The sequence below is a fragment of the Vescimonas sanitatis genome, assembly GCF_049060325.1.
Lineage (GTDB): Bacteria > Bacillota > Clostridia > Oscillospirales > Oscillospiraceae > Vescimonas > Vescimonas sanitatis.
Map to the genome: position 1 here is coordinate 227,419 of NZ_JBMGPW010000002.1, position 166,926 is coordinate 394,344.

141 protein-coding genes, 1 tRNA gene, 1 pseudogene and 1 other annotated feature (1 of these 144 only partly in view) are annotated in these 166,926 nt (G+C 56.5%); of the genes and pseudogenes, 71 read left to right on the forward strand and 72 right to left on the reverse strand.

Annotated elements, in window-relative coordinates; genetic code table 11:
- A protein-coding gene (locus ACOMDU_RS03970) for a nucleotide-binding domain containing protein (protein WP_421129141.1) crosses the window boundary here: on the reverse strand, positions 1-148 show its 5' portion. Its footprint begins 893 nt before the window's first position; the window shows 148 of its 1,041 coding nt (coding positions 1-148); the start codon lies at positions 146-148; its stop codon lies beyond the left edge, outside the window.
- Between ACOMDU_RS03970 and ACOMDU_RS03975 the strand changes: the two genes are divergently transcribed.
- Positions 147-413 carry a class II fructose-bisphosphate aldolase gene (locus ACOMDU_RS03975; protein WP_421129143.1) on the forward strand — a complete coding sequence of 89 codons (267 nt, stop codon included), beginning with the start codon at positions 147-149 and terminating at the stop codon, positions 411-413. The two genes, ACOMDU_RS03970 and ACOMDU_RS03975, sit on opposite strands and share 2 nt — an antisense overlap.
- Before the next feature lie 185 nt (positions 414-598).
- Positions 599-826 carry a hypothetical protein gene (locus ACOMDU_RS03980; RefSeq protein ID WP_022135775.1) on the forward strand — a complete coding sequence of 76 codons (228 nt, stop codon included), beginning with the start codon at positions 599-601 and terminating at the stop codon, positions 824-826.
- Positions 827-865: 39 nt separating this feature from the next.
- Here the strand turns inward: ACOMDU_RS03980 and ACOMDU_RS03985 are convergent, their stop codons facing one another.
- Together ACOMDU_RS03985 and ACOMDU_RS03990 are read right to left on the reverse strand one after the other, a co-directional pair.
- Positions 866-1,681, reverse strand: coding sequence for a glycosyltransferase family 8 protein (locus ACOMDU_RS03985; protein ID WP_421129144.1), 816 nt, complete (start codon positions 1,679-1,681; stop codon positions 866-868).
- A gap of 119 nt (positions 1,682-1,800) precedes the next feature.
- Positions 1,801-4,467 (reverse strand): LTA synthase family protein, encoded by a 2,667-nt coding sequence (locus tag ACOMDU_RS03990; RefSeq protein WP_421129145.1) that lies wholly within the window; start codon positions 4,465-4,467, stop codon positions 1,801-1,803.
- Positions 4,468-4,768: 301 nt separating this feature from the next.
- Here ACOMDU_RS03990 and ACOMDU_RS03995 point away from each other — a divergent pair, with 301 nt between their 5' ends.
- Both ACOMDU_RS03995 and ACOMDU_RS04000 read left to right on the forward strand, forming a co-directional pair.
- A complete protein-coding gene (locus tag ACOMDU_RS03995; RefSeq protein WP_421129281.1) occupies positions 4,769-6,058 on the forward strand; it encodes a TrkH family potassium uptake protein in 1,290 nt (429 codons plus the stop codon).
- A 12-nt stretch (positions 6,059-6,070) separates the two neighbouring features.
- The gene (locus tag ACOMDU_RS04000) at positions 6,071-6,718 is read left to right on the forward strand and encodes a potassium channel family protein (RefSeq protein ID WP_421129146.1); all 648 of its coding nucleotides are present in this window, start codon (positions 6,071-6,073) and stop codon (positions 6,716-6,718) included.
- Between the two features lie 172 nt (positions 6,719-6,890).
- Here ACOMDU_RS04000 and ACOMDU_RS04005 read toward each other — a convergent pair whose 3' ends face one another.
- A complete protein-coding gene (locus ACOMDU_RS04005; protein WP_421129147.1) occupies positions 6,891-7,652 on the reverse strand; it encodes a hypothetical protein in 762 nt (253 codons plus the stop codon).
- Between the two features lie 13 nt (positions 7,653-7,665).
- Positions 7,666-8,712 (reverse strand): hypothetical protein, encoded by a 1,047-nt coding sequence (locus ACOMDU_RS04010; RefSeq protein ID WP_421129148.1) that lies wholly within the window; start codon positions 8,710-8,712, stop codon positions 7,666-7,668.
- A 557-nt stretch (positions 8,713-9,269) separates the two neighbouring features.
- Here ACOMDU_RS04010 and ACOMDU_RS04015 point away from each other — a divergent pair.
- Positions 9,270-10,820, forward strand: coding sequence for a recombinase family protein (locus tag ACOMDU_RS04015; protein WP_421129149.1), 1,551 nt, complete (start codon positions 9,270-9,272; stop codon positions 10,818-10,820).
- A gap of 98 nt (positions 10,821-10,918) precedes the next feature.
- Here ACOMDU_RS04015 and ACOMDU_RS04020 read toward each other — a convergent pair whose 3' ends face one another.
- From ACOMDU_RS04020 to ACOMDU_RS04060, 9 genes are all read right to left on the reverse strand, one after another.
- Complete coding sequence (locus ACOMDU_RS04020) at positions 10,919-11,656, reverse strand: MBL fold metallo-hydrolase (RefSeq protein WP_421129150.1); 738 nt, start codon at positions 11,654-11,656, stop codon at positions 10,919-10,921.
- An 11-nt stretch (positions 11,657-11,667) separates the two neighbouring features.
- Positions 11,668-13,068 (reverse strand): dihydrolipoyl dehydrogenase, encoded by a 1,401-nt coding sequence (lpdA, locus tag ACOMDU_RS04025; RefSeq protein ID WP_421129151.1) that lies wholly within the window; start codon positions 13,066-13,068, stop codon positions 11,668-11,670.
- A 13-nt stretch (positions 13,069-13,081) separates the two neighbouring features.
- Complete coding sequence (locus tag ACOMDU_RS04030; RefSeq protein WP_421129152.1) at positions 13,082-14,317, reverse strand: dihydrolipoamide acetyltransferase family protein; 1,236 nt, start codon at positions 14,315-14,317, stop codon at positions 13,082-13,084.
- 10 nt (positions 14,318-14,327) lie between these two features.
- Entirely contained in the window at positions 14,328-15,308 is a 981-nt protein-coding gene (locus tag ACOMDU_RS04035) for an alpha-ketoacid dehydrogenase subunit beta (RefSeq protein WP_421129153.1), read from the reverse strand.
- Positions 15,305-16,294 carry a thiamine pyrophosphate-dependent dehydrogenase E1 component subunit alpha gene (locus ACOMDU_RS04040; protein WP_421129154.1) on the reverse strand — a complete coding sequence of 330 codons (990 nt, stop codon included), beginning with the start codon at positions 16,292-16,294 and terminating at the stop codon, positions 15,305-15,307. Before ACOMDU_RS04040 ends, ACOMDU_RS04035 begins: the two co-directional genes overlap by 4 nt.
- Positions 16,281-17,171, reverse strand: coding sequence for an NAD(P)-dependent oxidoreductase (locus tag ACOMDU_RS04045; protein WP_421129155.1), 891 nt, complete (start codon positions 17,169-17,171; stop codon positions 16,281-16,283). Before ACOMDU_RS04045 ends, ACOMDU_RS04040 begins: the two co-directional genes overlap by 14 nt.
- 56 nt (positions 17,172-17,227) lie before the next feature.
- Positions 17,228-18,271, reverse strand: a complete 1,044-nt coding sequence (locus tag ACOMDU_RS04050) for a DctP family TRAP transporter solute-binding subunit (RefSeq protein WP_421129156.1) — start codon at positions 18,269-18,271, stop codon at positions 17,228-17,230.
- 98 nt (positions 18,272-18,369) lie between these two features.
- On the reverse strand, positions 18,370-19,650 hold the full coding sequence (locus ACOMDU_RS04055) for a TRAP transporter large permease (protein WP_421129157.1): 1,281 nt from the start codon (positions 19,648-19,650) through the stop codon (positions 18,370-18,372).
- Positions 19,647-20,213 (reverse strand): TRAP transporter small permease, encoded by a 567-nt coding sequence (locus ACOMDU_RS04060; RefSeq protein ID WP_421129158.1) that lies wholly within the window; start codon positions 20,211-20,213, stop codon positions 19,647-19,649. The genes ACOMDU_RS04055 and ACOMDU_RS04060 overlap by 4 nt, the downstream gene beginning before the upstream one ends.
- Positions 20,214-20,690: 477 nt before the next feature.
- On the opposite strand from ACOMDU_RS04060, the gene ACOMDU_RS04065 reads away from it, so the two are divergent.
- From ACOMDU_RS04065 to ACOMDU_RS04085, 5 genes are all read left to right on the forward strand, one after another.
- Entirely contained in the window at positions 20,691-22,817 is a 2,127-nt protein-coding gene (locus ACOMDU_RS04065) for a helix-turn-helix transcriptional regulator (protein ID WP_421129159.1), read from the forward strand.
- Positions 22,818-22,868: 51 nt separating this feature from the next.
- A complete protein-coding gene (locus tag ACOMDU_RS04070; RefSeq protein WP_421129160.1) occupies positions 22,869-23,873 on the forward strand; it encodes a lipoate--protein ligase in 1,005 nt (334 codons plus the stop codon).
- A 343-nt stretch (positions 23,874-24,216) separates the two neighbouring features.
- Positions 24,217-24,399, forward strand: a complete 183-nt coding sequence (locus tag ACOMDU_RS04075; RefSeq protein WP_421129161.1) for a hypothetical protein — start codon at positions 24,217-24,219, stop codon at positions 24,397-24,399.
- A 269-nt stretch (positions 24,400-24,668) separates the two neighbouring features.
- On the forward strand, positions 24,669-25,865 hold the full coding sequence (locus ACOMDU_RS04080) for an ATP-binding protein (protein WP_421129162.1): 1,197 nt from the start codon (positions 24,669-24,671) through the stop codon (positions 25,863-25,865).
- Between the two features lie 13 nt (positions 25,866-25,878).
- Positions 25,879-26,496: a polysaccharide deacetylase family protein gene (locus tag ACOMDU_RS04085; RefSeq protein WP_421129163.1), complete on the forward strand. Its 618-nt coding sequence runs from the start codon at positions 25,879-25,881 to the stop codon at positions 26,494-26,496.
- 268 nt (positions 26,497-26,764) lie between these two features.
- Here ACOMDU_RS04085 and ACOMDU_RS04090 read toward each other — a convergent pair whose 3' ends face one another.
- The 4 genes from ACOMDU_RS04090 to ACOMDU_RS04105 form a co-directional block, all read right to left on the reverse strand.
- Complete coding sequence (locus ACOMDU_RS04090) at positions 26,765-27,661, reverse strand: hypothetical protein (RefSeq protein ID WP_421129164.1); 897 nt, start codon at positions 27,659-27,661, stop codon at positions 26,765-26,767.
- Complete coding sequence (locus tag ACOMDU_RS04095) at positions 27,658-28,218, reverse strand: RNA polymerase sigma factor (protein WP_421129165.1); 561 nt, start codon at positions 28,216-28,218, stop codon at positions 27,658-27,660. Before ACOMDU_RS04095 ends, ACOMDU_RS04090 begins: the two co-directional genes overlap by 4 nt.
- 384 nt (positions 28,219-28,602) lie before the next feature.
- Complete coding sequence (locus ACOMDU_RS04100; protein ID WP_421129166.1) at positions 28,603-30,015, reverse strand: MATE family efflux transporter; 1,413 nt, start codon at positions 30,013-30,015, stop codon at positions 28,603-28,605.
- 425 nt (positions 30,016-30,440) lie between these two features.
- On the reverse strand, positions 30,441-32,081 hold the full coding sequence (locus ACOMDU_RS04105) for a PucR family transcriptional regulator (RefSeq protein WP_421129167.1): 1,641 nt from the start codon (positions 32,079-32,081) through the stop codon (positions 30,441-30,443).
- 194 nt (positions 32,082-32,275) lie between these two features.
- Here ACOMDU_RS04105 and ACOMDU_RS04110 point away from each other — a divergent pair, with 194 nt between their 5' ends.
- The 4 genes from ACOMDU_RS04110 to ACOMDU_RS04125 all read left to right on the forward strand — a co-directional run bounded on the left by ACOMDU_RS04110 (position 32,276) and on the right by ACOMDU_RS04125 (position 38,365).
- Positions 32,276-33,862: an L-lactate permease gene (locus ACOMDU_RS04110; protein WP_421129168.1), complete on the forward strand. Its 1,587-nt coding sequence runs from the start codon at positions 32,276-32,278 to the stop codon at positions 33,860-33,862.
- A gap of 19 nt (positions 33,863-33,881) precedes the next feature.
- Positions 33,882-35,486: an amidohydrolase gene (locus ACOMDU_RS04115; RefSeq protein WP_421129169.1), complete on the forward strand. Its 1,605-nt coding sequence runs from the start codon at positions 33,882-33,884 to the stop codon at positions 35,484-35,486.
- 51 nt (positions 35,487-35,537) lie between these two features.
- The gene (locus tag ACOMDU_RS04120; RefSeq protein ID WP_421129170.1) at positions 35,538-37,166 is read left to right on the forward strand and encodes a Na+/H+ antiporter NhaC family protein; all 1,629 of its coding nucleotides are present in this window, start codon (positions 35,538-35,540) and stop codon (positions 37,164-37,166) included.
- A gap of 191 nt (positions 37,167-37,357) precedes the next feature.
- Complete coding sequence (locus ACOMDU_RS04125; RefSeq protein WP_421129171.1) at positions 37,358-38,365, forward strand: aldose epimerase family protein; 1,008 nt, start codon at positions 37,358-37,360, stop codon at positions 38,363-38,365.
- 55 nt (positions 38,366-38,420) lie between these two features.
- Here ACOMDU_RS04125 and ACOMDU_RS13810 read toward each other — a convergent pair whose 3' ends face one another.
- Both ACOMDU_RS13810 and ACOMDU_RS13815 read right to left on the reverse strand, forming a co-directional pair.
- Positions 38,421-38,654: a glycosyl hydrolase family 65 domain-containing protein gene (locus tag ACOMDU_RS13810; protein ID WP_476718543.1), complete on the reverse strand. Its 234-nt coding sequence runs from the start codon at positions 38,652-38,654 to the stop codon at positions 38,421-38,423.
- A gap of 87 nt (positions 38,655-38,741) precedes the next feature.
- Positions 38,742-39,158 (reverse strand): annotated as a pseudogene (locus tag ACOMDU_RS13815) (GH36-type glycosyl hydrolase domain-containing protein); the annotation flags it as partial.
- Between ACOMDU_RS13815 and ACOMDU_RS04135 the strand changes: the two are divergent.
- Positions 39,130-39,315 carry a hypothetical protein gene (locus ACOMDU_RS04135; protein WP_421129173.1) on the forward strand — a complete coding sequence of 62 codons (186 nt, stop codon included), beginning with the start codon at positions 39,130-39,132 and terminating at the stop codon, positions 39,313-39,315. The pseudogene ACOMDU_RS13815 and the gene ACOMDU_RS04135 sit on opposite strands and share 29 nt — an antisense overlap.
- Before the next feature lie 135 nt (positions 39,316-39,450).
- On the opposite strand, the gene purB is transcribed toward ACOMDU_RS04135, so the two are convergent.
- From purB to ACOMDU_RS04230, 19 genes are all read right to left on the reverse strand, one after another.
- Positions 39,451-40,869: an adenylosuccinate lyase gene (gene purB / locus ACOMDU_RS04140; protein WP_421129175.1), complete on the reverse strand. Its 1,419-nt coding sequence runs from the start codon at positions 40,867-40,869 to the stop codon at positions 39,451-39,453.
- A 15-nt stretch (positions 40,870-40,884) separates the two neighbouring features.
- Positions 40,885-42,159 (reverse strand): adenylosuccinate synthase, encoded by a 1,275-nt coding sequence (locus ACOMDU_RS04145; RefSeq protein WP_421129176.1) that lies wholly within the window; start codon positions 42,157-42,159, stop codon positions 40,885-40,887.
- A gap of 187 nt (positions 42,160-42,346) precedes the next feature.
- Entirely contained in the window at positions 42,347-43,627 is a 1,281-nt protein-coding gene (locus tag ACOMDU_RS04150; protein ID WP_421129177.1) for an aspartate aminotransferase type Ic, read from the reverse strand.
- A 37-nt stretch (positions 43,628-43,664) separates the two neighbouring features.
- Positions 43,665-44,654 (reverse strand): dihydroorotate dehydrogenase, encoded by a 990-nt coding sequence (locus ACOMDU_RS04155; RefSeq protein WP_421129179.1) that lies wholly within the window; start codon positions 44,652-44,654, stop codon positions 43,665-43,667.
- On the reverse strand, positions 44,647-46,002 hold the full coding sequence (locus ACOMDU_RS04160; RefSeq protein ID WP_421129180.1) for an MATE family efflux transporter: 1,356 nt from the start codon (positions 46,000-46,002) through the stop codon (positions 44,647-44,649). The genes ACOMDU_RS04155 and ACOMDU_RS04160 overlap by 8 nt, the downstream gene beginning before the upstream one ends.
- Before the next feature lie 47 nt (positions 46,003-46,049).
- Complete coding sequence (locus ACOMDU_RS04165; protein ID WP_421129181.1) at positions 46,050-46,817, reverse strand: dihydroorotate dehydrogenase electron transfer subunit; 768 nt, start codon at positions 46,815-46,817, stop codon at positions 46,050-46,052.
- 69 nt (positions 46,818-46,886) lie between these two features.
- A complete protein-coding gene (pyrB, locus tag ACOMDU_RS04170) occupies positions 46,887-47,819 on the reverse strand; it encodes an aspartate carbamoyltransferase (RefSeq protein ID WP_421129182.1) in 933 nt (310 codons plus the stop codon).
- A 78-nt stretch (positions 47,820-47,897) separates the two neighbouring features.
- Positions 47,898-49,775, reverse strand: coding sequence for a TRAP transporter permease (locus ACOMDU_RS04175; protein ID WP_421129183.1), 1,878 nt, complete (start codon positions 49,773-49,775; stop codon positions 47,898-47,900).
- Between the two features lie 98 nt (positions 49,776-49,873).
- Positions 49,874-50,884 carry a TAXI family TRAP transporter solute-binding subunit gene (locus ACOMDU_RS04180; protein WP_421129184.1) on the reverse strand — a complete coding sequence of 337 codons (1,011 nt, stop codon included), beginning with the start codon at positions 50,882-50,884 and terminating at the stop codon, positions 49,874-49,876.
- Between the two features lie 63 nt (positions 50,885-50,947).
- Positions 50,948-51,421 carry a (2Fe-2S)-binding protein gene (locus ACOMDU_RS04185; protein ID WP_421129185.1) on the reverse strand — a complete coding sequence of 158 codons (474 nt, stop codon included), beginning with the start codon at positions 51,419-51,421 and terminating at the stop codon, positions 50,948-50,950.
- Positions 51,418-52,272 (reverse strand): FAD binding domain-containing protein, encoded by an 855-nt coding sequence (locus tag ACOMDU_RS04190; RefSeq protein WP_421129186.1) that lies wholly within the window; start codon positions 52,270-52,272, stop codon positions 51,418-51,420. The genes ACOMDU_RS04185 and ACOMDU_RS04190 overlap by 4 nt, the downstream gene beginning before the upstream one ends.
- A gap of 2 nt (positions 52,273-52,274) precedes the next feature.
- Entirely contained in the window at positions 52,275-54,512 is a 2,238-nt protein-coding gene (locus ACOMDU_RS04195) for a xanthine dehydrogenase family protein molybdopterin-binding subunit (RefSeq protein WP_421129187.1), read from the reverse strand.
- Between the two features lie 36 nt (positions 54,513-54,548).
- Entirely contained in the window at positions 54,549-54,938 is a 390-nt protein-coding gene (gene lpdD, locus ACOMDU_RS04200) for a prenylated flavin chaperone LpdD (protein ID WP_421129188.1), read from the reverse strand.
- A complete protein-coding gene (locus tag ACOMDU_RS04205) occupies positions 54,931-55,488 on the reverse strand; it encodes a UbiX family flavin prenyltransferase (RefSeq protein ID WP_421129189.1) in 558 nt (185 codons plus the stop codon). The genes lpdD and ACOMDU_RS04205 overlap by 8 nt, the downstream gene beginning before the upstream one ends.
- Before the next feature lie 47 nt (positions 55,489-55,535).
- Positions 55,536-56,369 (reverse strand): beta/alpha barrel domain-containing protein, encoded by an 834-nt coding sequence (locus ACOMDU_RS04210; RefSeq protein WP_421129190.1) that lies wholly within the window; start codon positions 56,367-56,369, stop codon positions 55,536-55,538.
- Positions 56,362-57,129 carry a dihydroorotate dehydrogenase electron transfer subunit gene (locus tag ACOMDU_RS04215; protein WP_421129192.1) on the reverse strand — a complete coding sequence of 256 codons (768 nt, stop codon included), beginning with the start codon at positions 57,127-57,129 and terminating at the stop codon, positions 56,362-56,364. Before ACOMDU_RS04215 ends, ACOMDU_RS04210 begins: the two co-directional genes overlap by 8 nt.
- A 17-nt stretch (positions 57,130-57,146) precedes the next feature.
- On the reverse strand, positions 57,147-58,544 hold the full coding sequence (locus ACOMDU_RS04220) for a UbiD family decarboxylase (RefSeq protein WP_421129194.1): 1,398 nt from the start codon (positions 58,542-58,544) through the stop codon (positions 57,147-57,149).
- Positions 58,545-58,833: 289 nt separating this feature from the next.
- Complete coding sequence (locus ACOMDU_RS04225) at positions 58,834-61,302, reverse strand: molybdopterin cofactor-binding domain-containing protein (RefSeq protein WP_421129195.1); 2,469 nt, start codon at positions 61,300-61,302, stop codon at positions 58,834-58,836.
- The gene (locus tag ACOMDU_RS04230) at positions 61,299-61,775 is read right to left on the reverse strand and encodes a (2Fe-2S)-binding protein (protein ID WP_421129196.1); all 477 of its coding nucleotides are present in this window, start codon (positions 61,773-61,775) and stop codon (positions 61,299-61,301) included. Before ACOMDU_RS04230 ends, ACOMDU_RS04225 begins: the two co-directional genes overlap by 4 nt.
- Positions 61,776-63,240: 1,465 nt before the next feature.
- Here ACOMDU_RS04230 and ACOMDU_RS04235 point away from each other — a divergent pair.
- The 12 genes from ACOMDU_RS04235 to ACOMDU_RS04290 all read left to right on the forward strand — a co-directional run bounded on the left by ACOMDU_RS04235 (position 63,241) and on the right by ACOMDU_RS04290 (position 78,039).
- Positions 63,241-63,942 carry a hypothetical protein gene (locus ACOMDU_RS04235; RefSeq protein ID WP_421129197.1) on the forward strand — a complete coding sequence of 234 codons (702 nt, stop codon included), beginning with the start codon at positions 63,241-63,243 and terminating at the stop codon, positions 63,940-63,942.
- A gap of 263 nt (positions 63,943-64,205) precedes the next feature.
- The gene (locus tag ACOMDU_RS04240) at positions 64,206-64,907 is read left to right on the forward strand and encodes a GntR family transcriptional regulator (RefSeq protein WP_421129198.1); all 702 of its coding nucleotides are present in this window, start codon (positions 64,206-64,208) and stop codon (positions 64,905-64,907) included.
- Between the two features lie 205 nt (positions 64,908-65,112).
- Complete coding sequence (locus tag ACOMDU_RS04245; protein ID WP_421129199.1) at positions 65,113-66,516, forward strand: dihydroorotase; 1,404 nt, start codon at positions 65,113-65,115, stop codon at positions 66,514-66,516.
- A 391-nt stretch (positions 66,517-66,907) separates the two neighbouring features.
- Positions 66,908-67,903, forward strand: a complete 996-nt coding sequence (locus ACOMDU_RS04250) for a substrate-binding domain-containing protein (RefSeq protein WP_421129200.1) — start codon at positions 66,908-66,910, stop codon at positions 67,901-67,903.
- Positions 67,904-67,964: 61 nt separating this feature from the next.
- On the forward strand, positions 67,965-68,957 hold the full coding sequence (locus ACOMDU_RS04255) for a sugar phosphate isomerase/epimerase family protein (RefSeq protein ID WP_022135194.1): 993 nt from the start codon (positions 67,965-67,967) through the stop codon (positions 68,955-68,957).
- A 20-nt stretch (positions 68,958-68,977) separates the two neighbouring features.
- A complete protein-coding gene (locus ACOMDU_RS04260) occupies positions 68,978-70,126 on the forward strand; it encodes a Gfo/Idh/MocA family protein (protein WP_421129201.1) in 1,149 nt (382 codons plus the stop codon).
- A 59-nt stretch (positions 70,127-70,185) separates the two neighbouring features.
- Positions 70,186-71,262, forward strand: coding sequence for a substrate-binding domain-containing protein (locus ACOMDU_RS04265; protein WP_022135196.1), 1,077 nt, complete (start codon positions 70,186-70,188; stop codon positions 71,260-71,262).
- A gap of 101 nt (positions 71,263-71,363) precedes the next feature.
- Positions 71,364-72,872 carry a sugar ABC transporter ATP-binding protein gene (locus ACOMDU_RS04270; protein ID WP_421129202.1) on the forward strand — a complete coding sequence of 503 codons (1,509 nt, stop codon included), beginning with the start codon at positions 71,364-71,366 and terminating at the stop codon, positions 72,870-72,872.
- Positions 72,869-73,915: an ABC transporter permease gene (locus tag ACOMDU_RS04275; RefSeq protein ID WP_421129203.1), complete on the forward strand. Its 1,047-nt coding sequence runs from the start codon at positions 72,869-72,871 to the stop codon at positions 73,913-73,915. Before ACOMDU_RS04270 ends, ACOMDU_RS04275 begins: the two co-directional genes overlap by 4 nt.
- A gap of 4 nt (positions 73,916-73,919) precedes the next feature.
- Complete coding sequence (xylA, locus tag ACOMDU_RS04280; protein WP_421129204.1) at positions 73,920-75,227, forward strand: xylose isomerase; 1,308 nt, start codon at positions 73,920-73,922, stop codon at positions 75,225-75,227.
- Positions 75,228-75,286: 59 nt separating this feature from the next.
- Positions 75,287-76,828 carry a xylulokinase gene (xylB, locus tag ACOMDU_RS04285; protein ID WP_421129205.1) on the forward strand — a complete coding sequence of 514 codons (1,542 nt, stop codon included), beginning with the start codon at positions 75,287-75,289 and terminating at the stop codon, positions 76,826-76,828.
- The gene (locus tag ACOMDU_RS04290; protein WP_421129206.1) at positions 76,825-78,039 is read left to right on the forward strand and encodes an MFS transporter; all 1,215 of its coding nucleotides are present in this window, start codon (positions 76,825-76,827) and stop codon (positions 78,037-78,039) included. The genes xylB and ACOMDU_RS04290 overlap by 4 nt, the downstream gene beginning before the upstream one ends.
- 270 nt (positions 78,040-78,309) lie before the next feature.
- Here the strand turns inward: ACOMDU_RS04290 and ACOMDU_RS13820 are convergent, their stop codons facing one another.
- The 6 genes from ACOMDU_RS13820 to ACOMDU_RS13825 form a co-directional block, all read right to left on the reverse strand.
- Complete coding sequence (locus ACOMDU_RS13820) at positions 78,310-78,720, reverse strand: L-2-amino-thiazoline-4-carboxylic acid hydrolase (protein WP_476718541.1); 411 nt, start codon at positions 78,718-78,720, stop codon at positions 78,310-78,312.
- Positions 78,721-79,853: 1,133 nt separating this feature from the next.
- Complete coding sequence (locus ACOMDU_RS04305) at positions 79,854-80,354, reverse strand: class B sortase (protein WP_421129207.1); 501 nt, start codon at positions 80,352-80,354, stop codon at positions 79,854-79,856.
- A gap of 313 nt (positions 80,355-80,667) precedes the next feature.
- On the reverse strand, positions 80,668-86,271 hold the full coding sequence (locus ACOMDU_RS04310; protein ID WP_421129208.1) for a peptidoglycan-binding domain-containing protein: 5,604 nt from the start codon (positions 86,269-86,271) through the stop codon (positions 80,668-80,670).
- A gap of 83 nt (positions 86,272-86,354) precedes the next feature.
- Positions 86,355-87,632, reverse strand: coding sequence for a hypothetical protein (locus ACOMDU_RS04315; protein WP_421129209.1), 1,278 nt, complete (start codon positions 87,630-87,632; stop codon positions 86,355-86,357).
- A gap of 62 nt (positions 87,633-87,694) precedes the next feature.
- Positions 87,695-90,058, reverse strand: a complete 2,364-nt coding sequence (locus tag ACOMDU_RS04320; protein ID WP_421129210.1) for a helix-turn-helix transcriptional regulator — start codon at positions 90,056-90,058, stop codon at positions 87,695-87,697.
- 328 nt (positions 90,059-90,386) lie between these two features.
- Entirely contained in the window at positions 90,387-90,623 is a 237-nt protein-coding gene (locus tag ACOMDU_RS13825) for an N-6 DNA methylase (protein WP_476718542.1), read from the reverse strand.
- A 114-nt stretch (positions 90,624-90,737) separates the two neighbouring features.
- Here ACOMDU_RS13825 and ACOMDU_RS04330 point away from each other — a divergent pair, with 114 nt between their 5' ends.
- Positions 90,738-90,905 (forward strand): hypothetical protein, encoded by a 168-nt coding sequence (locus ACOMDU_RS04330; protein WP_421129211.1) that lies wholly within the window; start codon positions 90,738-90,740, stop codon positions 90,903-90,905.
- Between the two features lie 519 nt (positions 90,906-91,424).
- On the opposite strand, the gene ACOMDU_RS04335 is transcribed toward ACOMDU_RS04330, so the two are convergent.
- A complete protein-coding gene (locus ACOMDU_RS04335; protein ID WP_421129212.1) occupies positions 91,425-91,901 on the reverse strand; it encodes a hypothetical protein in 477 nt (158 codons plus the stop codon).
- 280 nt (positions 91,902-92,181) lie between these two features.
- Here ACOMDU_RS04335 and ACOMDU_RS04340 point away from each other — a divergent pair, with 280 nt between their 5' ends.
- The 3 genes from ACOMDU_RS04340 (at position 92,182) to ACOMDU_RS04350 (ending at position 97,078) form a co-directional block, all read left to right on the forward strand.
- On the forward strand, positions 92,182-92,391 hold the full coding sequence (locus ACOMDU_RS04340; RefSeq protein WP_421129213.1) for a helix-turn-helix domain-containing protein: 210 nt from the start codon (positions 92,182-92,184) through the stop codon (positions 92,389-92,391).
- 35 nt (positions 92,392-92,426) lie between these two features.
- A complete protein-coding gene (locus tag ACOMDU_RS04345; protein WP_421129214.1) occupies positions 92,427-93,833 on the forward strand; it encodes a hypothetical protein in 1,407 nt (468 codons plus the stop codon).
- A gap of 89 nt (positions 93,834-93,922) precedes the next feature.
- Entirely contained in the window at positions 93,923-97,078 is a 3,156-nt protein-coding gene (locus ACOMDU_RS04350) for a DEAD/DEAH box helicase (protein ID WP_421129215.1), read from the forward strand.
- Here the strand turns inward: ACOMDU_RS04350 and ACOMDU_RS04355 are convergent, their stop codons facing one another.
- Entirely contained in the window at positions 97,079-97,288 is a 210-nt protein-coding gene (locus tag ACOMDU_RS04355; RefSeq protein WP_421129216.1) for a DUF5348 domain-containing protein, read from the reverse strand.
- A gap of 29 nt (positions 97,289-97,317) precedes the next feature.
- Between ACOMDU_RS04355 and ACOMDU_RS04360 the strand changes: the two genes are divergently transcribed.
- From ACOMDU_RS04360 to ACOMDU_RS04440, 17 genes are all read left to right on the forward strand, one after another.
- Entirely contained in the window at positions 97,318-98,721 is a 1,404-nt protein-coding gene (locus ACOMDU_RS04360) for a Wadjet anti-phage system protein JetA family protein (RefSeq protein WP_421129217.1), read from the forward strand.
- Positions 98,711-99,343 carry a DUF4194 domain-containing protein gene (locus ACOMDU_RS04365; protein ID WP_421129218.1) on the forward strand — a complete coding sequence of 211 codons (633 nt, stop codon included), beginning with the start codon at positions 98,711-98,713 and terminating at the stop codon, positions 99,341-99,343. Before ACOMDU_RS04360 ends, ACOMDU_RS04365 begins: the two co-directional genes overlap by 11 nt.
- A complete protein-coding gene (locus ACOMDU_RS04370; protein ID WP_421129219.1) occupies positions 99,312-102,659 on the forward strand; it encodes an ATP-binding protein in 3,348 nt (1,115 codons plus the stop codon). The genes ACOMDU_RS04365 and ACOMDU_RS04370 overlap by 32 nt, the downstream gene beginning before the upstream one ends.
- The gene (locus tag ACOMDU_RS04375) at positions 102,656-103,891 is read left to right on the forward strand and encodes a Wadjet anti-phage system protein JetD domain-containing protein (RefSeq protein WP_421129220.1); all 1,236 of its coding nucleotides are present in this window, start codon (positions 102,656-102,658) and stop codon (positions 103,889-103,891) included. The genes ACOMDU_RS04370 and ACOMDU_RS04375 overlap by 4 nt, the downstream gene beginning before the upstream one ends.
- A 141-nt stretch (positions 103,892-104,032) precedes the next feature.
- Complete coding sequence (locus ACOMDU_RS04380; protein WP_421129221.1) at positions 104,033-106,738, forward strand: AAA domain-containing protein; 2,706 nt, start codon at positions 104,033-104,035, stop codon at positions 106,736-106,738.
- A gap of 2 nt (positions 106,739-106,740) precedes the next feature.
- Entirely contained in the window at positions 106,741-106,947 is a 207-nt protein-coding gene (locus tag ACOMDU_RS04385) for a DUF7695 domain-containing protein (protein WP_421129222.1), read from the forward strand.
- A gap of 401 nt (positions 106,948-107,348) precedes the next feature.
- Entirely contained in the window at positions 107,349-107,669 is a 321-nt protein-coding gene (locus tag ACOMDU_RS04390; RefSeq protein WP_118684800.1) for a DUF6809 family protein, read from the forward strand.
- Positions 107,666-108,127: a hypothetical protein gene (locus tag ACOMDU_RS04395; RefSeq protein WP_421129225.1), complete on the forward strand. Its 462-nt coding sequence runs from the start codon at positions 107,666-107,668 to the stop codon at positions 108,125-108,127. Before ACOMDU_RS04390 ends, ACOMDU_RS04395 begins: the two co-directional genes overlap by 4 nt.
- 121 nt (positions 108,128-108,248) lie before the next feature.
- On the forward strand, positions 108,249-108,935 hold the full coding sequence (locus ACOMDU_RS04400) for a hypothetical protein (protein ID WP_421129226.1): 687 nt from the start codon (positions 108,249-108,251) through the stop codon (positions 108,933-108,935).
- Positions 108,916-109,089: a hypothetical protein gene (locus ACOMDU_RS04405; RefSeq protein ID WP_178265247.1), complete on the forward strand. Its 174-nt coding sequence runs from the start codon at positions 108,916-108,918 to the stop codon at positions 109,087-109,089. The genes ACOMDU_RS04400 and ACOMDU_RS04405 overlap by 20 nt, the downstream gene beginning before the upstream one ends.
- Before the next feature lie 230 nt (positions 109,090-109,319).
- Entirely contained in the window at positions 109,320-109,742 is a 423-nt protein-coding gene (locus ACOMDU_RS04410) for a helix-turn-helix domain-containing protein (protein WP_421129227.1), read from the forward strand.
- Positions 109,743-109,756: 14 nt separating this feature from the next.
- Positions 109,757-110,674 (forward strand): HipA domain-containing protein, encoded by a 918-nt coding sequence (locus tag ACOMDU_RS04415; protein WP_421129228.1) that lies wholly within the window; start codon positions 109,757-109,759, stop codon positions 110,672-110,674.
- A 462-nt stretch (positions 110,675-111,136) separates the two neighbouring features.
- Positions 111,137-111,346 (forward strand): helix-turn-helix domain-containing protein, encoded by a 210-nt coding sequence (locus ACOMDU_RS04420; RefSeq protein WP_213541927.1) that lies wholly within the window; start codon positions 111,137-111,139, stop codon positions 111,344-111,346.
- On the forward strand, positions 111,346-111,792 hold the full coding sequence (locus ACOMDU_RS04425) for a helix-turn-helix domain-containing protein (RefSeq protein ID WP_421129229.1): 447 nt from the start codon (positions 111,346-111,348) through the stop codon (positions 111,790-111,792). Before ACOMDU_RS04420 ends, ACOMDU_RS04425 begins: the two co-directional genes overlap by 1 nt.
- Positions 111,789-112,151 carry a hypothetical protein gene (locus tag ACOMDU_RS04430; RefSeq protein ID WP_421129230.1) on the forward strand — a complete coding sequence of 121 codons (363 nt, stop codon included), beginning with the start codon at positions 111,789-111,791 and terminating at the stop codon, positions 112,149-112,151. The genes ACOMDU_RS04425 and ACOMDU_RS04430 overlap by 4 nt, the downstream gene beginning before the upstream one ends.
- A 368-nt stretch (positions 112,152-112,519) precedes the next feature.
- Positions 112,520-113,722, forward strand: coding sequence for a tyrosine-type recombinase/integrase (locus tag ACOMDU_RS04435; protein WP_421129231.1), 1,203 nt, complete (start codon positions 112,520-112,522; stop codon positions 113,720-113,722).
- Positions 113,686-115,188, forward strand: a complete 1,503-nt coding sequence (locus ACOMDU_RS04440) for a tyrosine-type recombinase/integrase (RefSeq protein ID WP_421129232.1) — start codon at positions 113,686-113,688, stop codon at positions 115,186-115,188. The genes ACOMDU_RS04435 and ACOMDU_RS04440 overlap by 37 nt, the downstream gene beginning before the upstream one ends.
- Positions 115,189-115,293: 105 nt before the next feature.
- Here ACOMDU_RS04440 and ACOMDU_RS04445 read toward each other — a convergent pair whose 3' ends face one another.
- From ACOMDU_RS04445 to ACOMDU_RS04465, 5 genes are all read right to left on the reverse strand, one after another.
- Positions 115,294-117,327: a hypothetical protein gene (locus ACOMDU_RS04445; protein ID WP_421129233.1), complete on the reverse strand. Its 2,034-nt coding sequence runs from the start codon at positions 117,325-117,327 to the stop codon at positions 115,294-115,296.
- Entirely contained in the window at positions 117,314-117,796 is a 483-nt protein-coding gene (locus tag ACOMDU_RS04450) for a hypothetical protein (protein WP_421129235.1), read from the reverse strand. Before ACOMDU_RS04450 ends, ACOMDU_RS04445 begins: the two co-directional genes overlap by 14 nt.
- 2 nt (positions 117,797-117,798) lie before the next feature.
- On the reverse strand, positions 117,799-118,758 hold the full coding sequence (locus ACOMDU_RS04455) for a hypothetical protein (RefSeq protein WP_421129236.1): 960 nt from the start codon (positions 118,756-118,758) through the stop codon (positions 117,799-117,801).
- A gap of 4 nt (positions 118,759-118,762) precedes the next feature.
- Positions 118,763-118,972 carry a hypothetical protein gene (locus ACOMDU_RS04460; protein ID WP_421129237.1) on the reverse strand — a complete coding sequence of 70 codons (210 nt, stop codon included), beginning with the start codon at positions 118,970-118,972 and terminating at the stop codon, positions 118,763-118,765.
- Positions 118,973-119,528: 556 nt separating this feature from the next.
- Entirely contained in the window at positions 119,529-121,394 is a 1,866-nt protein-coding gene (locus ACOMDU_RS04465) for an AAA family ATPase (RefSeq protein WP_421129238.1), read from the reverse strand.
- A 188-nt stretch (positions 121,395-121,582) separates the two neighbouring features.
- On the opposite strand from ACOMDU_RS04465, the gene ACOMDU_RS04470 reads away from it, so the two are divergent.
- From ACOMDU_RS04470 to ACOMDU_RS04510, 9 genes are all read left to right on the forward strand, one after another.
- Positions 121,583-122,296, forward strand: a complete 714-nt coding sequence (locus tag ACOMDU_RS04470; protein WP_421129239.1) for a tyrosine-type recombinase/integrase — start codon at positions 121,583-121,585, stop codon at positions 122,294-122,296.
- Entirely contained in the window at positions 122,293-123,252 is a 960-nt protein-coding gene (locus ACOMDU_RS04475; RefSeq protein WP_302648168.1) for a tyrosine-type recombinase/integrase, read from the forward strand. The genes ACOMDU_RS04470 and ACOMDU_RS04475 overlap by 4 nt, the downstream gene beginning before the upstream one ends.
- Before the next feature lie 69 nt (positions 123,253-123,321).
- A complete protein-coding gene (locus tag ACOMDU_RS04480; RefSeq protein ID WP_421129240.1) occupies positions 123,322-123,828 on the forward strand; it encodes a DUF6550 family protein in 507 nt (168 codons plus the stop codon).
- Positions 123,829-124,036: 208 nt separating this feature from the next.
- Positions 124,037-124,252: a helix-turn-helix domain-containing protein gene (locus ACOMDU_RS04485; protein WP_119979988.1), complete on the forward strand. Its 216-nt coding sequence runs from the start codon at positions 124,037-124,039 to the stop codon at positions 124,250-124,252.
- A complete protein-coding gene (locus ACOMDU_RS04490; RefSeq protein ID WP_421129241.1) occupies positions 124,245-125,702 on the forward strand; it encodes an RNA-binding domain-containing protein in 1,458 nt (485 codons plus the stop codon). Before ACOMDU_RS04485 ends, ACOMDU_RS04490 begins: the two co-directional genes overlap by 8 nt.
- A gap of 92 nt (positions 125,703-125,794) precedes the next feature.
- Entirely contained in the window at positions 125,795-127,801 is a 2,007-nt protein-coding gene (locus tag ACOMDU_RS04495) for a type I restriction-modification system subunit M (RefSeq protein ID WP_421129242.1), read from the forward strand.
- Positions 127,798-129,111, forward strand: coding sequence for a restriction endonuclease subunit S (locus ACOMDU_RS04500; RefSeq protein ID WP_421129243.1), 1,314 nt, complete (start codon positions 127,798-127,800; stop codon positions 129,109-129,111). The genes ACOMDU_RS04495 and ACOMDU_RS04500 overlap by 4 nt, the downstream gene beginning before the upstream one ends.
- 2 nt (positions 129,112-129,113) lie before the next feature.
- A complete protein-coding gene (locus ACOMDU_RS04505) occupies positions 129,114-129,713 on the forward strand; it encodes a DUF4145 domain-containing protein (protein ID WP_119979984.1) in 600 nt (199 codons plus the stop codon).
- A complete protein-coding gene (locus ACOMDU_RS04510; protein WP_421129244.1) occupies positions 129,713-132,685 on the forward strand; it encodes a type I restriction endonuclease subunit R in 2,973 nt (990 codons plus the stop codon). The genes ACOMDU_RS04505 and ACOMDU_RS04510 overlap by 1 nt, the downstream gene beginning before the upstream one ends.
- Before the next feature lie 59 nt (positions 132,686-132,744).
- Here ACOMDU_RS04510 and ACOMDU_RS04515 read toward each other — a convergent pair whose 3' ends face one another.
- Positions 132,745-133,509, reverse strand: coding sequence for a hypothetical protein (locus ACOMDU_RS04515; RefSeq protein WP_421129245.1), 765 nt, complete (start codon positions 133,507-133,509; stop codon positions 132,745-132,747).
- Between the two features lie 335 nt (positions 133,510-133,844).
- Here ACOMDU_RS04515 and ACOMDU_RS04520 point away from each other — a divergent pair, with 335 nt between their 5' ends.
- The 6 genes from ACOMDU_RS04520 (at position 133,845) to ACOMDU_RS04545 (ending at position 138,732) form a co-directional block, all read left to right on the forward strand.
- Positions 133,845-134,075, forward strand: a complete 231-nt coding sequence (locus ACOMDU_RS04520) for a hypothetical protein (protein ID WP_421129246.1) — start codon at positions 133,845-133,847, stop codon at positions 134,073-134,075.
- Positions 134,072-134,617, forward strand: coding sequence for a helix-turn-helix domain-containing protein (locus ACOMDU_RS04525; protein ID WP_421129247.1), 546 nt, complete (start codon positions 134,072-134,074; stop codon positions 134,615-134,617). Before ACOMDU_RS04520 ends, ACOMDU_RS04525 begins: the two co-directional genes overlap by 4 nt.
- Before the next feature lie 179 nt (positions 134,618-134,796).
- A complete protein-coding gene (locus ACOMDU_RS04530; protein WP_421129248.1) occupies positions 134,797-135,231 on the forward strand; it encodes a hypothetical protein in 435 nt (144 codons plus the stop codon).
- A complete protein-coding gene (gene mobP3, locus ACOMDU_RS04535) occupies positions 135,219-137,159 on the forward strand; it encodes a MobP3 family relaxase (RefSeq protein ID WP_421129249.1) in 1,941 nt (646 codons plus the stop codon). Before ACOMDU_RS04530 ends, mobP3 begins: the two co-directional genes overlap by 13 nt.
- Positions 137,160-137,228: 69 nt before the next feature.
- On the forward strand, positions 137,229-137,447 hold the full coding sequence (locus ACOMDU_RS04540) for a helix-turn-helix domain-containing protein (protein WP_421129250.1): 219 nt from the start codon (positions 137,229-137,231) through the stop codon (positions 137,445-137,447).
- Positions 137,448-137,502: 55 nt separating this feature from the next.
- The gene (locus ACOMDU_RS04545) at positions 137,503-138,732 is read left to right on the forward strand and encodes a tyrosine-type recombinase/integrase (protein WP_421129251.1); all 1,230 of its coding nucleotides are present in this window, start codon (positions 137,503-137,505) and stop codon (positions 138,730-138,732) included.
- Between the two features lie 50 nt (positions 138,733-138,782).
- Here the strand turns inward: ACOMDU_RS04545 and ACOMDU_RS04550 are convergent, their stop codons facing one another.
- The 9 genes from ACOMDU_RS04550 to ruvX form a co-directional block, all read right to left on the reverse strand.
- Positions 138,783-140,387: a DUF2326 domain-containing protein gene (locus ACOMDU_RS04550; protein WP_421129252.1), complete on the reverse strand. Its 1,605-nt coding sequence runs from the start codon at positions 140,385-140,387 to the stop codon at positions 138,783-138,785.
- Positions 140,377-140,604 carry an ABC-three component system middle component 7 gene (locus ACOMDU_RS04555; RefSeq protein ID WP_421129254.1) on the reverse strand — a complete coding sequence of 76 codons (228 nt, stop codon included), beginning with the start codon at positions 140,602-140,604 and terminating at the stop codon, positions 140,377-140,379. The genes ACOMDU_RS04550 and ACOMDU_RS04555 overlap by 11 nt, the downstream gene beginning before the upstream one ends.
- Entirely contained in the window at positions 140,588-141,400 is an 813-nt protein-coding gene (locus tag ACOMDU_RS04560) for an ABC-three component system protein (protein WP_421129256.1), read from the reverse strand. Before ACOMDU_RS04560 ends, ACOMDU_RS04555 begins: the two co-directional genes overlap by 17 nt.
- 332 nt (positions 141,401-141,732) lie before the next feature.
- A tRNA-Pro gene (locus ACOMDU_RS04565) sits at positions 141,733-141,808 on the reverse strand.
- Between the two features lie 491 nt (positions 141,809-142,299).
- On the reverse strand, positions 142,300-144,258 hold the full coding sequence (locus tag ACOMDU_RS04570) for a sensor histidine kinase (RefSeq protein WP_421129257.1): 1,959 nt from the start codon (positions 144,256-144,258) through the stop codon (positions 142,300-142,302).
- Positions 144,255-144,950 (reverse strand): response regulator transcription factor, encoded by a 696-nt coding sequence (locus ACOMDU_RS04575; RefSeq protein WP_022135579.1) that lies wholly within the window; start codon positions 144,948-144,950, stop codon positions 144,255-144,257. Before ACOMDU_RS04575 ends, ACOMDU_RS04570 begins: the two co-directional genes overlap by 4 nt.
- Positions 144,951-145,013: 63 nt before the next feature.
- Entirely contained in the window at positions 145,014-146,270 is a 1,257-nt protein-coding gene (locus tag ACOMDU_RS04580; RefSeq protein ID WP_421129260.1) for a glycosyltransferase family 2 protein, read from the reverse strand.
- Between the two features lie 161 nt (positions 146,271-146,431).
- Positions 146,432-147,634: a BaiN/RdsA family NAD(P)/FAD-dependent oxidoreductase gene (locus ACOMDU_RS04585; RefSeq protein ID WP_421129261.1), complete on the reverse strand. Its 1,203-nt coding sequence runs from the start codon at positions 147,632-147,634 to the stop codon at positions 146,432-146,434.
- Positions 147,631-148,056: a Holliday junction resolvase RuvX gene (gene ruvX, locus ACOMDU_RS04590; RefSeq protein ID WP_421129262.1), complete on the reverse strand. Its 426-nt coding sequence runs from the start codon at positions 148,054-148,056 to the stop codon at positions 147,631-147,633. Before ruvX ends, ACOMDU_RS04585 begins: the two co-directional genes overlap by 4 nt.
- Positions 148,057-148,354: 298 nt before the next feature.
- On the opposite strand from ruvX, the gene rpmG reads away from it, so the two are divergent.
- The 7 genes from rpmG (at position 148,355) to rplL (ending at position 151,894) form a co-directional block, all read left to right on the forward strand.
- A complete protein-coding gene (gene rpmG / locus ACOMDU_RS04595) occupies positions 148,355-148,504 on the forward strand; it encodes a 50S ribosomal protein L33 (protein WP_421129263.1) in 150 nt (49 codons plus the stop codon).
- A gap of 18 nt (positions 148,505-148,522) precedes the next feature.
- A complete protein-coding gene (gene secE / locus ACOMDU_RS04600) occupies positions 148,523-148,732 on the forward strand; it encodes a preprotein translocase subunit SecE (RefSeq protein ID WP_022135574.1) in 210 nt (69 codons plus the stop codon).
- Positions 148,733-148,742: 10 nt separating this feature from the next.
- Positions 148,743-149,270: a transcription termination/antitermination protein NusG gene (gene nusG / locus ACOMDU_RS04605; protein ID WP_421129264.1), complete on the forward strand. Its 528-nt coding sequence runs from the start codon at positions 148,743-148,745 to the stop codon at positions 149,268-149,270.
- 126 nt (positions 149,271-149,396) lie between these two features.
- On the forward strand, positions 149,397-149,822 hold the full coding sequence (rplK, locus tag ACOMDU_RS04610) for a 50S ribosomal protein L11 (RefSeq protein WP_022135572.1): 426 nt from the start codon (positions 149,397-149,399) through the stop codon (positions 149,820-149,822).
- A gap of 14 nt (positions 149,823-149,836) precedes the next feature.
- Positions 149,837-150,529, forward strand: coding sequence for a 50S ribosomal protein L1 (gene rplA, locus ACOMDU_RS04615; protein WP_421129265.1), 693 nt, complete (start codon positions 149,837-149,839; stop codon positions 150,527-150,529).
- 244 nt (positions 150,530-150,773) lie between these two features.
- Positions 150,774-150,903 (forward strand) — a sequence feature (ribosomal protein L10 leader region).
- A gap of 34 nt (positions 150,904-150,937) precedes the next feature.
- Positions 150,938-151,447, forward strand: coding sequence for a 50S ribosomal protein L10 (rplJ, locus tag ACOMDU_RS04620; RefSeq protein WP_022135570.1), 510 nt, complete (start codon positions 150,938-150,940; stop codon positions 151,445-151,447).
- 75 nt (positions 151,448-151,522) lie between these two features.
- Entirely contained in the window at positions 151,523-151,894 is a 372-nt protein-coding gene (rplL, locus tag ACOMDU_RS04625) for a 50S ribosomal protein L7/L12 (RefSeq protein WP_421129266.1), read from the forward strand.
- A gap of 114 nt (positions 151,895-152,008) precedes the next feature.
- On the opposite strand, the gene hypB is transcribed toward rplL, so the two are convergent.
- Genes hypB through ACOMDU_RS04640 form a run of 3 tightly spaced genes read right to left on the reverse strand, consistent with a single transcriptional unit; the run spans position 152,009 to position 155,715 of the window.
- A complete protein-coding gene (gene hypB / locus ACOMDU_RS04630) occupies positions 152,009-152,677 on the reverse strand; it encodes a hydrogenase nickel incorporation protein HypB (RefSeq protein WP_421129267.1) in 669 nt (222 codons plus the stop codon).
- Position 152,678: 1 nt separating this feature from the next.
- Entirely contained in the window at positions 152,679-153,023 is a 345-nt protein-coding gene (locus ACOMDU_RS04635) for a hydrogenase maturation nickel metallochaperone HypA (RefSeq protein WP_421129268.1), read from the reverse strand.
- 1 nt (position 153,024) lies between these two features.
- On the reverse strand, positions 153,025-155,715 hold the full coding sequence (locus ACOMDU_RS04640; RefSeq protein ID WP_421129283.1) for an FAD-dependent oxidoreductase: 2,691 nt from the start codon (positions 155,713-155,715) through the stop codon (positions 153,025-153,027).
- A gap of 315 nt (positions 155,716-156,030) precedes the next feature.
- Here ACOMDU_RS04640 and ACOMDU_RS04645 point away from each other — a divergent pair, with 315 nt between their 5' ends.
- Positions 156,031-156,729, forward strand: coding sequence for a FadR/GntR family transcriptional regulator (locus ACOMDU_RS04645; RefSeq protein WP_421129269.1), 699 nt, complete (start codon positions 156,031-156,033; stop codon positions 156,727-156,729).
- Positions 156,730-156,819: 90 nt separating this feature from the next.
- On the opposite strand, the gene ACOMDU_RS04650 is transcribed toward ACOMDU_RS04645, so the two are convergent.
- The 7 genes from ACOMDU_RS04650 to ACOMDU_RS04680 form a co-directional block, all read right to left on the reverse strand.
- Complete coding sequence (locus ACOMDU_RS04650; RefSeq protein WP_421129270.1) at positions 156,820-157,878, reverse strand: TPM domain-containing protein; 1,059 nt, start codon at positions 157,876-157,878, stop codon at positions 156,820-156,822.
- A 156-nt stretch (positions 157,879-158,034) separates the two neighbouring features.
- Complete coding sequence (locus tag ACOMDU_RS04655; protein ID WP_421129271.1) at positions 158,035-159,210, reverse strand: toxic anion resistance protein; 1,176 nt, start codon at positions 159,208-159,210, stop codon at positions 158,035-158,037.
- 50 nt (positions 159,211-159,260) lie between these two features.
- The gene (locus ACOMDU_RS04660; protein WP_421129272.1) at positions 159,261-160,043 is read right to left on the reverse strand and encodes a 5-bromo-4-chloroindolyl phosphate hydrolysis family protein; all 783 of its coding nucleotides are present in this window, start codon (positions 160,041-160,043) and stop codon (positions 159,261-159,263) included.
- A gap of 102 nt (positions 160,044-160,145) precedes the next feature.
- Entirely contained in the window at positions 160,146-160,835 is a 690-nt protein-coding gene (locus tag ACOMDU_RS04665; RefSeq protein ID WP_421129273.1) for a helix-turn-helix transcriptional regulator, read from the reverse strand.
- 43 nt (positions 160,836-160,878) lie between these two features.
- A complete protein-coding gene (locus ACOMDU_RS04670; RefSeq protein WP_421129274.1) occupies positions 160,879-162,612 on the reverse strand; it encodes a class I adenylate-forming enzyme family protein in 1,734 nt (577 codons plus the stop codon).
- Positions 162,605-163,480, reverse strand: coding sequence for a hypothetical protein (locus ACOMDU_RS04675; protein WP_421129275.1), 876 nt, complete (start codon positions 163,478-163,480; stop codon positions 162,605-162,607). The genes ACOMDU_RS04670 and ACOMDU_RS04675 overlap by 8 nt, the downstream gene beginning before the upstream one ends.
- A gap of 210 nt (positions 163,481-163,690) precedes the next feature.
- Positions 163,691-165,574: a heavy metal translocating P-type ATPase gene (locus ACOMDU_RS04680; protein WP_421129276.1), complete on the reverse strand. Its 1,884-nt coding sequence runs from the start codon at positions 165,572-165,574 to the stop codon at positions 163,691-163,693.
- Between the last annotated feature and the right edge of the window lie 1,352 nt (positions 165,575-166,926).

Consider the following 166,926-nt stretch of genomic DNA (forward strand, 5'->3'; position numbering starts at 1 on the left):
CAAATTCCGTCTCGCCGGCAGGCACCAGCGTGTCACCTTCACGGACATAGTGTACGTTGTCTATGGTATATCTGCCGCCCTCCAGGAAAAACGGCAGGAGTATCTCGCCGTCATAGTGCTCCGGCAGCAGCGCCGCACCGCCCACCATGTACCAGCGCCTGCAGGAGGTACGTGACGTCACCGATGTGCCCCTTGTGCTGCACGGTGGTTCCGGTATCCCTGACGATATGATCCAGACCGCTATTGAGATCGGAATTCGCAAGATCAATGTTGCCACGGAGATCCGCATGGCCTATGTGGAAGGGTTGCTCAGCGGCTCTGCCAATGGCGACTACTACGAGATGGTCAAGGCCGGTAAAGCCAGCGTCAAGGCCCGCGCCAAGTCTAAGATCGACCTGTTCCTGCGTAAATAAGTTATCTTCCTCCGCGGCGGCGCTTACTCCTTGTGCCCCGCCCCCTCCATACAAAGGACCGTCCCGTTTCAAACGGACGGTCCTTTTCCCTGTGCGGCCGGCAGGCTGCGAGGCACCGCCGCGGGATATATTTCCACCGGGAGCGGCATAGGATAGGGCAAAAAACAGAAAGGGGCGCACGTTTTATGAGCAAGGTCAAAATACTCCTCCTGCGGCGCTGGTACATGGTGGGCGGTGCGGCGCTGCTGGCCGCTGCGGCCATTTTTTACGCGGTGAACTACCCAGCATCTGTCAGCGCTGCGGCCACGACTCGGCAGCTGCCCATCTACTCTGTGGAGCGCAGCCAGAAGGTCTGTGCCATCAGCTTCGACGCCGCGTGGGGTGATGCAAAAGTGCGGCAGTTCAGTTGCTGAACTGCCGCACTTTATTGCCATATATGATACAAAAATAATTCAATGATGACCGTTCTCTGACATTTGAGAGACTGCTTCATTATAAAACACGTTCAATTCCCCCATATATCCAGGCTTCCAGGGCTTGTTCCGCCCACAGTAGTGGATGACCGCCGACCCTCGCCGCACGTCCTCCAGCGTCATGCCGTCTCCGTTGTGCCGGTGGAGGGCAAACAGCTTTTCCGTCATGTTGTAGCGGATGGGATCCAGCGGTAGGATGCGCTGGCCGTACAGGGCACTGATAATGTCCTGATCCGGCAGCATGAGCCGCCCCTTGTGGGCGTCCATGTAGTCGAATACCGCCTGCGTATCCTGCTCCGCCCGCAGTGCCTGCAGATTCATCAGCATGACGCCGGAATTGATATAGGGACTGTCCTCGTCCATGTCCAGACGCAGCTCATTGAAACGGTGCAGAAAGCCGCGGATATGGGTGGCCGCCGCAAAAAACGCCGTGCCCATCGGCATCTCATACAGCTCCCGCAGACTCTGGCGCACTACAATATCCGGGTCGAGATACAGCACCCGATCCAGCGTGTCCGGCAGATATTTGGCCGCAAAAATGCGGTAGTAAATGGCTTTCGGGTAGCGGTCGGAGGTCGGCGCGTCCGCCAGACCGTCCTCGTCCACTCGTATCAGGTGCAGTTCGCCCCGCTGCCCCAGCAGCGTTCGTGTTTCCGCCACGTCCGCCTCCGACAGTCCCTCGTCGTGCAGCAGGTACACGTCAAAATGCGCGGCGCTGTCACTATGCAGCGCGGAGAACAGCATTACATTTAGCTGCGGAACATAGTTCCGATCCAATGTCATCAACAGGTTCATGTGCATACCTCGGCTTTTTTGTTTTCAGTATATTCTGCGTCCTGTCAAAAAGCAAGGGTGCCAACGTCACGCGCGGGCAAAAAAACGTTTTGCATTGTCTATGAAAGCAAAACGCTGCATTATGCTTCGCTTCGCGAGTTCAGCTCATAGGTACACAGATAGAACAGGAACGAGGTCATCTGATAGCGGCTGATATGGGTGTCATAGGCCGCCAGCAGCTCACTCAGTCCGCTGTCGCGGGTGGTGATATCCCGATCGTCACACCACAGCATGGCCTTGACGACCTCGCCGCTGAGCCGGGGATTTTCCCACATGGTCTGCCGCAGCAGCTCCTGATCTACGCGGGTGTCAATGCCGGACATGGCGGCGTAGCGATAGATCAGCAGGCAGGCCGTCTGGTAATCCATGTCGTCGTCATAGGCCGTATGCAGATCGCCCTGACGGAGCAGCCCCGTTTGATACGCCCAGCACACGGCGTCGTAGTAGGGGCAGGCGGAGCTGTTGAATTCCTCGGTTTCATAATCGGGCGGCAGGGCGGTGTTGTCCGTCTCCGGCCTTTGGGAGATGCGGTACAGCACATCCACGAATTCGCCCACCTTTGCCGTGGCCTTTCCGCCGAAGGTGTCCGGCGTTTCCGGGTCTATATATCCGTTGCGGTACATATAGAGGACGCTGGCCTGGTTGAAAATGCCTGTGATGTCCGTAAACACCACCGTATCCTCCAGCGTGCCGCCGCTGGACGCCTTGCCGAAAACATGGGCGTAGTAGTCACTGTTGACGATGTTGCTGGACATCTGGAACTTATTGTCCACATACAGCCGGTAGGCCTCCAGCTGCTCGTCAGAAATAACGATGCTCTCGTCGGCGGGGATCACCGTCTCCGTACCGGCGTCATAGCGGAAGGTCTTTGTCAGGAAGGACTTGTCCGACAGCACCGCCATATGTATGCCGTTGGACAGCACGTCGGTGCCCGCCAGCAGCCGGGAGTCGTAGTCCACGCCGAACAGGTTTAGCAGCGTGGGCAGGATGTCCGCCGTGGAGCAGTACTCGTCCACCACGATGTTCTCGGACAGGCCGGGCACATAGCAGATGAAGCTGTTGCGGTACTTCTCGAAGGTGAGATCCATCTCCCGCCCCGCCAGCTCGTTGTACTCATCCTCCGTCAGGCCGTAGGGATAGTGGTCATTGGTCAGTACGATGCAGGTCTTATCGGCCACGCCCGCCTGCTCCAGCCGCTGCAGCAGGTAGGTCAGCGCGTTTTCCAGCTCCAGATTGCAGGCGATATACGCCTTCACCGGCTCGGAATAGGGCAGATCCTTCACCGCGTCGTGGTTCTTGGCGCTCATGGCGTTGTCCCAGTTGTACTGATAGTGGCCGCTGAAGGTCATGTAATAGGCATGGAAAGGTGTCTCACTGTTGAGGTAGTCGTCCACTGAGGCCTCCATCATCTCCAGATCGGAGGAGGGCCAGTCGATCTTTATATCCAGCCCGGAGTCCGCCGCCTTGAAGGTATAGCCCATGTTGGCGTGGGTGATGTTCCGGTTGTAGAAATCTCCGATATAGTCGTGATAGCCCCAGGTCTGGTAGCCCTTTTCCTTCAGGGCGTTGCCTAGGCAGAAGGGCAGATAGTTGGTGCCCGCCACGTTGAAGCTGGAATCGGTCTTGGTGCGGGACATATCCGGGTAAAGTCCCATGCACATGGTGTACTCACCGTTGGTGGTGACGGATTGGAACGTGCCGTAGTAGTTTTCAAAGATGATGCCCGTGTGGGACAGCTTGTACAGGGTGGGTGTCAGCTCCTCGCTGATGAACCAGGGGCAGAAGCTCTCGGCACAGATGGTGATCAGGTTGTAGTCCTGCAAAAGCCCAGTGTAGTTGTTCTTCCGGGTGGGGACCACCTGCGCCAGATACTCATCCGTGGTCCTGCACATGATGTTATCCGCAGACTCCGCCAGCTTTGCAAAGTCGATGCTCTCGATCACATTGTAGGAATTGCTGCTGTAGAGCTGCCTGGTGGCTGTGCCCAGCGGGGACGGCGTGATGATGACGCTGCCGCTGCTGCCGAAGACCATATAGCGAAGCTCCTGCACCGTGGTGGCCAGCATGCCCACGCTCTTATAGCTGCTGTCGGTAGAGGTGTTCACGTTGGTGAAGGTCTTGTAGACGGAGAACGACTTGCCCCGCCCGGCGTACATAATGCCCGTGGTGACCAGCAACAGCGTCAGCAGGATGCCCAGCGTCGCCAGCGCCTGCCTCCACTTGAGCCGCACGGTCAGCACCCGGAGCTTGCGCAGAGCAAGGCAGAGGATCGTCACGATCAGCGGCACCAGCAGCAGAAGGATGGGCACGATGTTCTTGCCGATGCTGTACAGGATCTGCGAGTCGAAATTGGTGATGACGTTCCCGCCCATGCTCACCTGACTGATGGGCATGAAGTTGCCGAAAATGGCGTGGTACATCAGCTGCACCTCGGCAAACAGCACCTGCACGGCGACCAGAAGCACGCCCGCGATTTGCCGGGCGATCTTGGGCAGGTGCGTGGTCAGCAGCGTGCAGACCGTGCCGCCCAGCAGTCCGAACAGCACCAGATAGACCGCCCGCCTGTCCAGCGATCGGTAGACGCACAGGTGCAGGCACAGCTCCACATAGACGCTGGCGCCGCAGAACAGCAGCAGGCTGCGGAGCCACGCCTGCCACATGCTGCGGCGGAGGCCCTCCGCCGTTTCAGGCGCCTCGCAAGGCGCCTGATGGGTGTCTGTTATCTCATTGGATTTTGTTTTCAGCATATATATCTCCCGCAGCAGACTTTTTCTCGGAGAAAAGCCTGCGAAATTTGTCAAAATATTAGTGCGCAGCATATCATACTGTAAACGTAAAGAAATTGCAATGATTTCTGTAAAAATTAAAGAAAGGTTCACAGTTGTTCTCGGTCGTTCTGAGCCGAAATCTTAACAAAATGTGTATAGCCGAAACGCGAAAACCGTGCTATACTGTACGCGAAATTGGGAACGCAGTCGATTTTAGGAGGTGAGTCCTGTGACAGAGACCGGTTTCCATCTGAAACGCCATCTGACGTCCTTCCAGATCATGATCCTCGGCTTTGCGGGCGTCATCCTGCTGGGCGCGCTTGTGTTGATGCTGCCTATCGCCACCGCAAGCCACACATGGACGCCGTTTCACGAGGCGTTGTTTACCTCCACCTCCGCCGTCTGCGTAACGGGGCTGGTGGTGCAGGACACCGGCAGTTACTGGTCCGGCTTCGGTCAGACCGTCATCCTGCTGCTGATCCAGATCGGCGGCTTAGGCGTCATCACGGCGGCTGTAACGTTTTTGATGCTCTCCGGCAAGAATATCTCGCTGAAGGAGCGCAGTGCCATGCAGGATGCCATTTCCGCTCCGGTGGTGGGCGGCATCGTGCGCCTGACGCGGTTTATTCTCAAGGGAACGTTCTTTGTGGAATTGGTCGGCGCTCTTGCGCTGCTGCCGGCGTTCTGCCGGGACTATGGACTGCGGGGCGTGTGGATGGCAATATTTCACTCCGTTTCCGCCTTCTGCAACGCGGGCTTTGACATTCTGGGGCGGGCGGATACGCTCTACCCTTCATTGACGGCCTACATATCCGACCCGCTAGTCAACATCGTCATTATGCTGCTGATCATCGTGGGCGGTATCGGCTTTCTGACGTGGGACGATGTCTGCACCCATCGGCTGCACCTGCGGCGGTACCGGATGCAGAGCAAGGTCATTCTGAGCGCAACCGTCATCCTGATCGCGCTTCCGGCATTGCTCTTCTTCCTGACAGACTTTGCAGAGCTTCCCGCAGGACAGCGCGTTCTGGCGTCGCTCTTTCAGGCGGTCACGCCGCGAACAGCGGGCTACAACACCGCAGACCTGACGAAAATGAGCGACACCTCACAGGCGGTCACGATTTTGCTGATGCTGACCGGCGGCGCGCCCGGCTCCACCGCGGGCGGCATGAAGGTGACGACGCTGGCTGTGCTGGCCGCCAACGCGGTCGCTGCCTTCCGAAGGCGGGAGGACCCACAGCTTTTTAAGCGCAGGCTGGAGCCCTCCGCTGTACGGAACGCCGCCGCCATCCTGCTGCTGTACTTGGGACTGACCTTCGCGGGTGCGGCGGTCATCAGCGCGGCGGAGAACCTGCCGCTCGGTGCCTGCCTCTATGAAACGGCATCCGCTGCCGGAACGGTAGGGCTGACACTGGGGCTGACGCCGCAGTTGGGTACGCTGTCGCAGAGCATTCTCATTCTGCTGATGTTCTTCGGGCGTGTCGGGGGACTTACCCTGATCTACGCCGCTTTCTCCGGGCATGATCTGACCTATGCCCGGTATCCGAAGGAAATGATCACCGTAGGCTGAAAGGAGCGCACGATGAAAAACGTATTATTGATCGGACTCGGCCGCTTCGGGCGGCACCTTGCCATGCAGCTGAGCGAGCTGGGGCATCAGGTCATGGCGGTGGACCGGGACGAGGAGCGCGTCAACGAGTGTATGCCCTTTGTCACCAACGCGCAGATCGGTGACAGCACCCGCGTGGATTTTCTGCGCTCGCTGGGCGTTGGAAACTATGATGTCTGCTATGTTACCATCAGCGGAGACTTCCAGAACTCGCTGGAAACGACGTCGCTGCTCAAGGAGCTGGGGGCGAAATATGTGGTGTCCCGCGCCGAACGGGATGTACAGGCAAAATTTCTGCTGCGCAACGGCGCGGACGCGGTGACATACCCGGAAAAGCAGCTGGCGAAGTGGGCGGCCATCCGGTACACCGCCGACCACATCTTCGATTACATAGAGTTGGACGAGAAGCACGCCATTATCGAGGTCGCCGTCCCGGACAGCTGGCAGGGGCACAGCATCGGTGAGCTGGACATCCGCCGAAAGTACGGCGTCAACATCCTCGGCGTGAAGCGAGACGGCAAAACCAATGTGACCATCTCGCCGGAAACGGTGCTGGACAGCAGCCTGACGCTGCTGGTGCTGGGCGAGTATACGGCGCTGAAAAAGTGCTTCCGGCTGTAAGGCTGCATCTGCCGGTGCTCGTGCGGTTGCAACCGGCTCGCTGGAGTATGTTACGCTGCCAAGCTCTCCGCTCAAAACTTCGGGTCTGAGGCTGCCGGTATAGGAAAAGCGCTCCTGCGAGGATCGACCTCGCAGGAGCGCTTTTTTGTTTCAGGTGTCGGGAGAGCTGTGTTTACTCGCCGATGTCATCCAGCGACAGTACCTGCTCATAAGAATCTGCACCGGCGATAGAGCCGATGGGCAAGACCACGTGGAGCTTTCCGTCACCATCAGCGTATGTGCGGACGCTCATGTTGATGTTCTCATCGGACAGCGTCCAATCGCGGCGTTCCGTCAGGAACTCATCCGTATCACCGCCCGCAATTGCTCCATACTGTGTGTCGAACTTTGCAGCGGCAGCGCGGCGTACCGCCTCCAAGAAGGCTGTCTCATCCACATCCAGTGCCTTCAGCAAGCCCGCTGTGGTGAGCTGCTGGCCACTGACGATGTCATACAGATAGACATTGTATTCGTTCACATCGGCATCCCAACCGCAGGAGACGACCAGCGACAGGATATTCTCATACTGATATGACTCCCATGCCACATAGAAACAGGACAGGCTGACCTTATCCGAGACATCTTCAAGCACGCCATTCACGATCGGGGTGTACGCATCGGAGATGGCCTTGTTGATGGCCTCCGCGCCCTGTGTGTCCGCCTCGATTTGGGGCACGCGGTAGGCATAATGGCCGCTGTTGCCCACGCCGTCGGTATAGTCGAAGTCCTCGTTATACAGTTCGGTGATTTGAGGTGCTTCATAAGACGCGTCGGGCGTCTCGGCCTGATGGTCGTCCTGTGTGTTATTATTGTCTGTCCCATTGGGCGTTGCGCCGCAGGCGGCCAGTGCGAAAATCATTGCTGTGGCCAGCAACAACACAAAAATCTTCTTCATGTAAATGTCCTCCTTACTTCCACGAGAACCGACCCACAACGGCCTCCGTGTACTGGTCATCCGTGATAGCCGTATACCGCTCTCCGTCATACCAATCGGTAAAGCCGTTGTCCGTCTGATAAATTTCGCCGGTCTCCGTGTCCATCACCCGCTCAAAGCCCATGGTGGCATCGCTCTGCTTCTGGCTGATGATGTCCTGACTGGTATTCCGGCTTTCCCATGAGGACATGATGGCATCCTGCATCTCATTGGCGGACTGGCTTAACTGCTGGGATTGCCGCATCGCCGCGTCGCTCTGCGCCATGGCGGAGGAAGTATAGCTGCCGGAATAGTCCAGGCTGCCCAAGCTCCGTGTCAGGATGTCCTCCCAGTTCTGGAACATCCCCTTTTCAGCGGAGACGATGGTGGTGCTGTATGCCATGTAGTACCCGCCAAGGCCGGGGATGGGGAAGGGCACAAGCTCCACGGAGCACATACCCTCCGCCTCGACGCCGTCCTGCGTAAATTCTGCACGCAGCACACCGGCTGTCCCGCCCAAAGAGCCGGTCGCGTCAAAGGTCTCTGTCACCGTGAAATCCTCATACTGCGGGAAGTGGAGGCTGCTGTAAAACGGCTCTGCGGCAACCGCCGACAGATACTGCGGCAGCACGTCGAAGTAACCCTTCACGGACTCCTCTGCCATTACGGGGAACGCTGCGTAGGCAGCGTTCCAGTATGTATAATTCTGCTTCAGGAAGTCATCCGCAAACAGCGGCTCTGCCTTTAAGATATACAAAATCTGATTTACGCTGCACGCGGGGTCATACGCTCGCAAAGCGTGGTACATACCCGCGTTGGACGTGGCCGCCTCCACCATCCAGCCCTCCGGAACGCTCATAGAGAAATCTGCACAGGTATACGGCTCCAGCTCCAGCCCGGACGCCATGGGCGTAATGACGAATTCTTCCGTCTGCTGTGTGTTTCCGCCGTAGTCCTGTGTGTCATCTCCGTTGCTTCGGCTTCCACAGCCGCACAGCAGTGTTATGGTAAAGGCTAAAATGATACAGATAATTCTCCTCATAAGTCCCCCTCCTTGCCAATTATGCTCCAAGTATAGCACAAGTTCTGCCCCACCGCAACGTGTTCTGCGATGCGCCCTGTCCAAAAACGATCATGCATATATTCTCTTGACGAAGATGCGCGGCAAACAGCAACTTCCAGCCAAAGAAATGCAAGAATGGCAGTAGCGAAACGGCGCTATACTGCACGAACCGAGACATACTGCGCAGACGCGTTCTCTAAGATTTTACGGTGCTCATGTTGTGAACTTTACGTTGGCCGCCTACTTCTGTTGCTCCAATTTCGAGCTTTAACCGTTCCTGCTCTGCCTCATAATCAGCTGTCATTTTCTTATACTATACCGATAAACATACGGTTTCCGTAGCGCGCATACGATGGACTATTCTCAAACAGGAGGTCTGTTTATGCCAACCGTTCAGCAAGCACCCGCCCCGACGATCACCGTCACTCGCAATTTCCTTGGTCAACAGACAGCTGAGACGTTGCTGTTGGAATTGATCCGCGCCCATACTCAGGCGGCTTAATGCCTGCGGGCAGTCTACGGAAAGGAGGGGACTTATGGAGAAGCGATTACTGCCTACTGCGCTGTACTGTCGCCTGTCCCGGGAGGACGGAGACCGGATGGAGAGTGATTCCATCGGCAACCAGCGGAAGCTGCTGGAGGCGTATATCGAAAATCATCCTGAGTTGGTGATGGCGGAATGCTATGCCGACGACGGCTATACCGGCACGAATTTCCAGCGCCCCGCCTTTCAACGGATGCTGCGGGACATAGGGAACGGGCGCATCCGCTGTGTGCTGGTAAAGGACCTGTCCCGTTTCGGCCGTGATTACATCGAAACAGGCCGCTATCTGGAGCGTTGGCTGCCGGAGCACGGTGTGCGGTTCATCGCTGTCACGGACAATATCGACAGCGACCGCGGCGCCTACGACATGATGATGCCGCTGAAGAATCTGTTTAACACCCAGTATGCACGCGACATCTCCCAAAAGGTCAAAAGCTCCCTCCACGCCAAGCAGCAGCGGGGCGAGTTCATCGGGGCCTTCGCCAGCTACGGGTACTGTAAGGACCCGCAGAATCATAACCGTCTGGTCATCGACCCGCCTGCGGCGGAGGTGGTGCGGCGCATCTTTACCCTGTTCGAAAACGGAATGGGAAAGATCCGTATTGCCAAGCAGCTGAACGAGGAGGGCATCCCCTGCCCCAGTGAGTACAAACGGCTCACCGGCGAAAAATATCGCAACAACCACCGGCTGGAAACCACCACCTACTGGACATACGCTACCATCCACCGTATCCTGCAAAATGAGATGTACATCGGGAATATGGAGCAGGGACGGGACGACCGCCTTCAGATGCACGGGAAAGCCAAGCGGAAGGAGCGCTCCCAGTGGACGGTAGTATCCGGCACCCATCAGCCCATCATCGAAAAGGGCCAGTGGCAACGGGTACAAGCTCTGTTGCATGCCAACGCCCGCACACCGGATTTTCAGCAGAATGTCAGTCCCTTTGCGGGCTTTCTCAAGTGTGGCGATTGTGGACGAGCCATGGTCAAGACCACCTGGGGTGGCAAAATCTTCTACACCTGCGGCTCGTATAAGCGCTACGGCGCGTCCGTGTGCAGCAAGCACTATATCGCCCATGATGTGTTGACGAAGGTAATACTGGATGATTTGAACCAACTCATTGCCGGCGTGGAAAACCTCCACCAGCTGGCACAGCAGGGCGCGGCGCAGCGCCCGCGCTCCGGCACCGACCAACCCCAAAAGCTGGAAGCTGCATTGCAGCGCATTCAGCGCCGCCGCCAGAGCGCCTACGAGGACTATCAGGACGCGCTTATCTCCAAGGAGGACTTCCTCCGCTGCCGCGCTGATTATGACGCACAGGAGCAGGCGCTGCAGGCCCAACTGGACAAGCTGCGCGGCACAGCGCAGGACGATCCGCTATGTCTGCCGTGGGTAAAGGAATTGCTGGCGTCGGGGCAGCTGGCGGAGCTGGATCGCCCCACAGTCGCCGCCGCCATCCGGGAAATCCGCGTCTACGAGGGGAACCGTATAGAGATCGACTATCTGCTCCCGGAGGGCTGCCGCGCTCTGCTGGAGGGGTGAGTGTACCCCAGCATACTGCTGACGATTTCCACGTCTACACCGTTTTATAGAAAAGACGTCCTGTTTTCCAGCGAAAACAGGACGTCTTTTGCTTTTTATCAGCTATGCGGGGCGGGCTGCGTTTCATCCGGGATAAACAGGGTCTGAAAGCGATTATCGAGCACATGGACGGCTCCGACGCCGGATAGGCTTTGTGCGGCACGATCTGCCGCCGCGCGAAAGCCCTCGGTATCATCCTCCTCAAAGGGGAGGTGATACAGCGCGATCTGGTCAGCGTGCAGCTGCTCCCGCAGAAAATCCCGTCCGCGCTGCAGCGTGGCCCAAGGGAAGTTCAGCAGCGCAAGGCGCAGATGCCGCCCGTTCACCACGGGAAGCAGCTCCGGAGAGGCCACGGCGCAGTCACCGGGAAGCAGTATGCTGTCCCTTCCGCAGGTGATGGTGAGTCCGTAATGCGGCACACCGGCGAAAGCCATGCCGTCGTGGGTCAGTCGGTAAAAGTGCAGCGCCACCCCTTCGATGGATGCGGCGGCCTCCCTCCCCGACAGAAGCTCCTGCTCCGGAAAGTCCTTCTGCGGCAGAAACAACCGTGCCTTCGGCCAGCGGCGGCAGGCCTCCGCCGTCAAATGCGCCGCATAGTGATCTGGATGACAGTGCGTATATACAATGGCATCCGGCGACTGAAAGGCGGCTTCGGACCACAGCCGCTGGAGCAGATGACTGTCCAGCGTGGAAAACCCCGGCACACGCGTATCGTGGAGCGCGTCTATCCAGATGCGGACGCCGCCCAGCTCCACGGAAACGCCTGCATTTGCGCTCAGCGTAACACGGATCGCCATTCTGCGCGCCGTCAGTTCTTTGTGTGGATGGCACGCTTTTCCGCGTTCAGCGCGGCTTCGCGCATGGTCTCCGTGACAGTGGGGTGAGAGTGGATGGTGTCGATGAGCTCATCCAACGTCATCTCACCACCGATGGCCAGCGCACCCTCAGCGATAAGGTCGGTCGCGCGGGGCCCGATGATATGCATGCCCAGGATCTCGCCATACTCCGCACCGGCGATGATCTTGACAAGGCCCTCGCCGCCATTGAGGATCAGTGCCTTGCCGTTGGCGCTCATAGGGAATTTGCCCACCTTGTAGGCAATGCCCTGCGCCTTACACTGCTCCTCGGTCAGGCCCACAGAGGCGGCTTCCGGCTCCATATACACGCAGGTGGGGTTGGTCTTTTCGCAATAGTGCGCCTCATGGCCGCAGATATTTTCTGCCGCCACCTCGCCCATGGCGGAGGCGGTATGCGCCAGCTGTGCATGGCCAAACACGCAGTCACCGATGGCGTATACGCCGGAAACGCTGGTCTCCATCTTATCGTTGACGAGAATACGACCCTTATCGTTGTCGATCTTGCCGGCGGCCAGATCCAGCGCGGCGGTGTTGGCCTTGCGGCCGATGGCCACCAGCACCTTCTCCGCCTCGAAGCTGACGGTGTTGCCGGACTTATCCTTGCAGACCACCTTCGCGCCCACGGGGCTGTCCTCCACGGACTGCACGGGGCACTCCAGATGGAACTCCATGCCCATTTTCTTCATGTGGGCCACCCCGATCTTCGTCAGATCGCCGTCCAGCATAGGCAGCATATGGTCCATGGCCTCCACCACGGTGATCTTCGTGCCGAAGGCCGCGTAGGCGCAGGCCAGCTCCAGGCCGATGACGCCGCCGCCGATGACCACCATGGTCGCGGGCAGCTTGTCCAGCGACAGCGCGCCGGTGGAGTCGATGCAGTTGGGGTTCTCCTTCAGACCGGGGATAGGCGGCTGGGCATTGACGGAGCCGGTGGCCACGATGATGGCATCGGCGGTCATGCTCTCCTTGCTGCCGTCGGGCTTGGTGACCTCAAGCTGCTTTTCGCCGGTGAACTTGGCGGTGCCGTCCACCTTCTTGACCTTGTTCAGCTTCAGCAGACCGGCTACGCCGCTGGTCAGCTGCTTGCTGATGGCGTTCTTGTGGGCGATGACCTGGGGGAAGTTGACCTTCACACCCTCGACCTCTACGCCGATATCCTTGCCCTGCGTCCTGATCTGCTCCACCAGCTCGGCGGAGTGCAGCAGGCACTTGGTGGGGATGCAGCCTACGTTCAGGCAGGTGCCGCCCAGATATTGCCTTTCAATAATGGTCACGTCCGCGCCCAGTTGTGCGGCACGGATGGCCGCCACATATCCGCCGGGGCCGCCGCCGATAACAATGATCTTTTTCATACCGCACCTCGCATCAAAGCAGGATCTCTACGGGCGATTGCAGCAGGTCGCGCAGCGCCATACCGAAGCGCGCCTCCACAGCGCCGTCCATGGCACGATGATCGAAGGTGCAGCAAAGACGCATGACCTGATGCTTTGAAATGGTCCCATCCGCCTCCATGACCAGCTCATCCTCCACCGCCGTGACGCCGAGGATAGCGGCATCCGGCTGGTTGACGATGGGCGTGAACATCTCGATGCCGAACATCCCCAGATTGGATACCGTGAAGGTGGAGCCCTTGTAATCATCAGGCGTAAGGCCGCCGTCCTTGGCACGGGCCGCCAGATCCTTGGCACAGGCCGCCAATGCATCCAGACTCAGCTTGTCGGCATCACGGATTACAGGAACGATCAGTCCCGTGTCCAGCGCAACAGCCATGCCCAGATTGACGTGAGCGCGGTGAATGATCTGGCTGCCGTCAAAGCTGACCAGCATCTCAGGATGCGCTGCCAGACACTTTGCCGTTGCCTTGAGGATCAGGTCATTGACAGAGTACTTCTTTCCCGTCTTTTCCAGCAGTTCTCTGCGGAACTGCATCAGCGCCGTCACGTCCACCTTGGTGACCTGCGTTACGGGCGGGATCTCCGTGTGGGACTGCTGCATACGCTGGGCTACGACCTTCCGCATACCGGAGAGCTTCTCCACTGTGTCGCCGCCCATCTGCTCCGCCGCAGCAGCGGTAGGAGCCGGTGCAGCAGCGGCGGGGGCGGGAGCGGGGGCGGCGGGCGCTGTCGGGACCTGCGCGGCGTAGGCGCGGACGTCATCCGCACGGATACGTCCGCTGGTACCGCCAGGTATTACCTGCGACAGGTCAACGCCCAGCTTGGCAGCGATCTTGCGGGCCAGCGGGGATGCCTTGACACGACCGCCGGACATCTGACCGACGGCGGCAGGCACAGGCTCCACAGTGGCAGGAGCCGTATCGGCGGCAGCGGGCGCCGTTGTGCCGCTGCCGTCGGGAAGGGCCTCGCCGGGCTGGCCGATATACGCCATCAGCCCCTGCACGGGGATATCCTCACCCTCCTGTGCAACGATCTTCAGCAGTACGCCGTCCACCTCGCTGACCACGTCGTTGGTCAGCTTTTCTGTCTCGATGCTGGCCAGCACATCGCCGGCCTTGACGGTATCTCCCTCGGCCTTGAGCCACTGAGCGACCGTACCAGTCTCCATGGAAACGCCGAACTGCGGCATTCTGATCTCAGTTGCCATATGTGCCTCCTTATTCTTTTAGCAGAGCGGCTGCCTCGGCGGCGATGCGCTCGGGATTGGGATAGATCTCGTCCTCCAGCTCGGCGCAGAAGGGCACAGAGGAGTTCAGTGCCGCCACGCGGCGCACCGGTGCGTCCAGCTGATCAAACAACTCCTCCATGATCTGCGCGGACAGCTCAGCGCCGAAGCCGCAGCGCTTGACATCCTCCTCGGCGATCAGTACACGGTGGGTCTTGCTGACGGAGTCGCGGATAGTATCCCAGTCCAGCGGGACGAGACTCCGAAGGTCAACGACCTCCGCGCTCACACCGTCGGCAGCCAGCTTTTCCGCGGCCTCCAGGGAGAAGTTGACCTGGCGGGCCCACGTAAGGATGGTCAGATCGCTGCCCTCACGACGGATATTGGCGCTGCCCAGCGGGATTGGCGCAACATCGTCCGGCATCTCTACCTTCTGCGGGTAGAGGAGCTTGTGCTCCAGAAATACCACGGGGTCATCATCGCGGATAGCGGTCATGAGCAGGCCCTTGGCGTCAGCCGGCGTAGAGGGGCACACCAGCTTCAGGCCGGGAATATGGGCAAACAGCGCTTCCATGTTCTGGGAGTGCTGCGCCGCGCCGCGGCGGCCGGTGCCCATGGGCGCGCGGATCACCATGGGGATCTTGACCTGTCCGCCGGTCATATAGTGCAGCTTTGCCGCCTGGTTCATCACGGGATCCAGGCAGACGGAGATAAAGTCATTGTACATCAGCTCGACGATGGGGCGCTTGCCGCGCATGGCCGCGCCTACGCCGATGCCGGTGAAGCCCCATTCGCTGATAGGGGTGGCGATAATGCGGTCGGGACCGTACTTGTCCAGCAGGCCGATACACGAGCCGAAGGGACCGCCCAGCTCCCCGATATCCTCGCCCAGAACGATCACGTTTTCATCACGGAGCATTTCCTCGTCGATCGCCTCGCGGATGGCAGCGATCATAGTAGTCTTACGGCTCATCGAACAACACTCCTTTCGTTGTCACAGGCATAGTTGTATTTCAGCACATCGGCAGGATCGGGCAACGGGGACTCCAGCGCAAACTGATACGCTTTTTCCATACGCGCCTCCACCGCCGCCTCCACGGCATCCATCTCCGCCTGTGTGGCAGCGCCCTCCGCCAGCAGGTATGCCTTGAATTTGTTGATCACATCGTTTTCATGAGCCGCCGCGTTATACGCCTCGGACATATACTTGCCCGGGTCTCCCACATAATGGCCGGTGTAGCGATAGACATCGCACTCCAGCAGCACCGGCCCCTTGCCGCTGCGGGCATGGGCCACAGCCTTCTGCATCGCCTCATAGACGGCCAGCACATCTGTGCCGTCCACCACATCGCCTTCGATGCCGTAGCCCTGAGCGCGCTGGGCCAGCGTGGAGGTGGCGCAGGTGGTGTGGATGTTGGTCGACACGGCGTACTGGTTGTTTTCAATGAAATAAACAATGGGCAGCTTCCAGACGGCCGCCATGTTGATGCACTCGTGGAAGCAGCCCTGATTGGTGGCGCCGTCGCCGAAGAATGCCACGGATACCGCGCCGTCCCGATTGATTTTGGATGCCAACGCCGAGCCTGTGGCCAGAGGAATGCCGCCGCCGACGATGCCGTTGGCGCCCAGCAGACCGCTTTCCACCTTTGTGACGTGCATGGAACCGCCGCGGCCATGGCAGAAACCGCTTTCCTTACCGTAAAGCTCCGCCAGCGTATGCTCCACATCATCGCTCTTCATGACGCAGTGGCCGTGGCCGCGGTGGCTGGCCGTGATATAATCCGTGGATTCCAGCGCCATATTGGCGCCCACAACGGCGCCCTCCTCACCCAGGCAGACGTGGATGTTTCCCTTGATCTCACCCTTGAGGCCGCCCTCCATGGCGCGCTGCTCAAATTTGCGGACCTTCCAAAGGTTTTCCAGGACCTTCAGAAGAAATTCCTTTTCATAGGTTGCCATTCCATAACCTCCTAAGATCTACTTTTGATTGGAACAGGTCGATGACCGCCGCTACATCCTCGTTGCCGCGACCCATATCCGCCAGCTTCTCCAGCAGCAAAGTGGACAAATCGCAGGCGGGGATATCGGCTCCCAGAGCGCGTGCCATCTCCTGCGCGTTGTGCTGGTCCTTCAGGTGGATCAGCACGCGGGAGGATGCTGTGTAATCTCCGCTGATCATCTTGCTACCCTTCATCGTCAGAACGGGACTGGCGGCTGCGCCGCCGGACAGCGCCTCCATGAGCCGTGTCAGGTCTACGCCGGCCCGGCGCGCAAGGCCGAACGCTTCGGCGATCAGTGTGATCTCACCGCCAACGATCAGGTTGTTGATCAGCTTGGCAGCATAGCCGCTGCCCAAAGGCCCCATGTACGTCACATGGGCGGCAAAGCAGGTCAGCAGCGGCATAATCCGTGTCACAGCTGCCTCGCTGCCGCCGCACATGGCGCTCAGCGTGCCCTTCTCGGCGCCGTCTACGCCGCCGCTGACGGGGCAGTCGATCAGCTCGACGCCCCGCGCAGCGGCCGGCGCAGCGCAGCGTTGTATGACCGCGGGCACTGAGGAGCTGGTGTCCACGACCACGGCGCCGCTCCGGCAATGCTGAACGGCTGCCTCCAGATTTGCCTGTACCAGCTCATTGCTGGGCAGGCTGAGAAAAATCACATCGCTTTTTTCCAGCAGCGCTGCGCTGTCCGGCTCAGGCGTACCGCCGGCCGCCGCCAGCTTTTCCAGCGCGGCAGGCACAATGTCAAAGCCGTACACAGGGCAGCCGCTTTTCTCCAGCAGCCGCCGCGCCATGGGAAGTCCCATGTTTCCAAGGCCGATAAATCCAATGTTCATGATCATTCCTCCCACAAATGCAGGTTCCTTTTCCACACAGGCAAACCGCACCTTGCTTACTTCAGCATATCAATGAGCTGCTGGTAATCCGTGTACTTGTCATACACCTTGAGAGCCTTGCTGCGGAATAGCTCCGCGTTCTCCGGCGTCATCTCGTAGACCTCGATGCCGTAGTCATCGACCCATCTCTGCAGCGCCGCCTCGCACTCGTCGCGGGTATACTGCACCTGATAGGTGCAGGCCTCCTTGGCACACTCGTCCACAATGGCCTTCAGCTCATCGGAAAGGCTGTTGTACAGGTCGCCGTTGATGACCATGAACATGATGCCATAGTTGGCCGTCCACGCGGTCACATAGTTCTGCACCTCCTGAATGGAGCTGGCATCGGCAACGGCGATGGGGTTCTCCTGCCCGTCATACAGCTTGGTCTGCAGGCCGGTGTAGACCTCAGCCCAGCCGGCAGTGGTGTAGTCCACGCCCCAGCTCTCATAGGTGGCGATCAGGATGGGAGCGCCGCCGATACGCAGCTTCAGATCGTACAGATCGTCAGGAGTCTTGACAGGGTGCTTGCGGTTGGTGAGGTAGCGGAAGCCGTTTTCGCCAATGCCCAGGCACTTGACGTTGTACTTATCCTCCATAGCCTTCATCAGGTACTTGCCGCCCTCGCCATTGATGAGCTTGCTGTCCACATCGTCATAGCTGTCAAAGAGGAAGGGCAGGTTGGGGATGTTGAACACGGTGTCAAAGTTGCCCCAAATGCCATCGGCCTGGAACGTCACATCGATGGTGCCGTCCATACAGGCCTGCACAGAGTCCGCCGTACTGCCGTTGGTCAGCTGGTCGGAGCAGTAGATGTCCAGCTTCACAGCGCCGTTGGTCTTCTCCTGCAGCAGCTCGCTGAACTTCTCCAGACCGACGTCAAAGTTGGAGCCCTCGGCGCCGGAGGTAGCGGCGGTCCATGTCATCTTGGGGAAGCTGGAATCGCCGCCGCCGTTGCTGTCGCCGTCCGCAGCAGGGGTTTTGCCGCTATCACCGCAGGCAACGAGGCTCAGCGCCATGACAAGCGCCAAAATGAGGGCCAGAAATCTTTTTGCTTTCATAAGTAGTTCCTCCTAAAATAAATCATTTTGATATGGTGCATGCTTGGGCGGGGGCCGCCTGCCTGTACGCAGGCAGGCGGCAAGGGGGGGAGAGAAAGTCATGCGCCAATCAGGCACGTGGTAACTTGCGGGACATAGGTGACCAGCAGCAACACCAGCACAGCCGCCGCGATCATGGGCAGGCACGCTTTGGCCACGCCCTCCACACCGACACGGTGACCGGGGATACGCAGACTGGAGGCGACAAACAGGTTCGTGCCGACCGGCGGCGTGAACTGGCCGATGGCCAGGTTGACCGTGCAGATCATGCCGAATTGAATGGGGTCAATGCCGAACTCCCGCGCGACAGGATACATGATGGGAACGAAAATGTACATATTGGAGTTCGCATCCATAAAGCAGCCGGCAATCAGCAGCACGATGTTGATGATGACCAGGAAGCCGCCCTTGCCGCAGTTCTCCAGCAGAGCCTGGACGCTGGTGGAAATGCCATAGCGCGTGCAGGCGTAGGAGAAGATCGTTGCGCCGCCGATGATGAGCATCAATCCGCCGGTGCTCTTGGCCGTATCATAAAGAAGCTCCACGATATCCTTCCACTTCAGCTTCTTATAGATGACGGTACCGACGAACAGGCCGTACACCGCAGCCACGGCCGCCGCCTCCGTAGCGGAGAAAACGCCGCCATAGATGCCGCCCAGAATGATGACGGGCATCAGCAGCCCCCAGAAGGCGCTCTTGAAGGTGCGCCACACCTCGCGCCAGCCCTTCCAGGGGTGGGCGGGCTTCAGGTGGTGCTTGTGGGCATAGATCTGCACCACGATGATCATGGCAACGCCCATAATGACGCCGGGGAGAATACCGGCCACAAAGATGTCGCCCACAGAAACGCCGGTGAGGGACGCATAGATCACAAACGAAATACTGGGCGGGATAATGACCGCAATAGAGGAAGCGGCAGCCACCACGCCATGTGCGAAGGGGTCGGAGAATTTCTCACGCTCGATCATGGCGGGGATCAGGATAACGCCCAGAGCTGCCACGGTGGCCGCGCCGGAGCCGGAGATGGCGCCGAAGAAGCAGGCCACCACAACGCAGACCATTGCGATGCCGCCGCGCAGGTGCCCCAGCAGCGCGTCAATGAAGGCAATCAGTCTGTCGGAGATCCCGGCTTTCGCCATGATGTTGCCGGACAGGACGAAGAAGGGAACGGCCAGCAGAAGATACTTGCCGATGCCGCCATAGATCTGGCCGGCGATAACATTGATGCCCGTCCCATTATACAGGATGGCCAGCAGCGAGGACATACCCAGAGACAGTGCGATCGGTGCACCCAGAAACAGCAGGATCACAAAAACACCCAGCATAATGGCATACGTCATGCAGCATCGCCTCCCTTCGTCATGTCTGCGCTCTTCAGCTCTTTCAGCTCAGCGATCCCGTCCAGGATGCGCTCCACCGTGTGGATCACCATCAGAAACGCGCCCAGCGGGATAAATGCGTTGTAGATCCAGTCAGGCACAGCCAGCGCCGTGGTGACCTGTCCGCTGGCGATCTTTACCGCGCAGCGATCCCAACCGCTGATGAAAATGATCACACCGAAGACGATCAGGCAGATGTTGGTGATGATCTCAATGGTCAGCTGTGCACGGCGGCTCATCTTGCCGGTGAAGATCGTCATATTGATGAGGCCGCCCTCTTCACCGGCGCACAGGGCGGCGCCGACCATGTAGGCCAGCACCAGCAGCGCTACCACGATTTCCTCGGACCACGAGAGGTTCACATCCGCCTTAAAGATATAGCGGCAGACAACGTTCACCGCTGTTAGCGCCACGCCGATGGCAAGCGCAACAACGATGATCCACTTCTCCGCCACGGCCAGACCTCTCGCCACCCGTTTGTAGGGATTCTTCTTCATTCCATGGACCACCTCTCTCATAGTCATTTCTCAATTTCTCTTTGACGTATCGTCTGCGCAGAGGGATGGACCTGCGTCCGGCATGCCCGGCCCTCTGTACTTTGCATATGTATCTCATACGCTGATCATTTTCAATAAACAATTCTTTCCCAGATCGTGATACCGCCGTGTCCTGGCAAATATTTAACAGCTTCGCAAGTTTTGTTCATGCCGAAAAAATCGTTTAGCATCGAATCGCCGAACATCCGTGCAAAAAACTGTGCAATTCACCGATCCAACGCAGGAGAAAAGCCGGTCTTTTTTCGTAAACTGCTTAAAAAAAGTGCAAAAAGACGGGGCATGCAGGGGAAATGTGCACTTTAGATAGGACATCCTATTTTGCGAAAGCAGGTGCGGTTTGCTCCTTGCGGAAATGCACATTTTTTGATATGATTCATTTACCATCGATTACCATATTACGTTCTTTGTCAAGGCGTCTGCTGCAAGTGGCGGAGGTGATTTTAAGTGGCGCGGAAAGAACTGAGCGATGCGCTGAGGCATGAATTCTTCCGGTCGGGAAGCGTTCTGCGCAGCACCTTCTTTACCATACTGTCCCTGCTGCTGGCCGTTATGCTGCTCTTTCAGATCTGGCTTTACCATAATGCCTACCAGAGGCTGCTCGGCAGTGCACGCGAGAGCGGCGAGGCCTTTCTCACCTTGGCGGCAAAGCTGTCCGATGAAAATTTCGGCAGGCTCTGCGATGCGGCGGAACAGCTGACGTGGAATGATGAGGTTCTGTACGCAGCACTGTTTCCAGACACGCAGGATCGGCCCCGGAACTTCCGGATCGTCACCGAGCTGAAGTCTTTCGCAGCTGACACACGCTACGTCACCGACGTTATTCTGCTGTGCAACCATTATGGCTCCGCCTATTCCTCCGGCGGTGACGTAGGCCTGCTGGCAGAGCTTCCCACGGCAGAAGACTTTTCCGCGCAGGCCCTGGGGCCTGCCGGCGCCTCCAGCGCCACGCTGGTCCGCACGGCATCCGGCACACTGTGCCTGCGGTATCCGTTTATTCCCTGCTCCTATGGATATCTGGGTGAGCTGCTGCTTTATCTGGATGCCGAAGCGCTTTTTTCCTCGTTGTGCAGCAGAGTGGAGCCGCTGGCTGTCTATGCGCCGGACGGTTCCCTGTTGTACAGCAATCTGGATACACCGCTGAAGGCCGGCAGCCGCAACACGCTGGTGGGGATGTCTGCCGCCACAGGACTCACCTTCTGCCACAGCTATACCACGGTGACGCTCCCTCTTGGCGAATATCTGGCATCGAATCATCTGCTGCTCGTGATGGTGATCCTGTTGGCTGTGCTGGTGCTGGCGGCCCTGCTGGTGGCATGGCTGTTCTACCGTCCTCTGCGGAAAACGCTGCAAACACTGCGCAGCAGCGATGAAGCCCTGCCGAAAAACGAGTCTGTCAGCGACTGGGACCTGCTCAACCGCAGTGTTCTCGCCCTTAGCCGCGACACGGTGCAGTTCCGCAAGATCATACAGATCATTTCCCCGTATGTGCTGCGTCAGCTGCTGTGCGAGCTGGTGGACGGTGCGGAGCTGGACGCAGATTCTGTCCGCCAGACACTCGCAAGCCTTCCCGACACGCTGCCGTGCGAAGGGACATTTCTGCTGTTCGTCACGTCCAACCGCGTCACAGGCGTGCTGAATCCGGCAGCCATTGAGCATACCATCAAAAACCTGCAAAATATTCACTTTCCCCGCTGGAGGCTGTATTCCTTTTCCTATCGATACAGCATCCTGACCATTGCCTGTTTACAGGACAAACAGGCGATTGCTGACGGTGAGGCAGAGGATTTGACGCGCGCCATCCATATTTTTACGCGCAGTCTCCCCAACAGCGTGGTCGTCTGCAGCCCGCGGTTCTCCGATCTGCTGCAGATCCACAGCGTGTACCAGGCGCTCCTGTCCGATTCACAGACCAGCGCTGCCCGGCAGGTCTCCCGCGCGGATCTTGAAAAGCGCATCCGCAGTACGGTTGGCGCCATAACGGAGCACTCGGAGGAGGCGGCGTCCACCACGCTGCGTCACCTGCTGTCTACCATCCGGCAAGCGGAGCTGCCCGATCAGGACACGCTGGACTGCTGTCAGATGCTGGCCAGCGAGCTGCAGGAGCTGAATCGCACCTATCGCGGAAAGCTGGGCGCCTTTGCGCCGGAGGGCGATCCGCTCACAGATGCGTACTACGAGCAGCTATGTGCCTATCTGCGCGCGGCGGTACAGGAGATCTTTACCAATCTGGACAATCGTCAGCGCAGATACCTGCTGGCCGCCAAGAAATACGTAGGGGAGCACTACATGGACAGCAGCCTGTCCCTTGACGGCGTTGCCGCCCAGCTGGGCATCAGTCCGTCGTATCTCAGCCGTATTTTCAGTGAGATCGATGGAAAGAGATTCACGCAGTATCTCAGCGACCTTCGCATCGAAAAAGCAAAGCAGCTGCTGGCGGATGACAGCAGGCTGGTACGCGACATCGGTCAGGATGTCGGTTTCCTGACCATCCAGAACTTCATGCGGGTATTTAAGGCCAAAACCGGCGTGACCCCCAGCGAATACCGATCGACGCTGCCGAAAAACAGCTGAGCGATACATCGATCCTGAAACACACATCATAGAACCAAGGAGCCTATTGCCATGACACAGCCGAAGCTCTCTTATCTGAACCTCTACACCACCGATCCTGCGTGGAATCTGGCGGCGGAGCAGTATGTGTTTGACGCACTCCCTCGGGACCGCACCTATTTCATGCTGTGGCAAAACGACAACGCCATCATTATCGGCAAGCACCAAAACGCCGCCGCCGAGATCGACCAGCAATTCGTCCGCGAAAACGGTGTGCGAGTGGTACGACGGCTGTCCGGCGGCGGTGCGGTGTACCACGACATGGGAAACCTGAACTTCACGTTTATCGCCGATGCCGGCAGTATGGAGTCCATCAACTTCAAGCTGTTCTGTCAGCCTGTGGTGGCTGCGCTGGCGGCTCTGGGTGTTCAGGCTGAGGTCAACGGGCGGAACGACATGACCATCAACGGGCAGAAATTCTCCGGCAACTCCCAGTATCTGAAGGAGGGCCGGGTCATGCACCACGGTACCATCATGTTCGACTCCGATCTGGACCGGGTGGCGCAGGCCCTTCATGTGGACCAGGAAAAGATCGCCGCCAAGGGCGTGGTCTCCGTCCGAAGCCGCGTCACCACCGTGCGGCAGCATATGCCCCATCCCGTGGAGCTGGAGGAATTCCGCCGCGTGCTGCTGGACAACATTCTGGCGCAGCAGCCCGGCGAGGAGTATGTCTTTACCGAGGAGGACAAATCGCAGATCGCTCGGCTGCGAGAGCAGCGGTACGCCACATGGGAATGGAACTATGGCCAGTCCCGGGAATGCGAGATGACCAGACAGAAGCGCTTCCCCGCCTGCGGCGGTGTGGAGGCGCATCTGTCCACCGACCGCGGCGTCATCCGGCATATTGCGTTCACCGGCGACTTTTTCAGCGTGGTGGAGCCAGAGGTGCTGGCAGAAAAGCTGGCGGGCGTGCGGCTGGAGGAGCAGAGCCTCCGCGATGCGCTGGCGCAGGAGGATGCGGGCCGCTATTTCAGCGGGCTGAAGAATGAGGAACTGATCGAGCTTCTGCTGTCATAAAGTGCCGCTCACTGCGATCAGCGGTTTGCCCCCCCGACAAGGTGGTTTTCGTTTTGGAGCTGCGCTGCAGGTCGATTCGGAGCTTTCGTTATGCGTACGGTGTGGGAGCTTTCGCGGCAATTTCTGAAAGACTATTCCGTCAGTTCCGGCACCAGATTTCTTAATTGCTTGGCGGTTCAGTCCCTGCATTCTCCTCGTTATCTTTATGGAGGAGGTCATGTTGTGAAACCCCTTACGCCGCAACGGCTTCAAGTTCTTGCCGATAGGGCTCCCTCGATTGGAAGGATTATGACGCGGACACCATCTGCCGGCGGGTGACCTCCAAGGTGTAGCCGGCAGCATCGTGCTGTTCCACAACGCCGCCCTCCACACACCGGAGGCGCTGCCCGCTATCCTCACCTGCCTCATCAACGACGGCTACACCGTCCTCCCCATCTCCCAGCTCATCCTCCCCCCGCCCTGCACCATCGACCACGCCGGCCGACAGTTTCCGGCGGAACAGGTTACAGACTCTCCCACGTCATAAATTATGTAAACCAGAAATACGCCTGTTTATACACTTTTCGCCGCGCCTCGTCTTCTTTTATGTAACCACTTACCCCGCTTGCGCTTCGTCCGCTGACGGCTGCAGAGGAATGGCTGCCGCGCTCTGCTGGAGGGGTGAGCGTATGGTTCTCCGTGTAGAGCAAAGCAAAAAAGCGAAGATCACATAGAAGTTTTTAAGGTTAAACTCTAAAAACTTGTTGCATAACGAAAGTATTTCGGGCATACTAACGATTGCGAGGAGGCGATACCATGGTCAACAGGCCGAATTATATCGAGGCCATCGCGCCTTTTATCGACCAACCGCTGGTCAAGATACTGGCAGGCATCCGTCGCTGCGGTAAATCCACCATTTTCGAAATGCTGGAGGAGCTGCTGCGAAGGGACGTGTCTGTGGATCACATCATCCGCAAGCGGTACACGGAGATGGACATTCCCGAAAGCATTACCGCCAAGCAGATGCATAACGAGCTGTTGGACGCTATGGCGGGCAAGGGGCACTGTTACCTCCTGCTGGATGAAATACAGGAGATCACCGGCTGGGAAAGGGCGGTCAATAGTCTGCTGGAGGGTACGGACGCCGACATCTATGTGACCGGCTCCAACTCCAAACTCATGTCCAGCGAGATCTCCACCTATCTGACGGGACGCTATGTGTCTATCCCCGTCTACACCCTGTCTTTCCGCGAGTACCTGGACTTCAAAGCTAGCAGCGCACTGTCCCAAAAGGAATTGCTGGAGGAATATATCCGCTTTGGTGGCTTCCCCATAATAGCGCTGAGTGAATATGACGCGCAGAACGCCTATCAGATCGTTAACGGCATCTACCACACCGTGGTCTCCCGAGACATTTTGAAGCGTCACCGCATCAACAAGCAGGATATTTTTGATCGTGTGGTGAAATTCATCATCGAAAATGTGGGCAAGACCTTTTCCGCCAATTCGATTTCTACCTTCCTGAAAAGCGAGCACTGCAAGGTCTCAGTGGAGAGCATCTACAACTACCTGCGCTGGCTGGAGCAGGCGTTCATCATCTATCCCTGTGAGCGCTACGATTTGCAAGGAAAAAGCATCCTGAAAACGCAGGAGAAGTATTATCTGGCCGATGTCTCCCTGAAATATGCCCTGTTGGGCTATAACCGCAAAATGCTGGACGGGGCCATGGAGAACATCGTGTTTCTAGAATTGAAGCGACGGGGGTACGATGTGTATATCGGCAAGAATGAAACAAAAGAGATTGACTTCGTGGCCGCCCGTCGCGACGAGCGGATCTATGTGCAGGTTTGCGTCCAGCTGCCGGAGGGCTCTGACCGTGAGGTGGGCAACCTCATGGAGATCAAGGACCATTACCCCAAATATGTTGTCACCCTAAATGACATGGATGTAGGGATTGAAAACGGCATTAGAATCGTGCATCTTCAGGATTTCCTGCTGGCCGAAACGTGGTGAGCAGCAGTTCTCCGTGAACTGCCGCACTTTTGCATCACCGTGGGGCAACGAGGACACCCAGACGCTTATCGACATTCTGGCGCGGTATGGTGTCAAGACCACCTTCTTTGTTGTGGGAGATTGGGCGGAGAAGTACCCGGAGTCCGTCAAAGCCCTGCACGACGCGGGCCACGAGGTGATGAGCCACTCCGATCACCACGACCATTACAACAGTCTGTCCACTCAGCAGATCATTGACGATGTCACCGCCAGCAACGAGCGGATTAGTGCTGTTACCGGCGTGACCCCCACGCTGATCCGTTGTCCCTACGGGGAGTATGACGACCACGTCATCGCCGCCATACGCTCCATGGGTATGGAACCTATCCAGTGGGATGTGGACTCCCTGGACTGGAAGGACTACGACGCGGATACGATATGCAGGCGCGTAACATCCAAGGTGCAGCCGGGGAGCATCGTGCTGTTCCACAACGCTGCGCTGCACACGCCGGAGGCCCTGCCTGCCATTCTCGACTGCCTGATCAACGACGGGTATACCGTTGTGCCCATCAGTCAGCTGATCCTCGATCCGCCCTACACCATCGACCACACCGGCCGGCAATTCCCGGCGGAAACAGTTTCCACTACATAAGCACGACATGGGGGCACCTAAACAGTGCCCCCATTGATCTTCGACCTGAAAGCCGCATCTGTTCGCACGCTGATCCATCTGTCAGAGACAGCAACTCCTCGGCAATGTCCATATTCTCAAAGCGAAGCGCGTCCGTATCCCTGAGGCCAAAGGTCAAAAAGTCCACATTACCAGTCACTCCTTTCTTGATTTTTGGGGCAAACGAAAAGAGCAGCTGTTTTCTATGCGAAAATAGCTGCTCTTTTCTAATATTTATATACTTCAACTGTTATCTGTTCAAATTTCTCTCAATCCATCCGTGCATCTGTTTATCAATTTTGAAATAGGACATTGTGCCTCCGCCATCAATCCAGTCATAGTTCGGATAGAAGGAGATAAAGAAGCGCAAGCCAGAGGCGGTTTCGATTCGGAGATTTCTTCGATCATCGGCAAAAGCAGTGTGCGCTTCCTGTTGATTTTCTTCGGGGATACCATCAAATACTTCCGTCTGGAAATCATCGTTTCCATAACTCACAAGTGTAATCGTCATGTGATAGAACTCAGTGATTTCCTGCCGATTTGTTACCGGTGAGCCAACTTCTTGTTCGTTGTTCCACTTCATTTCTGTAATGGATGCAATATCGTCTGCGCTCTCAATGCCATACACGCGATAAAGCTCGGTGAACGAACAGTTTGTGTTGCTGTCAAACTGATAGAAGTTGCAGAACAGCGCGGCATACCATGTGTCACCGTCTCGCAGAACATATACGCCATCACAAACAGCAGGTGCATACCGGTATAGCTCGATGTCAGTCTGGCTGACAGTGCTTTTATAGCCAATGCCTCCGTCAGATTTCAGGTAGGAAATGTGTTCGCCAGCCATATCGGCGGTGATTTCAGGCGGCAGACCATACTTCTCAAGCGCCTCCGGAAGTTTGACAGCCTCGTAAAATTTGCCGTTGTACTCAAGTGCGGCAATGTTCTGCACGGGATCTTGGGTGTCAGGACCTCCCTTATGGTGAAGCACAGGAATGGCGATAGTCACCGCCAGACACAGGCAGGCTGCAACAACTCCCCATTTAACCCACTTGCGCTTCGGCTTCGCATTGGTGCGGACATTGTTGGTTTCCTCGATAATATCATCGTTCAGCATATTCAAAGCGTCACTGATGTGTTCTTTCTTCATAGCTCATAGCCCTCCTTTTCCAAGTATTCTTTCAAACCTTGCCTTGTTCGGTAGAGCATACTCTTGACCTTCGGTTCACTCATGCCGTAGTAGTCTGCGACTTCTCGGATAGGATCCGCAAAGTAGTATCTGCCGACAAAAGTGTTTCGTGCTTCTGCCGGGAGCGTGTAGAGATAGGTATTGATCGCTTCCGCAAGCAGTTTCAATTCTATGCTCTGCTCCGTGGTTTCGCTGCCGGAAATACAATCCTCCAGCTCGGAAAGAGAGCCTGCATATTCCGAGTGCTTCCGTTTATCCCTGTTGCGTGTGCGGAACGCATCAATGGATAGTTGACGTGTGATTTTTCCTAAATAAGTGGAGAGGACGCTTGGCTTATGCGTTGGCATGGAGTTCCACGCCTTTAAGTAGGTATCGTTGACGGTTTCCTTGCTGTCCTCCCAGTCGGAGAGGATATTGTAGGCGATCTTTGAAAGATACCGCCCATATTTCCGATCCGTTTCGCTGATGGCACTCTCATCTCTTTCCCAGTATAAGTCAACGATCATTTCATCCTGCATGGGCGAACCTCCTTTCTCATCTGCTGTCAGGTTCCTTCACTATATATCCCGACAAAAATCGGATTTGGTTTCACGATTTTCAAAATTTCTTCAAAAAAATTACAGCAGATATTTGTGAACGCTTCTACCCATGCCGTTTACGCTGTTTTTCTTCACTGCTTCAGTAGCGGTACATCGGCACGTTATCCTCCGTATCGGCACGTTCCTCCATCAGAGATTTGAACGCATCGGGGCCTTCACGCCATTCCTCTCGCGGCAGCGGATTTGATCGCAGCAGGGCGTACAGGTGCTCTGCCAGCTCTGTTTTGCCCTGCTCGATGGCGGTCTGGATAAGGTATAGGTGTTGCTATGCAGAGTTTTCTGCTTTCATTCGTACCGCTGTGTCTATGCCTGCCCGGCCGGCCCCTCCGGCGGCAGCCAGCGTTTGCCTCCCAGCCGTATCAGATACAGCAGACCCCGGACGCACAGCTCCGTGCACATGGCCGCCCACACGCCGGGCAGTCCCCACCGGGGCGCGGCCAGCCACGCCAGTGGCAGGCGGATGCCCCACATGGTGCCCAGATTGAACAGTGTGGGCACCAGTGTGCTGCCTGCACCCTGAAATACGCCGCCGGCCACGATGGACGCGCCGTACATAGCCTCGGCAAAGGCCTCGATACGCAGGACGCGGGTGCCCAGGGCGATGATGTCGCTGTCCGGCGTCAGTATCGCCATCATCTGCGGGGCGAAGGCGTACAGCAGCCCGCCGGTGACGACCATGACAACGATACCCAGCAGTACCGTGACCCAGCCCAGGCGTCTGGCCATGCGGCGGCGTCCCGCTCCCACGCTCTGCCCCACCAGCATGGCCGCGGCACTCTGGATGCCGTAGGCGGGCATATAGCACAGGCTTTCCGCCGTGACAGCAAAGGAGTTTGCAGCGATAGCCACGGTGCCCAGGGGCGCCACGATGGCGGTGGACACGATCTGCGCGGTGGACAGTATCACCTTCTCCGATGCCACTGGCGCCGCGATGCGGAGCACCATGCGCAGCTGTGTGCGGTCAAGGTGCAGACGCTCACCCTTCTCCAACCGCAGCGCCGGGCTGCGGCGCAGGACGAAATACAGCAGGTACAACCCCACCGCCAGCTCCGCAAGGCCAGTGCCCAGGGCGGCGCCCGCTGTGCCCAGTCCCGCGCCGGGCAGGGATAGTGCGCCCAGCCGGATGGTACCGGTGGGGAAAATAAGCAGGGTGTTGAACACCACATCCAGCGCACACATGAGCACCATGCAGACACCGGGCGTGCGCATATTGCCGGTGGCCTGCAGCTGTCCCGCCGCCACGTTGTCCAGCTGGAGGGCGGGCAGGAACAGACTGTACACCAGGAAATAGGCAGAGGCATCCCGCCAGATCTCCTGCTCCGCCCGCAGCAGCCGGGGCAGCGGCGCAGACAGTGCCGCCGCCAGTGCCGCCATGACCACGCTGAAGGCCAGGCACAGCACCAGCGCCTGCTTGAGGATGTTGCGCGCCTCGGCCAGGCGGCCGCCGCCCACCCGCTGCGCCGTCAGCACGTTGAAGCCCATAGCTGCCGCGTAGGACAGCCCTCCGAACAGCCAGGTGGTGGAGGCCACCAGCCCTACTGCCGCCGACTGGGACGCGCCCAGGCGGCCCACCATGGCCGCGTCGATATATTGCATGATAATAGTGGCCAGCTGTGCCATGATGGCCGGCCAGCTGAGCTGCAGCGTCAGGCTGATCTGCTGCCGGGTGGACAGCGGCGCGCCGCTGCGCAGCAAAGCCAGATGATCCGTTTTCAAGGGTGTCCCTCCATAGAGCTTGTTTTTTCACTGTACCATCGATTGACAAGGACAAACAAGTCCTTGTCAATCGATGGTACCACGGACGCGCGCTTTTCGCAACCCCGGCGTGGCGGAGCACCGTGATATACAGCATATAAATGTGCGGGTACAGTCCGTTGTCCGGGCGTCCAATACCCGGCCGGGCTTGTTCAGGCCGCGCAATATGGTACAATGCCCGTAAAGAATATCGGCGGGACCGTATCCCGCGAAAAGAGGACAATATGGAGTATCGTGTTCTGCCCCACGGCGGGGAGAAGGTCAGCGCCATCGGCACGCAGCCAGAGGAGTTCGCCGCCATGATCACCGACCGCCTGCAGCTTGAGCTGCGGAATAACTGAACTGACCGACCGGCCCCACGGCTATGCCGTGGGGCCGGTTTTACTTTACTGGCACATCAGAAACGCTTTCAGCGCCAGCTGGAAGGTCAGCATCTGCTCGCTGTCGTTATAGTTCAGATCCAATATCTCGGCAATACGGTCCAGCCGGTACAGCAGCGTGTTCCGGTGGATAAACAGCGCCTTGGAGGTCTTTACGGAGTTCTGACAGTTGTTGAAATAGGTTTCCAGCGTGTACAGCAGCTGGGTGTTGTGCTCCTCGTCGTACGCCAGCAGCGGCTTGATCCGCTGGATCAGCGCCAGTTTCGCATTGGGTGAGTCATAGATGAGTTCGCAGAGAATATACCGGCGGTAAGTGGCAATACGCTCGTCGCATATCCTGCTGGCCAGATCCACCGTGCGGAGCGCCTGGGAATAGCTGCGGCAGAATTCCGCAAGCGAGGGCACAGGGTCACCGATGCCGAAGATCACACCCCGATCCTGCCCCTTAGCGCTGAGCATCTTCATCAGGTCCCCGCAGTACTCCCGCACCAGCGCCACCTGCTCATACACGGGCAGGCTCTCGCTCTGCTGCAGCACAAGGATCACGTTGTTGTACTTGGCGAAAGCATAGCTGATATTCCCGGACAGCATCTCCCACTTGTCCGCCAACTGGCTGCGCAGCAGGGCGCTGGTGCCCAGCCATTCTGACGTCTGCAGCAGCCGGTTCTGCTCGGTGAAGGAGATCAGCGCACAGATATAGGGCGAATACAGCGGGATATTGCAGTAGTTGGCGGATTTGACGATCTCGCCGTAGGACAAAGCTCCCTCCGTCACCAGGCCGTCCAGGAAGTGGCTGATCTCCCTCCTGGAGGATGAACCCCCGCGCTTTTTGATCAGCACCAGCGTACAGGCGGCGGCAATACGTCGGTACAATGTGTTCTCATTCTCGGTCAGCGGCGCATTGGCGGGGCGGATCGCGCCCAGATACCCCATGATCTCCTGCTCGGAGTGGATGGGATAGATGTGCACGCACTTGTCCTCCTGCTGTAAGGGATAGATCCCGGCGGACAGACCTGCTGTCCGCAGTTTTTCTACCTCCTTGACGCGCTCCGGCACGGAGAACAGCACCTGCCCCACAGCCAGTTCTTCCCGCAGCCCCGGCTGCAGCATCTGGGAAACGCACTGTATCTTCCGGCTCGGTGTCATATACAGCAGCGGCACGTGAAGCAGCGGGCCGCACTTTTTCAGCAGATATTCCACCTCCGCGTGTCCCTGCAGCACATCAAACATGGCCTGATACACCATCTGCAGCGCCTGTTCCTCGTTGATGCCGTAAACATATTTGCTGACGGCTTCACTGATCTCAGATAGGGAGGTGTGGTAGGGAATACGCATCAGCGGGAAGTGCAGCTCATCGGCCAGCTGCAGCATAGCGGGCGGTATCTCATGAAAATACCGTTTCATTTTAATAATAAGGCCGCCGGAGCCGCTGCCGGCCAGATCCCGCAGCACCTTCTCCTGCTTTACCGGGTCGTCCAGCAAAAAGTAGCCCGTAGTCAGCATGATCTCTCCGGCACGCATCCAATTGACCATCTCCGGGTTATCGAACATCACTGCGCCGGATATGGTGCGCGCCAGGCCGTCCGCACCGGCGGCCACCTCCACCACCCGCAGCTCATTCTGTTTCAAAAGCTCCCGCAGCGTCATAAGTACGCCTCCCTTCGGCAAAACACCAAAACACCCCCTATTTTGATGATACCATTATACCCCATAAGTGTAAACCGCCTTTTGTGCAGACGCACAAAAAACCGGGCGCGAATTTGTGCCGTGCGGCGGGCATGGCCGAGGAAATCGTGCTACCCTATAGGTGAAAATACTTCAGGCCGCAAAAGAGGGAGCACATGAAAATTACTGTTCTGACCTGGTGCGTCAGCTTTTTACCTATACTGCTGCTGATTATGCTGCTGGCGGTTTTCCGCGTATCTACCGCCCGCGCCGCAGGTGTGACACTGCTGCTGACCGTACTATCCGCCTTAGTAGTGTACAAAGCGGACATACAGCTGGTACTGTTCGAGAGTCTGAAAGGCGTGTGGAGCACAGCCACCATCCTATATATCATCTTCCCCGCGCTGCTGCTGTACGAGCTCATCGCCGCCTCCGGCGCCATAGATGTGATGAACGACACCATGCGGCAGCTGAGCCCCCACGAGCTGTTCCGCATCCTGACAGTAGGCTGGGTATTCGTGGGATTTCTGCAGGGTATCACCGGCTTCGGCGTTCCGGTCGCCATATGCGTCCCCATGCTGGTGGCGCTGGGCGTCCGTCCTACCATGGCGGTCATCATCGCCCTGCTGGGCCAAGCCTGGGGCAACACCTTCGGCACGCTGGCTGTGGCCTGGGACGTGCTGGTGCAGATCTCCGGCATCACCGGCACGGAGCTGCATCTGACTGCCCGCTACACCGCCTTGCTTCTGTGGATACTGAACCTGGCCGCCGGCGCATTGATCTGCTGGCTGTATGACCGGGGCCGCGGGCTGCGGCAGGGCGCTGTGTTTGTCCTTGTGATCTCCCTGATACACGGCGGCGGCGAGCTGTTGGTCGCACAGTACAACGCCTCCATCGCGGCCTTTATCCCCGCCACCGTGGCTATGGCCGCCATACTCCCCCTGTCCCGTCTGCCCATGTACCGCAGAGCATACGCCTGTGAAGGCAGCCCCATGATGGTACGCCGGACCTCCGCGACAGGCGCGGAAAAGCCTCGCGGCGCCGTCTGGCTGTACTTTGCCCCCTATATGGTGCTGATCCTTGTTACCGTAGTACTTCTGGTGATCCCACCCGTCCACGAGGCGCTGAGCCGCTGGAGCGTGGGGTTCGCTTTCCCCGAGACCCGCACCGCCTACGGCATCGTCAATGCTGCCACGGCCAAGTACTCTCCCTTCCACCCGCTGGTGGATTCCGGTACCGTACTGCTGCTGACCTGTATCATCAGCTACGCCCTGCTCCATGGCCGCGGTCTGCTGAAGCGTTCACAGCTCCGCGTCATGCTGTCACGGACGCTGCAGAAAACAAGACCCGTAGCCGTGTCCCTGATCCTGCTGCTGATCATCTCCAAGCTCATGAGCGGCAGCGGCCAGACGCTGGTGCTGGCGCAGGGCATCACCCACGTCATGGGTCGGTGGTACGCGCTGCTGGCCGGCGTGCTGGGCGTGATAGGCTCCTTTGTCACCGGCAGCAACATGTCCTCCAACATCCTGTTCACCGATGTACAGGTGAATGCAGCCGCCGACCTCGGCGTCAGCAGCAGCCCCCTGCTGGCGGCGCAGACCGCCGGCGCCTCCGCCGGCAGTATGATCTCCCCCAGCAAGATCATCCTGGGCACCACAGCCGGCGGCGTACCCGGCGAAGAGGGCACGGTACTGCGCTTCACGCTGCTGACGGCAGCGATCCTCACTTTGGTCACTGGGGTGATCTGCTGGATCATCCTGTAATAAGAAAGGAGAGCAAATCGTGAAAACTTTGTTCCGCAATGGCAGCATCCACACCATGAACGGCACAGAGGTCGTTCATTCCCTGCTGGTGGAGGACGGCCGCATTCTGGATGTGAACTGCGATGTCCCCGCTGGCGAGTGTCAGGTGGTGGACCTGCACGGTAAAACCGTGCTGCCCGGCTTCCACGACAGCCACGAGCACTTCCTCTGCTATGCCACGGATAAGGAGAAGATCAACTTCTTCGGTATCCGCTCTCTGGAGGAAATGGCCGAGCGCACCCGCCGGTACATCGCCGACCGCGGCATCAAAAAGGGCGAATGGATCCAGGGCGGCGGTTGGAACGAAAATGAGTTCGACGTGCCTGTGCTGCCCTCCCGGCAGGATCTGGACAAGTTCTGCCCGGACAACCCCGCCATCTTTACCCGTACCTGCTGCAGCGTGGCCGTGGCCAACACCGCCGCGCTGAAGGCCGCCGGCATTTTTGATGATATTCCCACGCTGCAGGACGGTCACATCGTGGTGGATGAAAACGGCGTCCCCACCGGCATGCTCCACGAGCGCGCCCGGCACCTGGTCTATGACATCCTGACCAAGTACACCAAGGAACAGCTGAAGCAGTTCATCCTGGACTATCAGAAGGATCTGCTGTCCACCGGCCTGACCACCGTACAGACCGACGACTTCAAGCTGTGGGACGCCACTATCGATGACATTCTGGCCGCCTATGAGGAACTGGACAAAGAGGGCAAGCTGAACGTGCGCTTCATCCAGCAGCTCCGCCTCATCACCGACGCGCAGCTGGAGGACTACCTCCACCGCCACAGCGGCCGCACCGGCGACGGCAGCGAGTTCTTCAAGATCGGTGCCTTCAAGCTGCTGCCCGACGGTTCCCTGGGCGGAAAGACCGCCGCGCTGCGTGAGCCCTATGAGGGCGACCCGGAAAATAAGGGCATCTTCGTCTATGACGAGAAGGTGTTCTATGACCTGCTGGAAAAAGCCTACCGCAACGGCCTGCAGCTGGCCATCCATGCCATCGGTGACTATACCATGGACGTGATTTTGGACTGCTATGAAAAGATCGCCGCCAAGTACCCCAAGCCCGATCCTCGGTTCCGCATCATCCACTGTCAGATCACCAGCGAAGATATTTTGGACCGCTTCGCCCGCAACGGCGTTTTGGCGGACATCCAGCCCCTGTTCATCCGTGCGGATATGGAGATCGCCGAGGAACTGCTGGGCAAGGAGCGTGTCTCCACCTCCTACGCCTGGAAGACCATGCTGGACAAGGGCATCCACGTTTCCGGCAGCTCCGACGCCCCTGTGGAATCCTTCGACCCCATCCTGGCTATCCACTGCGCCGTCACCTCTCAGAATTTGGATGGACAGCCTGCGGGTGGCTGGCTGCCGCAGCAGAAGCTGACCGTGCAGGAGGCCGTGGCGCTGTACACCACCGGCTCCGCCTACACCAGCTACGAGGAAAACGTCAAGGGCAAGCTATGCCCCGGCTATCTGGCGGACTTCATCGTCCTGTCCCAGGACATCTTCTCCATCCCGGAGAATGAGATCGTCAACACCAAAGTTGAGCAAACCTACTTGGGAGGTAAGTTGGTATATTCCCGTTGACATCCCCTTTCCCACGCATCAGAATAAGACGATACAAGAGAGGAGAGAATCATGAAAAAGAAAAGAAATCTTATCGGTGTATGTCTGGTGGCCGTTCTCATGCTCGCTCTGACCGTTATCGGCTATGCTGCCGGTGACGGCGAAGCGGCACCGGAGTACGGCGCATGGTGCCTGGTCCCCCCGCTGGTCACCATCGTCCTGGCCTTCGTTACCAAGCAGACCATCATCTCCATGTTCATCGGCATCTGGGTAGGTGCTACCATCATCCATCACTTTAACCCCATCGACGGCCTGATCGGCAGCTTCACTGGGTACCTGGTGCCCTCTATTGCCGACAGCTGGAACGCGGGCATGCTGATCATCATGGCGCTCATTGGCGGCTTCATGTATATGCTCAGCGCCTGCGGTGGCGCGGAGGCCTTCGGCCGCTGGGCCGAGAAGGTGGCTAACAACCGCAAAAAGAGCCAGCTGCTGGCATGGATCGCCCCCTTCGTATTCATCTTCAATCAGGGCTGCCTGCTGGTGGGCGTCATCATGCGTCCCGTCACCGACAAGACCCATATCTCCCGCGTAAAGCTGGCCTACATCACCGATGCCATGGGCGCACCGCTGGTCTCTATGTCCCCCATCAGTGATAACGGCGTGTACCTGGTGGGTCTGCTGGCCGCCGAGATCGCCGCCCTGAACCTCACCGGCGTGGGTGCCTATGACCTGTATTTCGGTATGTTCCAGTTCAACCTGTACGGTGTGTTCTCCGTCATCACCGTCCTGCTGGTCATCCTGTTCGGTCTGGATGTCGGCCCCATGTACAAGGCCGAGAAGCTGGCTATCGAGACCGGCAAGACCTACAGCGACACCGACAACCTGATCGCCACTCCCCCCGAGACCGACTTCGCCGAGGACTGCAAGCTGAGCATGGCCAACTTCCTGGCCCCCATGATCACTCTGATCCTCACCATCTTTGCCGTGGTGTTCTACACTGGCCAGATCTGGGTCAACGGCTTCATTGGCTGCTTCGGCCACGCCAATATCCAGATGGCCATCGCCATGTGCTTCCTCACCGGCTCCATCGCCGCCGGAATCGTGGGCATTAAGTCCAAGCTCATTACCCTGGGCGGTGCCATTGACAAGTGGACGAAGGGTGCGGCCAGCATGATGCAGGTCATTATGATCCTCGTGTGTGCGTGGAGCATCAGCGGTCTGACCAAGTCCATGAACATCGGCCAGTTCCTCACCGGCGTGGTGCAGGATTCTATCCCCGCGGCGCTGATCCCCGCCATCCTGTTCCTGATCGGCGTGGTGGTGTCCTTCGCCACCGGCAGCTCCTGGGGCGTCTGGGCCCTGGGTATGCCCATCGCCCTGCCCATGGCCAACGCAATGGGTATCCCCCTGACTCTGGCTATCGGCGCGGTCGTTTCCGGCGGTCTGTTCGGTGACCACTGCTCCCCCATCTCCGACACCACCATCCAGTCCTCCACCAGCGCCTGCTGCGACCATCTGCAGCACGTAAAGACCCAGCTGCCCTATGCCTTGACGGTTGGTATCTCCTCCCTGATCGGCTTCCTGTTCGCCGGACTGGTGGCTCCCGTGCTGGCTCTGCCCGTGACCCTGGTGTGCATCATTGCCGCCCTGTTGGTCATGAAGAACATCTCCCGCAAACAGGCCGCTGTGGCTGCCTGAGTGATCTCCCTTACCTCCCCTCAAAAAGGAAACCGTCCACCAGGGCGGTTTCCTTTTTGCTCTCCGGCCGCAAAAGGACCGTCCAACGTCCGGCTGGCTTTATGTACATCGGAGCCCTTGCTTTTTGGCAAAATGCAGACTATACTAAGGGCGAAAAGCTGAAACGCACCTGTGGAGAGGAGGCAGCATAGATGAGGGAGATGTGTCAGACTTTCGGCATAACAGCGCTTGGCGAGACCGTGGAAAGCTGGACACTGGAAAATGAGTTTCTGACAGCGGAGGTGCTTACCTACGGCGCAACGCTGCGGCGGCTGGTATTCGGCGGTGTGGATGTGGTGCTGGGCTATGACACCCTGTCGGAGTATGAGCGAAACGACGGCTATGTCGGCGCGACAGTGGGCCGGGTGTGCAACCGAATCGGCGGGGCGTCCTTCGGACTGAACGGCAAGACGTACCCACTGGCGAAAAACGACGGAGGGAACCACCTCCACGGGGGCGCGCGGGGATTTGACAAATACATCTGGGCGGCGGAGTTGCTGGAGGACGGCCTGCGGCTGCGCCGTTTGTCGCCTGACGGGGAGGAGGGGTATCCCGGAACGTTGGCGGTGTCGGTGACGTATCGGCTGGCCGGCGAGTCGCTTCGGATCGAATACGAGGCGGAAAGCGATGCCGACACCCTGTGCAGCCTGACCAACCACAGCTATTTCAACCTGAACGGCGGCGGTACGGCTATGGCGCATACGCTGACGTTGGCGGCGGGGACGTATCTGGAGACGTCTCCCGGCTGCCTGCCCACGGGGCGGGCGCTGCCGGTGGCGGGGACGCCCTTTGACTTCCGCGCAGCTAAAGCTGTCGGCCGGGACATCGATACGGCGGCGGAGCAGCTGCGGCTGGTGAACGGCTATGACCACCATTTCTGCGTGGACGGGGCCGGTCTGCGCCGTGCGGCGGTGCTGCGGGGCGACAGCAGCGGCATCGCCATGACGATGGACACCACCTCTCCCGGTGTGCAGCTGTATACGGCCAACTGGCTGTCCCGGCGCGACGGAAAGAATGGGGCGGTATATGAGCCCCGCTGCGCCGTGTGTCTTGAGCCGCAGTTCCCGCCGGACGCGGTACATCACCCGGACTTTCCCCAGCCGCTGCTGCGGCGGGGCGAAGTATACCGGCACTGCACGGTATACTCCTTTTCAAAATAACAACACATCCCCCGTGCAGCGTATCTGCGCGGGGGATGTGTTGTTATTATTGCGCTCAGCCCATGACCACGCGTACCTGCACCTCTGTGCCGGGTGCGGCCGGGGGAAGCACATTCCCGGTGATGGGTGTTCCATCCACGGCGATGGAAGCGATTCCCTTTTCTACGTGGTGAGGATTCTCTACAGTGATGCGGTAGACTGCACCGCGGTAGCGGCGCTTGACGGTATAGCCTGCCCATTCCGCGGGGATACAGGGATCGATGGCAAGGCCCTCCAGCGTGGGCTGCACGCCGAGAATGGCCTGCGAGATGCTGACGAACGTCCAGGCTGCCGTGCCGGTGAGCCAGCTGTTCTTGTCCTCGCCGAAGGTGGGCGCGTCCAGAATGGTCCAGTCGCCCGTCTCGCGGAGGTAGGCGTCCGTTCCGGCAATGAGCCACAGCGGGTCATCGTTAAAGCCGCTGCCCACAGCCAGGTTGCCCTTCTTGGTCAGGGGCTGGTACTGGTGATAGGCGCTGCCGTCGGGGAACTGGGTGGCGGCAATGTCCAGGATGCGTTCCCTCGCCCGCTGGGGGATCATGTGGACGACGCCCAGCAGGTCCTGACAGGAGTCACGGAAGCCCATGCCCAGGCCCAGCAGCAGGGACCGGGATGCGCCGGGGGCCAGCGACAGCGTGAACTGCATGGCGCCTACCGGTGCCCAGCCGTGAGCCACGCTGCCGGTGCAGGCACCGTTTTTTACCGCCTGGGGCTTTATCCTGGCGGTGATGATGGTGCCCACGCAGGTGTTCGCCATCGGCTATTATAAGTTTATGATACAGCTGAAGCTGATCGACACCTACTGGCCGCTGATCATCCCGGCCATCACCACGCCGGTGGTGGTGTTCATCATGTATTTCCTCCTTTCCCGCTATATCGTGGAGGGCGTGTCGCTGGGAAGCGTCAAGGGATGAGCCGTACCGTATTTCCGCCTTCCAAATGTCCAAATGGATAACTGCAAAAGAGCCGCTTATTCCGGTCTGGGAATAAGCGGCTCTCGACCTTTTCACGCGCGATGAATTTTCAGCGTGCCCCGGTGTTCTCTGTGCTCATATCCGGATGTCCCCGTCAGCGGCCTGCGCCTGCCGAAGCAGCGGCGTGCAGGCATCCAGAAATTTCCGTACCTGCTGCGGGCACCGCCCGATATACAGCCGCGGCTCCATCAGCTGCTCCAGCTCCGACCGGCTCAGTCCGAAGACCGGATCGCCTGCCAGCCGGTCCAGCAGGTCGCAGGGCAGACCTTCCTTCATGCGCTTTGTTGCTGCCATAGAGTGTCTCCGAATGACCTCGTGCAGCTGCTGCCGGTCGCCGCCCCGCTTCACCGCCTCCATCATCAGGTCCTCCGTGGCCAGGAACGGCAGATATTCCCGCAGGGTGCGATTTACGATCGCCTCGTTGACGTGCAGACCCGCCGTCACGTTTTGGCACAGCCGCAGTACTGCGTCGATGCACAAAAAACCCTCCGGCATGGCGATGCGCCGGTTGGCAGAGTCGTCCAGCGTTCGCTCCAGCCACTGGACGGAAGCGGTCATAGGCGCGTTCATAGCGTCGGCTATCATATAGCGGCTGAGAGAGCAGATGCGTTCACACCGCATGGGATTGCGCTTATAGGCCATGGCGGACGAGCCGATCTGATCCGCCTCGAAGGGTTCCTCCAGCTGCCGGTCATGCTGCAGAAGGCGGATATCGTTGGCCATACGATAGGCGCTCTGGGCGATGCCGCTGAGACAGCCGAGGATGCGGCTGTCCGTCTTCCGGGGATAGGTCTGTCCGCATACCGGGAAGCAGGCGGAAAAGCCGAACTCCGCCGCGATGCGGCGGTTCATCTCGTCGATCTTTGCCTCATTGCCGTCAAACAGGTCCATGAAGCTGGCCTCTGTGCCCGTGGTGCCCCGGCAGCCCAAGAACCGCAGTGCGGACAGTACATGGTCCAGCTCCTCCACGTCAGCGAGAAAGTCCTGCATCCACAGGACAGCGCGTTTGCCCACGGTCACGGGCTGTGCCGGCTGGTAGTGTGTATAGCCCAGGGCAGGCGTGTCGGCATATTTTTTCGCGAAGGCCGCCAGGTTGTTCAATACGGTCAGCAGCTGTGCGCGCAGATAGACAAGGCCATCCCGGTACAGGATCAGGTCGGCGTTGTCGGTCACATAGCAGCTGGTGGCCCCCAGATGGAGGATCCCCGCCGCCGACGGCGCCGCCTTGCCGTAGGCGTATATGTGTGCCATCACATCGTGGCGTACCTCTCGCTCCCGTTGGGCGGCTACATCATAGTCGATGTCGGTGATATGCGCCTCCAGCTCGGCGACCTGCGCTTCGGTGATGGGCAGACCTAACTGGCACTGGGCGCGGGCCAGCGCCGTCCACAGCCGCCGCCAGGTCTGATAGCGGCTGTCGTCGGAAAACAGGTGCAGCATATAGTCCGAGGCATAGCGGGATGCCAGCGGGGAGCTGTACATATCGTGAGACATAACGGTCCTCCTTGTTTATCGGATGATCAGGCTCTCTCGCTCGGCGCCCACGGAGACATACCCGATATGGCAGCCGATGGCCTGCTCCACATACTCCACATAGTCCCGCGCCGCCTGGGGCATATCCGCCCATGTACGCACGCCGGAGATATCGCAGCCCCAGCCCGGCAGGTATTCCATGACAGGCTTGGCCCTCTCCAGCACGGCAGGGAAGGGGAATTCGTGGGTGAGCTCGCCGTCGATCTCATAGGCGGCGCAGACCGGGACCTCGTTCATGTAGCTGAGGATATCCAGCTTGGTCAGCGCGATATTCGTCGCGCCCTGTACCTCCACGCCATAGCGTGTGGCCACCAGGTCAATGGGGCCTACCCGGCGGGGGCGGCCCGTCTTGGCGCCATACTCCGCGCCGGCCTCCCGCAGCTTTTCCGCGTCGGCGCCGAACCACTCGCAGGTGAACGGCCCCTCGCCCACGCAGGAGGAATACGCCTTCACCACGCCCACCACTTCGTCGATCTTTGCTGTGGGCAGCCCCGCGCCGATAGGCGCGTAAGCGGCGATAGTGTTGGAGGAGGTGGTATAGGGATAGATACCGTAGTCCAGGTCGCGCAGCGCGCCCAGCTGTCCCTCAAACAGAATGGCCTTGCCCTCTGCCTGCGCCTGCCGCAGATACCGCCCGGTGTCCGCTACATAGGGCCGGACCTGCGCGGCATACGTCTCCAGCCACGCGGTCATCTCCGCCATGGTATAGCCCTTGGCACCATAGACCCTCTGCAATATGAGATTTTTCCATTCCAGCAGGTCCTGTAAATGCGCCATCAGGCGATCAGGATACAGCAGCTCACCGGCCTGAATGGTCTTTTTCTGGTACTTATCGGAGTAGAACGGCGCGATGCCCTGCTTGGTGGAGCCGTACATCTTGTCCTTCAGCCGCGCCTCCTCCAGCGCGTCCAGCTCCCGGTGCCACGGCAGCAGCAGGGAGACCCGGTGGCTGACCATCAGGTTTTCCGGGGAGATGCTGACGCCCGCCGCGCGGAGCGTCTCCATCTCCGTCACCAGGTTTTCGCAGTCCAGCGCCACACCGTTGCCCAGAATATTCATCACGCCGGGGCGGAACACGCCGGAGGGCAGCAGGTGCAGGGCGAATTTGCCCATATCGTTGATAACGGTGTGCCCGGCGTTGCCGCCGCCCTGATACCGCACCACCACATCATACTGCCCTGTCAGATAGTCCACCATGCGGCCTTTTCCCTCGTCGCCCCAGTTGATACCTACGATCGCGCAATTTGCCATGTTCGCTGCCTCCGTTCCGTGTTATTTTCAAACGACGGTTCATTATACGCGCAGCAAGATAATAAGTAAAACATCGATTTAATATATGGCGTATAAGCGAATTTAATAGCAAAGCGCACCCAGCACAACTGTACTGCGCCGGATCAAAAGCTGAAAGGCACACCCCATTGGGGTGTGCCTTTCGCATTTACTCTTGCAGGAGCTGTTCCAGCGCGGCCATCCGCAGGCATACGCAGAATACCTCCATGGCTTTCTCCAGCTCCTCCACCGGCGGCAGGGAAGGCGCGATGCGGATGTTGCTGTCCTGCGGGTCGACGCCATAGGGGAAGGTGGCGCCCGCGCCAGTCATGGTCACGCCGGCCTCCTTGCATAGCGCCAGCGTTCGTTTGGCCAGCCCCGGCAGGGTGTTCACGGATACGAAATAGCCTCCGGTGGGCTTTTGCCACGCGGCGATGCCCAGCGGTGCGATCTCCCGCTCCAGGCAGCGCAGCACGCACCGGAACTTAGGCCGCAGTATGGCGGCGTGCTTCTGCATCAGCGCCAGCGTGTGTGCCTTATCCTGCAAAAACAGTACGTGGCGCAGTTGGTTGACCTTGTCGTAGGAGATCATTTGGATATCCATCAGCTTTTCCATATACGCCAGATTAGCCGTCGACGCGGCCATGACGGATATGCCCGCGCCGGGCAGGGTGATCTTGGAGGTGGAGGCGTACTCGAACACCATGTCCGGGTTCCCCGCCTCGCGGCAGAGGGTCAGTATGTCGTCAAAGGGCACGAACGGGCCCTCAAACTCATGCACGCAGTAGGCGTTGTCCCACATCAGCAGAAAGTCCGGCGCCGCGGGCTTCAGTGCGGCAATGCGCCGCACCGTTTCGGCGGAATACACGATGCCGTCCGGATTGGAGTATTTGGGTACGCACCACATACCCTTCACGGCGGGATCCCGCACCAGCGTCTCCACCAGGTCCATGTCCGGGCCGGTGGGCGTCATGGGCACGGTGATCATCTCCGCGCCGAAGGATTCTGTGATCTTGAAATGCCGGTCATAGCCGGGAGCCGGGCACAGCCATTTTACCTTGTCCAGCCGGCTCCAGGGTGCTTCGCTGTGGAGCAGTCCGTGGGTATATGCCTTGGCGATGGTGTCATACATCAGCGTCAGCGAGGCGCTGCCGCCGATGAAACATTCCTCTGCCCGGCAGCCCAGCAGCTCCGCGAACAGTTTTTTAGCACTGGGCAGACCGGACAGCTGCCCATAGTTGCGGACATCCATGCCGTCCGCCTGGCACTGCACAGGGTCGTGCAGTATGGTCAATATGTCGGATACGGCGTCCAGCTGCGCCTTGCCGGGTTTGCCCCGCGCCATATTCAGCGCCAGCCCCAGTTCACGCAGGGCGTCGAACCGGGCGGAGACCTCTGCGTATTCCCGGCGCAGTGCCTCCGGGGAGAGGGAACGATAAGCGGTCGTCATGATCGTCACTCCTTACTCATTTTACTCATTACTCAACTCATTGTTTGTGTGCGGCACCGCACAGTTCGCGGACAGAGGCGATGCCATTGCGGTGCAGATAGGAATCAAGGTCATGGATGATGTTGTGCATGGTCATGGGATCGTTGAAATTACAGGAGCCAACCTGTACGGCGGAAGCTCCGGCCATCAGGTATTCCACCGCGTCCCGCCATGAGGCAATGCCGCCGCAGGCGATGATCGGAATGTGCACGGTCTCATAGGCCTGCCACACCAGAAACATATTCATGGGTTTTACCGCCGGGCCGGACATACCGCCGGACAGATTTCCCAGGTAGGGTCGCCGTTTTTGTATGTCGATAGTCATAGCCCGGAAGGTATTGGACAGCGTCAGCGCGTCCGCGCCGGCGTCCTCCGCCGCCCGGCAGCTTACCCGGATATCCGTCACATTGGGGGACAGCTTTGCGTACAGAGGCAGGGGGGTGCGCTGCCGCGTCTGACGTACCGTGTCGTACAGCAGCTGCGGGTCGGAGGAGAAAGGGAGTCCGCTGCCCACGTTGGGACAGGACAGGTTCATTTCCAGGGCGGCGATCCGGGGATCGTCGCCTACCAGTTCCGCGATCTCGGCGTAGTGCACCGGCTCGGAGCCGGAGATGCTCAGGATGACCTGGGTGCCGATGTTCTCATACCGGGGCAATTCGTCCCGCAGAAAGGCCTCGATACCCACGGAGGGGATGCCCACACAGTTGAGCATTCCACCGCAGACCTCGGCGATGCGGGGGCCGGGATTGCCGGGCCGCCGCAGGCGGTGAACGCTCTTGATCATAACCGCGCCCAGCTCACTGACGGGGAAGCAGTCGGCATTGTTTTCAAAATAATCATAGGTGCCGGAGGCGGGCATGACGGGGTTTTTGAACACCGCGCCGCCCAGCTCCACGGATAGATCAGTCAGGTAATTCACAACGGTGCAAAGGCGCGGCGAGAGGTGTACGCGCCTTCTCCTTTCCAGCGTATTTTGCGCGTCAGACAACTGATGTCCGCCGTAGGCGTCGGTACAGGACCAGTGCTACGATCAGGGAGATCAGGTCTACGACAGGCTGCACCAGCGCGCAGCCATACAGGGGGTATAGGCGGTCCAGCAGAAGCAGCAGCGGGATATCCAGCGAGCCCTTCCGCAGGATGGAGCAGATCAGGGATTCCCTGGTGCGTCCCATCGCCTGGAACTGTGTAATCATGGGGTGGCATATGGCCACGAAGGGCATACACAGCACCATTCTGCGTAAAAAGGCGGCGGCGTAAGCCACGGTCACGTCATCCTGGATGAACAGCCGCGCCAGCTGCGGCGCGAACAACTCAAACACGATAACGCACGCCAGCGAGAAGCCCACGGTGATGCTGACGCCGAAGACAAAGCCCTGCCGCTGCCGTTCCCGGTCGCCGGAGGCATAGTTGTAGGACAGGAAGGGCAGCAGCCCCGCCGAGGTGCCCAGCGAAAAGTACAGCGGGAGATTGTCCAGCTTTTTCACGATACCGTAGGCCGCTACGGCCTCTACCGCGTATTTGGATACGAATAGGGACAGCACCGCTAACGACACCACCGTCAGCGCGTATTGCAGCGCGGAGGGAAAACCAATGGACAGTATCTCCCGGATATAAACGCCGGTACGCTTCAGATGGCATGGCCGCAGGGACAGCACCGTGCTGCTCCGCCGCAGCAGACACAGCAGAAAGAACAGCGTGCCTGCCGTGTTGGATATGGCGGTGGCCAGTCCAGCGCCGGCCGCGCCCATATTCATATACTGCGGCAGAATGAAAAACGGGTCCAACACGATGTTCAGCACGCCGCCCAGCGTCACGCCGGCGAAGGCCAGCGCGGCCCGGCCCTCGGCACGCAGCAGATTGGACAGCAGCAGGTTCAGTATCGTGCCCGCGCCGCCCCACAGCAGCGTCCAGCGGGCGTAGGCCGCGGCCACGGGATATACCTCCGCGTCCGCGCCGCAAAGAGAGAGCAGCGGGTGCAGAAACGACCCGCACAGCAGGCTGAATACCGCCGCGCTGGCCAGGCTCAGCCAGAAGGCGATGGCGGAGATGCGCCGTGCGCCGTCCATATCCCTGCGTCCCAGCGCGTGAGACACAGCGCTGGCGCCGCCGATGCCGAAGAGGTTACTCACGGCAGTCATCATCAGAAAGGGGGGATAGGCTACCGTAACGGCGGCTGTCTGTATGGGTGCATTCAGCAGGCCCACAAAAAACGTGTCCGCCAGGTTGTACAGCAGCGCCACCATCTGTCCGGCGACGGTGGGCAGCATTTGCTGTAATACCGCCCGCCGGACGGGGGCTTTCTCGAAGATATAGATGCGTTTTTCCGTGGAAGACAAGGCGGCTTCCCCCTTTACCGGTGTGCTGCTATGCGATGTGCGTTCCATTATAGCACACGGTCCACGTCAAAAACAGGGCCGCTTTTGCATACACGGACGTAGGATGCTTCACCGCTGTCCTTGTCGTGGGCGGTGCAGATGCAGCCCTTGCATGCGCCCACACCGCAGGCCATGTGCTCCTCCAGAGACACATAGGCAGGGAATCCGTGTTGTGCGTGCAGCTGCTTCATGTGAGCAGCCAGACGATTGGAGCCGCAGGAATAAGCGGCGTCAAAGGGCAGCTGCGCCGCGTCTGCGGCAAAGGCGTCGGTAATGCGCTCATTCGGCGCGGTGGTGGTCCTCACCACGGCGCCCAGCGTGCGGAACAGCTCCTGGTGGAACAGGTCGTCCTCACTCTTGGCGCTGAGATAGGCATAGACCTCCGTGCCCTGGGCGCGGAGCTGCTCCACCAGCGGGCGCAGCGGCGCAATGCCGATACCCCGGCCGATGACCGCCGCCCGGCGGCAGCTGCCGTCGATGGGGAAGCCCTTGCCCAGCGGTCCCAGCAGCTCCAGTGTGTCGCCGCCGCGCAGGTGCGACAGCAGCTCCGTTCCCCGCCCCACCACCTTGTACAGGAAGGTCAGTGTCCCCGCCTGCACATCGATATGGTCGATGCTGATGGGCCGCATAAGGAACGGGTCCTGCTCCCGCCAGCTCTTCAGCATATAGAATTGGCCCGGCGCGCTGGCGGCCGCCATCTCGGGAGCCAGGACCGTCAGTGTCATCACGCCGGGAACGACAATGTCCTGGGAACGGACGGATACAGTGTTGTACATGGTGTCCTCCTTGCAGAAGCTGTGCAGGCGGGATAGCCGCGCCTGCACAGCTTTTGCCGTTGTGTTCTGTCAGATCCGACCGGTGATCAGGCCCAACAGCGCCATACGCAGGTACATACCGTTGTGTGCCTGGCGGAAATAGGCCGCACCGGGGTAGCTGTCCACCTCTGTGGCGATTTCATCCACACGGGGCAGCGGGTGCATGATGGTGATATCCTTCTTGGCGCACTTCAGCAGCTCGTTGTTGACGATATAGCTGCCCTTGCACCGCAGATAGGACTCCTCATCCGGGAAGCGCTCCCGCTGTACGCGGGTGACATACACGAAGTCGGACTGGGAAAGCGCCTCTTTCACATCGGAGGTTTCCACGATGTCGGCGCCCTTGGCGCGCAGGTCGTCAGTGATCTCCTTGGGCATTCTCAGCTCCTCGGGTGAGGCGAAGATCATCCGGTTGCCGAACTGCTGCATGAAGTAGCCCAGGCTGTGTACGGTGCGGCCATACTTCAGGTCGCCCAGGAAGGTGATGGTCTGGCCGCCGATGTGGCCCTTTTCCTTCCGCATGGTATAGATATCCAGCAGCGCCTGTGTGGGGTGCTGGCGGGCGCCGTCGCCGCCGTTGATCAGGGGATGCTGCGCGATCTCGGCGGCCTCGATGGCCGAACCGGCCACGGGGTGCCGCATAACGATGGCGTCCACATAGCCGTCCACGGTGCGGATGGTGTCCTGCCATGTCTCACCCTTGGACTGGGAGGAGGCGGAGGCGCTGCCCAGGTCGATGGTGCTGGCGCCCATGCGCTGAATGGCGGAGTTGAAGGACAGCCGGGTCCGGGTGCTGGGCTCAAAGAACAGCGTGGCCACCAGCATACCTTCCATGTCTTTGATGGCCTCACCGCTTTTTACGCGCTTTTCATAGATCATGGCTGTGTCCATGATGTGGCACAGCTCCTGCGTGGTAAAGTCATAGCCGTTGATAATGTCGCGGCCCTTGAAATTGAAGTCCATGTTTATGTTCCTCCATATGTAAGATTTCCGTTCCGCGGGCCTCTGTCAGCGGAGGGCCCGCCCTTCAGCTGCGTAAGATCACTGGATCTTCGGTGTCTGCCGCTTGCTCAGCGTCACAGCTGTGATGACACAGGCGGCCATCAGCACAACGCCGATCACGTCCGTGAGCGCGCCGGGGATCATCAGCGTAATGGCCGCGCCCACCAGCACAAAGCGCAGGGGCATGGGCATCTTTGCACCCAGCCAGCCGATCATGCCGCCGGCCAGGGCCACGCAGCCCAGCGAGGCGCTGAGGATGGCCAGCAGGATAGAGCCCAGAGAACCATACAGCAGCAGTTCCTGCCCGTACACAAAGATGTAAGGGATCAGGAAGGCCACCGAAGCCAGCTTCATGGCGTAAATGCCCGTTTTCATGGGCGAGCCGCCGGAGATACCGGCCGCCGCGTAGGTAGACAGAGCCACCGGCGGGGTGATGGTGGACATACAGCCGAAGTACAGGATAAACAGGTGTGCGGGCAGGGGATCCGCGCCCAGCTTGATCAGGGCGGGGGCGCCCAGCACCGCCAGCAGCAGATAGGCCGCCGTGGTGGGCAGGCCCATGCCCATGACCAGGGATACCAGCATGGTCATCACCAGCGCGATCATCAGGTTGCCCTGCGACACGGTGACGATCAGACCGGAGAGCTTGATGCCCAGGTTGGTCAGGGAGGTGATGCCCATGATGATACCGGCGCAGGCGCAGGCTGCCACAATGGGGCGCACCTGCTTGGCCACGTCGGTCACCACCGCACCAAAGTCCTTCAGGCGGAAGGCGGTGTCCTTCTTCACATAGCTCAGAGCGATGGTCAGGATGGCGGCATAGGCGCCGGCACGCAGTACGCTGTAACCGCAAATGATGAACACGATCAGCAGCGCGATAGGCAGCAGATAGTAGAAACCGGACTTGAACACCACCCCTACGCGCTCATACTGGGCATTGGGATCGGGGCGCAGGTTCAGCCGCTTGGCCTCAAAGTACACGGCGATACCCACGGCAAAGAAGTACAGCAGCGCGGGCACAGCTGCGGCTTTAGCCACGGTGAAGTAGCTTACGCCGATCATCTCGGCCATCAGGAACGCCACGGAACCCATGACCGGCGGCAGGATCTGCCCGCCGTTGGAGGCCACTGCCTCCACCGCACCGGCGAAGTTCTTGTCATAGCCGTTGGCCTTCATCAGCGGAATGGTGAAGGTGCCGGTGGTCACGACGTTGGATACGCCGCTGCCGGAGATGGTGCCCATCAGGGCGCTGGAGGCCACGGCGGCCAGCGCGGGACCGCCGGTAACGCGCCCGGTGGCGGTCAGTGCCAGGTTCACGAAGAACTGGCCGGCGCCGCTTTTCTCCAGAAATGCGCCGAAGAGAATGAATATAAAGATAAATGTCGCACTGACACTCATTGCCGAACCGAAAACACCCTCGGTACCCAGATACAGGAACGAGATCAGGCGCTTGAATGTAAAGGCCTGGTGGCTCAGCGCACCGGGGATGAGATGGCCAAACAGGCCATAGAGCAGGAAGATCACGGAGATGGTGGGCAGCGCCCAGCCCAGGGACTCATATCCCATGATCAGGATCGCCACCAGCAGCAGCGCGCCGAAGATCATATCCAGCTCAGTGGTGATACCCAAGCGCCCTTGGATCTCCGCATAGTGCAGGCAGATGTAGAAGTTGGAACCGGCGGAAGCCACCAGCCCGATAAAATTGATGATGATGTGAAAAACTTTCCCCTTCTCCTTGGGGTTTGCCATGTTGAACAGGAAGATGTAGCTGCTCGCCAGACCAAGGTGTATCGCCCGCTGGTATACGGCGGTCAAAACGCCGAACAGTGCAGTGTACGATTGAAACAGGGTCAGCAGAACGGCAATCACAAACGCGATCTTACTCAGTACATCGCTGAATTTTGACTTAGTTGCCATGTTCCGATCCTTTCGTTATTTCCGGAATGTGGGGCCGCACCGGGCGGCGGGCCGAAGCCCGCCGTCCGACGGGACAGGGGGGGAAAAGAGGGGGAAGATCAGTCAACAATGCCCATCTCGCGGTAGTACTGCAGGGCACCGGGGTGGATCTCCAGGTTGATGTTGGCAGCGTGGTCCAGGTTGATCTTGGCGGCCATCGCGTGGGAGGTGGAGATCACGTCCAGGTTTTCATAGATGCCCTTCACGAACTGATAGGCGGCCTCGTTGCTGAGGCTGCTGTCACAGGCCAGCAGAGTGGGCATGGCCAGGGTGGTGGTGTCCTCGCTGGTGCAGGTGTACAGGTCAGCGGACAGGGTAGCGGTGCTGAAGTAGCTGTGCTGCTCGATCGCGGCCTTCTGATGCTCCTCGTCGATGCTCAGCAGCTTGAAGTTCTTGGTCACGGACAGCTCGGTCAGGGCGCTGTTGGGGGCGGCACTGAAGATGAACACGCAGTCCACATCGCCGTTCTTCAGGGCCTCAACGCCCTCGGCGATGCTCAGCTCAGAGCCCTTCACGTCCTTGTCGGTCAGACCATAGGTGCCCAGCACCGTCCAGCCCATGGTGGAGGCGGAGGAGGCGGGGGTGCCCACCACCACGCGCTTACCGGCCAGATCCGCGATGCTGTTGATGCCGCTGTCAGCCAGCACGGCGATCTCCAGCACGCTGTCATACAGGTTGGCCAGGCCGTACAGCTCATACGCGGGCTCGGACGCAAAAGCATCCTCAGACTGGGTGGCGAAGTACGCGGTGTCGGAGTTCACGAAGCCGACATTGGCCGCGTGGGTGCCCAGCAGACGGGCGTTCTCCACGCCGCCGTTGGTGACCTCGGAGGTGACGAACAGGTTGTTGTCCACGTTGGTCAGGGTGTCAGCGATGCTGACGCCGATGGGGTACCATGCACCGGAGGTGCCGCCGGTAGCGATCACCAGATCGGTGGCCTGTGTCAGCTCCATGCCGGTGGAGGGGTTGCTGTCATCGGTCTTGTCCCCGGTATCATCCTTCTTCTCGCCGCAGGCGACGAGAGACAGGGCCATGACAAGTGCCAGCAGCAATGCAAATAGCTTTTTCATGTCTTTCTCCTTCATAATTTTGAATTTATAATCGCCCCATAAGGGGTAATTACCACGCTTGTTTTATACCAGCCTGGCCATCTCCGCCGCTGCGGCGTCAATGGCGTCCACAATAGCGTCGTAGCCTGTGCACCGGCACAGATTGCCAGAGATCGCCCGCCGTATCTTCTCCCGGGAGGGATGCGGGTCCTCGTGCAGCAGCGCTGTGGCACTCATGATCATGCCGGGCGTGCAGAAGCCGCACTGTACGGCAAAGTGGTCCACAAACGCCTGCTGTAGGGGACTCAGTGCGCCGTCGTGTCCGGTCAGGCCCTCAATGGTCACCACCCGGCGGCCCTGTACCTGCCCGGCCATGACCATGCAGGAAGTCACCGCCCTGTCGTCCAGCAGCACCGTGCAGGCGCCGCATTCGCCGATGTCGCAGCCCCGTTTGGTGCCGGTCAGGCGGCAGTAGTCCCGCAGCAATGTCAGCAGCGACACCGTCCCCGGCGCCTCCACGCAGACGGGCGCGCCGTTGAGCGTAAAACCTATCTTCATTGGTCCGCCTCCTCTCGGGTGCGGCGCAGTGTCCGCAGCAGCAGCTCCGGGGCCACCGCCAGCTTGTAGCTGGCCGAGGCCCGCCGCCCGGCGGCCGCCACGATGGCCTGTGTTACCAGCTCTGCCGCCTGCATTTCCGCGGCAGGGGAGGGCTGTTCCTTCAAAAGCAGTGCTTCTGCTGCGTACAGCCGCCGCGGCGTGGGGAATACGGCGCCCAGCGCAAGGCGCAGTCCGGTCAGGCGCTGTCCCTCCCATCTGGCCGCGCAGCAGGCGCTGAGCCGGGAGATGGCCAGCGCATTGCGCCGTCCCACTTTTTCATAGGCCATGCGCCAGCTCGCCTCCGGCGGGGAAAAGCGCAGCGCCTCTATGTATTCGCCGGGACGCAGCAGGGTCTGTCCCGGTCCGGTGATGAAGGTATCCACCGGTATGTCCCGGCAGGTGCCCTCCGTGGCGCTGTACAGCCGCACCTCCGCGTCCAGCATGGCCAGCACCGGCAGGGTGTCCGCTGCGGGGCTCCCATGTGCCACATTGCCGCCGATGGTGCCCAGATTTCGTATCTGAGGGGACCCCACCTGTGATGCGGCAAGGCACAGCGCCGGCGCGTACTGCCGCAGCAGCGCGTTTCGTTCTATCTCGGCGAAGGTCGCCGCTGCCCCGACGGACAGCACGCCGTCCTCCGCCACGATCCGGTGCAGCGCCGCTGCGCCGGATATATCGATGAACACCGCCTCATGGTCATTTTCCCGGTTCTGCACCGGCATGATATCCGTGCCGCCGGCAATGCACCGGCTGTCGGGGTATTGTGCCATATAGGCCCGCAGTTCCGCGGGGCTGCCCGCTTGCAGAAACATAGCTACCTCTTTTTCTCATCCAGTATGGCCCGTACCGTTTCCAGGTCCGCCGGCAGGGTGTCTATCCGTGCGCCCAGCGCCGCGGACATAGCGTTGGTGATGGCCGGCGCCACGATAGAGGTGGCCGGTTCGCCAATGCCGTGTACCAGCAGCGGCGGAACGCCGGCGCCTTCCTCCAGCAGCACCGTCCGCACGGGACACATATCCAGTGCTGTGGGCAGCAGATAGCTGTCCAGATCAGCGGCGCGTGTCACGCCGCCCGGTGTGTCGGCATTTTCCGTCAAGGCGTAGCCTACGCCCATGGATACACCACCGCCTACTTGTCCCACCGTGGCAGCGTGGTTAATGATGCGGCCCATGTCGTGTACGGCCACAAAGTCAGTTACGTCGGTCTTTCCGGTGATGGGGTCTATCTCTACCTCCGCACCGCAGGCGCCATAGGCGTAGGACATATAATTGCTGCCCCGGCATTTCTCTCTGTCCCAGAATGTCTTGGGGGCGGTCCACCAGCCGTGGGCGCGCACATCCCGTCCGGTATTCCGCAGGACACCTACCGCCTCGGTGAAGGTCATCTGCTCGTCACCGCAGCGGACCAGCCCGTCCTCATATACGATGGGTCCGTCGAACCCCCGGTATTCCCACAGTGCGGTGTTGATCTGCTGCTTGGCCTCCTGTGCTGCCAGCCAGGCGGCGTTGCCCGCGGTGATGGTCCCCCGTGAGGCGGCGGTGGACCCGGAATCCACACAGTAGTCCGTGTCCGCCGGCGCGATGTGTATGCGTTCCGGCGGAAGCCCCAGCTCCCGGCCGATAATGGCTGTCAGCAGCGTGTGACCGCCCTGGCCCACCTCGCTCAGCCCGGTGCTCACGTTCAGACTGCCGTCCGCGTTTAATACGATGGTCACGCCGGAGGTGTCCTGCACCGGTGTGCCCGCGCCGTAGGACTCGCCCCGGTACAGGCAGGCGATGCCCCTGCCCACCAGCTTTCCGTTCCGGACAAAGGGCCGCAGGTCCTCGCCGAATTCCCGCCGCAGGCGTTCCAGGCACGCACCTGCGCTCACGTCGCGCATGGGCTGGCCGGAGCCGGATATGTCGCCGTCCCGCAGTAGGTTTTTCTCCCGGAAGGCCCAGGGCGTCATGCCCAGCTGCTGTGCCAGCTCGTCCATCACAGATTCGGTGGCGAAGTCGATCTGCGGCGAGCCGAAGCCACGCACACTGCCGGCATAGCAGTTGTTGGTATAGGCCGCTTTCATGCACACGTCCACGTGTTCCACCCGATAGGGCCCTGTGGCTTCGATACCGCTGCGCCATGTGGTGGTCTTGCTCTTGGACAGGTATGCGCCGCCGTCCACAAAGCCCCGCACCTCAATGGCGGTCAGTATGCCGTCCCGCTTTGCGCCGGCCTTGTAATAGATGTGAAAGGGATGCCGCTTTACGCCCTCCAGCAGCGTCTCGCTGCTGCGCCATGTCATGCGGCAGGGCCGCCCGGTGTGCAGCGCCGCGATAGCGGCTCTTGCGGCCATAGCCCCGGCATCGTCATCCTTGCCGCCGAAGGACCCGCCCATACCGGGCTGTGTCACCCGTACAGCGCTCATGGGCAGACCGCAGGCCGCCGCCACGATACGCCGGATGTTGAAGGGTGCCTTGCACGGGCAGTAGACCCGCAGCTCTCCGTCCTGAGGCGACACCACCACGCTCTCCGGCTCGATGGCCCCGGGGATCACCCGTTGGGTGCGGAATTCCTGTTCCACAATGATGTCCGCCTCGTCAAAGCCCTTTGCCGCCCGCCCCTTGCGGACGCGGTGCTCCAGTATCAGGTTCCCGTCGTCGTACAGCTTGGGCGCGTCCGGCAGCAGTGCTTCCTCCGGGTCGAATACCGCGGGCATGGGCTGGGCGTCATAGGTGACCAGCCGCGCCGCCCGGTCGGCCGCCTCCTGTGAGACGGCCGCGACCACGGCGATGCAATCGCCCCGGCTCCGTATGGTGTCATAAACCATGATGGGCTTCTCATTGTCGCCCACATTTCGGCCCGGTATGTCCCGGGCGGTGTACACACCGGCCACGCCCTCCGCCGCCAGTGCCGCCGCGGTATGCACCGCCAGCAGCTTCCCATGGGGAAGGTCCGTGTGCACTGATTTTGTGTACAGTATACCGTCGAAGGCGAGGTCCGCCGCGTATTTCGTCCGCCCGGTCACCTTGTCCCGGGCGTCCACCCGCAGGATGTCCTGTTCGCGCTGTGCCACAGCGGCATACCTCCCCTCTGTGTTTCTTGTTTCCCGTTACGGCAGCAATTCCGCCGCCCAGTCCTCTGCCTGTGCCAGCGCTTGCTGTTCAATATGGGCGGCGGACCGCAGTCCCTGCTGGTCCAGCCCGTCGTAATGCACGCCGCCCACGGCGGCCACGGCACAGCCGGCCACGGCGCTGAGCCGTTCTGCCAGCGCCCGCAGCAAGAATTCGTCCTTGTGCCCGCTGCGATTGAGAACGCTGCTGTCGGCGCTGTCCGCGCCGCTGCCTGTCAGGCTCTGCCGGTGTGTGGCCAGTACGACGCAGCCTACGTGGGCCGCCCCGCCGGTCACGGTCAGCAGCAGGTCGCCGCCCAGCCGTTCCAGCCGGTAGTGTATGGACAGTCCGCCGTCGCTCAGTGTTCGCTCCACCACACGCTCAGCCATTTCCGTTCCACCTGAACCTTTCCCCGCCGTCCAGACCCAGCAGCCGCAGCGTCCGGCTGACTGTCTGATCCACGATGTCGTCCACCGTCTGCGGCCGGCTGTAAAAGGCCGGTACCGGCGGCAGGATAATGCCGCCCATCAGCGTTACCGTCTCCATATTGCGGATGTGGCTCAAATTCAGCGGTGTTTCCCGCGTCAGCAGTATCAGCCGCCGCCGCTCCTTCAGCATCACATCTGCCGCCCGCACCAGCAGGCTGTCGTCATAGCCCATAGCGATGCCCGCCAGGGTCTTCATGCTGCATGGGGCGATGACCATGGCGTCCGCGCAGCTGGAACCGCTGGCCGCCTGTGCGGCCATATTGCGGTTGTCGTATACCCGGTCAGCCAGCGCCTTGACCTGCTCCACGGTGAGATCCGTTTCCAGCCGTATGGTCTCTGCGCCCCAGTCGCTGAGTATCAGCTCTGTCTCCTGTCCCAGCGCCCGCAGTGCCTCCAGCAGCCGGATCCCGTATATACAGCCCGTCGCACCGCTGATGCCCACTGCCACCATGTCCATTCCTCCCGTCTGTTTCGTACATTTTGCCCGCCCCGCGGGCGTTACAGTGCCTCTGTGATCCGTATGATCGTCTCCGGCTCTGTGAAGTTGGCAGTGCCGATCTCCACGGCCTTTGCGCCGGCGGCCATGTATTCCTTTACGTCCGCGGCGCACACGATACCGCCGCAGCCCACCACGTCGACAGCGACCTCCTGGGCCACCCGCCATGTCTGGAACACGGACAGAGGCCGTATGGCCGGGCCGGACAGTCCGCCCACCATGCTGCCCAGCCGTGAGCTGCCGTCCGCCTGCAGGGCCATGCCCCAATAGGTGTTGGCGCATACCACCGCCTGCGCCCCGGCGTCCTGTGCCGTCCGCGCCGCATCTACGATGTCTCCGGCGCAGGGCGACAGCTTCGCCCACACCGGCAGCCGTCCGTCTGCGGCGGCACGGATGCGCTGCGCGCACTGCTCCAGATACGCCTTGCTTCCCAGTGCCCGGTATTCCTCGTAGGTGCAGTGGAGGTTCACCTCCACGCCGGCCACTGCCGGCAGCTCCGCCAATGCGTCCGCCATACGCCGTATTTCCTCCGGTGTGCCGGTGACGCTGGCAATAATGGGCACGTCATAGCCCACCAGTCCCTTGTAAAATACCTGCGTGAATTTCTCATATCCGGGGTTTTGCATCCCCACGCAGTTCAGCAGCCCCGAGGGCGTCTCCCATAGCCGGGGCGCCTCCGCGCCACGCCGGGGTTTGACGGTCATCGTGCGTGTCACCAGCCCGCCCAGACGGTGCAGGTCGATATAGTCCGCATAGGAGGAGCCGAAGCCCATCGTGCCCGCCGCGTTCAGCAGCGGCGAATGCAGCGTCACGCCGCCCACTGTGATGTTATCCATGAAAGATCACCTCACCCATCGGGAATACCGGTCCGTCCACGCAGACTTTTTTGTACAGCACGCCGCCGTCGGCTTTCCGCGTGGGGAAGCCGCAGCCGGAGCACGCGCCGATGCCGCAGGCCATGCGTTCCTCCAGAGACACATAGCCCTCCGCGCCGTTTTGTGCGGCCCACTGCTGCACCTTAGCCAGCATGGCCGTCGGCCCGCAGGCGTACACGACGCCTGCCGCTGTTTCCGGCAGGATATCCGTTACCAGGCGGCCTTCGCTCTCATAGGCGGTGTGTACTGTCCCGTAGGTCCGCAGCGTCTTTCCGCACAGGTCATGGGCCGCGTCGCGGCAGCCCAGATACACGGTCACAGCCGATCCTGCATCATGCAGTGCCCGGGCCAGCATACACAGGGGCGCCGCCCCCATGCCGCCGGCTACCAGTATCGCCTGCTCACCCTCCACGGGGAACGGCGTGCCGATGGGGCCCATCACGTCCAGGGCTTGGCCCGCCCGCACGGCGGACAGCAGGTCGGTGCCTGTGCCCACCACCCGATAGAGCAGTGTCAGCGTGCCGCCGATGCTGTCGGCTTCGCAGATGCTGATGGGCCGCCGCAGCAGCGGTGCGGTGCCGCTGCCCACCCGGATAAACACGAATTGTCCCGGCCGGCAGCGCTGTGCGATCACCGGTGCGTGGAGTGTCATTTTATAGTAGCCGTCCAGAATACGGCTGTTTTCCCGTACGGTGGCCATTTCACGAGTCCTGTCAGACATATTCCGCCTCCTGCGGCTTATTTCCGCCGCTTATCCATAAAGTCCCGCAGCATTTCCTCGATATACGGTGCGTCCTGTCCGGGTGTGAACACAGGGGCGAACGCCTCCTTGTCCTCCAGCGGCGCGGTGGCGTCGATGCCCATCTTGGACGACGCACGGGGATACGGCGCGGAGGGGTCCAGCGTGGGGCTGTACATCACCGGCAGTATCATCACATCCCGGTCCGCCTGCATACGGGTGTTGATAGCCCATTCCACCTGCTGCATATCATGTACGTCGATATCCTCGTCCACCACCACACACAGCTTGATGCCGATGTTGGCCGCCAGAAGGGCGGTCATCACATTCCGCGGCTCATAGGGATGGCGCTTCTTGATGGACACCACGCAGTGGTGGCGGCTGGTGCCGCCGGAGGTCAGGCAGATGTCGTGAATGTCCGGGCAGATCTTGTACGCCTCGCGGTAAGCCAGCGCTGTGGCCGCCAGATCCATCATCCAGTGGTTTTCCGTCATGGGCATACCGGTATAGGCATTCTGGAAAATGGCGTCCTTCCGCATGGTGATGGCGGTGATCTCCACCACCGGGGCTTTGCGTACCTCGCTGTACGTGCCGGGATACTCACCGAAGGGGCCGTCGTCCTCCCGCAGACCGGGCAGGGTGCGTCCCTCGATAACGATCTCCGCGGTGGCAGGCACCTCTACGTCGATGGTCTTGCACTTGACCATCTTCACAGCCTCGCCCCGCAGGCCGCCGGCCATGCCCATCTCATCGGTGCCCAGTGCCGGCCGGCACTGTGACGCGATGGCGATGATGGGGTCGCCGCCGATGACCGTGGCGATCTCCGTGCCCTTTCCGTTGTCCTCGTTGCGTTCGATAATGGTACCCAGATGCCGTCCCTTGGGGGCAAAGCAGGTCATGTGGTTCTTGTCCAGCAGCAGCATCCGGTGCATGGAGGAGTTCCGCACACCGGTGATGGGGTCGTTGGCCATCTGCACGCCGGCGGTGATATACGGCCCCAGGTCCTTCTCGAAGTTCGTCAGGATGGGCAGCTTGTACAGGTCCACCGCGTCGCCGGTCAGCACCACCTCGTGCACGGGAGCCTCGTCGTCACCCACCGTTACCGGCGGGATAAACTTGTTCTCGTGAGCCACGTATTCCTTAATAACGCTCTTTGTATCGTCGCCCAGGCCCAGTGCCAGATGCACTCTCTCGCGGGTGCCGTACAGGCCGGACAGCACCGGCATATCGTAGCCCTCCACATTGGTGAAGAGCAGCGCCGGACCACCCATGTCCGATGCCTTGCGCGTAAAGGCGCATATCTCGTGTACCGGGCTGACCTTCTTGTCAATGACCATCAGGTCGCCCCGCTTCTTCAGCTCCTCCAGAAATTCCCGCATATCGTTGTAATGTGCCATATGACTGTCGCTCCTTCCGTTCTGTCTGTGGCTATCGCGCCGTCCGTCGTCTGCGGGCCGCGCTGTTGCGTATGATGTTGTCCACGGTGTTTCGCCCCTGCTGGCATGGATGAGGGAGACTGTGTCCGTCTACTGTGTACAGTATACATTACAGTGTACACCACGATTTTTTTCCGCGCCAGGGGAGGGGAGAGGCGGCGGAACACCAGCCGCCGCAAAAATGATGTTACAGTTTACACGTCGGCCCGGGCAAAGTCAATAACCGGGCCATAGCGGTTTCACATCACTGCTATTTGTTGAAATGATACATTTCACAATAAGAACGTTCATGTGTCATGTATACGACGCTATTGTCTAAGGAAAGGCAATGCTTTGGACAGGCTGCCGCACACAGGCCGCATTCCCGGCACCGCCGGTCGGATACCCGCCACTGCTTGGTCTGCCGGTCCACGGACAGCGCGCCATAGGGGCATTTCTTCGCGCACAGGCCGCAGAATACGCAGCCCTCCGTGGTGTGCAGCCGCCGTATGCCGCCCTCTGCCTTTACGGGGCGGTAGGGCAGATCATGGATGTCCAGTCCCGTGGCATCGCATACCGCATTGATGATGGCCGGTGCGCTGGGCACCACCGCGCACTCCGAAATGCTCTTGGCGCCGTAGGGCCCGGTAGGTTCGCCCTCTTCGATAAAATCCGTCTGCAAACGGGGCATTTCCGTGGCCCGGAAGGGCCGGTAACTGTGCAGGCTGCTGTCTCGCAGCTGTCCTGCCGCGTCAAAGGCCAGTTCCTCCCGGAGCGCGTAGCCCAGACCCATCTGTATGCCGCCCTCCAGCTGTCCCTCGATGCCCATCCGGTTCATCACCCGTCCCACATCATGTATAGCGATGTAGTCCGTCACCGTCACCGCGCCGGTGGCCTTTTCCACCTTTACCCGCGCCATATGTACGCCGTAGGACCCAGGGGTGTGTGCCGATGCGTGGGTGGCCACACCGAATATCTCATGCTTTTGTACGCTCTGGGCGTAGTTCATTACCTCCGCCAGCGAGGCGCTGCTGCCCTCCGGCAGCCACGCCCGTCCGTCGTGCAGAGAGATGTCCTCCGCCTGGCCGCCCAACAGTCCGGCAGCGGCGCACCGCAGCTGTACCGCCGCGTCCTCCGCGGCCTTCTGCACCGCGCCGCAGCTGACATACACGCCCCGGCTGGAAAAGTCGCCCAGGTTCCACCCGCACACATCCGTGTCCGAGGCCACGCAGGCCACCTGTTCCGGTGGGATGCCCAGCGTCTCCGCCACGACCTGTATCTGCACCATCAGCTGTCCGTTGCCCATATCGTGGGTGCCGGAGTGCAGCACACAGGTGCCGTCATCGTTCATCTTGACCACCATGCAGTTCTGGTCGATCTGCGAGCCGAAGGCCCCGCTGCCGTGCAGTCCCATGGCCCAGCCCTCGCCGATGAGGTACTTTCCGTCCTCATCGTCCATGTCCGGCCAGTTCTGCCGCAGTGCCATGGCCCGGCGCACGCAGTCCTTGGGCCGGGGGTTGCCGATGGGGTGCCCCGCGAACAGGTCGCTGTCCTCCGGATCTACCAGATTTTTCATCTGCAGCTCCGTGTAGTCCATGCCCAGCGCGCCGGCGATCTTATACAGCTGCCGTTCCATGGCAAAGAATACCTGCGGCGAGCCGTAGCCCCGCATGGCCCCCGCCACCGGCGTGTTGGTATATACGGGTATGCCCACAAAGCGCATATTCGGTGTTTTGTAGCCCTTGAATACCTTGGCGCTCATGGCGCCGATCACGTTCCCTGCGCTGGAGGCATATGCTCCGGTGTTGGTGATGGCCGTGATCTCCTGTGCCACGATGGTGCCGTCGTTTTTCACACCGGTCTTCACCGTGATGACGCTGGCGTGCCGCACCCGCGTGGATACCATGCACTCCCGCCGTGTGGCGGTGAATTTCACCGGCCTGCGGCACAGCATCGCCAGCGCTGCGGGGATCAGCTCCACCGAGGACTCCATCTTTCCGCCGAATGCGCCGCCCATGGTGGGGCTTACCACCCGCACCTTGCTCAGCGGCAGGCCGAATATCCGGCTCAATACGATCCGTTCGCCAAAGGTGTTCTGATACGGTGCGGTGACGGTCAGCCGTCCCTGCGCGTCCACCTCCGCGATGGCGGTGTGGGGCTCGATGGCGCAGTGGTGCACCGCCGGCGTGCGGTAGGTGTCTTCAAACACCCGGTCCGCCTCCTGAAAACCCTTCGCCACGTCTCCCGTGGTTTTCTCGATCCGCAGCGCGATGTTGCTGCTGCCGTGCAGGGGATAGGCGTCCTCCCGCATGGCTTCCAGCGGATCCGTCACCACCGGCAGCGGCTCGTATTCCACATCGATCAGGTCGATGGCCGCCTGGGCGATATCCTCTGTCTCTGCCGCCACCGCCGCCACCCGGTCGCCCACAAAGCGCACCGTGTCGTCAAAAATACGCTCCGTCTCGATAGGTGCCGGTGCCTGCATATAAAACCGCGTGGTGCTGTTGAACCGCGTCTGCGGTGTGTTCTGATAGGTAGCCACTGCCCACACGCCGGGCAGCGCCTCCGCCGCTGTGGTGTCGATGCGCTTGATCCGCGCGTGTGCTATCGGCGAGAAAAGCGCCTTGGCGTACAGCATCCGCGGCACGGTCATGTCGTCCACATACAGCAGCTCCCCTGTTGCCTTGGCCGCCGCATCCTGCACCGGGTAGCTCTTTCCGATGTACGTCAGCTCCTTCACCGGTCCTGCGCCTCCAGCCGCCGCGCCGCCTCCCGGACGGCCTCCTCGATCTTGTAGTAGCCGGTACAGCGGCACAGATTCGGTGCCAGCGCCTCCCGTATCTCCTCGTCACTGGGGTGCAGCGTCTTGTCCAGCAGTGCCTTGGCGCTCATCACCATTCCCGGCGTGCAGAAGCCGCACTGGACGGCTCCGCAGTCGATAAACGCCTGCTGTATGGGGTGCAGCTGTCCGTTCCGGCTCAGCCCCTCTATGGTCTCCACCCGATGTCCCGCCGCATCCTTAATAGGTACCTTGCAGGCGTTCACCGCCGTGCCGTCCAGTATCACGCGGCAGGCGCCGCAGTCGCCGGAGGAGCATCCGTTTTTCGCGCCGGTCAGGCCCAGCGTCTCCCGCAGTACCCGCAGCAGCGTCCACTGGGGCGGCACGCATACCGTGCGGAGCACGCCGTTTATATATAATGAGAAGTTCTCCATGTGCCGTCCTCCGCTTCTGCCGCCCGGCGTTATCCGCCCATGTCCGAACCGGCTGTATCTGTCTGCCCCGGCATACTGTGTCCCGGGCAGGGGCCGTCGCTCATGGTATACAGCGCAGACGCTGTTTCTGCGTGTATTCGGATTGGATACTGTATACAGTATTCTTTGTGTACATATTTTACTCGCATTTCACCCCGCCGTCAATAGAAGTGCAGCATTTCTGCCCTTAGCACAAAAATAAACCCCACTTTTTTGACAATTATGACAAATCATCCCCGCCCCGCCCGCGGCGGCGAAACACCCCCAATTCCCATTTTCTGTCAAATTCTCCCGTTTTCCATTCCCGGTAACAGAAAAAATGTGTAAAATTTCCATAAAAAGGCTGGACAAATTAATGCAGCTGTGCTATAATCTGACTATCCGCAGAGGTACCTCTGCATTTGCGTTTTAATAACCATTAAAACGAGTGCGCCTGCGGAAATCTAAAACAAACGGGGTATGAGACATGAAGAAATTGTTAGCAGCTATTCTGGCGCTGGTCATGGCGCTGAGCCTGTGCAGCGTGAGCTGGGCGACGGAATATAACGGTTTTGTTAAAGGTGAAAAAGGCGCCAATGGGATGGATACTTATTCCGTTGATGTGACGAGCCAAGAGCAATTGCAGGCAGCAGTTAAGGCAACGGATTGCTTTGGCGCAAATATGATCATCAATATTAAAAATGATATTACGATCACAGGGAGTTGGGAGCCTGGGTACATCAACGGCTATGGAAAGAGCGGAAAGGCTGGAACCGGTGTTGTGACAGTGAACGGGAATGGCAATAAAATCACCGGTCTGAGTAATATGCTGTTTTCGGGATCATGGGCGGGTAAGTGTGCACTGATCGTTAAAGATCTGACGATTGCGAACGCGAATATCAAAGTTGAAATAGATGATACAACAGAAAGCAAAGGAGTAGGTGCATTTCTTGGCAGCGCTGGGGCAACGACAGAGGTTGTGTTCTCAAATTGCCATTTGGTAGATTCTCATGTGGAAGGCGGACATTGGACGGGTGGTTTTGTCGGATATTCTGCTGGTTATAGCGGCAGTGATGGACCGGTGTTCCAAACAGTCAAGTTCACGGGGTGCACGGTAAGCGGCAGCACATTGACAGGTAAAGGCTCTGTTGGTGCGCTGATAGGTCATGCTACTGGCGACGCTTGGACGTTGGTGGAGGTGCTGGATACCTCTGCTACTGTGAATGAAGTGACATCTACCGGGAGTTCTGGCAACAAGGCAGGCGCTTTGTTTGGTACAACGGGAGTAGCCGGTACGGAGACGAACGGAAAAACTGGTGGTATTGTGGTTAAGGCGGTAGTTGATGGTAATACTGTACAATCCAACGGAACGACGGTAACGACCATCTATGGGCGCCAGGGTTCGCCTGAGGGTAAGTTGAAGCTGACAGGCGGCCACTATGATAATATGCCTATTGCAGAAAGCGATGCAAGTTGGGCGGCTCCTGATGGAAATCTGGCGATGGCAGAAGTGACTGATGAGTCTGGTAAGACCATATACAACTATGGTACGGATTATATCCAGACGGCAGCGACCACTGAAGGCGTAAAGACCATCATCATTAAGAATGGTGATGTACAGTTGACCGGTGTTAACTCCGGCGTGACCGTTAAAAACACCGGTGAGGGTAAAGTAACGGTCAACGGAACGAAGGAAGTCAAGAAGGGTGACGCGCCCTACACCGTCCCCGCAAAGACCGGCGGCTACTATTACTACCCCTCCGCCCCCGGCATCACCGCTGAGCTGAACGGCACCAACAAGTCCGCCACAGACTATCCCGGCGGCGACTACGGCCTGGTGTTCCGTTCCACCGCAGCGTTCAGCACCTTCCAGGGCGTCCAGGTGGACGGCAAGACCCTTGCCAAGTCCAACTACACCGCTGAAGAGGGCTCCACCGTGGTGTACTTGAAGGCCGCGTACCTCAAGACGCTGGCGGCGGGCAAGCACACCATCACCATCCTGTCCACGGCGGGCAACACCAGCATGGACTTTACCATCGGCGGCAAGAGCAGCAGCCCCCAGACCTTCGACGCGGGCGTGGGCATCTACGCCGTGACGGCGGTGCTGTCTATGACCGGCATGGCCTGGACCGCTAAAAAGCGTCACTGAGAGCAAAAAAAGAAAGCCCGAAAGGGCTTTCTTTTTTTTGCCGCGCATCTGAAAACCCCTTGCAAAAGGGAAAGGAATATGTTACCATGTATTTTGTATACAGTATCCCATGCACATGTAAGAGAGACTGCACTGCGTCCAAGCCCCGGCAGGAGAGGGAAAATCAGCAAAATTTGCCGGTTTTGCTTGCTTTTCCCCGCAGCAGCGGGTATAGTGTGTGTAGAGCCGCCTGCTGCGGTATAAAAAGAAGGGGGCAGAGAGAGATGACAGCCTTCACACCGGTGGACCCCGCCAATCCCCAGCGCGAGACGATATATAGCCAGCTGAAAAACGCCATCATCAACGGCGATATCGCGCCGGATGAGCGCATTGTTGAAACAAAATACGCCGATATTTTCCGCGTCAGCCGCACCCCCGTGCGCGAAGCCATCCGTATGCTGGAGCGTGAGGGGCTGGTGGTCTACGAGCCCCGTAAGGGCGCCGTGGCCCGGCCCAGGCTGACCCGTGCCGAGGTGGACGAGGTCTATACCATCCGTTCCGCCCTGCAGCTGCTCAGCGTGGATGCTGTGGTGCGGAACATCACCGACGCGCAGCTGGACGCCATGGAGGCCGACAACCGCGGCTGTGCCGAGGCGCTGGACAAGCATGACGTCGGTGCGTATTTCCGCCACCTGGACGAATTCAACGGCCTGTTGACCCAGAGCAGCAATATGCCCTTGCTCATCAAGCTCCTGGACCAGATCGAAAGCTACAGCGCCACCACGTCGTTTCAGAACCCGGAGCACGCCCGCTTCCGCGAGAGCGTGCTGTCCGATGACGAACGCCGCCGCCGTGCGTTGGCGGAGCACGAGGAGATCGTGGCGTCCCTGCGGGCCCGTGATGCGGATCGCCTCCGTCGGGTGCTCACCGCCCATACCGCTAACGTTCACGAGGCAGCCCTCCAGCGCTACGGCAAGGAGGACTGACGCACAGACCCCATCTGCATGACGGATATGTACCATTTGCATGGCGGATATGTATCGCCCGCATGACGGATATGTACCATCTGCATGACGGATATCTACCGCCTGTATGACGGAATGTACCGCCTGCACGAGACCCCTGTGACCTGTCATGGGGGCTTCTCTTGAAGACTAAGTGTATACAGTATACATATCAGAGGAGGCATTTATGGACTGGGACAGAGTCATCTACAACGGCACGGTGGTCAACGATGACGGTATGCAGCGTGCCGATATCTACATCCGTGATGGCCGGGTCGCCGCCGTCACGTCCGAGCGCCTGCCCGGCACCGTCGGCGAAGCCACCGACGCTTCTGGCCGCTATATCCTGCCCGGCCTGATCGAGACCCACGTTCACTCCCGCGACGGCCGTCTGGCCACAGGTGAGAAGGAGGACTTCCGTTCCTCCACCGCGGCGGCTGCCGCCACCGGTATTACCACCGTGTTCGAAATGCCCAACTGCACCCCTACCATCCACTCGGCGGAGTCTCTCCGCGATCTTGTCTCGGTCATCCAGCCCAAGGCCCATGCGGATTTCTGCGTCTGGGGCCTGGCTTTGGGCGATGCCAATCTTGCCAGCCTGCCCGCTTTGGCGGAGGCCGGCTGCGTGGCCTTCAAATTCTTCTGGGGCTACGCGGTGGACCACCGGGACAACAGCCTGATCTACAACTACCGTGAGGGCATGGACAACGTCCTCCCGCCCCCGGACGACGGCCAGATCTATCGCCTGTTCCGCGCCGTGAAGGCCACCGGCAAACGCCTGGGCATCCACGCAGAGAATTTCTCCATTGTTCGGGCCCTGACGCAGGAGGCCCTTGCCGCCGGCGCGCAGGACTACGCCGCATTGCTGCGTACCCGCCCCGTCAGCTGCGAGACCTCCATTATCGACACCGCCATCGACATGGCCAAGGAGCTCTCCATGCCCCTGCACGTCCTCCATGTGGGTGTAGGCGACGGCGTGGAGCACCTCCGCCGCGCCAAGGCCGACGGCGTGGATGTCACCGCCGAGACCTGTACCCATTACCTGACCTTCACCGACCGCGACGCCCGCCGCTGCGGTGCGGTGATGAAGACTTACCCTCTCATCCGTACCGCCGCAGATCGCCAGGCAGTCTGGCAGGGCCTTGCGGATGGTACCCTGGACTGGGTCTGCTCAGATCACGCGCCCCACACCTGCGAGGAAAAGCACCGTTCCTTCTGGGATGCCCCCGCCGGAATCAGCGGTATCGAGGGTCTTTCTCCTGTGCTGCTCACCGCTGTCCACCGCGGCCTGCTGACGCTGCCCCGCGTGGCGGCGATCACCTCCGCCAATGCGGCCCGTACCTTCGGCCTCTATCCCCGCAAGGGCGTTATTCGCCCCGGAGCCGATGCCGACTTGGCCATTGTGGATATGTCCGCGGCCTACACCTTCCGTCAGGAGAAGATGTACTCTAAAGCCAAATGGTCCCCCTATGACGGTATGTCCTTCCAGGGCCGGGTGGTCGAGACCATCCTCCGCGGCCGCACCACTATGCGTGACGGTCAGGTCCTGCCCGACTGCTTCGGCCAGTTCCTGCCGGTCTGCACCAAATAGCTTGTTTTCTCCCTTTACTCCTTTTCCTCCCCCTTGCACCGAACGGCTCCCAGGCACGCACCTGGGAGCCGTTCGGCTTGTTCCGTATAAAAGGGACCACTGTATGGTGGCCCCTTTTGCTGTTTGGCAGCCACCTTATTGGTTTGGAATGTTTGGCACAAAGCGTTGCGGGTAACAGGGAATTCCGAAATGTCTACTGGGAAAAACAACAAAAGTTTTTCGCCGTGTTTAGGCAACTCTACAGAAATAGAGCCATGCCGGCCCTTTTCCGTTGACAGATCACAAAAGAGATGGTATTTTGAAACTGTGCTCGAGCACAGTCAATTCGTGCTCGAGCACAAATGACACATCGCCAAGGGCGATACAAATTTCGGAGAGGAGAAGCGGACGCGTGACCATCAAGCAGATCGCTGAAAAAGCGGGCACCAGCCGCGGCACCGTCGACCGGGTACTTAACGGCCGCGGCAACGTAAATCCCGAGCTGGCCAAGCGTATATTGGACATTGCCGAGCGTGAGCGCTACCAGCCCAACCAGCTGGCCCAGGCGCTTATTCGCTCCCGTCAGCGCACCCACATCGGCATGGTCATACCCTCCGTCGGCAATCCCTTTTTTGACGAGGTGCTCCGCGGCGCACAGAGCCGCGCCAGAAAACTCTCCAGCTACGGCACCACCCTTACCATCCGCGAGATCAAGGGCTACGACGCCGCCACGCAGCTGCAGGCCATGCGCCGGCTGGTGGCCGAGGGCGTGGACGCGCTGGCGGTCATGCCGCTGGATGTGCCCGAGGTCGCGGTGTACCTGCAGTCATTGCCCATACCGGTGGTCACAGTCAACACCGATATCGATGTCGACCGTGTGGCCTTTGTCGGCTGCGACTACTACAACAGCGGTATGATCACCGGAGATCTGGTGCAGCTCATGCTCAATGGCCGGGGCCGCGTGGCGGCTGTTATCGGCAGCACCAATGTCCGCGGCCATATGGACCGCGTGCGCGGTCTGCGGACCGCACTGGAGGGCACGCCGGAGATCACGGTGGACGCCGTGCTGGAAAATCAGGACGACGACGATGTCTCCTATCAGGTGCTGCGGGCCTATCTAGCGGGCCACACGCCGGATATGGTGTGCTTTGCCGCCGCCGGTATCGACGGCGGTATGCGGGCCATCCTGGAAAGCGGAAAGAATATTCGCGTGCTGGCGGTGGACGGGACGGAGACCGTGCTGCGGTATATGGAGGAAGGGCACATCGCCGCCACTGTGACCCAGGAGCCCTTCGCCCAGGGGGACGAGGCGGTGCGTGTGCTGTTCGACTATATCCACACCGGACGGCGGCCCGCCGCCGGCGTGGTGTATACCCACAACCGTGTGCGTGTGCGGCACTCGCAGTAAGTTTGTGATCCGATCGGCACAGGCCGATGATGATTTAACTTTTTAACAGGAGGAATGTATCATGGGAAACAGACCGGTAACTCTTTGCACCTGCCAGTGGGCGGACCTGCCCTTCGATGAACTGTGTGCGCTGGCGTCCAAGATGGGCTATGACGGCCTGGAGGTCGCCTGCTGGGGCAATGGCATCGACATTGATCGTGCATACAGCGATGACAGCTATGTGGCCTGGATCAAGGAGACCCTGGCGAAGAACAACCTGATCTGCAAGGCTCTGGCCTGCCACATCATCGGCCAGTGTGTGGGCGACGCTCCCGATCCCCGGCTGAACAACTTTGCTCCCGCGGCGCTGGCCGACAAGCCGGAGGAGATCCGCGCCTGGGCGATCGACACCATGAAGAAGGCCCCCGTGGTGGCCAAGAAGCTGGGCTGCTATGTGGTCACGGGCTTCACCGGCTCTCCCATCTGGAAGTGGCTGTATTCCTTCCCCCAGACCACCGAGGAGATGGTCGAGAACGGCTACGACGAGATCGTGCGCCTGTGGTCCCCTATCCTGGATGAGTTCAAGGCCAACGGCATCAAGTTCGCCCTGGAGGTCCATCCCGGCGAGATCGCTTTCGACTACTACTCCACCGAGAAGCTGCTGAAGAAGTTTGCCGACCGCCCCGAGTTCGGCCTGAACTTCGACCCCAGCCACCTGCTGTGGCAGGGCGTGACGCCCCATCTGTTCCTGCGCGACTTTATGGACCGCGTGTACCACGTCCATATGAAGGATGCGGCGGTGACTCTGGATGGCCGCAGCGGTCTGCTGGGCTCCCACATCGATTTCGGCGACCTGCGCCGCGGCTGGAACTTCCGCTCCCTGGGTCATGGTGACGTGAACTTCGAGGAGATCATCCGCGTGCTGAACGCCGCCGGTTACGACGGCCCTCTGTCCGTGGAATGGGAGGACAGCGGTATGGACCGTATCGAGGGCGCTACCGAGGCGGCCGCTTTCGTGAAGAAGGTGGACTTCAAGAAGTCCGATGTGAAGTTTGACGACGCTATCGCCAACTGAAACGCGACAAGGAGGACAATATGGGTATTCAGATCCGTTACGGCATGGTCGGTGGCCACATGAACGCCTTTATCGGCGAGGTGCATCGCAAAGCCATCGCCTTTGACCCCCGCGCACAGCTGGTGGCGGGCTGCTTCTCCACCAATGCGGAGAAGAACCGTGAGACCGGCGAGACCTACTCCCTGGACATGAGCCGCGTGTACCCCAGCTATGAGGCCATGGCCGAGGCGGAGAGCAGGCGTCCCGACGGTATCGATTTCGTCAGCATCACCACCCCGAACAACACCCACTACGACGTGGCCAAGTGCTTCCTGCAGCACGGCATCCATGTGGTGTGCGAAAAGCCTCTGTGCTTTACCGTGGAACAGGCGCAGGAGCTGGTGGCCCTGGCCAAGGAGAAAAACCTGGTTTTCGGCGTCACCTACACCTATTCCGGCTACACCATGATGAAGGTGGCCCGCGAGATGATCGCCGAGGGCAAGATCGGCAAGATCGCCGCCGTCAATGCGGAGTATGTCCAGGAGTGGCTCATCGATGAGTTGGGCGTCCCCGGCGAGGGCACCACTAAGCTGTCCGTCTGGCGCGCCGATCCGGCGGTGTCCGGTATCTCCAACTGTGTGGGCGACATCGGCACCCACATCGAGAACTCCGTCCACTACCTGACCGGCCTGAACATCAAGCGTCTGGCCGCCACCGTGAACCGTTACGGCAAGGAGCTGGACCTGAACGCCAATATGCTCGTCGAGTACGAAAACGGCGTCAACGGCGCGTACTGGTGTTCCCAGATCGCGGCGGGCAAGCTCAACGGCCTGACCATCCGCATCTACGGCAGCGAGGGTGCACTGGAGTGGGAGCAGCACTATCCCGATTATCTGAAGTACACCCCCAAGGGCAAGCCCACGGAGACCCTGTCCCGCGGTACCGGTTATATCACCGAGAAGGCCGGCGCGTACAGCCGCATCCCCTCCGGCCACCCCGAGGGACTGATCGTCGCCTTTGCCAACATCTACAAGAACATCATCAGCGCCATTCTGGCGGTGAAGGCGGGCGGTACGGCCAACGACGGCTCTTTCGACTATCCCACCGTCACCGACGGCCTCAACGGCGTGAAGTTCATTCACGCGGTCATCGACTCCGCAGCCAAGGACTCTGCCTGGGTGGAGCTGTAAGAACACGTTATAGGCGGACTTTGTCCGTATCTATAAAAAATTTTTAGGAGGAAACAACCATGAAGAAAGTACTGGCACTGATCCTTGCGCTGGTCATGGCCCTGTCTCTTGTCGCCTGCGGCGAGAAGAAGGACGATGACGCCAACAAGGACAACGATGCTGCCACGGGTAATCGCATCGCGATCCTGGTCCCCAATGCCGACCACGGCTGGACCGGCGCTGTGATGACCTATGCGCAGGAGAAGGCGCAGGAGCTGAATGACGCCGGCAAGTATGCCGCCACCGTCATCACCTCTTCCGACGCCGCCAACCAGATCCAGCAGGTGGAGGACCTGATCGAGAACAAGACCGCTGACTATGTGGTCATTCTGCCTCAGGACAACACCCTGGAGAACACCATGGCCAAGCTGGCCACCAGCGGCATCCCCTATGTGATGTTCGACCGTATCATCGACTCCGCTGCTTCCACTGCTGTTGCCTGCGTCAAGGGCGATAACAACGGCATCGGCGCCGAGACCGCCAAGCGCTTCATCGCCGACGGCATGAAGGCTGGCGACAAGGTCCTCATCATGCCCGGTGACAACTCTTCCGTTCCCACCATGCGTAACGACGGCTTCTTCAGCGTGCTGAAGGAGAATGGCTGGACCGAGGAGCAGATCGCTGCCATCCAGTCCACCGACTACACCGGCTGGAGCCGCAGCAAGGGCAAGGAGCTGTTCATCAACTGGCTGGATGCCAGCACTGTTGAGGACATCACCGCCACCAAGTGGATCTTCACCCACGACGACGAGATCGCCATGGGCATCCTGGAGGCGCTGAAGAGCTCCGAGATCGACGCCGAGAAGAAGGACGCCTTCCTGAACGCCGGTGTGCATCTGGGCACCTCCTCCGGTCTGAACGAGATCTACTCCGTGCTGAAGGGCATCCATCAGAAGGATTACACCGCTGAGGTTGCCAAGCTGGCCGATCTGTTCTCCGTTACTTACGATCCCGCGATGATCAAGGCTGCCGTGGATGACATGGTCACCCACATCGAGGGCGGTACCGTCACCCAGGATCACGTCATCGCCGTGTCCGTGGTGGATGCTACCAACGTCAACGACTTCCAGGGCTTCGGTGACGCTGTCTCCAAGTAAGTAAAGTCGTTTCCGAGGGCTTCGCGGGCGCTTCGGCGCCCGCGGGGCACCTCCCCCTTCGCAGAAGGGATCTTATCAAACAGCAAAGAGAGGCGTGCGGCATGGAATTGCTGAAAATGACCAATATCACCAAATCATTCTCCGGTGTGGAAGTGCTTTCGCACGTTGATTTTTCCGTGGAGCGCGGGGAAGTACACGCACTGCTGGGAGAGAACGGCGCCGGTAAGTCCACATTGATGAACATCCTGGCGGGTGTGCATCAGCGGGATGAGGGCGAGATCGAGTTTGACGGGGAGCAAATGCATGACATTTCCGTCAAACGGACAGAACAGGCAGGTATCGCCTTTGTACACCAGGAGTTGAACCTGTTTAACGATCTGAAGGTGTACGAGAACATTTTTCTTCGCAAAGAACTGCTGACCAAGCTGGGCACGCTGGATAAGCGGGCCATGCTGGAGCAGACGCGCCAGCTGATGAGCGACCTGGGCGTGGATATCGACCCCAACGCCCTGGTAGACGAGCTGGAGACCAGCAAAAAGCAGCTGCTGGAGATCGCAAAGGCGCTTCACGCCAATGCGAAGCTCTTTATTCTGGACGAGCCGACCACCGCGCTGAACAACGCGGAGATCGAGCACCTGTTCAGTATCGTGCGGCGATTGAAGGAGCAGGGCAAGTCCTTCATCTTCATCTCCCACAAAATGAACGAGATATTTACCATCGCGGACCGCTACACGGTCCTGCGGAATGGATGCTTTATTCAGTCCGGCAATATTGCCGACACCACGCCGGAGGCTGTCACCCGCCTGATGGTGGGCAGCAGCTACTCCGAGGCCTCGGTGTACCAGCCCCGCCAGCTGGGTGATGTGGCGCTGAAGCTGGAGCACCTCAGCGGCGAAGGGTTCGAGAACGTGGACCTGGAGGTGCGTAAGGGCGAGATCATCGGTCTGACGGGCCTGAAGGGCGCCGGCGTCAGCGAGATGATGCAGGCGATTTTCGGCGCGATTCCCATCCGCTCGGGCACGGTGTATGTCAACGGCGAGCCGCTGCGCCATGGCGGCATACATAACGCCATGTGCCACAGGATCGGCATGATCCCCGCCAACCGCAAGGAAAACTCCGTCATCCCGGATTTCACGTTGCTGGAGAACAACTACATCTCCGAACACACGCTTTCTGCCAATCACCAGCTGATCCGTGGGCGGAAAGAGGTGGCGCAGTACAACAGAATGCGGGATATGCTGAACATCAAGGCCAACAGCCATGACGACCTGATCCTGTCACTGTCCGGCGGCAACCAGCAGAAGGTGATCCTGGGCCGGTGGCTCACCACCGAGGCGGATATCCTTATCATGGATAACCCCACCCAGGGTATCGACGTGGGCGCCAAGGCGGAGATCTACAAGCTGATCCTGGAACTGGCCGAGAAGGGCAAGACCATCTTGGTCAACACCCTGGAGATACCGGAGATACAGAAGATCGCGGATCGCTGTGTGGTGTTCTACCACGGGCATATCCAGACGATCCTGCCCCGTGAGGAGATCACGGAGGAGAGAGTCATGCTGTATGCGACCAATGTGATACACGCAACGGAGGGAGAGGTAAACGTATGAGTCAGAACACGGAACTGAAGGCCCAGGCCAAAAAACCGGGGCTGAACAAGAAGGGCATTGCCGCCTGGATCAATAATTACAGCTTTATCCTCATCGCACTGGCGATCTTCATCGCCTATCTGTTTATTAACCACGGCGCGACCACATGGAGTGGCGTGATGAACATCCTGCGGCACTCCGCTGTGGTGGGCATCATGGCCTTCGGCATGGGCCTGGTCATCATCACCGGCGGCATCGACCTGTCCGTGGGCTCCATGCTGGCGCTGGTGGGCAGCTTCTCCGTGGTGGTGTTCAATGCCACGGACAGCGTGCTCCTGACGCTGCTGTTCGCCCTGGTGGCCGGCGGCTTGTGCGGCCTGTTCAACGGTGTGCTCATCGGCCTGGTGAAAATGCCCGCGTTCATCGTGACGCTTGCCACCATGCTGATCTTCCGTTCGGTGGCTCAGTACTACCTGCGGACTACCGGGTCCTCCATCTTCAATATGACCGGTACCCTGGACCACTATGCCAGCTTCTACGGCTTCGGCCAGCTGAAGATCGCCACCGTTCCCGTGGTGGGCATCGTGCTGCTGCTGGTCACGGTCATCATGGTGTTCATATCCACCTGCACCAAGTTCGGCAAGACCGTCTATGCCCTGGGCAGCAATGAGCGCGCCGCAGCCCTGGCCGGTATCAACGTCAACCGTACCCGTGTGGCGGTCTATGTCATTACCGGCATACTCACCGGCCTGAGCGCTTTCCTGTGGCTGGCCATGAACGGCTCCGTCGACCCGGCTACCCTGGGTAAGAGCAACGAGATGTACGCCATCGCCGCGGTGGTCATCGGCGGTATCAGCATGAGCGGCGGCAAGGGCAAGCTGCTGGGCGTTCTGTTCGGCGCCATGAGCTATACCATCATCGACAAGATCATCGCCTCCCTGCAGGTGGACGCCCTGATCAACGATACCATCAAGGGCTCGATTTTGCTGGTGGCCGTTATCATCCAGCTGGTGGTGCCCATGATCCGTTCCCGCGTAAAAACGAAACATACTTCGGAGGTGTAATAACATGAAAAAGTACGCTGATGTGAGTAAGGTCGTCTACGATCCCCAGGGGACCGACCCCTTTACCTTCCGTTGGTATGACCCGGACGAGGTCATCGCCGGCAAGAAAATGCGTGAGCATCTGAAGTTCGCACTGAGCTACTGGCACACCATCGACGCCGAGGGCGTGGATATGTTCGGCTCCGGTACCATGGATAAGTCCATGGGCCAGACGGACCCCATGGCCAAGTTCCGCGCCAAAGCGGACTTCGCCTTCGAGCTGATGGAAAAGCTGAACATCGACTACTACTGCTTCCATGACGTGGACATCGCCCCGGAGGGCGCTACCCTGGCCGAGAGCATCGCCAATTTTCGCGTGATGGTGGATTATCTGTACGAGCTGCAGAAGAAGACCGGCAAGAAGTGCCTGTGGGTCACCGCCAACAACTTCGGCGACAAGAAGTTTATGGCCGGTGCAGCCACCTCCTGCTGCGCCGATGTGTTTGCCGCCGCCGCCGCTAAAGTCCGGGCCTGCCTGGATGCCGCGGTGAAGCTGGGCGCCACCGGATATGTGTTCTGGGGTGGCCGCGAGGGCTACGACACCCTGCTGAACACCGACATGGGGCTGGAGCTTGACAACATGGCCCGCTTCCTGCGTATGGCCCGTGACTACGGCCGCAAGATCGGCTTTACCGGCGATTTCTATCTGGAGCCCAAGCCGAAGGAGCCTACAAAGCACCAGTATGACTTCGACGTGGCCACCTGCATGAACTTCCTGCGGAAGTACGACCTGACGGCGGATTTCAAGATGAACATCGAGGCCAACCACGCCACCCTGGCGGGCCATACCTTCGAGCATGAGCTGCGTACCGCTATCGTCAACGGCAGCTTTGGCTCCATCGACGCCAACGAGGGAGACTATCTGCTGGGCTGGGATACCGACCAGTTCCCCGCCAATGTGTACAGCGCCACCTACTGTATGATGGAGGTCCTCCGCGCCGGCGGCTTTACCAACGGCGGCCTGAACTTTGACGCCAAAGCCAGACGCCAGTCCAACACCTTCGAGGACATCCTGCTGGCCTATATCTCCGGTATGGACACCTTTGCCCTGGGTCTCCGCAAGGCGCTGGAGCTGAAAGCGGATGGCCGTCTGGACCAGTTCGTCAAGGAACGCTACAGCAGCTATGACAGCGGCGTGGGCAAGAAGATCGTGGATGGTGAGATGACCCTGGAGTCTCTGGCGGATTACGCCGAGGGCCTCAAGAGCTTCGATGTGCCCAGCGGCCGTCAGGAGTATCTGGAATCTGTGGTCAACCGGGTGCTGTTCCACTGAGAAATGACATATTGCGGGCCGCCCGGAAGGGCGGCCCTGCCTAAAGGAGGCGCAAGGCTATGAAGGAATATTTGCTGGGTATCGACCTGGGCACCTCCGGCACCAAGACGGTGCTGTTCCGCAGTGACGGTACGGCCATGGCCGCCCACACGGTGGAATACCCCCTCTACCAGCCCCAGAACGGCTGGGCTGAGCAGGAGCCGTCCGACTGGTGGCGTGCTGTGCGGGAGACGGTGCAGGCCGTGCTGCACAAAAGTGGTGTGGCCGCCGCCGATGTTGCCGGTGTAGGCATCTCCGGGCAGATGCACGGTCTGGTGATGCTGGACGAGAGGGGAGAGGTGCTGCACCGCAGCATCCTGTGGTGCGATGGCCGCACCGGCGAGGAGTGCCGCGAGATCACCGAGACTGTGGGCGCGGAGAAACTCATCGCCATCACCGCGAACCCCGCCCTGGCGGGCTTTACCGCCGGGAAGATCCTGTGGGTGCGGAAGCATCTGCCGGAGGTCTACAAGGCCTGCCGTCATATCCTGCTGCCCAAGGATTACATTCGCTACTGCCTCACCGGCCAGTTTGCCACCGAGGTATCCGACGCCTCCGGCATGAACCTGCTGGACGTGCCCCGGCGGCAGTGGTCTGACGAGATACTGAACAAGCTGGACATCGACCCGGCGCTGCTGGGCCGGATGTACGAGTCTGTGGACGTGACCGGAACGGTGACGGCGGGAGCTGCCGCCCTGACCGGCCTGGCCGAGGGTACGCCCGTGGTGGGCGGCGCGGGTGACAACGCTGCCGCGGCTGTGGGCACCGGTACTGTCCGCTACGGAAAGGCCTTTACGACGCTGGGCACCTCCGGCGTGGTCTTTGCCCATGCGGACAGCGTTTCCATCGACCCGGCGGGCCGCGTACACACCTTCTGCTCCGCCGTTCCCGGCAAGTGGGCGGTAATGAGCTGCACGCTGGCGGCGGGTCAGTCCCTGCGTTGGCTGCGGGATACCTGCTGTGCCGGCGAGGTGGCCGAGGCGGCCAAACAGGGCGTGGACCCCTACGAGCTGATGACGGCCCTGGCCGAGAAAACCCCCATCGGCGCCGACGGCCTGTTGTTCCTGCCCTATCTGATGGGCGAGCGATCCCCGCTGTTGGACGAGAAGGCCCGGGGCGCGTTTATCGGCCTGTCCGGCGGCCATGACCGCGGCCACCTGATTCGCGCTGTGCTGGAGGGCGTTACCTACTCCCAGCGTCAGTGCGTGGATGTGCTCCGTGGCATGAATGTGCCCACGGAGGAAATGATGGCCTGCGGCGGCGGCGCGCGGAGCGCATTCTGGCGTCAAATGCTGGCCGATGTGTACGGCTGCCCCATCCAGACCGCCAAGGCGGCGCTGGAGGGCCCGGCGCTGGGCGTGGCTATTCTGGCCGGTGTTGGCACCGGTGTGTATCCCTCCGTGGAGAGCGCCTGCGATGCCATTGTCAAGCCGGATACCGTTCTGTACCCCGATGCGGAATGTGGCCGCGCCTATGAGCCCTACTACCAACTCTATCTGCGGCAATATCCCGCGCTGCGGGAGACCTTCCATGCCCTGGCCGCCATGAGGAGCCGGGCATGAGAGGCGCAAAGCGTATCCTGCCGCTGCTGGCGGTCCTGTGCTTCGCTCTGTTTCTGCTGTACGGCGTCTATTTCAATGCCTTTGGCGCCAACGCCGAGTCCATGATGGCCTTTTTCGGCATCACCGAAAGCCGCCAGGGCTTCGTGATGACCATTCAGTCCCTGGGCGGCATCGTGATGACGGTGCTGCTGGGCCTGTTCGGCGAACGGCTCCACAAGCTGTACGGCCTGTTGGCCGGCGCGGTGCTGGTGGGCGTGGCCGGTGTGACCATTGGCACCATGCCCCTGTACGGCAATGACAGCTATGGGCTGCTGCTGGTGTTTGCGCTGATCGGCGGTGTGGGCTATATCACCATCGACCTGCTGATGAACGGCGTCATCGCCGACGTGTTTCCCGAGAAGAAGAGCACGCTGCTGCCCATCGTTCACGGCTTCTACGGTCTGGGCGCCATGCTGGCGCCCCTGCTGGTGACATGGCTTACCGACAGCGGCCGCCCCGCCACCTTTGCCGTACCGTATCTGGTGCTGGGCGCGGCGGCGCTGGTGTTGGGCGCGGTGTTCTGGGCGGTGTCCCGCCGCGCCACGCCCCACACGCCCTACGCCGATATGACGGCCCTGCGGGACAGGTCTGTGGCCAACCCGGCGGAGATCTTTCGTGACAAGCGCGCATGGCTCTATCTGCTGTGCTGTTTCCTGTATCTGTGCTTCCAGAACGGCATCGCCGTCTGGCTGCCCAACTACTACAAGACCGTGCACCACATGGCAGGCGGCGCGGCCAACGCCATGCTCACCCTGTTTTTCCTGGGCGCACTGGTGGTCCGTATGCTCTCGCCGCTGGTGTATAAGCGTATGCCGGTGCGGACGTTCTATCTGCTCACCTGCTTTTTATCGGCCGGCGTGTTTGCGGTTTTGCTGCTGACGCCGTCTTTGGCCGTCCAGCGGGTGCTTTTGGTGCTGCTGGGCCTGCTGCAGGGTGCGGAGGTCCCGGCCCTGGTGATCCTTTGCTGCGAGACGTTCCCTACTCGGACGGCTTCGGCCTCATCCATCATCGTGCTGGGCGTATCCCTGTCAGCGCTGATCGCGCCCACGGTGCTGGGGCGGCTCATCGAGCAGGTAGGCTACGGCATCCCCCTGTGGGGCCTGACGGCCTGCCTGCCGCTGTCGGCGGCGGTGCTGCTGGCCATACGCCGTGACGCGCCGGCGCGGGCATGACCTTGCTTTTTTCCCCGGGCAGCGGGCAAGAAACTTCTTCATGGGCGCTACTCCCGCCCACCAAACCTTCCTTATAAAAAACTTCCTTCCTTTATCTCGCTGCCTTTGCTTCAGGCCGTCGGAGGTGTCATTGACGTCTCCGACGGCCTGTGGGCTTTGCGGCTATGTGGGGCGCCCTTGCCGTTTTCCCTGCAAAGCACGCTGCATTCCGCAGTATTTTTGGCAATTTTATTTCGGAAAAGTATTACTTTTTTCCTGTGCTGTGCTATCTTACAGGCGACGGTTAGCCACATCTAACTGCTGCAAAATATAGAGGAGCGATCTGCCATGAAGAGATTTGCCATGTTTGCCGCCGGTGTGCTGTTCGGCACCACCGGCATTAAGGTCCTGGGCAGCAAGGACACCAAGAAAGCCTAGGGGCACTTTTTTCACGCATTTTTTATAGCCGCAGTCACAGTACGGTCCGCCGGAGGCCAGGGTATACGTCCGCACAAAGCTTGTCGCGCCGCCGGTCTCACTCATGGTATAGTCCGGATGACACAGAGCCAGCGTCAGGTCGTACGATCCCAGTTCCTGCATCAGTGTGCAGATACCGCACTGGGTAAACCGCCCTTCATAGCCGCTGCCGCCCGGGTATTCGTAAAAGTCCGTCAGCCGTTCCACGTCTGGCCGTTCTGGCATGGACAGGAGAGTGCACCAAGCAGGGCACAGTTGACGATATTCATCTTAAAGCGGTCCGCTGTCAGCTGCCGCCGAGCAGATACCCAAGGACGCACGGGCCGTTTCATCACCGGAGATACTGCTTTAAAGCATCTCTCCGTTTTGCATGTGGAATGCGAAATACAAAAAGCCGCACGGGAACACCGTACGGCTGGCTTTGCAGGCACAAGGCCTACCGTTATCCAATAATACCCTATTTCGACTGCATTTTCAATCTGAACATCTTAAGGCGATTTTTGCCCCCAAATTCCGTGTGGTTGTCTCAGTTTTGCCTGTGTGGGTCAGGTTGTGGGTCAAATGAGAAAACGGCGGCAAATTGAACTTGCCGCCGCATTACTGTTTTCGCACTTTGACCCATATTTTTCAGCAACTTATGCGGTCAACGCAAAATAAAAAAACTGAGCTTTTAACGCAGAAAAACCGCCTAAAAAGGCGGCTTTTCAAAGCTTTTTGGTCGGAGTGCGGGGACTCGAACCCCGGGCCTCCTGCTCCCAAAGCGGTTTACATAATTCCTTATGACGATTTGTGCCGCTTTCCTGCCATTTCGTCTCGTTTACGGATACTCTTTAAGACTCTTATTTCCACTGTTTCCGCGTACTCCACGCCTGTCTGTAGTCAAATATGTGGTCAAAAAACCGCTTTCTGAACACCCTCGTGACAGGGGACAGAAAGCGGTTTTTATAGTTTGCCGGAGTGCTGCGGGCAGGTAATCCGGTACCCCGGTTTGCCGCATTGTACCTCTAATGGGGAGGTTAAGCAAGTCCTTTATGCAAGGATAGGCGGCGCAGAATTTGCATCGCTATAGACAAAGAATAGGGACTTTCCCTTAATACGAGCTGCGTTTTAAGGGAAAGCGCACCAGAAGTAAGGGAAAGTATCTGCGCCCTGCGAGGAAAACGCTGTTGACTTTCATCATAATTTTATCGTGAATATTTTTCGATTGGCACTCAAAGCGAGTTGATTTTCATCATAGCGATATGAGAATCCTTGAAGAATTCTGGTACAGCAATATTAGGCAGACCAAGTGTGATACTTCGCCCTGCACGGAAAGAAACAGCAGGAACTGATCTGCAGGAATAAAGAGAAGCTTCGTGTCACCATGACGGACGAACAAGAGAAATTGCTTGAGACAGGATCGTGCTGGAGATCATGGACGAATAGACATACGGGTTCTCCTTCACATAGTCCGCATCCATATACCGATGGAGCTTCGTGAGCTTGGGCCCGTCCGGGTCACAGTTGCTGGCAGAGTGACCGAAGATGACGGTATTCCTGTCCAGCTTGCTCCGGCTGCTCAAACGGTTGTCACAGTGGGCGTAGTAGCAGCCCCATTCGCTGTAGTTCCCGTTCTCGTCCTTTTGCAGGTAGTAAGCGTTGTCCTTCGCCTGCACCACGGGGTCGTCCACCTCGGTACCGGGCATATACAGCCACGCCACGGCGTCGGCGTATTTCTTTCTTGCGTCCTTCAGCTCCTTTTGCCGGTCCACGGTGGGGATGATCTCGCCGGTGGGCTGTGGCTCGGTCACTTCGGGTACGCTGGGATATTCCTCTTTCTGATGACAAGCGGTGGCACTGATCGCCGTCCCCATCAGCATAATGGCGACAAAGGTTCAAAACGGAAATCGAGTGATTTTTTTTCATAGTGTTTTCTCCTTCTGCGTGGGAAGGCGGCATGGCTCATGGGTTGTGAATGGCGTACAGAGTTTCCTGTGGTGAAAAGCAGACAGCGCGGGGGCGGTGCTATTGACCGTCCGCCGCGCTGTCCTTTGCCTGTTGTGGAATTATGCCTGCGTATGTCTGCTCTGGCAGCTGCTTGATTTACTCAGCTATGACCCTCCAGAGAAACGTTACGCTCTGACTGCGGGTGCAGTCACTTTCCTTGCGGTGATGATATTTCTTGTCGCTGGGTTAGACCAACTTACCCCAGGTCAGGGGACCGACGATGCCGTCCGCACCCAGACCGTTGGCCTTCTGGAACGCCAACACCGCTGCGTAAGTCTTGCTTCCGAAGATGCCGTCCACATTGCCGCAGGTATACCCCTTGGCGTTGAGCATCTCCTGGAGCTTACGCACGGCATCGCCGCGGGAGCCGGTGCGGAGCATGGGCTGGGTCGTGACGGGCGTCACGTTCACGGGCGTGGCATCATAGAGCTTCGCCCAAGTGAGTTTGCCCACGATACCGTCCACGCCAAGGCTATTAGCCTTCTGGAAGGCAGTCACCGCCGCATAGGTCTTGGCTCCGAAGATGCCGTCCACATTGCCGGAGTTGTAGCCCAGCGTGTTCAGCTTATCCTGCAGCGTCTTGACAGCGTCGCCGGTGCAGCCTCTGTACAGCATAGGCATATCGGGTACTGTGGGGGCGTAGTAGCTGCCGCCGCCGGAGGAGGTGGACTTGTGCCACAGCTGGATAGAGCCGGTCAGCGTCGTATAGTTGGTGTCGGTGGGAGTGTAAGTCCACCCGTAGCTCTTGTTCGCAACCACCTCGGTGGTGGTGGGGTCGTCCCAAGCAATCGTACCGCCGGCAGGCGTAATGGTACCGATACCCAAGGCGGCATCCGCCAGCGTCTTGCCGGAAGTGGTGATCTTGGTATAGGCAGGTTCGCCGGTGGGGACGGCTCTGGTGATGGTGATCTCCACGGGAGAGCTGGTGATGCTGTTGTAGCTTGCATCGCCAGCCTTAGTTGCACGGACCTTGACCTTACCGACCTTGACGGGAGTCAGCTTGCCGGTGGCGTCAATGGTCGCCTCGCCGGTGCCATTGGTCACAGTGTAGATCACCGCGCCGGAACCGGAGCCGCCGCTGGTACCAAGCTGCAAGGTCTGACCGTAGACCACGGTGGTGCCGCCGGTAATGCGCAGTGCCTGCTGATTATCCTTTTCTGTCAGGGTGATAGTCAGGGCGATGGTGAAATCCTCGTAGTTGTTGCAGGAGGCTTTCAGGGTGATGGTGATCTTGTCACCCACCTTGCCGCCGGAGATGGCATAGGTCAGCAAGCTGCCGTCCGCTGCGAAGTCCTGCTTGGACAGGACGATGCTCGCCTCGCTGCTGAACGTCCAGTCCTGCCCGGCGGGCAGTCCGGCCCAATCCGGCGTGTAGGTGTGCTCCGAGGTGTCCGTGTACTTCTGCTCCAGCTCGACCGTTTTGAGGCTGCCGCCATCCGCCTTGTTCACCATGACTTCAAGCTCGATGTTCTCCACCATGTTGTAGTTTTCGGTGTCTGTCGGGATGAACTTCGCCTGGAAGGTCTTGGCGGCAGTCGAAGCGCCGCCCACAGATTCGCTGCTATCCGTCCAACTCCAGCCGTCCGGCAGCGTCACATCCGCCAGCGTCTGACCGTATTTTGCCGTCAGCCCGGTGGGAGCGGTGTAGGCCGGCGTTGCCTTTGCAACCACAAATTCACAAAACTCGGCATTGTACTCATAGTAATTATTCGTCTCGCCGATTTTGGCAGACATACGGTAGGTACCGGCGTTCAGCGCGGGCGGATCGTTGATGCTCCAGACCTGCATATTGCCATTGCCAACGCTGGAATAATAGTAGGTCACTTGAACGTTCGGGTCACCCGTCTGTTCTGTCAGGCTCGGAATACTGGGCATTTGACCGTAGGTATAACCCGTCATGCTGATCTCGCCGCTCCGCCGCGCCTTGTCGACCTTGACCGTTGCGGTGCCGGTTGCTTCCGTATAGGTATTCCCATCGTTCGGCGTGAACGTCCATCCGATATCATGACCAAACGTACTCGCATCCAGGATCGTATTGCCCGGTTGCTGCCATGTGAAGGTGCCCTCGACCGCTGCGCCAGTGGTGGGATCCTCCATCTTGCCGGAGAGAGCGATGGTATTCAGGGCGTCGCCGTAGGTGATGGCGTTCTTGCTCAGCGTCGGTGTGCCGGTGGGAGTGATCCTGTTCTCCGCGCTGACGTCGATGGTCAGGGTGAAGTCATGGTAGTTGGTCGTAGAGACCTTGACCTTGACAGAACCAATGCTGCCTGTTTCTTTCGTTTCCACGGCCCGAATGGGCAAAATCAGCTTGCCGTCTTCCACCCTCGCGCCATCGGTGTAATAGCCGCTGGACAAGTTGACAGTTGGTGCGCCGTAGGTCACCGCGCCGTACTCCCTGGGAGCCTCCAGCGCAGGCAGCAGCGCGGACAGATCGACCGTATACGTCGCCGCGTGGTTGTTCGCGACTTGCAGCGCCTTGGCCGCGGGGGCAGCGATGATCGCACTGCTGATATAAACAGGCATACGGTCGCTGCTGTATTCGATCTGCATCACCCTGCTGCCTTTGGCAAAGACAAAGTTGCCGCCGGGTGTCAGCGTCATTGTGCCGGTGAAGGTTCTGTCTCCGGCTTCCGCGGAGTCGAATTTCATATTGCTCAACTCGTAGTCGCTCTTGTCCAAATCAAGATTATCCAAAGTCAACAATATAGGATTCCGCGGGTTCTTCGAATCAAGCATAAAACCGCCTAACGCGTCGATTCCGTTTGTGCTGTCAGTCACTGCATCTGTACCATCGTACGTCTTGTTAATCTGGGCATGACGATAGTTTTCAACCGACAGCTCATACGGCTCAAGCATCCATGTCACCGACTTTTGACCCGTATAATTGCCCATGCCCTCGATGGTCAGCGTGTGCGTTCCGGCATTCCTTGCCCAATTGTTCGAATCTTTAATGGTGTAATCTTTATTCAATTCCAGCGGCTGTCCGTTGTAGGTCACCTCAAATTTGTATTCTACATCGCTAAACGCGCCGGAAGAAAACGGAGTAACCACCAGGCGGTTGTCTGCCGGATTTTGGGTGTTGCCCGTGTCCGGCTTCTGCCTAATGACCGTTCGGTCGTCGTTCAGCTTGGCAGGCACGACATTTATCGTATAGTCCTTGACTGCCACCTGCCACTGCATTGCTCCGCCGGGTCTATCCAACCCTGTGATCACGCAGAATACATCCAGCGTATCGCCGACCTTCACGTCAGCCACTCTATTCAGCGTCATATGTTCTGCGCCGCTGTTCGTTCTGCGATACCACTTCACATCGTACAAGCCCACATTTTCACTGGGTGAGCCAACCATGAAGGGGATGCTGCCGTTAATGGGAACATTTGCCGCTTTAGAAGTCGATCCAAAGTCGTAAGGGGCTTGCTTGATAACGAATTTTTCCCATTTTTGCGCCACCGCATCAACCCGTTTATCAAGGCTTGTGCCTGTAGCGTAATATTGGTGATCCAGCACATCCGCGAGAATCTTGCCGCTTGGCAGATTATACGCGCCAAGGCTGCCGCCCGTGGCGGAAACATGCATGCCATCAGCCCAATCCTTTATATTCAGTTTGCCAATGCTGCCGCCCTGGATGGAAAGATTTGTGTTTGCGGAGCAATTCTGTACATCCAGCTTGTCAACGCTGCCGCCCTTCAGCGCAACGACAGCGCCGCCGGTCATCTCCAGATTGCCGACATAACCGCTCTCCAGCGTAAAGCTCCCGCGCTGATTCCCATCAAGGAGGATATTCTCAATCTGACCGCGCTCCGTGCCGTCGGTAACCGTCAAATGCATATTATTAGTGGGCTTGAATGCGCCGTCACCTTGAACCGACATCCTATGTCCGTTCAGATCAAGCGTATTGCCGTTCGGGCGATAACCAACGCTCCACGTAGCATCTGCCGCTTCAGCTTTATAATCTGTATACAGCTTTAATATACCGTTAGCCTTCTCATCTTCGGCATCGCCCAGCCAAGCTTTGAAGGCATCCTTCCATTGGTCAGCGGTATAGAGATTGCCATCCACCGAGGCTACGAATTTGCCGCTCTTGCCGCAGTATTCGCACGTCGCTACGCCATCTTCACCCGGTTTCATGTTCGGATGCAGGCATTTTACGACCTTGACATTGTAGATAGACGCGCCCCGAAGTGTCGTTTCGTACTTCACATACGACCCATCTTCATTCTGGTACGCATAGCCATCTGCAAGCAGTTCACCAAGCTTAACCGGCTGGTTGTTCGCTGCCCAAATTTCATTAAAGCTGCCGCCGCTCAATTTCGTCTTTTTCAGTTCGCCAAGTTGATTATTCCCGAACGTCAGTTTTCCGATAGTACCTGCCTTTGGTCCTACGATTACTGCGGCTTCCCGCGTTGTTTCGTCATATTTCGAGTCATCCGATATATTGATCGCGCTGATCGTACCGCCTTCCCACTCGCTCAGATCCAGCGTAGCCTTCGGGGAAACACCGCTGTAGCCGCCCATCCCCTCTAGACTTTCGTGACCGCCTTCTCCGATGATTTTCAATGTGCAGGATGTAGGATTGTTATTGCTCCCAATATCAAACCATCCGCCGGTGATCGTATGCCCGTTCAGATTCAGCGTAACAATTTTACCATCTCCGGTAATAGCCGCTCTGTCTTGGGGAGTCACGCCCCATTCAATATCCGCCAGCAGCTTGACAGTTGTGCCATTCTCTGCCGCCTTCATCGCCGCCTTAAAGTCTGTGCCGTAGGTCGTTGTGCCGTCCTTCGCCACGATCTCTACGGTCATCTTCTCTCCGCAAGTAAAGCATGTGCCATCGTTATTCACGCTCTCATGCAGGCAAGCGTAGCCGCAAACTCCGCATTTGCCGTCTTTCCAATCGCTATGATTGTCGGACGCGCCGCACGCGCATCTATGGAGATATGTATAAGTGCTATCCGGTTTCCAATCATGCGTATGCGGCACGATGGTAAGATCGCTGATCGTCCAAATATTATAGGAACCTCCGGCTTCTACCAGTGCCTTGTTGTTGTCAGCAAAGGCATAGCCATCTTCCAGCAGGTCAGCTATACGCTTGTAGGGATTCGAACCATCGACCGATACCCGGCGCACGTCTATACCCTCGATTGCCGTGAACGTGCCCTGCGTCAGCTTGTTTTTCAGCGCCGCGTCGCCAGTCAGCGTCAGGCCGCCGTTCAACTCCAAACCGTTTTGGAAATCCAGCGTGCCGCCCGAGGCAGAAACCGCGGGCTGCTGTTGTTTCCGGTTCGCCTTGTCGTCGTATCTGCCGCCCGTGGCGGTCAGCTTCTGCGCAAAGGTCACCGTGCCGCCCGTCACCTTGATCGCAGGGGAAAGGTCGGGGTCACTTGTAGTTGAGTCGATGAGCTGAGCCGTTGCGTTCACTTCGCCCTGGAAGGTCACCGTGCCGTTGCCCGTGACCTCAATCGCGGACCCAACCATAGCGCCGGCTTTGCCGCCAGTCACGGTCAAATTGTTTTCAAAAATCAGTTCGCCGCCAGTGACTCTGATTGCGGGTGTAATCAACTCAGCGCCCGCAGCTATCTGGTTGATGATTGCATCCCCGGTGATTTTCAGCGTGCCCGCCTCAACCGTGATAACGGGAGCGCCCTCATTTTCCAAGGTATAGCCGTTCATATTCAATGTAAGCGTTTTACCCGGATAGTCGAATACAATGGCGTCGCGGATTTCCGTATTACCACTCTTAGCGGAATGCAGCTCCGCGGAGATTGTATCGCCGTTAGCAAATGCATCCAAGGCATCCTGCACCGATTCGAAAATATAGTCGTAGTCACCTGCGGCTACAGGCATAAAGCCGCACTTCACACATTCGCCTGTTTTTATATTATCCCAAACGTGCTGTTCTTCCGAGCCGCTTTGATAGCCGCAGATTGCGCATCCCGCAATGTGCATCTGGTTGTTCTTGACAGCAGGTAGCCTGTGTCGTGTGGGATCACATCGCCAAACAGATTCCCGCAGGGGCATTCCTTACGGTGTCCCTCGACTCCGGCCGACACAGTTCTTTCATAGCCATCGTTTCCGCAATTCGCCTTTAGCGTTGTATTGCCCGTATTAAAGCCGCACTGCGTACAGCTCTTTATATGCTGTGTATCGCCGGAGGGCGTATACGTAGGATGGTCATGCCAGCAGTACTCAATGACGAGTTCCCCGCCCGATATGGAGGATTTCCCCCACTCCGAGGGTAATTTCGCATCGCCGTCAAGAATGCCTTCGTGTATCGATTTTGTGCTGTACAACGTAATATGATCGCCAATAAGTTCCTTGGAATTCCCGCTGATAATCGTCACCTTGCCGCCGCTGATACCCAGACGCGCAGTACTTGCAGTCCGAATCGCCGCGCCATCACCATTAGGATTATTGATAATCAGCTCCCCGGCGTCGGCGCCGTTGTTCGATTGCCCGTAAATGTAAAACTTATCGCCGCCGGTGTGGATCAGAGCGCCGTTGATCGTCAGCGTTGCGTCTTGACAAAGCACCAGACCGCCATCTTTCGAACCATCGACAGTCAAATCCCCGTTGATGGTTACGGTGCCTTGAACCACATAATATTTGTTGCTCAAATTCGTCTCAGTTCCTGTGAGCAGGGGACCCGTTCGGCTGAAATCGGTATACGGTATAATGTCACCATTTGCATTAACATCATCCGGGTAGATTGTTACATCCCCATCCAGGAGCGCGATCTGCCCGTTGAACCAGTTGAAGAGGTCCTCGAAGCGCTCCGCGCCGGTAATCTGCGCCTGCTGCTCCGCCGTCAGGGCCTCGTAGGCGTCATAGGCCGACTGAACGGCCATGTAGGCTTCGTTCAGCGTGTCGCTGTCCATGCCCTTCAGCTCGCCCAGACTGGGCAGCTCACCGATCATCGCCTGCACGGTGGCCACGGCCTGCTTTGCGGCAGAATCCTCCTGCTGTTCTTCCTGTTGCGCAGGCTGATTCTCCTGCTGTTCTTCCCCGTTCGCCGGGTCTGCCGCTTTCTCCACGGCCGGGGGCGTCTGCGCCGTCCCCTCCGGCGCGTTCGCTTCCGCCGCCCATGCGGGGGCGGGCAGGAGCGTCAGGCACAGGGCCAGCGCCATGAATGCACTCAATAGTCGTTTTTTCATGTCCTTCCTCCTTGAGATCAGTTTGCATTTATGTCGAATCCGGCGTCCGCCGGACGCTGTTTTTATAACTCTTCCGGTACCAGATGCAGCTTTTTCGCGGCGGTCTTGGCCTCCGCCCGGCGCTTCACGTCCAGCTTGTCGAGGATGTGGCTGACGTGGGTCTTCACGGTCGGCAGCTTCACATCCATGATCTGCGCGATCTCGGCGTTGGACTTGTCCGCGCAGAGCAGATGGAGAATTTGCAGCTCCGTGGGCGTCAACTCCTCGCCGGGGGCAAGGCGGGGTTCGAGGAAATGCGGGTAGAACGCCGCCTGCGTCCGCACCGCCGCCATCAGCCGCTTGCGCCATGCTTTGTCGCCGTCCCAGTCCAGTGCTTCCAGCAGCGGCAGCACCGCCGTGCCGTATACGCTGATGGTGCGGATGAAGCGGTACTCCGCTGCCGCGTCCAGCGCCGCCGTCAATCGCTCGCACCACCGCTCGTCCTTCTTGCGGTACAGGGCAATGGCAGTCAGGACATTCAGGTGAATGCCGTCGATGAGGCGGGCGCAGTTTTGGACATACGGCTCCAGCGGGGCAAGCGTCAGCTGCGCCGCGTCCGGTCTGCCGTCCTCCAGCTCCACCATGGCCTGGGTGAGATACTGGTAGCGCCGCATGACGTTCAGGTGCGTCGGCTCCCGCGGGGCTTTTTCCCGATACCACGCGTCCGCCGCGTCAAGGTCGCCGGTGTGCATGTCAATACGGCAGAGCATGGCGTCCATATTGGGCAGAAAGCGTGTCAAACCGCGCTCGGCAAAGCGTTCGCGGAGCGCCTCGATGGTGCGCCGCGCGTCGGCGGGCTGTCCGTTTGCCATCTGGCTGCGGGCCAGCAATCCGCTGACGGCGAACTCCATGTCCGGCGTGCCGCGGTTGCGGACCTCGTTCAGCTGTGGGAGAAGGGACAGCATCCGACCGGCCACGTCCTCGCCCTTTTCAAACTTGCTCTCGGCGATGGCGCAGTCCGCAAGACCCACGCCGTCCCGCCCCAGCACCGCCTCCACGGGGAGACGGAGGGTTTTGTAGAGCAGGTCGTCCTTTTTGCTCCATGCGGAAAAGTCCTTGCCGCCGTTCATGATGCTGGGCAGCGCGCTGGTGACGGAGAAGGACGGCAGCGTCACTTCCTTGTTCATCAGCAGCCGGAACACGGCGGGAATGGTTTCCGTCAGACCGTTCACGCCCCGCTGGGGGAGAGAAATGTCCAGCCATGCAAGGCGGCTGCGGGCCTGCTTTCCGGCGGCGTCCTGCCTGCCGCAGCGCTCGGCAAATGCTTGCAGCTCGCCGTACCAGCGCTCCGAGCCTTCGTAGTCCATCGCCAGCGCGCAGAGCATGCTCATGCCCTGCATCAGCGAGGGAGAGGCGAGAATTTCCGCCTCCGGCAGGCTGCGGTAGTATTTTCCCATCTCGGCATAGTGACCCATGCCGGGGTGCAGCTCGGCGTTGCGCACCAGCAGCTCGGAGACCTTGGAATGGTCACCGCCGCTGGTGTAGCATTCCAGGGCGTGGGCGTAGTCCTCCTTCAGCTCATAGTACAGCCCGCCCCGGCTGAAGAGCGCTTTGCGCTTTTCCTCGGTATACTCCCGTTCCATCTCCCAGAGGAGAAAAGCTCGGAAACCCGACCAGAAGTGGAAGCGCTGGCAGTCGTCGTAGCGCAGCATAGTGGTGTATCGAAGAAGCCAGTCCAGCCGTTCGCCGGCACGGGGATCGCCGCTGACCATCCGCGCCATTTCCAGGTCAAAGCTTTCAAAGGGAGCCAGCTCCAACAGGAAGCGCCGCACCGGCAGGTCAAAGCGCCGGTAGATGGCGGTCTCAAAGTAGAGGAACACCTCCCGGAACACCCGCGCCGCCAACTCTGGCGTCCACGGCTTGCCCGGAGACATACACCGGGCGGTGATGGCTACGCCCAGCGGATAGCCCACGGATTCTTTCAAAATTCCGTCGATCTCGCTATCTGTTACATTTGCTCCCGAAAGCTGAAACAGTCGCCGCACATCGTCCGCGTCAAAAAGCAGGTCGTCGGCCTCCAGCACCGTCATCAGCCCCGTGTACTGAAACGCCGTCAGGCAGCCGGGCGGCACACCGCGCGAGAGCAGCACGAAATGGCGCTCCGGACTTGAGCGAATCAATTCGCAAAGAGCCTGCTGCCCGGCTTCCTCCTGCATGAGCTGAAGATCGTCAATCAGCAGAATGTCCCAATCCTGCGCTGACGGTGGGATCGCGCAGTCTGGGTCTGCCGCGCTTTGCCGCAGCACATTCCGCCCGCGCAGCAGCGCGTCCGCCAGCACGGTCTTTCCAAAGCCGCAGGGCGCGCTGAAAAAAAGGACTCTGCCATGCGCTATGAAGCTGTCAAACCGTTTCTGAACGGAGGGCTTTATGATGATATTTTCGGTCATTTCTTCCCTCCCTTTGATACAGAGTGAGATTGTCATAAGCCTTTTGCCACCTATCTCAAATTATATTATACGCGGCTGTTCTGAAATGTAAATCATCCCAAAGGATGAGACGCGCTGCATAGCAAACGGCTGTGCAGGCCAGCATTTCGTGAGGTGAAAAAGAAATTGCACAGTATCAGGTCAAAATGCCCGCGCTGTGCGATTCGGTGTTTACTTATAGAGTCTTGTCACTTCTTACTGTGTCACCGGAGAATCAAAATTAAAGTCGCGGCGCAATGCGGTCTGCCCATGTTCTGTGTGATATTCGTCTTCAACGCGCACAGAGCAATTATATTTCGACAATCGTATAGCATGGAAACGAGTTGAATAAAACGAGAAAAAGGAAATTAGTTGTATCTTTTCTTTGAACGTACGCTGCTTTTGCAAACAGTATTTCATGCTCCCGGTTGCGAAGCATCCGTTCGTGATACTTCCCGCCCTTCTTGTTCTGGTTCAGTATCCAGAGCGTGACACTGATATCGGTGGTGATAAACAGTTCCCGAGGAAGAATGACAATGGCTTCCACCTTATCATTCTAAATCAGTTTTTTGCGAATCTCTAAAGTGTCACTGTCGCCCAACGCACCGTTCGCCAGCAAGAAACCCGCAACGCCGTCTGCGGCCTTCAAATGCGAAAGCATATGCAAAATCCAATAGATGTGGCCCGTGCCGGTGGCAAGGTGGCTGGCGACGCACGGAAGGCCATTGAGACGCAGACCGGCGTTCCTGTCATCACCTCCAAGAACGCCGCGCAGCTCAGTGAAGTGGTTACAAATCTGCTGGAAGATGCGGGGAATAAAGAAAAATAGTATTCAAATCCACGCATGGGGCATTTAAAATCTGCCTCGCTATAGACAAACTTTTGAATAAAAATTTTTCTACTTTTTTCGACGATTTATAGCCGCTTTTGCTTTATTATGGATGCTCTTCGCAACTCTTGACTACACTGTTTCCGCACACTCCACGGCTGCCTGTAGTCAAACATGTGGTCAAAAACCGCTTTCTGAACACCCTCGTGACATGGGCCAGAAAGCGGTTTTTTATGGTCTGCCGGAGTGCCGCGGACGGATGATTTGCCTCTCCAGCCTGTCGCATTGTACCTCTGCCGGAGAGGTTAAGCAAGTCCTTTATACAGGAATAGGCGGCGCAGAATTTGCATCGCTATAGACAAAGAATACCATCACACCCTAACAGTTATTACATTCCCTTAATTCTGGTGGTGTTTTAAGGGAAAACTTACCCGGAGTAAGGGAAAGCATCTGCGCCCTGCGAGAGAAACGCTGTTGACTTTCGTCGTAATTTTATCATGAATATTTTTCGATTGGCACTCAAAGCGAGGACTTTCCGCAGGGCGGACAAGACCGAATCTTCCTTGCCTGACGAGTGGCACGCGCTTTCTGCTCTGCTTCGAGTGCATCAAAAAGGCCTTGCCAAAGATTCGGGTTCGGCTCATGCTCTGCGTAGTCTTCGAGGTGCCGCCGAATATCATCGGCAGCCAACGCAAGAAACTTATCGTCCAGAAACCGAATGTGGCGCTTAATATAATCGGAAACTACTGCGGGCATACATGTGTTTCTGCCCATCGCATACCGCATTGCCGACAGCAGGATCAAGCGAAAGTCAGAGTCATAGATTGGTGCGAGCAGGTCCTGAGGGAACAGCAGAAACTCCTTGCCATTATTCATGCATACGCGCAGTGGTCGCTGCTCATCCGTTACCAGATTCAATAGGCTGTTGGCTTGATCCTTCAGCTCATCAATGGTGATCGATTCGTAGTCCTGAAACGGGCTTGCTTCATAATTCATCATTTGACCTCCAATCAGTTTGTCCTCGCGATGAGGTGTTGGCATTGTAGCTCTGACTGCCCGGAGGTTCAACTGTTTCTTTTGCAGCTCGAAAAGAAATCCAACAGGGTCGGAATTCGTGCGTATTTATCATTTTCTTGCTTTTCCTGCCCGAATGTGCTATCGTTATAAACAACGCTGTCAAGTGTTGGAATAGGCCTTGGCAGTATGGCTGCAATAGACCGAGTGCTCTGCCAAGTGGCAGAGCATTTTTTGTATATCGGTACGGAGGAGATATTTTATGTCTGTGAGTTATAAAAAACTCTGGAAGCTGCTTATCGATAAGGATATGAAGAAAAAAGACCTGTGTGAAAAGGCTGGTATCAGCCCAGCATCGGTTACCAAGATGGGACGGAATGGTCATGTCACGACTGAGATACTCGTGAAGATTTGTGCGGCACTGGATTGTAGAATTGAGGATATTGTGGAGATTGTACCGGATCATAATTAAATTGCCTTTACCGATATATACCGGGGGGATACTGTATGCCAATTACATTTTCAGAACAATTCAATATCTCTAAAGAAGTCCTTGAAATAACTGGCGTATTTGATGTCATTCTTGATATTGACACCAGAGTTTTCATAGACCCTGCACTTTTGGAGTTATGCACTGAACCTGAGTTTCTGGATGCACGCAAAAAGGTTGAAAAGTACTTTTCTGACATTATAACATTACTCAGACATTCCAAAAGCCAAACTGATATGTATAGAAAACGTGCAGAGAGGATGTTAACGTTTACGGAACTGTCTGGTACATGTTTTGGATACTCTCAAAACGGAACCGGTGGAAACGCAATCGGCTCAGTACTTAGAAAAACGATTTTGAACACTATACAAGATCTTATGACTGAAGGAGATACGGATCCGGTATTGTTTGAATTGTTAGGAGTATTTCAAGAAGGAATTGGCTGCGATCGCGTAAGCGATCTAATAACATTTATTCTCCGTGAGGATATGCTAAAATATACACAGCGCGTGACTGAATTTGCTGGAGTCGATTCGCTTTCGGTTAGTTTCGGACACAAAATATATAAAACGTGTAGAAATCCTTACAACAACAAACCGCTTCTGCTCTTACCTTCTGCTATCCTTAGTCCATTACCTATAGCGGATACTTTTGATGATATTGACTGGATTTGCCAAGAGAATGAGCGAGTTCGGGAGGAAATCAACAGTTACTTTGATTTGGGAAAGAAAACAAAACTTCATAAGTCTCAAATCCTTACTTTGATGCGTAACAGTACGAGCTTTCGAACCGCTCTTATAGCTGCTTATAAAGCAACTCCTAAAAGGGTGTATGATTTTTCTGAAGATCCAGCTGGCGAATACGTGTGGCTTTCTGCTGCAAGAGAGTATACCGAAAAATATCCACTATCTCTCTCACAAGTACCACTGGAAACCAGTGATGACGTCCTAACTATAGCAAAAACGATCTGTAATCAATTCAAGACTTTAGTCGAAGACAACGGACTTTCTAAGCTTCTTTATAATTCAAATGGAACGCCCAAACATGAATCAGCGGCGCAGTTACTTTTTTATGGTATTGCCGATTCATATTGTGACGCGAATAACATTGATCTTACAAAAGAAGGAAACAACGGGAGAGGTCCTGTCGATTTTAAATTATCGAGGGGAGCAACTGATAAAGTCATTGTCGAAACAAAACTGACTTCAAATCCTCAATTACGACACGGAATTGAAATTCAACTTCCAACATACATGAAACAAGAGAAAACTAAACAGGCAATTTATTTGATTATCGATAATGGACATCCTAAGGCATTAGAACATTTTATTGCCTTCTACAACGAGTTGGACAAAGAGATAAAAAGAAAAATATCTTATTTTATTATTGATGCTACTATGCGACCCTCTGCAAGCAAAGCCTAACCACTTGCTTGATGGGGATGCTTTGCTCTGCAATAGATAAATGTACTGTACATGAAGAGGAAAAGTTTTTTCAACGAGGAGAAAACTCTATGTTACATCCCGGCCTATACGAACAAGTCATCAACAACGCCTTGACGGGCGAGCTTGCGGAGATTCCGGAGGCCCGCAAGTCTGTTGCGCCCATTGACAAGGTGGAAGCCTCCAAGGTGCTGGCGCAGTATCTGGCAGATGTGGTTCAAAAGGGCTTGGATAACGTGCTGGACAACGGCGGGGATATTTCTGCCCAGATCGGGCTGACCAACCAGATCGTTGATCTCATTCAAAATACAACGAAAGAAGCTGACTTTGCCGCGCTGGGCGTTGACCGGCGGGCAGAGCAGCTTCTTGCGCTTTTACGGGAGACCGACCCGCGGCTGGCGGTGGGGAAAACGGCGGCGGACATAGAGCGCCCAGAGACATCCATCGCACAAAGCTCACTTTTCACCGGGGCTGTGCATGAGCCACAGATGTTTACCGAGCTCAAAAAGGAAATCGTCTCGGCCGACCGGATCGACATGCTGGTGTCCTTCATCAAATGGAGTGGTCTACGCCTTATTATGGACGAGTTGCGGGAGTTTACGCGCAGCGGCGGCGAGCTCCGTATCATCACCACCTCCTACATGGGCGCTACCGACGTGAAAGCCATTGAGGAGCTTCGAAAGCTGCCCAATACGCACATCAAGGTCAGCTACAACACTAAGACGACCCGCCTCCACGCCAAGGCATATATCTTTTACCGAGAAACCGGCTTCACGACGGCTTATGTTGGCTCGTCCAACCTGTCCAATGCCGCATTGACCAGCGGCCTTGAATGGAACACAAAAGTAACGCGGCGCGACCTACCCGAAACCATCGACAAGATCGCCGCTACCTTTGAGTATTACTGGAATGACCGCGAATTTGAATACTACGCAGAGAATCAGAAAGAGCGCTTGGCACGGGCATTGAAGGCGGAAAAATATTTCGACACCAACAATGCTGACGTCTACACCATGGACATCAACCCCTATTCCTACCAGCAGGAGATTTTGGACAAGCTGGAGGCAGAGCGCACTGTTCGTGGCTATACGCGCAATCTGGTGGTGGCGGCCACCGGTACCGGCAAGACGGTCATCTCTGCACTGGACTACAAGCGCTTCCGCAAGCAGAATCTGGATAGACCCTGCCGCCTGCTGTTTGTGGCGCACCGAGAGGAAATCCTCAAGCAGAGCTTGTACACCTTCCGCGCTGTGCTCAAGGACGCAAACTTTGGTGAGCTGTTTGTGGGCAACTATAAGCCGGAGAGCATCGACAACCTGTTTCTGTCCATCCAGACCTTCAACTCACAGAGCTTCACGGAAAAGACGAGTCCCGATTTTTACGATTACATCATCGTGGACGAATTCCACCATGCCGCCGCGCCGACTTACCAGAAGCTTTTGTCCTACTACCAGCCGCGCATCCTGCTGGGCTTGACCGCTACTCCGGAGCGTATGGACGGCAAGAGCATCCTGCCCTACTTCAACAATCGTATCGCCGCTGAGATCCGTCTGCCGGAAGCCATTGATCGAAAGCTCCTGTGCCCGTTCCAGTATTTTGGCGTTACCGATACGGTGGATCTGGATGCGCTCAAATGGTCTGCCGGTGGCTACCAAAAGAGTGAGCTGGAGCATATCTATACGTTCAGTGGGGCGGTTGCCGACCGCCGCGCCGACCATGTGGTGACGGCACTGCTGAAATATGTGACGGACATTGACGAGGTGAAGGGTCTCGGCTTCTGTGTGACGGTCGATCACGCGGAATTTATGTGCCGCTATTTCAACGACCACAACATCCCGTCCATGTGCCTCACCGGGCAATCTTCGGACGAGGAAAGAGCGGCGGCCAAGCGGCGCTTGGTGTCCGGCGAGGTGCGGTTCATCTTCGTCGTGGACATCTATAACGAGGGCGTAGATATTCCGGAAGTCAATACGGTTCTTTTTCTGCGTCCCACGGAGTCGTTGACGATTTTCTTGCAGCAGCTGGGACGTGGCCTGCGTCTATCTGAGGACAAGGAATGCCTGACCGTGCTGGACTTCATCGGTCAGGCGAATAGAAAATACAATTTTGAAGATAAGTTTGCGGCGCTGCTGTCGAATACCACCCGCAGCGTGAGCCGGGAGATCAAGGACGGCTTTGTGTCCGTTCCCAAGGGCTGCTATATCCAGTTGGAGAAGAAAGCGGCCAAATACATTTTGGAGAATATCCGCGCGTCCTATGGCAATACGGCTGGGTTGGTGGCTCGTGCAGCATCTTTTACGGAGGACAGTGGGCTGGAACTGACGCTCAAAAACTTCTTGGATTACTACCATCTTGATCCGCGGGCGATCTACAAGTTTTCCTCCTTCTCTCGCATTTGCGCCAGAGCGGATGCCATCGAGGACTTTTCGGAGCCGCTGGAGGACATCCTGACCAAAGCGTTTGCAAAGCTTGCTGTAATCGACTCCCGCCGCTGGATTTCGTTCCTGCTGGACGTCCTTCCGTGTTTGGATAATCTTGATTTTGCAGCGCTTCCGGATGCGGAAAAGCGGATGATGCAGATGTTCTATGTCACCGTCTGGGGCAAGGTGGTGGAGGACTGGGACGACGAAGAGGTGCTTAGTAACCTCTATGCCCTGTCTGACAGCACAGTTCTGCTCGGTGAACTCTTGGAGCTGCTGCGTTATCGCTTCGAGCAGATCGACTTTATCGACGAGCCGGTGGAACTGGGCTTCGACTGCCCGTTGGATCTGCACTGCACCTATACCCGCGATCAACTGTTGGTGGCGATGGACTTTATGAAACCGGCAACCGTGCGTGAGGGCGTGAAGTGGCTGCCGGAGAAAAACATCGATGTGTTCTTTGTGACGCTGAACAAGGCGGACAAGGACTATTCGCCAACCACCATGTACAACGATTATTCCATCAATGAGAGCTTGTTTCATTGGCAGAGCCAGAGCACCACGGCGGAGAATTCGTCCACCGGTCAGCGCTATATCCACCACAAGGAACGCGGCAGCAAGGTACTGCTGTTTGTGCGTGAGTTTAAGGCGGACCGTAAGACCGGCGGTGCAGAAGCGTACACCTATCTGGGCACGGCGAACTACGTGAAGCATACGGGCAGCAGACCGATGAACATCACCTGGCAGCTGGACCGCCCGATCCCGGCGAAGTTCTTGAAGAAGACAAATAAGTTGGTAGTGGGCTGATTAAATTCGCACAGGAACGCCATAACGAACTGGAACAAAAAGACCGTTGTGGATCAGAACCCAATCATTCATATATTCCAGGCGAACATCGAGCCAGCGCCCATCCAGCCAACATGCAAAGCAGTCTCCACAGTGAAGCCCGCCATATAGTGTCCCCGTATCGAATACGATATCTGGCCTATCCTGATTCCAAATTAATCGTCCAATCATAATTGTCGTCTCCTGTAGGAGGAAGGTTCATGAAGTTTTTTGAAGCGGTTCCTGGTGAGCTTTTTTCACCTTTGGCCTCGCCCAACCGCGCACTATACGCAGATGCTCTGGATGTGCTGTACACCGCATACCGTGAAAACCTTAAAATACGCGAAGACACGCTGTATTCTATGCTCCGCAGCAGATTGGAGCAGCAACTGGCGGATGCTACGTTTGAAGGGGAAGATATTGACGAGGATGAGCTGCGGGATATCTCCGGCCGTGCACGCTTTTTGATTCGGAAGCTCTGCGGTAAAGGCTGGTTTGAAAAGGAACGGGGTGACGATTTTGAGGAGTATATTACCGTCCCAAGTTACAGCAGCCGGCTGCTGGAGCTGTTTCACCAGCTCCGGGATGATCGTCCTGCTCGCGGATTTTCCTATGTGTTTGGTACCTACTCTGCTCTGAAGGTCGCCAATGAGAGCGAAAGCGTTTACGATAAGATGGCCGCAATTTACAGTGCCTATGATAACACCAGTGCTCTCATAAATTTGTTGCAAATGGTCTATCACAATGTGAAGCATTATTTTCAGATGCAGATAGATATGCAGGACGTCAATCAGGTATTGGCCTCTCACTTCAACGAGTTTGGACAGAAAGTAGTTGAGGCATACATACGACCGTTGAAAATTAAGGACTCCGTCCCAAAGTATCGCGTTCCAATTCAATCTGTTTTGAGAAGCTGGGCTGAGGATGATGCTCTGCTGCTTGCCATGGCGAACGCAGCTTTGCAGGATAAACGAGGAGATACAGTGGAAAACTGCCGTTCCGATCTGCTGCAAAAGATTTTCTGGATCGACGAGCGATATGACAATATAGAGCATGACTATCTCGATGAAATAGATGCGCAGGTTCGCCGCTATACGAGAGCAGCAACGCAAAAGGTAGAAAACCTGACAAATCGCGATCAAAATGTTCGGGGAAACTTGAATGTACTGCTCACGGCATTGTCGCGCAATCGACGCGCCGGTGATTTAGTAGACCGGATACAACCGGTATTTCAGCTTTATGAGCAGTCATTCCTTTCTGAAAAAAGCTTGTGGTATCGAAAGCGCCCCGAAAAACGGACAAGAGCTGCCACGGTTCTTATTCAGGAAACGGCTTCCGATGCAGATGCGGCCGCGCAGGCCGCACAGCTGCTGCGTTCCGAATATGGCCGCGCGGCCATTGCCGCCTATGTGCAGGGATGGTTGGGGGATGCAGATGTTCGCTACTCCAAAGATTTAAACATTAAGGATGATAAATCCTACATCATGAGTTTGCTGGCTGTATTGACCAGCGGAGATTCTGCCGCAGGCTATCAGATCAAAGAGCTGGGCGGCTCGTTTCATGAAAATGGCTATTCCATCCCTCAGATGCAGATTCGACGGAAGGAGAAGAAAAATGGATTTTGACTTCATTCGTAGTGCGACCTCCAAGGAATTAGAACAGTTCAAGTCCGTTTGCAACCAGCTTCTTAGCCGGACTTATATTGTGCGAACACTGTTTCGGCCGGGCAAAGGAAGGGTGAATAACCCGGATTATACGTTTTTATCTCTGCATTACGAAGCGGTGCAAGAATATCTTAGTCTGCTGGATTGGGATCTGCGCAAAGATGATTTAAACGGCTATTTCTATGTGATCAATACGGACGAAGCGAACCGCTGCAACCTGAACAAAAAAGAAACGGCCATTCTCCTTGCCCTACGCATGATTTATGAAGAAAATCAGGAACAACTCGGTCTGGAGCAGGATGCCGTTTGTACCGTGCGTGATGTTTTAGAAAAGGTCGTCACGGATTACGCAATCCTTCCAGCAAAGCCCAATATGGACGAAGTGAAGCGTGCGTTGACATTGCTGGAAAATCACTCGATTATTCAGCGGATTGAGGGAAAGTTCAATCAGAGCGGTTGTAAATTTTCCATATTACCGACCGTGTTGGCTGCAGTCTCCAGTGAAAAGCTGAACGATGTTGTGTCTGTGCTACGGAAGGAGGGCGATACCGATGAAGAAACTGAAGAAGATCCTGCTAATTAATTGGCTGTATTTCAGCAAAGAGATCATCGAGGTAGGTGATATTAATTTCTTGACTGGAAAAAACGGTGCGGGAAAATCCACGGTAATTGATGCCCTTCAAATCGTTCTATTGGGAGAAACAAATGCCCGCAACTTTAATCAGGCTGCCAATGAAAAGTCTCAGCGCACGCTGGACGGTTATTTGCGGGCAGATATGGATGAAAATAACCCGTATTCCCGCCGGGGAAAAGATTTCTCCAGCTACATTGCTTGTGAGTTCCAAGATGACGTAGTGGGCAGCAGTTTTGTCACGGGCGTTGTTTTTGATTGCCGCAGTGACGGAAGCAGGCAGGAACGCTTTTTCATTTGTGTGGGAACGCTGCCCGAGAACGGCTTTGTTGAAAATGGAGAGGCTATGGAGATTCCTGCGCTGCGCCGTTTTTTGAAGCAGAATTACGTTAAGGCGGAGATCTATGACACGCAGAAGGAATATCGCAGGAATATGCTGTCAAGATGGAATGTGCACAATGAGCAGGTCCTTCGAATGATGAAAAAGGCGGTATCCTTCCGCCCTATCGTGGATATCCAGAAATTCATTACCGAGAACATCTGCGACATACCGGAGAAGCCTGATATCGAGGCCATGCAGCAGAATATCCGGGATTATAAACGCCATGAAATGTTGGCACAGCGGCAGGAGGAGAAACTGACTGCTTTACAGGAGATAGGCAGACTCTATCGTGAAATGAATCAGGCCATTGACCGCTGGCGGGTGCAATCATTTTTGGTACTTTGGTCCAAAAAAGAAATGGAACAAGCCCAAATTGACCGATTTGAGCTTGAAAAGAGAGACAGTACCACAGAATTAGCCGCAATTGAAAAGAGTATCATGACGATCTCTGATCGAATCACACAGAAAGAGAACCGCAGGCGCGAACTTGACTTGGCCTGCGCGCAGAGCAGTGTGTTTCAGGAGGAAGAAAAACTCCGCAATCGGAAGCAGGCGCTGCTGGATGAGCAAAAAAGGCTGACGCAGGACCTCCAATCCTTGGCAATGGAAATAAAAAGGGAATCCCTTCAGCTGAATGGTCTGTGCGACGCAATCTTGAAACAAGATGCAGAAGGAGTCCTCGTGCCTGTGCAGGAAGCGGCCGAAAGCGTTCTGAAGGCTTATTCGCTTTTTACATCCGGAAGCTATGAGATATTCTCCTATTCATCGGCACCTTTTGAGAGCGCCCAGCAGGCAGCGGCTGAGCTTGCTAAGACCATCCGAGATGCGCTGCACAAAGCAGAAGATCGTCTGGCGGAGTTGAAGGAGGAGCAGGACCAAAAACGCACTGTCCTCGCAAATCTCCGAAAGGACATTAAAGACTATCCGCGAGGTCTACTGCAATTGAAGGCCCGCTTGGAATCTGAGCTGAACAGCCGGATCGGCAGTCCTGTGAGAATAGATATTCTTGCGGATGTCCTGGAGCTTGCGGACGAACGGTGGCGCGGAGCCGTGGAGGGATATCTCAATGCGCAGAAGTTTTATCTGCTGGTTGATCCGGCGTATTATAAAAGTGCCTTATTGATCTTTGACAGGATCAAAAAAGAGTTCGGCTTTGCATCGTTTGGACTGGTGGACATTGGTAAGCTGCGTGAACGAGAAACGATCCGCCCGCGCGATGACAGCCTTGCCAGAAAGGTGGATACTGATAACAAGCTGGCGCGCAGCTATATTGACTATCTGTTGGGGCGCGTCGTATGTTGTGAAAAAGCTGAACAGCTGCGCAATTTCAAAACCGCTATTACAGCAGACGGACTGCTCTACCAGGGATATGTTGTCCGTTCGATTCGTCGTGAGCTGATGGATGACGCATTTATTGGCCGTTATGCGGTAAGTCTGCGTGTATCTCGATTGGAAGAGGAGTTAACGCAGATTGAAGACCAGCTGCGTTATTGGAATCCTATCCGTCAGCTTTTGTCACAGTCAAAAGAACCGTTATTTACGCACTTTTTTGTCCAAAATACCGTGGCAGAAAAGCAAAAAGCATACCTGCACGGCATGGAGATCGCCAATGAACTGACCGATATCGATGATCAGCTTTCAAAACTGGATCTTTTGTGGCTGGACGAACAGCGCCGCACAATTGCTGCGCTCGGGGACGAAATCATAGCGCTGAATAAAGAAAAAGAGCAGAAAGGAATTCAGATCGGCCAGCACAAGGAACGTATTCGCCAGTTGGACTATGAGGTGCTGCCGGATCATTACCAGCAGCTATCTTATATGGAAGACCGCCTGCAAGATGAATTCCCTGTTGAATATCAGGAAAGCATCGGTCTTCCCAGATATCAGCAGGAGCTCGCCCGCCTGAAACGCGCAGACATCGTCCATAAGAACTTCAGCAGCCGTTTGGAGCAGAGCGTAAAGGAACAGGATACTGCCCGGAAAAAGCTTTTCATTGCACGTAGGGAGTATACGGACCGGTTTAAGCCATGTTCCTTCCGTGTGGAAGCCATGGATAATGATGAGTTTGAATCGGAGCGGAGGCTCTTGGAGGAAAGTGAGCTGCCCAAATACCGGGAAAAGATCAACGCTGCCCGAGAGAGTGCGATGGAACAGTTCCAGAATGATTTTCTGGCCAAATTGAAGTCCAGCATCGACCAAGTGCAGGATCAGGTGAAGAATCTAAATCGCGCACTGCGTCAGGCTCAATTCGGAACGGACAGTTATCAGTTCCGTGTGGAGCGTAATCCGGATTATGCAGAGTATTATGACATGATTATGGATCCGGAGCTTATGGAAGGCGATGTAGGGTTGTTCGCACGGCCTTTCCAGGATAAATATGGCCAGCTGATAGAGAAGCTGTTCAGCCAGATCACTACGGCGGATGATACACAGTTAAATGCGAGAAAACAAAGCGAGCTGCAGGAAAATATCCAACGATATACCGATTTTAGGACATACCTGAAGTTTGACCTGGAAACCACGGATCAAAACGGAACAAAGCAGCTGCTTTCTCAGACCTTGAACACAAAGTCCGGCGGTGAAACACAGACTCCGTTTTATATTGCGGTTCTGGCTTCCTTCGCTCAGCTCTACCGTGTGAACGATACATCCAGTTTCGGCAACACCGTCCGATTGGCAGTGTTTGATGAGGCATTTAACAAAATGGATAGTGATCGCATTATTGAGAGCGTCCGTCTCCTGCGAAGGATGGGCTTGCAGGCCATTATCTGTACACCGCCGGATAAGGTTTCGGATATTATGCCGATTGCAGACCGTACGCTGCTGGTAAACAAGGACAAATACATAATGCATATTCTGCCCTTTGGCAAGGAGATTGCTCAGTGAAAAACCAGAAGATAATTCTAAACCGCCTATTGAATAAATATGAAAACAGTAAGCATCTCCTCAATCCTGGAACATCGCTCAGAAGAGTTATGCTAAAAGTGGAAAAGAAAGACTTTCCTGAGTATATCTACGAAGATGCTGTGATACGGGATGCTTATAACGAAGCAGCCTTGGAACTTGAAAAGAAGCACTTGGTGCAGCTCGAGTGGGTGAAAGGCCGCCCGGTACTTTCGGCTATTGTGTTGCGCTTGGATCAGATCTCGCAGTGCTATGCTTTTGCCGAAAGAATGCATCCCAAGGTGCGAGCAAGTCAGATTATTCAGCTGATAGACGGCGGCCTGAAGGATGTTGCGATTCCCTGGATTATAGCATGGAAGGTAGATGTTTGCAGATCGGCAGCAGAGCAACTGAAAATTCCTGTCTTCTGCAAAACGGACGATACTCCATTGCAGGACCTGCTCTGCGCTTTCCGTGAGTATTCTGCTCTGTCCGGCAGTATAACGATGCGCGCATTCAGCAGCAAGTGCTTTTCCGATACCAAATACTTTGAGCGAAATGTGCGGGATCTGTTTTTGCGGATCGCAAGAAAATACGATGCAGATTTAGCGAATTCCTGCGATGAAAATGAATTGGGCGAAAGAGAACAGCTGGCATACTTGGGTATCTATGCTCGCCCGGAGTTATACGAGCTTGCAGGAAACTGTCTGGTTCGAACAGAACAGGGAACTATTTGTATTGGTGCCGCACCATACGGTTTGGCCTTACCCAGCACTTTGATCGATTCTATTACAGCAATCGACTTGACGGCAATTCAATGCATCACATTCATTGAGAATAAAACCAATTACGATGAATATGTGATGTCCGAAAAACAGCCGGGAGAGTTGGTGATCTATCACGGCGGATTCCTTAGTCCCCAAAAACGAAAGATGGTTACATTGATCGCTCATGCGGCAGCGAAAGGCGCTAAAGTGCGATTTTGGGCAGATATCGATGCGGGCGGTTTCCGAATGTTCGACAACTTGCAGAAGCTAATTTCTTCTGTGCTGCCCATGCGTATGTCAGGTGAACTTGTTGAAAAATTTTACGAACATGGTCTTATGCGCTCCAAAGAATACTTATCTGAGTTGGAAGCAGATTTAAAAAGCGGGAGATACTTACTGTTCAAAGATGCTATTGAAAAAATCCTAAGCTATGGCGTTACAATCGAGCAGGAGACGTTTTTGAACTGATTAGGGAAACATATTTACGCAGGGGATTGGATGTGCATCTACCGCTAAAATGCGGCTGATGGGCACAGCTATAATCCAGTGCGAATGTGCGGGGACAACCCATAAGTCAACAGCTCGCATTCTCAAGTGAAAGGATTGCCTATGGACGCACGAAAGCACTTAATCATCATAAAAGGAAAAGACCAGACGGACTCGGTCGCGAGCTTTCAGTTCCATGATGGGAAGTGCGAGGTCGTCTATACCAGTGCGCCCAATAAGTCATACAGCTTTCAGAGCAGTAATGTGGAGATACTGCCTCTGAAAAAGAAAATTGATCCTGCGCAGGTGATTGTCACCGCAAATAGGCAGACCATCAGCGAAATTGATGAGCTTCTCGACTTCGGCGGATATTACCGCATTGTCCGCAACGGAAAGAAAGATTTATCATTCCGTAGGAGTGAAGTGCAGTTCCAGCAGAATTGCCTGACAGACGGTAAAAATCAAGAAGCATTCCAATATTTCAAGGAGACTGCCGCAGCAATTAGCCTCGAGGTGGAAGGCATCAACATTCTGAGCATGCAGTACGATAAGATCAAGCAGGTCAGCGAGGATACCGTGCTGGCAAGCTATCTTGCACCGCAGAAGGAAGTCAAAGTACCACAGATGCCGGAGGCGGTGATCTATCCGTTTGGCTTGAACCGGAGTCAGAAGCTGGCGGTGGAGCGGGCGCTTTCCTCCAAAATCAGCATCATTCAGGGACCTCCGGGGACAGGAAAAACGCAGACGATTCTAAATATCATTGCCAATGTGGTTCGGAGCGGGAAGACCGTGGCGGTCGTATCTAACAATAATTCTGCAACACACAATGTGGCGGAAAAGCTGGAAAAGAAGAATGCCTCTTTTCTGACTGCGTTTCTCGGAAGCCTTGCCAACAAGCAAAAGTTCCTGGAGAATCAAACTGGCGCCTATCCGAATATGAGTGATTGGGAGATGCCCACAGAGGAACGGCAGCAGTTGGATCAAGAGACGACCGCGCTTTCCCAGGAGCTGAACGAAATGCTCAACGCCAAGAACCGCATTGCGGAAATTGAGCAGGAATTTTTGCAGCTGAATCCGGAACAGCACTATTTCGAGGAATATTACGCGACTTATAGCGACGCACCGACAGAGAGCCTGGACAAACTGTCCTCGCAGAAGATTCTTGCACTTTGGATGGAATTTGAACAGCACGCAGAACATGAGAGCCGCTTAGGCCTTTTGCAAAAACTCTCCATCATGTTCCGGTTCAATCGCAATGCACTCAAATTGTTCCTCCGTTCTCCAGAGCTTGTTATTCCCTATTTGCAAAGTCAGTTCTATTCCGTAAAGAGGCGGGAACTGGAGGCCGAAAAGCAGGAGTTGAACCGCAAGCTGGAACACTACGCTTTCGATGCGAAAATGGACGAGCTCACCCGAAAGTCCCTGCGACTATTCCGGGCAGAGCTGGCGACGCGGTATCACTGGCAGAGTGGCAGACAGCGCTTTGAAATGAGTGATTTCCGCCGGAATTCCGAAAAATTTACTCACGAGTACCCAGTGGCGCTCAGCACGACCTATTCCATCAAGGGGACGCTGAGCATTGAGCACATCTACGATTACCTGATCGTGGATGAAGCCTCACAGGTCGATCTGGCTACTGGTGTTTTGGCATTTTCCTGCGCGAGGAATATCGTGATTGTCGGGGACTTGAAGCAGCTACCCAATGTGCTGACAGAGGATGACATCCGCACCAGCGATGCCATCTGGCAGAAGTATTCCTTGGATGAGCGTTATCGCTTTTCTACCCACAGCCTGCTGTCCTCTGCATTGGAAATATGGCAGGACGCGCCTGTTACATTGCTGCGGGAACACTACCGCTGCCACCCGAAAATCATCAACTTCTGCAACCAGAAGTTCTACCACGGGCAGCTGATCGTTATGACGAAGGACCACGACGAGCCAAATGTATTGACTATGTACCGGACGACTGCGGGCAACCACGCCCGTGGTCATCTCAACCAGCGCCAGATCGATGTCATCCAGCAGGAGGTGCTTCCGCGGCTGCATCAGCAGAATTTCCAGAGCATCGGCATTATCACGCCGTATCGGGACCAGGTGACAGCCATCCGCAAGCAGCTGGGAGATACTTACGAGGTGGACACCGTCCACAAGTTTCAGGGGCGGGAACAGGATGCCATCATTCTAACTTCGGTCGACAATGTCATCACAGATTTCGTGGATGATCCTCATATGCTGAATGTGGCGGTTTCCCGCGCGGTTCATTCGCTGGCGGTGGTCACATCGCAGGACCCACGCAATGACCAAACCAACTATGGCGACCTAACGCGGTACATCGAATATAACAATTTTGAGGTTATCCAGAGCCAGGTCTACTCCGTGTTCGATATGCTCTATCAGGGCTATGCCGAGCAGCGAAGGGCATATCTGCAAAAACATAAGCGGGTATCGGAATACGATTCCGAAAATCTCATGTACTCCGTGATTCAGGAGGTGCTGTCCGAGGAGGCGTTTTCCTTCATCGGCTGCGCGGCGCATGTTTCTCTTGCGACACTGGTGAAAAACTATGAACCGCTGACAGAGGAAGAATGCCAATATGCCCACAATCCGTTGACCCATGTGGATTTCCTGCTGTTCAATCAGATGGATAAACAGCCCGTGCTGGCGATTGAAGTAGACGGGACTGGCTTCCACGAAGCGGGGAGCAAACAGGCAGAGCGAGACATAAAGAAAAACTCCATTCTGGAGAAGTGTGCCGTTCCGCTCCTGCGTCTCCGTACAGACGGCAGTGGAGAAAAAGAAAAGATTCGGGCTGTACTAAAGGGAGAATGATTATGCCGAGAATTATCAAGAACGCGATCAGATGCAAAAAGTGCGGAGATGTCATCGAGAGTAAAACCGTCCATGATTTCAAGTTTTGCAGCTGTGGTTCGTGCGCCGTGGACGGCGGCCACGATTACCTTCGCAGATGCGGGAATCGTGAGGATTGGGAAGAACTGTCCGAAGCAGAAAAAGTAGAGAATAACGGCGCGTTGACTTGATCATGCCTTGCGGAAATTGGTGGTGCCAGGATATCGCTTATCATCATTCGCAATGTCACCACGAATTGCCCAGGGCTGTCATCGTCATAAAAACTCTTAGCATGGATGCAAACAGAAGTAAAAATTGCTTAGGGGTATAGTTAACCTGCGAGAGCAAGTCACCGGCAAAGCAACCCGCAATCTCATCCTCGCATCTCAAAAGTAAATATCTTGGAAACCCGGTAAAATCAAGGGTTTCGGCTCCATGGGGGTATAGCTCAGCTGGGAGCCCGCACCACGAGTACCCCGCATCGCAAATAGCGGCTGAAACACAATGTTCCAGCCGCTATTTTTCTGAAAAAGTTTCAGTAGCTATTTCCGTCGAACTGTGGTATATGTTTGTGCTGCAAGGAGGCGAGCGCATGAAATACAAGCTGCTGAAAGACCTATACGATTGCTTTTGTACCCCGCCTGAACTCCAGGCTCAGAAACAGGAAATTGATGAATGCCATCAAGCACTTAGCAAGGTACTGGGCAAACTGGAGCGTCGGCTGGTGCTCCAGATCATCGACGCAAAAGACCGTATTGCGGAGGAGACCTCCATCGACAGCTTTATCGCTGGATTTGAACTGGCGTGGAAACTCTCCGTAGAATTGAATCACTACGAAAACGAGCGCTCAGTCTCCTGCCAAACGGCAATGGGATCAGGCGCTCGTTTCGCATCTAAGGAGGAAGAGAAATGAAGAAACTCATCATAGTGACAATGATTGCCGCATGTGTCGCCCTGTGCGCCGCTGTGTGGCCACATGGCAACGCGGTCGAGGAAACACCCGTCCCAGCCGCAGAAACCGCTGTGAGCGCCAAGGAAGCGACCGTTGCGGAAATTGAGGAACCAGCAACACTGGCAGAGAAGGAAAAAAGAACGATCCCGCAACAAGAAGCGCCCCAAGAAGAGCAACCTGAACCGAAGACAGGGCCTATTGAAACACCCGTAGCTTCCGAACTCCAGCTTTCCACGGGGCAGGCACCCGCTAAGAATTCCGCACCAGAGCCAACTCCGCCACAGCCTTCTAAAGAACTGCACCCCGGCGACAAAGTCTATGTGGCGGGCTTCGGATGGGTAGAGTACGAGGGACCTAATCACAGCAAAGATGGCACGGACATTTACGAAAACGGCAACAAAATTGGGATCATAGGGTGAAATATGCGGAAAACATTCAAAATGGGGTCAAGTCGCTATTGACAATCAAACTTTCTATGCTATTCTATAATGATTTAACCTCGATGTTGAATGGGTGGCATGGGCAAGAAGGAGAGTATGCATGGCGTATGAGTTTGTTTGCGAGTCCGAAGCAAAGCGCTATTGTTCGGATTGTTCAAGGACCCTTAAGAAAACCTGCGAGTTACTGAGGACGAAGGGGATTTCTGCACAGTTTTCGCTTGTTGGAAGCGGCGCAAGGAATATGATCACAAGAAACGGAGATGGTCCGTATGACCTTGACTACAATCTTTTGATCATGAAGGCAGAAGAAAGATATTGGAATGACCTGCGGTTGCTAAAAGAAACGGTAAGAAATGCTCTGAACCGGGCGGAGAGGAGAGAATTCTTTTCGGATGCCCAAGATTCAACTTCTTGCTTGACTGCACTGCTGCATTTTAAGGATACTCCAAATGTTGAATTCAGCTTTGATGTTGCTATTACCACGAAAAATAAAAACGGGAATTACATGCGCTTGATACATAACAAAAATGTGTACGCACTGGGCTTGGATCAATACACATGGAACGAAGTGCCGAACTCTCATCAAGTAAAAGATAGAGCGGATAAACTGAAGAGAGCGGGATTATGGCAGAAGGTTCGGGACAGGTATCTTGAGAAGAAAAATATGTATCTGTTTCGACAAGATCATAATCATCCATCCTTTGTGGTGTATGTGGAAGCGGTGAATGAGGTTTATAGCAGATATTTCAATAGAGGAGGTGGGTACAGTGTGCAATCGATTTTTTGACTACGATGACGGCGACTTCGCCATGAGCATTTCGGATAATATGGCGATGGACTCCGATGGGGATCTCATGCTGCGCATGGGCGATCACATGGCGATGGATATGGACACCGGCGATATTCACATGATCTCATCATGGCCAGATGATGACGAATAAATCATAGGCAGCAGCGCAGCGGCTGCACCGCCATAAACAAGGAAAATACTTTCAAAATCCAGGCAGAAAAACCAGCGGGACAGGCCATGAAGGCTTGTCCCGCTGTCTGTATCGTAATAGTCAACAGTTTTGGGGAGGGCAAATGCAAACAAACAGTTTGGTCAGGGGGAGTGAGATGTTTTCTCTTGACTGATTATCGGCGTACCGATATAATAAAAGCGGTGATGTATATGACGATCCAACAGATACTGCGGGAAAAGAACCTTTCCCGTTACCAGCTCTCCAAGAAAAGCGGTGTGCCTTGGGCAACGCTGGCGGACATCTGTTCCGGCAAGACGACGCTCTCACGATGCAGCGCCGGTACACTCGTGAAGCTGTCTTCCACACTGGATATCCCGATGGAGCAGCTCATTACGCTGACCGTGGAGAAACCGCAAATGCATGGCGGCAAGCCAATTGACCGAAGCTATTTGGAAAAGGATCTGCCCGCCAGTCTGGATAAAGCGCTTCGTGAGTATGTTCAGGGCGAAAAAGACAAGGTGTCTTATATGGACTGCCTGTGGGGAGAATTGTATAGTGCGATCAACTCCAATCAGTGGAGCAACGCCATTACACAGGAGCAGGCAGATTATCTTCGCGCAAAATATTTATAAGGGGGTGAGAACCCGTGATTGATTTTACCAACTGCCCAGTCAACCGCTTCCGCGCCTACGGCGGAGCCAATGGGAATAAAATCAATATCACCTATCAAGGACACAGTTATATGCTCAAGTTCCCGCCAAAGCCCAGCCGAAATCGGGATATGAGCTACAGCAACGGCTGCATCAGCGAATATATCGCCTGTCATATCTTTGAAATGTTGGGCTTTCGGACGCAGGAAACGCTCCTCGGAAACTATACGGACAGCCGCGGCAAAACAAAGCTGGTGGTTGCATGCCGGGACTTTACAGAGGGCGGAAAACGGCTCATTGAGTTTGCCCATCTGAAAAACACCTGCATCGACAGTGAGCAGAATGGTTACGGAAAAGAACTGTCCTCCATTCTGGAGGCCATTGAGGAGCAGAGTATTTATCCCGCCGATGAGCTGCGGCAATTTTTCTGGGATATGTTTATTGCGGATGCGTTCCTTGGAAACTTTGACCGGCATAACGGCAACTGGGGCATCCTCGTGGATGAGGAGAAGCAGCAGGCAGAACTGGCACCGGTCTATGATTGTGGTTCCTGCCTATACCCGCAGCTTGATTTGGAACGGATGAAAAACGTGCTACAAGACGAAGCGGAAATCGACCAACGTATCTATACTTTCCCAACTTCCTCTATCGAAGAAGGCGGGAAAAAGATATCTTATTTCGATTACATTTCTTCGCTGAAGAATCCGGATTGCAATGAGGCGCTCAAGCGTGTCTGTTCAAGAATCGACCTCGATGCGCTCCATAACTTTCTCGAAAGTGTCCCTGAACTGCTGCCGATCCAGCGTGAATTCTATCTGACCATGCTGACCGAGCGCAAGGAGAAGATTTTGGATTACAGCTTGAAACTTTTGATGGAGCAGGAGCAGCACACCTCACCGACGCTGGGAATGTAAAACCGAACACTCAACTCAGGGAGCCGCGCCAATTGGCGCGGCTCCCTTTTTGCGTCCATGGTATGTATGGGATTCAAAGAAACGGAATGGCGTATATTTTAGGATATCCGGCATGAACATGAAAACGATTTTTAAGCGTGTGGATCGCATAGAAAAAAGGCCCAAAAATTGCTGAAGAACGGCAATAGGTAGAGGAATGTTAGAATTGTCCCTCATGAAGCTGTTGGATGGTATGGAACTTCTATTTGCTGTCTCAAAAGATACGCCGCGATAGACAAAGAAAAGATTTTCTAAAACAGGGTGTGCAAAACATGTTTTCCTCCGCGATAAGTGGAGGGATTTTTTTAAGGCATTTAGCAGGGAGCAATTCTCTGTATTCAAATCGAACTGAAAGGAGTGATGCCTATAGGCTGCGTTGTAGCTTCCGTCAACAAACATCAAAAATTATAAAGGAGGAATCCAATGCAAGAATCCACATTCACCAACTACGATCAGCTGCCGCTGTTCCTCAATGCGAACACGGTGGCGCAGGTGCTGGGCGTGTCCATCTCCAGCGCCTATGAGCTCATGCACGAGACGGGCTTCCCCGCGCTGCGGATAGGCAGCCGCATCGTGGTACCCAAAGAAGAGTTCCGCCGGTGGGTAGATGCGCAGACAGGAGGTGATGCCTGATGTTCCGGCGTTGGCCTAAGCGAGATCCGAACAAGTATTACTACCTCGTGCCAAACGAGGTGTTCAACCTCGGTCTCAGCTCGCATGAGATTGCCGTCTACAATTACCTTCTGCGCTGCGAGGATCGCAGAAGCTACCAGTGCCATCCCAGCTACCGCACCATCGGAAAGGCGGTGCAGCTGAGCGAAAACACCGTGCGGAAGTATGTGGCCGGTCTGGAGGAGAAGGGGCTTATTCACACCGAGCCCAGTACCATCACCACAAAGGACGGCCGCGTGCGCAACGGAAGTCTCATCTACACCATCCGTCCCATTCAAGAAGCGTTGGAACTGAACTACCATCGGCAGTTCCTTCAGGCGGAGCGTGACATGGAGCGGGCAAGGGCGGAGAAGCGGCTGGCCGAATTGAATCAGCAGAATAAGAAGAAGGAGGAAGAAAGCGCATGATGCAGCAGATTGCAAACTTCATCGTGAACCATGACCCGATGATGGTCCTTCGGCGCACACACGACACAGTGCGCTACATCCGGTGGGCGTGGAACAAGGATCATGCCGACCCCATCGACGCAGAGGAGCTTCGCCTGTTCCTCTGCGATGAACACTACGGTGATCTGACCGATGAGCAAAAGACCGTTGCCCGTCGGTGTAGAGATGAAATGCGAAGTGTCTATGCGGAGCTGTGCGTGCGCTTGCTGCAAAGTGAGATCATGCTGGAGCAGGGCATGGTGCCGGACATCAGTACCTACCGCAGTGTGTTCTGCCCGGAAGGGGGTGATGCGCCGTGGATGCTTGACCGGGCGGGATGACCGAAAATCGGACCGATTTGCCGCCGACGAAAGAAAAGCAGGAGAAAGGACCGGGGTCGTAAACGCCCCGGTCCGTCCCACAAATGCCCGCAGTGCGGGCATTTTCAAGGGTTTGTGACCGGGGACAGAGGCACGCTCCTTTCGGGAGTTTGTACCCTGTGGAACGCTCCGAGTTCCAGTTTCTTCAGTGTTTTCAAGGGTTTCCGCCGACGCTCTACCGGCCCCATGCCCCGATTTTGATCCAATTTACACCTAATTTGCACTTCAAAACGCAGAAAAAGAATTGAGAAAAGCAATAGCTATTTCCGCAAAAGTGTGGTAGTTGTTTGTGTTACAAAAAGAAAACGAATCCAAAGGAAGTGAAATACATGGCAAAACGAAGACCGGCCGGTGACGGCATGGTGCGAAGGCGTGACGACGGACGCTGGGAGGGCCGCATCGTCATCGGCCACCGGGAAAACGGCGAGCCGCTGTTCCGTCATGTGTATGCCAAGACGCAAAAGGCCCTGCTGGACAAGCTGCACCAGAACATCGAGTGCTACCGCGATGTGGAGCTGACCGAGGACAGCCGCATGACGCTGAGCCAGTGGCTGGATCGCTGGCTCACGGAGTACAAGGCGGGTACGGTGCGGCCCGGTACCCTCGAGGGCTACCGCCGCTACATCGAATACTACATCAAGCCGCAACTGGGCGACAAGCAGATCTCCCTCCTCTCCCAGCAGGACATCCAGCGGATGTACCGCCGCCTGAAAACGGAGGGGCGCATCCACGAGCATCCCGAGATGGGGCATCAGCTCTCCGACTCCATGGTGCGCCACATTCACTCCACCCTCCACGCCGCACTGAAGGACGCGGTGCAGGCGCATGTCATTCCCAGGAACCCCACCGAGGGGACAACGGCGCCCAAGCCCAACTACAAGCCCAAGCGCATTCTCACCCGTGCGGAGTTGGACGACTTCCTTACAGTGGTGGAGCAGGACGAGGTGTGGCGGGACTTCTTCCATACGGAGCTGATGACTGGCCTGCGCCGCGGTGAGATCTGCGGTCTGCAATGGGGCGACTTCGATGAGGACACCGGGACGCTGAAGGTGTGCCGCACCCTCCACAGCCAGCGGAAGGGTGAGTACACCGTCGGTGAGACAAAGACCAATCAAGGTATGCGAACCATCATCCTGCCGCACAGCGTGACTGAAATCCTGCGGCGGCGCAAAGCGGACGCCATCAGCAAATGGATTTTCCCAGACCCCGTGAAGCCGGAAAATCCAGTCGACCCCAATGCGGCCTATCGCCGCATGAAGACGCTCCTTCAGCGGGCGGGACTGCCCAGCATCCGCTTTCATGATCTGCGCCACACCTTCGCCACCCACGCTCTCACCAGCGGCGTGGATGCTAAGACCCTGTCGGGGATTCTGGGGCATACCAACGCTTCCTTTACGCTGGACACCTATACCCATGTCACCTCGGATATGCAGAAGCAGGCCTGCGGTATCGTGGGCAGCTTCATGGAAGATATCTTCGGAAAGGAGTTGAAACCGTGGCAAGAAAACGAAAAGCCGGAGATGGAACTGTAAGGCAACGCAAGGACGGACGCTGGGAAGGACGCATCGTCATCGGTTACGATGATAACGGCTATCCCAAAACGAAAAACGTCCTCGCCAAAACCAAGAAGGAGTGCGTCGAGAAGCTCCAGAAGCTCAAGGAGGAGTGCGGGGGACTGAAGCCGGAGAAGGTGCGGGCCGAGATGCCCTTCGGGGACTGGCTGACATACTGGTACGAGAATCACTCCAAGCCCAAGATCCGCCCAACTACGCAGGAGACCTACGAGAGCCGCATCCGCCTGCATATCATTCCGGAGATTGGGGACATCCCACTGAATAAGCTGACACAGAACGACCTGCAGCAGTTCTACGGTCGGCTCAAGAAAAGCGGCCGGAAGCGGTTCACCGACAAGTACGGCGAAGGGCTGTCCGACCGAATGGTGCGTATGTGTCACGCCACCTGCCGCTCCGCATTGGAAAAGGCGGTGCAGGATGGGCTGATTCGTGTGAACCCGGCCATCGGCTGCAAGCTGCCGCCGAAAAAGGCGCGGGAGATGCAGGTACTGACGAGGGAGGAGCTGCAGCGGTTTCTCATTCAGGCGAAGTTCGAGGGCTACTACGAAGTCTTCCTTCTGGACTTAGCCACCGGCCTGCGCCGGGGTGAGCTGATGGCGCTGCAATGGGACGACCTGAACTTCAAAACCGGCGTGCTGAATGTGAACAAGCAGGTCTACGATGTGCGGGGTCAACTCCAGATCAGCACGCCCAAGACGAAGAACTCCATCCGAAAGATCGTCCTGCCGCCCGCCGTGGTGGCGGTGCTGCAAGAGTATAAGAAAACAGTGGACTCCCGCTGGATGTTCCCGTCGCCTGTCAAGGAGGACTGTCCCATTACACCCGGCGTGGTACGCCGCAGACTGCAGTTCATCTTGGAGCACACAGGATGCAAACATGTTAGATTTCATGATCTGCGCCACACCTTCGCAACGCTGGCGCTGGAAAACGGCATGGATGTGAAAACGCTCTCCGCCATGCTGGGCCATGTGTCGGCGGCCACCACGCTGGACATCTACACCCACATCACCGATGATATGCAGCGCACAGCCGCCGCCAACATCGACCGGAGCATCGGCAAGGCAGCGCCACAGGAGGACGCTTCAGAGCCGGGGCAGGAAACTGCCCCGGCCACGGCGGACAAGCCGAAAATGACCGACTTCAAGCCCTATGTGGGCCGCAAGCGCAGATCCGGCACCGGCTGCATCAACGAGATCAACGACCACCTCTTTGAAGGGCGCTACTCTCCCAAGTGGCCCGACGGCAAAAAGCACGCCCGCAATGTCTACGCTCACACCCGTGAGGAGTGCGAGGAGAAGCTGAAGACGCTGATCGAGGAGATGAAAGCGGAGATTGCGGAAGCACAGCGACTGAAGGACGAGGGCAAAGGTGATGGGCGACCACCGGAGGAGAAGAGAGGCAGACATGGGCAAAAAGTAAAGTAAAAAGAATCACCGACAAGGAGGCTGAGTAATTCTCCTCCTTGTCGATGATTTTTCAGCGTAGTGAAAATGTTAGTAACCTATTTTTGCTGTTACACCATACCTTTATCAAGGCAATAACTGAAAGGCTTTCCCTGTTATATTGATTTTCTGATATGTATCTGGTTTCAGATTATCAATTATTTCGATTAGTTCATGACTATTTAATGTAATAGCCATTATTACTTGACAATTTGTGTGTAAAAATGTTGTGGATTTAATAAAGTTATCCATATCTTTGGGGACAATACTCTGCTGCGCAGGTTCATCAAAAATTATTATCCCTGGATGATTCCCACCTTTTTCAAGCGATACTTGTAGTAACGCCATCGTAAATGCCCATATTACACGGATACCGTCACTTGCAGAAGAGTCAAATTTCATATCAAATCCATCAATTGTTGGCAATAGTGATTCTTCGGATATGTCAATAGCGCCCAAATCGCTCACACTACTATAGTGATAAAGTTTCAGGTTCTCAATGAACTTTGACTTTAATAGACGAATCTTCTCTACATCCGCATCTGACTTATCATGCTTAGGCAATTTTGCTTTGTGTGCAAGATAAGTCTGCCATTGCTCAGACAGATCATCAAGGTCAAGAAGAAATTTGTCTAATTCCTTCTGAAGTTTTTTGGATTCTTCTATTTTTCCACTAATCTCGATTTTTCTTAGAACAATTGCTTCAGAACTATCATTATCTGTAGTCATATACAAGTCTGATCTTAAGGCTTGTGCTAAACGCCTAAGAGTCAATATATCTGCTGCCAGCCGCAGTTTTTCTTGCTCAAGTTGTCCTTTTCGAGCTTGACGATTATCGAGGGCAAATGCCAACATTTTCTTTTGCTCTTTTAAATGGAGGATATTGGCCTCGATATCCATAAAGACAAAATTAGATTTGGCAAGGATCATATTATCATGGATCTCCTGATTACAAACAGGGCAGATACTGGAACAATTATCTGTCGAATTATCAGAACCAAAATTTTGGAGCCGTGCCGCATCATTATTGTTCCGAATGTCTGCATCGATTAATGCGATATCTTTCTCTAAGTGTTGAATGGAGTCACTTTCAAAGGATAGCTCTGTCGTAATATGATCTTCATCTTTCTCAAGATTGCGTATTGACTTAAGGGTTTCAGAAAGTTCACTATTTAGCTCATTAAAATTGTCGATTACTCGAGGCTTCAGAAGACATATCGAATTATACTGGTCTTGGAGTTTTTGAATCGCATCGGCTATTGGTTCATTACGATCCGAGAAAATTGCTATCCGCGCATAATCATTGTCATTTAATACTCGAGGGTGTAATGGCAGATTAATTACTGCCCCGCCATGGCTTGTGACATAATACTGAAATGCTTCGATCCTTTTTTCCCAGTCTTTCTCGATTTGAATCTTGACATTTCTTAATCGAGCCCGCTCTTTTTCGTTCTTTATTGTGTCTAAATCCAAAAGAAATTCAACAACTCGTTTTTTGGATTCTCTTATTCCCAAAACGGGCATTCCAGATAGAATATCTGACCAGCCGTGTTTTTGTTCGATAAACATAGCTGAAAAGATAATTTGTAAGTATAGCTTCCTCTCATTTCCATCCGATGTTCCGACCATGGGAAGAGAAATATGTAAGAATTCTTCTAAAAAGTTATGAAATCCTTTTTCGCTGGTAGCCGCATTTTGAATATTGACATAAAAGTCAGATACCTGAGTTTTTTGATCCTTTATAGCATCATAAGTGCTGTAGTAGACGCTTACTAAACGGTTATCTTTACTTTCTGAAACAATATTTCTATAGATAGTTACAGTATCGTATCCGTTAGAGATTTCCAAATACGCACCAGATTCTAATACTCTATAAGAATTTTGATTATCTTCGATTTCGGATTTAAATACGGATGTTAGCACTTTGCTCCCAATACCGCCAGTGCCACCTATGATTTGTTCCAATCCTAAACAATAGTATATTGCAGCAAGGATGGAGCTTTTCCCGCAAGTATTATCTTCACTTGCAATGAAGTTTAGACCGGAGGAGAAAGAGGTATCAATTCCGTATACTCCGTTGACGGTATTAATTTCAACCCGTAGACGATTAATTCGAAGCATTGTTAGTCCTCCATAAGTCGGCCAATTCTTTGATTTTTCCTTCTGTTAGTTTTTTGGAAAGATCTCCTAAACTGGTTAATTCGCTCGTCATTAAGTCACCAACAATTTTGATTCTTTCGGCCAAATTATGGCCTTTAGTAGTTAGCTTATAATTTCCATTTCGCTGTTGAGAAACAAAGCCGTATGCTATGGCAAATGTTAATGCTTTATTGACTGCTGGATCAAAGCGCACAATAGGAGCAGGGCCATAACCTTCTGCATAATTAATAAGGTGGCTCATTGTTTCCGATGAGAAGAGCGCGTATGAGATCATCTGTAATTTAATCAGAGAACAAGAATCACCCCAGCCACATATCCGCATAATTAGACAGAGTTGAGACACTTTATAACTTATTCGATAGTTGTATGGAACAGCATCTGGTTTTGCGTTAAATACAATATCTCCTTTAATTAAGCTATCATCTACCATTATCACATACTCCTAAATTCCATTGAACAGTCCGCAAGCCAGCTGGCAATTAAGTCCTGCTTGACCTCTGCTATTGATGCTTGGTTAAAAATTGTTGAAAAGTCCTTTTCCAACTTCTCCCCGAAGTCAGATAATATGGTGGAAAATACAGATTGATTCATTAAGTGATCAGTATTCATTAATGTTCTAATGGATACTTCGTTTTTGAAACTTTGCTCAAGCCTGTACAGGTCTTCATAAATCTCAGGGAAACCAATTCGCAGATTGGACATATTTTCCATTCCACTGATGTAATAATCAACATATAGGCCAATTACCCGATTCAATGCTGGATCTGCAGTATCATCAATGTGCATTACGGCTTTAATCTTTCTGCGGATGTTTTCAACTTTTGCGGAATCACATTTTGTCCAATCAGGGGAAGAAGTGTGCTGAACTGCTAAATTTATCCTGTTATTTGTTATTGTTGTTCGGATGATATTGCTAATTTCAGGTGCCAGATCTTCTGCGATTTTTATTATGATTTGAAAATCGTCTGCTATATGGCTATAAATGCTTGGCTTTTTTGACCTCTCGGATAGCACTTCTGCTTGTTTTGTTGTTGCATGCATAAGAATTCTCGAGTCTTTATATTCGGGTATGTTGAAATGCCACTCGTGAATGGGCGGAATTCCAAGCGATTTCATACGTGAGCCATTTTCCATCAATTTTTTTATATCTGCTGATAATTTATCTCGCTGGTGGTCATACAATTCGTTATCCGAGTAACTACGTTCAGGGCAATAACATTGGTGTACAATGCCGCTCTTTGTATATCCTTCGATCCCAGCATCGCCCTTATGGACGGCAGGAATCGCTACATAATGTTGCTCTTGATACTTCATTCGATAGCAGCGTACGCAGAGATCCTCCCAAGCGTCTCCGTTCATATTTCCTTCAATTAAGTTCAGAATTTTGCCCATATAATTAGACCTCCACAAAAAGGTTAATGTCTAAAGTATTTATTTCAATATTAGGCATCAAGGAAATAGCGGAAACATCGGTGTAAAATTCATCAAAATTGTGCAAATAGCGAACTTTCACAATATCAAAACCGACTAAGATATCCTCAATAATTGCTGCTCGATGTATTAGATAGACTATATCTCCAATTTGGGGGAATGTATTTCTTATCACTTAAGAGCCCCCTATAATTAATAAAGCCGTATGGGAAAGTTCCACACGGCTGCCTTGGCGGCGCAGAGGCCTACCGTTAATCAATTATAATACAATTTAGCGAGAATTGCAATAAGACATCACGTTATATAATTGCCCTCAAATCCTGCGCCGCAATAGACAAAGAATAAGAAAAATCCCTCTGAAATCGTTGATTTCAGAGGGATTTTGGTCCGAGTAGTGCGGCTCGAACGCACGGTCTCCTGGACCCAAACCTATGTCTGAACCTTCAGCAAGACCTGTTGCGCCCTCTTTGGCGCTTTCCGGCACTCCTGCGGTTCCTCTTTGGAACTCTTTTGCCCTGTTCATTTCAGACACCGCTTTCGTCTTTTGGGATTTGTGTGGGATTGAATTCTGTATATTAAAAGTGCTTCCGACCGGGTTTACCTCCAACAGCAGGTGCTTTTTGCCGCAGAGAGCAGCTCAGAAACTGCGCCGCATAAACAAAGAAATAAGCGCGATGACAAAGAAACAGCAGGCTGACTTGGATGATAGCCAGCCTGCTGAGCGAAGATGTTTATTCGATGTTTTGCCTTTCAGCAGCAATGCGTGTTCTTTTACCAGAGAATGCAATGCCGATTTTTATAATTGATGTAACATTCATTGCCTGCAAATCAACGCTGTATGCACGGTCGTTAATCTGTTGCAAGGCAACATTAGCAAGGTCTTCAAGCTGTGTTTCAGAGCGGTCTTTCCCGGCCTTTAATTCAATCAGAATACCAGGCAGCCGCTTATTCAAAGGAAGCATCTGAATATCAAATCGTCCATCACCAGCTTCGCGATTGGAGGTAATGCGATAGCTGTTGTCCATCACAGCGCACATACCCAATATCAGACCATGGTAAAATGTTTCGTCGGCAGCATCGTGGAAACTTATTGTTTGGAGCAGAAACTTCTCCAAGGTTTTTTGCAGTGAGTCGCTATCTACCTTGTAGATAGCTTCCTGAATAGCAACAGCAACGGAACGAGGAATAATATTCTCAAGCTGAGAGAGGATCTCCTTGCTGTAGACGAAAGAAATCTCTTTGTTGGGCAGAGCCACTTCGCACATATAATCCTCGCCGTAAGACTGGTCGCAGCTCACAGCCTTCAAATAACCTGCCACCAGCAGGAAGCTGTAAACAGAGGACGGATCATTCTGGATCTGCGGATAAATGACGCCGGTGTCAATGTGCGTAACGAAGGATTCGCCCTTCATCAACAGCTCCAGACGCTCCATAATATCCGGCGTTGCAGAAGCCAGCACCTCACGGATGATGTCATTGCTTCCGGTGGACTGCCAGAATGCTTTGGGACGGCAGTTATTATTGAAGTATCCAATGACAGACCAGGGATTAAAAATCTCGGTATTGCCGAAAAGGTAACCATCATACCACTCGCAAAGCTCCTGATATTTATCAGAAGCATGATAGTAGTCTGCCATCTCGTGTACTTCGCTTGAAGTGAAGCCGAAATATTTACTGTAGCGCTCGTCTAAAATCGAGTTGATCTTCAGATTGTTCAGGCCACTGAAGATACTTTCCTTGGCAACACGCAGGATGCCGGTCAGGAAACCATAGCTCAGATGCGGATTGTCTTTCAGACCACCGGAGAACAGGTTTCGCATGAACCCGATGATCGTGTCGTAGAAGCCGCTCACATGGCCCTGCTGAATGGGAGTGTCATATTCGTCAATGATGACGATAGGTGCGACATCGTGGTGCTTATGGAGGAGCAGCGTCAGTGTCCGCAGGGACATTTGATATTCCACTTCGTCAGCGGCTTCTGTTGCAAGAAGGGAATATTCCTCTTTTTCGTAATCACTAAGTGCGGAACTGGCTGCCAACTCGTCGTGGCGGCGGAATTCCTGCGCGATCAGCTTTTGGAGCGTCTGATAGGTTTCTTCCCAAGAGGTGTATTTAACATCCTTAAAGGACAGGAAGATCACAGGGTACTTTCTATGGTGGGCAAGATAGGATTCTCCGCATGACCAGATTTTCTTATCTCTGAAGTAAACGGAAGTGTCCTCGGTCGTCTTTTCAAAGAAAGTGCGGAGCATATCCATGTTAAGCGTCTTGCCAAAACGTCTCGGACGGGTGAACAGGGATACCTTGGGGCGCTCGTCCAGAAACTCTTTGATCATTAAGGTCTTGTCTACATAGTAGTAGTTTTTGCAGGCGTCCCGGTAATCAGATACGCCAATAGGCAACGGCTTGCGCGCAGATGATGCTGCGGGCTTTACCTCACTCCGATGACCACGCTTATCCATCGGCTTTTGAGCGCTGTCCGGGATAAACCACTGCCTGCCCTCCTTATACGCGCCGGAAATGCGTCCGGCTTTGCAAAGCGCATTGACCCGCCGTTCGGTGATCCCCCAAGCGGCAGCCGCTTCTTTGATCGTCATATTGGAACACCTCCATTGCAGTTTGTCAAGAATATTATAATCGCTGCTCCGAATAAAATCAACTATATTATTCCGAACAATAGAGGCGTTATTCGGAATAGTAGTTTTCCTGCAAATATTCTGTCCTTTCCGATAGCTATTTCCTGCTTTCTGTGATATTGTTCGTTTGCCAAAAAGGAGGCGATGATATGCAGAAAGAAAATAATCTCACGGTCGGGCAATGGTGCGACCACTGGTTCACCGCTAACCGCCACAAATGGAATAGCAACACCGAGGGCGGGTACCGCAATCTGATCTACAGCCACATCATCCCCGGCATCGGAAGTGTGGCGCTCTCTGACCTGACAGAGCAGACCATCACCGATTTCTATGAGACGCTACGGAGTCAGGGACTCAGCGCCAGAAGCGTCTGGTGCGTCCACCTGCTTCTGCGGCGGTGCATGGACGAAGCGGCACAGGACCAGCTTATTCCCTACAACCCGGTGCGGCTCTGCCAGGAGCCCAAGGCAGAGGAATACAAAACAGCCCCTTTGCGATTGGGGCAGCTCCAGCGTTACCTGAACGCAGCGGAGCAGCTCGGCGTACTTCCCGTCATCTATACAGGACTATCAAGCGGCCTGCGGCAATGTGAACTGATCACCTTGTCGTGGGCCGATTTTCATATCCGCTGCAGGTACATCCTCAAAGGCCAGCGGTTGCTGACGCTCAATGAGAAAGCGGCGTATCTCCTGACGCGGATATCAGAAACCAGTTCATCATATGTGTTCCAGAACCCTAAGACCGGAGTACCCTACAAGCTCCACGAGTTCTACTACTTACACAAGAAGATCCTGAAACAGGCCAGGCTCCCGTGGGTGGCCTTTCGGGATCTGCAGCGCCAGTGCATGGAGGTGGGAATATGACACTTCAGGAATACATCAGCTTCTGGCAGGAAACCTATGACAAGCATCAGAGCAGGCCGACTACCTATGCGGCACACAACTATGTATTCAAGAACCATATTCTCCCCGGTTTGGGTGATATACCGCTCTCTGAATTGACATCGGAGATGGTTGGAGAATTTCTGGAGGAACGGAAGCGCTTCGGCAATCATCGAACCGGCAGCTCTGGCTTGGGAGAAGAAACCATGCGGCACATCCACCGCCTGCTTCAGCAATGCCTGGACCAAGCCATGCGGGATGGCCTGATTGGCGATAATCCCGCCAGAGCGTTCCACTACTCCAAGCCAAAGAAGGTCAATGCCGATGTGCTGACGCCGCTGGAGATGGAGGATTATCTGGATGCGGCAGAACGGCTGGGGCATCTCCCCATGTTCATGCTGGCCTTAACGGCTGGCCTGCGGCAGGGTGAGCTCATCGCCCTGAAATGGAATGACCTCAATGTAAAAAACAGGACGCTGACCATATCAGAGCAGCGCTCTGTAGAACGGCGGGAACTGATCGAATATGGCTCGGAAACGAGAACAATAACCTTGACATCGGAGGTGATCGACCTCCTGATCATGGAACACACCAAGCATCCAAAAAGTCCGCTGATGTTCATGCATCCAGCAACGCAGAGGCCCTACTCGCCGCAGATGGTACGCCGGATGCATAACGAGATCATCAAGGAAGCGGGGCTTGACCATATCCGATTCACAGATCTCCGGCACACCTGCGCCGTTCTATCTCTGCGGAACGGCATGGAAACCAAGGAACTGGCGCGGATGTTGGGACATTACCGGCCATCGATAACCCGGCAGAACTATGAACCTTATCTGCCGCACAAGGTGCAAAAGGATGAAGATATACCAAACGAAGCCACTCAGGGCGAGCTTCAGCAGGCGGCAAATGCTCTGGATAATCTTCTGAATTTCTGATATCTATTCCGCAAAAGGTGAGTTGTCCACAGAACTCAATCATTTTACATCCAAAGAGGAGGAACCAAAATGAAAAAGAGAATCATCGTTACCGCGGTTACCGCGGCGATTACCGCCTGTCTCGCCCTGTGTGCCGCCGTGTGGCCGCAGGCCGAAACGGTCGAGAAAACACCCGCGCCGAGCGAAACGACCGCCGTGACCACTCCACGGCCGACACTTCCGGAAGCAGAGAAACCGGTGCTGCCAGTGGTAACAGAAAAGAAAGAATCGAAAATGCCGGAAGCTGAATCAGCCCCGGAAGTAGCCACCGAGGAGTTGCCCATCCCTGTACCGGAAATAGAAGATGAAGCCGAGACAGAACAAGAATATGTACCTCTTACGCAGACAGATTCCATCCCGGTACAGCCCACGCAACCTGAACCTAAATCGGCACCGGAGCCAATAGCTAACGATAATGAACTGGCGGATATGGTCTATGTCCCCGGCTTTGGCTGGATACAAAGCGAAGGCCCCAATCATGTCGAGTATGCCGAGGATATGTACGAGAACGGCAACAAAATTGGCACCATGGGCTGACCTCAAAAATTGCGCCGCATAAACAATGAAATAACCGCAGGGGAGCAAAAAAAGCATTCCTGCGGTTACCATTTGCCAGTTTATAATTCAAAATCTCTCGTCTGGAAAGGACATCACGAATCTGAAAATTGGATTTTCAATAGACAAACTGAAGCTGCTGTGTTAGAATTAACCTGTATTAGTGTATACTCTGACACGAGGTGTTACGATGACGATTTGTTATAATAAGCTGTGGAAACTCCTGATTGATAAAAACATGAAAAAGAAGGATCTGCGTCTGGCTACCGGCATGTCTACGACCGCCCTTGCCAAGCTGGGCAAGAACCAGCATGTCAGTACAGAGATTCTGACGAAAATCTGCACCGTACTGGATTGCGACTTCTGCGATATCATAGAGCTCGTAAAGGAGGAAAACCATGATTGACTTTTCCAAAATCGAGCAGTATCGGGAGAACAACCGTATTGAGGCAAAGAAAGCCCTTGGCGGTCTGCCCAAAAGCATTTGGGAAACCTACTCTGCCTTCGCCAATACCCACGGCGGCATTATCCTGTTGGGCGTGGAAGAATGGGCGGATAAATCCCTGCACACGGTAGATCTGCCCGACCCTGACAGACTCATTAAGGAGTTCTGGGATATCGTCAATAACCCCAATAAGACCAGCGTGAATGTCCTGTCCTCCAAGGATGTATTTGTCCAAGAGGTGGATGGCGACCACATTGTGGTCATCAATGTTCCCCGCGCGGAACGCTCCTATAAACCGGTGTATGTGGACGGCAATCCGCTCTGCACCTACCGCCGCAACGGTGAGGGCGACTATCGCTGCACCAAGGAGGAATATCAGGCCATGGTGCGGGATGCTTCCGTGAAAACCCAAGACATGCTCATCCTGAATGAAATGGACTTGACGGTGTTCAACAGAGAAAGCATCCGCAGCTATCGCCAGAGAATGCGCCTCTCCCGCCCCGGCCATGTGTGGGAAGCGCTGGAGGACGAAGATTTTCTCCTGAAGCTGGGTGCTGTGGGCATCGGCTCTAATGGAAAGAAGCATCCCACTTCTGCCGGACTTCTCATGTTCGGCAACGAATACGATATTGTGCGAGAATTCAACGCTTACTTTCTGGACTATCAGGAACAGTATGACGCTGATACCCGTTGGACTGACCGTATCATATCTTCTTCCGGCGACTGGAGCGGCAATGTGTATGACTTCTATTTCCGGGTCTACAACAAGCTGATTCAGGATATCAAGGTTCCCTTTAAGATGGAGGGTGGCACCAGAGTGGACGATACCGATGTGCATAAAGCTCTGCGTGAAGCGTTGGCGAACTGCCTGGTTCATGCTGACTATTATGGCAGACAGGGGTTGGTCATCGTCAAAAAGCGTAATAGCATTACGATGTCTAATCCGGGCAGCTTCCGCATCGAAATTGATGCCGCAAAGAGCGGCGGTGTTTCTGATCCGCGTAATGGAGCGATGCTGAAGATGTTCAACCTGATTGATATTGGTGAGCGTGCTGGTAGCGGCATTCCGAATATCTTCCGCGTCTGGCGCGAGCAAAATTGGACAACTCCGGAGATTACAGAGCAACTCGAGCCGGAGCGGACAACATTAACGCTCTTATTCTCCAAGAGTGACGATAAAAAAGCGGCGATAAAGAGTGACGATAAAAAAGCAACGATAAAATCTGCCCGGCAGAAAGAAGAAATCATTGCATACCTTACTGATCATATTTCGGCCAGAAGTGCCGATATTGCAGAGCTCCTTGGAGTCAAAAGTACACGAGCCAAGAAACTCCTCTCTGAACTGACTGCGGAGGAAATTGTCGTAGCCGAAGGCGGAAATCGAAACAGAACTTATAAGCTGAAATCTTAATAGTCCAGAATAACGGGTAGAAACTTTAGTAAGATACCATTCAGGATATGATCATTGGTGCCTTATTACAGCGAGAAAGGAAACGAAGAAATATGGACAATCAGGTGCATAATCAAATAGTTAGTTTTATATGGAGTATCGCAGACGACTGCCTGCGTGATGTTTATGTGCGCGGCAAGTACCGTGATGTGATCCTGCCGATGACGGTCATCCGGCGTTTGGATGCTCTTTTGGAGGACAGTAAAGAGTCTGTCCTGGATATGAAGAAAAAGTTGGATGCGGCAGGTATCGATAACCAGTGGCCTGCGCTATGCAATGTGGCAGGGCAGGCTTTTTGCAATGCGTCGCCGTTCCGTCTACGTGACCTTACCAGCCGTGCGAAAAAGCAGACCTTAAAAACGGATTTTGAAGCATATCTTGACGGCTTCTCTCCGAATGTGCAGGAGATCCTGGAGAAGTTCAAGTTCCGTAATCAGATCGATACCATGATCGAGGCAGACATTCTCGGCGCAGTTATTGAAAAATTTATATCTTCGGATATTAACCTCAGTCCGAACCCGGTGTACAAAGATGAAGAAAAGACCATTCTCAAGCATCCCGGTCTGGACAACCACGGCATGGGTACGATTTTCGAGGAACTGATCCGTAAGTTCAACGAGGAGAACAACGAGGAAGCCGGCGAACACTGGACGCCCCGTGATGTTGTTGAGCTGATGGCAGACCTTATCTTTATGCCGATTGCGGATCAGATCAAGGACGCTACTTACTCCTGCTATGATGGGGCCTGCGGAACGGGTGGTATGCTCACCGTTGCACAGGATCGGCTTATGACACTGGCGACACGGCGCGGCAAAAATGTTTCTATCCACCTTTTTGGGCAGGAGATCAACCCGGAAACCTATGCCATCTGCAAAGCGGATATGTTACTCAAGGGTGACGGCGACCAGGCAGAACATATCAGTTACGGCTCAACGCTGTCCTTGGACGGCAACGCCACCCGGCAGTTTGACTTCATGCTCTCAAATCCGCCTTATGGCAAGAGCTGGAAAACCGATGCCGAAAAGATGGGCGGCAAAAAGGAAATCCTCGACAGCCGTTTCAACGCTTATCTGGACGGCGGGGAGCAGCTCACGATGATTCCGCGCACAAGCGACGGTCAGCTTCTGTTTCTGTTGAATAACGTGGCAAAGATGAAGAAAGACACGCCCCTCGGCAGCCGCATTGCGGAGGTGCATAACGGTTCGTCCATCTTCACGGGCGATGCGGGAAGCGGCGAAAGCAACGCCCGCCGCTATATGATTGAGAACGATCTGGTGGAGGCCATTATCGCCGTGCCGGAGAATATGTTCTACAATACGGGCATCGGCACATTCATTTGGGTGCTTTCCAATAAGAAAGAAGAACGCCGCAAGGGCAAGATTCAGCTCATCGACGCAACGGCGATGAAGTCGGCGCTGCGTAAGAACATGGGCAAGAAGAACTGCGAATTTACCGAAGAAATCCGCAAGGAGATCGTTCGCATGTTCCTTGCAATGGAGGAAAGCGAAGTCAGCATAATTTTGAACAACGAGGACTTCGGTTATTGGAATGTGACGGTGGAGCGGCCGCTGCGTTTGCGCGTGTATCCTGACAGAGCAATTCCGGCGGATACATTCAAGAAGTCGGATGAATACGACAGCGTGATCGTAGCTATTGAAAAAGCTGCGAAAACCGCACCGTTGGATGATTGGACCGCTTTTGCCAAGGCTACCAAGCTGAAAGCCGCCGCATTGAAAAAGGTACGCCCCTTTATCACGGAGAAAGACCCGGCCGCGCAGCCAATCGAGGGTGAACCGGATGTTGACCTGCGCGACACGGAGAACATTCCGTTCCCCTATGAGGGCGGCATTGATGCCTTTATGAAAAACGAGGTGCTGACCTATGCACCGGACGCTTGGGTGGACGAGAAGAAAACGCAGGTCGGCTATGAAATCAGCTTTACGAAGTATTTCTACAAGCCCGTGGAGCTGCGCCCCATGGATGAGATTTTGAAAAGTCTAAAAGAGTTGGAGCAGGAAGCGGACGGGTTGCTGGCGGGTATCATGGAGGGTGTGCAATGAGCGGATATGCGGAATATCGTGAAGCAAATCTTCCGTGGTTGAAAGCTGTTCCGGCTCATTGGGAGATACGAAGAAACAAAAATATATTCACGGAGCAGAAAGAGATTGTTGGCGAAAGGTCAGCAGATTACACACTACTCTCATTGACGCTCAATGGTATTATTCCCCGTGACATGGATGGAGGGGGTAAATTCCCTGAGTCATTTGACAAATACAAAATCGTAAAAAACGGGGATATGGCATTTTGCCTTTTTGATATTGACGAAACGCCACGCACAGTTGGTCTGTCTGGTTACAATGGAATGCTTACTGGCGCATACACAATTATGCGCGTTAGCAACATTAACGCCCGATTCATCTATTATTACTATCTTGCCTTAGACAACGGTAAGATGCTAAGACCACTGTATACTGGGCTTAGAAAAACAATAAACATTAACACATTCCAAAGCACAAAAGTTCCTGTCCCGCCCCGCGAGGAGCAGGATCAGATTGTGCGCTTTCTGGACTGGAAGGTTTCGGGCATCAATAGGCTGATTGCGATAAAGAAACAACGTCGCGCCCTCATATTTGATCTAATTCAACTGCATTTGTTCTCCGATGATGTTTCTCAATCTTCTATAGGAAGAATTGAAGCTGCTTTTCCAGAACACTGGAAGTCCATTAAAGCAAGATGCATTTTCAGTGAACGCATAGAGAAAGGTCATACGGAAGATGAGCTTTTGGCCGTTACTCAAGATAAGGGAGTCGTTTTTAAGAAAGACTGCGACAGTCATTATGTACAGCCAAGCAATTTTGAGAGTCAAAAACTTGTTTACCCTGGTGATTTCATTATTAGCTTAAGGTCATTTCAAGGTGGCATTGAGCACTCAAGAATCAAAGGTCTTGTTTCCGCGGCCTACACGGTTATGGAACTCAATCCGTCGTATTCACGTATTGAAGAGTATTACGGTTTTCTGTTTAAATCAAAGCCGTTTATTCAATACTTGAATTCCTGCGTTAATGATATAAGGGATGGAAAGAAAATTGGTTATAAAGACTTTCGAGACTGCCCATTGCCAATTCCACCTGTACGCACGTTAGAGAAAATCAACATACTGAGAAAGGAGTACGATAAAGCCACAGAAGAACTTAATAGATGTACAAGTTTGCTTCATGAGCTACGTACGCGTCTTATTTCCGATGTTGTGACAGGCAAAATCGATGTCCGTAGCATTGAAATCCCCGAATACGAATTTGTGGATGAAGATAACGATAATGTAGATGAAAATTTGGAACAAGGTGCGGACGAGCCTCCTGAGGAGGAATAAGTATGATAGAGATAAAAGAATGGACTTGGAAGGCCATTCCCAAAAAAGAGATGACTGCAAAAACAATAACCTGTCCATACTGCGGCGTGCGGGTACAGGCGGGTTCTACCACCAGAATTGTCGATACAGCTACCGGTGCCATTAAATATCAAATTCACAAATGCCCGGAGTGCTTCATGCCGGTCATCATTGGTCTTGACGGAAAAATCATACCGCAGTCACAGCTGCTGCCCTATGAAGATGTACGCTTTCTACCGCCCAATGTAGAAAAGCTGTATAACGAATGCAGAAAGTGCTTTCTAAATGAGTGTTATCACTCGGTTATAATGGTTTCACGAACATTGTTAATGTATATTGCGGTTGACAAGGGCGCTGATGTGGGAAAACGCTTCGTCGAATACATAGATTTTTTGGAAGTGAATGGCTATATCGGTAGCCAAAACAAAGCATGGGTCGATAAAATAAGAAAGATAGGAAACAAGTATACGCACGAAATGGGAATGGCAACCCAAGAAGATGCCGATAAGGTTATTGTATTTATAAAACAGCTATTGGGCAACTTATATGAGATGCCTCATTTAGCAGAAGAGGAGGAAGCGTAATGCCGACCAATACCAAGGAAAGCGGATTCGAAGTTCTCATTGTAAACTGGCTTGTTGAGCACAACGGATATGAAGAAGGCTTCAACACCGACTACAACAAAGAATACGCCATTGACGAGACTCGGCTTTTTCGGTTCCTGCAGGATACGCAACCGGAGCAATTAGAGAAGCTGGGCATCCGGAAAAGTCATCAAAAATACGCACAGTTTCTCAACCGTTTACAGGGCGAGATTTCTAAGCGCGGCATAGTTGACGTGCTGCGAAACGGCATCAAAGTATACCCCGCCGACCTGATCATGTTTTACCTGACTCCATCTGAGGGCAACGCAAAAGCTAAAGAGCTGTTCCAAAAGAATATTTTCAGCGTCACCCGACAACTCCGCTATTCACAGGATGCAGCCAAACTGGCACTGGATCTGTGCGTATTTATCAATGGCCTCCCGGTTATTACATTTGAACTAAAGAATCAGATCACAAAGCAAAATGTTGATGATGCCGTTCAGCAGTACAAGGATGACCGTGACCCGCGCGAGATGCTTTTTCAGTTCAAGCGCTGCATGGTGCATTTTGCCGTAGACGATGCCCGTGTCAAGTTCTGCACGAAACTTGCCGGACAAGACAGCTGGTTTCTGCCCTTTGACAAGGGATATAATGATGGTGCAGGAAATCCACCAAATCCCAATGGCATCATGACGGATTATCTTTGGAAGGATATTCTCACCAAGGAAAAGCTGACGCTGATCATAGAAAACTACGCGCAGGTCGTCGTCGAGGTGGACGAGGACACCAAAAAGAAAAAGGAAAAGCAGATTTTCCCCCGCTACCATCAGCTCGATGTTGTAACGAAGCTGCTTGCCGATGTGAAAACAAATGGTGTCGGAAAAAAGTACCTTATTCAGCACAGCGCAGGCAGCGGTAAATCCAACTCTATCGCTTGGCTTGCTCACCAGCTTATCGGACTTGAGCAGGACGGCCGTCCGATATTGGATTCCGTTATCGTAGTCACTGACCGCCGTATCCTCGATAAGCAAATTCGGGATACGATCAAGCAGTTTATGCAGGTCGGCAGCACGGTTGCATGGGCGGAGCACTCCGGCGATCTTACGAAAGCCATTACCGATGGAAAGCGTATTATCGTGACCACGATTGAGAAGTTCCCGTACATTGTTCCGCAAATTGGAGCAGAACACAAGGATAACCATTTCGCCATCATCATCGATGAAGCTCATTCCGGACAGAGCGGAAGAAACTCTGCGCAGATGAACCTTGCGCTTTCCGGACTTGCTTCCGATGACGAAATGGACAACGAGGATAAAATCAACGCCATGATGGAAGGGCGCAAACTGCTGAACAATGCCAGCTACTTTGCGTTTACCGCAACCCCGAAGAATAAAACGTTGGAAACATTCGGCGTTCCATATCAGGACGGTGACGATGTTAAACACAGACCTTTCCACGTTTATACAATGAAGCAGGCGATCCAGGAAGGATTCATTCTGGATGTGCTGCAATACTACACGCCCATTGACAGCTTCTATAAGTTAATGAAAACCGTCGAGGATGACCCGATGTTCGATAAGAAGCGGGCGCAGAAGAAGCTACGCAGCTTTGTGGAAAGTGACAGCTATACCATCGCCAAGAAAGCGGCTATGATGGTAGACCACTTCCACGAACAGGTCATTGCCAAAGGAAAAATCGGCGGGCAGGCTCGTGCTATGATCGTGACCTCCCGCATTCCCCGCTGTATCGAATATTATTACGCCATCAACAAATGCCTTGCGGACAGGCGCAGTCCATATAAAACGATTATCGCCTTTTCCGGCGAGAACAAGTATCAAGGTCAGGAACCGCCGCTTACCTCTGCCGGATTGAACGGTTTCCCGGACGCTAAGATACCGAAGGAGTTCAAAAAAGACCCGTATCGCATTCTCATTGTTGCGGATATGTTCCAGACAGGCTTTGATGAACCGCTGCTCCACACCATGTATGTGGACAAGGTGCTTTATGACATCAAGGCGGTACAGACGCTCTCTCGCTTGAACCGCTGCTGTCCGAAGAAGTATGATACTTTCGTCTTGGACTTTGCAAACAAGCCGGAGATGATTCAGGAATCATTTTCGCGATATTACCGCACCACGATTTTGTCCGGCGAAACCGATCCGAATAAGCTATACGACCTGGTTGCAACAATGGAGGGATACCAGGTGTTCTCCAACGAAGATGTCGAGCGGCTTGTCAATTTGTACCTGGATGGAGCGGATCGCGACAAACTTGATCCCACATTAGATGCCTGCACTGCCGTTTACAAGCAGCTTGACACGGATGACCAGATTAAATTTAAGAGCGCAGCAAAGGCGTTTGTGCGTACCTATGGCTTTCTCGGAGCGATTTTGCCATATGGTAACGCAGACTGGGAACGGTTGTCCATCTTTCTTAATTTGCTGATACCAAAGCTGCCATCTCCACGAGAGGACGATCTTTCGCAGGGGATTCTTGAAAAGATCGACCTCGAAAGTTACCGCAACGAAGCGCGTGAGGTCATGTCCATTCGCCTGGAAGATGCCGATACGGAGGTGGCTCCCGTACCGGCGGGAAAGGTTGGGCATATCGTTGAACCGGAAATGGATTTGTTGTCTGTCATTCTCTCCAATTTCAATGATATGTTTGGTAACATCAATTGGAATGATGCGGATAACGTGCGGCGGCAGATCCTTGAGATACCGGCCATGGTCTCTAAGGACGAAAAATATCAGAATGCCATGAGAAACTCTGATGAGCAGAGTGCGCGCTTGGAAAGCGAACGTGCGTTGCAACAGGTCATCTTTTCAATTATGGCGGACAATATGGAATTGTTTAAGCAGTTCCAGGATAATCCTTCGTTTAAGAAATGGCTGTCTGATCTTGTATTTAATTTGACCTATAACAAGGATGGTAAACCTTACGAGAATCCTGATGCAGCTTCAACTGACTGAGTAAAAAGCATAGTTAGAGGGAGTGAAGCACCGCAAGTGCTTCACTCCCTCTTTCATAGTCATTCTTTTCTCTGCGACCCATTCAGGCTGGCCCAGTGCTGGCGCAGCAGCCTTTCTGCTTCTCTGCGAAGGGAACTTTGGAACATGACAGCCACAACCAATGCGCTAAGCACTGCAGCCACGGGCTCCAGCCAGGGATATGCGGTCCAAAGCTGTTCTCCCCAGCAAGCAAGCGGAACACCAACAAGCAGCATAAACAGCAAAATAATGATGACAACGTCGGGCCTGCCGTAGCCTTCACGTCTCTTGATTTTGGCCCGTATCTGTCGAAGCGCACGGGCGCGGATATCTCGGATGTTTCTGGACGAGCACTGTTTGTCCTGTGCGACGGACTCGGTGGACTCGCCGTTGATGACGGTGCGGAACAGAACCTCCCGCTGTAGTTCAGTCAGCTCACGCAGTCCCTCGTCAATTTCTTTGCGCACATACATGAGCGGGTCTTCATCAGATCCCTCTGGCAGATACTTCGCCCGGTCAAACCAGCGCATATCATCGTAGATCGCGTTGCGCACTTCCTCCGGCAGGAACGCTTCCGGATTGTAAGATCTGGGCTGTTTGATATCCACATCTTCCAGAGTGTCCGGCGCAACTCGCTTGTGGAAGTTGGCCTCACTGTAGTAGAGCATGTGCTCCAGCTCCTTCCACTCCTCCGGATGCTCCTTCACCCACTGGTCTGCAGCGGCGGCAGCTTCCGGGTCCATTTCGTGTATCCAGCGCCAATCTGCCTGAAGCTCTTTATAAGATTGGGTATCCTTGAAGGACATGAACTCACCACCCTTTCTGCATTCACAAAAAGTTTACAATTCCAGACCTTCCGATTTTGCGATTTTTCTCTAAGTAATAGTAGAAGGACAATTTCACCCGGGTGAGGTTGCCCCTGGTTCGGTACGGCACGGTCTCCGCGCCGACGAACCCACATGGCCTTTGACAGAGCACCCCATGAGAGCATGTGCGCTCTCTGCCATACGGCGATCCGCTCGGAAGGTCATTCCATCTCTGGCCGTGCTCCCGGGAGCACGGTCTTTTGCTATGTGCCGTTTCCAACGCACGGCTATATAAATCATTTTAACACGGAGGAGGCGAAAAAGATAGCTCACAGATGAAAGTAAAAGACTCAGCTGCAAAGCAGAGGAGGGATGCACACCAGTACGACCGCAAAACAAAAACCGCCGTGACTGCGGCAACAGTCCGGCGGCTCGGCGCACACACAGGCACGCACAAATCTACTGATAAAAGTATATCAGGCAAACAGCAGAAAAGCAATGATATTTTTTCTGTTCCCTGTGTGAGCGTCATCGGACTCTACAACAACACAGGAGGTATGAATTGAGTTACAAGAAATGGCCCAAGCGCAGCGCAGAGAAAAACTATTTTATGGTGCCCAACGAGATATTCAGCATCGGTCTGGATTACCGGGAGATCTCCCTCTACACCTATCTGCTCCGGTGCGAGAATCGTAAGACCTACCAGTGCTACCCCAGTTACAAAACCATCGGCCATGCGATCGGCATGAGTGAAAATACGGTGGCAAAGTATGTGCGGCAGCTGGAGGAGAAAGGTCTCATCTACACGGAGCCGACGATGGTACGAAGCAAAGATGGCAGACCCCTGAATGGAAATCTGCTCTACACCGTTCGCCCTATCCAAGGTGTACTCGAAGCATTCTATGAGCGGCAGTTCCGGCAGGCAGAGGAGGCTGCCGCCCGCTATCGTGCGGCGCAGCTCCTCGAAAAGTCCAACGCCCAGGGCCGCCAGAACGCCTTGTGTGCGCCTTTCCGGGAGGAAGCGAGTCCCAGTCCCAGCCAGAGGATTGAAGCCGGATGTGAGCCATTTTCGGCAGGCTTTTGCAGGACGAAAGAAAAAGCAGGATAAAGGCATGGCGTCGCACACACCGCCGCAGCCGTCACTTCTGCCCGCAGTGCGGGCAGTTTCGGGAGCTTGAAGCTGGCGTCTTTGCGAGGCAAAATAAGCACCGATGGCGTCAGCTTCCCCGAAAAGCCCCGTGTTGCAGGGCTTTTCAAGGATGTCTTACAGCAAAAAGGAGGAATTGAATGAGTAAAGAAACCAGAGATCGTATTGCATTCCGGATGCAGCCGGAAACCAGAAGAAGGATCGAGCAGTGGTACGCCGCCGACAACTGCCAGAGCAAAAATGAGTTCATCGAGAAAGCCGTGAACTTCTATGTGGACTATCTGGGAATACAGGACAACACAACGCTGCTGTCCATGGCAATCATGTCTGCCATCGACGGCAGGCTGAGCAGACTGGAGGACTATATTGCCCGCAGAGATTTTACCAGATGCGTGGAGCAGGACATGACCAACGGTATCATCGCCGAAGCGTTCGAGATGGACCGGGATGACTTAAAGCGCATACGCGCGCAGAGTGTCCGGAATGTAAAGGCCACAAACGGTACCATCTCTCTGGAGAAGTATGCGCGCTCCCGTCAGGAGCCGGACTGGGATGATGACGAATGGCAAGACTGATCCTCAAGAGTCCCTATATCAAAAGCACCGGCGGGGCCTCCGGATACCTTCGCTACATCGCGACCCGGGAGCGGGTGGAGCTTATCCCGGATGACCGTCCGCCCACCCGAAAGCAGGAGCAGCTCATCGCCAAACTGGTCAAAGACTTCCCGGACAGCAAAACGCTCTACGAGTACGAGGACTACCTGACGAAGCCCACCAAGGTCAACGCCTCTGCGTTCATCACGCTGGCGCTGGAATCCAACTGGGATGCCATCCACGAGTCAGAGCAGTACATGAAGTACATCGCCACCCGGCCTCGTGCTGAGCGCAACGGTACTCACGGCCTGTTCGGTGATGACGACGCCGTTTCGCTGGAGAAGGCCATGGAGGAGTTGGAGAGCTACACCGGAAACGTGTGGACGCACATCATCTCCCTCAAGCGTGAGGATGCTGCCCGGCTCGGCTTCGACAACGCCGCAGCGTGGAGAAATCTCATCCGCGCCCACCGCAACGACATCGCGGCGGCAATGAAGATCCCACCCGGCGACTTCCGATGGTACGCTGCCTTCCACGACGAGGGAGAGCATCCGCACATCCACATGATGGCATGGTCCGCAAAAGCGGGACAGGCCTATCTGTCCAAGGAGGGCATCCGTCAGATCAAGTCCAAGCTGACCAATGATATCTTCCGCAACGAAATGCTCCATCTCTATGAACAGAAGTCTGAGTCCAGAGATGAGCTGGTGCGGGAGGCGCGGCGGGCAATGCTGGAGCTGGTGCAGACCATGCGGGATAGTATGTGCGACCACCCGGATGCCGAGCGGCTCATGCTGGAGCTGGCGGCGCAGCTCGGAGCGGTCAAGGGAAAAAAGTCCTATGGCTATCTTCCCAAGCGGTTAAAGAATCTGGTGGATGAGATCGTGGACGAGATGGAACGGCTCCCTGTCGTGAGCAAGTGCTATGAAAAATGGATGATGCTCCAAGGGAAGGTGGACAGCTACTATCACGACAAGCCCCAGGAGCGCATCCCGCTCTCACAGCAAAAGGAGTTCCGGCAGATCAAGAACGCTGTCATTCAGGAGGCGGAGCGCCTGCACTTGGGTGAGATCGGCTTCGAGGAGAAGGGCCTCAATCAGCAGGACGAGCCGGAGGAATACCGCAACGCCTCCTACGACTACTGGGCGCTGCGGGACATCATCCGGGACGAGCACCTGACCATGGAGGAACGGAGCGACGCCGTCTCTGAAATGGACAAACTGGCAGAGAACGGTGATATGTATGCCCAGTATCTGATGGGAAAGCTCTGGCGGGACGGTTCTCTGCTGATACCGGACTCGGTGAACGCCCGGTACTGGTTCGAGCAGGCGGCGGAGCAGGGCCATCTGGCGGCGCAGTACTCTCTGGCCAAGCTGTACCTCTCCGATGATGTGGAGGTACGGAATATCCGTTTGGGGTTGAATTGGATCTACACCGCCGCGGTCAACGGCAGCAGCTGCGCCATGTATCGGCTGGCCAAAGAGTGTCTCAAAGGCGAGCATATCAAAAAGAATACCGCCAGCGCGTTGGAGTGGTTCACCAAGTCGGCGGAGGGAGGAAATCCCTACGCCCAGTACATGCTGGGCAAGCTGTACCTCACCGGCAAGGAAGCTCCCTGCGATGAGGAGCGGGCCGTCCACTGGCTGACCCGATCCGCCGAGCAGGACAACCAGTATGCACAGTATCTCCTGAACCACTTGGAGGAAAACCGTCCGCCCTCTGCAATGCTGGCGGTGACTCGGCTGCTCCATCACATGAGCTGGGTGTTCCGGGACAACTCCGTACCCAAGTCCCGCCCCGGAGGAATCCAGATCGACCGGAAGCGGCTGAAAAAGCTGCAGGAGAAGCGCATCGCCCTGGGCCACAAGCCGGATGACCATGAGGAGCAGTGGCCCGACATGACCATGTAAGCGGCGCAAAAACTGCGCCGCAAAACAAAGAACTAAAACCTTTCCGCGCGGAGGGTAGAAAGGAACTGAATGAGAAAATCCAAATACAACTCTTTTGATGAACTCCCGCTGATGCTGACCGTGGAGGATGTGTCCCATGTGCTGGGCATCGGTCTGGCCCACGCCTATGAGGTGGCCCACCGCAGGGATTTCCCCACCATCACCCTGGGCAGCCGCATCATCGTTCCCCGTGATAAATTCATGGAATGGATCGACGAACAGGCCACGAAAAAATCTGAAATATTTTAGTAGCTATTCCAAAAACTCTGTGGTATGTGTTTGTGTTAAAAAGGAGGGATCATAAATGGCCAAGAAACGAGCCAACGGCGAGGGCAGCATCCGAAAAAAGCCCAGCGGCCGCTGGGAGGGCAGATACACCCAGGGCATCGACCCGGTCACCGGCCGAGCCATCCAGAAAAGCGTGTCTGCCAAGACCCAGGCGGAGTGCAAGGAAAAGCTGGCGAAAGCCATTCGGGAGAATCGCGGCGCGCCGCTCAATCACACGGGCGACTACACCGCAGCGGAGTGGTGCCGCCTGTGGTTTGAAACCTACAGCAAGCCCAACATCCGCTACAACACCGCCAAGGGCTATGAGGGGATCATCGAGCACCACATCATCCCGGCCATCGGCGCGATCAAACTCAAGCAGCTCTCGTCCATCCACATCCAGCGAATGTATAACGACCTGAAAGAAAACGGCAGGATGCCCCGTGGGTCGAAGCAGAACGACAAGCCCCTGTCCAACACCTTCGTGCGGCGTGTCCATGCGGTGCTGCAGGCGGCGCTGAAGCAGGCGGTGAAAGAGCGGCTCATCCCGTACAATCCCTGCGAGAACTGCCGCATCCCACCCAAGGACAAGAAAGAGATGACCATCCTCCCGCCGGAGAAGATCGGCAGGTACCTCCAGGAAGCGGAGAAGTACGGTGTCCTGCCCATGTTCTATCTGGAACTGTCCAGCGGTCTGCGCCGGGGAGAACTGCTGGCGCTCCAGTGGGAGGACTTGAATGTGAAGGAGCGCATCCTGACGGTGAACAAGCAGGTCACCCGCATGGAAGGCGAGCTGGATGTGACGGAGCCGAAAACGAAGAACTCCGTCCGCAAGGTGGCGCTGTCGCAGCAGGCGGTCGACCTGCTGGTGCAGGAGCATGAACAGCACCCGGACAACCCCATCCTGTTCCCGTCGCCCCGCACAGGCGGCTACTGGAGTCCGGACGCCGTGTCGCGGATCAACCGGAAGCTGCTGAAAAACGCAGGCATCGAGGAGCACGTGCGCTTTCACGACCTCAGACACACATTCGCCACCATGGCGATCTCCAGCGGCGTGGACGTGAAGACCCTGTCCAGCATGCTGGGCCATTACAGCGCTGGGTTCACTCTGGACACCTACACGCACATCACCAACGATATGCAGCGAGGTGCGGCTGAGAAGATCGGCGGCTTCATGGAGTCGGTCACGGCAGCCAACACCCCGGAACCTCCCGACCCACCGGAGGAAAGCCGGTGCAAGGTGATACCGTTCGAGAGAGTGGGATAAAAGAAAATGGGCTCGCCAGAAATGGCGAGCCCATAAAAGTTGCAAACAGTTTATCCCCAAGAACGTCCGAACAACTCTTGACCGTTACTGCTTAATCTCAATACGGCAGATTCCCCGAGAAGGCGAGATGTCTTTTCGCTATACGAATCCTGTTTATCCAGAGCGATGATGACTTGTTTACCGCAAGAGGAATACAGCTCAATAATTTTCTCAATCGCATCATCTGAAATCTGTTTCAGTACGACCGAGTCATGTACCAGAAGCGGCAGTTTTGTAAGGCTCAGCACAGCGAGATCATATACAACAAGTCCCTTATATGCAATGCCAGTGCCAGTATCATCCGGAGTGAAGAAATCATATCCGGTGTCGGTAAAGTTCAGTATGGGAGCGTTGTAGGATCCCTCGTAGATAGCATCGTTGAGTCGGCTCATTTCTTCGTTGAGCCGGTAGGAAACTAAAGCTAATTGCTGTTGCTTAATTGTTTTCAGCCGCTCCGCGTCAGCATCTCGGTCCTCTTTCAGCTGCTGTAGTTTTTCGTAAGCATCATTTTCCTTTTGCATCCGGTCTTTCTCGCGAAGCAGTTCTGCGTGACGAGTTAGAACAACCTTAGAAAGGTTGGGGTTTTGAACCAGTTCCTGAAGCTGAGCTTCGTATTCGTGGATGATCTGGTCATACTCAGCCAGTTCTTTTTCAAGCTTAGAACGGTCTGATCTCAGTTCAGCCTTGAACACGGAGGAAATCGTTCTGTGGAACCCCTCAATCTCATCCAAGTGTGCAACGGCCGCTTCTGGGAAAAAGTGCTGTAAATCAGCGAAGGAATCGGTTGTAGAGGAAAAGGCATAGTTGCCATTTTCGTCAAGCAAATCCCATCGGGCTTTCACTTTGCTCCTTGCGCGCCGAGCTCTGGATAGTAATTTCTTGATATAAACCGCCTGTTCAGATGCTGCAGCATCTACATCAAGTAAACCGCGTTCCAATCCAGAAGAAAGCTCCTCAATTTGCGCAGCAATACTGCGAATCTCTTTTTCGTTTTTGTCGTGTACACGCTTGGTGATTTTTGCAATAAACTGCAAAGCTTGCGCCTTTTTATATGCAGTCAATTCCGCATCAGAGCGCTGGGCTGCGGCCTCTGTTTCCTTGAGAGGTGTATACGCATCGAAAAGTTTCAGAAGCGCCGTGCATGCCTTTTCTGCTTTCTCTGTAGCCTGGTAGTGCAGCGGATGCCGCTCATCGCAATTGTTTTTCCCATATACTCGAATATATCGACCAACTGCATCTCGGAAAGACAGTTCTGGCAAAGATATTGCATACTTCGAGTCCAGCCATTTGCAGTAATCATTCAGCCCGATTTCTTCAACCTTCTCGTAAGAATCATTGCATTTCCAAACAGTATGGGCATTAATGCTGTTTCTGCAAAACTTAAAGATTTCTTCGCCAAAAATAAAAGAGAAGTATATATCGTGGGAACCGACATTTTCGATGATGTCCGTTGTACCTGCATATGTGCTACCACCGAAAACATAGTCAATTATCAGTAGGAAGGTGGATTTCCCGATAGAGTTGTCGCCTGCATTGGTACCCAACACCACACTAAGTCCAGGATTGAAAACAATTCGCTTCTGGTGAAATTGTTCACAGTAAATCTCATGCAACATAACAGAGCACCTCGCGTTCTGCGTCATATCTAATTCTTTGGAGAGCAAACAGGCAGTCCAGAGTATCCATGAAATCCTCAATACTACTGAAATGCTTCGTGGTAGCATCATACAGAGCTAACACTCCCGTGTCAGCATCTTGCAATACCGAGAGCACTGGCGGGAACTTACTGATTACACTTTCACCATAAGATGTGATTTTACTCGGTAATCTCATGGAACACCTCACAGTTCTGAACAAAGAAGGAGACAACTGCCTCACAAGCCTCTCTGGATGTAGAGCACGTTTTTGCCATTACCCAATTTACGAGTTGGTCAAATATGTCACTCTTGTTATCTGAGAGACCCTCCATTTTAATAAAGCAACTTTTAATCTGAAGGCTGAGCGCATCCAAACGAAAACCGTTAATCCCCTCCAGTTCTTTAAAGCGGTCACGGATGTAAGGATAGTAGCTGGTCACATTCATGCTGACCCGGTTTTTCAAGAGGAACTCATTTGTGGAGAATTTTTTGGTTAATCGGGCGGGTATGTAGCTCAGCGTGGCGGCTTCGTCTTCACGCAAAAAACAAACTTTTGCCACAACATCTGCAATTTGCGGTTCCAGCCCCATTGTCAGTGTAGCTTCGTGGAGGTCTGTAAGCTGTAGAAAATGTTGCTTTATCTTCAGGAGTTTTAGGTAGTCCTCCACCGTGGTGTGGTAGTCCTGCTGATTGTGACAATCTTTACATAATGCGATCTTGTTTTCAAAGGACTCGGAATTATCCCCCAAACGAGGCAGTTTACTTAAAAGTTCATACTGTTCTTCAGTCGGACTATTCGGAAAAATATGGGCAATCTCATATAACTTATTTGCCTTTCCTTGTTTATTGTGTCGAAGGATTTTTCCACAAAGAGGACAGGAAAAAGAAACCTCTTTTAGGTACAGTTGCTGCTCAGCTTCAGTTGGGGCTTTGCGCTTTTTCAAATAGGGATCAGCCGCAATTGCTTTTGCAATAGCGTCGCTCTTTGCCATATTAAATCACTCTCCCTAATTGGTCAAAATAAAAGACCGCACGGGAACACACCCATACGGTCGCCTTGGTGGCGCAAAGGCCTACCGTAAAGATATTATAGTGCATAACGCTGAAAATTTCAAGATATTGTCACAACTACACGTAAAAAACGGCGAAAACACACCAGTTAGGGATGGGTTAGGGATTTTGCGGTCTTCGGCGTTCTCCCGCACCGAGGTTGCGACTGCCGTTTTACCTCTCTGGCCACAATTGGGATGTGGTTAAGCACACTTCAAAAATTGAACTTATAACGCAGAAAAACCGCCTTTTTAGGCGGTTTTTCTGGGAAAGGTGGTCCGAGTGACAGGATTCGAACCTGCGGCATCCTGCTCCCAAAGCAGGCGCGCTACCAACTGCGCTACACCCGGTTATTAAGTTATTTTATCCGGCTGGGCGTATTCTCCCAAACCAGGCGCGATACCAACTTCGCTATACCCGGATATTCAATTTCTGCCATTATACCACGGCGAGGGAGAAAATCAAAGATTTTTCTGTCTGTGGTCATTTATGTGGTCAAAGGCGATTTTGTGCCGCTTTCTGCAATCGGGGAAAATCCCGCAAACGCAGGCGTCGCAAGGCTTTGCGGCGTTTCGCCTCACCCCATCCCGGATACAACCACGGCACTCCCAAAGCAGGCGCGCTACCAACTGCGCAACACCCCGATATTAAGTTTTTTCAGAGCTTCCGCATGTATTCCCAAATCAAGCGCGATACCAACTTCGCTATACCCGGATACTTTTTCAGTATAGCACAGCTGCGGGTGGAAGGGAAGAGAAAATTTTTGGTTTACATAAATAAGGTCGTCATCGGCGGGCGCTTGCCTGCCGATGACGACCTTATTCAGATCTGTATAAAACACTTAGCTTGCTGCGCTCTCCGACAGCGGGAAGGTGATATCCGCGCGGAAAAGGTCGGCGTCGATGGCCAGGTCGAAGCGGCCGCCCTGCAGCTGCACCAGGCTGCGGGCGATGGACAGCCCCAGTCCGCTGCCCTCTGTGTGCCGCGAGGCATCGCCGCGCACAAAACGCTCCATCAGCTCGTCGGGGGAGATATTCAGCTCGTCCCGCGAGACGTTCTTGAAGCTGATGGTAACGGCCTTCCGGGACAGCGTGGAAACCACGTAGACCCGTGTGCCGGGCAGGGCATATTTGCAGATATTCGATACCAGGTTGTCCATGACGCGGCTCAGCAAACGACTGTCGGCGCGGATGACGGTACCCGGTGCGGGAGGCTGCGTTACCAGCGTCAGCTGGCAGGCGGCCAGCCGCTCCTGATACTCCCCCTGAATCTGGGAGAACAGTACGTTCACGTCCGTGGGCTGCAAATCCACATTCAGGGCGCCGGAGGAGGCCTTGGATGCTTCCACCAGATCCTCGGTGAGTTTTTTCAGCCGGTGGCTCTGCCGGTCCAGCACGGCGATGTACTCCCGGGCCTCTGGGGAGGGGATGTCCTCCTTTTTCAACAGATCCACATAGTTGACGATAGAGGTCAGCGGCGTCTTGATGTCGTGGGACACGTTGGTGATGAGCTCTGTCTTCAGGTGCTCGGCCTTCATCTGCTCCTGCACCGCCTGCTCCAGGCCGGACTGTACATCGTTCAGCTCCTGCCCGTAGCGCTTGAAGTCGCCGATGAGGTACTTCGTGTCGATGGGCGAGGAGAAGTCGCCGTTCGCCAGCTTTTCGCCGCCCTTCTGTAGCGTCCGCAGATTGACGGCTACATACAGCACCGCCAGCAGTTCTGCGAGCTTCAGTGCCAGAAACGGCGCGGCGAGGGTGCCGTAGTAGTCCTGCATGAAGAGGACGGATTCAATAAACACCAGTATCAGCCCCGCCAAAGCTGTCTTCCAGATCAGCGGCAGGCTTTTGGCGATGCGCCACAGCCCCAGAAACAGCGAACGGACAATGCGCCAGAGGAACCGGGCTATCCGCGCGATCAGCGCGCTCCGCAGGACGGTGCCCGCCTTGCACTGGGCGGCAAAGGCGCACAGGAACAGCAGCACCAGCGGCACCAGCGCCGCGCAGAAGAAAACGCGTCCCCACCCGTAATAGAACGCTTCCCAACCAATGAAAAACGTACACAGCAGTACGATCAGCCATACATCCGCGGGGATCTTGTCCAGCCACGTCAGATGGATGCCCTCATGCCTCGCCCAATGGCCGGCAGAGGCCATGAGGAAGCAGAAGAAGAACAGTGCCAGCGCCGCGAACAGCACGGTCAGAATCACCGTCAGGGCGGTATGCTCCACCAGCCACATGTCCAGCAGATAGGAATAAGAGGGCACCTCCTCGGTGCGCAGCAGATCGGCGGCAATGGTGACCATGGCGGTGTTGCCGGTGTTCAGCTGATAGGTGAACGTCTCCTGCGTGGCGTACAGCGGCTTGTCGCCGTCTGTCAGCTCAAAATTTTCAAAGGTACCGACGACCTCCCCATTTCCTCTGACGGTGACGGTCAGGTGACAGTCGGCGGCATCGCGGGAGAACTCCTCCGCAAATATACGGGGCAGGTCGCTGATCACCTGAGCCCGCTCCTCCTCGGTGACATCTCCATTTTCAACGGTACTGTAGTCATAGGTGCCGTCACTGACCAGCACGCCCGCATTGGCCAGCGTGCCGCGCAGGAAGCTGTCGGCGATGTCGATGGATCTGACGCAGTTTCCCTCGTACATCGTCTGGCGCAGGAAGTCGCCGCCGTCCAGAAACACGTCGTAGCTGATAAGGATACCCACGCCCACGCCGCCCAGAACGGTCAGAACGCCGAACACCAGCGTCAGCACGAAGGCGGCGGCCTTCGCCCACGTCTTGTCTAAAAATCCCTTCATGAGATGCCGCCCTCCATCTTATAGCCCTTTCCCCAGACCACCTTGATATATCGCGGCTCTGAGGGGTTGATCTCCAGCTTTTCCCGCAGGTGGCGGATGTGCACGGCGATGGCGCCCGCGGCGTTCAGCGGCACGTCCTCCCACACCCGGCGGTAGATCTCGTTGGGGGAGAACACCGTCCCCGCGTTCCGCATGAGGAACCGCAGGATGTCGTACTCCTTGGGTGTCAGCGCCACTGGGTCGCCGTCTACGGTGACGGTCTTGGCGTTGTCATCCAGGCAGATGCCGCCGATGATGAGCGTGCTGGCCTGCACCTGCCCGCCGCCCAGCTGCAAATACCGCCGCAGCTGTGAGCGTACCCGGGCCAGCAGCTCCACCGGGTTGAAGGGCTTGGTGATATAGTCGTCCGCGCCCACGTTCAGCCCCAGGACCTTGTCGGTGTCCTCGCCCTTGGCGGTCAGCAGGATCACGGGTACGTTGCTGGTCTGCCGCAGCTGGGCCATGGCGGACAGTCCGTCCATGACGGGCATCATGATATCCATCAGAATGAGGTGCACGTCCTCCCGCGCCGCCGCGGCCAGGGCCTCTTTCCCGTTGCAGGCGGACAGCACCCGGTAGCCCTCGGCCTTGAGATAGATCTCCAGCGCGGAGACAATATCCTTTTCATCATCAACGACCAAAATCGTGTACATAGAGGGACCTCCTGTGGGTGTGGTATATCTCTATCATACCCCTATTCCCGCCTTTGCACAAGGTCAATTCTTCACAGCGGTGGAGGGGAGCGACGCCAGGTTTACGCTGTGGTGGATGGGCTTCCACTCCACCTTCATAAACAGTGCCGCCAGCGAGATGGGCAGATACGTCAGCATGAACAGGGGGAACGTGAAGGTGAAGGCGACCTTCTTCCACGCCGGCGCGTGGATGCGCCGCCACTCGCTGGCCACGGTGATGCCGCCCAGCACCAGCAACGTGGCCAGGATGCTGCCCATGCACTCCAGCAGGGAACGCATGGCGAACCACACGCCGTCCCCCTGAAGCAGGCCCAGCACCGACAGCGTCAGGTTGGCCAGCAGGCCCAGGGCCGTCAGGATAAACGCCGGCAGGATGGACATGGACATATCGAAGCAGCTCCAGCTGCCCCGGGCTGTGCCCTTCAGCAGCTCCGCGCCGTAGCGGCGGAACACCTGTATGTAGCCCTTGGCCCAGCGCAGACGCTGGCGGACGGACTGGCGGAAGCTGGTGGGCTGCTCGTCGTAGAGCACCGCGTCTTCGCAGATGGCGATCTTTTCGCCGCGGAGGATGTGGTAGATGGAGAACTCAATGTCCTCCGTCAGCAGATAGAACCGCCAGCCATGGCTCTCGTCCAGTATCCGCTGCGAGAACAGAAAGCCCGTTCCGCCCACGGCGGCGCTGCTGCCCAAACGGTTTCGCGCGCCGTTCAGATAGCGGCTCTCCCGCAGGAACCACAGGGCATACCCGGCGCTGATCCAATTGTCGCCGAAGTTTTTGCTGTTGCGGTAGCTGGTCACGATCTCGTTTCCGGCGGAGAAGCTCTCGTTCATGCGCTCGAGATAGTCCGGCGAGAGGATGTTGTCCGCGTCGAACACGAAATAGCCGTCAAAGCCCTCCGGATAGTCTGCGCCGATGTGCTGCAGCAGAAAATCCAGGGCATAGCCCTTGCCCACGTTCACGTGATTGAAGCGCTCATACACCACCGCCCCATGTTCCCGCGCGATGGCGGCGGTGCTGTCGGTGCAGTTGTCCGCCGCCACGAACACCGTTACCAGGGACATATCGTAGGTCTGCGCGGCCAGTGAGTCCAGCAGCCCGGCAATGACGTTTTCCTCGTTCCGCGCAGCGATGAGCACCGCGTACCGATGGGACGCGGCAGGGCGGGGAAGGGGCCGGCGCTTTTTCAGCAGCACCAGCGGGATATAGAGAAATTGATAGGTGTAGCAGATAAAAAACAGCGCCGAGATCACGGCATTGATGGTCCGCAGCGTGGGTTCCATAGGGGCACTTCCTTTCTTTCCTTTCTGGCTCCATGGTACCGAAATGCCTCTTAAGAAACAAGCAGGGGGAGGATTAAGACTTTATTAAGACGAAAAAGTAAACCTGTAAGCTGCCGCGGGCAGTTTACAGGTTTACCATAATAAATATTATTGTCAACTAATTACAGCAGCAGCCCGGCCAGATGCCCGGATGACCAGGCCCATTGCAGGTTGAAGCCGCCGCAGTCGCCGTCCACGTCCAGCACCTCGCCGCAGGCGTACAGCCCCGGGACGACGCGGCTTTCCAGCGTTTCCGGGTCAAATTCCTCCGTCCGCAGGCCGCCCGCCGTGACCTGTGCCTGGTCAAAGCCGCAGGTGCCGGTGATAGGGAGCGCAAAACGCTTCGTCTGCCGGGCGATACGCTCCAGATCGCTGTCGGTGAGGTCGGCGGCGCGCTGAGTGGTGAACCCGGCGGCTTTGCAGAGCATCTGCCCCAGCCGGGTGTGGCAGGAGCCTACCAGCAGGGTGGAGGCCTCGTGGGTACCCATGGCCTCCCGCCGCAGGCGCAGCCAGTCCAGCACGTCCCGGGGCTCCCAGTCAGGGAAGAAGTCCAGCGCGCAGACCAGCTCCTCGCCGCCGGTGGACACCGTCCGGGAGATGTCGAAGATCGCCGGACCGCTGACGCCGTATTCAGTGAACAGCACCTCGCCGCGGTTCTCCGCCACACGCTCGCCGCCCCGGAGGATGGCGATGCCGCACTCGGCCTTGATGCCCTTCAGCGCCCGGGGATAGGTGGGATCGGTCCTCAGCTGCACCAGGGAGGGATACAGCACGGTGCGGTGGTGCCCCAGCATTTTGGCAAGGCGATAGCCGTCCATGACGCCGCCTACCTTGCTGCCGGCGGCTCCGCCGGCGGCCAGTATGACCTTCCGCGCGGCGAAGACCTCCGTTTCGGTCCTGACGGTGAAGCCCTCCGCTATTCGCTTTACGGCGGTGACCGCCTGCCCGGTGCAGACCCGGATGCCGGGGCGCTCCAGCGCGTAGCGCAGCACGTCCAGCACACTGCCGGCCATGTTGCTCATGGGGTAGACGCGGCCGCTGTCCTCACTGACCGTCAGCAGCCCAAGAGAGGCAAAATATTGCAGCGTGGCGCCCACATCGAAGGTACGCAGCGCGTGGGCGCAGAAGCCGCTGTCCTCTCCGTGATAGCGGGCGGGAGAGAGGTTGTAGTTGGTCAGATTGCACCGGCCGTTGCCGGTGGCCAGCAGCTTGCGCCCCACCCGGCTCTGCCGTTCCAGCAGGACGACGCTGCGGCCGTTTTCCGCGGCGGTCAGCGCGGCGATCATGCCGCTGGCGCCGCCGCCGATAACGATAACATCCGTCATTTTGCGCCCTCCAGCCTCCGGCGGGTCAGATAGCCCTCCAGCATCAGCGCGGCGGCCACCGCATCCACGGTCTTCTTTCGCTTCTTGGCGTTTTGCCCGTTCTGAAACAGGATGTTGTGGGCGTCGATGGTGGTGCGGCGCTCGTCCCAGAGGATGACCTCCAGCCCGGTCGCCTGCCGCAGCAGCGCGCCGAAGGCGGCGCATTTCTCGGCCCGGGGCCCCTCGGTGCCGTCCATGTTCCGGGGGTAGCCCAGCACCAGCAGCTGTACGCCGTGCTCGGCGATGAGCCGCTGTATACCGGAGAGCACCTCCTCCTGTCGGCGGGAGTGGAGGGTGTCGGAGTAGCCCGCCAGCGTCTCGGTATAGTCGGAAATGGCGATGCCGGTGTGGGCGTCGCCGTAGTCGATGGCCATGATCTTCATGGGGATGTACCTCACTTTTCGCGGCGTGCGCCGCCGCGTTTTTTCACGTTGGCTCTATCATACACAAAATGGCGGCGGGAAGCAACAGAAAATGGGACGAAACCGTGAAAAATACGGGATTTTTCTGCAAAAAACGGTTGACCGGCGGGGGAAAGTGTGGTATAGTGGGCATTACCTGTGAGTGGGTGCTTTCTTTTTGCGCGCTTTTTCGCTTCGGAGGCGCAGGCGGAGATCATCCGGCAGGGAGGCAAAAGGGCGTTCCGGAACGGAAGCCTAATCTAATAAGGAGGTGCCGTTAATGCGCGTGAAGATCACTTTGAGATGCAACGAGTGCAAGCAGAGAAACTACAACACGATGAAGAACAAGAAGAATACCCCTGACAAGCTTGAGCTGAACAAGTATTGCCCCTTCTGCAGAAAGCACACCGTCCATAGCGAGACGAAGTAACCGGAAGGAGATATTGACATGGCTGAAGAGAAGAAGGTCAGTAAGGATCGCGGCAAGTGGTTCCGCGAGATGAGAAGCGAACTGAAGAAGGTCGTTTGGCCTGATGGCAAGACTACCGCCAAGAACACCGGCACCGTCCTGCTGTGCTCCCTGATCGTGGGCGCGGCGATCTGGATCTTTGATGCCGTGGCTGTGCTGGCGGTGGATACCCTCATCGGTCTGTTCTAAGGTACAGGACATGGCTGATAACGCAAAGTGGTATGTGGCACATACCTATTCCGGCTATGAAAACGCGGTAAAGGCCGCCATCGAAAAATCCGTGGTGAACCGCGGGATGGAGGACATGGTCCTCAAGACCGAGATCCCGATGGAGACGGTCACCGAGGTCACCGAGACCGGCGTGATGAAGGAAGTGCAGCGGAAGGTATTTCCCGGCTATGTCCTCATCAAGATGGTCATGACGGACGATACTTGGCACCTGATCCGCAACATCCGCGGCGTCACTGGCTTCGTGGGCGAGGCCGACAAGGCTATCCCCCTGACCGAGGACGAGGTGGCGGCGCTGGGCATGGAGAAGCGCGAGATCGTCGTGCTCTACCATGTGGGCGACACGGTGCGTATCACCGAGGGCCCGCTGTCCAGCTTCACCGGTACCGTGGAGGAGATCGAGCCGGAGAAGAACCGGGTGCGCGTGGTCGTATCCATGTTCGGACGCGAGACCCCCGTTGATCTCGAACTGGACCAGGTCGAGGTCAGCAGTAACTGAGCGCAGAACGTCTGCGCGGAAGTCCGGCGCAGGTGTGCCGGCAAAGTGGGAGAGACGCTGCGCGTCTCGCCAAAAGCGGCAAGTATCCCCGCCGCTACCACATTTTATTGAAGGAGGTGCCTACAAATGGCACAGAAAGTAGTTGGATACGTCAAACTGCAGATCCCCGCGGGCAAAGCAACTCCCGCACCCCCCGTTGGCCCGGCCCTGGGTCAGCACGGCATCAACATCGCTGCCTTTACCAAGGAATTCAACGAGCGCACCAAGAATGACATGGGCCTGATCATCCCCGTGGTCATCACCGTGTATGCCGACCGTTCCTTTAGCTTTATCACCAAGACCCCTCCCGCGGCTGTCCTCATCAAGAAGGAGTGCAACATTGAGTCCGGTTCCGGCGTTCCCAACAAGGAGAAGGTCGCCACCATTTCCAAGGCCTCCATTCAGAAGATCGCCGAGCTGAAGATGCGCGACCTGAACGCCGCGTCTCTGGAAGCTGCCATGAGCATGATCGCCGGTACCGCCCGTTCCATGGGCGTCGTGGTCGGCGAGTAAGGAGGGTGTAAGAAATGTTTAGAGGTAAGAAATATCAAGAGAGCGCCAAGCAGATCGACAAGGCTACGCTGTATGATCCCAAGGAGGGTCTGGAGCTGATCTGCAAGACCGCTTCCGCCAAGTTCGACGAGACCGTGGAGCTGCACGTCAAGCTGGGCGTGGACTCCCGTCACGCTGACCAGCAGGTCCGCGGCGCCATCGTGCTGCCCAACGGCATCGGCAAGTCCGTCCGCGTCCTGGTGTTCGCCAAGGGCGACAAGGCCGAGGCTGCCAAGGCCGCCGGCGCCGACTACGTGGGCGAGATGGACCTGGTGGAGAAGATCCAGAAGGAAAACTGGTTCGACTTCGACGTGGTCGTCGCCACCCCCGACATGATGGGTGTTGTGGGTCGTCTGGGTAAGGTCCTGGGCCCCAAGGGTCTGATGCCCTCTCCCAAGTCCGGCACCGTGACTCCCGACGCCGCCAAGGCCGTTCAGGAGGCGAAGGCCGGTAAGGTCGAGTATCGTCTGGACAAGACCAACATCATCCACTGCCCCATCGGCAAGGTGTCCTTCGGCGCTGACAAGCTGTTTGAGAACTATTCCGCCCTCATCGGCGCCATCATCAAGGCCAAGCCCGCCGCTGCCAAGGGCCAGTATATCAAGTCCTGCGTGGCCGCTTCCACCATGGGTCCCGGCGTGAAGATGAACGCCAACAAGCAGCTGTAATTTTGTGAGGGCACCGCGATACCGACTCCACCGCACAGCTCACCGGCAGATTTCCCGCCGGCCTGCGTTGAAGCCTCTTGAAATACACAAAGTATTCCTGCGAGGCTTCGCCTTGCCCAGCGAAAAATCTGCGCGGAGATCTGAACGGCGGCTCGGTATCTTGGTACCCGGGGCGCTTTCAGGAAGTGTCCTGAAAATGCCGGAAAATTGTTATCTTTGGCTTGACAAGCTGTGAAGCCTTGGATATAATATTGGTTGCGTTCCAAAGACAGCAGGTGGCGAAAGCCGTAAGCCCTGCCGAGGATGGCAAGTCATTTTGATTGCTTTTACCGTCCTCATGTCCTTTGGCATGAGGACGGTTTCCTTTTTTGAACGCACCGACAATTCTAACGGAGGTGAAATCAAAGAATGCCCAACGCAAAGGTTCTGTCTGAAAAGCAGGCGATCGTGGCGGCGCTGACCGAAAAGCTGCAGAATTCCGCAGCCGGTGTCATCGTTGATTACAAGGGCATCACCGTGGCAGAGGATACCGAGCTGCGCGCGGAGTGCCGTAAGAACAACATTGAGTACGCTGTCATCAAGAACACCCTGCTGCGTTTCGCTTTCAACAACTGCGGTCTGAACGAACTGGACGATCAGCTCAACGGTACCACTTCTCTGGCTATCTGTGTTGACGATCCCGTCGCCCCGGCCCGTGTGATGGCGGACTACGCAAAGAAGCTGAAGGACAAGTTCGAGATCAAGGGCGGTTTCATGGAGGGCAAGGTCGTCTCCATGGAGACCGTGAACGCGCTGGCGTCCATTCCCGCCCTGCCCGTGCTGCAGGCGCAGGTCCTGGGCACCATGCTGGCCCCTATTTCCGGTCTGGCTTGCGTGCTGAAGCAGATCGCCGAGAAGAACGGCGCTGCCGCCGAGTAATTCGGCCCCCTTTCCATCGCAGGCACAGGGCCTGCACAACATCAATTTAAATCTTACAAATAGGAGGCTATCACAATGTCTGAGAAGATTACTGCTATGATCGAAGAGATCAAGGGTTTGACCGTTCTGGAGCTGTCCGAGCTGGTGCACGCTCTGGAGGAGGAGTTCGGCGTTTCCGCCGCCGCTATGGCTGCTCCCGCTGCCGGCGCTGCTGCTCCCGCCGCTGAGGAGAAGACCGAGTTCGACGTGGTCCTGGCTGGCTTCGACGCTGCCCAGAAGATCAAGGTCATCAAGGTCGTCCGCGAGATCACCGGTCTGGGCCTGGCCGAGGCCAAGGCTGCCGTCGAGGGCGTGCCCCACACCCTGAAGGAAGGCCTGTCCAAGGACGATGCCGAGGCTATGAAGAAGCAGGTCGAAGAGGCCGGCGGCAAGGTCGAGCTGAAGTAAGTTCTTTTGCAAGCAAAAAACAGCCACCCGATAGGGTGGCTGTTTTTTCGCGGCCGGAACAGCCAGCTTTTCCCGCTTTACAAAGCCCCGCGGCGAAAGCCGCGGGGCCTTTTGTCATGCCTGCCAATCCTTCACCTGCTTACGCAGCCAGTCGCACCAGGCGTCCATACCCTCGCCGGTCTTGGCCGATACCGGGAAGATCTCCAGTTTCGGATTGCGCCGGTGAGCGTATTCGATCACCTTCTCCATGTCGAAGTCGAAATAGGGCAGCACATCGGTTTTATTGATGAGCAGCACATCGCACACGGTGAAGATCAGGGGGTACTTCAGGGGCTTGTCATGCCCTTCCGGTACGGAGAGGATCATGGCGTTCTTCACCGCGCCGGTGTCGAACTCCGCAGGACACACCAGATTCCCCACATTTTCCAGCACCACCAGGTCCAGATCGTCCGTGCCGATCTCCCGCAGGCCCTGTTCCGTCATACCCGCGTCCAGGTGGCACATCCCACCGGTGTGCAGCTGGATAGACCGTACCCCGGCGCCGGCAATAGCGGCGGCATCCACGTCCGAGTCGATGTCCGCCTCCATCACGCCCATCCGCAGCTCGTCCTTCAGCGCCTCGATGGTCCGCAGCAGCGTTGTGGTCTTGCCGCTGCCGGGGGAGGACATCAGGTTCAGCAGGAACGTTCCCTTTTGCTTCAGCGCCTCCCGTACCCGTGCCGCCTCCCGGTCGTTGTCGGCAAACACGCTCTCTTTTACTTCGATGATCTTATAGGTATCCATACTACGCACCCTCTATCTCTTTAATGCTGATCTCACTGCCCCGCAGCAGCCAGGTATCCCCGCTGCCGCAGTGGGGGCAGACCCGCCCGTGGGCCACAGTGGGGTAGTCCGCACCGCAGTCGCCGCAGTGTGTCACGGCGGGCAGCGTGTCGATGTGCAGCTGCGCGCCCCGCAGCAGGTCGGATCTCTGCACGGCCCAGTCCCAGCAGCTGACAAGCTCCCTTGGGATGGCGCCGCACACCTCGCCCAGCTCCAGCGTTACGCCCACCACGCGGGTCAGGTCATTCTCCGCGCCCACGCGCTCCACGGTCTTGATCACGTGGAAAACAATGCCCAGCTCGTGCATATCACTTGGCCGCTTTCTTGGCCCTGCGCTCCGCCTTCTTGATCTTGATGTTCCGCTTGATCATGTAGGGCAGAATGGCCTTCATCTTGTCCTCACAGGCGTACATGGTGCTGCACTCCGGGCGCTCCCGGTGCAGGTGGATGGCGTCAAAGGCGCACTTGGTGGTGCACACACCGCAGCCGATGCACTTGTTGGGGTCCACGATGCTGGCGCCGCAGCCCAGGCATCGGGCTGTCTCCGCCTTCACCTGCTCGGCGGTGAAGGCCACGCGCTCGTCCCGGAAGGTCTTACGCAGGGCGTCGTTGTAGCCGATGCGCTGGCGCGGCGTGTTGTCGTAGCTGTCCACGGCGATCAGCGCGTTTTTCTTGTCCAGCTCGATGAACTGCCGGCGGTCGCGGCCGATGGTCAGCGCGGCGCCCTGCACATAGCGGTGCAGGCTGATCGCGCCCTGCTTGCCGGCGGCAATGGCATCGATGGCGAACTTCTGGCCGGTATAGGCGTCGCCGCCCACGAAGATGTCCGGTTCAGCCGTCTGATAGGTGACGGGATCGGCCTTGGCGGTACCGTTGGGGTTGAATTCCACCTGGGTGCCCGCGAGAAGCGTCTTCCATTCCGCCTTCTGGCCGATGCAGTACAGCACCGTGCCGCAGGGGGCCATCTGCACGGTGTTCTCATCGTACACCGGCGCGAAGCGCCCGCTTTCGTCCTTAACGCTCAGGCACTTGACAAAGGCGATGTTGGCGGCCTTGCCGTTCTCGGTCTGGACCTCCTTGGGACCCCATCCGGCGTAAATGGCGATACCCTCGCGCTCGCACTCGCTTCGGTCCTCCTCGCCCATAGGCATCTCCTCATAGCCCTCCAGGCAGTACAGGCTCACGCTCTCCGCGCCGCAGCGCACGGCGGTGCGGGCTACGTCGGCCGCGATGTTGCCGCCGCCGATGACCACCACCCGGCCCTTCAGCGCCTTTTCGTCCCGCAGATGCACGCCGCGGATGAAGTCGATACCGGAGATCACGTTTTCCGCGTCACCGCCGGGAACGGCCAGGGTGCCGCCGTGCTGCAATCCGACGGCTACATAGAAGCCCTTGTAGCCCTCCTCACGGAGCTGGGCAATGGTGATGTCCTTACCCACCTCCACGCCGCAGCGGAACTCCACGCCCAGCGCGCGCAGCACGTCGATCTCCGCCTCCACCACGTCCTTTTCCAACCGGAAAGAGGGGATAGCGTTCATCAGCATACCGCCGGGACGGCTCTCCTTTTCAAACACAGTGGGGCGATAGCCCTTTTCCGCCAGATAGTAGGCGCAGCTCATGCCGGCGGGGCCTCCACCGATGATGGCGATCTTTTCGCTGAATTCGCCGTCCACCTTGGGAATGACCTTCTCCGGGATGAAGCGCGTCTCCGCGTCCAGATCCTGCTGGGCGATAAAGCGCTTTACCTCGTCGATGGCCACGGCCTCGTCCACGGTGCCGCGGGTGCAGGCATCCTCGCACCGGCGGTTGCAGATGCGGCCGCACACGGCGGGGAAGGGGTTTTCTCGCTTGATGAGCTGCAAAGCCTCTCGGTACTTGCCCTGTGCCGCCAGCTTCAGATAGCCCTGCACGGCGATGTGGGCGGGGCAAGCGGTCTTGCAGGGTGCGGTGCCGGTGTCGTAGCAGTTGATGCGGTTGCGGTCCCGATAGTCGATGCTCCACTTCTCCGGGCCCCACTTCACCTCGTCGGGCAGCTCGGCCCGGGGATACTCGATATAGCCATCCTTGGTGCAGAGCTTTTGACCCAGCTTCACCGCGCCGGCAGGACAGTTCTCTACACAGCGGCCGCAGGCCACGCACTTCTCCGTCTCCACCGCGGCCACATAGGCGCTGCGGGACATATTGGGCGTGTTGAACATCTGGCTGGTCCGCAGGGCGTTGCACACGTTGACGTTGCAGTTGCAGATACCAAAGATCTTCTGCTCGCCGTCGATGTTGGTGATCTGGTGGACGAAGCCGTTGTCCTCCGCCTGCTTGAATATGGCCATCGCCTCGTCATAGGTGATGTACTCGCCCCGCTGTGTCTCCACCACATAGTCAGCCATGTCGCCCACGGCGATGCACCAGTTCTCCACATCGTCGCCGCAGCCCTCGCCCAGCTTGTCGCGGCTGGCGCGGCAGGAGCACATACTCTTGGCGTACTTGCCTTCATACTTGTGCAGCCAGTAGGAGATCTTCTCCAGCCCGATGGCCTCCTGCTCCGTCTCGATGGCCTTCTCCACCGGGATCACGTGCATACCGATGCCCGCGCCTCCGGGGGGCACCATCGGCGTGATCTTCTCCAGGGGCAGCATGGTCATGCGCTCAAAGAACGCCGCCACCTCCGGGTGCCCGTCGATCTGGCTCCGCCGCATATTCAAAAACTCGGCGCTGCCGGGCACGAACAGGGGCAGGATGTACCGCTTCTCGTGGTTCGGGTTTTTGCCGTCCAGGTTCTCCCAGTTGTACTCAATGAGACCCAGCCAGGCCATCTCGTCCAGCAGCTTCTGCAGGGGCTCGCGTTCCATCTTCGTCAGCTTCATCAGCTGCTCGATGGTCTTGGGCTTGCGGACGCCCATTTTCAGTGCCACGTCCGCCATCTCATCGGTCACCAGCGCATCCAGCCCCCAGTATTCGGGGTCGTCAGCGGTGGCCTTCAGGCCAATGCGGTTGGTGATCATGCTGCCCAGCTTCAGGATCTTCTCCCGGGGCGGCCGGTCGGGACAGGGGATCTTGAACGAGAGCTTTTCCTCGTCCAGGGGGAAGCTGGTAGGCTTGCTGCCGTTGATGTCGCGCATCGTCTCTCTCCTCCGTTATCTGCTGCTCTGACCAGAGATATTTTTCTCTCATAGGGGAGCAGCGTTGTGATTTTAAGCTCTATTATACCTATAATACCAACTTTTCTGCCAATATCCTATTGACTTTTCCGCCAAAGGTGTGATAACTTTTTATATGGTCCTGGTCGGACCAGAAAAGAAAGCAAAGGAGCATGAGCTATGGCCTTTCGTGAGATCGTCGCCCCCACCGTCAAGGAGCTGTTCATCCAGCAGCTGGAGGGCATGATCCTCTCCGGCGAGCTGCGCCCGGGGGATCGGCTGCCCACTGAGCGTGAGCTGGCGGATGAAATGAAGATCAGCAAGACCGTGGTCCATGAGGGATTGCGGGAGCTGCATCGTCTCGGCTTTCTGGACATCGCCTCCCGCCGCGGCGTCACCGTGGCAGACTACGCCCAGACCGGCAGCCTGGAAACGCTGCGGGCCATCATGGATTTCCATGGCGGTCTCCCGGATGCCAAAACGGCGGGCAGTATCCTTCAGCTGCGCTATTATCTGGAGGGCCCCGCCATGGAGGAGCTGGCTGCGCGGCACACACCGGCAGACATGGCAGCGCTGCAGGCCTTACAGCGCCAGGCGGAGCAGGCGGCGCAGGAGGGGACGGATGCGCTGGCCGAGGCCCTGTTCCGCTACCACCGGGGCATCACCTTTCTCAGCGGCAACACCATCACACCGCTGCTGTTCAACGCCTTTACCCGGGTGAACCTGGAGTTCTGGAAGGAGTATATCCAGCTTACCGGCATCGACCGCTGTCTGGAACGGCTGGCCCAATTCACCGCCCATATCGAGGCGGGGGAGGGACAGGCCGCCTCGTCCCTGCTGCGGCAGGGCCTGGAGCAGTTCATCACCCAGGTGCGGTAGCTTCCGTCAGCTCTTCGGAGTAGACACCCCCGGTCGAAGGCCCCGCAGCGCAAAAACACCCGGCCGTCAGGCCGGGTGTTTTTACTATGCTTATCGACGCTTGCCGCCGCCGAAACCGCCGCCGCCAAAGCCTCCGCCTCGGGAGCTTCCCCCGCGGGAACCGCCGCCGAAGCCGCCGCCGCTGAACCCGCTGCCGCCGCTGGGACGACTGGGCCGGCTGGGCCGGGGCGCGCTGGGTCTCGGACCGCCGCCGGGCCGGTTATTGGGCCGGGGCGGTCGCGGTGCGCCGGGCCTCGGGCCGCCGCCCATGGGAGGCCGGGGACCACCGCCGTAGGGCGGTCGCGGTCCTCCGCCGTGGGGCGGACGTGGGGGTCGGGGTGCTCTGGGAGGCCGGGGCGGCGCGTAGCGTCTGCCCCAGAAAATGGGATAGTACACCGGACGCACCACATTCACCGGTGCGCCCACGATATACCGCCGGCGATAGCGGCTGTACCGCATAGCATCCAGCACCATCCACACCACGAAGATACCGACGATCAGCACCACCACGCTGCCGATGGACGTGCCGCCGCTGCTGGCCGCCGGTGCCGCCGGGGCGTACCAGCCGCTGTCATTGCTGTCGCCGCCGTCCAGCTTCGCCTGGGCGTAGAACACGTCCGCCTGCCGGAAGAAGGCTGTCACGGCACTGTCGAAGTCGCCGCTGTAATAGGTGGTCTCAATGGCCTGCCGCAGCTGATTTTGCTGGGTGTCGGTCATGGTGTAGCCCACATTGTCGCCGCAGTAGACCTGCCAGTCGCCGTCCTTCACCAGCAGCAGTATCATGTCGTTGCGTCCCAGCCCCCACTTCTCGCCCAGGTTGGCGGCGTAATCCTCCGCGTCCCAGCCGGTCAGATGGTCGATGCTGGCCACCGCCGTAATGGCGTAATACTTGCTGTTCCAGCTGTCGTTGTAGTCCCGGATCAGCTGCTCCGTCTGTCCGTTCAGCAGACCGGCCTCGTCACAGATCCAGTCCTGGTACTGCACGTCCAGCAGCTCCGTGGGCTTCTTGGCGATAAAGCCGTCCTTGCGGCTCTGCCCGATGAACACCGCGCCGGCGATGGCCAGCGCCAGTACCACCAGTGCCACGCCGCGTTTTTTGAAAAATTCCATGTAGTTTCCTCCTTTGGAGGGAGATGTTTGTCAGAGGTCTTCTTGCATTGGAGGAGCGCCGCAGGGTAGGGGCGGGCAGAGTCGTCCGCCCCTACGAATGGCAGCGCTTCGCGCTGAGGGACGTCGGGGACGCCGTCCCCTACGAACAGGCTGTGGTTATCCCCGCAGCTCCATCAGCTTCTGCTTCAGCTCACCCTCGATCTTACCCAGCTCGACTTCGGCCTCCTTGCGCTTGGCCGCGCCCTCCTTCTGGATGTTCAGCACCTCGTCCAGGGTGGAGATCAGCTGCTGGTTGGTGTGCTGCAGCGTCTCGATGTCGATGATGGAGCGCTCGGCCTCCTTCGCGGTGGCGATGGTGCCCATCTTCAGCGTATCAGCATTCTTCTTCAGCAGATCGTTGGTCATCTCGGTGACGGCATTCTGCGCGGCGGTAGCCTGACGGCTGTGCTCCATGCCCAGCGCCAGCACCATCTGGCTCTTCCACAGGGGGATGGTGTTCACCAGGGAGGACTGGATCTTCTCGATCATCAGTGTGTCGTTGTTCTGCAAAAGCCGGGTCTGGGGGCCCATCTGCACGGATACCATGCGGGTCAGCTCCAGATCGTGCAGCTTCTTCTCAAAGCGGTTGCACAGGTTCACCAGGTCGTTGTAGGCCTGGGCGTCCTCGGCCAGACCCGTCTGCTCCGCCTTCTTCCGCAGCGCCTCCAGCTCCGTGGAGCGCACCTCGGTCAGGCGCTTCTTGCCGGCCAGGATGTACATGGTCAGCTCCTTGTAGTACTTCAGGTTCAGCTCATACATCTGGTCGAACATGGCCACGTCCTTCAGCAGCGTGATCTGATGGTTCTCCAGATTTTGGGCGATCTTGTCCACATTGGCCTCGACCTTGCTGTACTGGGCCTTCATGGTCTCCAGCTTGTTGCTGGCCTTCTTGAACAGGCCGAACAGCCCCTTCTTCTCGTCCTCCTCACCAAAGCCCTTCAGTTCCACCACCAGGCGGCTCAGATCCTCGCCGATCTCGCCCATGTCCTTGCTGCGGACGTTGTTCAGCGCGTTCTCAGAGAAGGACGCCACACTCTTCTGTGCCGCGGCGCCGTACTGCAGCACCTGGTTGGTGTCGCGGATGTCGATCTTGTGGGAGAAGGCCTCCACCGCCTGCTTTTCCTCCTCGGTCAGCAGCTTGTCGTCCATCTCCACCGGCTCGATCTTCTTTTCCTCCTCCTTGGGGACCTCCGGGGCCTCCGGCGTCAGCGTCAGGGAGGGCACCTCCACTGCGGCGGCAGCGGCGGTATCGTCAGGGGTCAGGGTCAGCTCGGGCATCATGTTATCGGTCATGGCGGTTGTTTCCTTTCTGTTATATTCTCACAAAATTATACACATTGTTCTCACAGCTCCAGCGTAATGCCGTTCCCGGCGTCCACGCTGTCCTCCGCCCGGGGCGGCTGTGTCTGCGCGTCCCCGGCATTGCGGATATCCAACTCCGGCTGGGGGTCGGCCACCGGGTTTTCCTGGGCCGCCTGGTGCACGGCGTCGCCGCCGGTCAGACCCTCCCGTGCCATCATGTTGTCCAGTACCGTGATGTCCGTGGATATATCCATGGCCTGGTCGCCGAACAGACTGTCCAGCTGCTTTTCGAACGCCAGCACGATGGTGGCCATCATGCCCTCTACCTTCTCCATGGTGCCGGTGATGTTCTGGCCGGACACGCCCTGACGGCTCAGCTCGTCGTAGCTGCGGAGCAGCTTCAGCGTGGTGGGCAGGTAGTAGGACATGAATTTCCGGATCTGCGGCAGCTTCTCCGGGTGCGCCTTCACATAGTCGAATATCTTGCCGCTGACCTCCTCCAGCCGGTCGATCTGGCCGGAGATAGTCTCATCCTGTATGCGGGCGTTCAGCGCCCGCATGGCCTTGATGGCCGCGTCGCCCTCGGCGATGGCCTTGTCCAGGTCCACATTGCCGGTGCTCACCGGCTCCTCCGGTACCTCCACGGTCTCGGTCACATCCCGGCAGAACATCCGGGCGATCAGTGCCACAACGGCGGAAGCCGCCGCCGCCAGCAGGAAGTGCCCCACCTGATACAGCGGAAACAGCAGTGCGTACAGCACCCACGTTACCGCCGCGGCGTAGATGGGTGCGGCTGATTTATGGACGATGGTCTCTGTTTTCAATCCTGTCGCCTCCAGTCCTTGTTTGTGACTATATATTATATAGCATTTCTGTTTTCCGGTCAATGTTTGAAAGGAAAAAAGGGCGCCCGCGGGCGCCCTTTTTCACTTGTTGTTCAGCTTGCCCAGATACCGGTAAATGCTGGCCTCGCTGCTGTGCAGCGTCTGCGCCACATGACTCACGGATCCCTTCAGCAGGAACACGCCCTTGCGGTTCAGAATGTCCATGATCTCCATCTTCTCGTCCTGGGTCAGCCGGTCCACCTCCACCGGATAGTTGGCCACCACCTGGGATACGATGCTGGCGGTGGCGCCGGCAATGGACGTGGGATAGCCGCTGCGTACCGGTGTCTCCACCGGGTCGTTGCCGTCGGCGATGAGCCGCGTGCCGCTGGGTACGCCCCGCTTCACGCCGCCGCCGCACAGCTCCATGACCCTGCGGCTCAGTTCCTCATACCGGCTGGCATCGAAGTTGATGCACAGCAGGCCGGACAGCTCCCCGTGCCGTCCCTTGATGAACATGGAGTTGGAGCACATGGTCTTGCCCGTGGCGGACACGGACTCAAAGTTCAGCACATAGTTCTGCGTCTCGTACAGGTTCCCAGCCACGAACTCCAGCATTTTGTTGCTGAGAGGGGAGCCGATGTGCCGTCCGGTCAGCTCTCCGTTGGCGATGGCGATGATCCGGTTGGAGTCGTCCTCCAGCTCGTGCAGGGCGATCTCATAGTCAGGGCCCAGCACGTGGCCCAGAAAGTCTACGATCAGTGTGTATTGCCGTATCAGCTCCACTTCCATGGCAGGCAGTCTCCTTTTCTGTTTTATGCGGTGGGGAGGGTGCTCACGCCTCCGGCTGCGCTGCCTGGGCGGCGATCCTCGCCTTCTCCTCGTCCTCCAGCACCCGGTAGGCCACCTTGCCCACCAGGGTCTTGGGCAGCTCGTCCCGGAACTCGATGTCGTAGGGCATGGCGTACTTGGCCACGTGCTTGCGGCAGTAGCTCAGCAGCTCCTGCTTGGTGGCCTCGCTGGCGGGCACGCCGGGCTTGAGCATCACGAAGGCCTTGACCTTCTGCATCTTATAGGGATCGGGCACGCCGATGATGCAGCTCATCTGCACGTCCTCATGGGCGTCCAGAATGTTCTCCAGCTGGCCGGGATAGACGTTGTAACCGGAGGTGATGATCATCCGCTTGGCGCGGCCCTTGAAGTAGATGAAGCCCTGGTCGTCCATGGTGCCCAGGTCGCCGGTGTACACCCAGGTCAGGCCATCGTCGTGCGTCCGCAGGGTGCGGGCCGTCTCCTCGGGGTTGTTCATGTACTCCTTCATGACGGTGGGGCCCGCCAGCAGGATCTCGCCCTCGGTGCCGTAGGGCACCTCCTTGTCGGTGTCCGGCTCCACGATCTTGATATAGGTGTCGGGGAAGGGCAGGCCGATGGAGCCCTCCTTGTAGATGTTGGTGGGCGTCAGGCAGCAGGCCGTCACCGTCTCGGTGGTGCCGTAGCCCTCGCGGACCTGTATGACCGCGTGGTGGTCGTACAGGAACTTGTCAAACTTCTTCTTCAGCTCGATAGACAGGCTGTCGCCGCCGGAGAACACGCCCTTCAGACTGCTCAGGTCCGCGCCGTCCATGCTGGGCAGGCGCAGCAGCGCCTCATACAGCGTGGGCACGCCGGCGATAAAGTTGCACTTGTACTTCACGATCTGCTTGGCATAGCTCTTGGCGGTGAACCGTGGGATGAGGATGCACCGTCCGCCCTGGCTCAGCATGGAGTGCACGCACACGCCCAGACCGAAGCCGTGGAACAGGGGCATGGCCGCCAGCATCCGGTCGCCGGGCCGGAACATGGGGTTGGTGGCGATGATCTGCTGGCCCAGTGCGTTGAAGTTGCCGTTGGTCAGCACGATGCCCTTTGTGGTGCCGGTGGTGCCGCCGGAGTACAGAATGACCGCGGGATCGTTGTAGCCTCGCTCCACCCGGTAGTTCTTGTAGAAGCAGTACCGGGACATATCCATAAATTCCTTCCACCGGATGACCGGCGCATCCTCGGGGATCTTCTGGATCTTCCGCCCCTCGGTGAGCATATAGCCCGCCCGGATGGTGCGGCTCAGCGCGTCCTTTACGGAGGCGATGATGATGTTGATGATGCCGGTGTTCTGCCGGATGTGCTCGAACTTGTCGTAGAACTGATCCAGGGTGATGGCCGTGGTGGACTCGGAGGCGTTCAGATAGAACTCGATCTCCTTCTCCGCCGACAGGGGGTGGATCATGTTGGCGATGCCGCCCACCAGGTTCACCGCGTAGAACATATAGATGGCCTGGGGGCAGTTGGGCATGGCGATGGTCACCTTGTCGCCGGGCCGCACGCCCAGGGTCTTCAGGCTCTTGGCGCACTTCTCGATCTCCTGCACCATCTTTTTATAGGTGGTGGACTTGCCCATGAAATCAAAGGCGATGTTGTTGGGATACAGCTCGGCCATGCGCTCCACGGCCTCGAACATACTGCCCTGGAAATAATCCAGGTGCATGGGCACATCGCCCATATAGTCCTTCCACGGGGTCTTTACTTCACTCATATTGTACCTCCTCGCTCATGGGCTTTTCCAGCTCCTCCGGGTGTGTCAGCAGATACTCCAGCAGCCGCACAGACTTGGAGTAGTAATAGCCGTCCGCCAACCGCTCGTCAATGGTCAGTCCCAGCTCCAGCGTCTCCCGCATGGTCACGGTGCCGTCCTCGTTGATAAACGGGGACTTCTTTTTCTCGCCGATGATGCAGAACAGCGAGCAGGTGCCCCAGTTGGTCAGGTGGTGGTATCCGCACTTCAGCTTGATGGACCCCAGGTTCGAGATGACCACAGAGCTGTAATAGGGGTCGGTGGCGATGAGGTCGGACGGCACCCAGCCGTGGCGATCCAGAAACATCAGGAACCGCACGATGGCCTTTCCCATCCACCGGGGCATCTTATTGAACATATCCATGCCCGCGGTGGAGGCATCCACCTTCTCGCTGCGGCACTCCGTCACCTGCCGGCGGATGTAGTCATGTACCTCCGTCACCGTGTCCGTCTCCTTTCCGTGCAGGAAGGCCAGCGCCTCCGCGCCCTTGTCGGAAAACTGCTTCTTCACCACGAACGCGGCGGACACCTCGTTCCGCTGATAGAAATTGCTGTTCACAATAAAGCGGTTCAGCTTCGGCCGCAGGGTGATGGTCTTCTCCAGCGCCGCCACCACGATGTGGAACATGGTGTAGGGAAAGTCCTTCTCCTCCTCGTTCTTCCTGGCCAGATACGCGTTCATGGCGGTCAGGTCCACCTTCACGGAGATATACGCCTCATTATCGCACCGGTTTGGGTAGATGATGCCGGTGATGAAGTGCAGGGAATCCAGCTCCCGCAGCAGCCGGCCGTCCTTCCGGTCTCCCCGCCGTCTCTTATAGGTCTCCATATGTTTCTCCTATGCAACTAATATAAATGCGAAAGTTTTACAAGCATATCTAATATGCCATATTATGTTGACAACATAAATCAACATCTTCTACCCGCACATTATACCAGCCTCCCCCCGAAAATGCTACCCCCATTTTCACACTTTACGCAATTCATACAAAAATGTTAGGCGCTAAAAAGGACCGGCGAGAGCCGGTCCTTTTTTCACTCACAGATTTTTCACCCGCAGGGCCCGTATGGCGTTCAGCACCGCCAGCACCATCACGCCCACGTCGGCGAAGATGGCCGCCCACATATTGGCCGCGCCGATGGCCACCAGCACCAGGCAGGCGAACTTCACCGCCAGCGCGAACACGATGTTCTGATACACGATGCCGATGCACTTCCGGGAGATGTGGATGGCTTTGGCGATCTGCATGGGCTCGTCGTCCATCAGCACCACGTCCGCCGCCTCGATGGCCGCATCGCTGCCCATGGCGCCCATGGCGATGCCGATATCCGCCCGGCTCAGCACCGGCGCGTCGTTGATGCCGTCGCCCACGAAGGCCAGCTTGGCCTTCCCGCGCTGGTCGCCCAGCAGCTGCTCCACCTGCGCCACCTTGTCCCCGGGCAGCAGCTCGCTGTGTACCTCGTCCACGCCCAGCTCCGCCGCCACCGCGTCCGCCACCTTCTTGGCGTCGCCGGTAAGCATGACGGTCTTTTCCACGCCCGCCTTATGCAGCGCGGCGATGGCCGCCTTGGCGTTGGGCTTCACCACGTCGGAGATCACGATGTGCCCCGCGTACTGCCCGTCCACCGCCATGTGGATGATGGTCCCCACGCTGTGGCAGTCGTGATAGGGAATACCCAGCTGGACCATCAGCTTGCTGTTGCCGGCGGCCACCGTGTGGCCGTCCACCACGGCGGTGACGCCGTGGCCGCTGCTCTCCTGGATGTCCGTCACACGGCTGCGGTCGATGGCCTTGCCGTAGGCTTTCTGCAGGCTCTTGCTGATGGGATGGGAGGAGGCGCACTCCGCCAGCGCCGCGTATTCCAGCAGCTTCTGCTCGTCCATGTCGCTGTGGTGTACCGCCGTCACCTCGAACACACCCTTGGTCAGCGTGCCGGTCTTGTCGAACACCACCGTCTTTACCTGGGACAGCGTCTCCAGATAGTTGGAGCCCTTGATCAGGATGCCCTCATGGCTGGCACCGCCGATACCGGCGAAGAAGCTCAGGGGAATGCTGACCACCAGCGCGCACGGGCAGCTGGTCACCAGGAACGTCAGCGCACGGTATACCCACTGCTCCCACTGGCCGTCCATGCCGCCCACCAGCCGGATCACCGGCGGGATAATAGCCAGCGCCAGCGCGCTGTAGCATACCACCGGCGTGTAAATGCGGGCGAACTTGGCGATAAAGTCCTCGCTGCGGGACTTGCGGGAGCTGGAGTTCTCCACCAGCTCCAGGATCTTGGATACCGTGGACTCGCCAAAGGCCTTGGTGGTCCTGATCTTCAGCACGCCGGTCATGTTGATGCAGCCGCTGATAACCTCGTCGCCCTCCCGGGCGTCCCGGGGCAGGCTCTCGCCGGTCAGGGCGCTGGTGTTCAGGGTGGAGCTGCCCTCGGTGACGACGCCGTCGATGGGCACCTTCTCGCCCGGCTGTACCACGATGACGGTGCCGATGGCCACCTCGTCCGGGTCCACCTGTACCAGCTGGCCGTCCTGCTCAATGTTGGCGTAGTCCGGACGGATGTCCATCAGCGCGCTGATGTTCTTCCGGCTCTTGCCCACCGCGTAGCTCTGGAACAGCTCGCCGATCTGATAGAACAGCATCACGGCGATGGCCTCGTTGTAGTCGCCGCTTTTCTCATAGATGGCCAGCGCGAACGCGCCCACCGTGGCCACGGCCATCAGGAAGTTCTCGTCGAACACCCGCCCGTTGACGATGCCCTGCCCGGCCTTTTTCAGAATGTCGTAGCCGATGACCAGATACGCTGTCAGATATAGCGCCAGCCGCAGCCACCCCGTCACCGGGATAATATACAGCGCGACCAGCATCGCCGCCGTGATGAGTATGCGTATGAGCATTTTCTTTTGTTTTTTCGTCATAGCGTTTCTCCTTTCCTGTATCCGCACCGCCGTCCCGCCCGCAGCCGGTTGCCTTCCCCCTTGATGGGTCGCGGTGTTGAATGACACACCTCCGTTAGCCTTCCCCTTGAGGGGGTCCGCGGTGTGAGTGGCGCACCCTCAAGCCTTCCCCTTGAGGGGTTCGCGGTGTTGAATGATGCACCCCTCAAGCCTTCCCCTTGAGGGGAAGGTGGCGCGCAGCGCCGGATGAGGTGTAGCCGCGCAGCGGCGTAAGCGCATTATTTTTCTCCGACGGGGATAGTTTCGCGCCCCGGCGCGAGCTACTTTTGTCTGCGGTGACAAAAGTAGCCAAAAGCACCGCTTAGACCTGCGGTCTAAGAACCCCTCGCGCGCTATACTCAGTTGTGATTTCCCGCGTATTCTCGCGGGCATAACCTTTCGTCGTCGTTATCGGATAAAAGGACTGTGCCTGTGTTCACCGGCGCGGAGGCTGACGCGGCCGCTTGCCTCAGCCACGGTAGCCGTGTTTCGCTCCTACCGCCATCCCCCAAAGCCTTCCCCTCGAGTGGCGCACCCCCCCAAGCCTTCCCCTTAAGGGCTTCGCGCCGTTGAATGACACGCCGGTGGCGTGTCAGATCCGCGAACCGACCGACCCGCAGGGAGACAGGTGCCCCCATACCCCCGGCGGCGTTAGCCGCCACCTACCCATTGCGGTGCTTCGCGCCGCAATGGGCGCGATTTGATAATCGCCACTCGACCAGCGCACCAACCCCTACCCTCACTGCTGTCAGCGGCAGCGGCGCAAGAGGTACAAGCGATCCCTGAACCGACAATGTTACCCACTGCACTTCATGCGCGAGTGCATACCGCCAAATCTGCATGACCCACAGCGCGCCAAGGGGTCCTTAGACCGTAGGTCTAAGCGACTTTCTTTCCCACATTTCTTTCTTCGCAGAAAGAAATGTNCGCCAAGGGGTCCTTAGACCGTAGGTCTAAGCGACTTTCTTTCCCACATTTCTTTCTTCGCAGAAAGAAATGTGGCCGCCGGAGGCCGCCTCCCCGTCAGGGGGAAACCGACTCGCCGCCGCAGCGGCGCAACCGCATTATTTGTCTCCGACGGGGATAGTTTCGCGCCCCGGCGCGAGCTACTTTTGTCTGCGGTGACAAAAGTAGCCAAAAGCACCGCTTAGACCTACGGTCTAAGAACCCCTCAGCGCGCTATGCCTGTTCACTGCCACCCGCGCTTTCCCTCACGTAACCGGCGTTTTCCTGATCGTTGTCGTTCCCCCGACTGTGCCAGCACAGCTTTCCGCTGCCGCTGCCTGCTACTACGGCAAAAATTATTCGTTCTGCCGTGTCGCAGGCTAAGAAAT

Coding starts and splice junctions, on each gene's coding strand:
- ACOMDU_RS03975 (WP_421129143.1), top strand. CDS start 147: ATGTACCAGCGCCTGCAGGAGGTACGTGACGTCACCGATGTGCCCCTT.
- ACOMDU_RS03980 (WP_022135775.1), top strand. CDS start 599: ATGAGCAAGGTCAAAATACTCCTCCTGCGGCGCTGGTACATGGTGGGC.
- ACOMDU_RS03985 (WP_421129144.1), bottom strand. CDS start 1,681: ATGAACCTGTTGATGACATTGGATCGGAACTATGTTCCGCAGCTAAAT.
- ACOMDU_RS03990 (WP_421129145.1), bottom strand. CDS start 4,467: ATGCTGAAAACAAAATCCAATGAGATAACAGACACCCATCAGGCGCCT.
- ACOMDU_RS03995 (WP_421129281.1), top strand. CDS start 4,769: ATGATCCTCGGCTTTGCGGGCGTCATCCTGCTGGGCGCGCTTGTGTTG.
- ACOMDU_RS04000 (WP_421129146.1), top strand. CDS start 6,071: ATGAAAAACGTATTATTGATCGGACTCGGCCGCTTCGGGCGGCACCTT.
- ACOMDU_RS04005 (WP_421129147.1), bottom strand. CDS start 7,652: ATGAAGAAGATTTTTGTGTTGTTGCTGGCCACAGCAATGATTTTCGCA.
- ACOMDU_RS04010 (WP_421129148.1), bottom strand. CDS start 8,712: ATGAGGAGAATTATCTGTATCATTTTAGCCTTTACCATAACACTGCTG.
- ACOMDU_RS04015 (WP_421129149.1), top strand. CDS start 9,270: ATGGAGAAGCGATTACTGCCTACTGCGCTGTACTGTCGCCTGTCCCGG.
- ACOMDU_RS04020 (WP_421129150.1), bottom strand. CDS start 11,656: ATGGCGATCCGTGTTACGCTGAGCGCAAATGCAGGCGTTTCCGTGGAG.
- lpdA (WP_421129151.1), bottom strand. CDS start 13,068: ATGAAAAAGATCATTGTTATCGGCGGCGGCCCCGGCGGATATGTGGCG.
- ACOMDU_RS04030 (WP_421129152.1), bottom strand. CDS start 14,317: ATGGCAACTGAGATCAGAATGCCGCAGTTCGGCGTTTCCATGGAGACT.
- ACOMDU_RS04035 (WP_421129153.1), bottom strand. CDS start 15,308: ATGAGCCGTAAGACTACTATGATCGCTGCCATCCGCGAGGCGATCGAC.
- ACOMDU_RS04040 (WP_421129154.1), bottom strand. CDS start 16,294: ATGGCAACCTATGAAAAGGAATTTCTTCTGAAGGTCCTGGAAAACCTT.
- ACOMDU_RS04045 (WP_421129155.1), bottom strand. CDS start 17,171: ATGAACATTGGATTTATCGGCCTTGGAAACATGGGACTTCCCATGGCG.
- ACOMDU_RS04050 (WP_421129156.1), bottom strand. CDS start 18,271: ATGAAAGCAAAAAGATTTCTGGCCCTCATTTTGGCGCTTGTCATGGCG.
- ACOMDU_RS04055 (WP_421129157.1), bottom strand. CDS start 19,650: ATGACGTATGCCATTATGCTGGGTGTTTTTGTGATCCTGCTGTTTCTG.
- ACOMDU_RS04060 (WP_421129158.1), bottom strand. CDS start 20,213: ATGACTATGAGAGAGGTGGTCCATGGAATGAAGAAGAATCCCTACAAA.
- ACOMDU_RS04070 (WP_421129160.1), top strand. CDS start 22,869: ATGACACAGCCGAAGCTCTCTTATCTGAACCTCTACACCACCGATCCT.
- ACOMDU_RS04080 (WP_421129162.1), top strand. CDS start 24,669: ATGGTCAACAGGCCGAATTATATCGAGGCCATCGCGCCTTTTATCGAC.
- ACOMDU_RS04090 (WP_421129164.1), bottom strand. CDS start 27,661: ATGAAGAAAGAACACATCAGTGACGCTTTGAATATGCTGAACGATGAT.
- ACOMDU_RS04095 (WP_421129165.1), bottom strand. CDS start 28,218: ATGCAGGATGAAATGATCGTTGACTTATACTGGGAAAGAGATGAGAGT.
- ACOMDU_RS04105 (WP_421129167.1), bottom strand. CDS start 32,081: ATGACGCTGCGGGAGCTTTTGAAACAGAATGAGCTGCGGGTGGTGGAG.
- ACOMDU_RS04110 (WP_421129168.1), top strand. CDS start 32,276: ATGAAAATTACTGTTCTGACCTGGTGCGTCAGCTTTTTACCTATACTG.
- ACOMDU_RS04120 (WP_421129170.1), top strand. CDS start 35,538: ATGAAAAAGAAAAGAAATCTTATCGGTGTATGTCTGGTGGCCGTTCTC.
- ACOMDU_RS04125 (WP_421129171.1), top strand. CDS start 37,358: ATGAGGGAGATGTGTCAGACTTTCGGCATAACAGCGCTTGGCGAGACC.
- ACOMDU_RS04135 (WP_421129173.1), top strand. CDS start 39,130: ATGATGGTGCCCACGCAGGTGTTCGCCATCGGCTATTATAAGTTTATG.
- purB (WP_421129175.1), bottom strand. CDS start 40,869: ATGTCTCACGATATGTACAGCTCCCCGCTGGCATCCCGCTATGCCTCG.
- ACOMDU_RS04145 (WP_421129176.1), bottom strand. CDS start 42,159: ATGGCAAATTGCGCGATCGTAGGTATCAACTGGGGCGACGAGGGAAAA.
- ACOMDU_RS04150 (WP_421129177.1), bottom strand. CDS start 43,627: ATGACGACCGCTTATCGTTCCCTCTCCCCGGAGGCACTGCGCCGGGAA.
- ACOMDU_RS04165 (WP_421129181.1), bottom strand. CDS start 46,817: ATGTACAACACTGTATCCGTCCGTTCCCAGGACATTGTCGTTCCCGGC.
- pyrB (WP_421129182.1), bottom strand. CDS start 47,819: ATGGACTTCAATTTCAAGGGCCGCGACATTATCAACGGCTATGACTTT.
- ACOMDU_RS04175 (WP_421129183.1), bottom strand. CDS start 49,775: ATGGCAACTAAGTCAAAATTCAGCGATGTACTGAGTAAGATCGCGTTT.
- ACOMDU_RS04180 (WP_421129184.1), bottom strand. CDS start 50,884: ATGAAAAAGCTATTTGCATTGCTGCTGGCACTTGTCATGGCCCTGTCT.
- ACOMDU_RS04185 (WP_421129185.1), bottom strand. CDS start 51,421: ATGAAGATAGGTTTTACGCTCAACGGCGCGCCCGTCTGCGTGGAGGCG.
- ACOMDU_RS04190 (WP_421129186.1), bottom strand. CDS start 52,272: ATGTTTCTGCAAGCGGGCAGCCCCGCGGAACTGCGGGCCTATATGGCA.
- lpdD (WP_421129188.1), bottom strand. CDS start 54,938: ATGGCTGAGCGTGTGGTGGAGCGAACACTGAGCGACGGCGGACTGTCC.
- ACOMDU_RS04205 (WP_421129189.1), bottom strand. CDS start 55,488: ATGGTGGCAGTGGGCATCAGCGGTGCGACGGGCTGTATATACGGGATC.
- ACOMDU_RS04210 (WP_421129190.1), bottom strand. CDS start 56,369: ATGGATAACATCACAGTGGGCGGCGTGACGCTGCATTCGCCGCTGCTG.
- ACOMDU_RS04215 (WP_421129192.1), bottom strand. CDS start 57,129: ATGTCTGACAGGACTCGTGAAATGGCCACCGTACGGGAAAACAGCCGT.
- ACOMDU_RS04220 (WP_421129194.1), bottom strand. CDS start 58,544: ATGGCACATTACAACGATATGCGGGAATTTCTGGAGGAGCTGAAGAAG.
- ACOMDU_RS04230 (WP_421129196.1), bottom strand. CDS start 61,775: ATGGAGAACTTCTCATTATATATAAACGGCGTGCTCCGCACGGTATGC.
- ACOMDU_RS04235 (WP_421129197.1), top strand. CDS start 63,241: ATGCCTATTGCAGAAAGCGATGCAAGTTGGGCGGCTCCTGATGGAAAT.
- ACOMDU_RS04240 (WP_421129198.1), top strand. CDS start 64,206: ATGACAGCCTTCACACCGGTGGACCCCGCCAATCCCCAGCGCGAGACG.
- ACOMDU_RS04245 (WP_421129199.1), top strand. CDS start 65,113: ATGGACTGGGACAGAGTCATCTACAACGGCACGGTGGTCAACGATGAC.
- ACOMDU_RS04255 (WP_022135194.1), top strand. CDS start 67,965: ATGGGAAACAGACCGGTAACTCTTTGCACCTGCCAGTGGGCGGACCTG.
- ACOMDU_RS04260 (WP_421129201.1), top strand. CDS start 68,978: ATGGGTATTCAGATCCGTTACGGCATGGTCGGTGGCCACATGAACGCC.
- ACOMDU_RS04265 (WP_022135196.1), top strand. CDS start 70,186: ATGAAGAAAGTACTGGCACTGATCCTTGCGCTGGTCATGGCCCTGTCT.
- ACOMDU_RS04270 (WP_421129202.1), top strand. CDS start 71,364: ATGGAATTGCTGAAAATGACCAATATCACCAAATCATTCTCCGGTGTG.
- ACOMDU_RS04275 (WP_421129203.1), top strand. CDS start 72,869: ATGAGTCAGAACACGGAACTGAAGGCCCAGGCCAAAAAACCGGGGCTG.
- xylA (WP_421129204.1), top strand. CDS start 73,920: ATGAAAAAGTACGCTGATGTGAGTAAGGTCGTCTACGATCCCCAGGGG.
- xylB (WP_421129205.1), top strand. CDS start 75,287: ATGAAGGAATATTTGCTGGGTATCGACCTGGGCACCTCCGGCACCAAG.
- ACOMDU_RS04290 (WP_421129206.1), top strand. CDS start 76,825: ATGAGAGGCGCAAAGCGTATCCTGCCGCTGCTGGCGGTCCTGTGCTTC.
- ACOMDU_RS13820 (WP_476718541.1), bottom strand. CDS start 78,720: ATGCCAGAACGGCCAGACGTGGAACGGCTGACGGACTTTTACGAATAC.
- ACOMDU_RS04305 (WP_421129207.1), bottom strand. CDS start 80,354: ATGCTGATGGGGACGGCGATCAGTGCCACCGCTTGTCATCAGAAAGAG.
- ACOMDU_RS04315 (WP_421129209.1), bottom strand. CDS start 87,632: ATGAAAAAACGACTATTGAGTGCATTCATGGCGCTGGCCCTGTGCCTG.
- ACOMDU_RS04320 (WP_421129210.1), bottom strand. CDS start 90,058: ATGACCGAAAATATCATCATAAAGCCCTCCGTTCAGAAACGGTTTGAC.
- ACOMDU_RS04330 (WP_421129211.1), top strand. CDS start 90,738: ATGCAAAATCCAATAGATGTGGCCCGTGCCGGTGGCAAGGTGGCTGGC.
- ACOMDU_RS04335 (WP_421129212.1), bottom strand. CDS start 91,901: ATGAATTATGAAGCAAGCCCGTTTCAGGACTACGAATCGATCACCATT.
- ACOMDU_RS04340 (WP_421129213.1), top strand. CDS start 92,182: ATGTCTGTGAGTTATAAAAAACTCTGGAAGCTGCTTATCGATAAGGAT.
- ACOMDU_RS04345 (WP_421129214.1), top strand. CDS start 92,427: ATGCCAATTACATTTTCAGAACAATTCAATATCTCTAAAGAAGTCCTT.
- ACOMDU_RS04350 (WP_421129215.1), top strand. CDS start 93,923: ATGTTACATCCCGGCCTATACGAACAAGTCATCAACAACGCCTTGACG.
- ACOMDU_RS04355 (WP_421129216.1), bottom strand. CDS start 97,288: ATGATTGGACGATTAATTTGGAATCAGGATAGGCCAGATATCGTATTC.
- ACOMDU_RS04360 (WP_421129217.1), top strand. CDS start 97,318: ATGAAGTTTTTTGAAGCGGTTCCTGGTGAGCTTTTTTCACCTTTGGCC.
- ACOMDU_RS04365 (WP_421129218.1), top strand. CDS start 98,711: ATGGATTTTGACTTCATTCGTAGTGCGACCTCCAAGGAATTAGAACAG.
- ACOMDU_RS04370 (WP_421129219.1), top strand. CDS start 99,312: ATGAAGAAACTGAAGAAGATCCTGCTAATTAATTGGCTGTATTTCAGC.
- ACOMDU_RS04380 (WP_421129221.1), top strand. CDS start 104,033: ATGGACGCACGAAAGCACTTAATCATCATAAAAGGAAAAGACCAGACG.
- ACOMDU_RS04385 (WP_421129222.1), top strand. CDS start 106,741: ATGCCGAGAATTATCAAGAACGCGATCAGATGCAAAAAGTGCGGAGAT.
- ACOMDU_RS04390 (WP_118684800.1), top strand. CDS start 107,349: ATGAAATACAAGCTGCTGAAAGACCTATACGATTGCTTTTGTACCCCG.
- ACOMDU_RS04395 (WP_421129225.1), top strand. CDS start 107,666: ATGAAGAAACTCATCATAGTGACAATGATTGCCGCATGTGTCGCCCTG.
- ACOMDU_RS04400 (WP_421129226.1), top strand. CDS start 108,249: ATGGCGTATGAGTTTGTTTGCGAGTCCGAAGCAAAGCGCTATTGTTCG.
- ACOMDU_RS04410 (WP_421129227.1), top strand. CDS start 109,320: ATGACGATCCAACAGATACTGCGGGAAAAGAACCTTTCCCGTTACCAG.
- ACOMDU_RS04420 (WP_213541927.1), top strand. CDS start 111,137: ATGCAAGAATCCACATTCACCAACTACGATCAGCTGCCGCTGTTCCTC.
- ACOMDU_RS04425 (WP_421129229.1), top strand. CDS start 111,346: ATGTTCCGGCGTTGGCCTAAGCGAGATCCGAACAAGTATTACTACCTC.
- ACOMDU_RS04430 (WP_421129230.1), top strand. CDS start 111,789: ATGATGCAGCAGATTGCAAACTTCATCGTGAACCATGACCCGATGATG.
- ACOMDU_RS04435 (WP_421129231.1), top strand. CDS start 112,520: ATGGCAAAACGAAGACCGGCCGGTGACGGCATGGTGCGAAGGCGTGAC.
- ACOMDU_RS04445 (WP_421129233.1), bottom strand. CDS start 117,327: ATGCTTCGAATTAATCGTCTACGGGTTGAAATTAATACCGTCAACGGA.
- ACOMDU_RS04450 (WP_421129235.1), bottom strand. CDS start 117,796: ATGGTAGATGATAGCTTAATTAAAGGAGATATTGTATTTAACGCAAAA.
- ACOMDU_RS04455 (WP_421129236.1), bottom strand. CDS start 118,758: ATGGGCAAAATTCTGAACTTAATTGAAGGAAATATGAACGGAGACGCT.
- ACOMDU_RS04465 (WP_421129238.1), bottom strand. CDS start 121,394: ATGACGATCAAAGAAGCGGCTGCCGCTTGGGGGATCACCGAACGGCGG.
- ACOMDU_RS04470 (WP_421129239.1), top strand. CDS start 121,583: ATGCAGAAAGAAAATAATCTCACGGTCGGGCAATGGTGCGACCACTGG.
- ACOMDU_RS04475 (WP_302648168.1), top strand. CDS start 122,293: ATGACACTTCAGGAATACATCAGCTTCTGGCAGGAAACCTATGACAAG.
- ACOMDU_RS04480 (WP_421129240.1), top strand. CDS start 123,322: ATGAAAAAGAGAATCATCGTTACCGCGGTTACCGCGGCGATTACCGCC.
- ACOMDU_RS04485 (WP_119979988.1), top strand. CDS start 124,037: ATGACGATTTGTTATAATAAGCTGTGGAAACTCCTGATTGATAAAAAC.
- ACOMDU_RS04490 (WP_421129241.1), top strand. CDS start 124,245: ATGATTGACTTTTCCAAAATCGAGCAGTATCGGGAGAACAACCGTATT.
- ACOMDU_RS04495 (WP_421129242.1), top strand. CDS start 125,795: ATGGACAATCAGGTGCATAATCAAATAGTTAGTTTTATATGGAGTATC.
- ACOMDU_RS04500 (WP_421129243.1), top strand. CDS start 127,798: ATGAGCGGATATGCGGAATATCGTGAAGCAAATCTTCCGTGGTTGAAA.
- ACOMDU_RS04505 (WP_119979984.1), top strand. CDS start 129,114: ATGATAGAGATAAAAGAATGGACTTGGAAGGCCATTCCCAAAAAAGAG.
- ACOMDU_RS04510 (WP_421129244.1), top strand. CDS start 129,713: ATGCCGACCAATACCAAGGAAAGCGGATTCGAAGTTCTCATTGTAAAC.
- ACOMDU_RS04515 (WP_421129245.1), bottom strand. CDS start 133,509: ATGTCCTTCAAGGATACCCAATCTTATAAAGAGCTTCAGGCAGATTGG.
- ACOMDU_RS04520 (WP_421129246.1), top strand. CDS start 133,845: ATGAAAGTAAAAGACTCAGCTGCAAAGCAGAGGAGGGATGCACACCAG.
- ACOMDU_RS04530 (WP_421129248.1), top strand. CDS start 134,797: ATGAGTAAAGAAACCAGAGATCGTATTGCATTCCGGATGCAGCCGGAA.
- mobP3 (WP_421129249.1), top strand. CDS start 135,219: ATGGCAAGACTGATCCTCAAGAGTCCCTATATCAAAAGCACCGGCGGG.
- ACOMDU_RS04540 (WP_421129250.1), top strand. CDS start 137,229: ATGAGAAAATCCAAATACAACTCTTTTGATGAACTCCCGCTGATGCTG.
- ACOMDU_RS04545 (WP_421129251.1), top strand. CDS start 137,503: ATGGCCAAGAAACGAGCCAACGGCGAGGGCAGCATCCGAAAAAAGCCC.
- ACOMDU_RS04550 (WP_421129252.1), bottom strand. CDS start 140,387: ATGTTGCATGAGATTTACTGTGAACAATTTCACCAGAAGCGAATTGTT.
- ACOMDU_RS04555 (WP_421129254.1), bottom strand. CDS start 140,604: ATGAGATTACCGAGTAAAATCACATCTTATGGTGAAAGTGTAATCAGT.
- ACOMDU_RS04560 (WP_421129256.1), bottom strand. CDS start 141,400: ATGGCAAAGAGCGACGCTATTGCAAAAGCAATTGCGGCTGATCCCTAT.
- ACOMDU_RS04570 (WP_421129257.1), bottom strand. CDS start 144,258: ATGAAGGGATTTTTAGACAAGACGTGGGCGAAGGCCGCCGCCTTCGTG.
- ACOMDU_RS04575 (WP_022135579.1), bottom strand. CDS start 144,950: ATGTACACGATTTTGGTCGTTGATGATGAAAAGGATATTGTCTCCGCG.
- ACOMDU_RS04580 (WP_421129260.1), bottom strand. CDS start 146,270: ATGGAACCCACGCTGCGGACCATCAATGCCGTGATCTCGGCGCTGTTT.
- ACOMDU_RS04585 (WP_421129261.1), bottom strand. CDS start 147,634: ATGACGGATGTTATCGTTATCGGCGGCGGCGCCAGCGGCATGATCGCC.
- ruvX (WP_421129262.1), bottom strand. CDS start 148,056: ATGAAGATCATGGCCATCGACTACGGCGACGCCCACACCGGCATCGCC.
- rpmG (WP_421129263.1), top strand. CDS start 148,355: ATGCGCGTGAAGATCACTTTGAGATGCAACGAGTGCAAGCAGAGAAAC.
- secE (WP_022135574.1), top strand. CDS start 148,523: ATGGCTGAAGAGAAGAAGGTCAGTAAGGATCGCGGCAAGTGGTTCCGC.
- nusG (WP_421129264.1), top strand. CDS start 148,743: ATGGCTGATAACGCAAAGTGGTATGTGGCACATACCTATTCCGGCTAT.
- rplK (WP_022135572.1), top strand. CDS start 149,397: ATGGCACAGAAAGTAGTTGGATACGTCAAACTGCAGATCCCCGCGGGC.
- rplA (WP_421129265.1), top strand. CDS start 149,837: ATGTTTAGAGGTAAGAAATATCAAGAGAGCGCCAAGCAGATCGACAAG.
- rplJ (WP_022135570.1), top strand. CDS start 150,938: ATGCCCAACGCAAAGGTTCTGTCTGAAAAGCAGGCGATCGTGGCGGCG.
- rplL (WP_421129266.1), top strand. CDS start 151,523: ATGTCTGAGAAGATTACTGCTATGATCGAAGAGATCAAGGGTTTGACC.
- hypB (WP_421129267.1), bottom strand. CDS start 152,677: ATGGATACCTATAAGATCATCGAAGTAAAAGAGAGCGTGTTTGCCGAC.
- ACOMDU_RS04635 (WP_421129268.1), bottom strand. CDS start 153,023: ATGCACGAGCTGGGCATTGTTTTCCACGTGATCAAGACCGTGGAGCGC.
- ACOMDU_RS04640 (WP_421129283.1), bottom strand. CDS start 155,715: ATGATCACCAACCGCATTGGCCTGAAGGCCACCGCTGACGACCCCGAA.
- ACOMDU_RS04645 (WP_421129269.1), top strand. CDS start 156,031: ATGGCCTTTCGTGAGATCGTCGCCCCCACCGTCAAGGAGCTGTTCATC.
- ACOMDU_RS04650 (WP_421129270.1), bottom strand. CDS start 157,878: ATGGAATTTTTCAAAAAACGCGGCGTGGCACTGGTGGTACTGGCGCTG.
- ACOMDU_RS04655 (WP_421129271.1), bottom strand. CDS start 159,210: ATGACCGATAACATGATGCCCGAGCTGACCCTGACCCCTGACGATACC.
- ACOMDU_RS04665 (WP_421129273.1), bottom strand. CDS start 160,835: ATGGAAGTGGAGCTGATACGGCAATACACACTGATCGTAGACTTTCTG.
- ACOMDU_RS04670 (WP_421129274.1), bottom strand. CDS start 162,612: ATGAGTGAAGTAAAGACCCCGTGGAAGGACTATATGGGCGATGTGCCC.
- ACOMDU_RS04675 (WP_421129275.1), bottom strand. CDS start 163,480: ATGGAGACCTATAAGAGACGGCGGGGAGACCGGAAGGACGGCCGGCTG.
- ACOMDU_RS04680 (WP_421129276.1), bottom strand. CDS start 165,574: ATGACGAAAAAACAAAAGAAAATGCTCATACGCATACTCATCACGGCG.